We start from the raw sequence: 208,601 nt of genomic DNA, 5'->3' as shown, positions 1-208,601 counted from the left end.
GAACGCCTGAACAAGGAGATCAAACGCCGCGCCCGGGTCGTGGGCATCTTCCCCAACGACGCCGCCGTGATCCGCCTCGTCGGAGCCGTCTTGGCCGACACCCACGACGAATGGGTCACCGACGAACGCCGCTACCTCTCTGAAGGATCCCTAGCGTTGCTGTACCCCGAGCGCGATACTCAACCCACGGCCGCCATCACCAGCGGCCCGTAAGGCACCGAGGACGGCCTCGAAAGCCCACCACCCCGCGGGACGCTGTCGGACACGACTGAAATCGACCAGTTCGAAAGCAACCAAGCGAAGGAACCGCTGGAAGATGCCGCAGACCTTAACGCCGAGGCTCGACGTGTGAAGTTCTACAGCGCGTCTGACTTGAGTGTCGGCTGGGAGGCGCCCCGTGCGGCCAAGTTGGCACTGGCGTTCGACGCGGGGGTCGGCGTTGTCAACGTCGGAGACGCACTGGAGTTGGGCAATGTCGTCAAGTTCGTTGAGGCGGGCCTGATCCCGCAATCGCTAAGCGAGGACGAGCGCTCGGATCTCTCTGCTCGGGTCCCCCTAATCCGAGGCGCAATTGCGCGCTTCTTCCGATCTGTTGACGAGTCGAATGTTGGCCTGCTGTTGGTGGACGTTCCGATCAACTACCGGGCCGACCTGCTTGAAGAGTTGGCTCGACAGGATGCGTTTGGCCGGTGCAGCGCCACGGCCATGCTTCAAGCGTTGAATGAAACGGGCTTCGTCATTCGGGACTTGCTGGAATCGAAGGCCTTGGTTAAGGCCTACGACGCCGAGGTGCGATCGATGTTGGTGGCCGATCCGTCGAACGGTGAACTCTTGGTCCAGAAGTATCTGGCGGCGGACACCCGAACACCGATCCATCTGCCTCGCACCTTCTCCTCCGAGGACGCGAAGACACTGATGGGTGCCTACGTCGGCTCCGAGGACGCTCACCCGAACTCGTTGGAACTCATCTCCCGGACCTCCGATGACACAAGAGCCGGGATCGACCGCCAGGTGCGCTTCCGCGCGCGAAAGCGGCGCGAAGAGGTGGTCGCGAAGTTTTTCGAGAGCAGCAGCGGCATCAAGACCGGCTGCGAGGTACGCCTTGATGCCAGTCAGGCTGCCCCCGCGGTGGAAGTGCTCGACGGCATGGTGGCTAAGTACTCTTACAGCCAAACCTGGCTCGAGGAGACGTCGGACTCGCCGAGCATCCTGAACAACTTCCAGTTCCTGTTCGATTTTGCTGACGTTGACGGACTGTTGAATCTGCCGTCCTTCTATGCCGAGCTTGGGGTCTTCGAAAGGTTCCTGACGAGCAACGGAGCCAAGGACTACAACATAGGCGCCGCTTACAACTTGAAGGACTGGAGTTCCAGTCTCCAGACCGCCATGTACATTCGCTTCCTAAAATCCCATGACATCGAACTGGAGTCGGTGCTTGAGTGGTTCATCAGTGACTACCTTCCGTCAGAGTTCGGCGTCACCGGTTTTCGATTTAGGCCATCGTCCTCCGCAAGCTCGTACCTCGAACGTTGTCGCCACTTGTTCCCGGAGATGGAGGGGATCGCTCGCCAGTTCGTGTTGTTCGTCGAGGATGGCGTAGTTGATTTTGAGATGTTGGAGATGTCGTCCGAGGCAGTCGAGTACCGGGATATCCCGAGTGCGTTGGAGGGCAAGTATGTTTACCGCACCGATAGCACCGATCTCGTTGGCATCTTGAACGCTCTTTTCTCCGATCAATCCGGCCTGGCGTACATCCGGGAGGACCTACAGGACGTGAACCTTGCCCGCCTTGTGGTTACGAACCAAGTCAGGTTGAGCGACTTCGCTGCGCATCAGCTGCCCGGCGTCAAGTACTTGATCGACCGTGACGTGTTGACGGTTAGGAATGAGCGCGTAGTTCTGGCAGACGAAGAGCGGTTTCTGGTCTTGCATACTCTCTGGACGAAGGAAGCGGTCAGCTACCCCCACTTATCCGATGCGATGCGCGCCTATGTGGACGACATGGAAAGCCGAGGTTGGGTTACGCGGGCGGGGACGCTATTTACGGAGACCGAGGGGAGCTACTTCGATTACGTGCTTAATCGCAAGTACCACAATGGCCCAAATTTGCGTAACAAGTATTCTCACGGCGCGCAGCCTGGTGGCAGCGAGGAGGCGCACTTCGCTTCCTACGTGGCCGCTGTCAAATTGCTCGTTGCATTGGTCATCAAGTTGAACGATGAGTTTTGCCTGCGGGCGGCGACCTGACGGGTCACCCTGCTGTAGACGATGCAGCGCCCTCTAGGTGGATAGTCACCAGTATCAGAGCGCGGGTCACTGATGGTCTGGTCCGCGCGGGACCGTCGACTCAGGGTGGGTAATGACCCGACACTCAGGGGCAACGCGCCCGGCGTCGGTGGATACTCTGCTGGCCATGTCGTTGTCAGTTGCGGACCGTGCCGCCCTCACTCAGATGTTCGAGACCGAACCGGAGCTTGACCGCTGGCGGCTTAGGGCCCACAAAGTGGAGGAACCTGAGCGCGCAAGCGACTTGGCGCTTGACGACAAGATCTTTCCGCATATGGCGATCAGCCAGCTCGCTCGGATGTCGCTCGTGCTTTCCGGTGAACACATGCGTCTGGCGCTTGACGCTGTACATGCAAAGCAGCTCTACCCTTCGTCGCACTTCACGGTGTTGCGTGGTGCGTTGGTTGGTGCATCTCAAGCAGTGTGGATCCTGAGCCCTGACGATCGCGGAGAGCGCCGCGAGCGAGGGCTCACCGTCGTCACCGAGTTGTACAAGGAACTGGACAAGTACTACGGCTCGCTCGCTGGGCTGTCGTCAGCCGATCAGAAAGCCCTGAAGGAGCAGCAGAAGTGGCTAAGCGGCCGAAAGGCGGAAGTCGCCGCATTGCGAGCATCCAAAGCGGACCTCAACCTCACCGACGTCATCAGAAAGTCAGCCGAGAACACTTTTGCCAGCGCCAGCCACCAAGAAGCTGTGCGACGGCTGTGGCGCGAGATGAGCGCTGACGCACACGTTCTTGGTTGGTCCCTGTTTCAACGCTCGAACTTCGGACCAGCCGACCGCCGAAGCGGCATCGGCGAGGGTCAAGCTCCTGGGAGTCCAGGTCACGTTGCAGAAGCGTTCTTGGCGTCCTATCGGACCCTCAAACACGGCTGGTCCCTGTTCGACCGCCGGTGTGAGCAACCGGCAGGGATGTGAAGACGCGAGGTCTTCAGTTCCCCCGAGTGGCCACGCGGGGGTCCCAAATGCGTGCGCGACGGCGATGTCCGCGTGCCGCCGCTCTGCAGCCACCAGACGGCTCTCACAGACCTACTCGCAGGGGCGACGCACCCGAATCCGCAGGCCTCGCGATGCCCCTATCTGGGCGGCTGGACGCAGGTGCTTGGCTGCCCGAGCCAACCCTCCTCACCCGGCGAAGGACGCGATGACGCGCAGGGCTACGGTGCTGGAGGAGTTGGTCGAGTCAGGGATGGAGGACCTCCGGTGGGTGCGTCAGTAGCCGCAGCGGCAACGTTCGTGTGGTTGGGCATGGTGCTCGGCATCTCCTTCCTCGAGGCGCCGATCAAGTTCCGGGCGCCGGGCGTGACGCTCCCGATCGGGCTCGGCATCGGCCGTCTGGTGTTCCGGGCGCTCAACCTCGTCGAGGCCGGCCTGCTCGTCGTCGCCGTCGTCGCTGCCGCCCTGGGTGACGCCTCGGCCACGGCCTGGGTGCTCCTCGTCGTCGCAGCGGTCGTCCTCGCGGTCCAGCTCCTCGCCGTGCGACCCGCGCTGAACCGGCGCTCCGACGCAGTCCTCGCCGCCGCGGACCCGGCCGACGTCCCGCGGTCGCGAGCGCACCTCTGGTACGTCGGGCTCGAGGTCATCAAGGTGGTCGTGCTCATCGCCGTGGGGTCCGCCCTGCTCGCGAGCTGACTCGCAGCCCCGGCGCAGCACCCGACGCCCCGCACCCCGACGACCCCCACTCCGACGACCACCGCTCCGCGAGGCCGACACAGCCCCGGAACTTGCTCGACACCGCAGCCCCCGGACGACACCCTGAGCCCATGACGGCCGCGGGGGACAGCCAGGACTCGACGCGCCGTCCTCCCGTCTGGTGGCCGGTCGTGGCAGCAGCCGCCCTCGTCCAGGCTGTCGTCCTCACCCTCGGCTCGACGGGTTACGGCTACCACCGCGACGAGCTCTACTTCCGGATGCTGCCGCCGGCCTGGGGCTACGTCGACCAGCCGCCGCTGACCCCGCTGGTCGCCCGCCTCACGACCCACCTCGCCGACGAGCCGTGGGCCCTGCGCCTCCCCGCCACCCTCGCCGCCGCCGCGTCGGTGGTCCTCATCGCCCTCATCGCCCGAGAGCTCGGCGGCGGCCGGGGCGCGCAGGCGCTCGCCGCCTGGGGCTACGCCTTCGCCGCCATCCCGCTCATGCTCGGCCACCTGCTGCTCACCTCGACGGTCGACCTGCCGCTGCTGGCCCTGGTCGTCCTCGCCGTGCTCCGAGCGACCCGCGGAAACGCGCGCTGGTGGCTGGTCACCGGCGTCGTCGCCGGCCTCACCACCTACAACCGCCTGCTGGTCGCCGTCGTGGTGGCAGCGCTCGGCGTCGGCATCCTCGCCCTCGGACCACGCCGCTCCCTCCGCACACCCTGGCTCGTCGCCGGAGCGGCAGCCGGGCCGGTGGTCGCGTTGCCCAACCTGCTCTACCAGGCCACGCACGACTGGCCACAGCTTGCGATGGGGCGAGCGCTCGCCGACAACAACGCCGCCGACGTCCGGGCCCAGCTGCCGCTCCTGCTCCTGGTGATGCTCGGCCCGCCGCTCGTCGTCGTCTGGGTCACCGGCCTGGTCTGGCTGCTGCGCGGCCCCCAGCGCGCCACCGCCGGCTACCTCGCCGTGGCCTGCCTGCTCCTCATCGCCTTCACCTATGCCTCCGGCGCCCAGCCGCACTACCCCGCCCACCTGCTCTCCGTCGCGTACGCCGCAGGCTGCGTCCCCGTCGCCCGGTGGCTGGGTCGGCGCCGCTGGGCCGCCGTCACCGCGACCGTCCTCGTCGCCGTCAACGCCGCGGTCTCCGTCGTCCTCGCGGTGCCCGTGGTCCCGGTCGGCACCGTCGGCTCGACGCCCGTCGCCGACATCAGCCCGCTCGTGGCCGACCAGGTCGGCTGGCCGCGCTACGTCGCCCAGGTGGCCGCGGCATACCGGACCGCGCCCGGTGGGCCGACGCAGGTGGTGACGTCCAACTACGGCGAGGCGGGCGCCATCGCCCGCTTCGGCCGCCCCCTCGGGCTGCCGCGACCCCTCAGCGGGCAGAACGCGCTCGCCGACGTCGCCCGGCCGTCGGACGGCACGCGGACGGTGCTCGTCGTCGGCTACCAGCTCCAGAGCGTGCGCGACCTCTTCGCCTCCTGCCAGGTCCTCGACCGGCTCGACAACGGCGTGGGCGTCGACACCGAGGAGCAGGGCGCGCCCGTCGCCGTCTGCACCGGGCCGATGCTGCCGTGGGACCGCCTCTGGCCGCGGTTCCGCCACCTTGACTGAGCGTGCCTACACTCGGCGGGTGCGGTTGAGCCACTTCTGGGAGCTGATGAACGACGAGTTCGGCGAGGCCTACGCCTCGTCCCTGGCTCGCGGCCACACCCTGCACGCCCTGAACGACCTCACCGTGCAGCAGGCCCTCGACGCCGGTGAGTCTCCCCGCCGGGTCTGGCTCGCCCTGTGCGACGACATGGACGTGCCCGAGTCGCGCCGCCTCGGCGTGGAGCGGAAGCCCGCCAAGTGACCCGCCTCGACTGGCGCCGGCACCCCGTCGTCGTCGCCCCCATGGCCGGCGGCCCCACCACCGTCGACCTCGCCGTCGCCGCGGCCCGCGGTGGCGCCTTCCCCGTCCTCGCCGGCGCCTACCTCGCGCCGGAGCGCCTCCGCGACGACGTCGCCTCCTTCCGCGCCGCGAGCACCGCGCCGTTCGGCGTCAACGTCTTCGTCCCCTCTCCGAACCCGCCGTCCGCCGCAGCGGACGTGATGGCGTATGCCGAGCTGCTGGCCCCGTGGGCCGCCGCTGCGGGCGTCGAGCTGGGGGAGGGCCGGTGGGACGACGACTCGTACGCCGCCAAGGTCGACGCCCTCGTCGAGGCGGCACCGCCGTTCGTGTCGTTCTCGTTCGGCTGGCCGTCGGCCGAGGACGTCGCCCCGCTGCAGGCGGTCGGCACGGAGGTCTGGTGCACGGTCAACGAGCCCGACGAGGCGGACTGGGCCCGTGAGCTCGGTGTCGACGGCCTCGTCGCCCAGGGCTGGGAGGCCGGCGCCCACCGGGGCGGCCCGGTCGACAGCGGCCGCGAGCAGCCCAGCACCCTCGACCTCGTCCGCGACCTGCGCTCGCGCACCGACCTGCCGGTCATGGCGGCCGGCGGGTTCGCGACCGGTGCCGACGGTGCCGCAGCCCTCGCGGCTGGGGCCAGCGCCGCGGCCTACGGCACCGCGTTCCTGCTGTGCCCCGAAGCGGGCACCACGCCCATCCACCGCCACGCGCTGGTCCACCGGCGGGGCACCACGGTGACGCGGGTGTACACCGGGCGCAGCGCCCGCGCCCTGGTGACCAGCTGGACCGAGCTGTACGGCGAGGCCGCGCCCGCGGCATACCCGCACGTGCACCACCTCACCGCCCCGCTGCGGGCGCACGGGCGGGCGACCGGTGAGGCCGAGCTCGTGAACCTCTGGGCCGGCACCGGCCACGACCGGGCCCGCGAGCTGCCGGCCGAGGAGCTGGCCCGCACGCTGCTCGCCGAGCTGCGCGCCTGACCGCAGGTCCGCCCTCGGTGGGCGGCCCTGGCCTGCCACCGAGGGCGGTTCGCTGTCGATGGGCGGGTCCGCTGTCGGTGGCCCCGGCTAGCGTCGGAGCCGTGGACGGCAGCGCAAAGCACAGCTGGGAGGTCACGGCACCGCTGTGGCTGTGGTCGAGCAACGACTCGTGGCACTTCCTCACCGTGCCGGAGGAGACGAGTGACGAGATCGCCGACCTCGCCGAGGGCCGGACCGGAGGGTTCGGGTCGGTGCGGGTGGAGGTCACCTGTGGCGCGACGACCTGGCTGACCTCGCTGTTCCCGAGCAAGGAGCAGGCGGCGTACATCCTGCCGATGAAGGCCGCGGTGCGCCGGGCCGAGGGGCTGTCGGTGGGGGAGCCGGCGAGGGTGCGCATCACGGCCGTCCACCTCTGAGCACGGGCTCACCCTGAGCACGGGCTCACCCTGAGCGCGGGCGGGCCCGCCGAGGCTCGCAACAAATGGGGCGAACCCTGTCAGGGGTAGTCGGTAGCGTTGGACAACGTGTCTTCTGCTCCCGCCCACACCGCGCCCGCTCCATCCACGGCGACCGACGAGATCCTGCTCAGCGCCACCGGCCTGACCAAGACCTTCGGAGAGTTCACCGCAGTCGACGGCATCGACTTCTCGGTGCGCAAGGGGGAGTGCTTCGGCTTCCTCGGTCCCAACGGCGCCGGCAAGTCCTCGACCATGCGGATGGTCGGCTGCGTGTCACCGGTCAGTGGCGGCGACCTGAGGCTCTTCGGCCTCGACCCGGCCACCGACGGCCCCGCGATCCGCGCCCGGCTGGGCAGCTGCCCGCAGCGGGACACCCTCGACGAGGAGCTCACGGTCGAGGAGAACCTCTGGATCTACGGCCGCTACTTCGGCCTGTCCCGCAAGGAGGCCAAGTCGCGCGCGGCCGAGCTGCTCGACTTCGCCCAGCTCACCGAGCGCGCCAAGGACAAGGTCGAGCCGCTCTCCGGTGGTATGAAGCGCCGCCTCACCATCGCGCGGTCGCTCATCAACAGCCCCGAGATCCTGCTGCTCGACGAGCCCACCACCGGTCTCGACCCGCAGGCGCGACACGTGTTGTGGGACAGGCTGTTCCGGCTCAAGCGCTCCGGCGTCACGCTCGTCCTCACCACCCACTACATGGACGAGGCCGAGCAGCTCTGCGACCGGCTCGTCGTCATGGACCACGGCCGGATCGTCGCCGAGGGCTCGCCACGCTCGCTCATCGACGAGTACTCCACCCGCGAGGTGCTCGAGCTGCGCTTCGACGCCGAGGAGCAGGCGCACTTCGCCGACCAGGTGTCCGGCGTCGCCGAGCGGGTCGAGGTCCTGCCCGACCGGCTCCTGCTCTACACCCACGACGGCGACGAGACGATGGCCAAGGTCCACGCCCGCGGGGTCGAGCCGCTGTCGTCCCTGGTGCGCCGCTCGACGCTCGAGGACGTCTTCCTGCACCTCACCGGCCGGACGCTGGTGGACTGATGGCCCTCTCCGAGAGCACGGTCACCGGCAGCCGGGCCGCCCACGGCGTCCGCGCCCCGATGAGCGGGGGTGAGCGGCTGCTCGCCGTCCTCGGCTACCACGCGACCGTCTACCGCCGCACCTGGCGCGGGTCCGTCATCACCCGGGTGCTCTCGCCCGTGCTGTTCCTGCTCGCGATGGGCGTCGGCCTCGGCTCGCTCGTCGACTCGCGCGCCGGGGGAGTCAACGGCACCCCCTACCTGCACTTCGTGGTTCCCGCGATCGTCGCCGCCCAGGCGATGTGGGTGGCGTGGGGCGAGTCGAGCTACCAGGTGCTCGGCTACATCAAGTGGAACATGGGCTACCACGCCCAGCTCGCGACGCCGTTGCGGGTGCGCGACGTGCTGGCCGGCCACTTCACGATGGTCGCGCTGCACCTGGTCATGGCCACCTCGATCTTCATGGTCATCGCGGCGCTGTTCGGCGGGTTCGACTCGTGGTGGGCGGTGTTGTGCCTGCCGATCGCGGTGCTCACCGGGCTGGCGTTCTCGACGCCGATGTTCGCGTTCACCGCGACCCAGGAGGGGGACAACGGGTTCAACATCCTCTACCGCTGGATCATCACGCCGCTCATGCTCTTCTCCGGCACCTTCTTCCCGGTGGACCAGCTCCCCGACTGGATGCAGCCCGTCGCATGGGTGACGCCGCTGTGGCACGGCGTGTCCGCCGCGCGGGCGGTGTCGGTGGGCGACGTCTCGGTCCTGCCCTTCCTTGGCCACCTGCTCGTGCTCGCCCTGTATGCCGCGGTGGGCGCCTGGCTCGCCGGCCGCACCTTCTCCAGGAGGCTCGAACCGTGAGCGCCCCCTCGACCACGCCGACCAGACCCACCGGGGCCTCCCGTTCGCCCGCCGCTGCCCGGCTGGCGCGTGCCCTGCCGATGCCCGCCGGGGCGGGACTCGCGCGGATGCTGGTCGAGCGCAACGTCACCTCGTTCCGGCACGGGTGGATCGCGCTGGTCACCGGGTTCGCCGAGCCGGTGTTCTACCTGTTCTCGCTCGGCGTGGGCATCGGCGCGCTGGTGAAGACCGTGACGACCGACAGCGGCCTGGTCGTCAGCTACCCGCAGTTCGTCGCGCCGGCCCTGCTGGCCGCCTCGGCGATGAACGGCGCGGTGTTCGACTCGACCTTCAACGTCTTCTTCAAGCTCAAGTACGCCAAGCTCTACGACGCGGTCCTGGCGACCCCGATGGGCCCGCGCGACATCGCGGTGGGGGAGATCTCCTGGTCGCTCATCCGCGGCGGCCTCTACTCGCTGGCCTTCCTCGTCGTGGCCCTGCTCGCCGGCGCGGTGCACTCATGGTGGGCGCTGCTGGCGGTGCCGGCCGCCGTCTTCATCGGGTTCGCGTTCGCCGCGCTGGGCATGTTCGCGACGACGTTCATGCGCTCGTGGGTCGACTTCGACTACGTCACCCTCGCGATCCAGCCGATGTTCCTGTTCTCGGCCACCTTCTTCCCGCTGGCGACCTACCCCGACGCGCTGCAGTGGCTCGTCCGGGCGACGCCGCTCTACCACGGGGTCGCGCTCGAGCGGGCCCTCATGCTCGGCGACATGGGCTGGGGCGTCCTCGGCCACGTGGGCTACCTCGTCCTCGTCGGCCTCGTGGGGGTGCTCGGGGCGGCCCGTCGCCTCGAGCGGCTCCTCCTCTCGTAGCCTCCTTGGTATGCCGCGCGAGCTCGACGACCCGTCCGACAGCCCCGCCAGCACCGCGGACCCGCAGGCAGGGGCGCCGCCGGCGGGCGACCAGATGACGCCGGCCACCGCGACGGGCGACCCGGAGGTGGGGAAGCGGCCGGTGCGGGTGGCGGCGTTCGAGGAGCTCGACGGGCTCACGGCCTACCGGCTGTGGGCGCTGCGCGCGCAGGTCTTCGTGGTCGAGCAGGACTGCCCCTACCTCGACCTCGACGGCCGGGACCTCGAGTCGTCCGCGCGCCACCTGTGGGTGGAGTCGGGCGGCGTGCCCGTGTCGACGCTGCGGGTGCTGGACGACGGGGACGCCCTGCGCATCGGCCGGGTGGCGACGGCCGAGTCCGCCCGTGGGGCAGGTCTCGCGGCCCGGCTCGTGTGGGCCGCGCTCGAGCTCGCGGGGGAGCGCGACGTCGTCCTCGACGCGCAGTCCCACCTCGTCTACTGGTACGCCGGGTTCGGGTTCGCCCCCGACGGTCGCGGGTTCGTCGAGGACGGGATCCCGCACACCCCCATGCGCCGTCGCCCCTGACCGCAGCCGCGACGCCGGCCACGCGGCATAACCGGTCCCCGGCGCTCCCGACACCGAGGTCTGCGCACAGATCTCGGTGTCGGTGCGCAGAGAGCAGATCCAGGCGCACGCACACGCTCGTCTGCGCGCAGACGAGCGTCATCGCGCCGACGGGGGTCTGTGCACAGACCTGCGTCAACCGGTCGCCAGCGAACGGCGCAGGCGCAGCGTCGCCGTGCCCAGCAGCAGCACCGCGAAGCCGGCCAGCACCACGAGCTGCAGCAGGATGTCGGCGATCCCGCCGCCCCGGGACAGCAGCGTCACCCAGGCGTCCACCGCCCAGGCGTGCGGGGTGAGGTGACCGACAGCCCGGACCCCGGCCGGCACGAGCTCCAGCGGCCACATGCAGCCGCCCAGCATCCCGAAGGCGATGCCGATGGCGGGCCCGATCGCGCTGGCCTGCTCCGGGGTGTGGAAGAGAGTCCCGCTCACGAGCCCCGCCCCCGTGCCGACGAGGCACCAGAGGCCGATGAGGGCGGTCGCCGCGACCGGGTTGCCCCAGTCCACGCTGAAGACGAGCGCACCCACGAGCACGATGAGGGTGGCCTGCATGACGGCCAGGGCGAGGTAGCACAGGGCCTCGCCCAGCACGAGGTCGCGCGACCGCACCGGGGCGGCCAGGGCGCGCGAGAAGATGCCGAGCCGGCGCGTCTGGATGATCGCGGCGCCGCCGGCCATGGCGTTGATGAACACGAAGAGCACGAGCATCGTGGGCGCGCTGTAGCTGAACCCCAGGGGCAGGTAGTTGCTCGCGCTGTCGACCACCTCGGTGCGCACCGGTGCCACCGGTGTCTGGCGCTGCAACGACACAGCCAGCGCATGGTTCTGGGCGAAGCTGCCGCCGGTGCGAGCCGTGGCGAAGGTGGCGGCCTGCACGGCCGCGGCCTGCTGGGCCACCACCGAGCGCACGGTCGTCAGGGTGGACCCGCCCGAGCCGACCGCACCGGTGCTCAGCACCGGCACGACCACCGAGCCGCCCGACTCGAGCCTGCTGGAGAAGTCCGCGGGCACGAGGACGACGGCGGTGACCTCACCCGAGCGCAGCCGTCCCAGGCCCGTCTCCCGGTCGGGCACGCGCACGACCTTCATCCCCGGGGCGGCATCCAGGCCGGAGACCAGCGACGTGGCGAGGGGCCCGCGGTCGCCCTGCACGACGGCGACCCGCTCCTGGGCGAAGCCCGACGTCGTCACCCCGATGAGCAGGATGACCATGAACGGCAGGAAGAGCGCGAAGAACAGGAACGTCCGGTCGCGGGCCGCGCGCCGCAGCTCGGTCCAGGCCAACGTGAGGGCGGTCATGGTGCGGACCCGCCGGTCATCGCCGCAGCCCCGGCCTCATCGCGCCGGCCACCCGCCTCCATCTCCGCAGGGCCGCCCTCAGGTGGCCGGCCACCCGCCTTCGTCGCTGCCGCGCCCGCCCTCATCGCGCCAGCACCCGCCCGCGCAGGAGGAAGGCCAGCAGGCCCGTCCCGAGGGCGAACGCCAGCACCGCGAGCAGCGGCACGACCGCCGTCGTCCAGCCGGCCCCGCCGGACAGGTCGGTGAACGCGCGCAGCGCCCAGCCGTTCGGGGTGAGGCGCGACAGCGTGCGCACGGCGTCCGGCGCCTGGCTGATGAAGACGAAGTTCCCGCCCAGCAGCACCAGCCCGAACGTGATGATCGACGCGATCCCGTCGGCCTGCCGCTCGGTCCGGGCGAGGGTGATGACGAGCGCCGTGAGGCCGACGAGGGTCAGCGCCAGCGCCACGACGAGTGCCGCGACGACCAGTGGTGGCCCCCAGTCCGCACCGAAGGCCAGCGAGCTCACCAGGGCGACGGTGCCGAGGCTGGCGGCGCCGTAGACGAACGTCGCGAGCGACTTGCCGGCCAGTACCGCGCCGATGCCGAGGGGCGCGGCGGACAGTCGCTCCAGGGTGCCGCCGCTGCGTTCGAGGAACCAGCCGCGCGACCCGAACCCGATGGCGAAGAACATGAAGAACGTGCCCATGGCGGGTGCGTAGTAGCTCACCGCCGTCAGGGTCTTGGTGCCGGAGGCCTGCGGCTGGGCCTGGACGGGCAGCTGCCCGGTCGAGGCCTGGGCGGCCAGGGCGGAGATGGCCGAGGCGGGGGCACCGGCGGCCACGGCCGTGCGCACCGACAGCTGCACCCCCTCCAGGTGGGCCGTGAACGACTGGGCTAGCGCGCGCGCCACCTGAGCCGCCACCGTGGCGTCGACGCTGGCGAGCACCGTGATCGGCTGGCTCTTCCCGGCGGTCACCGCGTCGGAGAACCCGGCCGGGATGACGAAGGCGGCCCCGAGCGAGCCGTTCGCGACCTTCGACCGGGCGTCGGGGCTGCCCGAGACGGTCTTGACGGTGAGCAGGCCGTGCAGGTCCGGGCTGCGCAGGAACTGGCTGAAGCCGGCAGCGATGGCGCCGTGGTCGTTGTCGACGACGGCCACCGAGGTGTGGAACGTCTGCGCCCCGCCGAAGGCCACGCTGATCAGCCCCGCGACCGCCATCGGCGCGATGATCCCGAGCACCCACGCCGAGCGGTCCCGCAGCCGCTGCCGCAGGTCCTTGAGCGCGATCGCCACGACCGGGTGCATCTCACTCCCTCAGCGCGGTGCCGGTCAGGTGCAGGAAGACGGCCTCGAGGTCCGGCTCGACGACCTCGACCGACCGCACGGAGGCCCCGGAGCTGCTCGCGGCCGCCAGGACGCTCGGCAGCCGGACTCGTCCGTCGCGGGCCAGCAGCTGCACCGACGAGTCGGAGACGTCGACGCCGTCGATGCCCTCCATCGAGCGGCAGGCCTCGGCGAACGTGGCGAGGGAACCGCTGGCGGACAACAGGATCCGGTCCCGTTCGCCGACCCGGGCCACCAGCTCCCGCCGCGTGCCCTCGGCGACGAGCCGTCCCCGGTCGATGATGCCGACCCGGTCGCAGAGCCGCTCGGCCTCCTCCATGTAGTGCGTCGTGTAGAGCACGGCCAGTCCGGTCGCCCCCAGCGCCTTGATGCTCTCCATGATGGCGTGGCGGCTCTGCGGGTCGACCCCGACGGTCGGCTCGTCGAGGACGAGCAGCTCGGGCTGGTGCAGGAGGCTGGCACCGATGTTGAGCCGGCGCCGCATACCCCCGCTGTAGGACTCGACCCGGTCGTCGCCGCGGTCGCGCAGGTCGACCAGGTCGAGCACCTCGTCGACGCGGGTGCGCAGCACCGACCCCGAGAGCCGGTAGAGCCGCCCGAAGAAGGCGAGGTTCTCGCGCGCGCTCAGGTCCGGGTAGAGCGACACCTCCTGCGGCACGTAGCCGATGCGCGCCTTCGCCCGGGTCGCGCCCGCGGTCACCGGGATGCCGGTCACCTCGACCGAACCGTCGTCGGGCGTGAGCAGGCCGCAGACGAGCCGGATCGTCGTGGTCTTGCCGGCCCCGTTGGGCCCGAGGAGGCCGTACGCCTCGCCCGGCGCGATGTGGAAGGAGACGTCGTCGACCGCCACCCGGTCGCCGAACCGCCGTGACAGGTGCTGCGCGACCAGCACGTGCTCGTATGCCGGGCTGCCGGGTGCCGTGCCCGGGTCGCGCCTGGTGTCCGTACCCATGTCAGGCAGGGTCTCGGTCGCGCCGCGTCAGCGGCGCAGCGACACGGGGTGGTGCAGGGAGGCGGCGATGTCGTCCGCCGTGGCCCACAGCAGGTCGTGGGCGAGCTCGGACAGCGCGCGGGACACGGCCAGCTCCTCGCCGATCTGCGGGACCTCCGGGTCCTTGGGGTTGCGGTCGGCGTACCCGACGCCCCGCAGGTGCGCCCCCGCGCGGGTGTGCAGCCGGGCCTCGGCGCGGGTGCGGCCCTCGTGCTCGTCGAGGGAGAGGGAGATCTCCCAGGTCCCGTCGTGGCTCATGGCGTCCTCCTCGGTGCCGGCACCTCCCCGCGGTGCCGGGCTCATGCCCACGCTCCACCCGGACGGGGAGACGCCACCCGGGTCCGAAGTCCCGGTTCCGGGCCACGCCCGGCCGGTCACTCCGCCGGGGCGCTCCAGGGCGCTCCGGACCGCCGGGGCGCCTCTGCCCGGCACCCGGGTCCGAAGTCCCTGTTCCGGGCCGGTGGGCGGCGTCGAGCATGGGAGTCGTGCCGGTGACCGGCGCACGAGACCGGAGAGGACACGAGGCCATGACCGCAGACAAGGACGACCGCACCCGCAAGGGCGACAGCACGGCCAAGGGCGCGGACGCGCCGACGGACGAGAGGGAGCTGCGCGAGCGGATCGACCAGCTGCAGGCCGAGATCATCGGGCTGCGGGTCGAGCTGGCGCACACCCGGATCGAGCAGTGGGCCGGGCGGCTGGACGACCTCGAGCTGCAGTACCACCTCGGGCGGATGGAGGCCGACGAGCGGCTCGCTGCGGCGCTCGCGGACGTGCGGCACCGGATCGCCCGCGCTCGGCAGCGGGCGGAGGCTCGCAGTGAGGCCGCGGGGGAGGCGGTCGAGGCCGTCACCGGCGGTCTGGAGCGTGCCTTCGCCGACCTGAGGCAGGCGATGGTGCAGGCGCGCGACGCCGTCACCCACTGAGGGTGGCAGCGGCAGCGTCGCGGGGTGCCGAGGTGGGGCGGCACCGGGCGCGGCACGGGGGCTGCGGCCGGCACGCCGGGTTCGTCGGGGGGCGACCGGCGTGTCGGCCGCGCGGTGCGCGACTTTCGAACACGTGTTCGGTAGGTTTCTCCACAGGTGGCGTCCCGCCAGACCGACCGTCCACAGGCCCGCACTCGGCCTCGCGACGGCTGTCGGTGCCGACACCTAGCGTCTGACCCGAACGCAGGAGAGTGCGAGGCCAACCACAGCCCAGGCTGCAGCAGGGTCGACGGCAGGCGCGCCCGACACGAGACGAAAGAAGGAAGCGTGGCGAAGATGGCCGCACCGACCAACCCCTCAGCAGTGGGCACGGACCAGAAGTCCAAGTCCCTCGACACCGTCATGGGTCAGATCGAGAAGAACTTCGGCAAGGGCGCGGTCATGCGCCTCGGCGACGACGTCCGTCCGCCGATCGAGGTCATCCCCACGGGCTCGATCTCCCTCGACATCGCCCTCGGCATCGGCGGCCTCCCGCGCGGTCGCGTCGTCGAGATCTACGGCCCGGAGTCCTCGGGCAAGACGACCGTCGCGCTCCACGCGGTGGCCAGCGCCCAGAAGGCCGGCGGCATCGCGGCGTTCATCGACGCCGAGCACGCCCTCGACCCCGAGTACGCCAAGAAGCTCGGCGTCGACACCGACGCGCTGCTCGTGTCCCAGCCCGACACGGGGGAGCAGGCGCTCGAGATCGCCGACATGCTGATCCGCTCCGGCGCGCTCGACATCATCGTCATCGACTCGGTCGCGGCGCTCGTGCCCCGCGCCGAGATCGAGGGCGAGATGGGGGACAGCCACGTCGGCCTCCAGGCCCGCCTCATGTCGCAGGCGCTGCGCAAGATCACCGGCGCGCTCAACACCACCGGCACGACCGCGATCTTCATCAACCAGCTCCGCGAGAAGATCGGCGTCATGTTCGGCTCGCCGGAGACGACGACCGGTGGCAAGGCGCTGAAGTTCTACGCCTCCGTGCGCCTCGACGTCCGCCGGATCGAGACGCTCAAGGACGGCAGCGACCCGGTCGGCAACCGCACCCGGGTCAAGGTGGTCAAGAACAAGGTGTCCCCGCCGTTCAAGCAGGCCGAGTTCGACATCCTGTACGGCCAGGGCATCTCGCGTGAGGGCGGCCTCATCGACATGGGTGTCGAGCACGGGTTCGTCCGCAAGTCCGGCGCCTGGTACACCTACGACGGCGACCAGCTGGGCCAGGGCAAGGAGAACGCCCGCACCTTCCTCAAGGACAACCCCGACCTCGCCAACGAGATCGAGAAGAAGATCAAGGAGAAGCTCGGCGTCGGCCCGCAGGTCGACAAGCCGGCCGACCTGGTGCCCGAGGTCCCGGTCGAGTTCTGAGCGAGCCAGACCGCTCCACCGGTCACCGACCATGACTGACAAGCGCGCTGCGGCCTGGGCTGCCCTCGAGGCAGCCCAGGCCGCGACGTCGTCCGACGGACCCGCCTGGTTCGGGGACGCTCCGGCCACTCCCACTCCCACTCCCACTCCCACGCCCACTCCCACTCCCACGCCCGCGCCTCCGGGGCCGGGTGCCGTCTCGACGCCGAGGCGGCGAGGTCGCCGACCGCAGGCGTGGCAGCCGATCCCGGGAGACCCGGAGTCCGACCCGACGACCCGCGACGGCGAGCCGGATGCCGAGGACGTCGCCCGGCAGATCGTGCTGCGGCAGCTGGCGATGGCCCCCCGCAGCCGCAAGCAGCTCGCCGACAAGCTCCGCCAGCGCGGCTGTGCCGACGAGGTCGCCGAGCGCGTCCTCGACCGGATGACCGAGGTCGGGCTCATCGACGACGAGGCCTATGCCGGGATGCTCGTGCGGTCCCAGCAGGCCGGCCGCGGGCTGGCCACGCGGGCCCTCGCCCGCGAGCTGCGCACCAAGGGCGTCGACGACGAGACGGCCCGGGCCGCCCTCGAGCAGGTGCGACCCGAGGACGAGCGCGAGCAGGCCGAGCGGCTCGTGGCCAAGAAGCTCAGGACCATGCACGGGCTCGAAGCCACGGTGCAGACCCGCCGGCTGGCGGGCATGCTCGCGCGCAAGGGCTACCCCGGTGACCTGTCGATGCAGGTCATCCGTGAGGCCGTCCGTGGCGCCCCGGAGCACCAGCGCGACTGACGTCCGTATCCTCGACGCGTGCCACCCCTGCCGTCGCCGCGCTCCGCCGGGCTCGCGGCCCAGCGGCTGCGCACGGTCGCCGGCGCCACCCGGACGCCGCGCCGCAACCGCCACCTGGCCAACCTGTTGGCCTTCATCGCCGGCATGCTCAACTCGGTGGGCTTCGTGGCGGTGTCCGTCTACACGTCGCACATGACGGGGCTCACGGCGTCGGTGGCCGACCACCTGGTCCTCGGGTCGATGCACCTGGTCGGCATCGGGCTCGAGGCGATCACGTGCTTCGTCCTCGGCGCCGCGACGTGCGCGGTCGTGTTCAACTGGGGACGCCGCCGGCACCACGAGGCCCGGTTCGCCACCGTGCTGGTCCTCGAGGCCCTGCTGGTCCTCGCCTTCGGAGGACTGGCCGACCAGCTGACCTGGCGGCACCGTGACCTGGTCTTCGTCGCTGTTCTCTGCTTCACCATGGGGCTGCAGAACGCGATCATCACCAAGATCTCGGCGGCGCAGATCCGCACCACCCACGTCACCGGCATGATCACCGACATCGGCATCGAGCTCGGCAAGGCGGCCTACCGCAGCCGGCTGGCCGGCCAGCCGCCCGTCGTGGCCGACCTCGGCAAGCTGAGCCTGCTGACCGGCCTGGTCGGGCTGTTCTTCGTCGGGGGCGTGGCCGGCGCCGCCGGTTACCTGGCCCTCGGGTTCCCGGTGCTACTCGCCCCCGCGCTGGTCCTGCTGGTGGTCGCGGCCCCGCCCCTGGTCGAGGACCTGCGGACCCGCTGACGGCGGTGCCGGGCGGACACACTGACGGCGGTGCCGGGCTCGGCCACCCGGCCGGCGCCGACCCGGCATACCCGGGCTCGGGAAGCACGTACCCTTGTCGGTGCGATGACGACCACAGCCTCCGACCCCACCACCGCCGGCGCGAAGACCTACGACGTGCGCACCCACGGGTGCCAGATGAACGTCCACGACTCCGAGCGGCTCGCCGGGCTGCTCGAGACCGCCGGCTACGTCGACGTCAACAGCCTCCCCGCGGGGGAGCGGCCCGAGGCCGCCGACGTCGTCGTCTTCAACACCTGCGCGGTTCGGGAGAACGCCGACAACAAGCTCTACGGAAACCTCGGCCAGCTGCGTCCCGCCAAGACGAAGAACCCCGACATGCAGATCGCGGTCGGCGGCTGCATGGCCCAGAAGGACCGGTCGACCATCGTCCAACGCGCCCCGTGGGTCGACGTCGTCTTCGGCACCCACAACATCGGCAGCCTCCCGGCCCTGCTCGACCGGGCGCGGCACAACAAGCGCGCCGAGGTCGAGATCCTCGAGAGCCTCGAGGTCTTCCCCTCGACCCTGCCGACCCGGCGTGACTCCGCGTACGCCGGCTGGGTGTCGATCTCGGTGGGCTGCAACAACACCTGCACGTTCTGCATCGTCCCGAGCCTGCGCGGCAAGGAGGCCGACCGCCGCCCCGGCGACGTGCTCGCCGAGGTGCAGGCGCTCGTCGACCAGGGCGCCGTCGAGGTCACCCTGCTCGGCCAGAACGTCAACACCTACGGCGTCGAGTTCGGCGACCGGCTCGCGTTCGGCAAGCTGCTGCGCGCCTGCGGCGAGATCGACGGGCTCGAGCGGGTGCGCTTCACCAGCCCGCACCCGGCGGCCTTCACCGACGACGTCATCGCCGCGATGGCCGAGACGCCCAACGTGATGCCCAGCCTGCACATGCCGCTCCAGTCCGGCTCGGACAAGGTGCTCAAGGACATGCGCCGCTCCTACCGCAGCGCGAAGTTCCTCGGCATCCTCGACAAGGTCCGCGCCCAGATCCCCGACGCCGCCATCACCACCGACATCATCGTCGGCTTCCCGGGCGAGACCGACGCCGACTTCGAGGAGACGCTGCGGGTCGTGCGCGAGAGCCGGTTCTCCAGCGCCTTCACCTTCCAGTACTCGATCCGGCCCGGCACCCCCGCGGCGACCATGCCCGACCAGCTGCCCAAGGCGGTCGTGCAGGAGCGCTACGACCGGCTGATCGCGGTGCAGGAGGAGATCTCCTGGGCCGAGAACCGCCAGATCGAGGGCCGCGAGGTCGAAGTGCTCGTCGCCACCGGCGAGGGCCGCAAGGACACCGAGACCCGGCGCCTCTCCGGCCGCGCCCGCGACAACCGGCTCGTCCACTTCGCCGTCCCCGAGGGCGCCGAGAAGCCGCGCCCCGGCGACATGGTCACCGTCGGCGTCACCTACGGCGCGCCGCACCACCTCGTCGCCGACGCCGCCCTCTCCGGCGGCGTGTATGCCGTGCGCCGCACCCCCGGCGGGGACGCGTGGGCGGCCCTGCAGGACCAGCCCACCGGAGGCGGCAAGCCCGCCGTCACCCTCGGGATGCCGGGTGTCGGGCGCCCGGCCCCGGTCGCCGCGCCCACCTGTCGCTGACCGCTCCCCGACACCCGTCGCCCACGGTCGCCCCGCGGCCCGTGGCCGACGCCGAGACCACCGATCTGGAAGACTTCCCGCCATGACCGTGCGCCCCATCGTCATCACGGGCGAGCCCGTCCTGCACCGTCGGGCCGAACCCGTGCAGCAGTTCGACGACGAGCTCGCCGAGCTCGTCGCCGACATGTTCGAGACCATGGACGCCGCCAACGGCGTGGGCCTCGCCGCACCGCAGATCGGTGTCGGCCTGCGCGTGTTCACCTGGCAGATGGACAACGACGACGACGTCCCGGCCCGTGGGGTGGTCGTCAACCCGTACGTCACGGCAGCCAAGCCGGCCGTCGACGACCCGGACCCGCACGACGAGGTCGAGGGCTGCCTGTCGGTGCCCGGCGAGAGCTTCCCGCTCAAGCGGGGCCTCACCGCGAGCGTGTCGGGCTGCGACGCCGAGGGCAACGAGATCGCCTTCGAGGCGACCGGCTGGTTCGCCCGGTGCATGCAGCACGAGTACGACCACCTCAACGGCTTCCTCTACCTCGACCGGCTCAACGACCGCTGGTCCAAGAAGGCCCGCAAGGCAGTCAAGCGCCAAGGCTGGGGCGTGCCCGGCCACACCTGGATGCCCGGCGTCGACGAGGACCCGTTCGGCCACGACGCCCCGGACGAGCACGATCTCTGACGCGGTGGGCCACAGCCGGCCGCTCGTGGTGGCGGTCGTCGGGCCGACCGCGACCGGCAAGTCCGACCTCGGCCTGCACCTCGCCGAGGAGCTCGGCGGCGAGGTCGTCAACGCCGACGCCAGCCAGCTCTACCGCGGGATGGACATCGGCACGGCCAAGCTCCCGGTGGGTGAGCGCCGCGGCATACCGCACCACCAGCTCGACGTCCTGGAGGTGACGCAGGAGGCCAGCGTCGCGGCCTACCAGGAGGGCTCCCGCGCTGACATCGCTGCGGTCCAGGCGCGCGGAGCCCACCCGGTGATCGTGGGCGGCTCGGGGCTGTACGTCCGGGCCGCCCTCGACGTGCTCGACATCCCGCCCACCGACCCGGCCGTGCGGGCCCGGCTCGAGGCGGAGGCGGACGAGGGCGGCGCTGCCGCGATGTTCGAGCGGCTGCGCGACGTGGATCCCGTTGCGGCCCAGGGCATCGAGCCGCGCAACGTGCGCCGCGTCGTGCGCGCGCTCGAGGTCGTCGAGCTCACCGGGCGCCCGTTCTCCGCCACGATGCCGCGCCGCGAGCACCTGCAGCCGACGGTGACGATCGGGCTGCGACTCGACCGTGGCGTGCTGGACGAGCGGATCGCCCTGCGGGTCCAGCACATGTGGGAGGCCGGGCTGCTCGACGAGGTGCGCCTCCTCGAGCAGCGGGGGCTGCGCGAGGGCCGGACCGCCTCGCGCGCCCTGGGGTACGCCCAGGCCCTCGCCGAGCTCGACGGCACGATGACCCGCGAGCAGGCGCAGGAGCAGACGACGGCGATGACCCGACGGTTCGCCCGGCGGCAGGAGTCGTGGTTCGGGCCGGACCCGCGCATCACCTGGCTGGACCCCACCGACCCCGGGCTCCTCCCGCGGGCCGTGGCGCTGGTGCGGGCCGCCATCCGCGACAATGGGTCGCATGGCTGACCAGACCGCCTTCACCAAGGGGCACGGCACCGAGAACGACTTCGTCCTCGTCCCCGACCTCGAGGGCGTCCACGACCTCACCGCCCAGCAGGCCGCCCGGCTCGCCGACCGGCACGCCGGCATCGGCGGCGACGGGGTGATCCGGGTCGTGCCCAGCGCCGCCGCCGCCGAGCCGGGGGTGCTGGCGCAGGCCGCGCACGCCCGCTGGTTCATGGACTACCGCAACGCCGACGGCAGCATCGCCGAGATGTGCGGCAACGGCACGAGGGTCTTCGCCACCTACCTGCGGCGTGAGGGACTCGAGACGGCCGACGAGTTCGCCATCGCCACCCGGGCCGGCACCAAGGTCGTGCGGTTCGAGGGGGAGGGGCCCGACGCCATCATCGCGGTCAACCTGGGCCCGTGGCGGCTCGCGCAGCCCGCCATCGCCGAGGACGAGGGCTTCGACGCCCTGGTGCACCTGCCCGGGCACGAGCCCATGTCGGCGCTCAGCCTCGACCTCGGCAACCCGCACACCGTCGTCGCGCTCCCCGAGGCCGTCGACCTCGACGCCCTCGACCTCCACCTCGCGCCCATGGTCAACCCGGCGCCCGAGCACGGGACCAACGTCGAGCTGGTCCGTCCCCTCGCGGCCGGTCACATCAGGATGCGGGTGCACGAGCGCGGGGTGGGGGAGACGCGCTCCTGCGGCACCGGTGCCGCCGCGGCCGCCCTGGCCACCCGCTTCTGGGCAGGCGGTCAGGGCGACACCTGGACGGTGGACGTCCCCGGCGGTCGGCTGCGGGTGCGGGCGCTGCCCGGCGACGAGGTCGAGCTCGCCGGGCCGGCGGTCCTCGTCGCGGACGGCGTCACCTCGCTGGCCTGAGCCTGCCGATCGCGGCGTGCGTCACGCCTGCGGTACGAGCCTCTCCCTCGCGGCCTCCATGAGGGGCGTGAACAGGTTGACGAGGTTGCCGTCCGGGTCGCGCAACAGCAGCGACCGGTTGCCCCACGGCATGGTCGTCGGCTCCTGGACCGCCTGCCCGACGCCGGCACGCAGCCGGGCCCACTCGGCGTCCACGTCCTCGGCGAGCCACTCGATGATGACCGAGCGGTTGGCGCCCGGCTCGGCGAGGTTCGCGCCGAACAGGGCCAGCGTCTCGGTGCCGGCGATGGCGAGCGTCGCGCCGTCGGTGACGATCTCGGCGAAGGCAGGTGCGGCCCAGCGGGCGGTACGGTCGGTGACGAGCTCGTAGAAGGCCACGAGCCGCGGCACGTCGTCGGTGACGACGCGCACGGACGCGAAGCTGGTGGTGCTGCGACCGGTGGCGGAGGTGTGATCTTTCGTGGTGGTGGTCATGGACGTGACGCTAGGAGGCCTTCCGGCCAGGTCCTGACCGGTATGCCGTACGGCCGCCGGGCGAGCCGAGCGCCCCACGGGCGGTGCGCCACGGGCCCGACGGGCTCAGCCGGCCCGTCGGACCTCGAGCACCCGGAAGCCCTTGTCCGACGCGTACCGGGACACCGCATACGACTCGGCGGGGAGCTGCTCGCAGAGCCAGCGCTGCAGCGAGTCCGAGCCGAGGTTCTTCTGCACGACGAGGTAGGCCACCCCTCCCGGCGCCAACCGCGGCAGCCAGGTGAGCATCAGGTCGTGCAGGACGGCCTTGCCCACCCGGATCGGCGGGTTGGACCAGATGAGGTCGAACGACACGTCGGCAGGCACGTCCTCGGCCCGGCCGGCGTGCAGCTGGGGCAGCCCGAGCGACCTCGCGTTGGTGCGCAGCAGGTCCAGCGCGCGCTCGTTGACGTCGACGGCATACACCTGCGCCTCGGGGGCGAGCAGCGCCAGCGTCAGGGCCACCGGGCCCCAGCCGCACCCGAGGTCGAGGAAGGTGCCGGTGGGCGGGGGTGCGGGCGCCTCGCGGAGCAGCACCGCCGTGCCCTTGTCGAGGCCGTCGGGGCTGAAGACGCCGCCCGCGGTGCGCACCGTGACGTCGCGCCCGCCCAGCCGCACGGTGAGGGTTCGCTGCTGCTCGGGGCTCGCCGGGGAGGCCGTGAAGTAGTGGTCGCCGGTGCTCATCACGGCACACGGTAGCGGCGCCCGCGCCCACACCGCGCCACGCCGGCGCCCACGCCGCGGGCGCCCACGCCGCGGGCGCGCGTGGCAGGCGTCTCGGAGTAAACGGTTCGCAGCAGGTGTTGCAGGGTGAGAACCTAGAGGGGACATGACGAAGCAGAACATCTTTGACCAGAGGGCCACGGCGCTGGCCGACGAGGAGCAGATCCTCGACAGCGACCTGGCCACCTTCGACGGCGACCAGTACGACCGCGAGGAGCGAGCGGCCCTGCGCCGGGTCGCCGGGCTGTCCACCGAGCTCGAGGACATCACCGAGGTCGAGTACCGCCAGCTGCGGCTCGAGCGCGTGGTCCTCGCCGCGGTGTGGACCGAGGGCACCCAGGAGGACGCCGACAACTCGATGCGCGAGCTCGCCGCGCTGGCCGAGACGGCCGGCTCGGAGGTGCTCGCCGGCGTCGTGCAGCGGCGCAGCCACCCCGACAACAGCACCTACCTGGGCAAGGGCAAGGCGCACGAGCTGCGCGACATCGTCATCGCCGAGGGCGCCGACACGGTCATCTGCGACACCGAGCTGACCCCGTCGCAACGGCGCGCGCTCGAGGACGTCGTCAAGGTCAAGGTGATCGACCGCACCGCGCTGATCCTCGACATCTTCGCCCAGCACGCGAAGTCCCGGGAGGGCAAGGCCCAGGTCGAGCTGGCGCAGATGCAGTACCTGCTGCCGCGCCTGCGCGGCTGGGGTGAGTCGATGTCGCGGCAGGCTGGTGGCCAGGCTGCCGGGGGCCAGGGCATGGGCTCGCGTGGTCCCGGTGAGACCAAGATCGAGCTCGACCGCCGCCGGATCAACCAGCGGATGGCCAAGCTGCGGCGCGAGATCAAGGAGATGAAGACCAGCCGCGACACCCGTCGCCTGTCCCGTCGCGCCCACGAGGTCCCCAGCGTCGCCATCGCCGGGTACACCAACGCCGGCAAGTCCTCGCTCCTCAACCGGCTGACCGACGCCGGCGTGCTCGTGCAGAACCAGCTGTTCGCCACCCTCGACCCGACCGTCCGGCGCGCCGAGACCGAGGACGGCCGCGTCTACACACTCGCCGACACGGTCGGCTTCGTTCGCCAGCTGCCGACCCAGCTCGTCGAGGCGTTCCGCTCGACGCTGGAGGAGGTCGGCGAGGCCGACCTGCTGCTGCACGTCGTCGACGGCTCGCACCCCGACCCCGAGGGCCAGATCAGCGCGGTCCGCGCCGTCCTCGCCGACGTCGACGCCGCGGACGTCAAGGAGGTCGTCGTCGTCAACAAGGCCGACGCCGCCGACCCCGAGGTCCTCGACCGGCTGCGCCGCCACGAGAAGCACTGCGTCGTCGTGTCGGCCCGCACCGGCCAGGGCCTGGCCGAGCTGCGCGCCCTCATCGCCGACGAGCTGCCCCGCCCGACGATCGACGTCGACGTGCTGCTGCCCTACGACCGGGGCGACCTGGTCAGCCGGCTGCACCAGGAGGCCGACGTCATCGCCAGCGAGCACACCTCCGACGGCACGCGGGTCAAGGCCCGGGTGCACGCGGGCCTCGCGAGCGAGCTCGCGGCCTACGCCGCCTGACCCCCTCCTCGTGGAGATCCGGCTGGGCGGGCTGGACACGTCGCAGGTCCGCGCGCTGCTCGAGGAGCACGTCGCGGACATGCGGCGGTACTCGCCACCCGAGAGCGTGCACACCCTCGACGTCGAGCGGCTGCTCACGCCGGACCTGACGTTCTGGAGCGTGTGGGAGGGTGGCGAGGCGGTCGGCTGCGGCGCCCTGCGCGAGCTCGAGCCGACGCACGGCGAGCTCAAGTCGATGCGGACCGCGACGGCACACCGGCGCCGTGGCGTCGGCGCCGCGGTGCTGGCACACCTGGTCACCGAGGCGCGACGCCGCGGCTACGAGCGGGTCAGCCTCGAGACCGGCTCGCCGGCGCCCTTCGAGCCGGCGCGGCTGATGTACGCCCGGCACGGATTCGTCGAGTGCGGACCGTTCGGCCCGTATGCCGCCGACGAGTTCAGCGTGTTCATGACCCTCGACCTCGGGGCGTCCGGCGCGACAGAGGCCGGGGCGACGCAGGCCCGCGCGACGGAGACCGGGGCGACGCACGCCGGCGCGAGGCAGGCCGGCGGGGTCCGCGCGGGGTAGCGTCGCGGCCATGGGCGACGTGGTGGGGCTGACCGGCGTGACGGGCAACATCGGCGGTCGGGTCCTGTCCCGGTATGCCGCCCGCGGACTCCCCGCGGTGCTCCTCGCCCGATCGCCGGACCGCGTGCGCGACGCCGCAGGGTACGAGGTGCGCCGCTGCGACTACGCAGACCCCGAGGGCGCGGTGGCTGCCCTGCGGGGAGTCGACGTCCTGCTCATGGTCTCCGGGGCCGAGACGCCCGACCGGGTCGCCCAGCACACCTCCTTCGTCGACGCGGCCGTGGCGGCAGGGGTCCGGCACGTCGTCTACACCTCGTTCCTCGGGGCCGCTGACGACGCGACGTTCACCCTGGCCCGGGACCACTGGGCCACGGAGGAGCACCTGCGCGCCAGCGGGCTCTCGTGGACCTTCCTGCGCGACAGCCTGTATGCCGACTTCCTGCCGATGATGACCGTCGGCGGGGCCATCCGTGGTCCGGCGGGCGACGGGCGGGTCGGCGCGGTGGCGCAGGACGACGTCGCGGACGCGGCGGTGGCGGTGCTGGCCGACCCGGCGACGCACGCCGGTGCCACGTACGACCTCACGGGCCCCGAGGCGCTCACCCTCGACGAGGTGGCGCGGGTGGTCTCGGAGGTCACCGGCTCGGCCGTCCGCTACGAGCCCGAGACGATCGAGCAGGCGTACGCCTCGCGAGCCTCCTACGGTGCGCCCGACTGGCAGGTCGACGCCTGGGTGTCGACCTACACCGCGATCGCAGCCGGCGAGCTCGCGACGGTCAGCGACGCCGTCCCGCGGCTGACCGGTCACCCCGCGACGAGCCTGCGCCAGCTGCTGCAACGCGCCGGGCAGTGACCGCTGGCGGGGGCGGTGGCTCCCCTCAGCCGCGGGTGCGGATCCGTGCCCTGGCCCGGTCGATGCCCGGTGACGTGGGCAGCTGGTCGACCAGGGGCTGCATCGCGGCGAGGTCCCCCAGGATCCGGTCGCGGTGGTGGTCGCGCGCCACCTCGAGCATCGTCTCGTAGGTCTCCAGGACGCGGACGGCCTGCTGGTGCTGGTGCGACTCGTGGGCCACGACCATCGCCGAGTAGACCGCCCCGAGCACGGCGTCGAGGTCGTCGTCGCGGTACACGACGGGATGCGGGTCCGGGCCCGTGCGGTCGTCCTCGCGCAGCCAGCGGGCGGCGAGGTCGCGCAGCGCGTGCAGGGTCTGCGCCGCGACGGCGGGGTTCTGCTTGGACGTCGACCCGCTGGTCCACCCGATGTTGCCGAGGTCGCGGATGGCGGTCGTGGCGTCGAGGTCGATGTCGGGTGCGTGGCTGACCGGCACGGCCCGGGCGACCTCGCCGCACAGGTGCTCCGGGGAGGTGCTTCGATCGTTGTCGCAGTGGCGGATGGTGGCGACGAGGTCGCCGGCGACGACGGCAGCCCCCACCGTCACGCGCAGCTCGACCTCGGTCTGCGGGTCGTCCCCGATCGCGGCGACGATCCGGTCGAGGTCGACCGACTCGACGAAACCGTAGGTGGGGCAGCGCACCTGCGCCGCGACCGGTGCCCCGGACCGGGACGCGCGCCGGGTGGCCGCGACCAGCCTCGCCTCCCGGGAGTGGGCTGCGATGGCGCGGTCGTGCAGCTGCCGCACCACGTTGTCCGGTCGCATCTGGTCGATCGTGGAGTACACGAGGAAGAGCAGGCAGGCCAGGGCGACAACGGTGAGGACGGTGGCGATGAAGGCGCCGATGACCGGGGGCGTCTGGGACTGGACCGCGGCCAGGACGACGTACGCGTAGAGGGCCAGCCCCACGAAGAGGCCCAGGTAGAACTGGTTGGTGCGCCGCCGGACGAACTGGTCGAACACCACGGGCGAGAGGGTCGAGGCCGTCTGCTGGACCGCGAGGAGCAGCACCGAGAACGTGATGGAGGTCACCGTCACGAGGCCGGTGGCGACGGCGCTCAGCGTGCCGCTGGCACTCTGCTTGCCGATCAGGTGGCCCAGTGCGGTGCGCACGGTCGTGGCCACCGGGCCGTTCGCCTGGTCACCGACGATCGACACGGCTGCCAGCACCAGCATCACCAGGACGACGATGACGGGCACCGCGACGAACTCGCGCAGGGCGCGCGGGAGCCGCACTCCCAGGGGGATCCGCGCACTGGCAGGCGGGTCGCTCGGCACCGCCGTCAACACACCGCCCCGGTGCTGCTGGCGCACCCCGTCACCGTCCTGCAGACCCACTCCGTCACCGTCCTGCGGACCCACTCCGTCTCCTTCCTGCCGGCACGGACCCGTTCGAGGGTCCGCGCGCCACGCCCATGCCTCCCACCCGCAACCGGCGGTTGCGGGTAGGAGGTCCGTCTGTGCTCGCTTACCCCGGCGTTGCGCTGGGTAAGCAACGACCTGTGGTCGCCTTCCTGTGGGTCGTCGTGGGTGTCGTGCTCGTCGGGGCGGCACTCGCGGACGTCTTCTACACGGTCCTGTTCCCCGGCAGCGGGCGCGGGCCGGTGCGCCGACCCCTCGGCCGTGCCCTCGGTGCGGTCTTCCGGCGGACCCGCAGGCTGCCCCCTCGCTGGAAGGGACGGGCCCTGGCCTACTGCGGACCGACGCATGTCGCGGCCACCCTGCTGGCCTGGCTCGTGCTGCTGCTCGCCGGCTGGGCCGCCATCTACCGGCCTGCGCTCGGACACGGCGTCGTGGCGGCCACCGGGCCGACCCGGGAGACCTGGGGCACGGCGTTCTACTACAGCGGGTACACCCTCACCACGCTCGGACTCGGGGACGTCGTCGCGGTGACGCCGGCCTACCGCGCCCTCACGGTGGCCGAGGCCGCGACGGGGTTCATCAGCTTCACCCTGGTCATCTCGTACTTCGTGTCGGTCTACACGACGCTGACCGCGCGCAACGCCTTCGCGCTCGCCCTCCACCAGCGCAGCGGCGGCACCGGACGCGGGGTGGACGTCGTCCGCGCGCTGTGGCACGAGGGGCCCACGGCTGCCGCCCTGCACCTGGCGGAGGTCGCCTCCGAGCTGCGCCGGCTCGTGCAGACCGACACGTCCTACCCCGTCCTGCGGGCGTTCCACTACCAGCGGGACCACAAGGCGCTGCCCCAGATGCTGCAGACCTGCTGGGAGACCGTGACGCTGCTGCGCACGACGGTGGCCGCCACGGCCTCCCGCCCGGAGCTCCACGGCAGCAGCGTGACGGAGATAGCAGCCTCCGCCGAGGAGGTGTGCGCCCGCATCCTCCCCACCCCACTGGCCGCCGACGCCTCGCCGCCGGCCCAGCGCGACACCTGGGCACGCGAGCACGCGCGCTCGGCAGCGCAGCTGATCACCGCTGGTGTGCCCGTCCGGGAGGCCGGTCCCGACGCGTACGTCGCAGCCCGGGCCGGCTGGAACCCCGCGCTCGACGCCCTCGCCGACGAGCTGCTCTACGACTGGCCGGGGGAGCCGGGGGACTCGACCCCGGGGTGAGCCGCGGACGGCAGGCGGTAGACGGACACGTGCGAGCGGGACTCGGCGGTGAACTCGGACCGGTCCCAGTCGGCATACCTGGCCTCGAGCTCGAAACCCGCCAGCCGGCCCATGAGGTCGAGCTCGGCCGGCCAGATGTAGCGGTGCGCGCTGATCCCGTGGCTGGCGTCCCGACCGCGGCCGAAGCGGAGGTGGTGCGAGACGACCTGCTGGCCGACGGTGTCGTACGTGTCGAGCCCGACGTAGCCGGGCTCCGCGGCGAACACGGCGGCGGCCGACCCGGGCGGCAGCTGGCGCAGCTGCGGCACCCAGAGCTCGACGACGAACCGCCCCCCTGGCGACAGGTGCTGCGCGGCGTTGCGGAAGCACTCGACCTGGGCGTCCTGGGTGAGCAGGTTCGAGATGGTGTTGAAGACGAGGTAGACGAGCCCGAACTCGCCGTCGACCCGCGTCGTCGCCATGTCGCCGACGGTCACCGGCAGCTCCTCCGGGCCCACCTTCTCGCGCAGGCGGGCGACCATGGGCTCGGACAGCTCGATGCCGGTGACCGCCACGCCCCTCTCGTGCAGGGGTATGCCGACCCGCCCGGTGCCGATGGCGAGCTCGAGGGCGGGGGAGCCCCCGGCGAGCTCGGCGAGGAAGTCCACGGTCGGACCCAGCACCTCGGGGGCGAACATGCCCTCGCCGGGGGTGTCGTACTGCGCCGCCGCGGTTTCGTCCCAGCTCTCGTCCTGCTCCATGGGCCTGCACGCTGCCAGCGGGCGGCGTCCGGCGCCACGGCATTTCTGTTGCCACCCTTGCCACGGTTAGCGGTAAGTCGTAACTTACGGTAAGTGACCACTTACAGAACTGGTGAGGGCTCGGGGGCCGTGGCGGCCCCGGCTGCCGATCCGTGGGGCGCCCTGGGTGACCCCTCGCGCCGGCGGATCCTGCGGCTGCTGGCAAGCCGGCCGGCCTCGGTCGCCGAGCTGGCCGAGGGGCTGCCGATCAGCCGACCGGCCGTGTCGCAGCACCTCAAGATCCTCAAGGACTGCGGCCTGGTCGTCGTGCAGCCGCAGGGGACCCGGCGCATCTACCGGGTGGACCCGGCCGGCCTGGCCGCCCTGCGAGCCGAGCTCGACTCCTTCTGGGGGAGCGCCCTCGCCAACTTCGCCCAGGTCGCGGCACAGCACGGCAGCACCAGCGGGTCCGGCAGCACCAGTGAGCCCAAAGGCATCAGTGAGCCCAAACGCATCAGTGAGCCCAGCAGCAAGGAGACAGACCGATGACCAGCACCACCGCCACGACCGTCCGGCTCGACGTCACCGTCGACGTGCCGGTCCAGACCGCCTTCCGACTGTTCACCGAGCAGTTCGACCAGGTGAAGCCGCGCGAGTACAACCTGCTCGCGTCCCCGATCGAGGAGACCGTGCTCGAGCCGCGGGTCGGCGGGCACATCTACGACCGGGCTGCCGACGGGACGACGTGCCGCTGGGCCCGGATCCTCGCCTTCGACCCACCCGAGCGGCTGGTCTTCACCTGGGACATCAGCCCGCGCTGGCAGCTCGAGACCGACCCGGAGCGGGCGAGCGAGGTGGAGGTCCGGTTCCTGGCCGACGGTGCGGACCGCACGCGCGTCGAGCTCGAGCACCGCCACCTCGACCGGCACGGCGAGGGCTGGGAGGGGTATGCCGCCGGCATGGCCTCACCGAGCGCGTGGCCGCTGTTCCTGTCTCGGTTCGAGGCGCTGACCACGGAGCCGCCCGCCTGAGCCGCTCGGTTCAGAGGCGGCGCAGGGAGGTGGTGAGCACGACCGGCTCGCCGGCCTCGTCGGAGGCGTCGAGGTCCACCGTCGCCTCGATGACCCAGTCGTGGTCGTCCTCGGGGTCGGCCAGCGTCTGACGGACCAGCCACAGCCGGTGGTGGACCGGCTCGTCCTCGTCCCCGGGTGCGCCCGGCGGAGGTCCGGTGGTGACCTCGACCGCCAGCAGCGCCGGGCCGCGGGCCGCGGTGTCGGTGCCGACGGTGTCGTGCTCGTCCCAGTAGGCCCCGAGCGCGGCGTCCCACGCGGCCTCGTCCATCAGCGGCTGGCGCGGCGGCTCGGGCAGCGCGGCATTCGTCCGCTCCAGCGCAGCGAGCTCGACGAACCGGTCGCGGCTGGCGAGCTCGACCCGGCGGAACATCGCGTTGCGCACCATCACCCGGAACGCGCGCTCGTTGCCGGTGATGGGCCGGCTCGGTCGGGTGCCGAGGTGCGCGTGCAGCCCCTCGAGGTCGGCCAGCCGTTCCTGGGCGTCGGGGTCGGTCAGGGCCTCCCACTCGTCGAGCAGCGAGGAGTCGGTCTGGCGGATGGTCTCGCCGAGCCACTCCAGCAGCTCCTCGAACTGCTCGTCCCGCTGCGCGGCGGGGACGAGCTGGCGCAGCGTGCGGTACGCGTCGGTGAGGTAGCGCAGCACCGTCCCCTCCGACCGGGACAGCTGGTAGGCCGACACGAACTCGGTGAAGGTCATCGCGCGCTCGTACATCTCGCGCACGACCGACTTCGGCGACAGGGCGGACTCGCCGACCCACGGGTGGCTGCGCCGGAAGATCTCGAACGTCGCCTCGAGCAGGTCCTCCAGCGGCTTGGGCCAGGTGACGTCCTCGAGCAGCGTCATCCGCTCCTCGTACTCGATGCCGTCCGCCTTCATCTCGGCGACTGCCTCGCCCCGCGCCTTGAACTGCTGGGCGAGCAGGACCTGCCACGGGTCGTCGAGGATCGCCTCGACGACGGAGACCACGTCGAGGGCGTGGGTGGGGGAGTCGGGGTCGAGCACCTCGAACGACGCCAGCGCCAGCGGTGACAGCGGCTGGTTCAGGGCGAAGTCCTGCGAGACGCCGGGGTCGAGGACGACGCCCCGGCCGTCGGGCCCCGGTGGGGACACCCGCTGCAGCACGCCGGTCTCCAGGAGTGAGCGCCCCAGCGTGATCGCGCGACGGGCCAGCCGGGCCTGGTTGCGGGCCGTCTCGTGGTTGTCGCGCAGCAGCCGCGACAGGGCGCGCACCGGGTCGCCCGGGCGCTGGACGACGTTGAGCACCATCGCGTGGTCGACCCGCATGCGGGAGACCAGCGGCTCCGGCTCGGCGTGGACGAGCTTGTCGTAGGTCTGGTCGGTCCACGACACCGTGCCCTCGGGTGGCTTCTTGCGCTGGACCTTGCGCTGCTTCTTCGGGTCGTCGCCGGCCTTGGCGAGCGCCTTGGCGTTCTCGATGACGTGCTCGGGCGCCTGGACGACGACCGACCCGCTCGTGTCGAACCCGGCCCGGCCCGCCCGTCCCGCGATCTGGTGGAACTCGCGTGCCCGGAGCACTCGCTGCCGAGAGCCGTCGTACTTCACCAGCGCGGTGAACAGGACCGTCCGGATCGGCACGTTGATGCCGACGCCGAGGGTGTCGGTGCCGCAGATGACCTGGAGCAGGCCGTCCTGCGCGAGCTGCTCGACCAGCCTGCGGTACCGCGGCAGCATCCCCGCGTGGTGCACCCCGATCCCATTGCGCACCAGCTGCGACAGTGTCCGGCCGAAGCCCGCGGTGAACCGGAAGCCACCGATCCGGGCCGCGATCGCCTCCTTGTCGACCGACCGGGTCGCCTTCTGTGCCAGCAGCGCCTTCGCGTGGTCGAGGGCCGCGGCCTGGGTGAAGTGGACGACGTAGACGGGGGCCAGCCGGGTGGTGAGCAGCTCCTCGACGGTCTCGTCGAGGGGCGTCATCGCCCAGGAGAAGGACAGCGGCACGGGTCGCTGCGTGCCGGTGACGAGGGCGGTCTCGCGGCCGTTGCGGCGGGTGAGGTCCTCGGCGATCGGGGTGACGTCGCCGAGCGTGGCTGACATGAGGACGAACTGCGCCTGTGGGAGTTCCAGCAGCGGCACCTGCCAGGCCCAGCCGCGGTCGGGCTCGGCGTAGTAGTGGAACTCGTCCATGACGACGAGCCCCACGTCGGCGTCCCGGCCCTCGCGCAGCGCGATGTTGGCGAGGATCTCGGCGGTGCAGCAGATGATCGGCGCGTCCGGGTTCACCGACGCGTCGCCGGTCAGCATCCCGACCTCCGAGGCGCCGAACAGCTCGCACAGGTCGAAGAACTTCTCCGACACCAGGGCCTTGATCGGCGCCGTGTAGAAGCTGACCCGGTCGCTCGCCAGCGCCGCCAGGTGCGCGCCCGTCGCGACCAGCGACTTGCCCGAGCCGGTCGGGGTGGACAGCACGACGTTCTCCCCGTCGAGGAGGGCGACCAGCGCCTCGTCCTGGTGGGGGTACAGCGGCAGCCCGCGCTGCTCCGACCAGCCGGCGAACGCGGCATACACCTCGTCGGGGGAGGCGCCCACGGGCACGAGGTCGGCGAGCGGCGCGGTGGAGGTCATCGCGAGCATCCTCGCAGGTCGGGCGGCACGCCCGGTCGGCACCGTCCTGCGGGCCGGGCGGCTGTCCGCGATACTCGGGCCGTGCCGACCACCATCGAGCGCAGCAGGGGGAAGTCGGTGCTCGCCCTGCTGGCCTGCGCCCTCTTCGTCCTCGCCTCCCTGGCCATCCTCGCCCAGGGGACCGCGACCTCCTTCGTCGTCGGTGTCGTCGGTCTCGTCACGTTCGCCGGCTTCGGGCTGGGCTGGGTGTGGCTCACCCTGCGACGGGGCCCCGGGCTGGTGGTGGACGAGGACGGCTTCGACGACGTGAGCTCGCTGGTGTCCGTGGGGCGGGTGCGCTGGGCCGACGTCGAGGACGTCGTCACGTGGGGCACGTTCGGCTCCACCAATGTCGTCGTCCTCGTCCGCAACCCCGACGAGTACCTCGCCCGGCTGCACGGCCCCGGCCGGTGGGCTGCACGCATCAACGGGCGCATGGTCGGCTCCCCGGTGACCCTGGCGTCGACCGGCCTGAGGACCAGCGCGGCCGACCTCGAGCAGCTCCTGCGCGACGGCCTGCAGCGGTACCGCACGGACCACCCCCGCATCGCCGGCACCGACAGCGGCGTCGGCGGACACGGGTAGCGTCCCGCGCGTGCCCGCCCCGTCCTTCGAGACCACCACCCGCCGCCTGGTCCTGCGCCGCCCGACCGAGGCCGACCGCGACTTCCACTCCCGCGTCCACAGCGACCCGCGCCTCTACACGCACGCCCCGCACGTGCTGGGCACGCCGGAGACCAACGCCGCCTTCTTCGCGCGGATCCTGGCGCACTGGCAGGAGCACGGCTTCGGCTACTGGGTGGCCGAGGACCGCGAGTCCGGTATGCCGGTCGGCTGGGTCGGCGTGCAGCGCGGCGACGACCGCCTCAACCTCTACTACCGGTTCGTGCTCGAGGCGCAGGGGCGCGGCCTGGCCCGCGAGGCGGGCCGGGCCGCCGTGGCCATGGCGACCGAGTGGGGCCCCGCCCTGCCCGTACAGGCGCTGGTCAAGGGGCACAACACGGCCTCCGTCCGCACCGCCCTGTCCAGCGGGCTGGTGCGCACGGGGCGGGAGATCGTCCTGGCCGACGACCGGCCGGACGAGGCGTTGTCGCTCGTCTTCGAGGCGCCAAGGGTGGAGCGGGTCGACCTGCTCGACGCGGGCACCCGCGAGGAGCTGCTCGACCTGTGGCAGCGCGTCAACGACGCGGGCGGGGCGGTGGGGTTCCTGCCGGGGGCGCCGCGCGAGGACGTCGCCGCCACCCTGGCGCAGCACGAGACGCAGATGGCTGCCGGCAACGCCGTGGCCGGAGCCCTGCGGGAGCCGGAGGGCGCGCTCGTGGGCTGGGCCTGGTGGGTGCGCTCGGACAATCCCCTGCTGCACCACGGCCGGTGGCTCTACCGGGTGATGGTCGACCCGGACCGGCAGGGTCGTGGTCATGGCCTCGTGCTCATGGCCGGGATGCACCGGCTCGCGCGCCAGGACGGGGTCGAGCTGTTGGCCCTGTCCGTCCGCAGCGGCTCCGGGGCGAGCCGGTTCTACCGGCAGGTGGGCTACGCCGAGGTGGGCCGCATCCCGGGCGCGATCCGGGTCGCACCGGGAGACGACCGGGACGACGTGACCATGGCCCGGCGGGTCGACGGCACGCCGCTGGTGGCGCACGGCGGGGAGTGACGGGGACGCGCAGAGGACTGCGCGCGCGCCGGTGAGGAAGGGGTGTCGCGGGGCCTGCCGACACCGTGTGCACACCCGGCCGGCCTGACACCGGCACCCCATAGGCTGGCCCAATGGCCACCCTCGACGAGCTCCTGCACGCCGCCGTCCAGGGGGTCGGCGGTGTCGAGCGGCCCGGGCAGGTCGAGATGGCCCATGCCGTGCAGCAGGCCGTCGAGAAGGACGAGCACCTGCTCGTGCAGGCAGGCACGGGCACCGGCAAGTCCCTCGCCTACCTCGTCCCCGCGATCCTGCACGCCCAGGCCACGGGCAAGCCGGCCGTCGTCGCCACGGCGACGCTCGCGCTCCAGGCCCAGATCGTCGACCGCGACATGCCGCGGCTGGCCGACGCGCTGGCCCCGCTGCTGCGTCGCCGGCCGACCTACGGGCTGGTCAAGGGGCGGCGCAACTACCTGTGCGCGCACAAGCTGGAGGGCGGGTTCCCCGACGACGAGGACGGCCTCTTCGACGTGGGCGAGGTCGACCGGGCGGCGTCGCGGCTCGGCCAGGAGGTCGTCCGGCTGCGCGAGTGGGCCGAGGTCACCGAGTCCGGCGACCGCGACGAGCTGGTGCCCGGTGTCTCCGAGCGGGCCTGGCGCCAGGTGTCGGTCAGCGCCCACGAGTGCATGGGCGGCAAGTGCCCGATGATCGCCGAGTGCTTCGTGGAGCGCTCGCGCGAGGCCGCCAAGGAGTGCGACGTCATCGTCACCAACCACTCCTTCATGGCGATCGACAGCTTCGAGGGCCGGCAGATGCTGCCGGAGCACGACCTGCTCGTCGTCGACGAGGGCCACGAGCTCGTCGACCGGGTCACCTCGACGGTCACCGACGAGATCACCGCGAGCTCGGTCGCCGCGGCGGCCAAGCGGGCCTCCCGCCTGGCCGAGTCGACGGAGGCCGTCGACGACGCGGCGGCGTTCCTGCAGGGCGTCCTCGACGAGCTCCCCGAGGGGCGGCTCACCGGCATACCGGACTCCCTCGGCCTCGCGCTCGCGCGGGTGCGCGACACCACCCGTCAGGTGCAGTCCGAGCTCAAGCCGGAGAAGGGCACCGAGCCCGACGGCACTCGCAAGGTCGCGCAGGCGGCGATCGACGAGGTCTTCGAGAACTCGTCGCGGGTCCTGGAGGAGCGCGAGCTCGACGTCGTCTGGGTCAACCGGGACCCGCGCCGCGGCACGGTCCTGCGGGTGGCTCCGATGAGCGTGGCGATGCTGTTGCGCGACAAGGTGTTCGGCGACCGCACCGTCGTCCTGACCTCGGCGACCCTCGAGCTCGGCGGCACCTTCGACGCCGTCGCCGGCACCATGGGGCTGCGTGGGGAGGGGTCGCCCGAGTGGCGTGGGCTCGACGTCGGCAGCCCGTTCGACTACCCCCAGCAGGCGATCGCGTACGTCGCCCAGCACCTGCCCGCCCCGGGGCGCGACGGCCTGGGCGAGGCCGCGATGGACGAGATCGAGGCGCTCGTGCGGGCCGCCGGGGGCCGCACGCTGGGGCTGTTCTCGTCCATGCGCGCCGCGAAGGCCGCCACCGAGGAGATGCGTACGCGCTTCGACGGCGACATCGGGTTCCTCTGCCAGGGTGAGGACCAGGTGACGACCCTGGTGCGCCAGTTCGCCCGCGACCCGCAGACCTGCCTGTTCGGCACGCTCACGCTCTGGCAGGGCGTCGACGTGCCCGGCTCGTCGTGCCAGCTCGTCATCATCGACCGCATCCCGTTCCCACGCCCCGACGACCCGCTCGCCTCGGCGCGCTCGCAGGCCATCGCACGGATGGGGGGCAACGGGTTCATGGCAGTGTCCGCCACGCACGCCGCGCTGCGGCTGGCCCAGGGTGCCGGGCGGCTCATCCGCCGCTCCGACGACCGCGGCGTGGTCGCCTTCCTCGACTCCCGCATGATGACCGCGCGGTATGCCGGGTTCCTCCAGCGCTCGCTGCCTCCCTTCTGGCCCACCACCGACCGCGACCGCGTGCTGGCCGCGCTGCGGCGGCTCGACGAGACCGCGCCACCGCCGATCGAGGTGCGCGAACCCGCGCTGCGCGGGGCCACCGGAGCCTTGTCGGGCACGTCGATGGGGCGCGTCGGCGAGGACGCCGCCGAGCACCCGAGGTCCCCGGTCGAGGACCCCCGCCCCGTGGCGGAGGACCCGCCGCCGGCGCCGTCAGCTCGCACCGCCGTGACCGGCGGCCACGCCTGGACCGCCGACGCCGACGAGGAGCTGCGCGACGGCGTCGAGCTCGGACTGTCGGTCGAGGAGCTCGCCGAGAGCCTCGAGCTGCCCGCGGACGTGGTGGCCGCCCGGCTCAAGGGCCTGGGCCTCGACGCCTCGGGCGCCACCACGATGTCCTTCGACTGACTCGACGACAGCGCGCGCCGCTCGCGCTCCGCGCTCGCGATCCCGGCGCGCGATGATCCCGGCGCGCGATACTGGCCGCATGGCTGACTCCTTCTCCCTTCGCGTCGTCGGCGACGGCCCGGTCGCCGACGCCCTCGAGGCCATGACGCCGCCGCTCGGCTGGGACGTCACCGTCACGACCGACGACACGACCGTCCCCGAGGGGCTCGACGCGCTCGTCGTCACGAGCCACCACGACGGGGTCGACGGCCCCGCCATCCGGGCGGCGCTGGCGGCCGGCACGGCATACGTCAGGGCCATGGGCTCGCGGCGCACGCAGGCCCGGCGGCGGGAGTGGCTGCTGGCCCACGGGGTCGACGAGGAGTCGCTGGGCAGGGTCCGCGCACCGATCGGGCTCGACATCGGTGCGGATGCCCCGGCCGAGATCGCGGTGTCGATCCTCGCCGAGGTGGTGGCGTCGAGGGCGGGCCGGACGCAGGTCGGCTCGGTCGCCGACCGGGACGGCGCGATCCACCCCGACCTCGCCCCGGGCACGGCGACCTGTCCCGGCGGCTGACCACCCGTAGGTGCGACCGGTGCTGTCGGCCGGGCGTGGCAGGCTGTGCCCGTGACCGCGACACCCACCCGCAGCGTGCCGCCGCTCGTCCTCATCGCCGGGCCCGAGGGGGTCATTGCCGAGCGCGCCCTGGCGAGCACGCTGGAGGAGCTCAGGGCCTTGGCGCCCGACCTCGAGGTGGTGCGGCTCGCGGCGGCGACGTACGAGGCGGGGTCGATCGGCGTCCACGCCAGCCCCTCCCTGTTCGGTGGGGAGAAGTGCCTCGTCGTGGAGGACCTCGACGAGGCGCCGGACGAGCTGCAGGAGGACCTGCTCGCGTTCCTGGCCGCGCCCGAGCCCGACGTCACGCTCATCGTGACCCACAAGAGCGGCCAGCGGGGCAAGAAGGTGCTGGACACGCTCAAGAAGTCCAAGGCGCGGGTCCTCGAGGCGCCGGCCATCAAGAGCGACCGGGACAAGAGCGAGTTCGCCACGCACGAGTTCCGCCGGGCCGGTCGCAAGGTCACGCCCGACGCGGTCCGCGCCCTCATCGAGGCCGTCGGCAAGGACCTGCGTGAGCTCGCCGCCGCCTGCAGCCAGCTGGTCGCCGACACCACCGGGGTGGTCGACGAGGAGCTGGTGTCCCGCTACCACGGGGGCAAGGTCGAGGCGACGGGCTTCCGCGTGGCCGACGCGGCCGTCGCCGGGCAGGCGGGGGAGGCGCTGCGGCTGCTGCGGCACGCCATCGCCACCGGGGTCGACCCGGTGCCGATCGTCGCGGTCCTGGCGCAGCAGCTGCGCCAGCTGGTCAAGGTGGGCGCAGCCGGGCGGGGGCGGTCGGCCGACGTCGCCCGGGAGCTGGGCATGGCGCCGTGGCAGGTCGACAAGGCCCGGCGTGGGCTGTCCGGGTGGGGGCCCGAGGGGCTCGCGGAGGCCATCCAGGCGGTCGCCCACGCGGACTTCGAGGTCAAGGGCGGCGGCCGCGACCCCGTGTATGCCGTCGAGCGGGCGATCCTGACCATCACCGAGGCGCGCACGGGCCGCTGACGGACCCCTCGCGTCTCGCGGGTCCCGACGCTCGGCGACCGGTTGCCGACCTCGACGGCCCCGTCGCCGTTTTGGGGGAGCGGCGCCCTGACTGGTAGATTTCCTCCTCGCGTGCGCGCCTAGGTCGTGCGCGCACGACAGCTCCACCCAGAGCCGCTCAACCACAGGTGCCCCACGCCTGGTCCCGAGTGGCTTCTGCCGCCCTCTAACGGCAACCCACCGACCAACCAGAAAGAAACACCCTGTGGCAAACATCAAGTCCCAGCTGAAGCGGATCAAGACGAACCGCGTGGCGACCGAGCGCAACAAGGCCGTCAAGAGCGAGCTCAAGACCCACATCCGCAAGTTCCGCGAGGCCGCCGCGTCCGGCGACGCCGCCGCGGCGCAGGACGCGCTCAAGGTCGCGTCCAAGAAGCTCGACAAGGCTGTCAGCAAGGGCGTCATCCACGCCAACCAGGCCGCCAACAAGAAGTCGGCCATGGCGAAGAAGGCCGCGGCCCTCTGAGCCGCTCCTGACGTTCGAAGGGCCGTTCACCTCGCGGTGACCGGCCCTTCGTCGTCCCCGGCACGTTGGGTGACCGGTCAGGTGGCTGACGCCGTTCAGTCGGGGTGACCCCAGTCAGTCGGGGCGACCCGGGGCAGGCGGGGTGACCCCAGGTCAGGCGGGGTGACCCCAGGTCAGGCGGGACCCAGGTCAGGCGGGGTGACCCGTCAGGCGGCGGCGCGGACGGCCGCGGCGACCTGCTCGAAGCGGCCCCGGTCCAGCACGGCTCCCTCACGGCGTACCCCGGCGGGGTCCACCCGCACGATCCGGTCGACCCGCACCTCGCTCGGGCGCCGCTGCCGGTCCCACGCGCCCACGCCGATGTCGACCCAGTGTCGGCCCCACCGGGCCTCGTCGGCGGCGTCGCGGTCGTGGTCCTTGCTGGTCAGCATGAGCCCGAGCAGCCACCTGCCGTCGCGGCCGACGACGAGCACGGGGCGGTCCTTGCCCTGGCTGTGGTCCTCCTCGTAGGGCACCCAGGTCCACACGATCTCGCCCGGGTCCGGCAGGCCGTCGGGACTGGGTGAGTAGGAGATCCGCGGCGTGCCCTCGAAGTCGCCCGGGTACGCCCCGCCGGCTCCCGACCCCGTCCTGGGGGCGGACCTCCTCGTTTGGGCCTGGCCACGCCGGGACACCGCCCGTCCGAGCAGCCGCTGCAGGAGTCCGCGCATGGGCGCACGCTAACCGAGGGGGTGGCAAATGGCTCGTCGTGCCGCCCCGAAGGACCTTTTGCCACCCTCTCGTTGCCACCCCCTCGCCCGCCCGCCCGGCCGGCCCGTGCCGGCACCGGCGCGGCCCCGCCCCGCCACCGGCGCCGCCCCGCCACCGGCGCAGCGGTCGGGATCGCCGCGCGCCGCGGCCTCCTCCCGGTTACCAGCCGCGGCGGTGGCCGAGCCAGGCGAGGAACGTCCGCGCCATCTGCGCCTGGTGCGCCCGCACCGCCGACTGCGCGTCACTGAGATCGGGATGCCCGGCGTGCTCGACCATGAAGCCCACGACCACGGCGAGGAACGCGTCGACCGCGTCGGGGTCGACGCCGGCGAGCAGCGGCGACACGTCCACCATCGCGTCGGCGTCGATCCCGTGGTGCGCCATCAGCGGCAGCAGTCCCACGAAGTCGCACCAGCCCGGCCCACGGCTCACCCAGTTCCAGTCCAGGAACCGGGCCCGACCGGCTGGGGTCAGCAGGATGTTGTCGGGGCGCAGGTCGCCGTGGACCAGCCGGTCGCCGGTCAGTGCACCGGCCGCGGCGTGGCCGAGGTCGGCCAGCTCCCGGAGCCGGCGCCGGTCGAGCGGGGATGGATGGGCGCCCCACGGCAGGGTGCCCGGGGGCCAGGGCCGTGTGCCGGACGCGAGCTCGTCGAGACAGGTGAGCGCGGCCTGGTCACCACCGAGGTCGGCCGCGATGGTGGTGTCGGTGATCCCGGCCACCAGGTCAGGAGGGAGGGTGGCCCACTCGACGCAGGCCTCGTGCACGGCCGCCGCGTCGTCCGGCGTCCACGGCATCCCGGGCAGGCGTCCCTCGATCGCCTCCAGCACGATCACCTCCCACCCTCCCGCGGAACCCGCGCCCAGGAGCCGGGGTGACCCCGCGCGCCCCTCGAGCCGTCGCAGGATCCCGGCCTCGCGGGGGAGGGCGGCGTGGGCGAAGGGGTGGTCCGGGTCCGCCGCCTTGGCGAAGACCCGGCGGCCGTCCGCGAGGTCGAGCACCCCGGCATACGCGCCGGTGAAGCCGCTCGTCACGGCCGGGTGCACCTGCGACACCTCGGCGCCAGCGTGGGCGACCACCTCGTCGCGGACGACTCCCGGCAGGTCGGCGAACTCGGGCCGCCGGGAGGTGTACCGGTAGTCGAGGTCCGCGGCAAGCGGGGCCGGCCCGCCGTCGTCGCCCAACAGCGGACCTCCGTCAGCGCTCCCCACGGCTCGTCCCCCGGCGGCGTACCGCCTCCGCCACCTGCGCGAAGCGGGCAGCGTCCAGCGTGGTGCCCTCGCGCCTGACCTTGCGCGGGTGGACCCGGACCACCCGGTCGACCCGCACCTCGCTCGCTCGCCCCTGCCGGTCCCAGGGCCCGCTGCCGATGGCGACCCAGCTGCGGCGGGAGTAGCCGCGCTGCGCCTCGATGCTGCTCCGGGCCCGGGTCGTCAGCATCAGGCCGAGCAGCCAGCGCCCGTCCCGTCCGATCAGCAGGACCGGGCGGTCCTTGCCCTTGCGGTGGTCCTCCTGGAAGGGCACCCAGGTCCAGACCACCTCGCCGGGGTCGGGGCGCCCGTTCGGCTCGGGCGCGTAGACCATCTCCGGCACTCCGGCGAAGTCGCCCGGGTACGCCCCGACGAGCCGGCGCCACAGCCGCGCCCACCACGACCCGGCGTCGCGGCTCACCCGCGGTTCCGTGGGCGCCACAGGAGGTGGCCGGGGCGGCGGCGGTCGCGCAGGGCGTGCGAGCGCCAGACGAGGACCGGGTGGGAGGCGAGGGCGTTGACCCACCAGACGAAGAAGCCGGTCTCGGTGGTCGCGCGGTCGGCGAGGGCGTTCACGTCGACGGTCCGGTTGAGGTACTTGCCGGCGGCCAGCGTCGCCATGGCTGGGGCGCTGCCCTGCGGCACCATGGCGTACCCGAAGTTGTCGGCGGTGTACTCCTGGCTGCGCGACAGGGTCGAGCCGAGGAACGGGATCCAGGACGCCCCGCTGATCCCGAGCAGCCGCCAGTAGCTCGTGTGGCCAGCCGCGATGTGACCGACCTCGTGGCCGATGATGAACCGCAGGGCGTCGGGGTTGCGCGCCTCGCCACCGATCTCGAACAGGTCGCTGTAGACGAAGACGAACTTGCGGAACCCGTGCCCGGACGCGGCCGCGTTGATCATGCCGTTGCCGAGGATGACGTACGCGTCCGGCAGCTTGGGCAGCCCGTGGTGGGCGGCGGCCTCGACGAGCATCTGGTGGGCCTGCGGGTACTGGGTCGGGGTGATCTTGACGCCGCTGAGCCGCAGCCGGGCGTAGAGCTGGCCGCGCGCGAAGTAGACGATGACCGGCGCCGCGAGGAAGAAGATGGCGTACGGGTCGGGCTGGCGCCGCTCCACGACCGCCGAGGCGACCTCGTACCCCGCCACCGACCACACCAGCACCGAGCCGAGCAGCACCAGGACGAGGCAGAGGTTCTCGAGCGGGTGGCGCAGGTGCGTGCGCACGCCCTTGCGGTACCCCGGCGCGAACAACGGACCCGACTGGCCGGAGGGGCCGCTCGGGCCGACGGGTGGTGCGTACTGGGTCTGCTCGGCCATGGTCCCCTCGATCTGCGCGCGGTCGCCCCCGATCGTATGTCGGGTTGCTCCCCATGCCGTGGACGCCCCGGCGGGCGCGAGGCCGTCACGCCGATGCTGTGGGAATGCGACGCGCAGACCGACCCGTTGCACCTCGCGTGACCGACGCCCCTGCCGCCGTGCCCGTCGTCGACCCGCTCGACCCCGTCGGCCCCCAGGTGCGCCCGGCCCACACGCGACTGGCGCTGCTCGCGCTCGCCGTGGGCGGCTTCGCCATCGGCACCACCGAGTTCGTGACCATGGGCCTGCTGCCGCAGGTGGCGGACGGCGTCGGCATCGACATCCCGACCGCCGGCCATGTCGTCTCGGCGTACGCCGCGGGCGTGGTCGTGGGTGCACCCGTGCTGGCGACCCTCGGCTCGAAGCTGCCGCGCAAGACCCTGCTGCTGTGGCTGATGCTCGGGTTCGCCGTGGCCAACGGGCTGTCGGCGCTGGCGGGCAGCTACGGCCAGCTCATGGTGGCCCGTTTCCTCTCCGGCCTGCCGCACGGCGCCTACTTCGGGGTCGGCTCGCTCGTCGCCGCGTCGCTCGTGCCGACGCAACGCCGCACCTGGGCGGTCTCGATGATGATCGCCGGCCTCACCGTGGCGAACATCGTGGGCGTGCCGCTCACGACCCGCCTGGGCCAGGCCTACGGCTGGCAGTGGCCGTATGCCGCGGTGAGCGTCATCGCGCTGCTCACCGTGCTCGCGGTGTGGCGCTGGGTGCCGTTCTGTCCTGCCGACGGTGGCGTGTCGGTGCGCTCGGAGCTCTCGGCGCTGAAGCGACCACAGGTCTGGCTGGCGCTCGGCATCGGGACCGTCGGCTTCGGTGGCATGTTCGCGACGTTCTCGTACATCGCACCGACCATGACCGAGCTGGGTGGCTTCTCCAGCGCGACGATCCCGCTGATCCTGGCGCTCTACGGAGTCGGCATGACCGCCGGCGCCATGCTGTCCGGGCCGGTGTCGCGGTTCGGGCTGCTGCGGGGGATCACGCTCGCCCTCGTGACGATCGCCGTCATGCTCGCGCTGTTCGGGCCCGCGGTCCAGGCGTCCCAGGGCCTGGCCCTGGTGGCGGTGTTCCTGCTCGGCCTGCTTCCCAGCGTGCTCGTGCCGATGCTCCAGACCCGCCTCATGGACGTCGCCCACGAGGGCCAGGCGCTCGCGGCGGCCCTCAACCACTCGACCCTCAACATCGCCAACGCGCTCGGCGCCTGGCTCGGCTCGATCGTGCTCGCGGCCGGTCTGGGCTACGAGTGGCCGTCGCGGGTCGGCGCCGTCCTCGCCGTCCTCGGCATCGGCATCGCCGTGTGGTCGCTCGCCCTCGACCGTCGCTCCCGGGTTCGGCGCGCGGCCTGAGCCGGGACGCCGAGGTCTGGGACTTCCGCGTCATCCGGCCCGCGAACTGCCGAAGTCCGGGACTTCGGCGTGATCCGGTCCGCGAAGGGCCGAGATCTGGGACTTCGGAGTCTGGGACTTCGGTTGTCGGGGGGTGACGTGGGCACGGGCGGCGCGTCACCGGCATACCGCGGCGCATGGGAGGATGGGCCGATCCGCCTGTCCGACGTCCTCGTGAGGTTCGAAGCACCCGTGTCCCCCCTGGCCCGCACCGCGCTGCAGCCTGCCGCGACGCCGCCGGAGCTGATCCGGAACTTCTGCATCATCGCCCACATCGACCACGGCAAGTCGACGCTGGCCGACCGCATGCTGCAGCTGACCGGCGTCGTCGACGAGCGGGCCATGCGCGCCCAGTACCTCGACCGCATGGACATCGAGCGCGAGCGCGGCATCACGATCAAGAGCCAGGCCGTCCGCATGCCCTGGGAGCTCGACGGCACGACTTACGCGCTCAACATGATCGACACCCCCGGCCACGTCGACTTCACCTACGAGGTGTCCCGGTCGCTGGCGGCGTGCGAGGGCGCGGTGCTGCTCGTCGACGCGGCGCAGGGCATCGAGGCGCAGACCCTGGCGAACCTCTACCTCGCCATGGAGAACGACCTCACGATCATCCCCGTCCTCAACAAGATCGACCTGCCGGCCGCGCAGCCGGAGAAGTATGCCGAGGAGCTGGCCGGCCTCATCGGGTGCGAGCCCGAGGACTGCCTCCAGGTCTCCGGCAAGACCGGCGTGGGGGTCGAGCCGCTGCTCGACGAGATCGTGCGCCAGCTGCCCGCCCCGGTCGGCGTGGCCGACGCCCCGGCGCGCGCCATGATCTTCGACTCGGTCTACGACACCTACCGCGGCGTGGTCACCTACGTCCGCGTCATCGACGGGCACCTGTCGCCGCGCGAGCGGATCCAGATGATGTCGACGCGGGCCACCCACGAGCTGCTCGAGATCGGTGTCATCAGCCCCGAGCCGGTGCCCTCCAAGGGCCTCGGCGTCGGCGAGGTCGGCTACCTCATCACCGGCGTGAAGGACGTGCGCCAGTCCCGCGTCGGCGACACGGTCACGAACCAGTCCAAGCCGGCGACCGACGCGCTCGGCGGGTACCGCGACCCCAAGCCGATGGTCTTCTCCGGGCTGTACCCGATCGACGGGTCGGACTACCCCGCCCTGCGCGAGGCCCTCGACAAGCTCAAGCTCAACGACGCGGCGCTGGTCTACGAGCCGGAGACGTCGGCGGCGCTCGGGTTCGGCTTCCGGATCGGCTTCCTCGGCATGCTGCACCTCGAGATCGTCCGGGAGCGGCTCGAGCGGGAGTTCGACCTCGACCTCATCTCGACGCTGCCCAACGTCGTCTACGACGTCACGATGGACGACGGGAAGAAGATCGAGGTCACCAACCCCAGCGAGTTCCCCTACGGCAAGGTCGCCTCGGTGACCGAGCCGGTGGTGCGGGCCACGATCCTGGCGCCGAGCGAGTTCATCGGCGCGATCATGGAGCTGTGCCAGCAGAAGCGGGGGAGCCTGCGCGGCATGGACTACCTGTCCGAGGAGCGCGTGGAGATGCGCTACACGCTGCCGCTGGCCGAGATCGTCTTCGACTTCTTCGACCAGCTGAAGTCGCGCACCCGCGGGTACGCCTCGCTCGACTACGAGCCCGACGGCGAGCAGGAGGCCGACCTGGTCAAGGTCGACATCCTGCTCCAGGGCGAGACGGTCGACGCGTTCTCGGCGATCGTCCACAAGGATAAGGCCTACGCGTACGGCGTCATGATGGCCAGCAAGCTCAAGGACCTCATCCCGCGCCAGCAGTTCGAGGTGCCGATCCAGGCCGCGATCGGGGCCCGGATCATCGCGCGCGAGAACATCCGCGCGATCCGCAAGGACGTGCTCGCCAAGTGCTACGGCGGTGACATCAGCCGCAAGCGCAAGCTGCTCGAGAAGCAGAAGGCCGGCAAGAAGCGGATGAAGAACATCGGCACCGTCGAGGTCCCGCCGGAGGCCTTCATCGCGGCCCTGTCCAGCGACACCGAGAAGTCCAAGAAGTAGCGCCCCGGCACTGCCCCCGGTGGGCGCTCCTCCTCCCGCAAAACAACGGTTGCTCGGCAACACTCGGGACAACAACCCGCGGTATGCCGCGCAACCGTTGTTCTGCGGGGCTGGTGGTGGGGTGATCTGGGGTTACCGGGCGGTAACATCGGCGGCATGGTCGACACCTACGCGCTCTACCGGCGGCTCGCGGCATACCCGCAGGGCGCCCGGCTCTTCTCGCTCGTCTTCGAGCAGGCGGCGCCCTACTTCCGCTCGGCGCGCCCGCGGTTCGTGAGCCTCGAGCCGAACCGCGCCGTCCTGACGGTCCGCAAGCGCCGCCGGGTGCAGAACCACCTGGGAACCGTCCACGTGATCGCGATCTGCAACGGCCTCGAGGCGGCGATGGGCGCGCTGGCCGAGGCGAGCATCCCGCCCACGCGGCGCTGGATCCCCAAGGGCATGGAGGTTGCCTACACGGCCAAGGCCACCTCCGACATCACCTGCGTCGCCGAGACCGACCCGGCCGACTGGGAGCGGGCGGGCGACACCGAGGTGCCGGTGCGGGTCCGCGGCGTGCGCTCCGACGGCACCACCGTGGTCGAGGGCGTGATCCGCCTCTGGGTCACCGACAAGCCCGGCAGGTCCGGCATGCCGGTGCGTGCGTCGGCCTGAGCGTCAGGCGCGGAGCCGGCCGCGCAGCTGGTCCACCTGGTCCTCGCTCCAGCCGTTCTCGAGCAGCCAGCCGGAGGCGCCGCCGTGCCGTTCGGCGAGCACGGCGAGGATGCGCTGCATGGTCTCCGGGCGCGGGAGGTGGTGGCTCATCGGCTGGTCCCGGAGCACCTCCTCGTATGCCGGCCGCGCCATGAGGCGGGCGACGATCGCCTCGATCCGCTCACCGGTGGCGACGTAGTCGGCGACGACGTCCTCGTCCGAGACGCCCGCCACCGACAGTGCGAGGCCGACCACCGTGCCGGTGCGGTCCTTGCCGGCGGCGCAGTGCACGACCGTCGCGCCGCGACTCTCTGCCACGACCTGCAGCGCGCCGAGCACCGAGTCCGGGCGGTCGGCGAGGTAGCCCAGGTAGTGGCTCGCCCAGTAGTCGTCGTCGCGCCGCGGCGGCTTCGGGCGCTCGGTGCCGGCCGACTTCGACCAGGGCAGGACGAGGGCGTCCTCGGCGCTGACCTCCACCTCGTCGTCGCGGAAGAGCGAGTAGCGGTGGTGCCTGGCCAGCTCGCGGACCTGCAGCGGCCCGGGGCCCTCGATCCGCACCTCGACGTCGCTGCGCAGGTCGACGATGTCGGTCACCCCGACCTCCTCGACGAGGTGCCGGACGTCGGCGTCGGTGAGGTCCTGCAGGTTGTCCGACCGCAGCAGCCGTCCCGCGGCGACCATGCCGCCGTCGGTGGTCGGGAGGCCGCCCACGTCACGCATGTTGACGACGCCGTCGAGGTAGATCCAGCCAGGAGTGCTCACCCAGCGACTCTAGGTGCCCTGGGTGTCGAGCAGGTGGCCGGCACCCGACGCCTCGGCCGCGTCGGCGACCGCGGCCGCGACCACGAGGTCGCTGAGCCCGTTGCCGAGGTTCTGGCAGACGACCCGGGCGCCGGGACGATCGCGCCCGATCAGCTCGCCGGTCCACCCGGTGGGGGACGGGTAGTCCCCCAGCCGCCCGGTCGCCCGGACGGCCTCGAACTGGTCGACGTCGTCGGCGACGAGCACGGCGTCCGTCACCAGCTCCGGGCCGACGGAGGTGGCGTAGTCGAGCGGCAGCAGCAGCGCCTCCGGGGCCACCCAGGACGGGTCCAGGCAGGCGCCCTGCACCCCGATGCTGAGGGCGGTCACCACGACGGCCGCGCCACGGACGGCCTCGGCAGGGTCGTCGGTGGAGCGGAGCCGTACCTCTGGCACCTCACGGGCGGCCCACTGGTGCAGGTCTCGCCGCGCCGCCTCGCGCCGGGCGTAGACCCGCACGTCGGTGTGGCCCAGGGCGGCGAGGACCCTCAGGTGCGACCGCGCCTGCACCCCTGCACCGGTGATGGCCACCATGCTGCCGGCCGGTGCGAGTGCCTGCACGCACGCGCCGGAGACCGCCGCGGTCCGGGCGGCGGTGAGCACCCCGGCCTGCATGACGCACCGGGTCCGCCCGCTGCGTCCGTCGTTGACCACCATCAGGCCGTCAGCGGTCGGCAGCCCGGCGGCCGGGTTGTCCGGGAAGATCGTGATCCACTTGCACCCCAGCAGGTTCCGCGCGGGCCAGGCGGCCGGCATCGCGTTGGCGAAGCTGCCCGGCACCGTGTGGACAGCGGGCTTCGGCGGCACCTCGGCGTCGCCGGACGCACGGGCGACCAGGGCCTCGCGGGCCAGCGCGACAGCCTGGAGCGGTGGTGGCAGGAGGGACGTCACGTCGGCGTCGGTGAGGAAGCGCACCCGCCGAACCTACGCGCGACCGGCCCGGCAGAAGGGCAGCGGCACAAGGGTGAGGGCCTCGGAAAGTATGAGTTTCCGAGGCCCTCTACGACTCGGACCGAGGTCCGGGTCGACGCTCTCACCGAGGTGAGGGCGTACCCCCATGTCTAGTCGCCGGACGTCGGCTCCACAAGGGCTTTCCCGCAGGTCAGGCGGCCTTTCTTCGACGCCCCCGGCGTGTCGTGCAGACACGCCGTACGCCGTGGGACGGCTGTGACTCGGGCCGCTGTCGCGGCTCCGGCAGGGGAGTCGGTGGCCGCTCCGGGCGACCAGGGATCCGTTCCGGACGACCATGCATGCCGCTCCGGACGACGATGGACGAGGGCCGCCTCGGGCCCTGAGACAATGGGCTCCATGCCCAGCGCCCTGCCCGACGGCGACCCCGCGCCGCCCGACGGGCGGCTGCCGGAGGCGTCGCTGGCGACCCTCGCCGAGCGACCGTTCGGCGTCTACCTGCACGTGCCGTTCTGCCGGGTCCGCTGCGGCTACTGCGACTTCAACACCTACACGCTGCTCGAGCTCGGGGCCGACGGCGCCGGCGTCTCGACCTTCGCCGACGCCGCGCTGCGCGAGCTGGCCCTCGCAGGCCGGGTCCTGGGGCCGGACGTACCGCAGGTGCAGACCGTCTTCGTCGGCGGCGGCACCCCGACCATGCTCGCGGCGACCGACCTGGCCCGGATGCTCCACGGCATACGCGAGCAGTGGGGCCTGGCCGACGACGCCGAGGTGACCACGGAGGCCAACCCCGACTCGGTCACCCCCGAGTCCCTCGCCGTGCTCGCCGACGCCGGCTTCACCCGCGTCTCGCTCGGGATGCAGTCCGCGGTGCCGCACGTCCTGCGCACCCTCGACCGCACGCACGACCCCGCCAACGTCGCCCGGGCCGTCGACGCCGCCCGCGCCGCCGGCCTCCAGGTGAGCCTCGACCTCATCTACGGCACGCCGGGGGAGAGCCTCGAGGACTGGCGCACCAGCCTCGAGGCCGTGGTGGCCCTGCAGCCGGACCACGTCTCGGCCTACGCCCTCGTGGTCGAGGAGGGCACCCGGCTCGCCGCCCAGGTGCGCCGTGGCGAGGTCGCGGCCCCCGAGGACGACGACGAGGCGCTGAAGTACGAGCTCGCCGACGAGGTCCTCCCGGCGGCCGGCTACGACTGGTACGAGGTGAGCAACTGGGCCAGCCGCCCGGACGCCCGGTGCCGCCACAACGAGGGCTACTGGGACGACGGCAACTGGTGGGGCATCGGCCCCGGGGCGCACAGCCACGTGGGCGGCGTGCGGTGGTGGAACGTCAAGCACCCCACGGCGTATGCCGGGCGGGTGGCCGACGGCGTCAGCCCGGCCCACGGGCGGGAGACGCTGACGGCCGAGCAGCGCTACGACGAGCGGGTGCTGCTCGGCGTGCGGCTCGTCGACGGGCTGCCGCTGGAGGACCTGCGCGACGAGGGGCGCGCGGCCGTCGCGGGCCTCATCGCCGACGGGCTGGTGGACGGGGCGGCGGCCCTGCGCCGTCGGCGGGTGGTGCTGACGAGGCAGGGCCGCCTGCTGGCCGACACCGTCGTGCGACGGCTCCTCGGCCTGCGTTAGCTCAGGACGCGGATCTGGAACGGGTAGTTGTAGGTCTCGCCGTTGTTGGCTCGAACCGCGCCGAGGATGTGGCAGACGAGTCCGGCGACGGCCGCGACCAACCAGATGATGATCGCCACCGGGATCAGCACGATCGTGAAGAAGCAGATCCAGCCCACGATGAAGGCGGCCCAGATGGCGAGGTTGAAGTTGAACGCCCCCGCCGCTGCCTGACGGGCCAACGGGCTGCGGTCCTTGTAGATCGCCCAGACGATCAGGGGACCGATGATGCTGAGCCAGCCCGCTGACACGACGGCGGCGATGAGGGCGGACAGGTGGGCCAGGATCGCGACGGTCCGCTCCTCGGCGGGGATGTGAGCCGGTTGCGGCTGGTACTGCGGTTGTTGGGTCATTTCTCCTCCGTGGATGGTGCCTGCACCCAGTCAAGCGCATGACGACCGCGGATCGTCCCGGTTTCGGGGTGCGGTCAGGGCAGCGTCAGGGGCGACCCTGAGCGCCGTCCGCCTTCGCTCAGTGCCCGGGCTCGGTCACGAAGTCGATCAGCTGCTCGACGCTGGCCAGCAGGGTCGGCTCGAGGTCGGCGTAGCTGCGGACCGTCCCGAGGATCTGCTTCCACGCCCGGGCGATGTCGGCCTGCTCGTCGTGCGCCCAGCCCAGGTGGGCGCAGATGCCGTGCTTCCACGAGGTGCCGCGGGGGATGACCGGCCACTGCTCGAGACCGAGCCGCTCGGGGCGCACGCTCTGCCACACGTCGACGTACGGGTGGCCCAGGATCCGCACGTGCGCGGCATACGGCCGCAGCCGGCGCGCCTCCTCCACGACCCGGTGCTCCTTGGTCCCTGGCACGAGGTGGTCGACGAGCACACCCATCCGCCTCCCCGGCCCGGGGGAGAAGTCGCGGATCGCCGCGGACAGGTCGTCGACGCCGTCGAGCATCTCGACGACGACGCCCTCGATCCGCAGGTCCTCGCCCCAGACCTTCTCGACGAGCTCGGCGTCGTGGCGGCCCTCGACGAAGATCCGCGACCCGCTCGCCACCTTGGCGCGCGCGCCCTCGACGGCGCGCGACCCCGAGGCGGTGCGTGAGGACGCCTGCTTCGCCGCCGCGAGCTCGGCCCGGGCCGCCGCGGTGGGGGGTGTCAGGACGACGGGGGCGCCGTCGAGCAGGAAGCCGGGCCCGAGCGGGAACCCCTTGACCCGGCCGCGCCGGTCCTCGAGGTGCACGACCCGCATACCGCCGGCCTTCTCCACCCGCACGACCGCGCCGCACCAGCCGGTCTCGACGTCCTCGACGACGAGACCCGTCTCGGCTTCCACCTCCGTCCCGCGCCCGCGGGGGGGCTTACGCCAGTCGGTGGAGAGCACGTCGGAGCCATAGCGGTCGGGCACCGGGGAAGGGTATGCCGGGTGCGCCGGCCGGCCACAGGGACGCGCCGGTCGATGCGGCCGCGACGCGCCGGACGACATAGACTTGGCACTCCGAGGGTGTGAGTGCCAACGTGGGGAGCTGCCGCGGACGGCCCCGCCCGCGGCCGAAGTGCCAGCCGAACGACAGGAGCGCCATGAGCGAAGAACGTCGCCTCGCCGTGCTGCGCGCCATCGTCCAGGACTACGTCGAGACGTCCGAGCCGGTCGGGTCCAAGGCGCTGCTCGAGCGCCACCACCTGGGGGTGTCCGCGGCGACGGTCCGCAACGACATGGCCGTGCTCGAGGAGGAGGGGCTGATCGCGGCCCCGCACACCAGCGCCGGCCGGGTGCCGACCGACGCCGGCTACCGCCTCTTCGTCGACCGGCTCAGCTCGGTCAAGCCGATGTCCGCCGCCGAGCGCGCGGCCATCGTCCACTTCCTCGAGGGCGCGCTCGACCTCGACGACGTCGTCGACCGGACCGTGCGCCTGCTCGCCCAGCTGACCCGCCAGGTCGCGGTGATGCAGTACCCGTCGCTGACCCGGTCCTCCGTCCGGCACATCGAGTTCGTGCCGATGGGCGGCCAGCGGCTCATGGTCGTGCTCATCGTCAACACCGGGCGGGTCGAGCAGCGCGTCATCGAGACGGGCGCCGACCTCACCACCCCCGAGGGGGAGGCCACGCTGGGCCTGGTCCGGGCCAAGGTGAACGCCCGCGCCGTGGGGGAGCGGCTCGTCGACGCGTCGGCAGCCCTCTCGTCGCTGCCCGAGGAGTTCGACCCGGCCGACCGCGACCTCGTCCGATCGGTGGTGCAGTCGCTGGAGGACGCCCTCGTCGAGGAGCGCGAGGAGCGGGTCGTGCTCGCCGGCACGGCCAACCTCGCCCGCGTGGGCACGGACTTCCCGCTCACCATCGGGCCGGTCCTCGAGGCGCTCGAGGAGCACGTGATCCTGCTCAAGCTCCTCGGCACCGCCCGGGAGACCTCCGACGCCGTCTCCGTACGGATCGGTCACGAGAACCCGTTCGCCGGGCTGCAGTCCACGTCGGTCGTCTCGACCGAGTACGGCACCGGCGCGGACCTGGTCGCGGGCCTGGGCGTCCTCGGCCCGACCCGGATGGACTACCCCACGACGATGGCCTCCGTGCGGGCGGTCGCCACCTACGTCTCCCGGATCCTGGCGCAGTGAGCGCCGGGCCCACCACCCCCTGCAGGACCGTCACCGTTGCCGGTTCCCCGACCATGTCGATGCACCACTGACAAGGACATTCGTGAACGACTACTACCAGGACCTCGGCGTCTCGCGGGACGCCACCGCCGAGGACATCAAGCGCGCCTACCGCAAGAAGGCCCGCACGCTGCACCCGGACGTCAACCCCAGCCCGGAGGCGGAGGAGCAGTTCAAGAAGGTCTCGCAGGCCTACGACGTGCTCTCGGACGCCGAGAAGCGCCGCTCCTACGACATGGGTGCCGACCCGTATGCCGCCGGCGCAGCAGGCTTCGGCCAGGGCTTCTCGTTCAGCGACATCATGGACGCGTTCTTCGGCGCCGGGGCCGGCACCGCCCAGCGCGGTCCGCGCTCGCGCCAGCGCCGCGGCCAGGACGCCCTGATCCGGCTCGACATCGACATGGCCGACGCCGTGTTCGGGGCCGAGAAGGAGCTGACGGTCGAGACGGCCGTCGTCTGCTCCACCTGCCACGGCGACGGTGCCCAGCCCGGCACGTCCCGGCGCACCTGTGACGTCTGCGGCGGCCGGGGCGAGATCCAGCAGGTCCAGCGCTCGTTCCTGGGCCAGGTCATGACCAGCCGTCCCTGCATGACCTGCCAGGGGTACGGCGAGGTGCTCGTCAGCCCGTGCTTCGAGTGCTCGGGCGACGGCCGGGTCCGCACCCGCCGCACCCTGACCATCAAGGTGCCCGCCGGTGTCGACACCGGCACCCGCATCCAGCTGACGGGCGAGGGCGAGGTCGGCCAGGGCGGCGGCCCCGCCGGCGACCTCTACGTCGAGGTGTCGGTCCGTCCGCACGCGACGTTCCAGCGCCGCGGCGACGACCTGCACGCCACCGTCGAGCTGCCGATGACGGCAGCCGCGCTCGGCACGACGCTCAAGCTCGACACCTTCGACGGCTCCCAGGAGCTCGAGGTCAAGCCCGGCACCCAGGCCGGCGACGCGGTGACCCTGCGGGGGCTGGGCGTGACCCACCTGCGCGGCGGTGGTCGGGGCGACCTGATCGTCCACGCCAACGTGATGACCCCGACGCGCCTCGACGAGGAGCAGGAGGAGCTGCTGCGCCAGCTCGCGGTCCTGCGCGGGGAGGAGCGTCCCGAGGGGCGGCTCGCACCTGCGAACCACGGGCTCTTCGGCAAGCTGCGCGACGCCCTCAAGGGCCGGTAGCCCGGCCCGCGGCGTACTCCACGCCCGCGGCGAACTCCCTCGCGGCGTACTCCACGCTCACGGCGCCCACCCCGACCGCGGCGTACGATGGCCGGACAGCAGGACGGACCCGGGAGGAGGGCCCCATGGACACCACGGCCGAACGGCTGCGTCGCGCGGCCCTCCTGCTCGTCGCGGCCACGTCCGTGGCCGTCGTCCTGCTGGGCGGCACCGCTCCCGGGGGGCCGGTCACGCAGGCCGTGCTCGTCGCCGGGCTCGGCGGCGCCCTGCTCGCCCTCGCGTCGGCGTCCAGGGTCCGCGTCGCGGTCCCCGTCCCGGTCCGCGTGCACCGACCGGCCGACGGGTCGCGCCCGATGTCGGCGACCCCCTCCTGGCTGCACGTCGAGGTGCCGCGCCGCCCGCAGCGTCCTCGAGCTCCCGGGTCGCGCTGACCGTCCGCACCCTGCCGGTGTGCGGACGGCTCCGCCGACCTGACCACACCGTCCGCCCGGTCCCGGGCGAAGGAGCTCGACCATGAACCCGATCAACCCTGTCAGCCATGTCCTCGCCGCCGTGCTCGCCGGCGCCCACACCCTCGCCACCTCCCTCGGCCTCGCCCCCGGCTCGGCCGGTGCCTGGCTCGCCGCGCTCGCCCTGCTGGTCGTGGCCGTGCGCGGCGTGACCGTCCCCCTCGTCGTGCGCGGCGTCCGCGACAGCCATGCGCGGGCCCACGCCAGACCACAGCTGCTCGCCCTCCAGGCCCGGTATGCCGGCCGGCTCGACGCCGAGGGCCTGCGCCGCCTGCGTGCCGAACGCAAGGCGGTCCACGCGGAGCACGGCGTGGCGTCGTGGGGCCTGGCCCCGGCGCTGCTCCAGCTGCCGCTCCTGCTCGCGCTCTACCGCGTCGTCAGCCAGGTGACCGCCGGCCATCCCCTGGGCGCGCTCGACGCCGGCCTCGTGGCCTCAGCGGCGTCGGCGTCGGTCCTCGGGGTGCACCTGTCCAGCCGGCTCGGGCAGCTGCCCTCGCACCCGCAAGGCCTGGTCCTGCTGGCTGCCGTCGCGCTCGGCTCGGCGCTGCTCTCCTGGGCGACGTCGCGGTGGTTCACCGTGCCCATGACCGACCCGACCGGCCAGCCCGAGCTGCTCGTGGCCGCCCAGCGGTGGCTGCCCGCGGCAGGGGCCGTCGGCGTCCTGGCCGCGGCCTGGGTGGTGCCCGCCGGCCTCGTCGCGTACTGGTTCCTCAGCAACCTGTGGACCTTCGCCCAGCAGGGCCTGGTCTGGCGGTTCGCGCCGACACCGGGCTCACCGGCGGCGCAGCGGCGTGCAGCCCGACGTGGGGAGCAGCGCACTGCCTAGGCTGGGCGGGTGACGCTCCCGCTCTTCCTCGTCGACCCGGCCCTCGTCGACTCCGCGGTCCCCGGGACCGCGGTCGTGCTCGACGGGCCGGAGGGACGGCACGCCGCCACGGTCCGGCGCATCGGCGCGGGTGAGCGCGTCCTGCTCGCCGACGGCGCAGGCCGGCGGCTGCTGTGCGAGGTCACGGCCGCCGGCCGCGCCGAGCTCGACCTCCGCGTGCTCGAGGTCGAGGAGGTCCCGCAGCCGCAGCCGCGGTTCGTGCTCGTGCAGGCCCTGGCCAAGGGGGACCGGGACGACCAGGCCGTCGAGGCGGCCACGGAGTGCGGTGTCGACGAGGTCGTCCCCTGGCAGGCCGCCCGGTGCATCGTGCAGTGGCGGGGTGAGCGGGGGGAGAAGGCTCGGGCCAAGTGGGTGGCCACGGTCGCCGCCGCGGCCAAGCAGTCGCGCCGGGTCCGGGTGCCCGTCGTCGCCGAGCTCGCCACGACGAAGGCCCTCGCGAGCCGAGTCGCCGGCGCGGCCGCGGCCTACGTCCTGCACGAGGACGCGACCACGAGCCTGGCGGCCCAGGCCCTGCCGACCGGCGGCGACGTGCTCGTCGTCGTGGGGCCCGAGGGCGGCATCACCCCGGACGAGGTGGCCACGCTCGAGGCGGCGGGTGCGGTCGCCGTGCGCCTGGGCGAGACGGTGCTGCGGTCCTCCAGCGCAGGGCCGGCCGCGCTCGCGGTGCTGAGCGCGGCCGGCCGCTGGCGCTGAGCCGTCAGCGGACGGTGAACGGCACGGTCCGCTGCGCCGTGACCCCCTGGCCGTCGGCCTGGCTCACCTCGAACACCCGGATCGCGTAGCTCCCCGGGGTGAGCGTGCCGAGCGGGATCGAGTAGGTGCCCTGCTCGGGTGCGCCGACCGACGCCATGGTGTGGCCGTTCTTCACCGCGGTGCCGTCGCGGGCGAGCTCCCAGCTGACCGTCGCCTCGAAGACGATCGCCTGGCCGCTCACGGTGACCGCCGTGGTCGCGGGCAGCACCTGGTCGCGCGTGGGGGAGGTCACCCAGATGGCGGCCAGGTCCTCGTACAGGCGGTCCGACGGTGGCCGGGTGAAGGTCCGGCCCGCGGTCGGGATCGAGCCGAAGAGCCTGGCGTCGCGACCCTGGACGGTGAACCGCACCGGCACGTTGCCCTTCTGCACCGCGGCCTGCGCGGTCCAGACGAGCTCCTGGACGGCCAGCCTGCGCTGCTCCGCCGTGGGCGCCGCCTGGGGGTCGCCGGCGGTCACGAGGTCGACCGTGATGAGCTTCGGCGCGACCGTGACGGTGGCGATCGTCTGGCCCGACCACGGGCGGAGGTACGCGTCGGCGCCCGCCAGCTGCGGAGGCTGGATGGCCTCGACCAGCGCGGCCTTGGCACGAGCCGCCGGGTCGGAGCCGGACGTCGGCCGGCTGACGAACTCGCGGACCAGCTTCCAGGTGGGCTTGCTACCGCCCTGGGGGCCGACGAAGTAGACCGGCAGGCTCACCGCGCCCGGGACGGTGGTCGCCGAGGTGGTGCCGGTCGTCGGCGAGCTGCTGTTCGACGACGGGGCCGAGGACGACTGCGGCGCCGTGGTCCCGCTCGTCGCCGGTGTGGCGGTCCGGGTGGAGCTGTCCTGACCGGCCCACCAGACGCCGCCGATGATGGCTGCGACGGCAGCCGCGGCGGCCAAGGGCACGAGCCAGCGGCGTGGGCCGTGGCCTCCGCGCGCGCTCACCGGGCCAGCCTCTCGGGCCTGGTGCAGGATCGCCTCGAGGCGGTCTGGTGGTCGGACACTGCGGGTCTCCTCTGTCAGTTCGGTGCGGAGCTGGTCCTCGAGCCGGCGCAGCTCGTCGGGCTCGAGCCGGGGGTCGAAGCGGGGGTCGGGGGTCGGCGTGCGGCGGTTCACGAGCGCGCCTCCATCCGGTCGCGCAGGGCGGCGAGCCCGCGGTGGGCGTGGGCCTTGACCGAGCCGGGGGAGATGCCGAGGGCCTCGGCGATCTCGGCCTCGCTCAGCTCCAGGTAGTAGCGCATGGTGAGCACCTCTCTCTGGCGCTGCGGCAGGTCGCCCAGCGCCCGGACCATCGACCGCCTCGACTCGGACCCGAGCGCCCGGTCCTCGGCGCTCGGCTCGGTGCCCCGGCCCGGGACCCCGGCGTCGGCGCGCTCGCGGGCGAGGTGGCGCTCCTCGACCCCGCGATGGCGCAGGCCCGACCGGGCTCCGTTGACCACGGCCCGGCGCAGGTAGGCGGCGGCGCTGGCGGGGTCGCGCAGGCTGTCCCACCGGCGGTGGACCGCGACGAAGGCCTCCTGGACGACCTCCTCGGCCGCCAGGTCGTCGCGCAGGAGCAGCCAGGCCAGCCGGACGAGGCCGGTCCAGTGGGCGGCATACAGCTCCCGGACACCCTCATCGGCGCCCGGGTGCCCTTCGTCGCTCCGGTCGCGTACGGCCACGCCCAACAGTCCCACGCCCCGTTGACGCGCTGGTCGACCCGGGGGTTGACGCGCCGGAGTGGCTAATCTCGGGGCATGGCCGACGCCGACTGCATCTTCTGCAAGATCCTCGCGGGCGACATCCCCGCGGACGTGGTGCGCGAGGACGAGCACACCGTCGCGTTCCGCGACCTGGAGCCGCAGGCCCCCACGCACGTCCTGGTCATCCCGCGCGTGCACGTGCCCGACGTCGGCACCCTCGCGCGCGAGGCGCCGGACGAGGTGGCTCCCCTCTTCGCCGCGGTGCGCGCGGTCGCGGAGCAGGAGGGGATCGACGGGTTCGGGTACCGCAGCGTCTTCAACACCGGGGCAGGCGCGCAGCAGAGCGTGTTCCACGCCCACGTGCACGTGCTGGGCGGCCGGGCAATGACGTGGCCGCCCGGCTGAGGCGCACCGTAGACTGGACGGACCATGGCAGACGCTGATCATTCGACCTCACTGGGCGCTGACGCCGACGAGGGCCGCCCAGTCCCCACGCACACCGTCGTGATCCCGCCGCAGGTGCAGATGGTGACCCTCCTGGGTCCGCGCGACGAGCTGCTGCGCACGATGGAGCGGGCCTTCCCGCAGCTGCAGATCCACGTGCGGGGCAACGAGTTCCACCTGTCCGGGCCCAGCGCCGAGGTGGCGCTCGCCGAGCGCACGGTCGACGAGCTGCTCGCGGTAATGGAGGGCGGCCAGCCGCTCAACCGCGACGCCGTCGAGCGCTCGATCCAGATGCTGCGGGCGCAGACCGTCGAGCGGCCCGCCGACGTGCTGACCATGAACATCGTCAGCAACCGCGGTCGCACGATCCGCCCCAAGACCCTGAACCAGAAGCACTACGTCGACGCGATCGACAAGCACACGATCGTCTTCGGCATCGGGCCCGCCGGCACCGGCAAGACGTACCTCGCCATGGCCAAGGCCGTCCAGGCGCTGCAGGCCAAGCAGGTCAACCGGATCATCCTGACCCGGCCCGCGGTCGAGGCGGGGGAGCGGCTCGGGTTCCTCCCTGGCACGCTCAACGACAAGATCGACCCGTACCTGCGACCGCTCTACGACGCGCTGCACGACATGGTCGACCCGGAGTCGATCCCGCGGCTCATGGCGGCCGGGACGATCGAGGTCGCTCCCTTGGCCTACATGCGTGGCCGCTCGTTGAACGACGCGTTCATCATCCTCGACGAGGCGCAGAACACCTCGCCCGAGCAGATGAAGATGTTCCTCACGCGCCTCGGCTTCGGCTCCAAGATGGTCGTCACCGGTGACGTCACCCAGGTCGACCTGCCCGACGGGACGCGGTCCGGCCTGCGGGTCGTCCGCGACATCCTCGCCGACGTCGAGGACATCCACTTCTCGGTCCTCACCCCGCAGGACGTCGTCCGGCACCGGCTCGTCGGCGCGATCGTCGACGCCTACGGCCGCTGGGACGACGAGCAGCAGGGCAGCGGCCAGCAGGGCAGCGGCCAGCAGGTCGGCGGTGGCCGCAGCCAGCAGGCCGGCGGCGGCCGCGACCGGGGAGGACGTGGGCAGCGTGAGCATCGACGTCCTCAATGAGACCGACTACCGGCTCGACGAGCTCGAGCTGGTGGCGCTGTCGAAGTACGTCCTGACCCAGATGCGGGTCCACCCCGGCGCCGACCTGTGCCTGCGGCTGGTCGACGAGCCGGCCATGGAGGTCCTGCACGTGCAGTGGATGGACCTGCCGGGGCCGACCGACGTCATGAGCTTCCCCATGGACGAGCTGCGGCCCGGGCGTGAGGGTGAGGAGCCGGAGGAGGGCGTCCTCGGCGACATCGTGCTCTGTCCCAGCGTGGCGGCCCGGCAGGCCAAGGAGGCCGGTCACGCGACCGAGGAGGAGCTGCTGCTGCTCACGACGCACGGCATCCTGCACCTGCTCGGCTACGACCACGCCGAGCCGGACGAGGAGCGGGAGATGTTCGAGCTCCAGCGCCAGCTGCTGCTGACCTTCCTCGCCGGCCGCGGCCGGCCCTCGACCTGAACGGGGGAGCCGTGACCGGGGTCGTCGTCGCCGCCCTGCTGTCGATCGCGGTCGCCTTCCTGCTGTCCGCCGCCGAGGCGGCGATCTGGAAGGTCTCGCGCGTCCGCGCCCAGGAGCTGCTCGACGAGAACCGCACCGGCGCGAAGTCGTTGGCGCGCATCGTCGCCGACTCCGCGGCATACCTGTCCGTCACGGCGTTCCTGCGCGTCGTCGCGGAGGCCACGACGGCCGTCCTCATCACGCTCGGCACCATCGACCTCGTCGACGGATTCTGGACCCGGCTGCTCGTCGCCATCGGCGTCATGGCGCTGGTGTCGTTCGTCGTGGTGGGCGTCTCGCCGCGCACCCTGGGCCGTCAGCACTCCGACACCGTCGCGCTGCTCGCGTCGCCGCTCATCATCGGGCTGCGCAGCATCCTCGGCCCGGTGGCCCGGGTGCTCATCGCGCTCGGCAACGCCGTGACGCCCGGTCGGGGCTACCGCGACGGGCCGTTCCAGAGCGAGTCCGAGCTGCGCGACCTGGTCGACCTGGCGGGGGAGAGCGCTGTCATCGAGGCCGACGAGCGGCAGATGATCCACTCCGTCTTCGAGCTCGGCGACACCGTGGCCCGCGAGGTGATGGTGCCCCGCACCGACATGGTGACCGTGGACGGGCAGAAGACCCTACGCTCGGCGATGTCGCTGTTCCTGCGGTCCGGCTTCTCGCGCATCCCCGTCGTGGGCCAGGGGTCGGACGACATCCTCGGGCTGCTCTACTTCAAGGACGTCGCGCGCCGGGTCAACGCCGACCCCGAGGCCGCCTCGCTGCCGGTCACGGTGCAGATGCGCCCGATGCACTACGTCCCGGAGAGCAAGCCCGTGGACGACCTGCTGCGCGAGATGCAGCACGACCAGAGCCACTTCGCGGTCGTCGTCGACGAGTACGGCGGCACGGCGGGCCTGGTGACGATCGAGGACATCCTCGAGGAGATCGTGGGGGAGATCTCCGACGAGTACGACCGTGAGGCGCCGGGGGTCGAGGACCTCGGCGACGGGTCCGTCCGCGTGCCCGCGACCATGGACATCGACGACCTCGCCGACCTGTTCGACGTCGACATCGACGAGGAGGAGGTCGACACCGTCGGCGGTCTCATCGGCAAGATGATCGGACGGGTGCCGATCGTGGGCTCGAGCTGCGAGGTGGCCGGGTTGCGGCTGACCGCCGAGCGGATGGCCGGCCGACGGCACCGGATCGCCAGCGTCATCGTCCAGCCCGTGCGGGTCGGCGGCGACGCAGGCGGCGAGGCCGACGGGCACGGGTCCGCTTCGGGGACCTCATCCCCGGCGCGTCAGACCGCACGGCCGGGGGGCACTACGGTGGAGCCCGAGCGCGAAGGAGTGTCATGAGCCGCAACGGGTCCACGGGTGGCCGCGCCCCCGCCTCCACCGGAGGCGCCGAAGATGCCGGAGGGTATGCCGGTGAGCAGCCCGGCGGGTACGTCGCCGGCTTCGCCTGCCTGGTCGGACGCCCGAACGCGGGCAAGTCGACCCTGACCAACGCACTCGTCGGGCAGAAGGTGGCCATCACCTCCTCCAAGCCGCAGACGACCCGGCACACGATCCGCGGCATCGTCACCACCGACCGGTCCCAGCTCGTCCTCGTCGACACCCCGGGGCTGCACAAGCCCCGGACCCTGCTGGGTGAGCGGCTCAACGACGTCGTCCGCGAGACCCTGCTCGAGGTGGACGTCATCGGGTTCTGCCTGCCCGCCGACCAGAAGCCGGGCCCGGGCGACGCCTTCATCGCCCGGGAGCTGGCCGAGGTCCAGCGCGCCAAGCGCAAGCCGGTCGTCGCCATCGCGACCAAGACCGACCTCGTCGGCCGCCAACACCTGGCCGAGCACCTCATCGCCATCGACCGGCTCGGGTCGTGGGACGAGATCGTGCCCTGCTCGGCGACCGACGGCACGCAGGTCGACGACGTGGCGCGGCTGCTGTCGTCCCACCTGCCGCCGTCGCCCGGCCCGCTGTACCCCGAGGGCGTCCTCACCGACGAGCCCGAGGCGGTCATGATCGCCGAGCTCGTGCGCGAGGCCGCGCTCGAGGGGGTTCGGGACGAGCTCCCGCACTCGCTCGCCGTCGTCGTGGAGGAGATGGTGCCCCGCGAGGGGCGTCCCGCCGACAGGCCGCTGCTCGACGTGCGGGTCAACGTGTTCGTCGAGCGGCCGTCGCAGAAGGCCATCGTGATCGGCCGCGGTGGCTCCCGGCTCAGGGAGGTCGGCACCAACGCGCGGAGGGGCATCGAGGCGCTGCTCGGCCAGAAGGTGTACCTCGACCTGCACGTGAAGATCGCCAAGGACTGGCAGCGCGACCCCAAGCAGCTCCAGCGCCTCGGCTTCTGACCCCGGCTCTCCGTCACGTTCCTCGCACTCCGGGTCACTGAGCCGCGGTCCGCGGCGCCCCGTCGAGGGTCGAGTCGCCCGAAGTCGGGATGGCTGCCGTGGCGAAGGTCACGTCGGCGAATTTTATTGCGGCACAGGGGAAAGTTGCGCATCAACCGCTCGCACCCGGCATACGGCGCCGCCAAGATTTGTCTCGCGCGCGCAGTGTCGGCACAGTAGTTCGCTGGCCCGTAACCGTTTTGATACGCAACCGACGAGAACGACGGAGGAATGGCACGCCCGCGTGCCGGACACCACGTGACGACACAGCTGACCAAGACAGGTCCGGCCGGCCCCGGTGGGGCCAGGCACGAGACCGACACCCTCGAACCCCTCCACCCCGCCCTCGACCCGGTGATCGAGGAGCACCTCGCCCAGGAGCCGCAGCGGCTCGACTCGGTCGTCTTCGGCGTCACCGCCGTCATCGCGATCGGCTTCGTGCTGTGGGGATTCCTGTCGACCGACACCCTCAGCACCGCCTCGGGCAGCAGCCTGGGCTGGGTCGTGCACAACATGGGCTGGCTGTTCGCCCTCGTGGCCTCCGGCTTCGTGCTGTTCGTGATCTGGCTCGCCGCAGGCAAGTTCGGCCGCATCCCGCTGGGTCGCGACGACGAGGAGCCGGAGTTCAGGACGGTCTCGTGGATCGCGATGATGTTCAGCGCGGGCATGGGCATCGGCCTGATGTTCTACGGCGTCTCCGAGCCGCTGTCGCACTTCGTCAAGCCGCCGCCCGGCACCGGCGCCGCGGGCAACGAGCACGCGGTGCAGACCGCGATGGCCACGACGCTCTTCCACTGGACCCTGCACCCGTGGGCGATCTACGCGGTCGTCGGGCTCGCCGTGGCATACGGCGTCTTCCGCAAGGGGCGCTCGCTGCTCATCAGCTCGGCCTTCGCGCCCCTGCTCGGTGAAAAGAGGGTGAACGGCCCGGCGGGCAAGGTCATCGACATCCTCGCCATCTTCGCGACCCTCTTCGGCTCCGCCGCCTCGCTGGGCCTCGGCGCCCTGCAGATCGGCTCGGGCCTGGAGATCGTCACGGGCATCGGCACGGTCGGCAACGGCGTCCTCGTCGCGATCATCACGGTGCTGACCGTGTGCTTCATCCTCTCCGCCGTCTCCGGTGTCGCCAAGGGCATCCAGTGGCTGTCGAACATCAACATGGTGCTGGCGCTCGTGCTCGCCGTCTTCGTGTTCGTCGTCGGCCCGACGGTCTTCATCCTCGACCTCGTGCCGACCGCGGTGGGCTCCTACTTCCAGGACCTCGCGATGATGTCCGCCCGCACCGACGCCGCCGGAGGCGACGCGATGCAGGAGTGGCTGTCCGGCTGGACGATCTTCTACTGGGCCTGGTGGGTCAGCTGGACCCCGTTCGTCGGCATGTTCATCGCGCGCATCTCCCGTGGCCGCACCATCCGCCAGTTCGTGACCGGTGTGCTGCTCGTGCCGAGCGTCGTGTCGCTCGTCTGGTTCGCCATCTTCGGTGGCGCCGGCATCGACCTGCAGCGCGGTGGCACCGACCTCGCGGGCGAGGGCTCGTCCGAGGCGTCGCTCTTCGCGATGCTCGGCCACCTGCCGCTGTCGACCGTCACGTCCGTCGTGGTCATGCTGCTGGTCGCGATCTTCTTCGTGTCCGGCGCCGACGCCGCCTCGATCGTCATGGGGACGCTTTCCGAGCGCGGGACGCTGGCACCGACCCGCAAGACCGTCATCTTCTGGGGCGCCGCGACCGGTGCCGTCGGTGCCGTCATGCTCCTCGTCGGTGGCGAGGACGCGCTCTCCGGCCTGCAGAACATCACCATCGTGGCGGCCCTGCCGTTCCTGCTGGTCATGGTCGGGCTGGCCGTGGCGCTCGTGAAGGACCTGAGCAACGACCCGCTCATCGTGCGCCGGGCGTATGCCGTGGCCGCCGTCGAGCAGGCGGTGGTCGCGGGTGTCACCGAACATGGCGACGACTTCACCCTCACCTTCGAGGAGGCTGCACCCGGGGAGGGTGTGGGTGACCTCGTGACGACCACGACCACCACGTCGACGACGTCGACCACCTCGACGACCTCGACCCGCGCGACGGGCGACGACCCGACCCCGAGCACCTCCACTCCTGCCACGGGCCGGGAGGAACCAGCCACATCGTGAGCCGCTGACCGGGCCACCGTCCGAGCCGACCTATCCTTGGTCCCATGCGAGTTGGAGTGTTTGGGGCCACAGGACAGGTCGGCTCGGTCATGCGCGCGCTGCTCGACGAGCGCGGCTTCCCGGTCGAGGAGATGCGCTACTTCGCGTCGGCGCGCTCGGCGGGCTCGACGCTGCCGTGGAGGGGCCAGGACGTCACGGTCGAGGACACCGCGACGGCCGACTTCTCCGGCCTGGACGTCGCGCTGTTCTCCAACGGTGGGTCCACCTCCAAGGAGTGGGCGCCCAGGGTGGCGGCGGCCGGTGCCACGGTCGTCGACAACTCCAGCGCCTGGCGCAAGGACCCCGACGTGCCGCTGGTGGTCAGCGAGGTCAACGCCGACGACCTCGACACCATCCCCAAGGGCATCGTCGCCAACCCGAACTGCACCACCATGGCCGCCATGCCGGTGCTCAAGCCGCTGCACGAGGCCGCCGGGCTCGTGCGCCTCACCGTCGCGTCGTACCAGGCCGTGTCCGGCTCCGGCGGCAAGGGCGTGGCCGAGCTCGACACCCAGCTGCGTGGTGGGTATGCCGCGGGCGACCCCCGCGGACTGGCGCTCGACGGCCGTGCGGTCGCCGTGCCGGAGCCGAACGTGTACGCGGTTCCCGTGGGCTTCAATGTGATCCCGCTCGCCGGCTCGATCGTCGACGACGGCTCGCTGGAGACCGACGAGGAGCAGAAGCTGCGCCACGAGTCGCGCAAGATCCTGCACATCCCCGACCTGCGCGTCTCCGGCACCTGCGTGCGCGTTCCCGTGTTCACCGGGCACTCCCTGGCGATCCACGCCGAGTTCTCCGGCGACCTCAGCCCCGAGCAGGCGCTCGAGCTGCTCGGCCGCGCGCCTGGTGTCGTCGTGAGCGACGTCCCGAACCCGCTCGAGGCCGCCGGTCGCGACGAGGTGTTCGTGGGCCGCGTCCGGGTCGACCAGTCGGCACCCGAGGGAAGGGGCCTCGTGCTCTTCGTCGTCGGTGACAACCTGCGCAAGGGCGCTGCCCTCAACGCCGTCCAGATCGCCGAGGAGCTCCTCAAGCGCCGCTGACGCCTGCGGCGCGGCAGCTGCCGCGGTCCTCCGCGCGCGACACGCTGGTCTGCGCACAGACGAGCGTGTCACTGCGCGCGGATCCGCTCTCTGCGCACTGGGACGCGGATCTGTGCGCAGACGAGCGGGCAGGGTGCAGACGCGCCGGCGAGACGCGCAGAACGGTCGACCCGTGACAAACGGCACCCCGCGCATACGCGATGTGACCGTTTCGTCCCTGCTCCTTGTGCGGGTACCGGGGAACCCTCGACGGGTGTTCCGTGGACGGGCGGACCGGCGCGCGACGGGCGCGTCGGCCGCACAGTCGCGAGGAGCTCATTGTGGAACGACGAATGTGGCGGGTCGTGGTGGCGGGGGCTGCGGTGGGGTTGTCCACGGTCGCCTTCCAGGCCGTGCCCGCGCTCGCAGCTGCCGGGGGGACCGGGCACACGGTCACGGAGACGTCGCACCAGCACGGCACGTGGTCCGAGACGGGGGACACCGACTTCTGCACCGGTGAGACGATCTCGCCGACCATCACCGGCAACTCGGTCATGCACGTGACCTACTTCCCCGCCGGTGACGAGGTCTGGGGGACCTTCACGACCGAGGGCACCGGGTCCTTCGTCCAGCCCTCCACCGGCCTGACCTACAGCGGCCGGGTCACCGTGTGGGGCAACTTCAACGTGAACGAGAAGAACAGCAACGACACGTTCACGGCCTCGTTCAGCCTGTCGGCCGTCGACGCGAGCGGCGTGACCCACCTCGAGGTGGGTCACGAGGTGGCGCACGTGGCATACAACGCGGTCAACCCGCTCGAGCCGGTCGTGTCCTTCGACAAGATGTCGGCGACCTGCTCCTGAGGCGACGTCCCACCAGGCGCACGAATCTTGGCCCAAGATCCGGCTGGCGGGTGAAGGTTCACCAGCACAGCGGAGGTTGGGCCAAGATTCGGCCCGGGGGGGCTCAGCGGACGGCGCGCCAGACCGACTCGGCCTCGCTGGCCCCGGGTGACCACGGGGCGATCCACGGACCGGTGCCCTCGCTCGGGTCGAGCACACCTTCCTCGAGCCAGGCGTAGTCGCCGGCGAGGACGCCCTTCGCCAGCCGCCGGTCGTCGTCGTCGGTGTTGGACCACAGGGCGGTGAAGAGCGCCTCGACCCGCAGCCGGCTCTGCTCGCAGAACGTGTCGGCGAGCCGGTAGGCCGAGCGCCCGCGGGCCTCGTCGTCGGTCCGCAGCATCTCGGCTCGGCTGCACGCGGCGGTCATCGCGAACAGCTCGGCGCCGATGTCGACGACCCGGCCGAGGAACGCCTGCCGGTACTCCATCCCCGCCTGCCACCTCGACATCCCGTAGAACGTCTGCCGCGCCAGCTTGCGGCTGGACCGCTCGACGAACCGCAGGTGCCGCGCGAGGTGGCCGAACTCGGCATACGACGTCGGGACGTCACCCTTGCCGGCCACGAGCTGCGGCAGCCACTTCGCGTAGAAACCGCTGGCCCCGGCCGCGGCCCGCGCCTTGTCCTCGAGCGTCGCGTCCTTCTCCGCCAGCGCGCCGGCCGCCTTGAGGTGGGCGTCGACGGCCTCGCGGGCGATGAGCAGGTGCATGATCTCGGTCGAGCCCTCGAAGATCCGGTTGATCCGCAGGTCGCGCAGCATCTGCTCGGCCGGCACCGCCCGCTCGCCTCGCGCGCGCAGCGACTCGGCCGTCTCGTACCCGCGTCCGCCCCGGACCTGCACCAGCTCGTCGGCGATCCGCCACGCCATCTCGCTCGACCACAGCTTGGCCAGCGCCGCCTCGATCCGGATGTCCTTGCTGCCGGCGTCGGCGAGCTGCGCCGACAGCTCGAGCACCGACTCCAGTCCGTAGGTCGTCGCGGCGATGAACGCCAGCTTCTCCGCGACCGCGCCGTGCTCACCGACCGGCTTGCCCCACTGGACCCGCGCGGCCGACCACTCGCGCGCGATCTTGAGCGACCACTTGCCCGCGGCCGCACACATCGCGGGGATCGACAGCCGCCCGGCGTTGAGGGTGGTGAGCGCGATCTTGAGGCCCTCGCCCTCCTTGCCGAGCCGGTTCTCCGCGGGGACCCGCACCTGGTGGAACCGCGTCAGCCCGTTCTCGAGCCCCTTGAGGCCCATGAAGGAGTTGCGCCGCTCTACCGTGATGCCCTCGGCCGTGCCCTCGACGACGAACGCGGTGATGCCGCCCCGCTGCCCGTCGTGCTCGGGCACCCGCGCCATGACGACGAGCAGCTCGGCGACGACGCCGTTGGTGGTCCAGAGCTTCACCCCGTCGAGCAGGTATGCCGTGCCGTCGTCGGTGGGGGTCGCCGTGCTCGCCATCCGCGCGGGATCGGAGCCGACGTCCGGCTCGGTGAGCAGGAACGCCGAGATGGCGCCGGCCGCGCAGCGGGGGAGGAAGGCCTGCTTCTGCTCCGCGGTGCCGACGAGCTTCACCGGCTCCGGCACGCCGATCGACTGGTGCGCCGACACCAGCGCCCCGAGGCTCGGGTGTGCCGACCCGATCAGCATCAGGGCCTTGCCGTAGGCCGACATGGTCAGGCCGAGGCCGCCGTACTCGCGGGGGATCTTCATCCCGAACGTGCCGATCTCGGCGAGCCGCGCGAGGTCCTCGTCAGGGACCCTCGCGTCGCGCTCGATCCGGGAGCCGTCGATGCCGGCGCACACCTCACGCAGCCGGGCGAGGAACTCCTCGCCGCGGGCCTCGTCCTCGCGGCTGCCGCGAGGGTGCGGGTGCACCAGCCCGAGGTCGAACTGGCCGAGGTAGAGGCCCTTGGCGAAGCTGGGCCGCTGCCAGTCGGTCTCGCGCGCCTCCTCCGCGACGGCCCGGGACTCCCTCTCGCTGGCGTCGACCCGCGGGGTCGTCCCTGCTGCAGGACCCGGCGCGGGACCGGCCCCCTGGCCCACCGCCCCCTGGCCCGCCGCTGGCTGGCCCGCCGCTGGCTGGCCGGCCGCTGGCTGGCCTGCCGCCTGATCTGCTCCCTGCCGGACGTCACTGCTCATGACATCGCCTCCCTGGGCCCAGTCTCGCCCCCTCGTGGAGGAAGGGAAAGCCCGGAGGCGGCCCTGCACGGTCCCTCAGAGGTCGGTCATCCAGTGCCGCCAGGTCTGGGTGACGTGCATGCCGACGTGCTCGTAGAGGCCGAGGGCACCGGTGCGGGAGTCGGTCGACAGCTCGCTGCGCGTGGCGCCGTGGTCGCGGGCCCGCTCGAACGCGTCGACCAGCAGGGCCCGCGCGAGCCCCAGCCCCCGCTGGTCGCCGCGGACGGCGATGGCGTCCACGTAGCCCGTGTCCCCGGCCAGGATCGTGTAGCAGACCCCGACCTCCGCGCCTGCGGCGTCCGTGACGAACCGGATCTGCCACGGCTCGAAGCCCGGGCGCAGCGGCCCGCGCGGCGCCCAGTCCTCGTAGCTCGACGGGTCGCGGTCAGGCCACTCGTTGAAGGCGTCCTCGATGAGCTGGAAGGCGATCCGCCCGTCCCGATCGCCGGGCACGAACTCGCGCAACGCATATCCCTGCGGCAGCGGCTGCGGCTCGATGCTGTCGCCGGCGGGCAGCTGGAGGACCCACGACGTCCACCCCTCGCGGTAGCCGCGGGCCCTGAAGAACTCCTCGGGACCACTGCCGCCGGGGACGGTCTGCCCGACGAGCCGCGAGCCGCGGGCGCGGGCGCACTCCTCGACCCAGTCCGCGACGAACGTGCCGAGACCCAGCCCGCGGTAGTCCGGGTGCACGGACGAGTCGGCGCGTCGACCCTTGAAGACCTCGCCGAAGGCAGCGAGCCGCTCCCCGTGCCACACGCCGATGCTCTCCGTGGCCAGGTCGAAGCTGGCGCGCGCCCAGTCGCCCTGGATGTCCTCGAGCTCGATCGCGGCCTCGCCGATGTCGTGCGTCTCGGCGGCGTGGACGACCTCGAAGACCGCCCGCGCATCGGCCGGCTGGTGGGGGCGGGCGGTGAACCCGTCGGGGAGTGCCATGGCGGCATGGTGCCGGGTCCGGGGGAGTGACCGCACGCCGTTTTCGTATGCCGTGGGCCCGGGTCCCCGTCGAGAGGTCGCGACATGCTGACGAATCGGACCGACCTCACCGTGTTCTGACCTCTCGACGCGGCGGGGAGATCGTGGGAGAGTCCTCTCGAAACAGTTCTCTCACATCAGCGAGGGGGTCGGTCGTGGCCAACCCGTACGGCGACGTCGAGCTCGACCCCCGGGGGATGCGGGCGCTGGCCCACCCCGTCCGGCTCGCCATCCTCAGCCGGCTCCAGGGCCACGGCCCGAGCACCGCGACGGCGCTGGCCCCCCTCGTCGGGGCCACGCCGTCGGTGACGAGCTGGCACCTGCGCCACCTCGCCGAGCACGGCCTGGTCCGCGACGCCGACGTCGAGTCCGACGGCCGTCAGCGCTGGTGGGAGGCGGTCGGGCGTGGTTTCCGCTTCGCGGCGACCGACGAGGCGAGTCTCGACGCGGCGACCGTGCTCGAGCGGACGATCATGGAGCAGGCGGCCGGGCTGCCCGAGCGCTGGGCGCGCGAGGTGGAGCCGCTGCTGGAGGTCGACTGGCGCCGCTCGGCGGGGCTGTCGAACACCACGGTCGAGGTCACCGCCGACGAGCTGGCCGAGGTCGAGGCGGCGATCGAGCACGTGCTCGCGCCCTACGTCCTGCGCAAGGGCGCGGGGGAGCGGCCCGAGGGGGCGCGACGGGTCCGGATGCTGCGCTACGTCCTCCCCGAGGGTCCCGACGCCGAGGGTCCCGACGCCGAGGGTCCCGACGCCGAGGGAACCGATCCCGAGGGAACCGATCCCGAGGGGGCCGACCCCGAGGGGGCCGACCCGGAGGCGCCCGAGGCCGAGGCCCGCACGTGAGCCCGGGTCGCGGCCGTCCGCCGGTGGCCGCGGCCGCGCTCGACCGCGGCCCGCTCTGGCGCGACCGCCGGTTCGCCACCTACTGGGCCGGCCAGGGGATCTCCCAGTTCGGTGACCGCATCACCGAGCTGGCCCTGCCGCTGATCGCGGTCACCACGCTGCACGCGGAGGCGCGGACGGTGGGTCTGCTCACCGCTGCGGTCTGGGCGCCCAACCTCGTGTCACTGTTCATCGGCACCTGGGTCGACCACCACGAGCGCAAGCGCCGCCTGCTCGTCCTCGCCGACCTCCTGCGGGCTGCCGTCCTGCTGAGCCTGCCGTTCGCGCACTGGTTCGGGCTCGTGACCCTGACCCAGCTCTTCGCCGTCGCGCTGGTCGCCGGTCTCGGGCAGGTGCTCTACCAGACCTCCTACCCGAGCTTCTTCGTCGGCCTCGTGCGCCGCGACCAGTACGTCGAGGCCACCAGCCTGCTCAGCGCCACCCGCTCCGCGTCCTTCGTCGCCGGGCCCGCAGTCGCCGGTGGGCTGATCCAGGCGCTCACGGCGCCGGTGGCGATGCTCGTCGACGCCGCGTCGTTCCTCGTGTCCGCCGTCCTCATCGGGCGGGTGCGGGTCCGCGACCTCCCCGTCGACCCGGCCCCGGCCGGCTCCCTGCTGCGCCGGGCACGGGACGGCATGGCGCTGGTCGTGCGCCACCCGTACCTGCGCCCGTCGCTGCTGTGCGCCACCACCATCAACTTCTTCAACCTCATGGTGAGCGCCCTGCTCGTGCTGTTCGCGAGCCGGGAGCTGGGCCTGTCGGCGGGGCTCATCGGGCTCGCCCTGGGGATCGGCGCGACGGGGGGCCTCCTCGGGACGGTGGCGGCCGGGCGGCTGTCGAGGCGCTTCGGCATGGGCCGGACGATCATCGCCGGAGCCGTCCTCTTCTCCGCCCCGTTCGCCGCCCTGCCCCTCGCGGGCGGTCCCGTGTGGTCGCGCGTGGGGGCGCTCGCCCTCGTGGAGTTCGTGTCGGCCTTCGGGGTGATGTGCTTCGACGTCCCGCTCAACGCGGTGATGGCTGCCGTCACGCCCGACCCCGTCCGTAGCCGGGTCACCGGCGCGTTCTCGACCGTCAACTACGGCATCCGGCCACTCGGCGCGGTGGTCGGTGGGCTGCTCGGGGACGCGATCGGCGTCCGGCCCACCCTGGTCGTCGCGGCGGTCGGTGGGACGCTCGCCTTCGCCTGGCTGGTCCGCTCGCCGATCGCCTCGACCCGCGGCATGGACTACCTCGAGGTTCCCGAGCCCGTCGCCAGCTCCGCAGCAGGCGGTTGAGGCTCACCCTGCGGCGAAGTCCCAGCCGTGCTCGGCCAGCGCGTCGCGCAGCAGCCGGAGCGCCATCGGGCCCACGCCGTGCAGCGCGGCGAGCTGGTCCTCCCGGAGCGCGCGGACCTGCTCCAGGGTCCAGATGCCCTCGGCCCGCAGCGCGCGCGTGGCAGGGGCCCCGATCCGCGGCAGCGGCGTGCCCTCCGGAGCCACCGCCCGGTCGGTCCTGGGTGCCCCGGCCTCGGCGTCCACGACGGCCGCCCCCCGGGGCGAGAGCCGGTAGCCGATGTCGAGCGACTCGGTGAGGCCCAGCTCCTTGAGCTTGCGGACGTCCCGCTTGAAGGAGGGGGTGTCCCGCCCGAGCTCGGCCGCGAGCTCAGGGGCACGGACGGTGGGGGAGCGGTCGATGACGCCCAGGGTCGCCCGGGTCCACGGCCCGATCGACGACGCGGCGTCGAGCCGGTCCAGCCGCCGCCTGATGGCGGCCACCTCCTCGTCGTCCGGCACCGCAGCCCGGAGCTCCTCGCGGGGGTCGGCGCCGGCATACCGCAGTCCCACCCGCCAGACCGGCCGGTCGGCCTTCGCCGCCAGCATCCCCCGCAGCTGGGCGAGGGACGGCGCACCCGCGCGGTGTGCCTCGGCGGCGGTGATCCGCGAGGGGGCGACCTGGTCCACGCTCGTCACCTCGAGCAGCCCGACCCGGGTGCGCAGCCGCGTGCCCACGAGCACGCGCGGCCGGTCCCAGCGGCGGAACGCCAGGTCGACGGCACCGGCCTTGATGGCCGCGAGGGTGTCGGGGCGGATCATCATGCGCCGAACCTACCGACGGACCTTCGGCACTGTCGCCCACCTCCTCGCGGCGGTCCAGTGGGACTGGACAGACGCGGAGGTGCACCATGACGAGCCCCACCATCGAACCCCGGACCAGCACGTCCCAGACCAGCACGTCCCCGACCCGGACGCCCCAGACCCGGACACCCCCGACCCGCGGCCAGCGACGGGTCGGCTACGCCGTCGGCGCCGTCGTCAACGCCCTCATGCTGGTGGCGGTGAACTGGTGGCCCGGCTGGGACGCCGTGCCGTTCCTCACCGCCGACACCCGGCTCGTCCTCGGCTGGGTCAACGCCTCCATCGTGGTGGGCCTCGTCGCCAACCTCGTGTATGCCGTGAGCGACCCGCCCTGGCTGCGTGCCCTCGGCGACGGGGTGCAGAACGTCGTCGGCCTGGTCGCGATGGTGCGGCTGTGGCAGGTCTTCCCCGTCCACTTCGCCCCGGGCGGCTTCGACTGGGAGCTGGTGGCGAGGGTGTTCCTCGGCATCGGCATCGTCGGGGCCTCGATCGCGATCCTCGTGGCGCTCGTCCGGCTGGTCCGCCGGGCCGCCGCGTGACGCGACCGCACACGTGACCCGGTTGCACGCTTGACGCGACCGTAAGGGTTGATATGCAATATATCGCGTGCCCGTCCCCGCTGTGACCGCTCCCGGCCCGCTGCGCCAACTGCTGCGCGAGGACGTCTACCAGCGGCTCCGGCGCGCGATCGTGGACGGGACCCTCGAGCCCGACGAGGTGGTCCGCGACCAGGAGCTGGCTGCCTGGCTCGGCGTGAGCCGGACCCCGGTCCGCGAGGCGCTCCTGCGCCTCCAGCAGTCCGGTCTCGTCACCGCCACCCCCGGGCGCTCCACGCGGGTGACGTCGCTCGACGCCCGGGCGACCCGCGACGCCCAGGCGGTGGTGGCTGCCGTGCACGAGGTCGCGGTCCGTGCGGCGGTGGCCCAACTGAGCGCCGACGACCTGGCCGAGATGGCCGAGGCCAACCGGCGGTTCGCCCGTGCCCTGCGGCGCGGCGACGCCGAGGCCGCGCTCGCGGCCGACGACGAGCTGCACGGCATACCGGTGCGTGCCGCGGGCAACGAGGCGGTCCGCGACGTGCTCGAGCAGTACACCCCGCTGCTTCGGCGCGTCGAGCGGCTGCGGTTCGGCTCGCTCGACGCCCGTGGGTCGGTGCGGCTGCACGATCGGCTCATCGCGGCCTGCACGGCCCGCGACCCGGATGCCGCCGCCCGGGCGAGCACCCTCACCTGGCAGACCCTCGTCCCACTCCTTGACCGAGCCACCGGAGGCACGCTGTGAGCATCCACGACTTCGACCGGTACCCGCTGACCTTCGGACCGAGCCCGGTCCACCGGCTCGACCGGCTCACCGCCCACCTCGGGGGAGCCCAGCTCTGGGCCAAGCGGGAGGACTGCAACAGCGGTCTGGCGTTCGGCGGCAACAAGACCCGCAAGCTCGAGTACATCGTCCCCGACGTCCTGGCCTCGGGCGCCGACACCCTCGTCTCCATCGGCGGCTACCAGTCGAACCACACCCGGCAGGTCGCCGCCGTCGCCGCCAAGCTGGGCCTGAGGTGCCGGCTGGTGCAGGAGAAGTGGGTGGACTGGGACGACCCGGTCAACGACAAGGTCGGCAACCTGCTGCTGTCGCGGATCCTGGGCGCCGACAGCCGGCTCGACCCGCACGGCTTCGACATCGGCATCCGCTCCTCGTGGGAGGACGCCCTGCGCGAGGTCGAGGAGGGCGGCGGCACGCCGTACGGCATCCCGGCCGGGGCGTCGGAGCACCGGCTGGGCGGCCTGGGCTTCGCCAACTGGGCGTACGAGGTGGCCGAGCAGGAGCGGGACCTCGGAGTCTTCTTCGACACGGTCGTGGTCTGCACGGTCACCGGCTCCACGCACGCCGGGATGGTCGCGGGGTTCGCGGCGCTCGAGGACGCGGGCGGGCGTCCTCGCCGCGTCATCGGCATCGACGCCTCGGCGACGCTCGAGAAGACCCGTGCCCAGGTCGACCGCATCGCGCGCCACACGGCGGCCCTCATCGGGCTCGAGCGCGACCTGCGCGACGACGAGGTGACGGTGCTCGAGGGCTGGGCCGGCGACCGGTACGGCATCCCGGTCGAGTCGACGGTGGAGGCGATCCTGCTGTCCGGGCGCCTCGAGGCGATGATCATCGACCCCGTCTATGAGGGGAAGTCGATGGCCGGCCTCGTCGACCTGGTGACCTCCGGCGAGATCGGCAGGGACTCGACCGTGCTCTACGCCCACCTCGGCGGCCAGCCTGCGCTCAACGCCTACTCCGGGATCTTCCCCTTCTCGTCGTGACGTCGCTGTCCGGATCGTGGGCGCCGGGAACCGCACGTTGGACGGATGCCGCGCACGCGGCATACCCTCGACGCGTGCGTTCCTCGCGCCTCCTTCTTCGCCGCCGCGGCGGGGCCTGACCGATCAGCCGCCCCTCGTCGCGGAGTTCGCGTTGCCGGCTGAGGCCCCACCGGGCCACCCCAGCGAATCGATAGGCGAGACATCATGATCCACCCCCAGCAGCCGTCGCGTATGCCGGTCGCGAAGTACGTGCCGTTCCAGGACCAGATCGCGGTGGACCTGCCCGACCGGACCTGGCCCACCAAGGTCATCGAGAAGGCGCCGCGCTGGTGCGCGGTCGACCTGCGCGACGGCAACCAGGCCCTGATCGACCCGATGAGCCCGGACCGCAAGAAGCGGATGTTCGAGCTCCTCGTGCGCATGGGCTACAAGGAGATCGAGGTTGGCTTCCCGTCGGCGAGCCAGACCGACTACGACTTCGTGCGCATGCTCATCGAGGACGACATGATCCCCGACGACGTGACGATCCAGGTACTGACGCAGTGCCGCGACCACCTCGTCGAGCGCACCTTCGACGCGATCCGCGGCGCCAAGCAGGCGATCGTGCACTTCTACAACTCGACGTCGGTGCTGCAGCGCCGGGTGGTCTTCGGGCTCGACCAGGACGGCATCGTCGACATCGCGCTCCAGGCGGCGCGGCTGTGCCGCAAGCTCGAGGAGACCGTCCCGGACACCGTCGTCTACTACGAGTACAGCCCCGAGTCCTACACGGGGACCGAGCTCGACTTCGCGGTGCGGATCTGCAACGAGGTGGCCGACGTCATCGACCCGACGCCGGACCACAAGATGATCATCAACCTGCCGGCCACGGTCGAGATGGCGACGCCGAACGTGTATGCCGACTCGATCGAGTGGATGATCCGCCACCTCGAGCGGCGCGAGTCGATCGTCGTCAGCCTGCACCCGCACAACGACCGCGGAACCGGCGTGGCCGCCGCCGAGCTCGGCTACCTCGCCGGGGCGGACCGGATCGAGGGCTGCCTGTTCGGCAACGGCGAGCGCACCGGCAACGTCGACCTCGTGACGCTGGGCATGAACCTGTTCAGCCAGGGGATCGACCCGCAGATCGACTTCTCGGACCTCGACGAGATCCGTCGCACGGTGGAGCACTGCAACCAGCTGCCGGTGGCCGAGCGGCACCCGTGGGGCGGCGACCTGGTCTTCACGGCGTTCTCGGGGTCGCACCAGGACGCGATCAAGAAGGGCTTCGAGGACATGGAGCGCCAGGTGGTCTCGTCCGGGAAGTCGATCAACGAGCTGGTGTGGGGCGTGCCCTACCTGCCGATCGACCCGCATGACGTCGGCCGGTCCTACGAGGCCGTCGTGCGCGTCAACAGCCAGTCGGGCAAGGGCGGCGTGGCCTACCTGCTCAAGAAGGAGCACCAGCTCGACCTGCCGCGCCGCCTGCAGATCGAGTTCAGCGGCGTCGTCCAGGCCAAGACCGACACCGAGGGCGGCGAGGTCAGTGCCGCGCAGCTGTGGGACGCCTTCCAGGACGAGTACCTGCCGGCGGTCGACGGCGGCGCGAACACCTGGGGCCGGTTCACCCCGGTGACGCACTCGCTCATCACCGAGGACGGCGGCGTCGACCGCATCACCGCCACCATGCTCGACCACGGCCAGGAGGTCACCGTCGAGGGCAGCGGCAACGGCCCCATCGCCGCCTTCATCGACGCACTGTCGACGCTCGGGGTGGACGTGCGGGTGCTCGACTACGCCGAGCACGCGCTGTCCGCCGGCGGTGACGCCAAGGCGGCCGCGTACGTGGAGTGTGCCGTCGGCGACCGCGTGCTGTGGGGCGTCGGACTGCACGCCTCGATCGTCAAGGCGTCGCTGACCGCGGTGCTCTCGGCGGTCAACCGCGCCGAGCGGGAGTCCGCCACCGCGTGAGGTGAGGTGTGCCGTGGGGCAGGGGCCCACGGCACGCCCTTCGCCGAGCGGTGGTGGTCGCAGGGATGCGGCCCAGCGGCGGAGCTCGCGCCTGTCAGCGGACGCCGCGGGGGCGGAACTGGATGGAGATCCGCGGCCCGACGGCCTTGGTGGTCTTGGGGATGCAGTGGTCCCAGGTCCGCTGGCACGACCCGCCCATGACGACCAGGTCGCCGTGGCCGAGCGAGAAGCCGATGGAGGAACCGCCTCCGCGCGGCCGCAGCATGAGTGAGCGCGCCGAGCCGACCGAGACGATCGCGACCATGGTGTCGGAGTCCTTGGACCGGCCGATGCGGTCGCCGTGCCAGGCCACCGAGTCCCGGCCGTCCCGGTAGAGGCACATGCCGGCCGTCACGAACGGCTCACCGAGCTCCGCGGCATACCAGCGGCTCAGGGCCTCCCGCGCCTCGGCGAGCACCGGGTGGGGGAGGCGCTCGCCCTCGTCGTAGAACTTGAGGAGCCGCGGGACGTCGACGACGCGCTCGTACATCTCCCGCCGCTCGGCGTGCCACGGCACGTCGTGGTGCAGCTCGTCGAACACCCGGTCGGCGCCCGCGAGCCACCCGGGGCGGTAGTCCACCCACGCGCCCCGCGACAGTGGGGTGCGGGTCAGGCCCGTCCCCAGGTCGCGCAGGGCGACGTCCTCCCCGGTGTCGAGAAGCGAGGCCTGCCAGGCAGCGGTCATGCGTGCCAGCATACGCCGCGTTCGAACATCTGTTCTAGTGCTGGTGTCTCCGGTGCTTTCGCGCCGCACGGAACGCGAAGCGCGCCCGGCGGTCCTGGGTGTTGACTGCGTGGAGGAAGGCGACCCCGGCGAGGTCCGCGCCGGTCTCGACCACCCAGAACGTGGAGCCCTCACGCGCACGGACACCGTCGAGCCAGTCCTGCGCCTCCTGATCGGACATGGGTCCGGAGTCGCGCTCGTAGCCGTAGTTGCGCTCGATCTCCCGGTGCCACCCCCACCGCCGTCGTGACGCGGCGTCGCTCGCCCTCGCGGCCCGGAGGGTCACGCGGGTGCCGACCAGCGTGGGGGAGGCCATGGACCGATTGTGCCGGGTCGGGACCCCCGGAGGGGCGCCCATGCCCCCGTTCCTCCTCGGTCGCGTCGGCGCAGTTCCGGCCCGCCTCCCGCGAACGGGCGGGCCGGTTGCGACAATGGTGTGGTGCCCCTCTACCGCGACGAAGGCCTCGTCCTGCGCACCCAGAAGCTGGGTGAGGCGGACCGCATCGTCACGCTGCTGACCCGCCGCCTCGGCAAGGTCAGGGTGGTGGGCAAGGGCGTCCGGCGCACCAAGAGCCGGTTCGGCGCGCGGCTCGAGCCGGGCATGCACGTCGACGTCCAGTGCTACGAGGGCCGTTCGCTCGACACCGTCACCCAGGCCGAGTCGATCGCGAGCTGGGGCGACGTCCTGGCGCGTGACTACACGACCTACACCGCCGCCGCCGCGATGCTCGAGACCGCCGACCGGCTGACCGAGGAGCGCGAGCCCAACCTGCAGCAGTACCTCCTGCTCGCCGGAGCCCTGCGGTCCATGGCCGAGGGGCTGCACGACCCGGGCCTGGTGCTCGACGCCTACCTCCTGCGCGCGCTCGCGATCGCCGGCTGGGCGCCGAGCTTCCACGACTGCGCCCGCTGCGGGGCTCCGGGGCCGCACCGCGCGTTCAACCTCGCCTCCGGCGGCACCGTCTGCCCCTCGTGCCGGCCACCGGCCTCCGCGGCCCCGGCCCCGGAGACGCTGGCGCTGCTCGCGTCGCTGCTGGCCGGGGACTGGGTCGTCGCCGACGCGTCCTCCGGGCGGCACCGGCGCGAGGCGAGCAGCCTGGCCGGCGCGTTCCTGCAGTGGCACCTCGAGCGTGGTGTGCGATCGTTGCGCCTCGTGGACCGCCGCGACCCCGAGCGCCCCGAGTCCAACCCCACCATCACGTGGTCGGCCCCGACGCCCGTCGAGGCCGCCCCGGTGGAGCGGGTCGCGCAGGCCCACGCAGCGCTTGCCGGACGGGCGGGGGAGGCGTGAGCGCGGCATACGCGCGGCCGTTCCCGCACCCCAGCGGCGCGACGCCGCCACCGGTCCCGAGCGAGCTCGTCCCCGGCCACGTGGCCGTGGTGATGGACGGCAACGGCCGGTGGGCCAACCAGCGCGGGCTACCCCGGACCAAGGGGCACGAGGCCGGCGAGGCGGCGCTGCTCGATGTGGTCGCCGGGGCCATCGAGGTCGGCGTCGGCCACCTGTCGGCGTACGCGTTCTCCACCGAGAACTGGAAGCGCAGCCCGGACGAGGTCCGCTTCCTCATGGGCTTCAACCGCGACGTCATCCGTCGCCGCCGCGACCAGCTGCACGAGTGGGGGGTGCGGATGCGCTGGGTCGGCCGGCGTCCGCGGCTGTGGGGCTCGGTCATCAAGGAGCTCGAGACCGCCCAGGAGCTGACGAAGGACAACACCGGGCTGACGCTCTACTTCTGCGTCAACTACGGCGGCCGGGCCGAGATCGCCGACGCGGTCCAGCGCATCGCCGAGCAGGTGCAACGGGGCAGGCTCAAGCCCGGCTCGATCGACGAGCGCACGATCGCCCGCCACCTGCCGGAGCCGGACATGCCCGACGTCGACCTGTTCGTGCGGTCGTCGGGGGAGCAGCGCACGAGCAACTTCCTGTTGTGGCAGAGCGCCTACGCCGAGTTGGTCTTCCAGGACACGCTCTGGCCGGACTACGACCGGCGCCACCTGTGGCAGGCGATCGAGACGTATGCCGCGCGCGACCGCCGCTACGGCGGTGCCGTCGACCTGAGCCAACCGCCCGCGTGACCGGCCACCTGCCGGAGGCGTTCGACCTCACCGGACGCGTCGCCGTCGTCACCGGTGCAGGCTCGCCCGACGGGATCGGCATGGCCACGGCCCGCCTCCTCGGCGGTCTCGGCGCCGCGGTCGCCGTGACGGCGACCACCGAGCGGGCGCACGCGCGGGCAGCCGAGCTGGCCGCCGAGGGCGTGGCCTCCGTCGGCGTCGTCGCCGACCTCACCCGGGAGGACCAGGTGGCCCGGGTGCTGGCCACGGTCGAGCACGCCCTGGGTGCGCCGACCGTGCTCGTGAACAACGCCGGGATGACGAGCGTCGCGCTGCCGGCGATCGAGCTCGGCTCCTCGGGCGGCGCGGAGTCCGGCGCCGCCGCGTCGATGGGCCTGGACCAGTGGCACCGGGCCCTGGCGCGCAACCTCGACACGGCCTTCCTCGTCACCCGCGCAGCCCTGCCCGGGATGCAGCGGTCCGGCTGGGGCCGGGTCGTCATGGTGGCCTCGCTCACGGGCCCGGTGATGGCCATGCGCGGTGAGGCCGCGTATGCCGCCGCCAAGGCCGCCCTCGTGGGCCTGGCGCGCTCGGTGGCGGTCGACTACGCCCGTGAGGGTGTCACGGCCAACGCCGTCGCGCCGGGCTGGATCGCGACGGCGAGCCAGACGGCCGACGAGGCGGTGCACGGCCGTCGCGCTCCCGTGGGCCGCAGCGCCACCGCGGAGGAGGTGGCGGCTGCCGTGGCCTTCCTCTGCAGCCCGGGCGCGTCGTACGTCACCGGGCAGTGCCTCGTCGTCGACGGCGGCAACAGCATCGCCGAGGAGCGCGGCTGAGGCGACCGCTTCCTCAGGCCCGGCAGTCCCCGCAGGTGCCCACGATCTCGACGGTGTGCTCGACGTCGCGGAACCCGTGCGCCGCACTGACGGCGGCCGCCCAGGACTCGACGGCCGGACCCTCGACCTCGACCGCCCGGCCGCACACGCGGCACACGAGGTGGTGGTGGTGCCCGGTGGAACAGGCGCGGTAGACCGCCTCGCCCTCGTCGGTGCGCAGCATGTCGATCTCGCCGTCGGCGGCCATCGCCTGCAGGTTCCGGTAGACGGTGGCGAGCCCGACGGGGTCGCCGGACTCGCGCAGCAACGCGTGCAGCTCCTGAGCCGACCGGAACTCCGAGCCGCCCGCGAGGACCGCGGCGACGGCGGCCCGCTGTCGGGTCGGCTTGCGGGGCGTCGTCGTCATCGGGGGCTTCCCTCGGTCTCGGTGGGGCCGGGGAGAGGGCCGACGCCGGCGGCCGCGCTCGTGGCGGAGCCGGTGGGCGCAGCGCCCTTGCCCCCGGCGTGGGCGTGGGTGTCGGCGTGCTCGTCCCAGTGGCCCTCGTGGGCTGCGTGCCGGTGGTCGCCGTGGACGTAGTCGACGTGGTCCCCGTGGGCCACCGTGAGGTGGCCGCAGCCGGGACCGTGCTCGTGGTCGTGCCGCTCCGCCCGCTGGTGCCGACGCGCGTTCGCCCGGGCGACCACGGCCGAACCGGCCGAAACTGCCACGAAGGCGCCGATCGCCAGGAGCACGATGGTCCCGCCGGAAGGGGTCTCCGCGTAGAACGACGTCACCACGCCGCCGACGCTCGCGAGGACGCCGATCAGCACGGCCCACCGCACCGACGAGCGGAACGACCGGCCGAGCAGCTGGGCCGTGGCGTTCGGGATGATCATCAGGGCCGAGATGAGCAGCAGCCCGACCACCCGCATCGACACGACCACGGTGACCGCCGTCAAGACGGCCAGGGCGATGTTGAGCCCGGTCACGGGCAGGCCGGACGCCCGCGCGTACTCCTCGTCGTTGGCGACCGCGAACAGCCACGGGCGCAGCAGCCACGTCGCGAGCAGGACCACGACGGCGAGGCCGGCGAAGACCCACAGGTCGCGCTGGTCGGCGGTCGTGATCGCACCGAAGAGGTATGCCGTGAGGTTGGCCGGCGAGCTCGACGGCGACTTGGCGATGATCACGACACCGGCGGCGATCCCGCCGTAGAACATCACGGCCAGCGCGATGTCGCCGCTGGTCCGCCCACTGGCCCGGATCAGCTCGATGCCGACCGCGGCGGCGACCGCGGCGACGAGCGCGGTGAGCACGGGTGCCTGGCCGGTCAGCACGCCGACGGCGACCCCGGCGAGGGCGACGTGGCCCATGCCGTCACCGATGAGGGACAGGCGCCGCTGGACGAGGAAGACGCCGACCAGCGGGGCGGCGACGCCGACGAGCACGGCGGCCACCAGGGCCTGGCGCATGAAGCCCAGCGCGAGGAGCTCGGTCATCGCTCCTCACCTCCTCGGGGGTCGACGGGGCCGGAGGTCGGGGTGAACGCCCGGGTGGCGTGCGGGCCGTGGTCGTCGTGGTGGTGACCGTCGTGCCGCTCATGCCGGCCGGACGTGAAGGCTTCCAGGCCGTCGTCGAACCGGACCCGTCCGCCGTCGACGACGACCACGCGCGTGACCACCTCCGCGAGCGCGGCGAGCTCGTGGGTGACCACCACCATGGTCGTGCCGGCGCGGGCGAGCCGGGCCATGACCTGCGCGAGCACCCGCTGGTTCGCGGTGTCGACGCCCGCGGTCGGCTCGTCCATGAGCAGGACGTCGGGCTCGGAGGCGAGCGCCCGGGCGATGAGCACTCTGCGCTGCTGGCCGCCGGACAGGGTTGTGACGTCGGCGTTGGGCCGGTCGGACAGGCCGACGAGCTCGACGGCCCGGTCGACCACGGCAGCCTCGTGCGCCGTGCGCAGGATGGGCGTCCACCACCGGTGGTGCGACAGCCGGCCGGCGGCCACGACCTCGCGCACCGTGGCGCGCACCGACGAGGAGAGGGTGTGGCGCTGCGGCACGTAGCCGACGCGCGAGTGCTGGGTGAAGGCGTCGCGGTCCACCCCGAACAGCTCCACCCGGCCCGCCACCTGGTCGTTGAGACCGAGCAGGCCGCGCACGAGCGTGGACTTGCCCGAGCCGTTGGGGCCCAGCACGGCGACGACCTCGCCGGGACTCACAGCGAGGTCCACACCGCTGACCACGGCCTGGTCGCCGTAGCCGAACGCGGCCCCCTCGAGCCGCAGGATGGGGGGTGCGGTGGTCATGCGCACCCCTGCCCGGCCCGCAGGATCCGAAGGTTGCTGCGCATGACGGCAAGGTAGTCCGTGCCGTCGCTCCGGGAGGTGATGCCCTCGAGGGGGTCCAGGACCGCGACCCTGGCGCCGGTCTCGCGCGCCAGCGTGTCGGCGACCGCCCGGCTCACGAGCGTCTCGGCGTAGATGGTCCGGGCCCCGACCGCGCGGACGTGGGCGGCGACCTTCGCGAGCTCCGCGGGGTTGGGCTCGGCCTCCGGGTCCAGCCCGGTGATGCCCTCCTGGTGCAGGCCGTAGCGGTCGGCGAGGTAGCCGAAGGCCGCGTGCGAGGTGACGAGGTCCTTGCTGGTGCAGCTCGTCAGCCCGGTGCGGTACTCGGTGTCGAGTGCGGTGAGGTCCCGCCGCAGGGCGGCGGCGTTGTCGCGGTATGTCGTGGCGTGGGCCGGGTCGACGTTGGCGAGCCGGTCGGCGATCGCCTGGGCCACGGCGGCGTACCGCTGCGGGTCGAGCCAGAAGTGGGGGTCGACCGCGCCGTGCTGTGCGTGGGCGGCGGACGTCTCGTCGGTGTGGCCCTCGTCGGTGGCGACCAGGGAGAGGTCGGCCGCGGGGGAGACGTCGAAGGCGTGGGCGGAGGCGTCCTGGCGCACGGCCTGGTCCACCGCGGGCTGGAAGCCCTTCTCGTAGACGACGAGGTCGGCGGTGGCCATGGACCCGACCTGCCGCGGGGTGAGCTCGACGTCGTGCGGCTCACCGCCGGGCTTGGTGAGCCCCTGGACCTGGACGTGGTCGCCCCCGACCCGCTGGACCGCGTACTCCAGCGGGTAGAACGCGGCGGCCACCGTGAGTCGTGTGCTGCCGTCGGCGGCCTTGCCGCTGGCGGTGGCGCAGCCCGTGACGCCGACGAGGGCGAGGAGGGTGGCCCCGAGGACGGCGACTGCGGGGCGCGTGAACATGACAACGATTCTCATCTGAAATGAGAATCGTTGTCAAATGGTGGCTGCCAGGGCCCTCAGCACGGTGACCTCGGGGTAGTGCTCGGGTGGGCCATAGCCGTGCTCCACGAGCCACCGCACGGTACCGAGGCAGCGCAGCGACCACCAGGCCCGCACGAGGTCGCGGTCGACGTCGGTGCCGTAGCCGGCCAGGACGTCCTCGAGGTGCTCGGGGTGCCCGAGCGTGAGGGTGGCGAGGTCGGAGAGGGCGTCACCGCGTGCCCCCTCGGACCAGTCGATGATGCCCGTGACCTCGTCGCCGGCGACGAAGACGTGGTCGACCTGGAGGTCGCCGTGGACGAAGACCGGCGCCCAGGGCCGTAGCGCCTGCTGGGCGAGCCGGCGGTTGCCCAGGACGACGTCGGGGGGAAGGACGCCGTTCGCGACCAGCCACTCGCACTCGTCGGTCAGCCGTGAGGCGAGCTCGTCGGGCGCCGGGCCCGGCCACGGTGGCAGCGGCGCGTCGTGCAGGGCCCGGACGGCGGCACCGGCGGCCGTCCACGCCGCCAGGGACGCGGTGGACGGGTCGCCCAGGTGGCCGAGGGGTGTCCCCGGGACGGCGGCGAGGGCCAGGACCGGCGGCTTGCGCCAGAGGACCCGTGGGGTGGGGACGGGGGCCAGCGCCATCGCCTCGACCTCGAGGTCGGAGCGGGCCCGGTCGGCGTCGATCTTCAGGAACACCTCGCCGACGCGCACGGTCGCGCGCTCGGCGTGGGCGACGACGACCTCGACTGTGTCCACGCCGGCCATCCTCGCGGGGCCGACCGGCCGGCGTCACCCGGTTTCAGCCCCGGGGGACGGCCTGGGTGACGGTGATCGCGAGTGCCATGAGCACCACCGTGGCCCGGCCCGCCCGGGCGCCGCCGTCGAGGGCGGGCCAGCCGAGGTAGAGCGTCCAGACGAGGAACAGGACGACCGGCACGAGCAGCAGCCAGCCGAGGCCGGGCAGGACGACCCCTCCCACCATGAGGGCCAGCACCACGAGGAAGGGAACGGCGCGGGGCAGCGCGTTGAGGCGCTGGAGGGCGGGCAGGCTGGCGGACTCGATCCGCTGGCGTGTCGTCGAGGGCACGGAGGAACCCTACGACGCGTTCGACCCCGCCGGTGACCCCGCCCGCGCCCTCGCCCGAGACCTCGCCGGCCGCCGCCCCGACGCCCCGTCGAGCTCGCCGGGGCCGCACAGTAACCTTGCGCGCATGGCAGCGCCCTCCACGATCGACACCGTCGTCTCCCTCTGCAAGCGTCGCGGGTTCGTCTTTCCCAGCGGCGAGATCTACGGCGGCACGAGGTCTGCCTGGGACTACGGCCCGCTCGGCGTCGAGCTCAAGGAGAACATCAAGCGGCAGTGGTGGAGGTCGATGGTCACCGGTCGCGACGACGTCGTGGGCCTCGACTCCTCGATCATCCTGCCGCGGCAGACCTGGGTGGCCAGTGGTCACGTCGGCGAGTTCACCGACCCGCTGACCGAGTGCCAGTCCTGCCACAAGCGCTTCCGCCTGGACCACATGCAGGAGGCCATCGCCGAGAAGAAGAACAACAAGAAGGGGGCCGGCGACCCCGAGGTCGACCCGGACTCGATCCCGCTGGCCGAGATCACCTGCCCGAACTGCGGTACGCGCGGGGCGTGGACCGAGCCGCGCGAGTTCAACATGATGCTCAAGACGTACCTGGGCGTCATCGAGGACGAGTCCGGCCTGCACTACCTGCGGCCGGAGACGGCGCAGGGCATCTTCGTCAACTTCCTCAACGTCATGAACGCCTCGCGCAAGAAGCCGCCGTTCGGCATCGGCCAGACGGGCAAGAGCTTCCGCAACGAGATCACGCCGGGCAACTTCATCTTCCGCACCCGTGAGTTCGAGCAGATGGAGATGGAGTTCTTCGTCAAGCCGGGCGAGGACGAGGAGTGGCACCAGTACTGGATCGACGAGCGCACGCGCTGGTACACCGACCTCGGCATCGACCCCGACAACCTGCGGCACTACGAGCACCCGACCGACAAGCTGTCGCACTACTCCAAGCGCACCGTGGACATCGAGTACCGCTTCAACTTCACCGGCTCGGAGTGGGGTGAGCTCGAGGGCATCGCGAACCGCACGGACTTCGACCTCAAGACCCACAGCGAGCACTCGGGCACCGACCTCGTCTACTTCGACCAGGCCAGCGGCGAGCGCTACACCCCCTACGTCATCGAGCCGGCGGCCGGGCTCTCCCGCAGCCTGATGACGTTCCTCATCGACGCCTACACCGAGGACGAGGCGCCCAACACCAAGGGCGGCGTCGACAAGCGGGTGGTGCTGAAGCTCGACCGCCGGCTCGCGCCGGTCAAGGCCGCCGTGCTCCCGCTGTCGCGCAACGCCGACCTGTCGCCCAAGGCCCGCGACCTGGCCCAGCGGCTGCGCCAGAGCTGGAACATCGACTTCGACGACGCGGGCGCCATCGGTCGCCGCTACCGCCGCCAGGACGAGATCGGCACGCCGTTCTGCGTCACCGTCGACTTCGACACTCTCGAGGACCAGGCGGTCACCGTGCGCGAGCGGGACACCATGGCCCAGGAGCGCGTCTCCCTCGACAAGGTGGAGGAGTACCTCGGCAGCCGCCTGCTCGGCTGCTGAACCGCGGCTCGGCTGCTGACCCGCAACCAGGCGGGCAGCGGCGCCAACCTTTCCGGCCCTCTCGAGCGTTGAGGGGGAGAATCGGTGCGGGAAGGGGCGACGGTGCAGCGCGAGGTCGACGAGGACTTCGCCCGCTACGTGCGGGCGCGGCAGCACGCCCTGCTGCGCGCGGCATACCTCGTCTGCGGTGACGCCCACCTCGCCGAGGACCTGCTCCAGCAGGCGTTCACCAAGCTGGCGCTGCGCTGGGACCGGCTGCGCAACGAGAACCCCGACGCCTACGTGCGCCGCATCCTGTACCGCGACGCGGTCTCGGCCTGGCGGCGCACGCGGCGCGAGTCCATCGCCGGCGTCCTGCCGGACGCAGGTGGCAGCGACGCCTCCGCGGCCGTCGTCGACCGCGTCGACCTCGAACGTGCCCTCGCGACGCTCACCCCGAAGCAGCGAGCGGTCGTGGTGCTGCGGTTCTTCGAGGACCGCAGCGAGGCCGACACCGCAGAGGTGCTCGGGGTCAGCGTGGGCACCGTCAAGAGCCAGACCCATGCCGCGCTCGCCCGGATGCGCGAGCGCGTCCCGGCGCTGGCGCCGAGCCTCACCGGAGGTGAGCAGCCGTGACCGACCGCGACCTCGGCGCCCTGCTGCAGCGCGCCGCCGCCGACCTGCCCGAGGTGGACTTCGCCGAGGACGCCTGGGCCGCCGCCCTGCAGGAGCGCGCGCGCCGGCGTCGCACGGTGACCGGTGGCGTGGGCGCGCTCGCGGCGGCCGCCTTGGCGGTGGTGGCCGTGCAGGTGACCGGTGGCGGCCCGGTCCCGACCCCGCCCCGGTACACCGTGACGACGCCCCCCACCACGGGGACGCTCGCCGACCGCAGCCCGTACACGGTGCTGCCGCTCGAGGGTCGCGAGGGCGACCTGCCGTTGTTCGAGGAGGGGCTGCCGCAGGTCGTCGACCCCGGCGGCAGCAGTGTCGCGCTCTCCTCTCTGTCATCACCGCCGTCGTCGGTGGTCGCGGTCTTCCTCCGGCGCGAGGGCGGCGGCTACCGGCCGATCCTCGTGACCGCGACCGGCGACCAGCTGGTCGCCGACCGGCTGCTCCTGGAGCCCACCCGGGACCGGGGTGGGAACGAGGCCGCCCCCCTCGGCCCGCGGGCCTTCGGAGCCGGTCGGTACGTGGTCTTCCCGCAGCCGGGCGCCGTGGTCCGCCTCGACGTCCACGACGGCTCGGTCACGAGGTATGCCGTGCCCTCACCGTTCGTCGATGCCGCCGGCTGGACGTCGTCCACCGGGCAGGTGCTGGTGCGCGCCGGCACCCGGGCCTGGTCGCTCGACCCGTGGAAGCCCGGTGCCACCGCCCAGCCGGTCGCGTCCGCGACTCCCGATGGCATCGCCCTGCTCGAGGCGGGCGCCTCCGCGCGCTCCGTGGACGTCACGGCGTTCGACCCCGGGACGGGAGCCGAGGTCGGCCGGCGCACGGTGGCCGCGCCGGTGACCGAGCTCTCGGGTCCGACCGTCTCCTCGGCGCGGTGGAGCGCCGTGGCGGCCTACCTCGACCAGGACCTCACCAGCCCGCTCATCCGCCGCGGGAACGGACCGATCTACCAGGGGCTGCTGGCCGTTCAGCCCGGCGGCGGCGCGGCGACGATCCTGGCGGCACCGGAGAACCCGGACGGACAGACCGGCCGGTACAAGGGGTGCTGCTCGGTGCTCGGCTGGGCCGACGACCACACGGTGCTCGTCCAGACGGTGGGCTCGCACGGGTCGTGGGTGCTGGCGTGGGACGTCGAGGCGCGCAGGGTCAGCCGGGTGACCCGGATCGCCGTCGACCCCTCGAAGCAGGAGATCCCGAGGCTCGCGCTCAACGTCGGGTGGCGCTACTAGGGCGTCACGCCCACATCCCGACGAGCCGGCCGGCCAGGGCCCGGCCCTGGTCGTGGCCTCCCCGGGCAGCCGGCGGGCGGGTCGAGGGGTCCAGGGCGTTAGCGTCGAACATTGCTCCCGCTCCGGCGTCGGGGAAGACGGCCTCGACCCGGCTGCCCGCCGCCTGCAGCTCTCGAACCTGGGTGGCGAGGTCCATGCCCCAGGACGCCGGCATCCGCGACCGCCCGCCGAACGGCGACAACACGAGCACCTGCCCGCACCCGACCGCCAGGTCGGCGTTCTCGCTGCGCCGGTAGCCGCCGTTGAGGAACCACCGCTCGCCGATCCGGTACGGCGTCATCGCCGACGTGCTCGCCGCCACGGCGTCGACGAGGTCGACACCGCTGGACCGGTCGAAGACCACCGGCTCGCCGGTGCGGGCGTCGACGGCGGTGACGAGCACCCGCTGCAGCGGCCACTCGGGGCTCGGGAGCCGGCGCGCCACGACGGCTCGCCAGCGTGCCGAGGCGGAGTCGTCGGCGCCCTGCCGCTCGAGGGCCGCGGACCCCATCCGTCGCCGCATGTCCGGCGCGTCCGCCGAGGCGGCGATGACGTCGTTCGACCAGTCGAGGTAGGCCTGCCCCGAGATGCCCGGGGCGGGGCTGCCCGCCGGCGGTCGGGCGTCGGCCGGGGGTCGGGGCGGCGGCACCTCGGCGAGCACCGCGGCGTACAGCTCCTCGAGCGGTGTCCCGCTGGTGACCTGTGCCGCCACCGTCGCTCCGGCCGAGGTCCCGACGACGAGGTCGGCGTCGGTCACGTCGAGGCCCTCCGTGGCGAGGCCGGCGAGCAGGCCGATCTCCCAGGCGTTGCCCGCGGCACCACCACCGGCGAGGACGAGCGCGCGCATGCAGGGCATTGTGCCCCCCTGACCTGCGTGCCTGACGAAACGGCTGGGGTCCGGCTGACAAAGATCACGGGAGGGTCGTGACGCGTGTGTGCCGGGCGCTGGGCGCCGCCCCGCCAGACTCGTCGCATGACACAGACGCAGACACGCTCCGCCGTGCCGACGACCGGGCTGCACGCGGTCCGGCTCGCCGGGCTGGTGAAGAGCTTCGGCAGCGTCCGTGCCGTACGGGGGATCGACCTCAGCGTGCGGCCGGGCGAGATCGTCGCCTTCCTCGGTCCCAACGGCGCGGGCAAGACCACGACCATCGACCTGATGCTGGGGCTGAGCCGCCCCGACAGCGGGACCGCAGAGGTGTACGGCATGGACCCGCAGGCCGCCGTCCGGCACGGCCTGGTCTCGGCCGTCATGCAGTCCGGAGGGCTGCTCAAGGACCTCACGGTCGCCGAGACCCTCCGGCTCACCGCGAGCCTGTTCAGCGACACCCGGCCGGTCGAGGAGGTCATGGCCCGCGCGGGCATCACCGACATCGCCGACCGCCGGGTGGTCAAGTGCTCCGGTGGCCAGCAGCAGCGGCTGCGGTTCGCGATGGCGCTGCTGCCCGACCCCGAGCTGCTCGTCCTGGACGAGCCGACCACGGGCATGGACGTCACCGGACGCCGCGACTTCTGGGCGGCGATCCGCGAGGACGCCGAGCAGGGGCGCACCGTCATCTTCGCCACCCACTACCTGGAGGAGGCGGACGCGTACGCCGACCGGATCGTCCTGGTCAGCCAGGGCCAGGTCGTCGCCGACGGCACGGCTGCCGAGGTGAAGTCGCTCGTCTCCGGGCGCACGGTCAGGGCGACCCTGCCCGGGGCGGATGTCGCTGCGCTGCAGGCGATCCCGGGCGTGGAGACGGTCGAGGTCCGCGGTGACTCGCTCATCGTCGCCTCGACGGACAGCGACGCCGTCGCCCGCCACCTGCTCACCACCACGGGCGCGCGCGACCTCGAGATCACCTCGCGTGGCCTCGAGGACGCGTTCATCTCGCTGACCGCGGACCCGTCCACGGAGGCCGGCGTGGCCGCCCTCGCCGGCACCGAAGGAGACCACCGATGACCACCAGCACCGCCTCCGTTCCCGACGCGGCCGGCCATGCCGGCGCCGTCCCGCAGCGCACCGTGCCACCCCTGGGCAGCTTCAACCCCACCCTGCTGCGGCTGGAGGTGCGCCGGATGCTGCGCAACCGCCGCACGGTGATCTTCTCGGTCGTGATGCCGGTGGTCTTCTTCCTCATCTTCGGCACCGGGAAGTCGTACTCGAACGAGAGCGCCGGCCACGGCAACGTCGCCGCGCTCATCATGTTGTCGATGGCCCTGTACGGCGCGATGCTCTCCACCACCGGCGGCGGAGCCATGGTCGCCGTGGAGCGCAGCCAGGGGTGGAGCCGCCAGCTGCGCCTCACCCCCTTGACCGCCACGGCGTACATCGCGGTCAAGGTGGTCGTCGCCATGCTCCTCGGCGCGGTCTCGATCGCCGTGACGTATGCCGCGGGGGCCGTGAGCGGGGCGCACATGGACTCCCACCTGTGGCTGGAGACGGGGCTGATCGCCTGGGTCGGGTCGCTGGTCTTCGCGGCGTTCGGGGTGTTCATGGGCTACCTTCTGCCGAGCGAGAACGTCATGCAGATCATCGGCCCCGGCCTGGCGCTCTTCGCCTTCCTCGGCGGGCTGTTCGTGCCGCTGGACCAGATGGGGGACACCTTCGCAACGCTGGCGAAGTTCACGCCGATGTACGGGCTGGCCCAGCTGGTGCACTCGCCGCTGACCGGCGACAGCCCGGGGGCGGCCGCGGTCGTCAACGTCGTGGTCTGGCTGGCGGTGTTCGCGGGAGGCGCGGCATGGCGGTTCCGGCGCGACACCGCCCGGGTCTGATCTCGGCCGTGCTGCGTACGCTCACGGACCCCGACTCTGAGAGGCTGGGGTCCGTGAGCGAGCGCACTGCTGCATCGGAGTTCGCGGAGCCGCGCCCGCGGTTCTTCGCCGGTGACGAGACCGCGGGGTGGGGAGCCCGGCTCGGGGCCCTGCTGCTCGGTGGCGTCTGGCTGGTCTTCCTCTCCGACGCGTACACCCGGGCCTGGGCCCAGCGCGACGAGCCGCGCGCCGACGGCGGCCTGGTCGTCCTCACCGCCTTCGTCGTGCTGTACCTGCTCAGCTTCAGCCACCTGCGCTCGGCCGTGTGGGGGACCCGCCTCGTCGCGCCCGTCTCGCGGTGGTTCGTCAGCCGTCTGGCCCTCGTCTACTGGGCGGGCCTGGCGGTCCTCGCCGCGCTCGCCACCGTGACCATCGGCCAGGAGGGCGCCTCGACCTGGGTCTTCCTCGCGGTGTCGGGGCTGTGGACGTTCCGCATCCGGATGGGGCTCGTGATCGGCCTCGTGCTGGTGGCGGTGTACGAGTTCCTCACCTTCCACCTGCGCGGCTGGAGCCACAACCCCGGCGTCAGCATGTCCATCGTGCTCGCCATGCTGGCCGTCACCGGGGGAATGCTCGCCTCCCAGCGCCAGCGGGCGCTGGCCGAGGCGCGGGAGGAGAACGCCCGGCTGGCGATCCAGGAGGAGCGCAACCGGATGGCACGCGACGTCCACGACATCCTCGGGCACAGCCTGACCGTCATCACGGTCAAGGCCGAGCTCGCCGCGCGGCTGATGGAGGTCAGCCCCGAGCGGGCCCAGGCCGAGGTCGAGGACCTCGAGCGCCTCGCTCGCGACGCCCTGGCCGACGTCCGGCAGGCCGTGGCCGGGTTCCGGGACATGTCGCTGCCGGCCGAGCTGGCGCGGGCGCGGTCCTCGCTGGCGGCCGCGGGCATCGAGGCCGAGCTCCCGACCGCGACCGAGGCCGTGCCCACGCGGCTGCGCGAGCTGTGTGCGTGGGCGCTGCGCGAGGGGGTCACCAACGTCATCCGGCACAGCGGCGCCTCGACCTGCACCGTGACGCTGACCGAGCGCGGCATCACCGTGGTGGACGACGGCGCCGGCGTCGGCACAGGGGAGCCCGGCACCGGCCTCATCGGCCTCACCGAGCGAGCTGCCGCCGTCGGTGCCCAGCTGCGCACCCGCCGCCTCTCGCCCCACGGCTTCGAGCTCTCGGTGCTGGCCGCCGACGGGCTCGACCCGACACCCGCACCCCGACCGGACAAGGTGGATGCATGACGATCCGACTGCTGCTCGCCGACGACCAGGCACTGGTGCGCGGCGCCCTCGCCTCCCTGCTCGGGCTGGAGCCCGACATGGAGGTCGTGGCCGAGGTCGGCACCGGCGACGAGGTGGTGCCGGCGGCGGTCGCGAGCAGTCCGGACGTCGCGCTGATCGACGTCGAGATGCCCGGCCTGGACGGGATCGCCGCCACGGCCGCCCTGCACGACGCCCTCCCCGCGGTGCGCGTGCTCATCGTCACGACCTTCGGGCGGCCCGGGTTCCTGCGCCGGGCCCTGCAGGCCGGCGCCAGCGGCTTCGTCGTGAAGGACACCCCGGCGCGCCAGCTCGCGGAGGCCGTCCGCCGCGTGCACTCCGGCCTCCGGGTCGTCGACCCGTCGCTCGCCGCCGACTCGCTCGCCGGCGGGGAGTCGCCCCTGACCGCGCGGGAGACCGAGGTCCTCGTCGCGGCCCGCGGGGGCGGGTCGGTGGCCGACATCGCCCGCCAGGTGATGTTGTCCGAGGGGACGGTGCGCAACCACCTGTCCTCGGCCATCGGCAAGACGATGGCCCGCAACCGGGCCGACGCCGTCCGGATCGCCGACGAGTACGGCTGGCTCTGAGGCCTCCTGCGAGGCCGGCGCGCTCGCCCTCCGTTCAGCCGCCGGTGGCGACCGGCCGTGTCGGGTCGGTGATCCAGTGGCTCCAGGACCCGACGTAGAGGGCCGCCTCGATGCCCGCCTCGTGCAGGGCCAGCACCTCGTGGGCTGCCGTCACCCCGGAGCCGCAGTACGCCCCGACCTCGACGCCGTCGCGGATCCCGATGCCGGAGAACAGCTTCCGCAGCTCGGGCGGCGGGCGGAAACGGCCGTCGGGCTGGGTCGTGCCGGTGGTCGGCAGGTTGACCGCGCCGGGCACGTGGCCGGCCACCGGGTCGATCGGCTCGGTCTCTCCCCGGAACCGCTCCGGAGCCCTGGCGTCGAGCAGGATGCCGTCGCGGGCCACCCGGGCCGCGTCGTCCGCCTCGAGCAACGGCAGCACCCCGACCCCCGACTCGAACATCCCCACCCCGGGCTCCGGCAGCTCGGTCGTGACCGCGCCGCCCGCGCGCTGCCAGGCGGCCAGTCCGCCGTCGAGGACGCGGACGTCCTCCGCGCCGAAGTGGCGCATGACCCACCAGGCCCGCGCCGCGGCATACGACGGGCCCTGGTCGTAGACCACGACGCAGGAGGCGTTGTCGGCACCGCACCGGCGCAGGGCCTCCTGGACGGAGTGCGCCGTCGGCAGCGGGTGGCGCCCGCCGGGCCCCGGCGGTCCGGCGAGCTCGGCGTCCAGGTCGACGTGGTGCGCCCCCGGAAGATGGGCGGCCTCGTAGAGGTCGCGGCCCGGCGGCCCCCCGGAGCCGGACAGGCTCCACTGGACGTCGACGAGGACCAACCCCTCCAGCCCCTCCTCGAGGAGGGCCTCGGCGGACACGAGTGCGCGCATTCGGCCATCCAACCAGCAGGTGGGAGACTGGTGCGGCCATGACCGTCACCACCGCACCGCACGCCGTCCTGCCGCCCCTCGAGATCGGGCGGCACACCGTCGAGTCCCCGGTCGTGCTCGCACCCATGGCGGGCATCACGAACCGCGCCTTCCGCAAGTTGTGCCGTGAGTACGGCGAGGAGGGCCTCAGCCACGGGGGAGCCACCGGCGCCACCTCGCTCTACGTCAGCGAGATGATCACCTCCCGGGCACTCGTCGAGCGCACCCCGGAGACGATGCGGCTCATCGAGCACGACCCCGGCGAGAGCCCGCGCTCCATCCAGCTCTACGGCGTCGACCCGGCCACCGTCGCCGCCGCCGTGCGGATGCTCGTCACCGAGGACCGCGCCGACCACATCGACCTCAACTTCGGCTGTCCCGTCCCCAAGGTCACCCGCAAGGGCGGCGGCGCCGCCCTGCCGTGGAAGCGCGACCTCTTCGAGGGCATCGTCACGGCCGCGGTCCGGGAGGCCGAGCCGTATGCCGTGCCCGTCACCGTCAAGATGCGCAAGGGCATCGACGACGACCACCTGACCTACCTCGAGGCGGGTCTCACCGCCGAGCGGGCCGGAGTCGCCGCCGTGGCGCTGCACGGGCGCACGGCGTCCCAGGCGTACTCCGGCGAGGCCGACTGGACCGCCATCGCGCGCCTCAAGGAGACCGTGCGGTCGATCCCGGTGCTGGGCAACGGCGACATCTGGTCGGCCGAGGACGCCGTCCGCATGGTCGAGGAGACCGGCTGCGACGGCGTCGTGGTCGGCCGTGGCTGCCTCGGGCGGCCGTGGCTGTTCACCGACCTCGCCGCGGCGTTCGCCGGCAGCCCGGTGCGCGTGCAGCCCTCGCTGGGGGAGGTCACCGCCACCCTGCGCCGGCACGCGGTCTACCTCGTCGACTTCTACGACGACGAGCTCAAGGCCTGCCGCGACATCCGCAAGCACATCGCCTGGTACCTCAAGGGTTTCCCCGCCGGCTCGACCGTCCGCAACTCCCTCGCCCTCGTGGACTCGCTCGAGTCGCTCGACGAGCTCCTCGACAGCATGGACGCCTCGGCGCCGTGGCCGGGCGAGCCGGCCGAGGGCCAGCGCGGGCGGGCCGGCTCGCCGCGGGTCGTCGCCCTACCGGACGGCTGGCTGGCCAGCCGCGAGCTGAGCGACGACCACCGCCGGGCGGTCGCCGAGGCCGAGCTGTCCGTCTCCGGCGGCTGAGGGCAGCACGCCATGACGGGCGCGCGCGGCCGGCGGGTGCTCCTCGCCGTGGTCGCCGTGGTCGTCCTCGCAGGGACTGCCGGGGTCGCCCTGGTCGCGGTCTCGACCGGCCGGGTCGCCCGGGGTGCGCGCGTCCCGTCGCCCGCCGTCCCACCGTCACCGGCGAGTCCGTCGTCCGCCGCCACCGGGGGCGGGCAGCCGCGCGCCCAGGGGACCTGGGTGCAGGACGAGAACCGGCGGGCGGGCACTGCCGCGTGGCGCATCGCGGACGCGGCCATGGCCACCGACGCGCAGCTTGCCGGGTGGGCCGACCGCACCAGCGTCCTGCCGGGGGAGACGTTCGGCCTGCACGTGTCCTCGCACGTCGGCGCGTTCACGGTCACGGCATACCGGCTCGGGTGGTACGGCGGCACCGGCGGCCGGGAGGTGTGGCAGTCCTCGCCCGTGGCCGGCCGCTCGGGAGCGGCGTCGGTCCTGGACGCGGGCCGGATGGTGGTGACGAGGTGGCCGTTGTCGCTCGCCGTCACGACCCAGGGGTGGCCCGAGGGGACGTACCTCCTGGTCCTGCGCGCTGGAGGTCGGGCGCGCTACGTGCCCGTCACGGTCCGGTCGGCCGACACGACCGGACGGCTCGTCCTGGTGAACGCGGTCTCCACCTGGCAGGCGTACAACGCGTGGGGCGGCTACTCGCTTTACCACGGGCCGGGTGGCGCCACGGCGAACCGGTCGCTGCGCGTCAGCTACGACCGGCCCTACGACGGCAACGGTGCGCAGTCCCTCCTGAACTTCGAGCAGGCCGCCATCCGCTGGGCCGAGCGCCAGGGCCTCGACCTCGCCTACCTGACGTCGGCGGACCTCGACCGTGACGGCGGCCTGCTGACCGGGGCTCGAGGTGTGGTCTCGCTGGGCCACGACGAGTACTGGAGCCCGGGAATGCGAGCCGCGGTGGAACACACCCGGGACCTCGGCACCAACGTGGCCTTCCTGGGCGCGAACGCGTCGTACTGGCGTGTGCGGTTCGAGGGAGGCGGCCGGGTCCTCGCCGGGTACAAGGACGCCGCCCTCGACCCGCAGCGCTGGAGCAGGGCGACGACGGTCCACTGGCGCGACCAGCCCGACCCGGATCCGGAGAACTCGCTCACCGGCATGTTGTACGAGTGCCACCCGGCTACAGGGGCACTGGTCGTCCGCACGCCTGGCTACGCGCTCTTCCGGGGGACGGGCGTCCGGGCGGGGACGCGCCTGGCCGGGCTCGCCGGGACCGAGGTCGACCGCGCCTACCCCATCGCGGGCACGCCGAGGAACCTGCAGGTCGTCGCCCACTCACCCGTCCGGTGCGGCCCGCTGCGCCGGACCTGGTCCGACATGACCTACTACACCGTGCCCTCGGGTGCGGGGGTCGTCAGCACCGGCACGATGCTCTGGGTCAGGGCACTGCGCGGCCCGGACCGCGGCCACGGCATCACGGCGCAGGGCGCGGCGTTCGTCCGCACCGTGACGGACAACCTCTTCGCGGCGATGGCGGCCGGCCCCATGGGCCCGACGGAGCCGGCGGTGCCCAACCTGGCGGGGCTGCACGCCTCACCGTGGACGAGCACCGGGACCGGCGCACCGTACGCGCTGCCCTGAGGCCCGGACGTACCACAGGCGAAGGGCGCCCCCGGGGTTCCGGGAGCGCCCTTCGTGCCGTGGGCGTCAGGCGTTCTGCGCGGCCGCCCCGTGGCTGAGGGCCTCGAGCAGGGCGTCGTTGAACGCCGGGATGTCGTCGGGATTGCGGCTGGTGATGAGGTTGCCGTCCTGGACGACCTCCTTGTCGACCCAGTCGCCGCCCGCGTTGCGGATGTCGGTCTGCAGGCTCGGCCACGAGGTGAGGGTGCGCCCCTGCACGACGCCGGCCTCGACCAGCGTCCAGGGCGCGTGGCAGATCGCGGCGACCGGCTTGCCGCTGGCGACGAAGTCGCGGACGAAGCCGACCGCGGTCTCGTCGGTGCGCAGCGCGTCGGGGTTGGCGACGCCGCCGGGCAGGACGAGTGCGTCGTAGTCGTCCATCGACGCGTCGCCCACGGCGGTGTCGACCGGCCGGGTCTCGGCCTTGTCGAGGTGGTCGAAGGTCTGCACCTCACCCGTCTCGGGGGACAGCAGCTTGGGGGTGGCTCCGGCCTGCTCGACCGCCTTCCACGGCTCGGTCAGCTCCACCCGCTCGATGCCCTCCTTGGCGACGAGGAAGGCCACGGTCTTTCCACTCAGGTCTGTCATGTCCCCACCCTGCGTCGGGCCACCTGACCTCGCAATTCGTGCAGGAGTGGCCGGTCTCACAGCACGTCGGCGAGCCGGTCGACGGCCGACCGCATGTGCTCCGCCGGGACCCGCCCGAAGCCCATGGCCAGCCCTGGGCGTGCGGCCGAGCCGTGGAAGCGCGGCGACACCGGTTCCACCGTCACGCCGGCCCTCGACGCCGCGGCGGCCAGGGCGACGTCGGAGCGCGCGGTGTCGCCGAGCCAGGCGCAGACGTGCAGGCCGGCCGAGGAGGGCTCGACCTCGAGCAGCCCCTCCGGCAGGGCCTCCAGCGCGGTGAGCAGGGCGGCGCGGCGCGCGGCATACACGGTGGTCACGCGGCGCACGTGGGCGGCGAGCAGGCCCTCGGACAGGAACCGCGCGAGGGCGCCCTGGGTGACGGCGTCCCCCTGCCAGTCGCTGAGCAGCTTCGCGGTCCGCACGGCGTCCTGGACCGACCGCGGCGCCACGACGTACCCGACCCGCAGCGACGGCATGAGCGTCTTGGAGAAGGAGCCGACGTAGACCACGCGGCCGTCGCGGTCGAGACTCTGCAGCGGCGAGAGCGGCCTGTCCTCGTAGCGGAACTCGCTGTCGTAGTCGTCCTCCACCACGACGCTGTTGCGTCGAGACGCCCACTCCAGCAACCCGATCCGGCGCCTCAGCGACATCACGGCTCCGGTGGGGAACTGGTGCGACGGCGTGACGTACACCATCCGCGCGCGGCGGGGCAGCGCGTCGACGACCAGCCCCTCCTCGTCGACCGGCACGCCGACCACGGTCGCGCCGTGCGACGCGAACAGCCGCACCGCCGCGGTGTAGCCGGGGTCCTCCACGACGACCACGTCACCGGGGTCGACCAGCGCTCGGGTCACGACGTCCAGGCCCTGCTGCGCACCACCGGTGAGGACGACGTCGTCCGGCCCGGCCACCACGGAGCGGGACTGCCCGACGTGCCGCGCGACCTGCCGCTGCAGCTCCGGGTGGCCGTCACCGGCGTAGGCCGACACCTCCAGCAACGAGGGTCGCAGCGTGGCCGACACGAGCCGGCGCCACGCGGCGAGCGGGAAGAGGCTGGTGTCCGGACCGCCCACCGACAGGTCGAACCCGACCGGCCCGGCGTCCGGGACCGGCCGCGGCAGGGACGACCAGACCTCGCGCGGCCGCACCTCCCCGGCCGGCGCCCGGCGCGAGCGGCGCTGCTGCACCTCGGGAGCCACGTAGGTGCCGGAGCCGACGCGGCTCTCCAGGAAGCCCTCCGCCGCGAGGCGGTCGTATGCCGTCGCCACGGTCCCGCGAGCCACCCCGAGCTGCACGGCGAGCTCACGGGTCGGGGGGAGCCGGTCACCCGGGGAGAGCCGGCCGTCGAGGACCGCCTCGAGCAGGGCGCGGTAGAGCCGTACGGTGCGGTCCCCGCCGGTGCGCAGCTCGCCACCCCGGCCCTCACCCGGGTCCCCACCCCGGTCGCCACCGCCGTCGTGACCCGGGTCGCCACCGAGGTCGTGGCCGGGGTCGCCGAGGTCGAGGTGCAGGTCCATGCCGCCACCGTAGATTGGCCCAAACGATCGGCCAAGGTTTGGCTCTTCTGACCGAGCCAATCGGCAGGCACGCTCGATCCATGACCGCACGCCTGTCCGTCCCCCAGGGGGCTGCCCTGTCCATCGGCGCCGTCCTGGGCACCGGGGTGATCACGCTGCCTGCCCTCGCCGCCGGGATCGCCGGCCCGGCGTCGCTGGTCGCGTGGCTGGCGCTCGTGCTCCTCAGCGTCCCGCTCGCCCTCACCTTCGCGGCCATGGGTGCGCGGTTCCCGGACAGTGGCGGGGTGTCGACCTACGTGGGCCGTGCGTTCGGGCCCCGGGCGGCCGGCGCCGTGGGCTGGTGCTTCTACTTCGCAATCCCCGTGGGTGCACCGCCCGCGTCACTCATGGCGGGTGGCTACGTCGCCGACGCCGTGGGGGGAGGTCGTCGCACCGCCCTCGTGGTCGCGGTCGCGCTGATCGGGGGAGTGGCCCTGCTCAACGCGGCCGGGCTGCGCCTCTCGGGACGGGTCCAGCTGGTGCTGACGGGCATGCTGGCCACGCTGATGGTCGTGACCGTCGTCGCGGCCCTCCCGCACGCACGGTGGGACCACCTCACCCCGTTCGCACCCCACGGCTGGGCCGCGGTCGGGACCGCCGCGGCCCTGCTGGTGTGGGGGTTCGCGGGGTGGGAGGCCGTCGCGTCGCTCGCGGGCGAGTACCGCCATCCCCGGCGCGACGTCCCGCGCGCCACCGGCGTCGCCCTCGTCGTCGTCGGCGTCCTGTACCTCGCGCTCGCGGCCACGAGCCTGCTCGTCCTCGGGCCGGCGACGGCGGCGAGCCAGGCCCCGCTGTCGGACCTGCTGGCGGCCGGGGCGGGGAGCTCGGTCCGCGTCGTCACCGCGGTGGTCGCCGTCATGCTCACGATCGGCGCGATGAACGCCTACTACGCCGGGGGCTCCCGTCTCGGCGCGGCGCTGGCCCGCGACGGTGCGCTCCCCGTCGCGCTCGCGCGCGGCAGCGGACCGGGTGAGGTGCCCCGGCGCAGCCTGGCCCTCGTCGCCGGGCAGTCCCTGGCCTGGCTCATGCTCAGCGAGCTGCTGCACCTGGGCCTGACCCCGCTCATGCTGCTCGCGACCGGCTGCTTCACCCTCGTCTACGTGCTCGGCACCGCCGCTGCCGTGCGCCTCCTGCCTCGCGGCACCGTGGCCTGGGGGACGGCGGTGGTCGCCCTGTCGTCCGTCCTCGTCCTGCTGGTCATGAACGGCTGGCACGTCGCGTGGGCCCTCGGGGTGGTCGCGGCCTCCCTCGGCTGGCAGGCCGCGACCCGGCGCCGGCGTCGGCGCCCCGTGGCAGGCTTGTCCCATGGCGCGGCGCTACCGGGCGGGGACACCGGGCGGGACCCCGGAGAGGCCTGCGACGTTCTTCAGCGGGCCTGAGGAGTTCCGCGCCTGGCTCGAGGCGCACCACGAGACCGAGACCGAGCTCTGGATGGGGCTGCGCAAGAAGCACGTGGCCGACCGGGGTCTGCTCTGGGAGGAGGCGGTCGTCGAGGCCCTGTGCTTCGGCTGGATCGACTCCGTGGCGCAACGGATCGATGAGGACACCACGCGCCAGCGCTGGACCCCGCGCAAGCCAAGCAGCAACTGGTCGACCGTGAACATCACGTCCGTCGAGCGCCTCATCGCCGAGGGGCGCATGCGGCCCGCGGGGCTCGCCGCCTACGCCAGGCGCCGCGACGACCGCTCCGGGATCTACTCCTACGAGGCCGGCGAGCCCGAGCTGGCGCCGGCGTATGCCGAGCAGCTCGCCGACGACCCGGCCGCGTCGGCGTTCTGGGCGGCCGCCACCGCGTCGTACCGGCGGATCGCGGTGAGCTGGGTGATGACCGCCAAGCAGCAGGCCACCCGGGACAGGCGGATGACGCAGCTGGTGTCGGACAGTGCCGCAGGCAGGCTGATCCCCTCACAGCGGTACGGCGAGCGACCCCGCTGGGTCGAGCGTGCCGCGGAGGCCGCGCGGGCCGCGGGCGGGCGCTGAGCGGGTGCTGGTCGGAGGACTCTAGGCTCGCCCTGTGGGGTACGCCGAGGCCGACCGGGAGCGCTGGGTCCGAGAGGACCCGGTGACCAAGCGTGCCGACCGCGACGACTTCGCCCGGGACCGCGCCCGGCTCGTGCACTCGGCCTCGCTGCGGCGCCTGTCGGCCAAGACCCAGGTGGTCCAGCCCGGCGACGACGACTTCGTCCGGAACCGGCTGACGCACTCCCTCGAGGTGGCCCAGATCGGCCGCGAGTTCGGTGCGGCCCTCGGCTGCAGCGCCGACGTCGTCGACACCGCCTGCCTGGCCCACGACCTGGGCCACCCCCCGTTCGGCCACAACGGCGAGCAGGCCCTCGACGCCGTGGCTGCCGGCATCGGCGGGTTCGAGGGCAACGCCCAGACGCTGCGCCTGCTCACCCGGCTCGAGCCCAAACGCGTCCACCCGGACGGCCGCCCCGCCGGCCTCAACCTCACCCGGGCGAGCCTCGACGCGTCCACCAAGTACCCGTGGCCCCGTGGCGAAAGCCCCTCTCCCACAGCGAAGTTCGGGGTGTATGCCGACGACCGCCCGGTTTTCGAGTGGTTCCGGGACGGCCGCCCTGCGGGCGAGCGCTGCATCGAGGCCGACGTCATGGACTGGTCCGACGACGTCGCGTACTCGGTGCACGACGTCGAGGACGCCGTCGCCTCGGGCCGTCTGGACCTGCGCAGGCTGCGCGACGCGACCGACGTCGACAGCGTCCTGGCCGTCGCCACCGGCCTCTACGCCGCCGACCTCGGGACCGACGCCCTCGGCGCGGCGCTGGGACGGGTGCTGGCCACGGACGCGGTCCCCGCGGCGTACGACGGCTCGCGCGGCGACCGCGCGGCCCTCAAGGACATGACGTCCCGGCTCATCGGCAGGTTCGTGCTGGCAGTCGAGCGGGCCACCCGGGAGCGGCACGGCCCCGGAGAGCTCACCCGGTACGGCGCCCAGCTCGTCGTGCCCGACGACACCCGGGCCGAGTGCGCCGTCCTCAAGGCGGTCGCCGCCCACTTCGTGATGCACGCCCAGGAGCGCCGCGACGTGCTGGCCGGGCAGCGCGAGGTCGTGCACGACCTGGTCGCGGCCTACCTCGCGGACCCGGCCGGCCGGCTCGACCCGGACCTCCTGGCCGACTGGAAGGAGGCGCCCGACGACGCCGCGGCGCTGCGCGTGGTCGTCGACCAGGTCGCCTCGCTCACCGACGTCCGGGCCCTGCACCTGCATGCCCTGTGGAGCTGAACCCGGCAGCGGCCCACCGCGCCGGTCGAGGACGGAGGAGGACGCCGGTGGACGGTACGAGGCACCCCGGGGTGGACGCCTACCTCGACGGGCTCCCCGCCTGGCAGCGCGACCTGTGCCAGCGCCTGCGCGAGGTCGTGCACGCCGCGGACCCCGAGATCGAGGAGACGGTCAAGCGGCGGGTGCGGCCGTACTTCGTGCTCGAGGGGAACGTCTGCGCCCTGCTGGCCGCCAGGGACCACGTCAACCTGTTCGTCTACGACCCGATCGCACCCGACCCGCACGGCCTGGTCAACCAGGGCCACGGCAACGCGACGGCGCGCGCGATCCAGTACCACGAGGGGGACCCGGTGCGCGAGGAGGAGCTGACCGAGTTCCTGCGGTCGGTCGTCGCCGACAACCGGGCCGGCGGGTGGCGGCGGATCCAGCAGCGGGGGAGCTGAGTGGCCGACCCGACCGGTGCCTGCTCGCGCAGGCCCCTGCCTTACGGGAGTCAGCCGGCGAAGGCGCGGGCCTGCCCGACGACGGACAGGCCGACGATCGACCCGGCCGGCGGGACCTCGTGGCCGTTCACCCGCGCCGTGACCACCGTGCGGTCCGCCTGCAGCCGCAGCGCGACGAGCGCGTCGTGGCCGAAGTACGTCGTCGAGACCACCTCGGCGCAGGGGGTTCCGGGAGCCATGGCGTGCAGCTGGATCTGCTCGGGGCGCAGCAGGACGTCGACGGTGCCGGCCGGTGCCGGCTGGTGGACGGGCAGCGTCCCGAGCGCCGTCACCACCGACGTGCCGTCGGCGCGGCCGCGCAGGAACACCGCGTCGCCCAGGAACGCGGCGGCGTGCCGGTCGGTCGGGGTGGCGTAGACCTGCGACGGCGTGCCGACCTGGGAGAACCGGCCCTCGTGCATGATCGCGACCTGGTCGGCGAAGGACAGGGCCTCGGCCTGGTCGTGGGTCACGAGGACGACGGTGACCCCCTCGTGGGCGAGCGCGTCCGACACGGCCTCGCGCGTCGTCGCGCGCAGCCCCGCGTCGAGTGAGGAGAACGGCTCGTCGAGGAGCACCAGCGTGGGCTTGCGCGCCAGGGCGCGGGCCAGGGCGACGCGCTGCTGCTGGCCGCCGGACAGCTGGTCCGGACGACGAGCTGCCAGGTCGGGGGAGAGGCCGACGAGCTCGAGCAGCTCGGTGACGCGCTCACCGGCGCGCCGGGCCGCCCGCGGCAGGCCGTAGGACACGTTCTGCCCGACGGTGAGGTGGGGGAAGAGGTTGCCCTCCTGGGCGACGTACCCGATGCCACGGCGCTCGGGCGAGACCCAGCGGCCCGGCCCGACGACCACGGTGTCGCCGAGGGTGACGGTGCCCTCGTCGGCGGGCTGGAAGCCGGCGATGACGCGCAGCAGTGTGGTCTTCCCGCAGCCCGAGGGACCGAGGATGGCCGTGGTCGTCCCGGACGGGACCTGCAGGTCGAGACCGTGCAGCACGGGGCGGCCGTCGTAGGACGCGGCCACCCCCTCGATGCGCAGCGTGGTCACAGCGCGGGCTCCTCGTCTGGTCGTCGCAGCAACAGGTAGGTCAGGGGGGCGGACACGAGCACCAGCGCCGCGGCATACGGTGCGGCACCTGCGTAGTCGATGCTCTCACTCGCGCTCCAGAACGCCGTCGCCAGTGTCTGGGTGCCCGTCGGCGCGAGCAGCAGGGTCGCGGTCAGCTCGGTCGACGTGGCGATGAAGACCATCGCGAACCCCGCCAGGACGCCCGGCGCGGTCAGCGGCAGCGTCACCCGCAGGAACGCCCGCATCGGGCGGTCGCCGAGCGCGCGAGCCGCGTCTGTCAGCTCTTCGGGCGCCTGGGCGAGCGAGGCGCGGATGCTCACCATCGCCCGCGGGATGAACAGCACGACGTAGGCCGCGACGAGCACCGCCGCTGTCTGGTAGACCGGCCGCGCGTACCGGACCGCGAGGGTCACCAGGGCCAGGGCGATGACGACGCCCGGCAGCGACGACGCGACGTAGGTCGCCCGCTCCACGAGCACCGACAGCCAGGTCCGGCGACGGGCGATGAGCCACGCCACGGGGAACGCGGCGACGACGGAGACGAGACCGGCGAGCACGGCGAGGCGCAGCGTGCCCCACAGTGTCGACACGAGCTCGGCCGGGTCGAAGGTGCTCTCCGAGAGGCCCCCCGATCCGGCGCGGAACCAGTAGACGAGACTCCCCAGCGGGACGCCGACGGCCAGCACCGCGAGCAGGGCCATCCCCGCCAGGGCGGGTGCGGTCCAGCGTCCGAGCCGGGCGGGGAGCGCACGACGGATCGTGCCGCGTCCGAGCCGCGAGTAGCGGGTCGTGCCGCGCAGCAGCTGTTCGGCGGTGAGCAGGGCCAGGCACAGGCCGATGAGCACCAGCGCCAGCAGGCTCCCCGCCGAGTTGGAGAACGCGACCTGGAACTGCTCCAGGATCGCGGTGGTGAACGTCGGGAACCGCAGCATGGCCAGGACGCCGAACTCCGACAACAGGTGCAGGGAGACGAGCAGCATGCCGCCGAGGGCCGCGGGACGCAGCTGCGGCAGGACTGCGCGGAAGAACGCCCGCCACGGCCCCAGGCCGAGCGCACGGGCCGAGTCCTCGAGGGACTGGTCGAGGCCGCGCAGCACGGCCGCCACGGGCAGGAAGACGAAGGGGAAGTAGGACAGCGTCGTGACGAGGACCGCACCGCTGAGGCCCTGGAGGTCGGGGCGGACCGTGACCCACGCATACGAGTTGACGAAGGCGGGGACCGCGAGCGGCGCCACCATGAGGACGCGCCAGTAGCGCGCTCCCGGGAGCGAGGTCCGCTCCACGAGCCAGGCCGTGGCGATCCCGAGGACGGTGGTCAGGGTCACCGTGCAGGCGACCAGGCCGGCGGTGTTGCGGAGCAGCTCCCCGACGCGGGGGCGCCAGAGCAGGTCCCAGGCCGCAGCCGGCCCCACGTCGAACGCCTTCACGACGACCACGACGAGCGGCACGACGCACAGCGCCGCCACGGCCAGGGCGGCCACGACGACTGCTGCGGGGGTGGGGCCCGCGACGGGCTTGGATGAGCGGGCCACCTAGAGGATGCCGGCCTTGGTCATGAGCTCGATGACCTTCGGGCCGTTGAGCGTGTAGGGGTCGACCTTGGGCGCCTCGAGGGTGTCGAGGGGCTCGAGTGCCTTGTCGGAAGCGACGCCGTTGCCGACGGCGTACTCCTTGGCGTCACTGGTGGCGAGCAGCTGCTGGCCCTCCTTCGAGGTGACGAAGGCGAGGAACTTCTGGGCGTTGGCCGCGTGCCTGCTCGACTTGAGCACGCCACCGCCGGAGATGCTGACGAAGGCGCCCGGGTCCTGGTGGCGGAAGTAGAGCAGCTTGGTGTTCTTGCTGCCGGCCTTGGTGAGCGCCTGGTCGCGGTACCAGTAGTAGTGGTACATGATCCCGACCGGCACCTGACCGGAGTTGACGGCCTTCATCACGGCGATGTTGTTCTGGTAGATCTGCGCGCCGTCCTTGAGGCCCGTGAGCCAGGCCGAGGTCTTCTCCTCGCCCTGGGTCGCGAGGATCGCGCTGACGATGGCCTGGAAGTCGGCGCCGCCGGCCGCCACGCCCCACTTGCCCTTCCAGGCCGGGTCGGCCAGGTCCATGATCGACTTCGGCAGCTGCGACTCGCTGATCTTGCTGGGGTTGTAGACGAGGACCGTCGAGCGCGCCGCGATGCCCACCCAGTCGTTGCTGCTGGGGTGGTATGCCGCGCCCACCTGGGCGATCGTCGCCGGGTCGACCTTGGCCAGGAGCCCGGCCCGCTGGACGGTCGTCATCGCGGGGGAGTTCTCGGTGAGGAACACGTCCGCCGGGCTCTTGGGCCCCTCCTGCACGATCTGGGCGCCCATCGAGGAGTCCGAGCCGTACCGGATCTGGACCTTGATGCCGGTCTTCTCCTGGAACTTCTTCGCCCACGCCTGGGTGAGGTTCTCGTGCTGGGCGCTGTAGATGGTGAGCTTGTCCGGGTCGAGCGAACCCTTGGCCTCGAGGCTCCCGCTGCCACACGCCGTGAGGGCGAGGGCGGCGGAGGAGGCCAGGGCGACCAGGACGGTGCGGCGACGAAGCACGCGGGTTCTCCAGACTCAGGATCGATTGCAAAGGCAAGGCTTACCTTACCTCCGGCCCGGGTCGGCTCCGAACCGGAGGAGGCGGGCGAGGGTGTGGAACTGGTCACCACCCGGCGCGGGGCACCACCTAGACTCGGCGGCGAACAGGAGGGCCAGTGGCGGGTCGGATCAAGACCGACGACATCGCGCTCGTGAAGGAGCGCTCGTCGATCGAGGACGTCGTGCGCGAGCACGTCACCCTGCGCCCCGCCGGGCCGGGCTCGATGAAGGGGCTGTGCCCGTTCCACGACGAGAAGACGCCGTCGTTCAACATCCGCCCGGCCGTCGGTGCCTGGCACTGCTTCGGCTGCGGAGAGGGCGGGGACGTCATCTCGTTCGTCCAGAAGGTCGAGCACCTCACCTTCACCGAGGCGATCGAGCGGCTCGCGGCGAAGCTGGGGCTCGAGCTGCACTACGAGGAGGGCGGGCGCCCCCGCGACGGCGAGACCCTGGGCCGGCGGTCCCGGCTCGTCGAGGCCCACCGCGCGGCCCAGGAGTTCTACCTCGAGCGGCTGCTGGAGTCGCAGGAGGCGCGCATCGGCCGGGACTTCCTGCGCGAGCGCGGCTTCGGCGGCGACGCTGCCCGCCGGTTCGGGGTCGGCTTCGCGCCGCGCGGCGGCGAAGAGCTGAGCAGGTACCTGCGCGGCAAGGGCTTCAGCGAGGAGGAGCTCGTCCTCGGCGGGCTGTCCGGCCGGGGGAGCCGAGGCGTGTACGACCGGTTCCGCGGGCGCCTCGTGTGGCCGATCCGCGACATCACGGGCGACACGGTGGGGTTCGGCGCGCGGCGGCTGTACGACGACGACCGCATCGCGGCCAAGTACCTCAACACCTCCGAGACACCGATCTACAAGAAGTCCACGGTGCTCTACGGCCTCGACCTGGCCAAGAAGGCCATCGCCGCCGAGCGCAAGGCCATCGTGGTGGAGGGGTACACGGACGTCATGGCCTGCCACCTCGCCGGGATCGAGGGGGCGGTGGCCTCGTGCGGCACCGCCTTCGGCGTCGACCACATCAAGGTGCTGCGCCGGATCATGCGCGACGAGGCCGACCTCGCACCGGCCCGGGTCGTCTTCACCTTCGACGGCGACGCCGCGGGGCAGAAGGCGGCGATGAAGGCGTTCACCGAGGACCAGCGGTGGGCCTCCCAGTCGTTCGTCGCGGTGGCCGAGGGCGGTATGGACCCGTGCGAGCTGCGGATCGCCCAGGGCGACGACGCCGTCCGCCACCTCGTCGACGACGCCGTGCCGATGTTCGAGTTCGCCGTGCGCACCACCATCAACCGCTTCGACATGTCGACCGCCGAGGGCCGGGTGCAGGCGATGCGCGCCGCCGCCCCGATCGTGAACTCGATCCGGGACAGCTCGATGCGTCCCGAGTACGTCCGCACCGTGGCGGGGTGGATCGGCGTGGAGGTGGAGCAGGTCCAGGCCGAGGTCGCCCGGGCCGGCCGGATGGCCGCTCGCGAGGCGCAGAAGGAGTCCGGCCCCGGCGCAGCCCTCCCCGACGCCGAGGCCGTCCCCGAGCCGTCGGAGCAGGAGGCTCGGGCGGCCCTGCCGCCCCCGGACCTGCGCGACCCGGTCGTCGTTAACGAACGCGAGCTGCTGCAGGCCCTGCTTCAGTTTCCGGACTTCTTCACCACGGAAGACATCGACTCGCTCCCTCCCAGTGCTTTCTCGGCACCGGCGCACCGCGCCGTCTTCGACGGCATACGCACTGCTGGAGGACCGCAGCCAGGGTTGAGCAGCCAGGCGTGGGCTGATCGGGTGGCCGACGCCGCGACTTTGGCGGTGCGAGGCTTGGTGGCCGAACTGGCGGTTGCGGAGCTTCGCGTTGTGTACGACAAGGCCACGGGCCGCCCCCGTACGTCATCGATGAGAGCGCTGTTGATCCGTATCCAGGAGGTCACCCTGACCCGCAAGATCGCCGACGCCATGTCGGCCATGCGCCGCATGGCCGCCGACCAGCACAGCGACCCCGCGCGGGCCCGTGCCCTCAGCTCCGCGCTGCAGGACCTGCAGCGCGAGCTCGCACAGCTGCGCGACAAGGCGTCGTGATGGCGCTGTCGCTGCGCCGCCGTCCGCGGCTGGCCGCCGGGGTCCGGTCCGCCCTCGAGCTCTCCGACGGCGAGCGCGTGCTGAGCTGGGGGCTCGAGGAGGCCACGGGCACCACCGTAGTCGCCACCAACCACCGCCTGTATGCCGTGCCGGCGGCCGCCGCGCTCGGCCCCATCGCCGGCGGTGGCGCCACGGGCGCAGACCTCGGCGCGGGTGCGGTGGGGGTCGTGCGCCGCCCCTGGCACGAGGTGGACGCGGGGACGTGGTCCTCCGACCTCGGGCAGCTGACCGTGACATGGGTCGACGGCGCGCGCCCCAGCCAGTGGACGCTCGGCGTCACCTCCCTAGTGCCCGAGACGGTCCGTGAGCGGGTGCAGGCGAGCGTCGTGGTGAGCCACCGGGTCGACCTCGGCCGGCGGCGCACGGCGCGGGCGGTGATCCGCCAGGACCTGGGCAGCGGGGCACTGGTGGAGCAGGTATTGCTCGGCAAGGGAACCCCGGCCACCGACACCGAGGTGTCGCAGGCCGCCGAGCAGGCCATCTCGTACCTTCGTGAGCAGGTCGGCCTCGAGTGAGCCGGCCTCCGGACGGGCCCGGAGGCCGTTTTCAGAACCGCCCGCAACCTTTGCTATGGTTGCGCAGCGCCGACGGCGGGTACCCGCCGAAGCCATTCCCCCGTAGCTCAATTGGCAGAGCATTCGACTGTTAATCGAAGGGTTGTTGGTTCGAGTCCAACCGGGGGAGCGCACCAGAGGACCCACCGTCGCGTGGGTCCTCTTTTTTGTGTCCGGACCGCGTAACCTCGGGCCGTGCGCCGACGATGACTGGTCGTGAACGGTCCGAAACGGACGCCATCGCACGGGAAAGGCCAGCCATGACCTCAGGCACGACTCGAACCCTCCAGCGCAGGAACGCCCGCCGCGGACTCTGGGCCGTCTCCGCCCTCGCCGCCGCAGCGATCGCCGGAGGAGCCGCGAGTGCAGCGACGGCCTCACCGTCGCACCACTCGCACCAGCCGGTCACCCTGACGCCGGCCAGTTCGACGACCACGCAGGCGCCCGAGCCGACCGAGACCGAGACTCCGGAGCCCACGGAGACGCAGGCGCCCGAGCCGACCGAGACCGAGAGCCCGGAGCCCACGGAGACGCAGGCGCCCGAGCCGACCGAGACCGAGAGCCCGGAACCCACGGAGACGCAGGCGCCCGAGCCGACCGAGAGCCCGGAGCCGACCCGGACCCACACGCCCGAGCCGACGCGGTCCACCGAGGCATCGGACGACCAGGGTGAGGACCAGTCCGGCGAGGACCAGTCGTCCGACCACCAGGGCGAGGACCAGTCCGGCGACCAGTCGACGTCAGGCGACCACCAGGAGGGCGACCACCAGGAGGGCGACCACCAGGACGGGGGCGACGGTCAGTCCGACGGCGGTGACGGCAGCTAGCGGGTCGAGCACGGCGGTGGGTCGCGAGGCGGCCCACCGCCTGCGCGTGTCCGCGGACGCCCGGCAGAGCTCGGCCGACGCGGACCTCGAGGCTGCGAGCCGAGGCGACCAGGCAGCCCTGCGACGGATCTACGACGACCTCGCGCCGGCGGTGCTCGGCTACCTCAGGGGCCACGGTGCCCCGGAGCCCGAGGACGCGACCAGCGAGGTCTTCCTCGCGGTCTTCACCCGGCTGGACAGCGTCGTGGGTGGGGCCGCGGGCCTGCGGACCCTGGTGTTCTCGGTGGCGCACGCGCGCCTCGTGGACCAGCTCCGTCGGGCCGCCAGGCGGGCGCCGTCGGTGCCGTACGAGCCCACCCGCGACGAGCGGGTGGCGCCCTCGGCTGAAGCGGTCGCCCTGTGGCGCGAGGGCGGGGCAGGGGTCGAGGCCGTCCTGGCCGGGCTGCCCGACGACTACCGGGACGTCGTCCTGCTCCGGGTCGTCGCCGACCTCGGTGTCGCCGCGACGGCCACCGTGATGGGTCGCTCCGAGGGCGCCGTCAAGCAGCTGTACCGGCGCGCGCTGCTGGCCCTGCGCGACGTCGTGGGGGACGAGGGGGTAACCGGATGACCCGGTCCGACGATGACGCAGACGAGACACGACCCAGGGAGGAGGACCCCGTGGAGCCGACGGACGACACCGCGCTCGAGGAGTTCCTCCTGCGTGTCCAGGAGCTCGGTCAGGATCACGCGCCCGCACCGAACGCCCGCTTGGCGGCGGTCCTGGGCACCCCCGCGCCGGCCCGCGTCCGGCGCATCGCCCCTCGCACCGTTGCGGGCGCGACGGCCCTGGGTATCGCGACCCTGGTGGGGACGGGCTGGGCTGCCGCTGCCGCCGACCAGCTCCCCGCGCCGGCCCAGCGTGCAGTGGCCCGGCTCACCGCGGGCTGGCTCCCCGGCATACCACACCCGGAGGACCGGCGGCCGGGTGCCGGGACCACACCGTCGGCTGTCCTGCCCACCCCGACCACCGCGACCGTGCCCGTGCCGGCCGGCGACGACCCGACCGGCGACGTGGGAACGCAGCCGGTGCGGCAGTCGGTCGCCCCGGCTCGTCCGACCGGCACCGGGGGCGACGACGCCGAGCGGCCGGGAGGCGAGGACGGCGACGGCTCGGCGGTCACGGACAGGGGCGGTGAGGCCGAGGAGCCGCGGGCCCCGCGTCCGGCGACGGGGACGGCCACCGGCGAAGGCCGGGACGACGACAACGGCACGCAGACCGGCTCGAGCGCCGGGGCCGGGGACGCGACGACGGACGGGTACGACGACGGGGGCGCCACCGGCTCCGACGACGGCCACGACGGGTCGGGCAGGGGCTCGACCGGGGACGGCGCCGACCGCTGAGGCGCTGAGCGCGCCGCCGTCAGGGCGGGATCCCGGGAAGTCCCCTGCCTCCCGGGATCCCGCCGTGACGGTGCGGAGTCCGCCTACGCGGAGCCCCGCCTCAGCGGGTGGGTGCGGCGACGGCCACGTCCGGCTCGGGCTCGGCCTGCCCCGTCGCGTGCAGCGTGGTGCGGCCACGGCGCGAGAGCCGCCTCTCGACGTAGACGGCCAGTCGGGACAGCAGGTAGTTCATGGTGATGAACAGGATCGCCGCAACGATGTAGGCAGGCACGGTGTTGGCGAAGTTCGAGCCGAGGGTCTTGGACTGGCTCAGCAGCTCGGAGCTGTAGAGCACCTGGTAGCCCAGGGCCGTGTCCTTGAGGATGGTCACGAACTGCCCGATCAGCGCGGGCAGCATGGCCGTCAGGGCCTGGGGCAGCTGGATCGAGCGCAACACCTGGCCCGGCGTGAGGCCGACCGACAGGCCCGCCTCGCCCTGGCCCCGGGGCAGGGCGTGGACACCGGAGCGCACGAGCTCGGCGATGACCGACCCGTTGTAGAGCGTCAGCGCGGTGACGACCGCGGCGAGCGGGTTCAGCGTGTCGGCGAAGACCGAGTTCTGGGTGTACAGCCCGAAGGCGAAGATCATCATGATCAGGACCGGCACGGCCCGGAAGAACTCGACGACGACACTGCTGACCCACCGCACGGCTGCGATGCCGGACAGTCGGCCGACGCCGAACACGAGGCCGAAGACGGCGGCGAAGACGATCGAGAGGAGGGCGGCCTTGATGGTGCCCCACAGGCCGGGGAGCAAGTAGTCGCGCCACACCGCCCGGTCGGTGAAGAACGGCTTCCACATGAAGCCCTGCAGCTGGTTGGCGGCCTGCATCTTGCGCAGCACGAAGTAGACGATCGCCAGGGCGACGACCACCCCGACGGCCGCCAGCGCCGCGTGGCGACGCCGCGCCCGTGGCCCCGGCGTGTCGAAGAGGACCGGCTGGGAGCTCATCGCTTCACCGCCAGTCGGCGCGAGAGGCTCGTGAACAACAGCCCGAGCGGGAGCGTGATGATCACGAAGCCGATCGCGAAGACGAGGAAGACGCCGATGCTGCTGCCTTCGTTCTCGATGACCACGGACATCAGGTTGGCCGCCTCCGCGACGCCGATGACGACTGCGACGGTGGTGTTCTTGATGAGCGCGATGACGGTCGAGCCGATCGGGGCGACCGCGCCGCGGTAGGCCTGTGGCAGCAGGACGTAGCGCATGCTCTGGCCGAAGGTCAGGCCGATCGACCGCGCCGCCTCGGCCTGCCCCGCGGGGACGGTGTTGACCCCGGAGCGCAGCGCCTCGCAGATGAACGCTCCGTGGTAGACCGACAGCATCACGACCGCCCAGCGGAAGGCGTTCCCCTTGATGCTGCTCGGGTCGAGGTTGATGCCGAGGATGTAGGTGATGCCGAGGACGCTGGCGACCATCAGCAGCGTCAGCGGCGTGTTGCGGAACGTGTTGACGTACCACGTCCCCATCCACTGGAAGATGCGCACGGGGGACAGGCGCAGGACGGCGACGATCGTGCCCAGGAGCAGTGATCCGATGGTCCCGAAGACCGAGAGCAGGATCGTGACCCAGAACGCACCGAGGACGTCGTAGTTGCTCAGGACGTTACCCATGCAGACAGCCTTCCGTTGCGAATGGCCTTGCGGCGCAAGGTGTTTGACGACTGGTCCAACGGCTCCGGTATGCCGGGTGCCCGGGTGGGCACCCGGCATACCGGAGCGTCAGCCAACCGTCAGGAGCAGGTGTCCTGCTTCGGCGGGTTGAGCGCCTTGTCGACCTTGAACCCGGCCGGGCCCAGGTTGTCGTCGACGGCCTTCTGCCAGTCGCCGGAGTCGATCATCTTCTTCAGGGCGGTGTTGATCTTCTCGCAGGTGGCGGTGTCGCCCTTCTTGATGCCGATGCCGTAGCGCTCCTCGGAGAAGGTCTTGCCGACCACCTTGAGCTTGCCCTTGTACTGGTCCTGGGCGGCATAGCCGGCGAGGATCGTGTTGTCGGTGGTGAGGGCGTCGACACCCTTGGAGACGAGGGCCGCCACGCACTCGGAGTACGTGCCGAACTCCTGCAGCTGCACTCCCGGGTACTTGTCCTTGACCTTCTGCGCCGAGGTCGAGCCGGTGACCGAGCAGAGCTTCTTGCCGGTCAGCGTCTCCGGGCCGGTGATCGAGGAGTCGTCGGCGCGCACGAGCAGGTCCTGGCCGGCGATGAAGTACGGGCCGGCGAAGGAGACCTTCTCCTTGCGGGCGTCGGTGATCGAGTAGGTCGCGACGATCATGTTGACCTGACCGGTCGAGATGAGCGTCTCGCGCTGGGCCGAGGGGGCCTGGACCCACTGGATGTCGTTCTCGGAGTGGCCGAGCTCCTTCGCGACGTACTTTGCGACGTCGACGTCGAGGCCCTTGTACTCGGAGCCCTGCTTCAGGCCGAGGCCGGGCTGGTCGAACTTGATGCCGATCTTGAACGCACCGCCGCCACCACCGCCCCCACCGCTGCCCGAGTCCTTGGCGCTGTCACCGCAAGCGGCCAGCGCGAGCGCGAGCACCGATGCGGCGGCGACCGCGCCGATCTGGCGAACCTTCATGTGTTTCCTCCTGTGGGTGGTGCGGAATGGGTGCCGAGCCGGCCCTGGGTGGGCCGCGACGCGTGGTGCCACGCCCGCGGGACGGGTGGGGCCGCGGTCGTGACAGGTCAGTGGGTGAGGATCTTGCCGAGGAAGTCCTTGGCGCGGTCCGAGGTCGGTGCCGTGAAGAACGTCTCTGGCGCGGCCTCCTCGACGATCTGGCCGTCCGCCATGAAGACGACCCGGTTCGCGGCCTTGCGGGCGAAACCCATCTCGTGGGTCACGACGACCATCGTCATGCCGTCCTTGGCGAGCCCGACCATGACGTCGAGGACCTCGTTGATCATCTCGGGGTCCAGCGCCGAGGTGGGCTCGTCGAACAGCATCACCTTGGGGTCCATGGCGAGCGAGCGAGCGATGGCGACGCGCTGCTGCTGGCCACCGGAGAGCTGGGCGGGGTACTTCTGCGCCTGGTGGGCGACGCCGACCCGCTCGAGGAGCTCCAGGGCCCGCTTGTCGGCGTCCTTCTTCGGCGTCTTGCGCACCTTGGTCGGGCCGAGCGTGACGTTCTCGAGGATGGTCTTGTGGGCGAACAGGTTGAACGACTGGAACACCATGCCCACGTCGGCCCGCAGCTGGGCGAGCTCCTTGCCCTCCTCGGGCAGCGGCTTGCCGTCGATGGTGATCGAGCCGGTCTCGAAGGTCTCGAGCCGGTTGATGGTGCGGCACAGGGTGGACTTCCCCGAGCCGGAGGGGCCGATGACGACGACGACCTCGCCCTTGCCGATGGACAGGTTGATGTCCTGCAGGACGTGGAGGTCGCCGAAGTGCTTGTTGACGCCTTCGAGGACGACGAGTGGCTCCGTCATGCGGGGCAACCTACCCGTTGCGGGGCGATTCGTCGCTCGGCGGGTCACGATAAGTGGGACGAACCGGAGGAGTTGGACACATGGAGGTAAAGGTTTCGTCCTGATCGCCATGGCGCGGGGCCGCAGGAGTAGCCTCGAAGAGGTTGTCGGGCGTGCACCCCCGTCATCGGCCCGCTGCCGCGCCAGGCGCTCTCTCGAGGACTCCCGGCGGTGCGACCCTCGGGTCGCGCAGTGCCCCCGCCCAGTTCCCACAGCGGGGGCACTGCTACGAGCCCCACCTTCACAGCTCCACGGTGGCCCCCATGGCGACCGTCCGGTCGGGCGGGAGGCGGAAGTACTCGACGGGGGACGCCGCGTTGTGGGCCAGCCCGAGGAAGAGCCGCTTGCGCCAGGTCGGCATCTCCCGGTCCGGACCGCGTTGCAGGGCGATGCGGGACAGGAAGTAGTACGCCTCGTCCGGCTCGACGTCCACGAGGCCCAGGTCGCGGGCCAGGCGCAGGGCGCGGGGCACGTCCTGGTCCTCCTGGAAGCCGAAGCGCAGGGTCAGGTGGGTGATGGCGTCGTACGGGTCCCCGAGGTCGTCCACCTCGACACGGTCGACGTCGGCGACCACGGGGACGTTCTCCGCGGTCGTGCTCACGATGAGGACCGTCTCGTGGATGACGTGGTTGAACATCGCGTTCTCGCGCAGGGCAAGGGGCGTCGTGGTCTTGTCAGGGTGCAGGAAGACGGCCGTCCCGGGCACCGTGCCCACCGAGTCCTCCTGGAGCCAGTCGATGAACGGCTCCAGCGGACCCTCCATGGTCGAGCGGCGGTCGGTCACGAGCGTCCGGCCCCGCTGCCACGTCAGCATCACCGTCCCCACGAGCACGGCGATGAGCAGGGGCAGCCAGCCGCCGTGCAGCACCTTGGTGAGGTTCGCGGCGAAGAAGGTGACCTCCAGGGCGAGGAGGGGCACCGCGAGCAGGGCCAGGCGTCCACGGCCCCAGCCCCAGGCCGACTCGGCCAGGATGAGGAAGAGCGTCGTGGTGATCAGGAACGTGCCGGTGACCGCGAGGCCGTAGGCGGTCGCCAGGCGCTGGGAGGACTGGAAGACGACCAGCAGGAGCATCACGCCGACGAAGAGCGTCCAGTTCACTGCGGGCACGTAGATCTGGCCGTGCTCGCGGGTGGAGGTGTGGCGCACGGTCAGCCTCGGCAGGTACCCGAGCCGCTCCGCCTGCCGCGAGACGGAGAAGGCCCCGGAGATGACCGCCTGTGACGCGATCACCGTCGCGGCGGTGGCGAGGACGACGAGGGGCAGACCCAGCACGACGGGGGCCAGGTTGAAGAACGGGTTCGCCGCGGTGGCCGGCTTCTCGAGGATCATGGCGCCCTGGCCGAGGTAGTTCAGGGTCAGGGCGGGGAAGACGACTGCGAACCAGGCCCGGCTGATCGGGCCGCGCCCGAAGTGGCCCATGTCGGCATACAACGCCTCGGCCCCGGTGATGGACAGCACGACGGCGCCCATGGCGACGAAGGCGATGAAGGGGTGCTCGACGACGAAGAGGACGGCGTGGTGCGGCGACAGCCCGGTGAGGATCGCAGGGTCGCGGACCACCTGGGCACCGCCGAGGACACCCAGCACGAGGAACCATGTCACCATCACCGGGCCGAAGAAGCGGCCCACCAGCGCGGTGCCGTATCGCTGCACCCCGAACAGGACTGCCAGCACGACAGCCCCGATGGGCACGACGAGGTGGCCGAGCTGCGGGGTCGTCACGGCGAGGCCCTCGATCGCCGACATCACCGAGATGGCGGGCGTGATGACGCTGTCGCCGTAGAAGAGGGACGCGCCGAGCACGCCGAGCAGCATCACCAGGGCGAAGCGCCGGCCGCCGGGCCGGACCGAACGCCGGGCCAGCGCGGCGAGGGCCATGACGCCGCCCTCACCGTCGTTGTCGGCCCGCAGGATGAAGTACACGTACTTGACCGACACGACGAGGGTGATCGCCCAGAAGACGAGGGAGATGACGCCGTAGACGTCACCAGGCGACGTCTTCACCATGTTGTGGTCGATCGAGAAGACCGTCTGCAGGGCGTACAGGGGGCTGGTGCCGATGTCGCCGAAGACGACGCCCAGGGCGGCCAGGGCCAGGCCCGTTCCGCGCCGTGACGGGTGGGCCGGTTCGTGGGTCACAGAACGAGGATCCTCCCACGGTGTCGGCCCGTCCCCACCTGCAGGTCCGGTGGATGGTCGTACGCCATGGGTCACCCTTGTGGCCGATGACGCGCGGGTGGTCCAGGGGTAGACCTGACGGGTCCCGGCCCGCCGGGGGCCGCGAGAGAAGGGGCAGTGCGCATGAAGAAGGCAATGTGGTCCAGAGCCCTCGGGGCGGCCGCGGTCGCGGGGGCCATGGCGCTCGCCGGCAGCCCGGCGATGGCATCTGGGCCCGGTGGGACGGCCTACACGTGCACCGGCGGTGAGGTCCCGTCCGGGAGCTACTCGAGCATCACCGTGACGGGTCAGTGCTCGGTGGGCGCCGGAGCCGTCATCAACGTCGCCGGCAACATCAACGTCATGGCCGGCGCCATGCTCGACGCCCAGAGCGCTCCGTCGACGATCACGGTCGGCCACAACGTCACCGCCGCGCCGGGCTCGCTGGTCGGGCTGGGGTGCCAGCCGCCGTCGTACACGGGCAACTCGGCGCACGAGTGCATGGTGCAGCCCGAAGGCCACTCGACGATCGCCGTCCACGGCAACGTCACGGCCACCGATGCCCTGGCGTTCCTGCTCAACGGGGTCACCGTCGGCGGCAACGTGACCTTCACGGGCGGGGGCTCGCAGATCCCGTGGTCGATCAAGAACAACACGATCGCCCGCAACCTCACGGTGAGCGGCCAGACGAGCGAGTGGCTCGGCGTGCTGTTCAACCAGATCGGCGGGAACACCACCCTGACCGACATCACGATCATGGACGAGCACCCCGGGGCCCCCGGCGTGTACGTCGTCCGCAACACGATCGGGAAGAACCTCACCTGCACGGGGCTGACGCCCGGTGTGTCCGGTGGGTTCGTCCCGGGCAGCGTGAACGTCGTGGGGCGCAACGCGATCGGCCAGTGCGCGTCGCTGGTCTGACCCTTCACCTCACGAGGTCGCCTGCCACCCGAAGAGGTGGCAGGCGACCTCCGTTCGCGAACTGTGGCGCTTCGGCGGCGGGTGGCCCACCACCCGTCTCTTGGGGCGCCCTCTCGTGGGGCACTTCGGGCTCGGACCAACGACCGACGGACCGGGAGACGTCCCGACGTCGCGGGTCGGACGCGGACCTGAGCCGATTCGTGCCCAGTTCGTGTGGTTCGCTGACACGGTGCAGCGGTCATTTGCACACTGGTGTGCCACCTTTGCGCCACCACCGGCGGCCCGAACCCCGCGGGTCTGCGCAGTGACCTCGAGTCGGGTCGGCTGGGAGGCGCACGCGCCGCCCCCTGCCGTCCCCAGCGCCGCCCGCACCGTGGGACCCCTGAGGAAACTCCTCACCGAAGCATCGGCACGTATCCTTGACGCAGAGTCGCAACATCGGCACCGTGCCGTACCGCGATGGAAGCCGGGTGCCGGAATGGCCGCCGATCCGATCGCTTCACACCTGTCGGCGCAGGCGCTGGGCGAGTTGCGTAGGGCGGTCCAGACATCCCGTGACGCCGTGGAGGGCCTCCGCTCGGAGCCACACGCGCAGCACGAACTGGCGCGAGCACGGTCGATCCTCTTCGCTGCGATGCAGGCGTTCGCGGAGGGCCTACGAAGCAACAACCTCCCGGTCCCCCCGCGATTCCGGGACGAGCTGCGGCTCTATGCGGACTTGGAACGCAGGGGGCGGTCCGATGGCCGGTGTCCGTAGCCGCACATGCAACCCCGCAGCTAGGCGTGGGTGCTCTCGCCTGGGTCGTCGGCGCGGTTGAGGCTCCTGAACACCGGGGGCGTCATGAGCTAGCTTGCCAGCCCGAGGCGAAGATCGGCCGGGGTAGGGGTGTGACCGACCTGGTCGCTGAGGGTTCTCCATTCTTGGCCGGCAAGCAGAGCCCCGAGGACGTCGCCCATGACCCCTCTGGTCGCTTCAAGCGCCCCGGTCGGTGTCGTGAAGACGCGAAGGCTGCGGTAACACTCATGGTCCGCGATCCTGACCGTTCCCACGAAGCCCCAGCCGTCCGAGGCGGGTGACTGGGCGATCGTGATGTGCAGCTCGTCGGTCGTGGGATCCATGGTCCCGTCCCATCCGGCGGTCTGACAGCGCCGTACCCGTCCCGAGCACAGCGCGTGCCGTAGGTCCCATGCCAGAAAGGGGGCCATCTCGGGTCCATCGCTTCCTGTGTACGCCCTCTCGCGAAGGGTGTCCACGGTTGGGACGGGCACCGGCCCCTCCGGTCACGTCCTGTCAGGGAAGCCTGCGGCCGTCGCGCCTTGAACGTCGAGGCCACCGCGCTGTCGTTTCCCCCTCCCGCGCGAGCTGACGAGCATGTCGGCCGCCATGACCCATCGCTGCTTGACGGTCATGGTCTGCGTGTAGTCCGCGCACGTGGTCTTCGCGTAGGAGGTCGTCCAGGTCTGCTCGTACTTGTCGCTGCTGCTCGACGCCGCACCCCCCGAGCCGCACCCCCCAGCACGGCCACCGCCAAGACCACTATCCCCACTCTTGACCCCAAGGCCATGACACATCCCCTCCCCTTGGCGATGGCCCCGCGCACCGGGGCCTCGAGCCAAGTGCCCCCGGACCGACAGTCCTCGTCGGTGGATCGGCCCAACTTCCCCGGCCGGGCGATCTGGCTCATGGCCCTGGAGCGGAGGCGCTGACGAGCTCGGACTGGCCGGCCCCAAGCCCCCACGAGGAGGACGAGGGCGTTCTGTCGTTTTGGGACCATGGTCCCTCCACGGCCGACCGCACGCGGCGCAAGCCTGTGAAGCGCGAATGCCGGCTATAGCGCTGAGCGTGTCCGCCGCGCCTCCGCCACCACTCCCGTCCGGGGCGGGGGCACGCCCATGCGGGACCAGCGCCCCCGTGTCGCCGCACCGGCACATCCCCAGCCGGCGCGGCGACCACCCACAAGCCCCCCTTGGTCCGGGGCGCCCTTCCCCCGCGCAACCGAGCATCCTCCTCCTCGCGTCGTACCGCCATCCCCCATCTGGGCTACGGCGACGGCATCGACCACCGACGCTCGGGCCCGATGGACGACGTCACCACTAGCGCCACGCTGCTGGACGCTAGCGGTGCCGCCATCCCTTCTATGCCCACCGCGAGCGACGCCACACGCGGAGGACAGGCCGGGGTGCCCGCGTGTGGCGAACCCGTCGAGGGGGTACGGGCGCGAACTCAGCCCGCGCCGTTGGCTGACGCGTCACTCTGAGGCGTCGACTGCGTCTGCGCGTCAGGCTCGGCCGGTTGCGGGTCGGTGAGCCAGGGTGAGCCGGCCACGCAGGGGGCGTTGGTGGGGATGACGGCCGGCGGGGCGATTCGAGAAACTCGGCGAGGACTGATGGGATCACGCGTTAGCAAATCCGTAGCAACCAACCAAGGAGGAACGATGGAGAACAACAACGAGCCGCAGGCCGCTGACCTGCGGAAACACAAGTGGGGCAGGTCGGGCTTGAACCGACGACCGACGGATTATGAGTCCGCTGCTCTGACCGACTGAGCTACTGCCCCGCATCAGCCCGGCTCGCACCGCGCTGGGCGCCGGAAGCCTATCTCCCTCGGCTCAGCCTCCTCACAGCGTCGCCGGGACCTGACAGGTGTCCCACGGCAAGGCCTGTCCGCTGCCACAGCGCGGACCCCGACGGTGGAGCTCCACCACCTGAAGGAGAACCCCATGAAGATCCGTATCGTCCCTGTCGCCGCTGGTCTCGCCGCAGCCGCCGGCATCGCCATCACGGGCGCCTCCCTGGCCAGTGCCGCACCTGCGACCTCCACGGCAGCCGCGGCATACACCGCACCGCAGCAGGGCGGCGCTGCCGGCCACGTCCAAGCGCCCATGGGCAACGGCAACACCGACCCCAGCAAGCCGATGCGCAGCGACGAGAAGCTGCTCACCGGCGACGTCGCCGCCAAGGTCACGGCCGCCGCCAAGAAGAAGGAGCCCACGGCCACGATCCAGCGGGTCGAGACGGACTCCGACGGCGTGTACGAGGCGCACATGGTGCGCACCGACGGCACGCGGATCATCGTCCAGGTCGACAAGGGCTACGCCGTCACCAGCGTCCAGGTCATGGGGCAGGGCGCACCGGGCGGTCAGCGTCCGGGCAGCCAGACCGGGTCGCAGCAGAGCGGGCAGTCATCCACCCCCAGCGCGACCAGCTGACCCTCGGCCGGAGCGGGTCGGCCACCCCACGGTGGCCGACCCGCGCTCGGCGTGATCTGTGGGAGTGCTGGTGCCTGCGGTGCTCGTGGTGCACAATGGGCCCAGCACAGACAACTGAAGAGTCGCGGCACACACGCCGAGCACCCGTGAAGAGGTCGTTGGGGAAGACGTCCCTCACACACGAAGGAGGCCCGGATGTCTGTCGCGATGCCGCGTGTCATGACTCGCGGGGTGGTGTTCGTCCACTCCACCCCGGCTGCGCTGTGCCCGCACATCACGTGGGCGCTGGAGTCGGTCCTCGAGACCGGGGTCTCCATCGAGTGGACGCGTCAGCCTGCCGGTGCCTCACTGGTCCGCGCGGAGTTCCCGTGGAGCGGTGTCCAGGGCACCGGCGCCAAGCTCGCCTCGACCCTGCGCGGGTGGGACAACCTGCGCTACGAGATCACCGAGGAGCCCAGCCCGGGTGCCGACGGCTCGCGGTGGTCCCACACCCCCAGCCTCGGCATCCACCACACCTGGACGTCGGCAAGCGGTGACGCCGTCGTCAACGAGGACCGCCTGCGCGAGGTGCTGCGCCTGTCCCAGGGCTCCCCGGAGGCCATGGCCGAGATGCTCGACGAGCTGCTCGGCACCGACTGGGACGACGAGCTCGAGCCCTTCCGGTATGCCGGTGACGGGGCCCCCGTGCGCTGGCTCCACAAGGTGGGGTGAGACGCCGCCGACGCACCGCTGCCACCTGCACGTTTCCTGTCCTCGGGCCGTCTGGCGCTACCCTTCTGCGCTGATCCCTGATCCCAGGAGGACTGTGTGAGACCCCGTCAAGCGCTGACGAGCGCCGTGGCCGTGGTCGGTGGCGTCGCCCTGGCCTGGTGCGCCTGGCTGGTGCTGCGAGCCGACCTGACCACCGGGACCACCGTGGCGGCCGTCCTGCTCTGGTTGCTGAGCGCGGCCGCCGTCGCGACGTTGACGGCCTACGTGCGCGAGGTCGAGCGACACCACGGCCGAGGCTCGCGACGACGGACCTCGTTGACACCGCTCCCGAGCCTCATGCTGCTCTGGGTCGGTGGCCTGACCGCCCTGGCGGCCTTCCCGTTCATGCTGTCCGGTTCGAGTGCCGCGGGGGCCACCACCGCCGACCCCGAGACCCCACCACCCGGTGCGGTCGACACGCCCGCCGCCTCCACGAGCCAGCCGCGGACGTCGCCCACCAGCCCGTCGCGGGGCGCCACGAGGACGCCCTCGCCGGCAGCCACCGCGCCGGTCCAGAGGCCGACCGCCCCGCCCGCGCCGCGCGCCTCGACGGCCCGGCCGACCACGAGCACCCGCTCGGGGACGACCCCGACCTCCTCGACCACCTCCTCGACCCCCAGCCCCACGAGCACGACGACCACCGGTCCGGTCATCCGCCTGCCGCTCCCGACGCCGACCAAGACCAAGGGTCACTGACCGCTCGGGCCCGAGGTCACGCGAGCAGCAGGGTCGGGGAGCTGCGACGTGGGCCCACCCGCTGGCGAAGGACGGCGAGGCTCGCCGCGTCGAAGAGCTCGACGGGCAGGAACCAGTACCGGCCCGCCAGGCCCACCACGACCATGCCGTCGGCCTCCTCGATGGTCCGGATGAGGTCGTAGCTCACCTCGTGGGCGCAGTGGTGACCTCGGACGCGGAGGGTGCGACGTCCCACCACCACCCCCACGAGCTGGCCGGGTCCGAGGTCGCGAGCCACCTCCGAGCCCACGTGCAGGCGCACCATCGTCACGGCCACGAAGGGGCACAGTGCCGTGACGCAGGCCAGGACCGCGAGGGAGGACACCAGCGCCCCCCTGCCAAGACCCGGACCGGAGACCACCGCGAGGGCGGTCGGCAGCCACAGCAGGCCGACGGCGCCGCACACGGCCAACCAGGTGTGCGGCCGGCGAAGCACGTGCCGTCGTGCGGCCCGCAAGGCCCGTCGAGCCATCAGCTCGTCCACCACCACGACGGCCTCGCGCGGCTCGTCGTCGGCCTCGGCATTCCCCTGCATCCCCTAACCTCCTGCGTCCCGGAAAGGAGGCTACGGGCCCGCCCCCTGATACTCGGACGGACGGGCGGAAGGTCTGGCCGAACGGGCGAGGGTCAGACGCTGGTGAACAGGACGGCGACGTTGTGGCCGCCGAAGCCGAACGAGTTGTTCAGCGCTGCGATGTCACCCTCGGGCAGCTTGCGTGCCTCGCCGCGGACGACGTCGAGGTCGATCTGCGGGTCGAGGTCGTCCACGTTGATGGTGGCCGGGGCGATCCGGTGGTGCACGGCCAGGATCGTCAGCACGCCCTCGAGCGCACCGGCGGCACCGAGCAGGTGACCGGTCATCGACTTGGTGGCGCTCACCGGCATACCGTCCGCGTCACCGCCGAAGGCGCGGCGGATGGCGTTGGACTCGGCCACGTCACCGACCGGCGTGGAGGTGGCGTGCGCGTTGATGTGCACGACGTCCTTCGGCGTCAGGCCGGCGGACTCGACCGCCTCCCGCATCGCCCGCGAGGCTCCGGCACCCTCGGGCTCCGGCGCCGTGATGTGGTGGCTGTCGGACGACATGCCGATCCCGGACAGCTCGGCGTAGATCGTGGCGCCGCGCGCCTTGGCCGACTCGTACTCCTCGAGCACGATCACGGCAGCGCCCTCACCGAGCACGAAGCCGTCGCGGGCGGTGTCGTAGGGGCGCGAGGCGTGCTGCGGGTCGTCGTTGCGGGTCGACAGCGCCTGCATGGCGGCGAACCCGGAGATGGGGAGGGGGTGGACCGCAGCCTCGGTGCCGCCGGCCACCGCGATGTCGGCGCGCCCGCTGCGGATCATCTCCGCGGCATACCCCATGGCCTCCAGGCCCGAGGCGCAGGCGGACACCGGCGTGTGCGCGCCGGCCCGGGCACCGAGGTCGAGGGAGACGGCGGCGGACGACGTGTTGGGCATGAGCATGGGCACGGAGAGCGGGAAGACCCGGCGGGGGCCCTTCTCGCGCAGGGTGTCCCAGGCGTCGAGCAGGGTCCAGACGCCGCCGATGCCCGTGCCGATGCAGGCGGCAAGGCGCTCGGGGTCGACCTCCGGTGCGCCGGCGTCCGCCCAGGCCTCACGGGCCGCGATGAGGGAGTACTGCGCGGAGGGGTCGTTGCGCCGCACCTCGACCTTCGTGAGGACGTCGAGGGGCTGGGTGTGGATGGTGGCCGCGAAGTGCACGGGCAGCTCGTAGGTCTGCACCCAGTCGAAGTCCATGGTCCGGGCGCCGGAGCGACCCGCGAGGATGGCGTCCCACGTCTCGGTGGCGGTGCCGCCGACCGGGGTGGTGGCTCCGACGCCGGTGACGACGACGCGTCGCTGTGCGGTCATGGCTGGGGGTGCTCCTTCGTGTGCGTGCGGTGCGGTGCGCGGCGGCGGCCCGCGCCGGGCCCGTGTCCTGGCACCAGTGTGCCGGGTGGCCGGGCGGGGCCGCCGCCGCCCGGGCTCAGCCCTGGTTCTTGGCGATGAACGACACGGCGTCGCCCACCGTCTTGAGGTTCTTGACCTCGTCGTCGGGGATGCGGACGCCGAACTTCTCCTCGGCGTTGACGACGATCGTCATCATCGACAGGGAGTCGATGTCGAGGTCGTCCGTGAAGGACTTCTCCGGCTGCACCGACTCGGTGTCGAGACCGGTCTCCTCGTTGACGATCTCGGCCAGACCCTCGAGGATCTCCTGCTCGCTCTGCGCCATTGGCTTGCGCTCCTTCGTGTGTGTCGCTTGCGTGTCGTGCATCGGTCGGTGGCCCGGTTTGCCCGCGGGCCGACGGGGGACTCAGGGCAGGACGACGACCTGCGCGGCGTACACGAGGCCGGCGCCGAAGCCGATCTGCAGCGCGAGACCACCGTGGGGCGCCTCTCCCTCGCGCAGCATCCGCTCGGTGGCGAGCGGGATGGACGCCGCGGAGGTGTTGGCGGTCTGGGCGATGTCGCGTGCCACCGGGATGTCCTCGGGCAGCTTGAGCTGCTTGATCATCGCGTCGATGATGCGCATGTTCGCCTGGTGGGGGATGAACGCGTCGAGGTCCTCGGCGCGGACGCCCGCGGCGTCGAGGGCCTTCTGCGCGACCGGTGCCATGCCCCAGACGGCCCAGCGGAAGACGGACTGGCCCGCCATGCCGATGGCGGGGGAGCCGACGCCGCCGTTCTGCTTGAGCTCGACCCAGGAGTCGCGCTGGCTGATGGTGCGCCACTGCGAGCCGTCCGAGCCCCAGACCGTCGGCCCGATGGCCGGCGTGTCCGACGGACCCACGATCGCGGCGCCGGCGCCGTCGCCGAAGATGAAGGCGCTGCCGCGGTCGCGCGGGTCGGTGAAGTCGGACAGCTTCTCCACCCCGACGACCAGCACGTGCTGGGCCGACCCTCCGCGCACCATGTCACTGGCCAGGCTGATGCCGTGGCAGTAGCCGGCGCACGCGGCACTGATGTCGAAGGCGGCGCCGCGGATCCCGAGCCGGTCGGCCAGGATCGGTGCGGCCGCGGGGGTCTGGTACGGGTGCGTGACGGTCGCGACGATGACCGCGTCGACCTGGGCCGCCTCCAGCCCTGCGGCGGTGAGGGCCTCGCGGGTGGCGGCCTCCGACATGTCGACCACCGACTCCTCGGGCGCGGCGAACCGGCGCTCGATGATGCCGGAGCGCTCGCGGATCCACTCGTCGGAGGAGTCGATCAGGTCGACGATCTCGGAGTTGGGGACCACGCGCTCGGGTCGGTAGCCGCCGACGCCCAGCATGCGGGCGTAGCGGGCGCCCTCCGGCGCGGTGATCGTGCCGGTGAGCTTGGGGGCTGGAGTCGTCATGTCAGGCTTCCTGCGCATCGGTGGGGGAGGTCGGTGCGCCGGCGGGGTCTCCGCCGTGTTCGCGGACGAGGGTGCGGGCGGCCTCGAGGTCGTCGGGGCCCTTCACCCCCAGTGTGGCCACCCCGGGCATGCCGCGCTTGGCGAGACCGACGAGCGTGCCGGCCGGGGGGAGCTCGAGGACGGCCGTGACGCCGAGGTCGACGAGGCCCTGCATGCAGCGGTCCCAACGGACCGGGTTGCTGACCTGCGCGACCAGCCGGGCGAGGGCGTCGGCGCCGCCGGCCACCGGGGCGCCGTCGGCGTTGGACAGCAGCGTGACCCCGGGGTCGCTCACGGCGAAGTCGGCGCTGAGCTCGCGCAGGGCGTCCACGGCCGGTGACATGTGGGAGGTGTGGAAGGCGCCGGCGACCTGCAGCGGGATGACGCGCGCCTTGGCGGGCGGGTCGGCGGCCAGGGCCTGCAGTTGCTCCAGCGTGCCCGCGGCCACGGTCTGGCCCGCGCCGTTGGCGTTGGCCGGGGTGAGGCCGTGGCGCTCGAGCACGGCGAGCACCTCCTCGGGGTCGCCGCCGAGCACGGCGCTCATGCCGGTCGGGGTGACGGCGGAGGCTGCTGCCATGCCGGCGCCGCGCTCGCGGACGAAGGTCATGGCGTCGTGGTCGTCGAGCACTCCGGCGAAGGCAGCGGCGGTGATCTCGCCCACCGAGTGGCCGGCGACCGCGCCGACCCCGGCAGCGGCCGGTCCGTTCGGGAAGAGCACGCTGGCCGCGGCCAGGCCCGCCGCGACGATGAGCGGCTGGGCGACGGCGGTGTCCTTGATCGTCTCCGCGTCGGAGGTCGTCCCGTGCGCCACGAGGTCGAGCCCGGCCACGTCGGAGAGCGCCTCGAGCCGGGAGCGGAACTCCGGCAGCTCGAGCCAAGGGGCGAGGAAACCGGGCGTCTGGGAGCCCTGTCCGGGGCAGAGGATCGCGAGCACGGACCCCAGCCTTCCGAGTCCGGGCCGCCGCAGGCGTGACCGTTCGCGACGAACTTGGTGGGCCGGGTTTGGAGGAAACCTCCAAACCGCGCACGCGCGGTCAGGCCGGTGTGGTCCGTCTCACAACCGGCGACGGCCGGCTCAGCCGGCCCAGGGCCAGCGCGATCCGCACGGTGTGGGCGTCGTGCGGCTCGGTGAGCTGGTAGCCGGTCAGGTCGGCGATCCGCCCGAGCCGGTAGCGCACGGTGTTCGGGTGCACGAACAGCACCCGCGCCGTCCCCTCCAGGCCGCCGCCCGACTCGAGGTAGACGGAGGCGGTCTCGAGCAGCGTCCCGCCGGAATGGGTCGTGAGCGGGTTCCAGATCCGGTCCAGCAGCAGGGCGCGGGCGGGGGCGTCGCCGACCAGGACGCGCTCCGCCAGGAGGTCGTCGGCCGCCACCGGTCGTGGCGCCTCCGGCCACGCCTGCGCGCAGCTCTGGCCGGCCAGGGCAGCCCGGGCCGACCGGCCGGCGGCGAACAGGTGCGGCACGGTGGGGCCCACCACGAGCGGCCCGTCGCCGAAGTGGTCGCCCACCTCACGAGCCGCCGCCAGGGGGTCCTCGACGTTGCCGAAGATGCACACGAGCCGGCGCCCCTGCACGGCGGCCAGGGTGTCCACCCCGACCCGCTCGGCGGCCCGGCGCAGGCCGTCCACGACGCCGGCAGGGCTGCCCGGCGGCGTGCTGCCCGCGACCACGGCCACCCGGGTCGTCGAGCCCCAGCCGAGGGCCGCCGCCCGCGACTGCATCGAGTCGTCGGCCTCGCCGCGCAGCACCGCGTCGACGACCAGGCCCTCGAGCCGGGCGTCCCACGCGCCTCGTTCCTCCGCGGCGTGCGCGTACACCTCCGCCGCGGCGAACGCGATCTCCCGGGAGTACCGCAGGACGGCCTCGCGCAGGGCCTGCTCCTGTCCCGGCTCGGCGAGGGCGGTGGCGTCCTGCTCGACCACGTCGACGACGGAGCGCACGAGATCGAGGGTGTGGCGCAGGGTGATCGAGCGGGTGAGCTCGCGGGGCGCCGTGCCGAACACGTCGGCCGTCACCGGCGCCTGGTCGCCTCCGTGGCGCAGCCAGGCGATGAACGCGGCGATGCCCGCCTGGGCCACCAGCCCCACCCAGGACCGGTCCTCGGCCGACAGCGCGCGGTACCAGTCGTGCGCGGCCTCCATCCGCCGCGTGGCGGCGCTCGAGAGCTCGCCGGCGGAGCGCTCCACCCGCAGCACGGTGTCCGACGAGAAGCCCAGGTCCGCAGGCGGCATACCGGGAGTCTATTTGTATGCCGTCCACAAGCCTCGGGGGCGGCCACGATGCCGGGCGCGGGCGCCGACGGGTCCAGGACCGACGGTCGGCTCGTCCCTTCGGCGCGAGCTGGGCGAAAAGGGCCAAACCTCCCGGGTCACCGGCCGAGCGTGCCGTAGAGTCCAGCGCCGTGGTGGAACGGTGGCGCCGAGCGGCCCGCAGAGTCGTGACGGCCGTCCCGGTCGTGGGAGCTGCGGTCGCGCTGGCCCTGGTGCTGCCGGGCGCAGCCCCGGCCACGGCCACCCCGCTCGACCCCTCGCGGGTCCCGTCGTTGGTGCCCACGGCCATGGTCATCGCCCACCGGGGTGCCTCCGGGTACCGGCCGGAACACACGCTCGAGGCCTACCGCGTGGCCGTCGCCCGGGGCGCCGACGCGATCGAGCCCGACCTGGCCTCGACGCGCGACCACGTCCTCGTCGACGTCCACGACGTCGAGCTCTCCACGGTCACCGACGTGGCGCAGCACCCGGAGCTCGCCGACCTGAAGACGACCAAGCAGGTCAGCGGCATCACCCAGACCGGCTGGTTCGTCGACGACCTCACCCTGGCGCAGCTGAGGACCTTGCGGGTGCACGAGCGCATGCCTGCGATCCGCCCGGCCAACACGGCGTGGGACGGGCAGTTCCCCGTGCCCACCTTCGACGAGGTACTGGCCCTGCGTGCCGAGCTGAGCCGGTCGACGGGACGACAGGTGGCCGTCTACCCGGAGGTCAAGAACCCCACCTACTTCCGCTCCGAGGGCCTGCCGATCGAGGAACCGATGCTCGCCGCGCTCCGGGGTGCCGGGCTCGACTCGCCCTCGGCCCCGGTGCTGGTCCAGTCCTTCGAACCGACGTCCCTGCAGCACCTGCGCACCGACCTCGGGGCGCGGATGCGGCTGGTCCAGCTAATGGGTGGCGGCCGCCCGTACGACTTCACCGTCTCGGGTGACCCCCGCACCTTCGCCGACCTCATGACGTCGACCGGGTTGGCCTGGGTGGCGCGGTACGCCTGGGCGGTCGGCCCCGACGTCTCCCTGGTGCTGCCGCGCCGCCCGGACGGCCGGCTCGCCACGCCGACCGCGCTCGTGCGCCGGGCCCACGCGGCCGGCCTGCGGGTCCACGTCTACACCCTGCGCGCGGAGAACGTCTTCCTGCCGGTGGACTACCGCATCGGCACCGACCCGGCGGCCCGGGGCCGTGCGGTCGACTTCGACCGGGCGGTCCTGGGCGCCGGGGTCGACGGCCTGTTCTGCGACCAGCCGGACGTCTGCCTCGCGGCTCGCGCCCGGCACCGGGTCACCCTCCTGCGGACCTGGCACAAGCCCCGGAGCTGACCGGGACGCCGGCCCAGCGCTCAGACGTGGTCGCGCCAGGTGTGCCGAGGCTCGTACCCGAGCACCCGGCGCGCCTTGTCGATGCACAGCAGGGTCTCGTGCTCGCCGAGCTCCCGTCGCACCTCCACGTCGGGGTAGACCTCGGCCATCAGCGAGGCGCTCGAGCGGCTCATCACCGTGTCCGCGTTGGCGATGACGAAGACGTCCGCACCCGGCGCCTCGTGCGCGAGTCCGCGCTCGACCGCCTGCGCCCCGTCGCGGGCGTCGATGTAGCCCCACAGGTTCCAGCGGCGCGCCTGCGGGTCGGCGTCGAACGACGGGAACCGGGCGTAGTCCTCGACCGCCATCACGTTGGAGAAGCGCAGCCCGACCGCCACGAGCTCGGGGTCCCAGCGGCAGAAGTGGCGGGCCATCTCCTCCTCGAGCACCTTGTTCAGGGAGTACGTGGACTCGGGCCGTGGGGCGTACTCCTCGTCGACCGGTGCGTAGGGCGGCGGCGTGTCGAACGGCAACCCGAGGACGGTCTCGCTCGAGGCCCAGACGACCCTGCGGATGCCCAGCGCCCGCGCGGCGGCGAAGACGTTGTAGGTGGCGGCGGAGTTGTTCGCGAACGTCACCGCGTTGGAGTGCAGTCCCGGCTGGGGGATCGCCGCGAGGTGCACCACCGCGTCCACCGGCCCGTCGTGCTCGTCCACGCTGCCTGACAGCGCCTCGACGACCTGCCCGTAGTCGGTGAGGTCGACCAGCATGAACTCACCCTCGACCTGCCGCGGGTCCGGACCCCCTGCCCGGTCGACCGCGAGCACAGCAAGGCCGAGCTCGCGCAGGTGGGCGACGACGGCGCGGCCGAGCTTGCCGGTGGCGCCGGTGACGACGACGCGGTGGGGGAGGGAGGGGCTGGCGGAGGGTGGCATGCCCCCATCCTTCACGGCCGGGTCTCGTCCCGCACCCGGCAACCACGGAGCCTCAGCTGCGTGGCCGGACGTCCGGGCGCCGCGCCGGCCGGACCCGAACCGACCCCACGCACGGGTATGCCGCCCGCTCGAGGTGAGGGGGCGGCATACCGGTGGTTCGCCTGCGGTCCGGGCGCGTCAGGCGTCGCCGCCCGCCGTGCCCGAGGTGCCAGCTGTCACGTCGAGCAGTCGGTAGCGCTGCGCCGCCTCGCGAGCGGTGCTCGCGTCGACCTCGCCGCGCTGGACCAGCATCTGCAGCGCCCGCACCGCGACCGAGGGGCCGTCGATGTGGAAGAAGCGGCGCGCCGCCGGCCGGGTGTCGGAGAAGCCGAACCCGTCGGCGCCGAGCGAGGCGTAGTCACCCGGCACCCACTGGGCGATCTGGTCCTGCACCTGGCGCATGTAGTCGCTCACGGCCACCACGGGGCCGGGCCGGTCCCGCAGCTTCTCGGTGACGTACGGCGTCCGCGCCTCACCGTCCGGGTGCAGGAACCGCTGCTCGTCGCAGGCCATGGCGTCACGACGCAGCTCGCTCCACGACGTCACCGACCACACGTCGGCCACCACGCCCCAGTCGTTGCGCAGCAGCTCCTGGGCCTCCAGCGCCCACGGCACGCCGACACCGGACGCGAGGAGCTGCACCCGGGGGGCGTCCTCCGGCAGGCCGTCGGGGATGCCCGGCGCGAAGAGGTGCATGCCGCGCAGGATGCCCTCGTGGTCGACGTTCTCCGGCTCGGCCGGCTGGCTCATCGGCTCGTTGTAGACGGTGAGGTAGTAGATGACGTTCTCGGGGTCGTCGCCGTACATCCGGCGCAGGCCGTCCTCGACGATGTGGCCGATCTCGAACCCGAACGCCGGGTCGTAGGAGACGACGGCCGGGTTGGTCGCGGCGAGCAGCGGGCTGTGGCCGTCGGCGTGCTGCAGGCCCTCACCGGTCAGGGTGGTGCGGCCCGCAGTGGCTCCGATGAGGAAGCCCCGGGTCATCTGGTCGGCGGCCGCCCAGATGGAGTCACCCGTGCGCTGGAAGCCGAACATCGAGTAGAAGACGTAGATCGGCACCATGGGGATGCCGTGGGTCGCGTAGGACGTGCCGGCCGCGGTGAACGCCGCGACCGAGCCGGCCTCGTTGATGCCGAGGTGCAGGATCTGGCCCTGCGCCGACTCCTTGTAGGAGAGCATCAGCTCGGCGTCGACCGAGGTGTAGTTCTGCCCGTGCGGGTTGTAGATCTTGATCGTCGGGAAGAACGCGTCCATGCCGAACGTGCGCGCCTCGTCCGGGATGATCGGCACCACGTGCTTGCCGAACTCCTTGTCGCGCATGAGCTCCTTGAGCAGCCGGACGAACGCCATGGTCGTCGCGATCTGCTGCTTGCCCGTGCCCTTCTTCACCACGTCGTAGGCGGAGTGGTCGGGCAGCTTGAGCGGCTCGTGCTCCACGCGACGGGCGGGCAGCGGGCCGCCGAGCTTCTCGCGGCGCTCGCGCAGGTACTTGATGCTCGGGTCGTCCGGGCCCGGGTGGAAGTACGGGGGCGCGTACGGGTCCTTCTCGAGCACCTCGTCGGAGATCGGCAGCTTGAGGCTGTCGCGCAGGCCCTTGAGGTCGTCGAGGGTCAGCTTCTTCATCTGGTGCGTGGCGTTGCGGCCGGCGAAGTGCGAGCCCAGGCCGTAGCCCTTGATCGTCTTGGCGAGGATCACGGTCGGCTGGCCGTTGTGGTTCATCGCCGCCTGGTAGGCCGCGAAGACCTTGCGGTAGTCGTGGCCGCCGCGCTTGAGCTTCCACCAGACGTCCTCGTCGGACCAGTCCTTGACCATCTCGCGGGTGCGCGGGTCACGGCCGAAGAAGTTCTCGCGGACGTACTTGCCGTCGTTGGCGCGGAAGGTCTGGTAGTCGCCGTCGCTCGTGGTGTTCATCAGGTGCACGAGGGCGCCGTCGCGGTCGGCCGCGAGCAGCGGGTCCCAGCCACGGCCCCAGACGACCTTGATGACGTTCCAGCCGGCGCCGCGGAAGAACGCCTCGAGCTCCTGGATGATCTTGCCGTTGCCGCGCACCGGACCGTCGAGCCGCTGCAGGTTGCAGTTGATGACGAAGGTGAGGTTGTCGAGCTCCTCCTGGGCGGCGAGCTGCAGCAGGCCGCGCGACTCCGGCTCGTCCATCTCGCCGTCGCCGAGGAACGCCCAGACGTGCTGCTGGCTGGTGTCCTTGAGGCCGCGGTTGTGCAGGTACTTGTTGAACTGCGCCTGGTAGATCGCGTTCATCGGGCCGATGCCCATCGACACCGTCGGGAACTGCCAGAAGTCCGGCATGAGCCGCGGGTGTGGGTAGGACGGCAGCGCGAGCGGCTGGCCGGCCACGATGTGGCTCTTTTCCTGGCGGAAGCCGTCGAGCTGGTCCTCGGACAGGCGTCCCTCGAGGAACGCGCGGGCGTACATGCCGGGGGAGGCGTGGCCCTGGAAGAAGACCTGGTCGCCACCGCCCGGGTGGTCGGCGCCCCGCCAGAAGTGGTTGAAGCCCACCTCGTAGAGGGTCGCCGCCGAGGCGTAGGTGGAGATGTGGCCGCCGACGGAGATGTCGGGGCGCTGGGCGCGGTGCACCATGACGGCGGCGTTCCAGCGCAGGTAGGCGCGGTAGCGCCGCTCGACCTCCTCGTCACCGGGGAACCAGGGCTCCTGCTCCGGGGAGATCGTGTTGATGTAGTCGGTGGCGGTCAGCGACGGCACGCCGACCTGCTGCTCGCGGGCACGCTGGAGCAGCTTGAGCATCACGTACCGCGCTCGGTTGCGCCCACCGGCGTCGATGACGCCGTCGAGCGACTCGAGCCACTCCCGCGTCTCCTCGGGGTCGATGTCCGGGAGCTGGCTCGGGATGCCGTTGAGGATGGGTCCGGCTTCCTCGCGTGCGGCCACGGTCGTGAGTCCTTTCTCGCGCTGCGGCCGCGGGGGTGCGTGCGGCCCTGTGTCCATCTTCCACCCCCGGGAGGGGCGCGTCACAACCGGCCATGCCTACTGACCGGTATGCGGAGCGGGTGGCCGGCCGGCATCGTCCCCGGTCAGAGGCCCAGGCGGTGCGCGCCGGCGTACACCGTCATGCGGGGCGGGCGGGTGAAGCCCACGAGGGTCAGCCCGGACTCGGCGGCGAGCCGGACGGCCAGCGACGAGGGCGCCGAGACCGCGACGAGGGCGGGGATCCCCGCCATGACCGCCTTCTGCACGAGCTCGAAGCTGGCCCGGCCGCTCACGACCAGGACGTGGCCGCCCAACGGCAGCAGTCCTGCGCGACCGGCCCAGCCCACGACCTTGTCCACCGCGTTGTGCCGCCCGACGTCCTCGCGGACCACGAGCGGGTCGCCCTCGGCGGTGAAGACGCCCGCGGCGTGCAGCCCACCGGTGCGGTCGAAGACCTTCTGCTGCTCGCGCAGCCGGTCGGGCAGGCTCGCCACGACGTCGGGCGCCAGGCGCACGGGATCGGCGGCCACGGCATACGGGCTCGTGGCGGTGATGGCGTCGACGCTCGTCTTGCCGCACACCCCGCAGGCGCTCGACTGGTAGCCGGACCGCGCGGCCCGGTCGAGGTCGGGGACGACACCGGCGGCGAGGGTGACGTCGACGACGTTGTACGTGGGGGAGCCGGTCTCGTCCTCGTCGAGGCAGTGCATGAGCTGGGCGACGTCGACCGCCTCCGCGACGACGCCCTCGGTGAGCAGGTTGCCCAGCGTCAGGTCGAAGTCGTCGCCGGGGGTCCGCATGGTGACGGTGACCGGGCGCCCGGCGACCCGGATCTCCAGCGGCTCCTCCACGGCGAGGGTGTCGGGACGGGACGTCCTGCGCACCGAGCCGTCCTCGAGGACCTCCACGCGCGTGCTCGGCGCCCGCTGCGTCACCCGTCCCATGACCCGACTGTATGCCGGGTGCGAGGGAGTGGCTGGGCTCGGCCCTCCGGGCGGATAGGTTGGGGGCGTGAGCGACGAGCCAGCCGCCCCGCGCCCGACGCCCCTCGCCGTCCGGCTCCACGACGACGGCGGCGTGCCGTGGCAGCCGGTCTCGGCACGCCTCGTGACGGCTCGCTCGGTGGTGCTGCTCGCCTGCGCGGCGGCGCCGCTGCTGGGCGCGGTCGTCCTCGCCGTCCTGATCACCCCGTGGGCGTGGGCCGCTGTGGCCGTCGTGGCCGTCCTCCTGGCCGCGGGACTGTGGGTCGTCCGCAGGCAGGTCCCCGCCATCAGCTGGGCCGAGGGACCGGAGGAGCTGGTGATCCGCAAGGGACGCCTCTTCCGCAGCCTGGTCAGCGTTCCGTACGGCCGGCTGCAGTTCGTCGACCTGCAGTCCGGGCCGCTCCTGCGCCGCCTGGGCCTCGCGACGATCGAGCTGCACACCGCCTCCCCGGCGAGCGGCGGGTCGATCCCGGGCCTGCCCCTCCCGCTGGCCGAGGGCCTGCGCGAGCGGCTGGCGGCCCGGGGTGAGTCGCAGCGGGCGGGCCTGTGACGCAGGCCGCCGCCGTGGACGACGAGGGCTGGCAGCACCTGCACCCGCTCTCACCGCTGCTGCGGGGAGGCATCGCGTCGGTGGCCGTGCTCGCGTACATCCTGTCCCAACAGCTCGACACGCTCTTCGGCGCCGACCCGGAGGACCCCACCGGCGGTCACCTGGGCTGGGCCGCCGTGGCCGTGCTGGTCGTGCTCGTGCTCATCGTGGTTGGGGCGTGGGTCTCGTGGCGGTTCTCGCGCTACCGCGTCGGTGCCACGCTGATCGAGCTGCGGACGGGCGTGCTCTTCCGCCAGCACCGCCAGGTCAGGTTCGACCGTATCCAGGCGGTCGACGTGGGACGACCGCTGCTGGCCCGGCTGCTCGGGCTGTCGGAGGTGGTCGTGCAGTCCGCCGGCGGGCGCGACGCCAACCTCAGGCTGGCCTTCCTCGGGGACCCGGCCGCCCAGGCGGTGCGCGAGCAGCTGATGGAGCTGGCTCGCCATGACGACGAGGTCGGCCCGCCGCCCCGGGAGGGCTTGCCCCCGGGTGCCGTTGCGGCGGAGTCGCCTCGTACCGGCGAGATGGCGCTGGTGGTGCCGGCGGCGCCGGTCACCGACGCGACCCGCGTGCTGGCCGTGCCGACCCTGCGGATCGTGCAGTCGATCCTCTACAGCGGTCCCGCGCTGACGTTCCTGCTCGCGGTCCCCGCCCTGCTCGTGTCGCTGGCCCTCGGTGCCGGCGGCATGGTGGCGTGGCTCGGACCCATGGCGCTGGGCGTGGGCGGCTCCCTGCTCAAGCGGCTCACCCACGAGGCGAACTTCGAGCTGCACCACCAGGGCGACCGCCTGCGCATCCGACACGGCCTCACCGACCTGCGGACGACGACGGTGCCGCTGCACCGCGTGCAGGCGATCGAGCTGCGACAGGCGCTGCCGTGGCGGCTGACGGGGTGGTGGCGGATCCGGGTCAACGTCGCCGGGGTCGGTGGGAGCCGGGACGAGGACACCGAGACCGTCGTCCTGCCCGTCGGGAGCCGCTCGGAGGCCCTCCGCGTCCTCGAGCTGCTGCGACCCGGCATACCGGCCGGGGTGACGCTCGCGGCGATGGAGGGCAGCGGACCCACGGACGGCTTCGTCACCGCCAGCCGGCGTGCGGCGCGCCTCGACCCGCTCGGCTGGCGCCGGCGGGGGTATGCCGCCCTGCCGGACTGCGTGGTGATCCGCAGGGGCCTGCTCTACCGGTCGGCCCAGGTCGTGCCGCACGCGCGGATCCAGTCCCTGCGGGCGACCCAGGGTCCGCTGCAACGCCACCAGGGCGTCGCGACCGTCGCCCTGGTCTCGACCCCGGGGCCGGTGAGCCCGGTCGTCGAGCACCTGGACGTCGAGGACGCGCACCGCCTGCTCGACGAGCAGGTCGCGCGGTCCAGCGCTGCCCGCAGGCTCGCTGCCACCCGGTGAGGTTCCTGCGGCGGGACGTGCAGAGCCCCCGGCGCCGCTCGGCACCGGGGGCTCTGCACGCTGACGTCAGCAGGTCCGCTGGGCGGCCCGCAGCCGCTCGATGGCGACGTAGGCCACGAGGCCGACGACCAGGCCCGCGACGTCGTCCCGGTCCGAGCCCGGGACGACCGGTGCGTCCGCTCCCGGTGCGCCGGGAGGTGTCCGACGGGCGAGAACCTCCAGGTCGCACGGACCAATTACCCCGAGGTCGGTTGCGCAACGGGTCCCGGCGCGGTGGACTGTCCCGCAACCGGTCCGCAGAGGGGATGGAGAAGGGTGTGAGCACGCCAGCGCGTCCGGCGCAGCAGCCGTCGGTGAGCCGTCTGGGCATCACCGCTGGACAGGTCGTCCAGGAGTTCGGCTACGACGCCGACGTCGACGACGACCTCCGGTTCGCGATCGAGGACCTCACGGGCACCGAGCTCGAGGACGAGGACTACGGCGACGTGGCGGATGCCGTGCTCATCTGGTGGCGCCAGGACGACGGCGACCTCGTCGACGCCGTCGTGGACGGGCTGACCAACCTCGCCGAGGGCGGCTCCATCATCGTGCTCACCCCGAAGGCCGGTCGTCCCGGTCACGTGGACGCCAGCGACCTCGAGGAGGCCGCCACCACGGCCGGGCTGCACACGTCCGGTGCCGTCAACGCCTGCGACGACTGGACCGCCACCCGGCTCGTCGCCCCCAAGTCGGTGCGTCGCTGACTCCGCTGGCAGAATTCCTGCCATGACCGCACCCCTCGCCGTCGGCGCGACCGCCCCCGACTTCACCCTCAAGGACCAGAACGGCCAGGACGTCACCCTCTCGGAGTTCCGGGGCCACAAGAACGTCGTCGTGGTCTTCTACCCGTTCGCGTTCTCCGGCATCTGCACCGGCGAGCTCTGCGAGATCCGTGACAACCTCGGGGCCTTCGTCGGCGACGACGTGCAGGTGCTGGCCGTCTCGTGCGACCACATGTTCAGCCAGCGCGCCTGGGCCGACAAGGAGGGGTACTTCTTCCCCCTGCTGTCGGACTACTGGCCGCACGGGGCCGTCGCCGAGTCCTTCGGGGTCCTCAACGAGCAGGCGGGCGCAGCGGTGCGCGGCACCTTCCTCGTCGACCGCGAGGGCGTCATTCGCTGGTCGCTCGTCAACGGGATCGGCGAGGCGCGGGACTTCTCGGGCTACCACGCGGCGCTGGCCGACCTGCGCCAGCCGTAGGGCGCCCGCGCCGCCCTGCAGGCGCAGGCCGAGGACGGCCATACGCGCTGCTAGCCTCACGGCTGACCCGCCCCGGCGGGTCAGGGGCCTGTAGCTCAGCTGGCAGAGCGCCACGTTTACACCGTGGATGTCGTCGGTTCGACCCCGGCCGGGCCCACGTGCAGCTCACCCTCGCCGACGTCGTCGGTGCCCTCGACGGCCTCTACCCGCCACGGACCGCGCAGTCCTGGGACCGGGTCGGCCTCGTCGCCGGTGACCCGGCCCAGCCCGTCGGCCGGGTCCACTTCGCCGTCGACCCGACGATGGCCGTGATCGAGGAGGCGCGCGCCCTCGGCGCCGACCTGCTGGTGACCCACCACCCGCTGCTGCTCCGGGGCGTGCACAGCGTGGCCACCACGAGCGCGAAGGGCGCGAGTGTCACCGCCCTGGTGGTGCACGACATCGCCCTCTACGTCGCCCACACCAACGCCGACGTGGCCGAACCCGGGGTCAACGACGCACTGGCACGTGCCTGCGGCCTGACCGAGGTCGAGCCGCTGACCGTCGTCGAGGGCCAGGGCCTCGGCCGCGTGGGGGTCCTCGCCGAGCCGACGTCGCTGGCCCGGTTCGCGGAGCGCCTGCACGCCGCCCTGCCCCGGGCCGCCGGCGGCCTGCGGGTGGCCGGACCGCCGGACGCCACCGTCCACCGGGTCGCCGTCATGGGGGGCGCCGGGGACGACCTGTTCGACGCCGTGCGCGCCTCGGGGGCCGACGTGTACGTCACCGCCGACCTGCGCCACCACCCCGCCCTGGAGGCCAGGGAGGAGGCCCGCGGCGGGACGCCGTACCTCCTCGACGCGGGTCACTGGGCGACCGAGTCCCTGTGGCTCGCCGGCGCCGCCGAGCGCCTCGTGGCGGCCCTTGCCGACGCCGGGTGGGCGCCATCTACAGTGGACACCCACATCTCCACCCTGCGCACCGACCCGTGGGACTTCACCGTCGGCGCCACCCCCGCGCCCGGCGCACCACCCGACCCCGGAGGCACCTCCTGAACGCCGACCCGTCCCGCCAGTGGCGACTGCTCGACCTGCAGGCGATCGACACCCGAATCGACCAGATCGCCCACGCCCGCAAGACGCTTGCGCAGCTGGCGCGGGTCCGTGAGCTGGAGGAGAAGGCGGCTGGGCTGGAGTCCCTGCTCGTCCGCGCGCGCACCGAGCTCGGCGACATCCAGCGCGAGGTGGCCAAGGCGGAGGCCGACGTCCAGCTCGTCCGGGACCGGGCGGCCCGGGACCAGTCGCGACTGGACTCCGGCACCGGCTCGGCGAAGGACCTCACCGCGATCCAGCACGAGCTGCAGTCGCTGGCACGGCGCCAGTCCGAGCTCGAGGACGTCGAGCTCGAGGTCATGGAGCGCGCCGAGGAGGCCCAGTCGGCCGTGACCCAGCTGGAGGAGCAGCAGCGGCTCCTCGCCGGCGAGGTGGAGCAGGCCGTGGCCGACCGCGACGAGGCGCTCGCCGACCTCGACCGGCAGGAGCGAGAGGTGGCCGCGCCCCGTGCGGATGTCGTCGCCGGCGTGGGTGCCGACCTGGTGGCGCTCTACGACAAGATCCGGGTGCAGAGCGGCGGCCTCGCCGCTGCGCCGCTGCGCCAGCGCCGCTGCGGCGGCTGCCAGCTCGAGCTCAACAACGTCGACATGAACCGCATCAAGGCGGCTCCGGCGGACGAGGTCCTGCGGTGCGAGGAATGCCGGCGCATCCTCGTGCGCACCGCCGAGTCCGGCATCTGACGCCGTGGGTCGCGCGCTCGTCGTCGAGGCCGACGGCGGCTCCCGGGGCAACCCCGGGGTCGCCGGGTGGGGTGCCCTCGTCCGTGACTCCTCGACCGGCCGCGTCCTCTGGGAGGGAGCGGCGCCGCTCGGCAAGGCCTCCAACAACGTCGCCGAGTACTCCGGCCTGATCGCCGGGCTCGGGGCGGTGCTGCGGATCGATCCCGGCGCTGACGTCGAGGTCCGGATGGACTCCAAGCTCGTCATCGAGCAGATGGCGGGCCGCTGGAAGATCAAGCACGAGGACATGCGGAGGCTGGCGCTGCAGGCGCGTGACCTGTGCGCCGAGCTGAGCCGCGGTGGGGGATCGGTGTCCTTCACCTGGCTCCCCCGGGAGAAGAACAAGGCGGCCGACGCCCTGTCGAACGACGGCATGGACGGCCGCACCATCGACCGCTTGCTCGAGGCCGGTGACGCCCCGGACTCGCACGAGGTCGTCGCGGAGGTCGTCGAGGAGGTCGTGGACCCCGAACCGGCGACGGCTCCGCCGCACAGCGGTGACGTCACGCGGATCGTGCTGGTCCGCCACGGCGTCACGGAGTTCACGGCGCAGGCACGCCTCGACGGCCGAGGCGGCAGCGACCCGTCGCTCAACCCGACCGGCCGCACGCAGGCAGCGCGCGCCGGGCGTGCCGTCGCCCACCTGCTCGCCGGGACCCCGGCCCGGGTGCTGACCTCCTCGCTGGCCCGCGCCGTGGAGACGGGCGCCGCGGTGGGGGAAGCCCTCGGCGTGGTGCCCGAGGTCGACGCCGACTGGGACGAGCAGGACTTCGGCGACTGGGACGGTGCGAGCGTGCACGACCTGGCCCGCGACGCGACCGAGGACCTCGCCGCCCTCCGGGCCGACCCGGCATACGCACGCCCGGGAGGGGAGTCCCACGAGCAGCTCGTCGCCCGGGTGCTGCCGGCCTTCGAGCGGGTGGTCGCCGCCGGGGGGACGACGGTCGTCGTCTGCCACCGCAAGCCGATCATGGTCGTGCTCGCCGAGGTGCTCGGGATCCCGCACGAGAAGGTGTGGCGGCTCGCGGCTGCACCGGGCTCCCTGACCGCCTTGGAGGTCTGGCCCGACGGCACGGTCTCGGTGGCCTTCACCAACCGCACCTGAGGCCCTCGGGGCTGTCCAGCACGTGGCCGCGCCGTCTCGACATGTGGCTGGTCGCCCTACGCTGGGGACCATGAGCTACACCGCAGACGTCACCCCCCGGGACGCGTATGCCGCGCTGGCGGCGGACGAGGACGCCGTCCTCGTCGACGTCCGCACCGCGGCCGAGTGGAGCTACGTCGGGCTGCCCGACCTGAGCCCCCTGGGCAAGCAGGTGGTCTGCGTCGAGTGGCAGCGGTTCCCCGACGGGGCGGTCAACGGCGACTTCGTCGCCCAGCTGCAGGACGCCGGGCTCCCGGACGGCGCGGCCCTGTACTTCCTCTGCCGGTCGGGCGTCCGCTCCGTCGCGGCCGCCCGGGCGGCGACGGCGGCGGGTCTCGGGCCGGCGTACAACATCCTCGAGGGGTTCGAGGGGCCGCCGGACGAGCACGGACACCGCGCGGTGTCCGGCTGGAAGAACTCCGAGCTGCCCTGGCGGCAGGCATGAGCAGCCGGCCGATGGACGCGAGCGCCTTCCGGCCGGACACCATCGCGGTGCGCGGCGGCCTGGCCCGCAGCGGCTTCGACGAGACCTCGGAGGCGCTGTTCCTCACCTCCGGCTTCGTCTACCAGAGCGCCGAGCAGGCCGAGGCCGCGTTCAAGGACGAGGTCGAGCACTTCATCTACAGCCGGTACGGCAACCCGACCGTCGCGATGTTCGAGCAGCGGCTCGCGCAGCTCGAGGGTGCACCGGCATGCTTCGCGACGGCGTCCGGCATGTCGGCGGTCTTCGTGGCGCTGGCGGCCCTGCTGGGGAACGGCGACCGGGTCGTGGCCTCGCGCGGCCTGTTCGGCTCCTGCTTCGTCATCCTCGACGAGATCCTGCCGCGCTGGGGCGTCGAGACGGTCTTCGTGGACGGGCCCGACGTCGAGCAGTGGCGCGAGGCGCTGTCGGTGCCGACGCAGGCGGTGTTCTTCGAGACGCCCAGCAACCCGATGCAGGAGCTCGTCGACGTGCGCGCGGTCTGCGACCTCGCCCATGCGGTGGGGGCGCAGGTGGTCGTGGACAACGTCTTCGGGACGCCCGTCTTCTCCAAGCCGTTCGAGCACGGAGCCGACGTCGTCGTGTACTCCGCCACCAAGCACATCGACGGGCAGGGACGCACGCTCGGTGGCGCGGTGCTCGGCAGCGCCGAGTTCATCGGGGGCCCGGTCAAGAACCTCATGCGGCACACCGGCCCGGCGATGTCGCCCTTCAACGCCTGGGTGCTGCTCAAGGGGCTGGAGACGCTGAACCTGCGGGTGCGCAAGCAGGCCGACAACGCCCTCGCCGTCGCCCGCGCCCTGGAACAGCATTCGAAGGTGGCCGGCGTGCTGTACCCCTGGCTGGAGTCGCACCCGCAGCACGAGCTGGCCCGTCGGCAGATGCTCGGTGGCGGGACGGTCGTGACGTTCCAGCTCCACGGCGGCAAGGAGGAGGCGTTCGCCCTCATGAACGCCCTGCGCATCGTCGACATCAGCAACAACCTGGGGGACGCGAAGTCGATGGTCACGCACCCCGCCACCACCACGCACCGGCGCCTCACCCCCGAGGCTCGCGCGGCCGTGGGCATCGGCGACGGCACCGTGCGCATCTCCGTCGGCCTCGAGGACCCGCAGGACCTGGTCGAGGACCTCACCGCCGCGCTGGACGACCTCGGCTGACGGCCTCCGGGCGGCCTCGCCCTCGGGGCCCTCGTCCCCGTCAGTGGACGAGGACGAGGGCCCCGAGGGCGAGGCCGCCCGACAGGACGGCGCACGCCAGGCCCTGGACGGCGAGCCTGCCCGGGTGGATCCGGACGCCCCGGGCGCGGCACCGCTGCGCCCACAGCAGGGTCGCCAGTGAGGCCCACGGCGTCACCAGGGGACCGACGTTGACGCCGACGAGCAGCGCCATGAGCCGGGTGGCGTGGTCCGCGGTGACCGCCTCCAGGGCGGCATAGGCGGGCAGGTTGTTCACGACGTTGGCGCCCACGGCCCCGACGGCGCCCACGCGGACCAGGGCACCGCTGCCGGTGCCGCTGCCCGCGACGTCCTGGAGCACCGAGCGCAGCCCGTGGGCCAGGGCGACGTCCACGACCACGAAGAGCACCGCCACCCCGACCGCCATCTGCCAGGGGACGGTGAGCCGGCGCAGGGTCGCGGGGGAGCGGACAGCCAGGGCCACGAGCAGCACGACCGCGGCGGCACTGGACACCAGGGCGGGGGAGAGCCCGACGGCGAAGAGCGGGCCGATGGCGAGGCACACGGCGCCGGCGACCCGGAGCAGCACGGCGTCGTGCGGCTCGGCCGGCGCCTCGACCTCGTACCGGCCGGCGAGGTCGCGGCGGTGCAGAAGGTAGAGCACGAGCACGGTGCCCAGCACCGCTCCCGCCGCAGGCCCGGCGGCGAGCCGCACGTACCCGGCGTGGCTCTCGCCGAGCTGGACGAACCGGTGCAGCGCAAGGAGGTTCGTCAGGTTGGACACCGGCAGCAGCATCGACGCGGTGTTGGCCAGCCACAACGTGGTCAGCGCGAACGGCACGGGTGAGACCCCCAGCTGCGCCGCGATCGCCAGTCCCACGGGGGTCAGCAGGACGGCTGTGGTGTCGAGCGAGAGCACGATGGTGCAGACCACCGCGAGCGCGACGAACAGGAGCCACAGCACCAGGGTCCGGTGTCGGCCCGCGCGAGCGGTCCAGTGACCGGCGACGTCGAAGACCCCTGCCGTGTCTGCGATCTCGGCGACGACCGTGATCGCCACGAAGAAGACGAGGACCGGTCCGATCCGGGCAGCGAGGTCGGCGAGGTCGCTGCTCACCGAGCCGTCGCCTCGAGGACCCAGGGGCGTCCCCGACCGGCCGGCTCGTGGAGCCCCACCTCGAAACGGCCGCCCAGGACCTCGGGCAGCGCGGTCACCCGCCGGGCGTCGACCCCCTCCTCGCAGAGGGCTCGGGCCACGAGGCCCCGGGTGTGCTTGGCCATGTGGGTCGCACCCGGCACCTTGACCTGGACCCACCGCTCGGCGAGGGGGCCCGCCGGCGTCCACGCCGCGGCATACGTGCTGGAGCGGCAGTCGACGACGAGCCCGCGCCCGGCGGCAGTGGTCAGCGGCTCCTCGAGGACGGGCTTCCACGCCGAGGCGAGCGGGCCCACGCCGGGGAGGTTGACGGCCATCGAGAGCCGGTAGGGCGCCACGGAATCGGTGGGGCGAACCGCGCCGTAGAGGGCGGAGACGACCACGAGCCAGCGGTTCGCGCGCCTGCGGGCGGCGGTGTCGAGGGTGGCGTAGGAGAGGGCGTCGTAGAGGACTCCGCTGTACACCCGGGAGGCAGGCAGCGCCGGTGCGGTGTGCAGGACGAGGTTGCGGGCGATGTCCTCGGTGAGGTTGGGGCTGACGCCGAGCGCCTCCGCCGCGGCCGGCCGGGCACTCACCGCTGCGAGGGCGGCTGCCACGACCTTCCGGGTGTCGGTGAGCTCGGGGAAGGAGAGCCGCTCGTGGTCCACCGGGTGGCCGCGGGTGCGGCCGGTCTTGGACTCCGACGGTGGGAGCAGGATCAGCACGCGCGACAGCCTAGGTGGGTGCCCGTGGTGCCGCTCGACCGGTCCGCGGGTGGACGGCGCCCCCGCAGGGTGGCGATTCCGCCCGACCGGTGCGACCGCGGTCCGATGGCTACCTTGGGCCCATGCCCCTGCGCAGGATCACGGTCCAGACCCCCGAGCACCCCACGGAGACCCAGGTCCCGGCGACCGCTGCGCTGGAGCGGCGGTTCGCGGCGATCCGGGCCGAGCTGGGGGTGCCCGAGGCCTTCCCCGCCGACGTGCTCGCCGAGGCCGAGCGCGCGGCGGCGTCGCCGACGCTGCCCGACCGGGACGAGACCGACGTGCCCTACCTGACCATCGACCCCCCGGGGTCCATGGACCTCGACCAGGCCGTGCACCTCGAGCGCGACGGCGACGGCTACCGCGTCCGGTACGCCATCGCCGACGTCCCGGCGTTCGTCGCCGCGGGTGGCGCGGTGGACGCCGAGACCCGTCGGCGCGGGCAGACCGTCTACGCCCCGGACGAGCGGACGCCCCTGCACCCGCCGGTGCTCGGCGAGGCCGCGGCGAGCCTGCTGCCGGACCAGGTGCGTCCGGCGTTCGTGTGGGACCTGCGGCTCGACGCGGTGGGGGTGTGCACCGCGGTGGAGGTGCACCGCGCGCTGGTCCGCAGCACCGACCGGCTCGACTACGCGGGGGTGCAGACGGCGCTCGACGACGGCTCGGCCGACGGGCGGCTCCAGCTGCTCAAGGAGGTCGGCCTGAAGCGGGTCGAGCTGGAGCGCAAGCGAGGCGGGGCGAGCCTGCCGATGCCCGAGCAGGAGGTCACCCAGGACGAGCAGGGCCACTTCCGGCTCGGCTTCCGGCCGCCGCTGGAGGTCGAGGACTGGAACGCGCAGATCTCGCTCATGACCGGCATGGCCGGGGCCGAGCTGATGCTGGGCGCGAAGGTCGGGATCCTGCGCACCATGCCCGCGCCGGACGAGCGGGCGGTGCGCCGTTTCCGGCACGCCGCTCGCGCGCTGGGAGTGGAGTGGCAGGAGGGGACGGCCTACGGGGAGTTCCTGCGCACCCTCGACCGCAGCAAACCCAGGCACCTCGCCCTCATCCACGAGGCGACGGCGCTGTTCCGCGGGGCGGGCTACACGCCGTTCGACGGCGAGGCGCCCACCGAGACCGAGCACGCGGCGGTCGCCGCGGCATACGCCCACGTCACGGCACCGCTGCGCAGGCTGGTGGACCGGTTCGGGCTCGTCGTCTGTGAGGCGGTGTCGCAGGGGAGCGAGGTGCCGGACTGGGCGAGGCAGGCGCTGCCGACCCTGCCCGCGGTGATGGCCGCGAGCGACAAGGTGGCCGCGGGGGTGGAGCGTGCGTGTGCCGACGCGGTCGAGGCGGCGGCGCTGGCCGACCGGGTCGGGCAGGAGTTCCGGGCCATGGTCGTCGACGAGCGGGACAAGGGCCGGGTGCAGATCCAGATCGACGAGCCGGCGGTGCTGGGGACCGCGTCCGGGTCCGCCGAGCTGGGCACCTGGGTCACCGTGCGGCTCGTGGAGGCGACCGTCGCGACCGGCGTGACCCGCTTCGAGGTCGTCGCCCCGGCCTGACCGCGCGCGCTGATGGGCAAAACAACGGTTGTTCGACAAACCTCGGGTTGTCGTCCCGCGGGTTGCCGAACAACCGTTGTTTTATCGGAGGGTCGGGAGCGTGGGCAGGGGGGCGGTGCGCCGGTATGCCGGGTGGCTGGCTGCCCGGCATCCGTCCCCTATCCTTGGGGGCGGATGAGTCGGTCAGGCGGTCGCGTCGGTGGGCAACCACCGCCGAGGAACGTCCGGGCTCCACAGGGCAGGGTGGTGGCCAACAGCCACCCGGGGTGACCCGCGGGACAGTGCCACAGAGAACAGACCGCCACGGTGAACCACCCGGCTCCGGCCGGGCAGGCGCCGCGGCAAGGGTGAAACGGTGGTGTAAGAGACCACCAGCGGCCTGGGTGACCAGGTCGGCTCGGTAAACCCCACCCGGAGCAAGTCCAGACAGTGTGCGTCCGAGGGCGGCCCGCCCGAGCACACGGGTAGGACGCTGGAGGCAGCCGGCAACGGCTGTCGTAGATGGATGACCGTCGCCGCGTCGCTGGTAACGGCGGCGCGGAACAGAACCCGGCGTATCGACCGACTCATCCACTCCAGCCTCGGCGAGCCCGGGGCAGCCGGGCCGGCGGCCGCCACTGGTCGGCGACAGGTGCTCGGGCCGGGGACCTTCGGCTCTGCCCTGCGGCTGGAGGCCGGTCGGATCGTGCCGGTATGGGGGAGCAGCGACGTCGCGCCCGGTGGCTGGTCGGGCTGGCCGTCCTCGGACTCGTGCTGGCGGTGGGCCTCGCCGTGTGGTCGAGGAGCGGCTCGCAGGACGTCGCGGCCCGGCACACGCTCGTGGCGCAGGCCGTCTCGACCGCCGGACCGAACGACCTGCGTGCCGTCGAGGCCGAGCTCGTGGGCGCCGACGCCGTGGGGGATCCTGCCAGCGGTCGGTTGCCGAGCGTCGACGCCTTCCACCGCAAAGGGATCGAGTCTGTCCGGATCGACAACGGGCGGGTGCTGACCGTCGTCCTGCTCCCGGATGCGAGCCCGGCGCAGGAGGCGGCGGCCCGCTCGGTGCTGCTCGCCTCGCGCCAGGTCGCCAGCCTCGTCGACGGCCGAGCCCCATCAGTGACCGCTGCGCCCCAGCCCGTGGTCGCGGCAGGGCAGCTCGCGACCACGGTCGGCCGTGCCCTCACCTCGACGGGCGGGCCGCCCGGCGTACTGATGATGGTCTCGACCCCCAGCGGTGCGTTCGCGGCAGGCCTGGGCGTGGCCGACCGCAGCACCGGCCTGGCCATGTCACCGGCCCTGCCGTACCGGGTCGGGAGCACCTCCAAGACGTTCACGGCGGTCGTCGTCCTCCAGCTCGTCCAGGAGGGCAGGGTCGGGTTGGACGAGCCGGTGTCGACCTACCTGCCGGGGCTGCTGCCGTACCCCCAGCCCATCACCGTGCGCGAGCTGCTGGGCCACACCAGCGGGTTGGTCGACGCCTCCCACTTCGGACCGGGCCTCGACCTCGTCCCCGCGAGGGACGCGCCTCGCGTGCGGGATCCCGCGCTCCGGGCGCAGGCCCTGCGCGCCCTGGCGGGCTACCGAGCCGGCCGGCCGGTGGTGACGACGCCCGCGGTGCAGGTCGCGGTGGCGACGACGCGTCCCCTCGCGTTCGCGCCGGGGAGTCGCTTCACGTACTCCAACACGGACTACCACGTGCTGACCATGCTCGTGGAGAAGGTGACCGGCCACTCCCTGGCCGCCGAGCTCGCCTCCCGGGTCCTGGACCCGCTCGGCCTGCGCCACACCTTCCTGGCGGCCACGACGCGTATGCCGGTCCCGTCCGTCCACTCCTACGTCGGGGAGCAGGGGCGCCTGGTCGACGCGACGGACGACCTCGCCTTCGGGCCGTCGGGGGCCAGCACCGTCGTCTCCACCATGGCGGACCTCACCACCTTCCTGCGGGCGCTCCTGGGCGGTGGCCTGCTGCAGCCGTCCATGCTGCGCGAGATGACGACCCCGACGCCGGGCTCGTCCCTGAGCGACGTCATGACGGCGTACGGTCTCGGCCTCACCCGCTACGAGACCCCTGCGGGGTCACGGCCTGGGGGCACGGAGGCAGCATCGGCGGCTACCTGAGCGACGTCTACGCCACGTCGGAGGGCCGCACGGTGGCGGTGTTCCTGCAGAACGAGGTCCGGCCGGTCTCCCTCCGGGAGTCGACGATGGGACAGCTCTTGTGCAGCGCAGTCAAGGGCAGGCAGTGACCTGCCGCCAGATCACGCACCCGCCACCGACCCCCAGGGCAGTGGCCGAGAGGTGCGCAGTCCGAGGAGGGACGCCATGCTGATCGCCGAAGATCTCCTGCTCCTGTTGACCGAGGACCAGTCGGGCCGGCTGGTCACCTCTCCCGAGCACGCCGACGCCGCACTGGCCGGGGCAGTCCTGCTCGAGCTCGCCCTGGCGGGGAGGGTCGGTGTCACCACCGGGGAGGGCGGCGGCAGGGCCGGCCGCGTCACGGTGCTCGACCCCTCCGGGACGGGCGACGACGTGCTGGACCGGGCCCTCGCCGTGCTGGTCACCCGCGAAGGCAGACGGCCGGCAGCCGTGCTGCGGCCCCTGGGCTCCGGGCTCCGGGACACGCTCTACGAGCGCCTCGCCCGGCGCGGTGTGGTGCACTCGACGGAGGGAAGGGTGCTGGGCGTCATACCCGCACACCGGTGGCCGGCCGCCGACACCGCCCACGAGGCGGATCTCCGCCGGGACATCGCCGACGCACTGGCACGCGAGGAGGCGACGGACCCCAGGGCCGGAGCGCTGGTCTCGCTGCTCCACGCCCTGCGATGCGAGCACAAGGTCGTGGAGCCCGCGCTGCTCGGTCTGACGAGACGGGAGCTGCGCGGGCGTGCGGGCAGGGTGGCCACGGGTGGCTGGGCGTCGCAGGCCGTGCGCACGGCGATCCAGGACATCGACGCAGCCCTCGCCGGCGTGGTCGCGGCCGTGTCAGGCGGAAGCGGAGCCGGCTGAGCCGCCGTCACGCGAGCTCGCGGGTGCCCAGCGGGAGCCGGGCCCGGGCGTCGGTTCAGACGGCCTCGGCGTCGAGCGCCTGCTGGGCCAGCGCCCAGTGGGCCAGGCGACGGCGGGTGGGATCGGCCGCCCCGCGACCGAGGACGAGGCGCCTGCGCAGCTCGGCCAGCAGCTCCTCGTTCGTCGCGAAGCGCAGGACGTACACGCGCTCGCCCTCCATCGAGCGGGCGAGACCACACGCGGCTGCCGCGGTGATGACGAGCTCTCGGTAGGGGAGGCCGAGCGCCTCGCTCAGCGCGAGCAGGGTGTCCTCGTCCGGCATCGCGGCCAGCTCGGTCGGGCCGACGAGTTCGACCACGACCTCGGTCTCGATGCCCGCGGTGTCCACGAGCCGCGTGAGCGGCCAGCCGAGCTCGCCCAGCCGCGACTCGATCAGTCGCCCCAGCTCGTTCCCGACCTGCTGCATGGAGATCTCCTGCCCTGCCGTTGCGGGGGCCGGGCGCCCTCCGCGGTGTCTGGTCACAGGTAATCGCAAAGAACTGGCAAGTGCAGGCAATTGCTTGGTATTGAAGGTAAAGGTTTGTTAAAGACCCGGCTTGCTTCCACTGAGGCGTTTTTCACGCGGACGCGCGTGTTTGCCCGGGTTGGCTCCAGCACACGGCCGGTCACCACCACGAGACCAACCTACGGCCTCACACCGGCCGCGAGCCACGACTCGGGCCGCCCCGCGCCGGGGTCCGGCCGAAGGAGTGCGCTGCGGGTGGCCCGTTCGGACGAGGCAGCACCGACGGTCGCCGGCGCGCCCCTCCGGGGCGCCCGGCATACGGTGGTCGCATGCGCATCACGCACCTCGGCCACGCCAGCCTCCTCGTCGAGATCGCAGACACCCGGATCCTCGTCGACCCCGGCGTCTGGTCGCCGGGAGCGGCAGGCCAGCGCGACCTGGCCGCGGTGCTCGTCACCCACCAGCACCCCGACCACCTCGACCAGGAGCGGCTGCCTGCCCTGCTCGAGGCCAACCACGGGGTGGCGCTCCTGACCGACCCCGACACCGCGAAGCTTCTGCAGGACAGGGGCATCGACGCCCGAGCCGTGGTGGCTGATGACACCGTCGAGGTCGGTCCGGTGACGATGACCGGCGTGGGGGAGCTGCACGCCCTCATCCACGAGGACCTCCCGCGGATCCACAACACCGGCATGCTGCTGCGCGCGGAGGGCGAGCCCACCTTCTTCCACCCGGGCGATGCGCTCGACGCCGAACCCGGCCCGGTCGACGTGCTTGCGTTCCCGCTCAACGCCCCGTGGCAGCGCAGCCGGGAGATGACCCAGTTCCTGCGCAGGCAGGCGGCCCCGCACGCGATCCCCGTCCACGACGCGTTGCTCAGCGAGACCGGGCGCGGCCTGTACCTGGGCCAGGCCCGCGACCTCGGCTCCCCCGACACCCAGGTCCACGACCTGGCCGGGGGCCGCACCGAGGAGTTCACGACCGGCTGACCCCGGCGGCCGGGGCCACGAAACACCCCGAAGTGCGCGGTGCACGCCCCGGGCCCGAGGTAGCGTCCGGACCATGTCGACCCCCGAGCCCGCGCTGCGGCTGCGCAGCCTGACCAAGCGGTTCGGCGAGACCCTCGCCGTCGACCGGCTCGACCTCGACGTGCCCCGCGGCGCGTTCTACGGACTGGTCGGCCCCAACGGTGCCGGCAAGACGACGACCCTGTCGATGGCCACCGGGCTGCTGCGCCCGGACGCCGGTTCGGCCCAGGTCCTCGGGGTCGACGTCTGGGGCGACCCCGTCGCCGCCAAGTCACGGATCGGCGTGCTCCCCGACGGGCTGCGCCTGTTCGACCGCCTCACCGGGCAGCAGCTCGTGACGTATGCCGGGCTGCTGCGCGGACTGGACCAGGCCTTGGTGGCCCAGCGGACGGCCGAGCTCCTCTCGGCGCTGGGGCTGACCGAGGCCGCCGACAAGCTCGTCATCGACTACTCCGCGGGCATGACCAAGAAGGTCACCCTCGCCTGCGCCCTGGTGCACGCCCCGCGCCTGCTCGTGCTCGACGAGCCGTTCGAGGCCGTGGACCCCGTGTCGGCCCGGACGATCCGCGGCATCCTCGAGGACTTCGCCGGCAGCGGTGGCACGGTGGTGCTCTCGAGCCACGTGATGGACCTGGTCGAGCGGATCTGCACGGACGTTGCGATCATCGCGGGCGGTGTCGTGCGCGCTGCCGGCAGGCTCGACGAGGTCCGCGACGGAATGGGCCTCGAGGACCGGTTCCTGGACCTCGTCGGCGGCGCCGCGGACGTGGAGGGGCTCGCGTGGTTGCGCACCTCGTCCGACTGAAGCTGCTGCTCCTGCGCAACAGCCTGCGCCGCGGGGCGGCTGCGATCGTCGGGCTCGTCGTCGGCGTCCTGTACGGCGGCGGGTTCCTGGTGGCTGCCCTCGCCGGCCTGGTCGGGGTGCGGCTGAGCGACGACCCGGAGCTGCTCCGGACCGTGCTCGTCATCGGTGGGTCGGCGCTCGTCGCCGGCTGGGCGCTGCTGCCCGTCGTGCTCTTCGGGACCGACCCCACCCTCGACCCGGCCCGCTTCGCGACGTTCGCCGTGCCGGAACGCACGCTGGCGGTCGGCCTCGTCGTCACCGGCTTCGTCGGCCTGCCGGGGCTGGCCACCATCCTGCTCGCGCTCGGCGCGGTCCTGGCGTCGTCGATGGGCCCGGGGGCCTTGCTCGTGGCACTCGTCGCGGTGCCGCTGGCGGTGGTGTCCTGTGTGCTGCTCAGTCGCATCGTCACGGCTGCTGCGGCGTCGGTGCTGGCCAGCCGCCGGGGGCGCGACGTCGCCGGCATCGGCGGCCTGGTGCTGTTGCTCCTGCTGGGGCCGCTGGCAGCCACGCTCGGCAACGGCGGCATCTCGCGCGAGGCCACCCGGGCCATCGCGGACGTCCTCACCTGGACGCCGCTCGCCTGGGCCTGGGCTGCGCCGGCCGAGGCCGCGTCCGGCCGCTGGTGGCCCGCCCTCCTCCTGCTCGTCCTCGCCGCGGCGTGGACCGGTGCCCTGCTGGCGGTGTGGCAGCGGCTGCTCACCACCGTGCTGCGCAACCCCCGGAGCACCAGCGGGGACGGTGGCGCGCACCGGGGCCTGGGCCTGTTCGGTCGCCTGCCCCCCACCCCGCTAGGTGCCGTGGCGGCCCGCGCGGGCACCTACTGGGTCCGCGACCCGCGGTTCAACGTCCCGGCGCTCATGACCATCCTGCTGCCGGCGGCGCTGCTCTTCCCCGGCCTGGCCAAGGGCTCCACGCTCGCCCTGGTGGCGATGCCGCTGGTGTCCGCCTACCTCATCGGCTGGGGCCAGCACAACGACGTGGGGTACGACTCGACGGCGTTCTGGATGCACGTCAGCGCCGGCATGGACCCCGTCGCCGACCGCCTCGGACGGCTCTTCCCGTCGGCCGTCATGGCGGCCGCGTGCATCCCGCTCTACGCGCTGCTCGGGCCGGCCGTCGGGGGCCCGTGGCACCTGCTGCCCGCGACCCTCGGGGTCGCGGTCGGGGTGGTGCTCAACGGGTTCGCCGTCGCCTGCGTCACCAGCGCCGTCAAGCAGTATGCCGTGCCGGCACCGGGGGAGAACCCGTTCAGCAGCCGCCCCGGCTCCGTGGGTGTGACCATGGGGGTCCAGACCGTGTGCGGCGGCGCGGTCGTCGCGCTGTCGGTGCCGGCCCTCGTGCTCGGCACGATGGCCTGGTTCGGCTGGCAGTGGGCGGCCTGGACCGTCCTGGTCGTCGGCCCGGCCCTGGGGGTGGTCGCGCTGGTCGTCGGGACGCGGCTGGGGGCAGAGCTGTTCAGCCGCCGACAGGCCCTGCTGCTGCAGGACCTCGTCTCGATGCGCTGAGGCCCCCCTCCGAGTCGTGCGCGGCGAGCCAGGCGGCTACTTGTGCGCGGCCAGCCACGCGGCCCCGATGATGCCGGCCTTGTTCTCCAGCCTGGCGGGCACGATCGGGGTCTTGAGCTTGAGCAGCGGCAGGAACTCCTCGTGGTCCTTGGAGACCCCACCGCCGACGACGATGAGGTCCGGCCACAGCAGGGCCTCGAGGTGGCTGTAGTACCGCTGCAGCCGCTTGGTCCACTCCGGGTAGCTCAGGCCCTCCTTGTCCTTGACCGAGGAGGCGGCGCGCGTCTCAGCGTCGTAGCCGTCGATCTCGAGGTGGCCCAGCTCGGAGTTGGGGATGAGCACGCCGTCGTAGATCAGCGCGCTCCCGATGCCGGTGCCCAGGGTGGTCATGACGACCAGCCCCTTCTGGCCCTTGGCGGCGCCGTAGTGCAGCTCGGCGACACCCGCCGCGTCGGCGTCGTTGACGAGGACGACGTCGTGACCGAGCTTGGCCTCGAACAGCCTCTCGCCCTCGAAGTCGATCCACGACTTGTCGATGTTCGCCGCGCTGCGCACGATCCCGTGGGTGACGACGCTGGGCATGGTGATCCCGATGGGGGAGTCGCCCCGGACCTCGTCGAAGTGGTCGACGATGCCGGCGATGACGTCGGCGATGGCGTCCGGGGTGGAGGGGACGGGGGTGTCCACCCGCATCCGCTTGGCGGCGAAGGCTCCATCGCGCAGGTCGACGGGTGCGCCCTTGATGCCGCTGCCACCCACGTCGATGCCGAGGGGAAGTCCGTGCTTGGCCATGTGTCCGCCTCCTTGCGGTCGCCGTGCGTGACGGCGGGGTCAGGATGTCGCCGGGTCTGGAGTGGTCAGGTCAGGTGTCGTCGCCGAGTCACGGCAGGGTGAGGATCTCGTTGCCGGTGTCGGTGACGAGGATGGTGTGCTCGAACTGTGCAGACCGGCTGCGGTCCCGCGTGACGACGGTCCACCCGTCGTCCCACATCTCCCACTCGGGGCCGCCGAGGTTGAGCATCGGCTCGATGGTGAAGGTCATCCCCGGCTCGATGAGCGTGTCGTACGCCGGTGCCGCGTCGTAGTGGGGGATCACCAGGCCGCTGTGGAAGGACCGGCCGATCCCGTGGCCGGTGAAGTCGCGGACGACGCCGTAGCCGAAGCGCCGGGCGTAGCTCTCGATGACGCGGCCGATGACGTTGACGGACCGGCCCGGCTGGGCGGCCCTGATGCCCCGGGCCAGGGCCTCGCGGGTGCGCTCGACGAGCAGCCGCGACTCCTCGTCGACGTTGCCGCACAGGTAGGTGGCGTCGGTGTCGCCGTGGACCCCGCCCACGTAGGCGGTGATGTCGATGTTGACGATGTCACCGTCCTCGAGGACCCGGGAGTCGGGGATGCCGTGGCAGATGACCTCGTTGACGCTCGTGCACAGCGACTTCGGGAAGCCGCGGTAGCCCAGCGTGGACGGGTACGCCCCGTGGTCCATCAGGAACTCGTGGCCGACCCGGTCGATCTCGTCGGTGGTGACCCCGGGGGCGATCACCTCGGCCGCTGCCGCCATGGCCCGGGCGGCGATCCGCCCGGCCACCCGCATCCTCTCGATGGTCTCGGTGTCCTTGACGTCGCCGTCGAGGTCACGCCGTGGCTGCGGCCGGTCGACGTACTCCGGGCGGTCGATCGCTGCCGGGACGGGGCGCCGGGGCGACACCACGCCGGGCGCCACGCTTGCGTACGTCAACGGCATACGGTGGAGTCTAGGGACGTCAGCGCATCCGTCGAGTGGGAGGTCACCCCATGGCTTACTGGTACAACGTCGACACCGGCCGGGTCGAGACCGACGACGACAAGAGCCAGGGCGCGAACCTCATGGGCCCCTACGACAACCAGGACGACGCGGCCCGGGCGCTGCAGACCGCTCGCGAGCGGACCGAGGCCTGGGACGCCGCCGACAAGCAGTGGGAGGAGGGCGAGGACTGACCTCGCCGCCGAGGTCTCACCACCTCGACGCCTCCTCAGTCGTCGAGGTGGTTGACCGCCACGACGTAGCCGGCGTCCGGGCGCCACACCTGCTTGTCCCAGGTCGCGTACCGCGGGCCGACCGAGAGCCCGGCGACGGCACAGGCCCGGTCGTACTCCTCGAGCGGGGTCACGGGACACCCCGGGGGCAGGTGGGCCGCGTCGAGCCCGAACCCGGCGACGACCCGTGCTCCCGGCCGAAGGTGCGCGACGACGCGCTGCACGGCCTGCAGCAGGGTCCCCGGGGCCAGCAGCGGCACGACGTTGCCCGCGAGAACTGCGACGTCGAACGCCTGGCTGCGCAGCTCCAGGCGGCTGATGTCCTGGCGGACCCACCGCGTCTTGGTGTCGCGCTGCTCGGCCACGGCGATCATGTCCGGGTCGGCGTCGACGCCGACGCACAGGTACCCCAGGGCCGTCAGCTGGGTGGCGACCCGTCCCGTGCCGCAGCCCGCGTCGAGGACGCGCGCCGGCGGGGGCACCAGCCCCTCGACGAAGGCGGCCTCACCATGGATGTCCACCCCGCTCGCGGCCAGGTCGTCGAAGCGCCGTTGGTATGCCGTGGCGGCGCCGATGCCCCCGGACACCTCCGACCAGCGGGTGCGCGGTTCCGACTCCAGTCCGTCGCTCATGGGGCCAGCGTAGATTCGGTTGCGACGGAACGGAACCCGGTGCTCAACCGAGCTCACGCAGGCCGGGGAGGACCCGGTCGGCGAAGGTCGTGAGGAACCGCGACTGGTCATCGCCGGGGGCGTGGAAGACGAGGTGGTCGAAGCCGAGGTCGACGTACGGCCGCACTGCCTCGACGACCTCCTCCGGGTCGTCCGACACGATCCAGCGCGAGGCCACCTGCTCGTCGGACAGCTCGGCGCCGAGCCGCTCCACCTCGAGCGGGTCGCTGGTGCCGTGCTTCTGCTCCGCGGTGAGCGACAGGGCGGCCCAGAACCGGCAGTTGGCGACGGCCCGGTCGCGCTCGGGGTCCCACGACAGCTTGACCTCGATCATGCGGTCGATGTCCTCGCGCGTGCGGCCGGACTTCTCCAGCCCCTCGTCGACGGCGGGCACGAGCTGGTCGCGGTAGAGCTCCTCGCCCTTGCCCGAGGTGCAGATGAACCCGTTCCCGGACCGGCCGGCATACCGGGCCACGGTGGGGCCGCCCGCGGCGACGTAGACCGGCACGGGCTCGTCCGGGCGGTCGTAGACGGTGGCGCCGGTGAGCGTGTAGTAGTCGCCCTCGAAGCTGACCCGCTCGCCGGTCCACAGCGCGCGCATGAGGCGGACGGACTCGCGCAGGCGCGCGAACCGCTCCTTGAACTCCGGCCACTCCTGCACGGAGCCGACGACGACCTCGTTGAGCGCCTCGCCCGTCCCGATGCCCAGCGCGACGCGGCCGGGGTAGAGCGACCCGAGCGTGCCGAAGGCCTGGGCGACGACGGCGGGGTTGTAGCGGAACGTCGGAGTCATCACCGAGGTGCCGAACTGCACCCGCTCGGTGCGCTCGCCCAGCGCCGCCAGCCAGGCCAGGGAGAAGGGTGCGTGGCCGCCGTGGTGGCGCCACGGCTGGAAGTGGTCGGAGATCCACACGCTGTCCAGTCCCACCTGCTCGGCCTGCACGGCGTAGTCGAGCAGCTCGCGCGGGGCGAACTGCTCTGCGGAGGCCTTGTACCCGATGCGCAGCGTCATGGCGCCACCGTATGCCGCAGGCCGACGTCCGGCGCGGCCGGCCGCCCGGGGTGGCAGGCTCGGGACGTGCGGACCGACGAGGAGGGACCGGAGGACATGGTGCGGACCGACAGCGACCTGGTGCGCTCCGTGCTCGCGGCAGTCGACGAGGAGGCGCTGCTCGAGGACCTCGCCGCCCTCGTCGCGACCGCTCCGGTCGGCGGCAGCCCCGGCGAGGTGGCTGTCCAGCGCTGGGGGGCCCGACGGTTGCGCGAGCTGGGCCTGGCGGTGCAGGAGTGGGACGTGGACCTGGCGGCGGTGCGCGCCGCGCCCGGCCATCCCGGCGAGGAGGTGGACCGGCGCGAGCTGGTCGGCGTCGTCGGCGCCCTGGCCGACACCGCCGACCCGGCCGCGGGGGACCAGCCCGGCTTGGTCCTGTGCGGTCACACCGACGTCGTGCCCGTGGGTGACCGGTCGCGCTGGGCGAGCGAGCCCTTCCGGCTCACGCGGAGGGGCGACCGTGTCGTGGGGCGGGGGACGTGCGACATGCTCGGGGGAGTGGCCAGCGTCCTGGCGGCGGTCCGCGCCCTGCGGACCGCCGACGTGCGGCTCGCGCGACCCCTCGCGGTCCACCTGGTCAGCGGCGAGGAGGACGGCGGGGTGGGGGCGTTCGCCACGCTGCGCGCCGGGCACGGCGGCGGCGCGTGCGTCATCGCCGAGCCCACGGGGGGCGCGGTCATCCCGGCGAATGCCGGGTCCCTCACCTTCCGCCTGCAGATCGCGGGGCGGGCGGCGCACGGGTCGACCCGCACGCTGGGGGAGAGCGCGGTCGACCACCTCGCCCCCGTCCTGGCGGTCCTGCGCGACCTCGAGGACCGCCGCAACGCGGGGGTCGGCGGCCTGTTTGCGCACCTCGACCTCGCCGCGCCCCTGTCCGTCGGCGTGGTGCGCGCGGGCGACTGGGCCAGCACCGTGCCCGACCTGCTCGTCGCCGAGGGGCGGTACGGCGTGCTGCCGGGGGAGTCGCCGGAGTCGGCCCGCGCGGCGTTCGAGGAGGCGGTCGCGGCGGTGGGGCGGGAGGACGCCTGGCTGCGGCAGCACCCCGTCCGTGTCTCCTGGCCGGGTGGCGCGTTCGCGCCCGGTGCTCTGCCGGAGGGGCACCCGTTGCTGCCGGGGCTGGTGCAGGCGGCCGTGGACGCCGGCGCGCCGCCGCCCCGGGTCGAGGGGGCGCCCTACGGGTCGGACCTGCGGCACTACGCCGGCCGCGGGATCCCCACCGCCCAGTACGGTCCCGGGCTGCTGGCCGACGCGCACGCGGCCGACGAGGGGGTCGCCGTCGCCGAGCTGGTGTCCTGTGCCCGGACCTACGCGCTGCTGGCCCTGCGCCGGTGCGGCGGCACAGGACCAGCAGCGTGAGCGGGACGAGCGGCTCGGCGCAGGCGCGGCGAGCGGCTCGGCTCAGAAGGTGATGCCGCGAGCGGCGAACCGGTCCTTGACGAGGGCGGCCGCCTTGGCACCGTCACGCACCAGCGCCTTGTCGTAGACCGCCTTGGCCGCGGCCGAGAACGAGGTGCCCGGAGCGAAGTCGAACTGGGCGTCGATCATGGTCGTGTCCCAGGCGGTCGTGGGCAGCCCCATGGCCTCGTAGCCCTTGCGGACCTCCCACAGCGCCTGGCTCCAGATCTGTCCGTCGTAGTGGACCTCACCCCTGCGCGTGGCGACGGTGAGGTTCCGGTCGAAGCGCCGGATGCAGTGCGGGGCGGCCGTGTACGAGGTGGCCGTGTACGAGGTGGAGTCCCAGTCCATCGGGCACGCCTCCTCCGCCTTCACCGGCCAGCCGTACTGCTTGGCCGCGGCCAGCCCCACCGTGACCCCGAAGTAGTCGCCGAAGGCCTCGCCGATGGACCCGGCGTCGAGGGACGTGCCGTAGCCGGGCACCTGGGAGGCGTGGACGGCGTGGCCGTACTCGTGCACGATCACCTCCGCGTCCTCGGCGTCGTCGACCCCACCCTTGCCGAGCCGCACGCGGTACGGCTTGTCCGTCTGGTAGCTGTTGTCGCCGCCGTACTGGTCGATCTTCACGGGGAAGGACTGCTCCACGATGCCGGGGAGCGCCGAGCCGAAGCCGAGCGACTGCAGGTACTCCTGCGCCTGGTTGACCCAGAAGTAGCCCATCACCTGCTCGAACTGGTCCTGGTGGCGGGTGTAGACGAACGTGTTGGTCGAGCTGAACGCCGGGGTGCCCGTGGCGGACTCGACCCTCACCCGCTTCCCGCGGAGGTACCCCGAGCCGTCGAGGTTGCGCAGCTGGACGGTGGTATAGGCGCTTGCCGGGACGGCCGCGTCGGAGTCGTTCTGGTCGGTCAGGGACTGGTCGCCCGAGGACTGCACCGGGTTGACCATGAAGACCGACGCGGTGCCGGTGGTCGTGCCGGGTGGGGGCTTGGTCGCCGATGCCGGGGCAGCGACCGCGAGGGTCGCCGCCAGTCCGGTGACGGCGACGGACGCCAGGGCTGCGAGGTGGTGACGACGCGCGGGCACGGGTTCCTCCGTTTCACGGGCGGCCCCTGGTTCGGGGCCGGACGCGGCGACGGTAGTCGTTCGAGGGGACGTTGTGGGTCGTACCGCTGCACGACTTCCGGACGCCCGTGCCACCGGCCTCGTGGGGCGGCGGCAGGGCGTGGAGGCGGCTCGATCACTCCGGGAAGGAGTGCTCCGCCGCCGGGAAGGCGCCCGAGGCGACGTCCTCGGCATACGCCTGGGCGGCACGCCCGAGGTCGCCACGCAGGTCCGCGTACTTCTTGACGAAGCGGGGGGCCTTGCCTCCGCGGAGCCCGGCCATGTCCTGCCACACGAGGACCTGGGCATCGCAGTCGGGCCCGGCCCCGATCCCGATGGTGGGGATGCCGAGCACCTCCGTCACGCGGGCCGCGAGCGGAGCCGGCACCATCTCCAGGACGACCGCGAAGCACCCGGCCCGCTCCAGGGCCACGGCGTCGTCGACGAGCCGGTCGGCCGCCTCGCCGCGGCCCTGCACCTTGTACCCACCCAGGACGTGCTCGCTCTGCGGGGTGAACCCGATGTGGCCCATGACCGGGATGCCGGCGCGCACGAGGAGCTCGACCTCGGGCACCATCGCGGCACCGCCCTCGAGCTTGACCGCGTGGGCCAGGCCCTCCTTCATCATCCGGGTCGCGGTGGCGAGGGCCTGCTGCGGGCTGGCCTGGTAGGAACCGAAGGGGAGGTCGGCGACGACCATCGCGTGCCGGGCGGCGGAGGTCACCGCGCGGACCAGCGGGACGAGGTGGTCGACCGTGACCGGGACCGTGGTCTCGAAGCCGTAGACGTTGTTGCCGGCGGAGTCGCCGACGAGCAGCACGGGGATCCCCGCCTCGTCGAAGATCTCGGCGGAGTACATGTCGTACGCGGTGAGCATCGCCCACTTGCGGCCCTGCTCCTTCCACGCCTGCAGGTGCGGGATCCGTACCCTGCGCTGGGGCGCGGCCTGAGCTCCCGTGCCGTAGGGCGCGGTCGTCTCGGGAGCGGGGGAGGCGGACGTGCTGGGCTGCTCGGTCATGGCGGCATCCTAGGAGGGCCCCCGCCCGCAGCGGCGGCGCCGGCGGTCCGGGCCCGCCCACGGCCGCAGAGCGGTGGTGTCGAGCGACGAAGGTCGTCTCCCAGTGCAACCAAATGGCCCCAAGTGGCCGTGAGCGCCCTCGATTTGCCGACCGATCGGTCACAAATTTACGAAGTCCTTAACAGCAGGGGTCTAGGTGTCGTCCCGGTCGCCGTGTTTGGCTCGCCCCTGTGTGTGCCGAAAGGTGCGCAACACACATAAATCTGGAGGATCCGTGAATCGACGTCATCTGAGCGTCATTTCGGGCGCGGCCATCGCAGCCGTCGCCCTGAGTGTCGCTTCGGCGCCGGCGCAGGCGACCCCTGCTCCGGCCCAGAAGGAACCCAAGGCAGCCAACCGGGCGCACGACCTGCCCAACCCGCTGGGCGACGCCCAGCGTGCGCTGCGCAAGGAGGCCGTGGAGAAGCTCGTGAAGGGCGAGGCCACGACCGAGACGCGCGGTGGGCAGCGCGTCATCAAGGTGAAGGGGAACGCCAAGGCACCCAAGGGCAGCAAGGCCGCCAAGGACCGCTACGTGTCCTACCCGGTGGACCGCGAGGAGGACATCTTCACGATCCTCACGGACTTCGGCGACAAGGTCGACCCGCGGACCAAGGGCGAGGCGGGGCCGGTGCACAACAACATCCCGCAGCCCGACCGCAACTGGGACGGCAGCAGCACCGACGACAACTCGACGTCGTGGACCAGCAACTACGACCGCCAGCACTACCTGGACATGATGTTCGGCGACGGGGAGTCCTTCAAGGACTTCTACGCCAAGCAGTCCAACGGCCGGTTCGCGGCCAAGGGCGACGTCTCCGACTGGGTCACCGTGCCCTACAACGAGTCCCGCTACGGCCACAACCCGGTCAAGGGTGACGGCACCAGCGAGGCCGACGGCTACTGGAACTACATCAAGGACACCGCGACCGCCTGGTACGCCGACCAGAAGGCCAAGGGCAAGACCGACGCCCAGATCACGGAGTACCTCAAGCAGTTCGACAAGGTCGACCGCTACGACTACGACGGCGACGGCAACTTCAACGAGCCCGACGGCTACATCGACCACTTCCAGGCCATCCACGCCGGTGAGGGCGAGGAGGCCGGTGGCGGCGCGCAGGGCGAGGACGCCATCTGGTCGCACCGCTGGTACGCCTACTCCACCAACCAGGGCAAGACCGGCCCGGACTTCAACAAGCTCGGTGGCGTGGCGCTCGGCAACTCGGGCCTGTGGATCGGTGACTACACCACCGAGCCGGAGAACGGCGGTCTCGGCGTCTTCACGCACGAGTTCGGACACGACCTCGGCCTGCCGGACCTCTACGACACCCAGGGTGGCGACAACGGCACCGGCTTCTGGACGCTGATGTCGGGTGGCTCCTGGCTCAACCACGGCACCGACTCGATCGGCACCACGCCCGGCTACATGGGCCCGTGGGAGAAGCTGCAGCTCGGCTGGTTGGACTACAAGGTCGTCCCGTACGGCCAGGACGCGACGGTGAAGCTCGGCCCGGCCGACAAGCCGGCGAGCCGGTCCGACTACCAGGCGCTCATCACGACGCTCCCGGACAAGACGGTGACCACCGACTACAACACGCCCCATGGCGGCTCGATGGAGTGGTGGGGCGGTGCGAACGACAGCCTCAACAACACGCTGACCCGCACGGTCGACCTGACCGGCAAGAAGTCGGGATCGGTCTCGGCGTGGCTGCAGTACAACATCGAGAACGGGTACGACTACCTCTACGGCGAGGTCAGCACCGACGGCTCGAACTGGACCCAGATCGGCTCCCCGATCACCGGTCCGGTGGACAACGAGGGCCTCACGCCGTGGGCGCAGCAGACCTGGGACCTCACGCCGTATGCCGGCAAGAGCGTCCAGTTCCGCTTCCGCTACGCCACCGACGGCGGGCTGCACTACGAGGGCCCGTTCATCGACGACATCACGGTGACCGCCGACGGCGCCAAGGTCCTCAGCGACGACGTGGAGTCCGGTGACAACGGCTGGACGGCCAAGGGCTTCACCCGCATGGGTGGCTCGACCTCCGTGCAGGCCAGCCACTACTACATCGCCGAGAACCGCACGTACACCGGTTACGACAAGACCCTGCAGACCGGCCCGTACAACTTCGGCTTCGCGAACACCCGGCCCGACTGGGTGGAGCGGTTCCCGTACCAGAACGGCATGCTCGTCTGGTACGTCGACGGCCAGTACACGGACAACAACACCAGCGGCCACCCCGGTGGCGGCGAGGTGCTCCCCGTCGACGCCCGCCCGGCGCCGGTGACGTTCCCCGACGGCAAGTTCCTCGGCAACCGGCGCCAGCCGTTCGACGCGACCTTCGGCCTGGAGAGGACCGACGCGGTGACCTTCCACCGCAACGGCGTCCCCACGACCGTCCCGTCGCGGCCGGGTATCCCGACCTTCGACGACAGCGACCCCAACGCCTACTGGGACTCCACCAACCCGTGGAGCTCCACCAAGGTCGCGGGCTCCGGCACCGTCATGAAGGTGAACAAGTCCGCGGACGGCGGCAACGAGCTGCAGGTGCAGGTCAGCTTCAAGTGAGCTGACCGGACGCCCTGAGCGCCCGTTCCAGGAGCCCCGCGACAACGGCGTCGCGGGGCTCCTGCACGTCCCCGGGCTCCTGCACGTCCCCGGGCTCCTGCCCGTCCCGGGCACGGGAAGGGCCCCGCCGGCTGGTGCCGGCGGGGCCCTCCGTGGTGCAGGTCCGACCTACTTGGGAGCCACCGTGATGTTGAGGTGGCCGCCGCTGGCCTTGCCGTTGACCGTGACCGTGGTCCCCGTCTTCGGCACGTCGACTCCGTACCAGCCGGGCTCGTACCGGCCCGCGTGGGCACCGGTGCAGGCGTGCTCGTCACAGTTGCTCCACCACGACCTGGTGTCGTCGAACACGTTGACCGCCGGCTTGGAGGCGATGCTGCCGGCGACGCCGTTGGCGTGCAGGGTGATCGCGTCCGTGGGCTCGACGCCGAAGGTCGAGTCGTAGGACAGGATCCGGTTGCGCATCAGCGTGCCGTCCGGCCAGTGGCTGAACTGCGGGTGCGCGTCGACGGGCAGGATGAGCCCGCCACCGGGGTGCTCGCCGACGTTGTTGTCGCCGAACGACTCGTCCCAGTAGCTGACGAGCAGGCCGTCCTGGTACGGGTAGGTCTCGACCCAGTCGGGCCGGCTGCCCAGGAACCCGAAGTTGTACGCGGTCCGCAGCGAGGCGTCGTACCCGTCGTACTGCCGGTTCTCCAGGACGTAGGCGTTGAAGTGGTAGCTCTCCGCCTTGCCGGTCGTGCGGATGAACCCGTCGAGGACCCAGCCCTCGTCGCTCTCCGCGTTGCCGACCGACGTGCCGTTGATCGCCATGTCGTCGACCGCGAGACCGTAGCCGGCCACCGCCGGGTCGGTGGTGTAGCGCCAGCGCAGCGCGTTGGTCCCCGCGGGCAGCGTGGCGGTCAGGTCGACGTACGCCCCGCTGGCGAAGCCGGCCGACTGCCCGGTGATGCCCGTCTTCGAGGGGTTGTTGCTGTTCGGGTCGGTCGTGCTGGACCGGTTGGTCAGGACGGGGACCCACGACGTGCCACCGGTGGTGGAGGCCTCGAGGAAGGCGTAGTCGTAGCCCTCCTCGGTGCTGTACCGCACCTTGGCCGTGAAGCTGCCGGCTGTGATCCCGGTCGTCCTCGTCATCGTGTGGGTGAACTCGTTGCCCGAGCCGCTGTAGAAGAACTGCGTCCCGCTCGCCGGCAGGCCGACGTCGTCGATCCGCTTCTTGTCGGGCAGGAGCACGAAGACCGCCTGCGGCGACTTGGTGGCCGGGCTGTTGGGGCCGAGCTTGTGCGTGGACTTCTCCCCGGCCCGGGCGACCTCGTAGAACGGGCCGCTGTCGCCCTGCGGCGAGAGCCAGCCGAGCTGGAACTTCTCCCAGACGCCGAGGTCGGTCGGCGAGTCGCCGATGCCGTCGGGCCCGCCGTCGCCGATGTTCGCCCCGGAGGACATGAGGGTCCAGAACGCCGTGTTGTTCTCCGCGCCACCGGTGTTGCCCGAGGTGTCGTAGAGGTCCGGCAGGCCGAGGTCGTGACCGTACTCGTGCGCGAAGACGCCGAGGCCGCCGTTCTCCGGCTGCATCGTGTAGTCGTACACCCAGATGCCGGTCGGGTTGTTCGGCACGAGGCTGCTGGAGACGATGCCGCTGTTGGAGCCGATGTTGACGCCCACGCCGAGCGGTCCGCCGAGCTGGAGGTTCGCGCCCCAGCGGTGGCTCCAGATGGCGTCCGTGCCCTGGTTCGGGTCGCCGGCCGCCTCGTCGCCGCCCGCGTGGACGATCTGGAAGTGGTCGATGACGCCGTCGGGCTCGTTGAAGTTGCCGTCCCCGTCGATGTCGTAGCGGTCCTGCTGGTCGAACGTCTTCAGGTACGCCTGGATCTGGGCCATCGTCTGCCCGCTGTCGAGCTGCGCCTTCACCCAGACCGCCAGGGCGTCACGGACCAGTGCCTTGCTCGTGTTGCAGACGATGTCACCGCAGTAGTTCCGCCCGTACAGCGCCTCGTTGAAGGGGACCTTGACCCACTCGGTGACCGTCCCGTCGACGGAGTACCGCCCCGAGGACTGGGTCTCGTAGTACTTCTTCATCCGGTTGAAGTACATGTCCTCGTAGTGCGCCCGGTCGTAGTTCGGCTGCCACAGCGTGCTGTTGTCGACCGAACGGTCCGGCTCCGGGATCTCGTTGTGCCGGGGACCGGTGACGTCGGTGGCGCTGCCGTCCGGCGGTGGTCCCTGGAAGGTCGGGCTGGGGTACTGGGTGTCGCCGAACTCGGCGATGACCACGAAGATCTTGTCGGTGCCCTCGTTCTCGAGGTTGACGTACTGCCCCTTGCCGACCTTGACCACCTTGCCCTGCGCTGCCGGGTCGCCCTTGAGCCGCTTCTCGAGGGCCTTCTGGCGCAGTGCGTCCTGCTTGACGGCCAGGGGGGTGCGCCGGTTGTCCGACCCGCCCTTGACCTTCTCCTTGGCCGTGTCCGTCGGTGGGACGGCGCTGGCCGGGCCGGTGACGAGGAATGCCCCCACCACCAACGAGCTTGCGGCCAGCAGGCTGTAGACCCGCCGCCGTCGTGAATGGACTGCAGATGTCACGTGGACCGTCCTTTGTCGCTGGTAACTCCTCCTGGTGACTCGGTCGGCCCCTTCGATCAGGTGCGGCTGACCGGGACGGGGACAGTGAACGCCCGCGAGGCGGCAGTTGTGATCACCCGACAACCGTTTCGTTACCCACTCGTGATATTGAGCCGAGTCGTCCCGCACGGCGCACGGGCCAGCGACGTCGACCCATGACATCGGTCATGGGTGACGGTGAGCCGCCCGTGCCGTCCTCGCGGCCACCCGTAGGCTTCCGGCCGTGGACTACGACGACGTCGTCATCGGTGCCGGGCACAACGGGCTCACCGCCGCGGCCTACCTCGCGCGGGCCGGGCGCCGCGTCCTCGTGCTGGAGGCCGCCGACCACGTCGGCGGCGCGGCGGTCTCGGCCCAGGCCTTCCCCGGTGTCGAGGCGCGGCTGTCGCGCTACTCCTACCTCGTCTCGCTGCTTCCGCGGCAGGTCGCGACCGACCTCGACCTGGACCTGCGCCTCATCCGGCGCCGCTTCTCGTCCTTCACGCCCGTCCCCGCCGACCCGGCGCGCGGCCTGCTGGTCGACAACGCCGACGAGGCGGCGACCGCCGCGGGCTTCGCCGCGCTCACGGGCGGCCAGGGCGAGCACGCCGCCTGGCAGCAGTTCTACGGCCGCGTGCACGCGCTCGCGCAGCGCGTCTTCCCGACGGTGCTGGAGCCACTGCGTTCCGAGCAGGAGGTCGCCGCACTGGTGGACGACGCCGCCCTCTGGGAGGCGCTCGTGCGCCGGCCGCTCGGCGAGGCCCTCGAGGAGCACTTCGCCGACGACACGATCCGCGGGGTCGTCGCCACCGACGCGCTCATCGGCACCTTCGCCGACCTGCGCGGGGAGGACCTGCGCCAGAACGTCTGCTTCCTCTACCACCTCATCGGAGGCGGCACGGGGGACTGGGACGTGCCCGTCGGCGGCATGGGCGCGGTGACCGACGGACTGGCTCGGGCGGCGACTGCCGCGGGCGCCGAGATCCGCACCGGGGCGAGGGCGCTCGCCGTGGACCCGTACGGCACGGTGGAGTGGGACGGTGGCTCGGCCCGCGCCTCGACCGTGCACGCTGCCTGCGCCCCGGCCGTCCTCAACGACCTGCTCGCGGCTGCCGGGGCCGACCCGGTCGAGACCGAGGCGCAGCCGGAGGGCGCGCAGCTCAAGGTCAACATGCTGCTCTCGCGGCTGCCGCGCCTGCGCGACGAGGCCGTCGACCCGCGTGCCGCCTTCGCCGGCACCTTCCACGTCAACGAGGGCTACGCCCAGCTGCAGGAGGCGTATGCCGCGGCCGCGGCGGGGCGGGTGCCGCAGGTCCCGCCGTGCGAGATCTACTGCCACAGCCTGTCCGACCGCTCGATCCTGGGTCCGGGGCTCGCCGAGTCGGACGCCCAGACCCTCACCCTCTTCGGGCTGCACCTGCCGGCGCGCCTGTTCCGCGGGTCCCCGGAGGAGCACGACCAGGTCAAGGACCTCGCCCTCGCCCGGACCCTGGAGTCGCTCAACGCGGTCCTCGCCGAGCCGATCCAGGACGTCCTGCTGCGCGACGCCGACGGCGCCTACTGCCTCGAGGCGCGCACGCCGGTCGAGCTCGAGGCGGACCTGGGCCTGCCCGGCGGCAACATCTTCCACCGGTCGCTGCAGTGGCCCTGGGCCGAGCGGCCCGAGGAGGTCGGCACCTGGGGCGTCGAGACCCGGCACGAGCGGGTGCGCCTCGCGGGTGCCGGCGCGCGCCGCGGAGGCGGCGTGAGCGGCATACCGGGGCACAACTCGGCACGGTCGGTGCTCGAGGGCTGAGCAGGCCGCGCCGCAGGTAACCCCCGCGAAACACGACTAGGGCAGGATTCGGCACATGGATCGTCAGCAGGAGTTCGTCCTCCGCACCATCGAGGAGCGCGACATCCGCTTCGTGCGGCTGTGGTTCACCGACGTGCTCGGCACGCTGAAGTCGGTGGCGGTGGCGCCGGCCGAGCTCGAGGGTGCCTTCTCGGAGGGGATCGGCTTCGACGGGTCCGCCATCGAGGGTTTCGCGCGCGTCTACGAGGCCGACATGCTGGCCAAGCCGGACCCGTCGACGTTCCAGGTCCTCCCGTGGCGCGGGGACAACCCGGGCACGGCCCGCATGTTCTGCGACATCACCCTGCCCGACGGGGCGCCGAGCTTCGCCGACCCGCGGCACGTCCTGCAGCGCGCGCTGGGCAAGGCGTCCGACCTGGGGTTCACCTTCTACACGCACCCGGAGATCGAGTTCTACCTGCTGGAGCAGGGCTTCCGCCCGGGGGAGGTGCCGGTGCCGGTGGACCAGGCCGGCTACTTCGACCACGTGCCGCACGGCACGGGACACGACTTCCGCCGCGCGGCGATCACCATGCTCGAGTCGATGGGCATCTCCGTGGAGTTCAGCCACCACGAGGGCGGACCGGGCCAGAACGAGATCGACCTGCGGTACGCCGACGCGCTCTCGACCGCGGACAACATCATGACGTTCCGCACCGTCATCAAGGAGGTCGCGCTCGAGCAGGGCATCTTCGCCTCCTTCATGCCCAAGCCGTTCGCCCAGCACCCGGGCTCGGGCATGCACACCCACATGTCGCTGTTCGACGGCGACAGCAACGCCTTCCACGAGCCGGGCGCGCCGTACCAGCTGTCGAAGGTGGGTCGGCAGTTCATCGCCGGGCTGCTGCGCCACGGTGCCGAGATCACCGCCGTGACCAACCAGTGGGTCAACTCCTACAAGCGGCTCTGGGGCGGTGGCGAGGCGCCGGCCCACCTCACCTGGGGCCACAACAACCGCTCCGCCATGGTCCGCGTGCCCATGTACAAGCCGGCGAAGGGCCAGAGCAGCCGGGTCGAGGTGCGCACCCTCGACGCCGCCTGCAACCCCTACCTCGCCTTCGCCCTGATGCTCGCCGCCGGGCTCAAGGGCATCGAGGAGGACTACCCCCTGCCGCCCGAGACCGAGGACGACGTGTGGGGCCTGACGTCCGGGGAGCGTCAGGCGATGGGCATCGAGGCGCTGCCGACGTCCCTCTACGAGGCGATCCGGGTCATGGAGCGCAGCGACCTCGTGGCCGAGACGCTCGGCGAGCACGTGTTCGACTTCTTCCTGCGCAACAAGCGGGCCGAGTGGGACGACTACCGCGGGGAGATCACCCGGTTCGAGCTCGAGCGCTACCTACCCGGTCTCTGACGGCGGGCCTGCCGGTACGCCGGCTCGCGCAGCAGACGCACGACCGGGTACTGCGTCGTCCCGGGCAGCTGGTGCACCACGGGGTCGTGGCGCTCCCGGTCCACCTCGGGCCCCAGCCGCGCGCCCCCCACGACCTCGCCGGCATACCGCCACGGCCCGGTGCCGAGCGCCCAGGACAGGACCATGGACGGCGGGAGCACCCCCTTGGGAACCGGCTCCGACCCGGTCGGGCTGAGGCGCAGCACGAGGGCGCCTGCGGGGCATCGCACCGGCAGCAGCGTCGTGAGCGCACCGGTTCCGAGACGCGTCGCCGGGCGCAGGAGGAACCGCCCGAGCGCGGACCGGCCGGTGCCGGCGAAGAGCAGGTCGGCCGGACCGGCACCCGCCGGCCGGACCCGCAGCGCCACCCCGTGGACGTCCGGCAGCGACGGCGGCAGGCCCGCGGCGCGGGAGACACGCAGGACCACGTCGTGGACACCGGGCTCGTCCAGCCACGGCACGCCGGTCGACGCGCCGCCCGTCGAAGCACAGCCCGGGATGGTGACGACCGCGGCGTACGAGGCGCCGCTGGGGTGCAGGGGCCGGTCGGACCGCAGCCGGGCGACGACCCGCGACGCCGCCCCGAGGACGTGGCCGGCCGCGCTCGCCGCGACCTCGGCGGACGTGGAGGTGCTCATGCCCGGCTGTACCCCGGACGCCGGGGACCATGCAGCCGACCCCTCACTAGGGTGGTCGGGTGAGCACCGGTCGCCCCACGTCGCAGGCGGGCACACTGGCCAGGCTGGGGTTCGCCGACGCCCAGCGGGCCGGACAGCTGCTCACCGACCCGGCCCTGGCCGGCCTGGTGGACCCGCTCGACGACGTGTTCCGCGACGGCCTGCCTGACGCCCTGGGTGCCGTCGCCGACCCCGACCTCGCCCTGCTGTCGCTCGTGCGGCTCATGGAGTCGCTGCGCGCCACCGAGCCGCGCCGCCGCGACGAGGAGGACGGACCCGGAGCGGAGGTGCGCGGCCTGCTCGCCGCCATGCGTCACCCGGGTCCCGCCCGGGACCGGCTCCTGGCCGTCCTCGGTGCCTCGACCGCGCTGGGCGACCACCTCGTCGCCCACCCCGAGCACTGGCGCAGCGTGGCCGAGGCGGCACCGGTGGACACCGAGGCGCGGGTGCGCGACGTCGTCGCCGCCGTGCGCGCCCACGGCGAGCAGACGGCGTACGACGCCCTGCGCATCGCCTACCGGCGCAACCTGCTCGGCATCGCCGCCCTCGACCTCACGGCGCCCGACGTCGTCGCGGAGCTGCCGGACACCGCGGCAGCGCTCGCCGACCTCGCCCAGGCGGCCCTGGAGGCCGCCCTGGTCGTCGCCCGGGAGCAGGTGGGGGAGCAGGCCGACGCGTGCGACTTCGCGGTCATCGGGATGGGCAAGACCGGGGGCCGGGAGCTCAACTACGTCAGCGACGTGGACGTCATCTTCGTCGCCGAGCCGCGGGACGGGGTCGACGAGGCGGTCGCGATGGCGGCCGGAGCGGCCCTGGCGACCAAGCTCATGCGGGCGTGCTCCACCTCCACCGGGCAGGGCACCCTGTGGCCGGTCGACGCGGCGCTGCGACCGGAGGGGAAGAACGGGCCCCTGGTCCGCACGGTGGAGTCCCACCGCGCCTACTACGAGCGCTGGGCCAAGACCTGGGAGTTCCAGGCCCTGCTCAAGGCCCGCGTCGTCGCGGGCGACCGGGCGCTGGGGGAGGCCTACCTCGAGGCGGTGCGGCCCCTGGTGTGGCAGGCCGCCTCGCGGGAGAACTTCATCGAGGACGTGCAGGCGATGCGCCGGCGGGTCGAGCAGCACGTCCCGGCCGCCGAGGCCGACCGGCAGCTCAAGCTCGGTCCCGGTGGCCTGCGCGACGTCGAGTTCAGCGTGCAGCTGCTCCAGCTCGTCCACGGCCGCACCGACGAGACGCTGCGCTCCGGCACCACCCTCGAGGCGCTCGACGCCCTCGCCCGCGGCGGGTACGTCGGCCGTGAGGACGCCGCGGTGCTCGACTCCAGCTACCGCCTGCTGCGCACGCTGGAGCACCGGATCCAGCTCTACCGGCTGCGCCGGACCCACCTCATGCCGACGGGGGAGGCGGACCTGCGGCGCCTGGGCCGCGCGCTCGGCCACCGGTCCGACGCTGCCAAGGCGGTCGTGGACCAGTGGCAGAAGCAGGCCCGCGAGGTCCGCCGCATCCACGAGCGACTCTTCTACCGGCCCCTGCTCGCGGCCGTGGCCCGGCTCAGCAGCAGCGAGGCGCGGCTGGGACCCGAGGCGGCGCGCGACCGGCTCTCCGCGCTCGGCTTCCGCGACCCCGCCGGAGCGATCCGTCACCTCGAGGCCCTCACGTCCGGTGTGAGCCGCCGTGCCGCGATCCAGCGGACCCTGCTGCCGGTGATGCTCGGCTGGTTCGCCGACGAGGCCGACCCCGATGGTGGGCTGCTCGCCTTCCGCAAGGTCAGCGAGGAGCTCGGCTCCACGCACTGGTACCTGCGCCTGTTGCGCGACGAGGGGTCGGCGGCGGAGCGGCTCGCCCACATCCTGGCCCGCAGCCGGTATGCCGCAGACCTCCTCGTGGGCGCACCCGAGGCCGTGGCCATGCTGGGGGAGGCCGGCGGCCTGCGCCCCCTGCCGCGCGAGGACCTGCTCCGCCGGATGACCGCAGCCGCCGGTCGCCAGGACGACCCGGACAAGGCGGTCCGCACCGCCCGTGGCCTGCGCCGGCAGGAGCTGTTCCGCGTGGCGGCCGCGGACCTGCGCGGGGAGCTCGACCTGCAGGAGGTCGGTGCCGCCCTGACCGACCTCACGGCGGCGCTGGTCGAGGCGGCCCTCGCGGTGGCGCGGCGCGTGGTCGAGCAGCAGCACGGCGAGCTCGTCACCCGGCTGCTCGTCGTGGGGATGGGCCGGCTCGGGGGCCGCGAGGTCGCGTACGGCTCGGACGCCGACGTGCTCTTCGTCCACGACCCGCTCCCGGGGGCCGACGAGGGGGTCGCCCAGGACCAGGCCCTCGAGGTGGTGCAGGAGCTGCGCCGCCTGCTCGGCTCCCCGGGCCCGGACCCGCAGCTGGGGCTCGACGCCGACCTGCGACCGGAGGGCAAGAACGGCCCGCTCGTGCGCAGCCTCGCCAGCTACCGCGCCTACTACGACCGGTGGTCGCTCACCTGGGAGTCGCAGGCCCTGCTGCGGGCCGACCCGATCGCCGGCGACCCGGACCTCGGCCAGGCGTTCCTCGCGCTGGTGGACCCCCTGCGCTGGCCCGAGAGCGGCCTGGCCGAGTCCCAGGTCCGGGAGATCCGCACCCTCAAGGCCCGCATGGAGGCCGAGCGGCTGCCGCGGGGGGCCGACCCGAAGGCCCACTTCAAGCTCGGCCGGGGTGGGCTCAGCGACGTGGAGTGGACCGTGCAGCTGCTGCAGCTGCAGCACGCGCACGAGGTGCCCGGGCTGAGGACCACCAGCACCCTGCCCGCCCTCGCCGCCGTGGAGGGGGCCGGCCTGCTCCCCGCCGACCACGTGGCCGCCCTGCGGGAGGCCTGGACCCTGGCCTCCCGGCTGCGCAACGCCGCCGTGCTCTACCGGGGCAAACCCGTCGACAGCGTCCCCTCGGACCTGCGGGTCGCGGACGGGGTCGGTCGCATCCTGGGGCTCGAGCCCGGGTCCGGGGCCGAGCTCGCCCAGACCTACCGCAGGGTGGCGCGACACGCTCGCACCGTGACCGAGCTCGACTTTTACGGGACCCGGTAGCGAGGTACGGTCGAGCGCATGGTCAGGGGCAGGGACGGCGCTGTCGTGGTGCCCTCGTACGCCGAGGTGCTCCGGGCGCCGTCGTTCCTGCCGATCTTCGTCGCCTCCACGCTCTCGACGTGGGGCGACTACATCGCCCGCATCACCATCGCGGCCGTGGTGTTCAGCTGGACCGGCTCCGCGCTCGCCACCGCCGCCACCTTCGCGGTGTCCCTCGTGCCGACGATCCTCGGCCGGGCCCTGCTCGGGCCGTTCTGCGACCGTTTCCCACCCCGGCTCACGCTCGTGGGCACGCACCTGGTCCGCGCCCTCGTCGTCGGCCTGCTCATGTGGACCGTGCGGTCGACCGAGTCCGTGCCGCTCGTGCTGGTCCTCGTCTTCGCCCTCGAGTTCGTCGGCGGCCCGGCGGCGACCGCGGGCCAGATGCTGCTCACGGACGTCTTCCCCGACCGCCGCCTCTACGCGCGCGCCTTCGGGCTCAGCACCCTGGCCACCCAGGTCAACCAGGCGATCGGCCTGGCCGTGGGCGGGGCCGTCGTCGGCGTCCTGGGCGACACCAAGGCCCTCGTGCTCGACCTCGCCACGTTCGTCGTCGGGGCGGCGGTGCTGGCCACCATCCGACCCCGCACGTCCTCCTTCGTCCGCGACGACACCTCGTTCTTCCGCGACCTGGCGGCCGGCTGGGTGCAGATCCGCGGCAACCGGGTCCTCACCCGCCTCCTGGGGCTCTCGCTCGTGAGCGGGCTGGGGATCGCCGCGCCGGAGGCCGTGGCGCTGCCCTACGCCAACGCGCACACGGGGTCCACGGCGTGGGGCGGCCTGCTCATGGCGGCCCCGATCGTCGGTGCGGTCGCGGGGCTGCTCGTGATCGGCCGGTTCAGCGCCGAGCGGCAGGCGAGCCTCATCATGCGTCTGGCGCTGCTCATGCCGCTGCCGCTGCTCGTCACCATCGTCGAGCCGCACGTGGGGGTGGTGTGGCTGGCGTGGTTCGTCTCCGGTGCCCTGCAGTGCTACATGCTGCCGCTGCAGGCGGCGTTCACCCTGCTCGTCCCCACCGCTATGCGCGGTCGCGTCTACGGCCTCGCCGGCGCGCTCTCCGTCGGGGTCACGGGTCTGTGCTTCCTCGCCGCCGGCTGGGTGTCCGAGACGACCTCGCCCGCCGCCTCGGTGGGGATCTGCGCCGTGGTGACGTTCGGCGCGCTGGTCCTGCTCGCCGCCCGCTGGCCCCGGGACGAGGTCGCGGTACGGATCCACGAGACCTTCTCCGAGGCCGACGGACCCGACGGGCCGGAGGACCTCCCGGCGTCCGAGGAGCCCGGGGATGGCGTGCCGGTGGCGGAGGTCGTCGACCCGACCCCGCCGCCCGGCGCCGTCGACCCGGAGGTCGCGGTGCCCGATCCGGCCCCCGCGGACCTGCCCCACGCCGACAGCCGCGCCGAGACGCGGTCCCGCCGGGTTCCCGGGGGCTGAGACCGCCGCAGGACCCGTCGCCAGGGCTCCGTAGAATCGTCCGCATGATGGCCACGATCGACCTGCGCGGACGCGCGCTGGGGGCACGCGAGCTGCGCGACCTCCTGCCGCGGGCGGACTTCGACGTGGCGGCCGCCGTCGAGACGGTGCGGCCGCTGTGCGAGGACGTGCGCCATCGCGGTGCCGAGGCCCTCTACGACCTCGGCCAGCGGTTCGACGGCGTCCGGCCCACCCGCCTGCGCGTGCCCTCCACCGTCCTCGCCGCCGCGCTCGACCAGCTCGACCCCCAGGTGCGGGAGGCGCTCGAGGAGGCGGTCCGCCGCACCCGCCAGGTGCACGAGCGGCAGCGCCCCGCCGAGACCACCGTCGACGTCGTCGCGGGCGGTCGGGTCGAGAACCGCTGGCTGCCCGTGGACCGGGTCGGCCTGTACGTGCCGGGAGGGCGGGCGGTCTACCCGTCCAGCGTCGTCATGAACGTCGTCCCCGCCCAGGTGGCCGGGGTCGGGTCGCTCGCCGTCGCGAGCCCGCCCCAGCGCGAGAACACCGGCGTCTTCGCCGGCTACCCCCACCCGACCGTCCTCGCCGCCTGCGCCCTGCTCGGCGTCGAGGAGGTGTATGCCGTGGGCGGCGCCCAGGCGGTCGCCGCCTTCGCCTTCGGCTTCGCCGACGGCGCGGACACCTGCGAGCCGGTCAGCCTCGTCACCGGACCGGGCAACATCTACGTCGCCGCGGCCAAGCGCTACCTCAAGGGCGTCATCGGCATCGACTCCGAGGCGGGCCCCACCGAGATCGCCGTCCTCGCCGACGACACCGCCGACCCCGTGCACGTCGCGTCCGACCTCGTGTCGCAGGCCGAGCACGACCCGCAGGCCGCGTCGGTCCTGGTCACCCCCAGCACCGCCCTCGCCGAGGCCGTCACGGCCGAGGTCGCCCGTCGCGCTGCGGCGACCAAGCACTCCGGGCGCGTCACGGAGGCGCTCTCGGGGCAGCAGTCCGGCGTGGTCCTGGTCGACGACCTCGACGCCGGCCTCGCCGTCGTCAACGCCTACGGCGCCGAGCACCTCGAGCTGCAGGTCGCCGACGCCGCGGCCGTGAGCCGCCGGATCCGCAACGCCGGCGCCGTCTTCGTGGGGCCGTTCTCGCCCGTCAGCCTCGGCGACTACCTCGCCGGGTCCAACCACGTGCTGCCGACCGGCGGCTGCGCCTGCCACAGCAGCGGCCTCGCCGTGACGTCGTTCCTGCGCTCGGTGCAGGTGATCTCCTACGACGAGGACGCCCTGCGCGAGGTCGCCGAGCGGGTCGTGGTGCTCGCCCAGGCCGAGGACCTGCCCGCCCACGGCGAGGCGGTCTCGGCCCGGTTCGGCGAGCGGTCGTGACCAGGCTGCAGGAGCTGCTGCGCGAGGACCTGCGCGGCAGCACGCCCTACGGCGCGCCCCAGCTCGAGGTGCCGGTCCGGCTCAACACCAACGAGAGCTCCTACCCCGTACCGGCCGAGGTGGTCGCCGAGATCACCGCTGCCGTGGCAGCGGTGGCGCCCGACCTCAACCGGTACCCCGACCGGGAGTTCACGGCACTGCGCACCGAGCTCGCGGCGTACCTCACCCGCACGACCGGCACCGCGATCGAGCCGGCCCGCGTCTGGGCGGGCAACGGCTCGAACGAGGTGCTGCAGCACGTCGTGCTGGCGTTCGGCGGGCCGGGGCGCACGGCGCTCGGCTTCACCCCGGCGTACTCCATGCACCCGATCATCAGCCGCTCGGTCGGCACGACGTGGGTCGACGGGCTGCGCGGGCAGGGGACCGGCGAGGCGTTCGACCTCACCGCCGAGTCCGCGGTCGAGCAGGTGCGCGCCCACGACCCGCACCTCGTCTTCCTCTGCTCGCCGAACAACCCCACGGGGACGGCCCTGGGGCTCGACGTGGTGGAGCGCGTGTACGACGCCGCGGACCGTGCGGTGGTCGTGGTCGACGAGGCGTACGCCGAGTTCGCCCGCCCGGGCACGCCGAGCGCGCTCGAGCTGCTCGAGGGACGGCCGCGGCTCGTCGTGACGCGCACCATGAGCAAGGCCTTCGCCTTCGCGGGGGGCCGGCTCGGCTACCTCGCCGCGGACCCCGAGCTCGTCGACGCCCTCCGGCTGGTGCGGCTGCCGTACCACCTGTCCTCCCCGACCCAGGCCGTGGCCCTGGCCGCCCTGCACCACGCCGACACGATGCTCGCGACGGTCGAGGCGATCAAGCACGAGCGCGACCGGATGGTCGACGGGCTGGGGGAGCTGGGGCTCGAGCCGGTGCCCAGCGACGCCAACTTCGTGCTCTTCGGGGGGCTGGCCGACTCCCGCGCGACGTGGCAGGCGCTGCTCGACCGGGGCTTGCTGGTCCGGGACGTCGGGATTCCCCACTATCTTCGTGTCACGGCCGGGACCCCGGCCGAGACCGACGCCTTCCTCGCCGCGATGGCGCAGGTGGTGGGTCGGGACGATTTCGGGACGGACGACGGGAGCACGCGGTGACCGCAGCCAACCGCACGGCGGCACTGAGCAGGACCACCTCGGAGTCCAGCGTCGAGCTCGAGCTCGACCTCGACGGCACCGGGCAGCCCGACGTCGACACCGGCGTCCGCTTCTTCGACCACATGCTCGCCTCGCTGGCCAAGCACTCCCTCATCGACCTACGGGTCAAGGCGACCGGTGACGTCGACGTCGACGTGCACCACACCGTCGAGGACGTCGCCATCGTCCTCGGCGACGCGCTGCGCGAGGCCCTGGGCGACAAGAGCGGGATCGCCCGCTTCGGCGACGCCACCGTGCCGCTCGACGAGGCGCTCTGCCAGGCCGTGGTCGACGTGGCCGGGCGCCCGTACGTCGTGCACACCGGTGAGCCGGAGGGCCAGCAGTACGCCCTCATCGGTGGCCACTTCACCGGGTCGATGACCCGGCACGTGTGGGAGTCGCTCTCCGGGCGCGCCGGGATCGCCCTGCACGTGCGCGTCCTGTCCGGACGCGACCCGCACCACATCGTCGAGGCCCAGTTCAAGGCCGTCGCCCGGGCACTGCGCACCGCGGTGGCGCGCGACCCGCGCGTCGTGGGCGTCCCCAGCGCGAAGGGCAGCCTCTCCACGTGAACGAGCGGTGGCAGCCGGCGCAGGCGATGCGCGGGCTGCTCCTGGTGCGGGCCGAGGTGCCCGCCGTCACGAGGTGGGTGCGCGGAGGACTCGTGGCCTGCCAGCTGGTCCCGCTGGCGTCGTGGACCGCAGTGGCGCCCGTCGAGCCGTCGTCCCGGGCGCACGCGCCCTACGACGGGGCTGCCTCCGTCCTGCTCGGCCGGCCGGTGCCGAGGCGGCTGCGCCCGGCCCTGGGCTTCGTCGTCGCCGACCAGCGGGCCGCGGTCGTGGTCCGGGGGCGTGGCCTGCTGGACCGGCCGCGGTGGCTGCTCTGGCAGCCGGGGCGCGGCCCCGTGCGGACCCGCGAGCTCGCACCCGCCCGGCCCGGTGAGCTGGCGGCGGCAGCAGGGCGACCGGACGCGGCGCGTCGGGTCGCCGACGTCGTCCGGGACCGGTCCGGCGACGCCGAGCGACTGCTCACCGACCTGCTGGCCGTCCTGGACCTGCCCGGCGCCGACCTGCTGGGTCCGCACGTGGGCCTGCGCGGCCAGGTCGTCGCCCCCACGGCCCAGGCGGTCGCCCGCTTCGACACCCGCATGGCGGAGATCGCCCGCCACCACAGGGAACTGGAGGACAGCTGATGACACGGGTGGTCGTCTTCGACTACGGCAGCGGGAACGTCCGCTCGGCCGTCCGGGCGCTCGAGCACGTCGGGGCGCAGGTGGAGCTCACCGGCGAGCACGCGCTGGCGCAGGAGGCCGACGGCCTCTTCGTCCCCGGCGTGGGCAACTTCCACGCCTGCATGGTGGGGCTGCGGGACGCCGACGGCCCCCGGGTGATCGAGACCCGGCTCGCTGGCGGGCGCCCCGTGCTCGGCGTGTGCGTCGGCATGCAGGTGCTGTTCGAGGGGTCGGACGAGCCCGGCGGGGCCCCTTCGGACGGCCTGGGCGAGTGGCCGGGCCGGGTCGCGCGCCTGCAGGCCGACGTCGTGCCCCACATGGGGTGGTCGACGGTGGAGCCGGGCGCGGGCTCCCGGCTGTTCGCCGGCGTCGAGGACCAGCGGTTCTACTTCGTCCACTCCTACGCCGTGCAGGACTGGGTGCTGCCCGACCCGCACGGGCCGATGGCCGTGATGCGGCCCACCGTGACGTGGGCCGAGCACGGGAGCAGGTTCGTGGCCGCGGTCGAGAACGGCCCGCTGTCGGCCACCCAGTTCCACCCCGAGAAGTCCGGTGACGCCGGCCTGGCGCTGCTGGAGAACTGGGTGCGCTCGCTGTGAGCACCCAGGCCCGCACCGCCACCCACCCCCGCACCGCCACCCACCCCCGCACCGCCACCCACCCCCGAGGAGAGAGCGCCACCATGACCGAGACGCCCCGCCTGGAGCTGCTGCCCGCCGTCGACGTGCAGGGTGGCCGTGCCGTCCAGCTGGTGCAGGGGGTGGCCGGGAGCGGGGGCGAGTTCGGCGACCCGTGGGAGGCCGCGCTCGCCTGGCAGGAGCAGGGCGCCGAGTGGCTCCACCTGGTGGACCTCGACGCGGCGTTCGGCCGGGGGTCGAACCGCGAGCTGCTCGCCGACATCGTGGGCCGTCTGGACATCAAGGTCGAGATGAGCGGCGGCATCCGCGACGCCGCGTCGCTCGAGGCCGCCCTCGCCAGCGGCTGCCGCCGGGTCAACCTCGGCACCGCGGCCCTGGAGGACCCGGAGTGGACGGCTGCCGCGATCGCCGAGCACGGGGACCGGGTGGCCGTCGGGCTGGACGTCCGGGGCACGACGCTCGCGGCGCGCGGCTGGACCCAGGACGGCGGCGACCTGTGGGAGACCCTGGCCCGGCTCGACGCCGAGGGCTGCGCCCGCTACGTCGTCACCGACGTCAACAAGGACGGCATGCTCAAGGGCCCCAACCTCGAGCTGCTGCGTGACGTGTGCTCCCGCACCGACCGCCCCGTCGTGGCCTCCGGTGGGGTGTCGACCCTGGAGGACGTCGCCGCGATCCGCGAGCTCGTGCCGCTCGGCGTCGAGGGCGCGATCGTCGGGTCCGCGCTGTACCGCGGTGCGTTCACGCTGCCCGACGCCCTCGACGTGGCCGGCCGCCCGTGACCGACACGCCGCAGGAGCAGGACGCCTCCGTCGCCGGAGGCGGACGCGGCCACCACACCGGCCCGGCCGACTCTGCCGGCGTGCCGTTCGGGGGCAGGGCGCTGACCGGCACGGGGTTCGACGACGACACCGGTGCCGCCGACGCGGCCCTGGAGCGGGCCCTCCGGGACCCGGGCGACGAGCCCGCCCTGGTGGCCGCCGTCGCGGCGGCGCGGCTGCTGGTACCGGTCGTGGCCGAGCCGGCCGAGGTCGACGAGTCCGGCGCCCTTGCGGTCGAGAAGCAGACGGACATGGCGGCCGTCACGCTCGTGGCCCCGGACGGGACCCGCGCCCTGCCGGTGTTCACGTCGATGGCCGCGCTGGCGTCGTGGGACCCCGCCGCGCGGCCCGTCCCCGTGACGGCGGCACGCGCGGCCCAGGCCGCCGTCTCCGAACGCTGCGACGTCATGGTCGTCGACGTGGCCGGCCCCGCCACCGTGGCGCTGCGACCGTCCATGGTGTGGGCGCTCGCCCAGCAGCGCGACTGGGTGCCGGCCCACGAGGACGACGTCGTCGCCCGCGCGGTCGCGGCGGCGGTGCGCGAGCAGCCCGACGTGCTGGGCCACGAGCTGTCGGCGGGGGAGCCCGGTCAGGGGGTCCTGCGCGTCACCCTCCAGCTGAGCCCGGGCCTGACGGCCGATCGGGTCCAGGCGGTGGCGACGGCCGTGGGGGAGCGCCTCGCGACCGACGGCGAGGTCCGCGCCCGGATCGACGGGCTCGCGTTCGCGATCCGCTGACGCCCTGCTGCGGGGTCGGTGTCGCCTCAGTCCCGCGCATAGTGGGGCGGCGGCAGCTCGGTGACGCCGACCACGGCCGACACCGGCAGCGGCCGGTACAGGTGGGGGAACGTCTCACCGGTCTGCGGGTTGCCGACCTCGACCACCGGCGGCTCGGGCAGCAGCGACTCGTCGACCTCGAGCAGCAGCAGCGGCGTCGCGACGTCCGCGTAGAACGAGCGCCGCACGACCGGCCACTGCGCTGCCGACGAGCAGTGGATGAACCCCTCCTGCTCGAAGGTCCGGCCGCGGGTGGACGCGGTGTAGACACCCGTCTCCTGCGCCCGGTCCCAGTGCCCCGGCTCGGCGAGGTGGTAGATCGTCACCGGGCGAGCGTAGGCCGCGTGCCCCGGCACGGGGCACGCGGCATACCGCGTCGTCCTAGCTGCCCGCCTGCGTGCGGGACTCCACCACGGGCTCGTGCAGGTCCTTGGCGTCGTCCGCCTCGCCGCCGGGGTTGGTGCCGCCGCGGCCGGCCCGCACCGCCTCCTCGATCTGCTTGCCGGTGTCGGCGTCGACGTTCTTCCAGTACTCGAACGCCCGCTCGAGCACGGGACTGCGCACCCCGCCGAGCAGGTGCCCGGCGACCGTCTTCACGAACTGCTCACGCTGGGCGTCGTCCCAGACCTCACGCACGAGCGTGCCGGCCTGGCCGAAGTCGTCGTCGTCCGCGCGCAGCGTGTAGGCCTGCCGCACCATCGCACCGTCGGACTCCCAGCTCTCCTCGGCCTCGCCGACCTGGTCGGCGTACCCGCGCCCCTCGCTGTTGGGGGCGTAGACCGGCTGGTCGCCGTGGTGGTCGTAGGCCATCGGGCCGTCCTGGACGTACGTGTTGAGCTCGGCCACCGCCTTGGGCCGGTTCACCGGGAGCTGGTGGTAGTTCGGGCCGATGCGGTACCGGTGGGTGTCGGCATACGCGAACGCCCGCCCGAGCAGCATCTTGTCGGGGGAGAAGCCGATGCCCGGCACGAGCGCGGACGGCTCGAACGCGGCCTGCTCGACCTCGGCGAAGAAGTTCTCCGGGTTCCGGTTCAGGGTCATGGTGCCGACCTTGACCAGCGGGTGGTCCGAGTGCGGCCAGACCTTGGTGAGGTCGAACGGGTTGAGGTGGTACGTCTTCGCATCCTCGTACGGCATCACCTGGACCGACAGCGTCCAGCTCGGGAACTCGCCGCGCTCGATCGCCTCGTAGAGGTCGCGCCGGTGGAAGTCGGCGTCCTGCCCGGCGATCACCGCGGCCTCGTCGCCCGTGAGGCCCTGCACGCCCTGGTCGCTGTGGAAGTGGTACTTCACCCAGGACTTCTCGCCGGCCGCGTTGACCCACAGGTAGGTGTGCGACCCGTAGCCGTTCATGTGCCGGAACGAGCGCGGGATGCCGCGGTCGCCCATGAGGTAGGTGACCTGGTGCGCGGACTCGGGGTTGAGGCTCCAGAAGTCCCACTGCATGTGGTTGTCGCGCAGGCCCGAGCCGCCGCGGCGCTTCTGGCTGCGGATGAAGTGCGGGAACTTCATCGTGTCGCGGACGAAGAAGACCGGGGTGTTGTTGCCGACGAGGTCGTAGTTGCCCTCGGGCGTGTAGAACTTCAGCGCGAACCCGCGCGGGTCGCGCCAGGTGTCGGGGGAGCCCTGCTCGCCGGCGACGGTGGAGAAGCGCGCCAGCATCTCGACGGTGCTGCCCTGCTGGAACAGCGCCGCCTTGGTGTGTGCCGACACGTCCTCGGTGCACTCGAACGTCCCGAAGGCGCCCGACCCCTTCGCGTGCACGTTGCGCTCCGGGATGCGCTCGCGGTTGAAGTGGGCCATCTGGTTGAGGAAGTGCACGTCGTGCAGGACGATCGGGCCGTCCGGGCCGATGGTGAGGCTGTTGCGGTCGCTCGGTGCGGGGGCGCCGGTGTCGGTGGTCGAGCCGAGCCGGGCCTCCTCGCTGGGTGCGGTCCGGATCGACTCGGGGGTGGCCTGCTGGTCCGTCATCGCTGCTCCTTCGTGTGGTTGTCGTCTGCGTGGCGTCGTCCCGGCTCCGGGCACGGGCAGCGTCCCCACCCTCCCTCCGTGCGGCTGCGGTCGCATCCGGGGAGGCTGCTCCTCACCGCCGATATCGCGTTGATCGGTGTCGGTGGGCGCTGGGAGAGTGGTGCGGTGCTCACCCGGTACCGCCGCGTCCTCGTCGTCCCCGCCCTGCGCCGGGCGCTGGTCCTCGGGTTCCTGGTGCGGATGCCGATCTTCGCCGGTGGCGTCGTCATCACCCTGCACGTCGTCAGCCACCTGCACCGGTCGTACGGCGCCGCGGGACTGGTCTCCGCCGCGGCGACGGTCGCGATCGCGATCAGCGGTCCGTGGCGCGGGCGCCTGCTCGACCGGCACGGGCTGCGGCGGGTGGTCGTGCCCTCGATCCTGGTGGCGGCGGCCTGCTGGTCGGTGGCACCCTTCGTCGGCTACTGGCTGCTCATGGCGCTCGCCGCGCTCGCCGGCCTCTTCGTCATCCCGTCGTTCTCGATCATCCGCCAGGCCATCATCGCCGCGGTGCCGGAGGACGACCGCCGCACCGCGATCTCGCTCGACTCGGTCGCCGTGGAGCTGTCCTTCATGATCGGTCCCGCGGCCGGTGTGTGGGCCGCCACCGTCTGGTCCACCGACTGGGTGCTGTTCGTCATCGAGATGCTGGGCGTGGCCGCCGGCGTCCTGCTGTGGGTCGCCGACCCCGCCCTGCGCGAGGCCCCTGACGAGGACGAGCCCGCGGGCGGGACGACTGCCCCCCTGACGCGGTGGCAGTGGTTCCGGCCCGGGTTCGTCGTCGTGTGCCTGGCCGCCGCGGCCACGACCTTCGTGCTGGGCGGCACCGACATCGGGATCGTCGCGGCCCTGCGCGACTTCGATGCCCAGTCCTCGATCGGCTGGGTGCTGGCCCTGTGGGGGTTCGGCTCGTTGCTCGGAGGCCTCGTCTACGGCGGGCTGCACCGGTCGGTGTCCGCCTTCTGGCTGCTCGGCGCGCTGGCGCTGGTCACCGCGCCCATGGCGCTCGGCGGCGGCCCGGTCTCCCTGGGTGTGCTCGGCTTCGTCGCCGGCCTCTTCTGCGCGCCGACGATCACCGCCACCGTCGACCAGGTCAGCCGGGTCGTCCCCCCTGCCGCCCGCGGCGAGGCCATGGGCTGGCACGGCTCCTTCATGACCGCCGGCATGGCGCTCGGCGCCCCGGTGGCAGGGTTCGCCATCGACCACCGCGGGTGGTCCAGCGGCTTCGTCTCCGTGGCGGTGGTCGGTGCCGTCGTGGCGGTCGTCGGCGCCATCGGCACGTCGGCCCGGGCGCGCGAGCGCCGGGCGCGGGCCGTCGTCCCGCACGAGGTCGCGGCCGGCCGGTAGCCTCCCGCCGTGCCGAGTCCCGCTGCCATGACCGAGCCCGCCGAGGACGCGCCGGAGCCCACCCACGCCGGTCCGGGAGCCGGGTTCGCCAACGAGCACGGACAGCCGGTCGGGCGGCCGGTGCCGGGGTGGGTACCGCGTCCCCCCGTCGAGCCGGTGACGCTCCTCGGCCGCACCTGCCGCCTCGAGCCGGCGCGGCAGCACGTCGAGGGCCTGCACCGGGCCCTGGACCTCGAGAGCCACCCCTCGACCTGGGCGTACTACCCGCAGGGCCCGCTCGCGGACGCAGGCGCGATGGCCGCGTGGGTTGGCTCGCTCGACGCCTCCCCGACCGCGGTCCCGCTCGCGGTGCTGGACCCGGGCGGGACGGCCCTCGGCATCGCCAGCTACCTGCGCATCGACCCCCCGAACGGCTCGGTCGAGGTCGGGGGCATCGTGCTCTCCGACGCCCTGCGGCGCACGACCGCGGCCACCGAGGCGATGTACCTCATGATGCGCCACGCCTTCGACGGCCTCGGCTACCGCCGGTACGAGTGGAAGTGCGACTCCACCAACGAGCCCTCCCGCCGGGCGGCGGGCCGGCTCGGCTTCTCCTGGGAGGGGACGTTCCGCAACGCGATGGTCTACCGCGGGCGCAACCGCGACACCGACTGGTACTCGATCACCGGCGAGGAGTGGCCGACCGTCCGGGCCGAGCTCGAACGCTGGCTCGACCCGTCGAACTTCGACGTCGACGGGGCGCAGCGCACGAGGCTCGACATGGCCGCGGCGCTGGGCCACCCGCCGGTGCGGGCGCCGCAGGACCGCTGAGGGCCGACGCCTCCCCGACGCGGCCGGGAACGCGGGTGTGGCTCCACCCACCGCCTCCGTCGTAGGGCCGAGCCCACGGTGGCGGGGAGGCGGGCATGCTGTCCGAGGAGGTGGACGAGCATGTCCTTCATCGAACCAGCGGCCGCGGGGGAGTCCGACCCGCAGGTGGCCGCGATGTATGCCGCCGAGCGCGAGTCGTGGGGCTACCTGCCCAACTACGCCACGCTGTTCAGCCACGAGCCGGCGGTGATGGCCGCCTGGCGCGAGCTGGTCGGCTCGATCCGGGGAAACCTCGACCGGCGGCGGTTCGAGCTGGTGACGCTGGCGGCCGCGCAGGCCCGCGGGTCGAGCTACTGCTCGCTCGCGCACGGCAAGTTCCTCGCGGACCTGTTCCACACCCCGGACGAGGTCGCCGGGCTCGCGGGCGCCCGGGACGAGCCGGTCCCGGCCGACGAGGTCGACACGGCGCTCATGGAGCTCGCCCGGCACGTCGCGCACGACCCCTCGACGGTCGACCGGTCAGAGGTGCGCCGGCTGCAGGACCTCGGGCTGGACGACCGCGAGATCTTCCTCGTGGTGGCCGCCGTCGCCGCCCGGTGCTTCTTCGCCACGGTCCTCGACGGCCTCGGCGCCGAGCCGGACGAGCAGCTCGGGGCCCTGCCCGCGCCGATGCGGGGGGCGCTCACCGTCGGCCGCCCCGTGGCCGGCTCCCACGCGGAGGCGGCCACGCCGGAGCGCTGACGGCCGCCGGGGCCGAGCCTCGCGGGTCAGACGACCGAGCCGGTGAGCTTCTCGCCCGGCCCCTGCCCCGGCGGGTCCGGGATGACCGAGGCCTCGCGGAAGGCGAGCTGGAGCGACTTGAGCCCGTCGCGCAGCGGGGCGGCGTGCTGGCTGCCGAGGTCGGGAGCCGAGGCGGTGACCAGGCCGGCGAGCGCGTTGATCAGGCGGCGGGCCTCGTCGAGGTCGAGGTGATCGGCGGCGTCCGGTCCCTCGGCGAGCCCGCACTTCACGGCGGCCGCCGACATGAGGTGGATGGCGGCGGTGGTGATGACCTCGACCGCCGGGACCTCCGCGATGTCGCGGGTGGCCTGCTCGGTGGGGTCGGTGCCGGGGTGGGTGCCCTCGGGATTGGGAGATTGCGTGCTCACGCTGGTAGCCTTGCAGATCGACCGGCCGTACCCAGCGCCGGGGGACTCCAGCGGAGGCCTCCACGAGGGGGACGGTGTGCAAGTGAAGCAGCACCTGCTTCCACCCGCGACGACCACCAGGTCGCCGGGTTCCCGAGGTCACCGAGGCGTATGCCGCGGGCGCCAGCCACGCGGCATACCGGGTCTCGGTGGACCCCGAGACGGATCAGGTGAGGCTTCCCGCGCAACGGCGACGGGGAGCCTTTCTCGTTGTGGCGGTCACGACCCTGGATCCCAGCGCAAGGAGACACCCATCAGCGAGCCTCGCATCAACGACCGCATCCGTGTACCGGAGGTGCGGTTGGTTGGTCCCAACGGAGAACAGGTCGGCATCGTGCGCGTCGAGGACGCGCTGCGGCTGGCCGCCGAGGCCGACCTCGACCTCGTCGAGGTGGCCCCGATGGCCAAGCCTCCCGTCGCCAAGCTCATGGACTTCGGCAAGTTCAAGTACGAAGCCGCCATGAAGGCCCGGGAAGCCCGCAAGAACCAGGTCAACACGGTCATCAAGGAGATCAAGCTCCGCCCCAAGATCGACCCGCACGACTACGGCACCAAGAAGGGCCACGTCGAGCGGTTCCTCAAGGGCGGCGACAAGGTCAAGGTGACGATCATGTTCCGCGGCCGCGAGCAGTCCCGCCCCGAGCTGGGCTTCCGGCTGCTGCAGCGCCTCGCCGAGGACGTCATCGAGCTCGGCACCGTGGAGTCGGCCCCCAAGCAGGACGGCCGCAACATGATCATGGTGCTGGCGCCGATCAAGAAGAAGTCCGAGGCGATGGCCGAGCAGCGCCGCGCGCGCAAGACGCCCGCCGCCGACCAGGCCGCACCGGCTGAGGACGCAGCGGCCGCCGACGCACCGGTCGACGACGCGCAGGTCGCTGACACGCCCGCCACGGAGCAGGCCCCGGCCGAGTAGGCCGCCCGAACCACCCGAGCACCACCCACCAGACCAAACCGTCGGACAGAAGGAGATCGGCAGCCATGCCGAAGAACAAGACGCACTCTGGCGCCAAGAAGCGCTTCCGGATCACCGGCAAGGGCAAGGTCATGCGCGAGCAGACCAACGGCCGCCACCTGCTCGAGCACAAGTCCTCGAAGTACATGCGCTCGATCGCGAACGACGTCGAGGTGTCCAAGCCGGACGCCAAGAAGGTCAAGAAGCTCCTCGGCCGCTGAGCCGAGCCCATCCCTGACAGCAGCACCGGGCTCAGCACAGCAGCAGCCTCGGATTCGTCCAGAACCAAGCAAGGAGAACTCACGTGGCACGCGTGAAGCGGGCGGTCAACGCCCAGAAGAAGCGCCGGGTCGTCCTCGAGCGGGCCAGTGGCTACCGCGGGCAGCGCTCGCGCCTGTACCGCAAGGCCAAGGAGCAGGTCACCCACTCCCTCGGGTACGCCTACCGTGACCGCCGGGCCAAGAAGGGCGACTTCCGTCGCCTGTGGATCCAGCGGATCAACGCCGGCGCCCGCGCGAACGGCATGACCTACAACCGCTTCATCCAGGGCCTCAAGGCCGCGGAGATCGAGGTCGACCGTCGCATGCTGGCCGAGCTGGCCGTCAACGACGAGGCCGCCTTCGCCGCGCTCGTCGAGATCGCCCGCGCCAACGTGCCGGCGACCGCAGACGCCTCCGCCTGAGCTCCACCTCAGCGCACCCCGAGCGCCGGGACATGCCCCTGCCGAACGGCCCCCTGACCAACCCCAGGTCGGACCGGGTCAAGGCAGTGCGGGCGCTGTCCCGGCGCTCGGCGCGTGAGCGGGCCGGGCGCTTCCTCGCCGAGGGGCCGCAGGCCGTCCGCGAGGCGGTGCGGCACCGCCCCGAGTCCGTCCTCGACGTCTACCTCACGGCTCCTGCCGCCGAGCGGTATGCCACCGACATCGTCGACCCTGCGCGCGCGGCCGGCCTCTACCTGCACGAGGTCAGCGAGGACGTCCTCGCCGAGATGTGCGACACCGGCACGCCCCAGGGGATGGTGGCCGTGTGCCGGGTCCTGCCGGCCGACCTCGAGGGTGTCCTCCGTGCAGGTCCCCGGCTGCTCGTCCTGCTCACCCACGTCCGCGACCCCGGCAACGCCGGCACCGTGATCCGGGGAGCCGACGCGGTGGGCGCCGATGCCGTCCTGGTGAGCGACGCCTCCGTGGACGTGTTCTCGCCCAAGGTGGTGCGGTCCACGGCGGGTTCGCTGTTCCACCTCCCGGTCGTGACCGGCCTCGCCTTCGAGCCGACCGTCGAACGGCTGCGCGCCGCCGGGATCCGGACGCTCGCCGCCGACGGGTCGGGCGAGCGGCTGCTGGGCGAGGTCGAGCTGTCGACGCCCCACGCGTGGGTGATGGGGAACGAGGCCTGGGGCCTGCCCGAGGAGACCAGGGCCCGGTGCGACGAGGTGGTGCGCGTGCCCATCTACGGGCAGGCCGAGTCCCTCAACCTCGCGATGGCGGCGACCGTCTGCCTGTACGCCTCGGCGACCGCCCAGAACGGCTAGGGTCCCGCCATGGAGTTCACGCCAGGGATGCTCATGGACAACGAGTCCGCCGGCATCGCAGCCGAGCTCATCCCCGACGGGCTCGTGGCCGCCGACGGCGACGCCCGGATCCTGTTCCTCAACACGCGTGCCGGGCGCATCCTCGGGCGCGCGCCCGGGGACCTCGTGGGTGCGGACATCCGCGAGGCCGTCGACCTGCAGGACAGCGACGGCAGCTCGTGGTGGGACACCACCAACCCGTGGGGCGGCCTGCGGATCCGCACCGGTCACCGCGAGAAGATGCTCATGCTGCGGCACAACGGCCGCGAGGTCCTCGTGACCGCGAAGTACCTGCGCCCGGGCCGCAACGAGCCGGTCAACCGCGTCAACATCCTCATGCGCGACGCCCTCTACCGCCGCCGGGAGGAGGCCGAGAACGCCGCGGTCATCTCCACCGTGGCGCACGAGCTGCGCTCCCCGCTCACCAGCGTCAAGGGCTTCTCCTCGACGCTCCTGCGCCGGTGGGACCGCTTCACCGACGACCAGAAGCGGCTCATGCTCGAGACCATCGAGGCGGACGCCGACCGGGTGACCCGCCTCATCACCGAGCTGCTCGACGTCTCGCGCATCGACTCCGGCCGGCTGCAGATCCGGCCGCTGCCGCTCGACATCTCGGCCGTCTTCCACCGGCACGTGGAGCGGGCGGTCGCGAGCGGGCTGGAACGCGACCGGTTCGCGATCGAGGTCGACGAGCGGCTGCCCGAGGTGTGGGCCGACCCCGACCGGCTCGACCAGATCCTGTCCAACCTGCTCGAGAACGCCGTCCGCCACGGCGAGGGCGTCGTGACCCTCGCGGCCGTGCCGGCGAGCCCGGAGGCCAGGGCCGCGATGGTGGCCAAGGGCCGCGCCGAGGACGGCGTCGAGATCGTGGTGGGCGACGAGGGCCGGGGCATCCCCGAGGACCACCGGGCGCTCGTGTTCAGCCGGTTCTGGCACGGCTCGGGGCGCGGGAGCACCGGGCTCGGCCTCTACGTCGTCAAGGGGCTCGTGGAGGCCCACGGAGGGCGCGTGGTGGTGGCGTCGGCGCCCTCCGGTGGCGCGCAGTTCCGGCTCAGCTTCCCCTCGACCGCCCCCGACTACCTCTCCTGAGCAGCGGCCCCGCTAGGAGCAGGGACGGTTCATCGCGGTGCCCGGATGAGCAGTGCCCTTGTCGATCAGCCACAAGCCTCTGACCAGGGTGAAGTGGTAGTCCAGGGACCACTCCGTGCAGGTCTCCTGCGGGCGTGCGGCCGGACCGTCACCGGGATCCTGTGTGCTCGTGAAGTCGAGCCACACGACGGGGCGCCCGTCGACCACAGTGATGTCGTTCAGCCGGAGGTCGCCATCGCGAGTGCTGCCGACCCCTCGTTCGAAGCTTGCCAGCGACTGTGGGTGGGCGAGCTGGGACAGTGCCGCGGGGAAGTCGCCGTGGTTGATGGCGTCGAAGTAGATCCAAAGCGTCTGCACCACCTGCTGGCTGATGTCGGTGGGGAACTGGTCCGCGGGCAGCGCCTGCCCCTGAGCGTCCACGATCGTGCTGCAGTCCTGGAGAGCTACCGACGCCGAGGAGTCCCGCCACGGCGCGATCGTGGTGGCGACCTGCGACTGCGGAACGGCCAGGCGGTCGCCCTGCTCCTCCCCGGACTTGTTGCCGTCGGGGCCGACGATGTCCGTCTGGGCGTCGACGATGCCGACGACCCGGCCCCGGTCGTCGATGACAGGGCCGCCGCTGTTGCCGTGGTTGGCCGCGAAGTCCAGCTCGACGAGCCCATGCCTTGCGTACTCGCCGATCACGGCCTTGCGGTCGAGCCCGTTCACGGCGCCCGGCTTGTAGGACAGTGGGTCGCCGCGGGTGTAACCGACCGCCGCCACCTCGTCCCCGACAGCCGGGTCCTTGCCTGCGAGCTCGAGGTGGCGACCGGCGAGTGGTACCTGTGCTCGCAGCAGCGCGACGTCCTTCTGCGGGTCTATGCCGACGATGTCGGCCGCAGTCGAGACCGTCCCGTTGATGACCCGCAGCACCTGGCCGCCGGTCACGACGTGCGCAGCCGTGACCACCAAGTCGTCGTCGAGGAGAAAGCCCGACCCCTGCGACCAGTTCTCGCAGGTGGCCACCTCTATGCGAACGACGCCGCTCTTCACCGCAGCGAACGATCCCGCCAGCGACGGTCCAGTCGTGGTGGAGGAAGGCGAGGAGGGGGGAGGCTGGGACGTGCTGGCACCCGTATCGGTGCGCGTCGGCTGTTTCGTGACCGTCACGGTGGGTGGCGGTGACGGGTTCTCCGGCTGCGGCGTGCGGGCACAAGCCGAGCACACCAAGAGTGCAGGCAGCAGGCACGAGGCCGCGATGTGACCCTTCATGACGTCCCCTGTCTCCCTGCACCAGTCAGTGTCCACAGTCGGCGGGAAAAGGGAAGGCCCATTCTGCGGAACCCCGTTGCGCCGCATGTCGGTCTCCCGCCACGCTGGTGCCATGACCGGCAGCACGATGCGATTTACCGCGCCTTCGGACGCGGCCGCCGTGCTGCTCTGAGGGCGCCCCACCGTCCCGCGGCACGCCGCGACGTGACGACCCGGCATACCTCCTCCACCGTCCGGCGGGCCGCTCCGAAGGCTCCGCAGCCTCCCGCCCCACGTGGGGAAGCCGTGCGCGGGCGCCCCTAGACTCGGGGAGCCGCGCCCCCAGCAGAGATGAAGGACATGTCCGGACCCAACAAGCAGTACGACCCCGTCGAGGTGGCCGCGCTGGACCCGGCGGCCGTCGAGCAGGCCGTGGACGACGCCCTCACCGCCATCGCCGCGGCCGGCACCCTGGAGGAGCTCAAGGCCGCGCGCCTGGCCCACCAGGGGGAGAAGAGCCCGCTGGCCCTGGCGAACCGCGAGATCGGCGCCCTCCCGCCGAGCGCCAAGGCCGAGGCCGGCAAGCGGGTCGGCCAGGCCCGAGGCCGCGTGGGGCAGGCGCTGGCCCGCCGCCAGGCCGAGCTCGAGGCGGAGCGCGACGAGCGGATCCTCGTCGAGGAGGCCGTCGACGTCACGGTCCGCGTGCCCCGTCGCCCGATCGGCGCGCGCCATCCGATCAGCCTGGTGTCCGAGCGGGTGGAGGACATCTTCGTGGCCATGGGCTGGGAGATCGCCGAGGGCCCCGAGGTCGAGGCGGAGTGGCTCAACTTCGACGCCCTCAACATCGGCGCCGACCACCCCGCCCGGCAGGAGCAGGACACCTTCTTCGTGGAGCCGGCCGGATCGGGCCTGGTCCTGCGCACCCACACCTCGCCCGTCCAGGTGCGCACCATGCTCACGCACGAGCCACCGGTCTACGTCCTGTGCCCCGGCAAGGTGTTCCGCACCGACGACCTCGACGCCACCCACACGCCGGTGTTCCACCAGTTCGAGGGACTCGTCGTCGACGAGGGCATCACGATGGCACACCTCAAGGGCACGCTCGACGCGTTCGTCCAGCGCCTCTTCGGCGACGGCATCGAGACCCGGCTGCGCCCCAACTACTTCCCGTTCACCGAGCCCAGTGCCGAGATCGACTGCCGCTGCTGGGTCTGCGGAGGCTCGGGCACGCTCGACGGCGCCCCGTGCCGCACCTGCGGCGGCACCGGCTGGATCGAGCTCGGCGGCTCCGGCATGGTCAACCAGCGGGTGCTGCGCGCCGCCGGCGTCGACACCGACCGCTACACCGGCTTCGCCTTCGGCCTCGGCGTCGAGCGCTCGCTGATGCTGCGGCACAACGTCGCCGACATGCACGACATCGTCGAGGGAGACGTGCGGTTCTCCCAGCAGTTCGGAATGGAGATCTGATGTACGCGCCCGTGTCCTGGCTGCGCGAGCTCACCGACGTGCCCGCGGACGCCACCGGTGCCGACGTCGCCGCGTCGCTCGTGCGGGTCGGCCTCGAGGAGGAGGGGCTGCACGGTGGCGACATCTCCGGACCCCTCGTCGTCGGTCGCGTCCTCACCGTCGAGCCCGAGCCCCAGAAGAACGGCAAGACGATCAACTGGTGCACCGTCGACGTCGGCGAGAACGGCCAGCGGCTCACCGAGGGCAAGGCACAGGAGATCGTCTGCGGTGCCCACAACTTCGTCGCGGGCGACCTCGTCGTCTGCGTCCTGCCCGGCGGCGTGCTGCCGGGCGGCTTTGAGATCTCCGCGCGCAAGACCTACGGCCACGTCAGCAACGGCATGATCTGCTCCGCGAAGGAGCTGGGCCTCGGCGAGGACCACAGCGGCATCATCGTGCTGACCGAGCTGCTCGGCGAGGAGGTCGCCGCCGGCCTGAAGCCGGGCGACGACGCCATCGCCCTGCTCGGCCTGGCCGACGAGGTGGTCGAGGTCAACGTCACCCCCGATCGCGGCTACTGCTTCTCCCTGCGGGGGATCGCGCGCGAGTACGCCCTGTCCACCGGCGTCGCCTTCCGCGACCCGGCCCTCCTCGCCATCGACCCGCCGGGGGAGGGCGGGTATGCCGTCCACCTCACCGACGCGGCGCCGATCGACGGCCGGGAGGGCTGCGACCGGTACATCGCCCGGGTCGTCCGCGGCGTCGACACGTCGGCGTCGAGCCCGCAGTGGATGCAGAAGCGGCTCACGCAGGTGGGGATGCGCCCCATCTCGCTGGCCGTCGACGTCACCAACTACGTGATGATGCTGCTCGGCCAGCCCCTGCACGCCTTCGACCTCGACACGCTGTCGGGCTCGGTCGGGACGCGTCGGGCCAGGGCGGGGGAGAAGCTGACCACCCTCGACGACGTCGAGCGCTCGCTCGACCCCGAGGACCTGCTCATCGTCGACGGGGCGGACACGCCGCTGGCGGTCGCCGGCGTCATGGGCGGCGCGTCCTCCGAGGTGTCCGGCACGACGAGCAACGTGCTCGTCGAGGCCGCCCACTTCGACCCGGTCACCGTCGCCCGGTCCGCCCGCCGCCACCGGCTCACCACCGAGGCGTCCCGGCGGTTCGAGCGGGGCGTCGACCCCGACGTGACCGCCGCGGCTGCCCAGCTGGCCGTCGAGCTGCTCGTCGAGCACGGCGGCGGCACGGCCGACACGGCATACACCGACGTCGACCACCGGGTGGCCCGCGAGCCGTTCGCCTTCGACACCACCCTGCCCACCCGCTACGTCGGGCTGGAGTACCCCCGCGAGGAGGTCCTCTCCACCCTCGCGGCCATCGGCTGCGAGGTGGAGCCCGGCGAGGGCGACACCGTGACGGTGAACCCGCCGTCGTGGCGGCCCGACCTCACCGATGGACCCGAGCTGGTCGAGGAGGTCGCGCGGGTGCGCGGCTACGACCAGATCCCGTCCGTCCTGCCCCAGCCGAAGTCCGCCGGGCGCGGGCTGACCCACGGCCAGCGGGTCCGGCGCCTGGTCGCGACCACGCTCGCGCACCAGGGGCTGACCGAGGTCCTGAGCTACCCGTTCGTCGCGCCGGGCCTCTTCGACGCGCTGGGGTATGCCGCCGACGACGCGCGCCGCCGCGCCGTGCGGCTGGCCAACCCGCTCTCGGACGAGGCACCGCTGATGCGGACCTCGGTGCTCGACTCCCTGCTGGACACGCTGCGCCGCAACGTCGCCCGGGGTACCCGCGACGCCGCGGTGTACGAGGTCGGACTGGTGACGCAGGCGCCCGAGGCGCCCCTGTCGGCCCCGGTCCCCGCCACCGAGTCGCGCCCCGACGACGCGACCCTCGCCGCGATCACGGGTGCGGTGCCCGCCCAGCCGCGCCACGTGGCCTACGCCGCCGCCGGCGAGGCCGAGCGCGGTGGCCCCTGGGGACCGGCCCGCCACGTCGACACCTCGGACGCCGTCGCGTGGGCACTCACAGTGGGTCAGGCGCTCGGGCTCGAGCTGCGCGTGCAGGCGGCGGACCGGGCGCCGTGGCACCCCGGTCGCTGCGCCGAGGTCGCGCTGGTGGACGGCACCGTCGTCGGCCACGTGGGCGAGCTGCACCCCAAGGTCGTCGCGGCCCTGGAGCTCCCCGCCCGCACGGTGGCCGGCGAGCTCGACGTCGACGTCCTCGTCACCGCCAGCGGGACCCCGCACGACGCCACGGCGCTGTCGACGTTCCCGGTGGCGCACACGGACGTCGCGCTCGTGGTGGACGAGTCCGTCCCGGCCGCCGACGTCGAGGCCGCCCTCCGGGCGGGCGCGGGTGCGGACCTGGAGTCACTCGTCCTCTTCGACGTCTACCGCGGCGAGCAGGTGGGGGAGGGGCGCAAGTCGCTGGCCTACCGGCTCACCTTCCGCCCCACCACCCGGACCCTCACCACCGAGGAGGTGTCCGCCCTGCGCGACGCCGCCGTCGCCGAGGCAGCGAGCCGCACCGGCGCGGTCCAGCGGTGAGCCCGCGGGTCGCGGTGGTGACGGGCGCCTCGCGGGGCATCGGCCGGTACGTGGCCGATGCCCTCGAGGCCGCCGGCTGGGTCGCCGAGCGCGGCTCCACGGCCGTGGCGCCGGTGACCGACAGGGCCGCCGTCGAGCGGTGGGTGGCCGACGTCGTGGCGCGCCACGGCCGCCTCGACCTGCTGGTCAACAACGCCGGGGTGATCGACGCGGAGGTGCCGCTGGCCGACAGCGACCCCGACGAGTGGTGGCACACGGTCGAGGTCAACGTGCGCGGCCCGTACCTCGTGACCCGCACCGCCCTGCCGCACCTCGCGGCGACGGGCGGGCGGATCGTCAACATCAACTCCGGTGCCGCGTACCGCAACCACGACATCGCCACGGCCTACAACGTCAGCAAGGGCGCCCTCGCCCGGCTGACCGCTGCCACGGGCATCGGCGGCGCGCACGGCGTGCGGGCGTTCGACCTCGCACCCGGCGTCGTGCAGACCGACATGACGCTGGCCATGAAGGCCCACGAGGACCGCACCGAGTGGACCTCGCCGCGGGAGGTCACGGACCTGCTCCTGGCCCTCGCCGAGGGTCGGCTCGACGCCTGGTCGGGGCGGATGGTGCGCGCCGGCGTCGACACGGCCGAGTCGTTGCAGACCCGGGCCGAGCAGGGCCTGGGCGAGGGTGACCGGACGCTCGGCCTACTGCGCTGGGGCGAGGACGACCCGCTCACCTGAGCCCGGGCCGGCGCCCGGTTCCACGGGCTGGACCTGAATGCATGGGCATGCCGGATGTTGTATGGTCATGCACATGTGGAGCGTGGCAGTGGCAGGTGCGAGTGGGTACGCCGGCGGGGAGGTCCTCCGGCTGCTCCTCGGGCACCCGGAGCTGCAGGTGGGTGCCGTCACGGCCGCGTCGAGCGCGGGGCAGCGGCTCGGGTCGGTCCACCCGCACCTGACGCCCCTCGCGGACCGGGTCGTCGAGGACACCACCATCGCGACGCTGGCCGGCCACGACGTGGTGGTCCTCGCCCTGCCGCACGGTCACTCCGCCCGCATCGCCGCCGACCTGCCGGACGACGTCGTGGTCGTGGACTGTGGCGCCGACTTCCGGCTGCGGGACGCGCAGGCGTGGGCCACCTTCTACGACACCCCGTGGGCGGGGTCGTGGGCCTACGGCATGCCCGAGCTGTGCGTCCCCGGCGGCAGGCAACGCGCCGCCCTCGAGGGCACGCGGCGCATCGCGGTCCCCGGGTGCTACCCGACCGCCGTCAGCCTGGCCCTGGCTCCCGGGTATGCCGCGGGCGTCCTGGCCGCCCACGACGTGGTCGTCGTCGCCGCCTCAGGGACGTCCGGCGCCGGGAAGGCCGCCAAGGCGCACCTGCTCGGCAGCGAGGTGATGGGCGCGATGTCGCCGTACGGCGTCGGCGGGGTGCACCGGCACACGCCCGAGATCGAGCAGAACCTGCGTGGCGTCGCCGGTGACGACGTCACGGTGTCGTTCACCCCCACGCTCGCCCCGATGCCCCGGGGGATCCTGGCGACCTGCACGGCGCCGCTGGCCGCGGGCGCCGACCCGGCGCAGGTGCGCGAGGCCTGGGTGCAGGCATACGACGGGGAGCCGTTCGTCCACGTGCTGCCCGAGGGGCAGTGGCCCTCGACCGCGAGCGTCCTCGGCAGCAACAGCGTGCACGTCCAGGTGACGGTCGACGAGCGCGTCGGTCGGGTCGTGGCCGTGGCCGCGGTGGACAACCTGACCAAGGGGACGGCGGGTGCGGCCGTCCAGTGCGCCAACCTCGCCCTGGGCCTCCCCGAGACGGCCGGGCTGCCGGTGGCGGGGATCGCGCCATGACCCGGGTCACGAGAGGCACTGATCGAGCCGTTCCGTCGGGCGCCGCCCGACGGGCCGACCGGGGGACCACCGACGTCCCCACCACCGACGGAAGGACCCGGGCATGAGCCTGCCGCTGCACCTGATGCGCCACGACGTGCAGGTCGCGTTCGTGCGCCTGCCCGCCGGCAGCGAACCGGACTTCGACTGGCGCACCGGCCCTCTCGCCTCCATCACCTACACCGACAGCGAGACGTCGGTGGTCTGTGCCCACGACGTCGTCCCGGTCGGGGCGAAGGCGCAGGGGCCGCTGACGGCGTTCGAGATCGCCGGTCCCCTCGACTTCTCCACGGTGGGCGTGCTCGCCGGCCTGCTCGACCCCCTGGCCAAGCAGGGCATCAGCATCCTCGCGATGTCGACCTTCGACACCGACTGGATCCTGGTCGACGGACGGCACGCCGACGAGGCGATGGCCATCTGGAAGCGCGACGGCAACACCGCAGCCCCGGCCCGGCTCTCCGGTGGCGCCTCGTGAGCGTCACGACCCCGGGTGGGTTCCGGGCCGCCGGCGTCACCGCCGGGCTCAAGGCTTCCGGCACCCCGGACCTGGCCCTCGTCGTCAACGACGGCCCAGACCACCACGCCGCCGCGGTCTTCACCAGCAACCGGGTCGAGGCCGCGCCGGTCACCTGGTCGCGGCAGGTCGTGGCCGACGGCCGGGCCGACGCCGTGGTCCTCAACTCCGGTGGCGCCAACGCCTGCACGGGGCCGCAGGGCTTCGCCGACACGCACGCCACGGCCGAGCACGTCGCCGAGGTGCTCGGGGCGTCGGCCGGCGACGTCGTCGTCTGCTCGACCGGCCTGATCGGCGAGCTGCTGCCCATGCCGAAGGTCCTCGCCGGCGTCGACGCCGCGGCCGCCGCCCTCTCCGCCGACGGGGGCGAGGACGCGGCGGTCGCGATCAGGACGACCGACACGGTGCACAAGGTGGCAGCCGTGGGCGGGGAGGGCTGGTCGGTCGGCGGCATGGCCAAGGGAGCAGGCATGCTGGCCCCGGCCCTGGCGACGATGCTCGTCGTCGTCACCACCGACGCGGTGGTCGACGCCGCCGAGCTCGGTGCCGCGCTCCGTGCCGCCACGGCCCTCACGTTCGACCGGGTCGACTCCGACGGCTGCCAGTCGACCAACGACACGGTGCTGCTCATGGCCTCCGGTGCCTCCGGTGTGCGTCCCACTGCCGAGGACCTGACCGCCGCGGTCACCGAGGTCTGCGCCTCGCTGGCGCGGCAGCTCGTCGCCGACGCCGAGGGCGCCCACCACGACATCGCCGTCGAGGTCGTCGGGGCCGCGAGTGTGGACGACGCCCTCGAGGTGGGCCGCTCGATCGCGCGCAACAACCTGTTCAAGTGCGCCGTCTTCGGCAACGACCCCAACTGGGGCCGGGTCCTGGCTGCCGTCGGCACCACGCGAGCCGCGTTCGAGCCGCACGACCTCGACGTCGCCATCAACGGCGTCCAGGTCTGCCGGGCCGGTGGGGTCGGCGAGGACCGCTCCCTCGTCGACCTGGCCGGCCGCGACGTCCACGTGCTCGTCGACCTGCACGCAGGCGCCGAGAGCGCGACGATCTGGACCAACGACCTCACCCACGACTACGTCCACGAGAACTCGGCCTACTCGACATGACGCCAGCCACCCCGCCCACCGCCAACACCGTCCGCGGCCACATCGGCGCCGCCGCGCTGCGCGTCGCCCAGGGCAAGGCCCAGACCCTGGTCGAGGCGCTGCCGTGGCTCGAGCGCTTCCGCGGTGCCCTCGTCGTGGTCAAGTACGGCGGCAACGCGATGACCGACGACACCCTCAAGGCCGCGTTCGCCCAGGACGTGGCGTTCCTGCGGTATGCCGGTCTGCGGCCCGTGGTGGTCCACGGCGGTGGGCCGCAGATCGCCTCGATGCTCGACCGCCTCGGCCTCGAGAGCGAGTTCCGCGGCGGCCTGCGGGTCACCACCCCCGAGGTGATGGACGTGGTGCGCATGGTGCTCACCGGGCAGGTCGGCCGAGAGCTCGTGGGCCTGCTCAACCAGCACGGCCCCGTCGCCGTCGGCCTGTCCGGCGAGGACGCCGGCCTCTTCGGCGCCCGCCGCCGCGGCACGACCGTCGACGGCGAGGACGTCGACCTCGGGCTCGTCGGTGACGTCGTCCAGGTGGACCCGGGGGCGGTGCAGGACATCCTCGACGCGGGCCGCATCCCCGTGGTCTCCACGGTCGCCCCCGACCTCGACGTCGACGGCCAGGTCCTCAACATCAACGCCGACACGGCCGCTGCCGCCCTCGCCGTCGCGCTGCAGGCCCGCAAGCTCGTCGTCCTCACCGACGTCGAGGGGGTGTATGCCGCGTGGCCCGACCGCGACTCGCTCCTGTCCTCGCTCACGGTCAGCGGCGCCCGCGACCTGCTCACCCGCGTCGACGCCGGGATGATCCCGAAGCTCGAGGCGTGCGTGCGGGCTGTCGAGCAGGGCGTCCCGCAGGCGCACGTGGTCGACGGCCGCCAACCGCACTCGCTGCTGCTCGAGGTGTTCACCTCCGAGGGCATCGGCACGATGATCGTCCCCGACGCGAAGGACGCGTGATGGCTCCCGACACCAGCCCGGACCCGAGGACGGCCGGCGGCCCCGCGCCCCACGCCACGAGCCACAACGACGAGCTGCTCGACCGCTACCAGCACTCCGTGCTCGGCGTCTTCGGCCGACCCCCGCTGGTGCTCTCGCACGGTGACGGCTGCTGGGTCTGGGACGTCGACGGCAACCGCTACCTCGACCTCGTCGGCGGCATCGCCGTCAACGCCCTCGGGCACGGCCACCCGGCCCTCGTCGCCGCGGTGAGCAAGCAGGCGGCCGAGGCCATCCACGTCTCCAACCTGTTCACCTCGCCCGCCCAGATCGAGCTGGCCGAGCGCATCCTGGCCGTCGCCGGGGCTCCCGAGGGGTCGGCGGTCTTCTTCGCCAACTCCGGCGCCGAGGCGATCGAGGCCGCGATCAAGCTGTCCCGCCGCACCGGCCGGTCCGGGATCGTCGCGGCCGAGGGCGCGTTCCACGGCCGCACCACCGGCGCCCTGGCCCTCACCCACAAGAAGGCCTACCGCGAGCCGTTCGAGCCGCTCATCCCCGGCGTGAGCCACGTCCCCTACGGCGACGAGGCCGCCCTGCGTGCGGCGGTCACCGACGAGACCGCTGCCGTGGTCCTCGAGCCCGTGCAGGGTGAGGCCGGGGTCCTGAGCCCGGGCCCGGCATACCTGCGGCTCGCCCGCGAGCTCACCACCGCCCACGGCGCGCTCCTCGTGGTCGACGAGATCCAGACGGGTATCGGCCGCACCGGCACGTGGTTCGCCTTCCAGCAGGCGGGGATCGTCCCCGACGCGATGACGCTGGCCAAGGGACTCGGCGGGGGAGTTCCGATCGGGGCCCTGGTCACCTTCGGTCCCGAGGTGTCCGGGATGCTCACCGTCGGGCAGCACGGCTCGACCTTCGGCGGCAACCCGCTTGCGGCCGCAGCCGGGCTCGCGGTGCTGGAGACGATCGAGTCGCGGGGCCTGCTCGCCCACGTCCGCGAGGTCGGCGAGCACCTCGTCGAGGCCGTCATCGCCCTCGGCCACCCACTCGTCACCGGGGTCCGCGGCGCGGGATTGCTGCGGGCCGTCACCCTCGCCGCCGACGTCGCTCCTGCGGTCGCGGCGGCGGCGCGCGAGGGCGGGTTCATCGTCAACCCCGTCGCGCCGGACGCCCTGCGGCTGGCGCCCCCGCTCGTCATCACGACCGAGCAGGTCGATGCGTTCGTCGCCGCCCTGCCCGCCTTCCTCGACGCCGCGTCCACCCCGCCCGAGCCGACCCCGAAGGAGACCGCGTGACCCTCCGCCACTTCCTGCGCGACGACGACCTCACCGCCGAGGAGCAGGCGCTGGTCCTCGCGCGCGCGGCCGAGCTCAAGGCAGCGCCGTTCTCGCGGCAGAGCCTGGCCGGCCCGCAGGTCGTCTCGGTCGTCTTCGACAAGCCGACGCTGCGCACGCAGGTGTCCTTCACCGGTGCCATCGCCCAGCTCGGGGGCCATCCCCTCGTCGTCGACGGCACCCTGGCGCAGATCGGCACCCGGGAGTCGGTCGCCGACACCGCTCGCGTCCTCGGCCGCCAGTCCTCGGCGATCGTCTGGCGCACCTACGGCCAGGACCGGATCGAGGAGATGGCCGCGTTCGCCGGGGTGCCGGTGGTCAACGCCCTCACCGACGACTTCCACCCCTGCCAGATCCTCGCCGACCTGCTGACCGTCAACGAGCGCAAGGGCGTGCTCGCCGGCCTCACGATCGCCTACGTGGGCGACGGCGCGAACAACATGGCCCACTCCTACCTCCTGGGCTGCGCCCTGGCCGGCATGCACGTGCGCGTCGGCACCCCCGCGTCCCACCAGCCGCAGGCCGCCGTGCTCGCGAGGGCCGAGGAGATCGCGGCCGAGCAGGGCGGCTCCGTCGCCGTGCTGGACGACGCCGGTGCGGCCGTGGCCGGGGCCGACGTCGTCGTCACCGACACCTGGGTGTCGATGGGCATGGAGGCGCAGAAGGGCGAGCGGCAGGGCAGCGCGAGCCCGTTCGTCCCGTTCGCCGTGACGGAGGCCCTGATGGCGCAGGCGGACGCCGAGGCGATCTTCCTGCACTGCCTGCCGGCCTACCGCGGCTTCGAGGTCGAGGCCGCCGTCATCGACGGACCGCAGTCGGTCGTCTGGGACGAGGCCGAGAACCGGCTGCACGCCCAGAAGGCCCTGCTGTCCTTCCTCGTCGAGGAGTCCGCGTGACGTCTCGCCGCGGATCTGCGGGCCGCCCCGCCGCGGGGCGCCGGTGAGCATCGCCGCCACCCGGACCGCACGCCACCAGCGCATCGTCGAGATCCTGGGGCGCACCGAGGTCCGCTCGCAGACCGAGCTGCTCGACCTGCTCGCCCAGGACGGCGTCGAGGTCACCCAGGCGACCCTGTCCCGTGACCTCGTCGAGCTCGGCGCCGTCAAGGTTCGCTCGGGGCGTGCGCTCGTGTATGCCGTGCCGGGGGAGGGCGGCGACCCCACGGCCCGTCCGGCGCAGGGGGCGCAGGCGGTGACTTCCCGGCTGCGCCGGGTCTGCTCCGAGCTGCTCGTCACGGCCGAGCCGTCGCACAACCTCGTGGTCCTGCGCACCCCTCCCGGTGCGGCGAACTTCCTCGCCTCGGCCATCGACCACGCCCGCATCGAGGGGCTGCTCGGCACCATCGCCGGGGACGACACCATCATGGTCATCACGACCGGCACCGCCGCCTCGCGGCGGATCGCCGACCACCTGCTCGCGCTGGCGGGCACCACGACGAACAACGAGGAGCAGCGGTGAACGAGCGGGTCAGCCTCTGGGGCGGACGCTTCGCAGGGGGCCCGGCCGACGCGCTGGCCGCCCTGAGCAAGTCGACGCACTTCGACTGGCGGCTCGCGCCGTACGACCTGGCCGGGTCGCGGGCCCACGCGCGCGTGCTGCACGCGGCCGGGCTGCTCGACGAGGCCTCGCTCGAGGCGATGCTGGACGCGCTGGCCCGGCTGGCCGCCGATGTGGAGTCGGGTGCGTTCGTGCCGGCTGAGGACGACGAGGACGTGCACACCGCGCTCGAGCGCGGGTTGATCGAGCGCGCCGGGGCCGACGTCGGTGGCCGGCTCCGGGCCGGGCGCTCGCGCAACGACCAGGTCGCCACGCTGTTCCGGATGTACCTGCGCGACCACGCCCGCTCCGTCGCCGGCCTCGTCCTCGACGTCGTCGACGCCCTGCTGTCGCAGGCAGCCCGTCATCCCGACACCGCCATGCCCGGTCGCACCCACCTGCAGCACGCGCAGCCGGTGCTGCTCGCGCACCACCTGCTCGCGCACGGCTGGGCCCTGCTCCGCGACGTGCAGCGGCTGCAGGACTGGGACGCCCGCGCGGCCGTGTCGCCGTACGGATCCGGGGCGCTGGCCGGCTCCTCGCTCGGCCTCGACCCCGAGGCCGTCGCCGCCGACCTCGGGTTCCACACCTCCGTCGAGAACTCCATCGACGGCACGGCGTCGCGCGACTTCGTCGCAGAGTTCGCCTTCGTCGCGGCCATGACCGCGGTCGACGTCTCGCGGCTCGCCGAGGAGGTCGTCCTCTGGGCCACGAAGGAGTTCTCCTTCGTCACCCTCGACGACGCCTACTCGACGGGGTCGAGCATCATGCCGCAGAAGAAGAACCCCGACGTCGCCGAGCTCGCCCGTGGCAAGGCCGGCCGCCTCGTCGGGGACCTGGCCGGCCTGCTGACCACGCTCAAGTCGCTGCCGCTGGCGTACAACCGCGACCTCCAGGAGGACAAGGAGCCGGTCTTCGACGCCGTCGACACCCTGGAGGTCCTGCTGCCCGCGTTCAGCGGCATGGTCGACACGATGGTCTTCGACGCCGACCGGCTCGCCTCCCTGGCGCCGCAGGGCTTCTCGCTCGCGACCGACGTCGCCGAGTGGCTGGTGCGCGAGGGCGTCCCGTTCCGGGTCGCCCACGAGGTGGCCGGTGCCTGCGTGCGCGCCTGCGAGGAGCGTGGCATCGAGCTGTGGGACCTCACCGACGAGGACCTCACCGCGATCTCGCCCCACCTCACCCCGGGCGTACGCAGCGTGCTCACCGTCGAGGGCTCGCTCGCCTCCCGCGACGCCAAGGGCGGCACCGCACCCGCACGCGTCGCTGAGCAGCGGGAACGGCTCGCCGAGGCCGTGGCGCACGCGCGCGCGTGGGCCGGCCGGCCCGTCGAGGTGCGCTGACCTGCTGGACGACGTCCCGGCGCGCGGGGGCCGGCACCTCGACGGTGCGTCCGCGGCATACCGGATGTCCCGGATGCGGGACATCGGACCGCGCATTCGCTAGGTTCGGTGACGTGGGTCACAGCCGACCCGCACCGGCGTTCGAAGGGATGACGGCATGGGTGTCAGCGACGACCTCACCGCGGCGGCAGGGCACGTGGCGGGCCTGCGACGGGCGGTGACCGCCCTGTCCAAGGAGCTCGGCAACACCATCGACATCCAGCGGCTGCGCGACGACGTCGTGCGGCTCGCCGACGACGTCGACCTCGTGGCACGCGCCGCCGGGGTCGGCTCCCAGGACCGGGCCGGCGGACCCGGCGAGATCGTGTTCATCCCGGACGAGGACTACGACCCCTCGATGTGGTCGGACGTCGAGGACGAGGGCGTCGGCTACCGCCGGGGCCAGTGACGTGACCGCACCCTTCAGCGGAGGCGTCCACGCCCCCGGACGCGCCCGCATCACCGCCCGCACCCTGCGCGAGGACCGGTGGTGGCTCCAGCCGCTGGTGACGTTCGTCTGCTTCACGGCCTGGCTGCTCTACGGCCTCGTCCGGGCCTCGACGCAGAAGGACTACTTCGTCGCCGACTACGGCTACCTCACGCCGTTCGCGTCGCCCTGCCTGTCGACCTCGTGCGTGCCGGGCTCGACGCACTTCGGCACGCCGTTCGGGCAGTGGCCGCCGCTCATCCCGTTCGCGGTCCTGACGCTGCCGTTCCTGCTGCTGTTCCGGCTGACCTGCTACTACTACCGCAAGGCGTACTACCGCTCGTTCTGGCTGTCCCCGCCGGCGTGCGCCGTGCCGGAGGCGCACCGCGAGTACTCCGGTGAGACGCGGTTCCCGCTCATCGCGCAGAACCTGCACCGGTACTTCTTCTACGCGGCCGTGGTCGTCAGCCTCATCAACACCTACGACGTCCTGCACGCGTTCCGCGGCAAGGACGGCGGCTTCGGCATCGGGCTCGGGACGCTGATCCTGCTGGCCAACGTCGTGCTCCTGTGGTGCTACACCCTGGGCTGCCACTCCTGCCGCAACATCGTCGGCGGCCGGCTCAACCACTTCTCGAAGCACCCGTTGCGCTACAAGGCCTGGGGCCTCGTGGGCACGCTCAACGCGCGCCACATGCAGTTCGCCTGGATCACCCTCGGCAGCCTCGTCGTCACCGACGCCTACATCGCGCTCGTGTCGTCCGGCACCATCTCCGACCTGCGCATTCTCAACTGAGGAGCCTCGTGACCGACCTCGAGACGCACGACGTCGACGTCCTCGTCATCGGTGCCGGTGGTGCCGGCCTGCGTGCCGCCATCGAGGCGCGCGAGCAGGGGCTGCGCACGGCCGTCGTGTGCAAGAGCCTCTTCGGCAAGGCGCACACCGTGATGGCCGAGGGCGGCATCGCCGCGTCGATGGGCAACGCCAACCCCAAGGACAACTGGGAGGTCCACTTCCGCGACACCATGCGCGGCGGCAAGTTCCTCAACAACCCGCGCATGGCCGAGCTGCACGCCAAGGAGGCGCCGCAGCGGGTGTGGGAGCTCGAGACGTACGGCGCGCTCTTCGACCGCACGCCCGAGGGCAAGATCAGCCAGCGCAACTTCGGCGGCCACGAGTACCCGCGACTCGCCCACGTCGGCGACCGCACCGGCCTGGAGCTGATCCGCACCCTCCAGCAGAAGATCGTGAGCCTGCAGCAGGAGGACCGGCGCGCCACCGGCGACTTCGAGGCGCGGCTGCGGGTCTTCGCCGAGTGCACGGTCACCGACATCTTCAAGGACGCCTCGGGCGTGGTGTGCGGCGCGCTGGCCTACTGGCGCGAGAGCGGCGACTTCGTGCTGTTCCGCGCGCCGGCGGTGGTGCTCGCGACGGGTGGCATCGGCAAGTCCTTCACGGTCACGAGCAACTCGTGGGAGTACACCGGCGACGGTCACGCGCTCGCCCTGCGCACCGGGGCCGCGCTCATCAACATGGAGTTCATCCAGTTCCACCCGACCGGCATGGTGTGGCCTCCGTCGGTGAAGGGCATCCTCGTCACCGAGTCGGTGCGCGGCGACGGGGGAGTCCTGCGCAACTCCGAGGGCAAGCGGTTCATGTTCGACTACGTGCCCGACGTGTTCCGGGCGCAGTACGCCGACACCGAGGAGGAGGCGGACCGCTGGTACAAGGACGCCGACAACAACAAGCGCCCGCCGGAGCTGCTGCCCCGTGACGAGGTGGCGCGCGCCATCAACAACGAGGTGAAGGAGGGGCGGGGGTCGCCCCACGGCGGCGTCTTCCTCGACGTGTCGAGCCGCCTGCCGGCCGAGGAGATCATCCGCCGGCTGCCGTCGATGCACCACCAGTTCAAGGAGCTCGCCGACGTCGACATCACGGCCGAGCCGATGGAGGTCGGGCCGACCTGCCACTACGTCATGGGCGGCGTCGAGGTCGACGCCGACACGGCCGCGACCAGCGTCCCGGGCCTGTTCGCCGCGGGCGAGGTCGCGGGCGGCATGCACGGCTCGAACCGCCTGGGCGGCAACAGCCTGTCCGACCTGCTGGTGTTCGGTCGGCGGGCCGGGGTCGGGGCCGTCGACTACGTGCGGGCCAGGGGTGTCGAGGGCGGCGACCACCCGGCCCCGGCGGAGGCCGACGTGGCGGCCGCGACGCGGGCAGCGCTGTCGCTGTTCGACGCCAAGGACGGCGGCCAGAGCCCGTACGACCTGCACCACGAGCTCCAGGGCAAGATGAACGACCTCGTCGGCATCATCCGTCGGGAGCACGAGGTCCGCGAGGCCCTCGAGGTCCTCGACGAGCTCGACGCCCGGGCCCGCCACGTCGTGGTCGCCGGTGGGCGGCGGTTCAACCCCGGCTGGCACCTGGCGATGGACCTGCGCAACATGCTCGCCGTCTGCCGGTGCGTGGCGATGGCGGCGCTGGAGCGCACCGAGTCCCGCGGCGGCCACACGCGCGAGGACTTCCCGGCCATGGACCCCGAGTGGCGCCGGCTCAACCTCGTCGAGACCATGACCGACGACGGGCGGATCGAGATGCGGCGCCAGCCCGTGCCCGAGATCCGCCAGGACCTGCTCGAGCTCTTCGAGCGCTCCGAGCTGTCGAAGTACCTCACCGAGACCGAGCTGCAGCGGCACGGAGGGAGCGGATCATGAGCTACCAGGGGAGCTTCCGGGTGTGGCGCGGCGACGCCGACGGGGGAGCGCTGCAGGACTTCACCGTCGAGGTCAACGAGGGCGAGGTCGTCCTCGACATCATCCACCGGCTCCAGGCCACCCAGGCCCCGGACCTCGCGGTCCGCTGGAACTGCAAGGCGGGCAAGTGCGGCTCCTGCTCGGCCGAGGTCAACGGCCGGCCGCGGCTGCTGTGCATGACCCGGATGAGCACCTTCGAGGAGGGCGACACCGTCACGGTGACGCCGCTGCGCACGTTCCCCGTCGAGAAGGACCTGGTGACCGACGTCTCGTACAACTACGAGAAGGCGCGCGAGGTCCAGGCGTTCAGCCCGCCCGAGGGGGTGGCGCCGGGGGAGTACCGCATGCAGCAGGTCGACGTGGAGCGCAGCCAGGAGTTCCGCAAGTGCATCGAGTGCTTCCTGTGCCAGGACGTCTGCCACGTCGTGCGCGACCACGAGGACAACAAGGCCGTCTACTCGGGACCCCGGTTCCTCATGCGCATCGCCGAGCTCGACATGCACCCGCTCGACTCCGCCGACCGCCGCCGGGCCGCGCAGGACAAGCACGGCCTGGGGTACTGCAACATCACCAAGTGCTGCACCGAGGTCTGCCCCGAGCACATCAAGATCACCGACAACGCGCTGATCCCGCTCAAGGAGCGTGTCGTCGACCGCCGCTACGATCCCCTCGTGTGGCTGGGCAACACGATCCGACGGCGCAAGGGCTGAGCGGGGCCGACGCGCAACCCGGGCTCGAGCTGGGGCCGCGGCTCGAGCGGTCCTTCTTCGCCGAGGACGTCCTCGACGTCGCGCCCGCGCTGCTCGGGACGTTCTTCACGGTGGGGCCGGTGACCGTGCGGCTCACCGAGGTCGAGGCGTATGCCGGGGAGTCCGACCCGGGGTCGCACGCCTTCCGCGGTCCCACCCGGCGCACGCAGGTGATGTTCGGCCGCGCCGGCCACCTGTACGTCTACTTCACCTACGGCATGCACTGGTGCACCAACGTCGTGACGGGCCCGCCGGGGCACGCGAGCGCGGTGCTGCTGCGGGCCGGTGAGGTGGTCGGGGGTGAGGACGTGGCGGCCGAGCGCCGACCCGGGATCCCCCGCAGGGACTGGACCCGGGGACCTGCGCGCCTGGCGCGGACGCTCGGGCTCGTGGGGGAGGACTCCGGGGCGGACGCGTGCGCGGCCGACGGGCGGGTGGCCTTCCACTCGCCCCCCACCCACGTGCCGACCGGCCGCATCCGGACCGGCCCCCGCGTGGGGGTGAGCGGCGCCGGTGGCGACGCCACGGCATACCCCTGGCGCTTCTGGCTCGCCGACGAGCCGAGCGTGTCGGTGTACCGCGCAGCGAAACCGCGCAGCCGCCGCAGGGGCGCATAGGGCAGGCTTGGCCCGTGCCGCGCGGTGCGGCGCACCGACCGAAGGAGACCGACGACCGTGACGAACGTTCTCGACGAGCTGCAGTGGCGCGGGCTGGTGGCACAGACCACCGACGAGGCCGCGCTGCGCCAGGCCCTCGGCGACGGACCGGTCACGGCCTATTGCGGGTTCGACCCGACGGCCCCCTCGCTGCACTTCGGCAACCTCGTGCAGCTCGTGGTGCTCCGCCACCTGCAACGCGCGGGGCACCGGGTGATCTGCCTGGTCGGTGGGTCGACCGGGCTCATCGGCGACCCGCGGCCGACGGCGGAGCGGGTGCTCAAGACCAAGGAGCAGACGGCCGAGTGGGTGGCGAACATCCGCCGCCAGGTCGAGCCGTTCCTCGACAGCTCGGGGGACAACCCCGCCGTCTTCGTCAACAACCTCGACTGGACCGAGGGCATGTCCGCGCTGGACTTCCTGCGCGACGTCGGCAAGCACTTCCGGGTCAACCAGATGGTGAAGAAGGAGGCGATCGCGGCACGGCTCAGCTCCGACGAGGGCATCTCCTACACGGAGTTCAGCTACCAGCTCCTGCAGGGGCTGGACTACCTGCAGCTGTACCGCGACTTCGGCTGCACGCTGCAGACCGGAGGCAACGACCAGTGGGGGAACCTCACCGCGGGCTCGGACCTCATCCACCGGGTCGAGGGGAAGTCGGTCCACCTGTTGACGACCCCGCTCCTCACCGACAGCTCTGGGGAGAAGTTCGGCAAGAGCGCCGGCAACGCCATCTGGCTCTCGCCCGAGATGACCAGCCCGTACGCCTTCTACCAGTACTGGATCAACGTCGAGGACGCCTCGGTGGTCACCCTGCTCAAGGTGTTCACCGACCGCACCCAGGAGGAGGTGGCCGAGCTGGAGAAGTCGCTGGCCGAGAAGCCCTTCCTGCGCGAGGCGCAGAAGGCGCTCGCAGCCGACGTCACCACCCTGGTCCACGGGTCCGCCGCGACTGCCGCCGTGCAGGCGGCGTCGGAGGCGCTGTTCGGCAAGGGGGACGTCGCAGCCCTCGACGAGGGGACGCTCCTCGATGCCACCGCCGAGCTGCCCGGGGCCGAGGTCACGGTGGGCACGTCGGTCACCGACGCCCTCGTGGCCGTCGGTCTCGTCGACTCGCGCAACGCCGCACGCCGCGCCATCGGCGACGGTGGAGCCTCGCTCAACAACGTCAAGCTGCAGGACCCCGAGCGGCTGCTGGGGGAGGGGGACTTCCTGCACGGGAAGGTCGCCCTGCTCCGACGGGGTCGCAAGTCCCTCGCGGCGGGACGCCGGGTCGGCTGACCCTGCACCCCTCCCACCACGGATCCGCTGTGCGGTGCCCTCCAAGGGCGCTGACCAGCGGATTTGTGTTTTCCGCAGGGGCCCGTCTACTGTTCTCGACGTCAGCCCGACAGGGAGGAACGGACACCACCGCGGTCACCACCGCGAAGAAGGCCGGTCCCGAGGGTTGGAACCCCCAGTACGAACTGAGATCGAGACGCTTTGCTGCGCCCGGTACCAGCTCGGGGGAGTCTCCGGACCGGATCCCACGCCACAGAGCGGATTTGGGAAAAGGACAGCGAGAACGTACGATTGAAGGGTTGCCCCGGACGCCGGTCACACGGTCTGCGAAAGGTGCGCGTCCGATCCTTGAGAACTCAACAGCGTGTCAAAAATCGATGCCAATAACCTCGTCTCGGGGTGGCTTGTGGCCAGGCTTTCATGGTTTGGTTGTGGGTTGCTTCGGGCGATTTTCCTTTG

General features: G+C 72.7%; 201 protein-coding genes, 3 tRNA genes and 1 other RNA gene. 138 read left to right on the top strand and 67 right to left on the bottom strand.

From position 1 onward, the window contains the following. From ACYVDO_RS15840 to ACYVDO_RS15785, 12 genes are all read left to right on the top strand, one after another. A partial coding sequence (locus tag ACYVDO_RS15840; protein WP_460937633.1) for a transposase occupies window positions 1-213 on the top strand: 213 nt, incomplete at its 5' end. Between the two features lie 135 nt (window positions 214-348). Then, window positions 349-2,247, top strand: a complete 1,899-nt coding sequence (locus ACYVDO_RS15835; RefSeq protein ID WP_460937631.1) for a hypothetical protein — start codon at window positions 349-351, stop codon at window positions 2,245-2,247. A 166-nt stretch (window positions 2,248-2,413) separates the two neighbouring features. After that, window positions 2,414-3,205, top strand: coding sequence for a hypothetical protein (locus ACYVDO_RS15830; protein ID WP_460937629.1), 792 nt, complete (start codon window positions 2,414-2,416; stop codon window positions 3,203-3,205). Window positions 3,206-3,490: 285 nt separating this feature from the next. Continuing rightward, a complete protein-coding gene (locus ACYVDO_RS15825) occupies window positions 3,491-3,919 on the top strand; it encodes a hypothetical protein (protein WP_460937627.1) in 429 nt (142 codons plus the stop codon). A 131-nt stretch (window positions 3,920-4,050) separates the two neighbouring features. Continuing rightward, a complete protein-coding gene (locus ACYVDO_RS15820) occupies window positions 4,051-5,535 on the top strand; it encodes a glycosyltransferase family 39 protein (protein WP_460937625.1) in 1,485 nt (494 codons plus the stop codon). 19 nt (window positions 5,536-5,554) lie between these two features. Continuing rightward, the gene (locus ACYVDO_RS15815; protein WP_460937622.1) at window positions 5,555-5,776 is read left to right on the top strand and encodes a DUF3046 domain-containing protein; all 222 of its coding nucleotides are present in this window, start codon (window positions 5,555-5,557) and stop codon (window positions 5,774-5,776) included. Further along, the gene (locus ACYVDO_RS15810; protein WP_460937620.1) at window positions 5,773-6,792 is read left to right on the top strand and encodes a nitronate monooxygenase; all 1,020 of its coding nucleotides are present in this window, start codon (window positions 5,773-5,775) and stop codon (window positions 6,790-6,792) included. The genes ACYVDO_RS15815 and ACYVDO_RS15810 overlap by 4 nt, the downstream gene beginning before the upstream one ends. Before the next feature lie 101 nt (window positions 6,793-6,893). After that, window positions 6,894-7,208, top strand: coding sequence for a DUF1905 domain-containing protein (locus ACYVDO_RS15805; RefSeq protein WP_460937618.1), 315 nt, complete (start codon window positions 6,894-6,896; stop codon window positions 7,206-7,208). A gap of 108 nt (window positions 7,209-7,316) precedes the next feature. Beyond that, the gene (locus ACYVDO_RS15800; RefSeq protein WP_460937616.1) at window positions 7,317-8,288 is read left to right on the top strand and encodes an ABC transporter ATP-binding protein; all 972 of its coding nucleotides are present in this window, start codon (window positions 7,317-7,319) and stop codon (window positions 8,286-8,288) included. Next, window positions 8,288-9,124, top strand: coding sequence for an ABC transporter permease (locus ACYVDO_RS15795; protein ID WP_460937614.1), 837 nt, complete (start codon window positions 8,288-8,290; stop codon window positions 9,122-9,124). Before ACYVDO_RS15800 ends, ACYVDO_RS15795 begins: the two co-directional genes overlap by 1 nt. Further along, on the top strand, window positions 9,121-9,978 hold the full coding sequence (locus ACYVDO_RS15790) for an ABC transporter permease (RefSeq protein WP_460937612.1): 858 nt from the start codon (window positions 9,121-9,123) through the stop codon (window positions 9,976-9,978). Before ACYVDO_RS15795 ends, ACYVDO_RS15790 begins: the two co-directional genes overlap by 4 nt. Window positions 9,979-9,988: 10 nt before the next feature. Next, entirely contained in the window at window positions 9,989-10,543 is a 555-nt protein-coding gene (locus ACYVDO_RS15785; RefSeq protein ID WP_460937610.1) for a GNAT family N-acetyltransferase, read from the top strand. 174 nt (window positions 10,544-10,717) lie between these two features. On the opposite strand, the gene ACYVDO_RS15780 is transcribed toward ACYVDO_RS15785, so the two are convergent. The 4 genes from ACYVDO_RS15780 to ACYVDO_RS15765 form a co-directional block, all read right to left on the bottom strand. Then, a complete protein-coding gene (locus ACYVDO_RS15780) occupies window positions 10,718-11,881 on the bottom strand; it encodes an ABC transporter permease (RefSeq protein ID WP_460937608.1) in 1,164 nt (387 codons plus the stop codon). Between the two features lie 121 nt (window positions 11,882-12,002). After that, entirely contained in the window at window positions 12,003-13,169 is a 1,167-nt protein-coding gene (locus ACYVDO_RS15775) for an ABC transporter permease (protein WP_460937606.1), read from the bottom strand. A gap of 1 nt (window position 13,170) precedes the next feature. Then, window positions 13,171-14,160 (bottom strand): ABC transporter ATP-binding protein, encoded by a 990-nt coding sequence (locus ACYVDO_RS15770; protein WP_460937604.1) that lies wholly within the window; start codon window positions 14,158-14,160, stop codon window positions 13,171-13,173. 27 nt (window positions 14,161-14,187) lie between these two features. Continuing rightward, window positions 14,188-14,502 carry a DUF1876 domain-containing protein gene (locus ACYVDO_RS15765; protein WP_460937602.1) on the bottom strand — a complete coding sequence of 105 codons (315 nt, stop codon included), beginning with the start codon at window positions 14,500-14,502 and terminating at the stop codon, window positions 14,188-14,190. Window positions 14,503-14,726: 224 nt separating this feature from the next. Between ACYVDO_RS15765 and ACYVDO_RS15760 the strand changes: the two genes are divergently transcribed. From ACYVDO_RS15760 to dapF, 8 genes are all read left to right on the top strand, one after another. Further along, window positions 14,727-15,125, top strand: coding sequence for a hypothetical protein (locus tag ACYVDO_RS15760; protein ID WP_460937600.1), 399 nt, complete (start codon window positions 14,727-14,729; stop codon window positions 15,123-15,125). 336 nt (window positions 15,126-15,461) lie between these two features. Continuing rightward, window positions 15,462-16,532 carry a recombinase RecA gene (gene recA / locus ACYVDO_RS15755; RefSeq protein ID WP_460937639.1) on the top strand — a complete coding sequence of 357 codons (1,071 nt, stop codon included), beginning with the start codon at window positions 15,462-15,464 and terminating at the stop codon, window positions 16,530-16,532. A gap of 31 nt (window positions 16,533-16,563) precedes the next feature. Beyond that, entirely contained in the window at window positions 16,564-17,304 is a 741-nt protein-coding gene (locus ACYVDO_RS15750) for a regulatory protein RecX (RefSeq protein ID WP_460937598.1), read from the top strand. An 18-nt stretch (window positions 17,305-17,322) separates the two neighbouring features. After that, the gene (locus ACYVDO_RS15745) at window positions 17,323-18,084 is read left to right on the top strand and encodes a YoaK family protein (RefSeq protein ID WP_460937596.1); all 762 of its coding nucleotides are present in this window, start codon (window positions 17,323-17,325) and stop codon (window positions 18,082-18,084) included. Window positions 18,085-18,189: 105 nt separating this feature from the next. Next, on the top strand, window positions 18,190-19,728 hold the full coding sequence (miaB, locus tag ACYVDO_RS15740; RefSeq protein WP_460937594.1) for a tRNA (N6-isopentenyl adenosine(37)-C2)-methylthiotransferase MiaB: 1,539 nt from the start codon (window positions 18,190-18,192) through the stop codon (window positions 19,726-19,728). 82 nt (window positions 19,729-19,810) lie between these two features. Then, window positions 19,811-20,407: a peptide deformylase gene (def, locus tag ACYVDO_RS15735; RefSeq protein ID WP_460937592.1), complete on the top strand. Its 597-nt coding sequence runs from the start codon at window positions 19,811-19,813 to the stop codon at window positions 20,405-20,407. A 4-nt stretch (window positions 20,408-20,411) separates the two neighbouring features. Further along, the gene (miaA, locus tag ACYVDO_RS15730) at window positions 20,412-21,350 is read left to right on the top strand and encodes a tRNA (adenosine(37)-N6)-dimethylallyltransferase MiaA (protein ID WP_460937590.1); all 939 of its coding nucleotides are present in this window, start codon (window positions 20,412-20,414) and stop codon (window positions 21,348-21,350) included. Beyond that, the gene (gene dapF, locus ACYVDO_RS15725) at window positions 21,343-22,215 is read left to right on the top strand and encodes a diaminopimelate epimerase (protein ID WP_460937588.1); all 873 of its coding nucleotides are present in this window, start codon (window positions 21,343-21,345) and stop codon (window positions 22,213-22,215) included. The genes miaA and dapF overlap by 8 nt, the downstream gene beginning before the upstream one ends. A gap of 21 nt (window positions 22,216-22,236) precedes the next feature. Here the strand turns inward: dapF and ACYVDO_RS15720 are convergent, their stop codons facing one another. Beyond that, window positions 22,237-22,689, bottom strand: coding sequence for a VOC family protein (locus tag ACYVDO_RS15720; protein ID WP_460937586.1), 453 nt, complete (start codon window positions 22,687-22,689; stop codon window positions 22,237-22,239). 105 nt (window positions 22,690-22,794) lie between these two features. Further along, a complete protein-coding gene (locus ACYVDO_RS15715; protein WP_460937584.1) occupies window positions 22,795-23,412 on the bottom strand; it encodes a class I SAM-dependent methyltransferase in 618 nt (205 codons plus the stop codon). Between the two features lie 145 nt (window positions 23,413-23,557). Between ACYVDO_RS15715 and hflX the strand changes: the two genes are divergently transcribed. From hflX to ACYVDO_RS15700, 3 genes are read left to right on the top strand one after another with little or no spacing between them, the layout of a single operon-like run. Then, window positions 23,558-25,003 carry a GTPase HflX gene (gene hflX, locus ACYVDO_RS15710; RefSeq protein WP_460937582.1) on the top strand — a complete coding sequence of 482 codons (1,446 nt, stop codon included), beginning with the start codon at window positions 23,558-23,560 and terminating at the stop codon, window positions 25,001-25,003. 10 nt (window positions 25,004-25,013) lie between these two features. Beyond that, complete coding sequence (locus ACYVDO_RS15705; RefSeq protein ID WP_460937580.1) at window positions 25,014-25,571, top strand: GNAT family N-acetyltransferase; 558 nt, start codon at window positions 25,014-25,016, stop codon at window positions 25,569-25,571. A gap of 10 nt (window positions 25,572-25,581) precedes the next feature. Then, a complete protein-coding gene (locus tag ACYVDO_RS15700; protein WP_460937578.1) occupies window positions 25,582-26,424 on the top strand; it encodes an SDR family oxidoreductase in 843 nt (280 codons plus the stop codon). 25 nt (window positions 26,425-26,449) lie between these two features. Here ACYVDO_RS15700 and ACYVDO_RS15695 read toward each other — a convergent pair whose 3' ends face one another. Beyond that, window positions 26,450-27,826 (bottom strand): DUF2254 family protein, encoded by a 1,377-nt coding sequence (locus tag ACYVDO_RS15695; protein WP_460937576.1) that lies wholly within the window; start codon window positions 27,824-27,826, stop codon window positions 26,450-26,452. A gap of 140 nt (window positions 27,827-27,966) precedes the next feature. On the opposite strand from ACYVDO_RS15695, the gene ACYVDO_RS15690 reads away from it, so the two are divergent. Next, window positions 27,967-29,037 (top strand): potassium channel family protein, encoded by a 1,071-nt coding sequence (locus tag ACYVDO_RS15690; protein ID WP_460937574.1) that lies wholly within the window; start codon window positions 27,967-27,969, stop codon window positions 29,035-29,037. Here the strand turns inward: ACYVDO_RS15690 and ACYVDO_RS15685 are convergent. Continuing rightward, window positions 28,995-29,777: a class I SAM-dependent DNA methyltransferase gene (locus tag ACYVDO_RS15685; RefSeq protein WP_460937572.1), complete on the bottom strand. Its 783-nt coding sequence runs from the start codon at window positions 29,775-29,777 to the stop codon at window positions 28,995-28,997. The two genes, ACYVDO_RS15690 and ACYVDO_RS15685, sit on opposite strands and share 43 nt — an antisense overlap. Window positions 29,778-29,870: 93 nt before the next feature. On the opposite strand from ACYVDO_RS15685, the gene ACYVDO_RS15680 reads away from it, so the two are divergent. Together ACYVDO_RS15680 and ACYVDO_RS15675 are read left to right on the top strand one after the other, a co-directional pair. Next, a complete protein-coding gene (locus ACYVDO_RS15680) occupies window positions 29,871-30,305 on the top strand; it encodes an ArsR/SmtB family transcription factor (protein ID WP_460937570.1) in 435 nt (144 codons plus the stop codon). Continuing rightward, window positions 30,302-30,787, top strand: coding sequence for an SRPBCC family protein (locus ACYVDO_RS15675; RefSeq protein ID WP_460937568.1), 486 nt, complete (start codon window positions 30,302-30,304; stop codon window positions 30,785-30,787). The genes ACYVDO_RS15680 and ACYVDO_RS15675 overlap by 4 nt, the downstream gene beginning before the upstream one ends. 10 nt (window positions 30,788-30,797) lie before the next feature. Here ACYVDO_RS15675 and ACYVDO_RS15670 read toward each other — a convergent pair whose 3' ends face one another. Further along, window positions 30,798-33,413, bottom strand: coding sequence for a DEAD/DEAH box helicase (locus tag ACYVDO_RS15670; RefSeq protein WP_460937566.1), 2,616 nt, complete (start codon window positions 33,411-33,413; stop codon window positions 30,798-30,800). Window positions 33,414-33,494: 81 nt separating this feature from the next. Between ACYVDO_RS15670 and ACYVDO_RS15665 the strand changes: the two genes are divergently transcribed. From ACYVDO_RS15665 to rpsT, 6 genes are all read left to right on the top strand, one after another. Continuing rightward, window positions 33,495-34,037 carry an STM3941 family protein gene (locus ACYVDO_RS15665; protein WP_460937564.1) on the top strand — a complete coding sequence of 181 codons (543 nt, stop codon included), beginning with the start codon at window positions 33,495-33,497 and terminating at the stop codon, window positions 34,035-34,037. 10 nt (window positions 34,038-34,047) lie between these two features. Next, window positions 34,048-35,106: a GNAT family N-acetyltransferase gene (locus ACYVDO_RS15660; protein ID WP_460937562.1), complete on the top strand. Its 1,059-nt coding sequence runs from the start codon at window positions 34,048-34,050 to the stop codon at window positions 35,104-35,106. Between the two features lie 113 nt (window positions 35,107-35,219). Next, window positions 35,220-37,499 (top strand): ATP-dependent DNA helicase, encoded by a 2,280-nt coding sequence (locus ACYVDO_RS15655; protein WP_460937560.1) that lies wholly within the window; start codon window positions 35,220-35,222, stop codon window positions 37,497-37,499. 79 nt (window positions 37,500-37,578) lie between these two features. Then, window positions 37,579-38,055, top strand: a complete 477-nt coding sequence (locus ACYVDO_RS15650) for an XdhC family protein (RefSeq protein WP_460937558.1) — start codon at window positions 37,579-37,581, stop codon at window positions 38,053-38,055. Between the two features lie 51 nt (window positions 38,056-38,106). Next, the gene (holA, locus tag ACYVDO_RS15645) at window positions 38,107-39,081 is read left to right on the top strand and encodes a DNA polymerase III subunit delta (protein ID WP_460937556.1); all 975 of its coding nucleotides are present in this window, start codon (window positions 38,107-38,109) and stop codon (window positions 39,079-39,081) included. A 244-nt stretch (window positions 39,082-39,325) separates the two neighbouring features. Continuing rightward, window positions 39,326-39,586 carry a 30S ribosomal protein S20 gene (rpsT, locus tag ACYVDO_RS15640; RefSeq protein WP_460937554.1) on the top strand — a complete coding sequence of 87 codons (261 nt, stop codon included), beginning with the start codon at window positions 39,326-39,328 and terminating at the stop codon, window positions 39,584-39,586. Between the two features lie 206 nt (window positions 39,587-39,792). Here rpsT and ACYVDO_RS15635 read toward each other — a convergent pair whose 3' ends face one another. From ACYVDO_RS15635 to ACYVDO_RS15620, 4 genes are all read right to left on the bottom strand, one after another. Next, the gene (locus ACYVDO_RS15635) at window positions 39,793-40,296 is read right to left on the bottom strand and encodes a type II toxin-antitoxin system PemK/MazF family toxin (RefSeq protein WP_460937552.1); all 504 of its coding nucleotides are present in this window, start codon (window positions 40,294-40,296) and stop codon (window positions 39,793-39,795) included. 199 nt (window positions 40,297-40,495) lie between these two features. Then, entirely contained in the window at window positions 40,496-41,518 is a 1,023-nt protein-coding gene (locus tag ACYVDO_RS15630) for a phosphotransferase family protein (RefSeq protein WP_460937550.1), read from the bottom strand. 13 nt (window positions 41,519-41,531) lie between these two features. Next, window positions 41,532-42,005 (bottom strand): type II toxin-antitoxin system PemK/MazF family toxin, encoded by a 474-nt coding sequence (locus tag ACYVDO_RS15625; protein WP_460937548.1) that lies wholly within the window; start codon window positions 42,003-42,005, stop codon window positions 41,532-41,534. Next, window positions 42,002-42,904 carry a M48 family metallopeptidase gene (locus tag ACYVDO_RS15620; RefSeq protein WP_460937546.1) on the bottom strand — a complete coding sequence of 301 codons (903 nt, stop codon included), beginning with the start codon at window positions 42,902-42,904 and terminating at the stop codon, window positions 42,002-42,004. The genes ACYVDO_RS15625 and ACYVDO_RS15620 overlap by 4 nt, the downstream gene beginning before the upstream one ends. Window positions 42,905-43,041: 137 nt before the next feature. Between ACYVDO_RS15620 and ACYVDO_RS15615 the strand changes: the two genes are divergently transcribed. The 3 genes from ACYVDO_RS15615 to ACYVDO_RS15605 all read left to right on the top strand — a co-directional run bounded on the left by ACYVDO_RS15615 (window position 43,042) and on the right by ACYVDO_RS15605 (window position 47,016). Continuing rightward, window positions 43,042-44,283, top strand: a complete 1,242-nt coding sequence (locus ACYVDO_RS15615; RefSeq protein WP_460937544.1) for an MFS transporter — start codon at window positions 43,042-43,044, stop codon at window positions 44,281-44,283. Window positions 44,284-44,523: 240 nt separating this feature from the next. Continuing rightward, the gene (gene lepA / locus ACYVDO_RS15610; RefSeq protein ID WP_460937637.1) at window positions 44,524-46,362 is read left to right on the top strand and encodes a translation elongation factor 4; all 1,839 of its coding nucleotides are present in this window, start codon (window positions 44,524-44,526) and stop codon (window positions 46,360-46,362) included. 156 nt (window positions 46,363-46,518) lie between these two features. Continuing rightward, entirely contained in the window at window positions 46,519-47,016 is a 498-nt protein-coding gene (locus tag ACYVDO_RS15605) for a hotdog fold domain-containing protein (RefSeq protein ID WP_460937541.1), read from the top strand. Window positions 47,017-47,019: 3 nt separating this feature from the next. Here the strand turns inward: ACYVDO_RS15605 and ACYVDO_RS15600 are convergent, their stop codons facing one another. Together ACYVDO_RS15600 and ACYVDO_RS15595 are read right to left on the bottom strand one after the other, a co-directional pair. Then, window positions 47,020-47,817, bottom strand: coding sequence for a tyrosine-protein phosphatase (locus tag ACYVDO_RS15600; protein WP_460937539.1), 798 nt, complete (start codon window positions 47,815-47,817; stop codon window positions 47,020-47,022). A 9-nt stretch (window positions 47,818-47,826) separates the two neighbouring features. Beyond that, a complete protein-coding gene (locus ACYVDO_RS15595) occupies window positions 47,827-48,771 on the bottom strand; it encodes an ornithine cyclodeaminase family protein (protein WP_460937537.1) in 945 nt (314 codons plus the stop codon). Between the two features lie 393 nt (window positions 48,772-49,164). On the opposite strand from ACYVDO_RS15595, the gene hemW reads away from it, so the two are divergent. Further along, a complete protein-coding gene (gene hemW, locus ACYVDO_RS15590; protein WP_460937535.1) occupies window positions 49,165-50,394 on the top strand; it encodes a radical SAM family heme chaperone HemW in 1,230 nt (409 codons plus the stop codon). Here the strand turns inward: hemW and ACYVDO_RS15585 are convergent. Further along, window positions 50,391-50,786, bottom strand: a complete 396-nt coding sequence (locus ACYVDO_RS15585; RefSeq protein WP_460937533.1) for a DUF4870 domain-containing protein — start codon at window positions 50,784-50,786, stop codon at window positions 50,391-50,393. The two genes, hemW and ACYVDO_RS15585, sit on opposite strands and share 4 nt — an antisense overlap. A gap of 118 nt (window positions 50,787-50,904) precedes the next feature. Then, entirely contained in the window at window positions 50,905-51,783 is an 879-nt protein-coding gene (locus ACYVDO_RS15580; protein WP_460937531.1) for a DUF3097 domain-containing protein, read from the bottom strand. A gap of 173 nt (window positions 51,784-51,956) precedes the next feature. Here ACYVDO_RS15580 and hrcA point away from each other — a divergent pair, with 173 nt between their 5' ends. The 5 genes from hrcA (at window position 51,957) to ACYVDO_RS15555 (ending at window position 56,283) form a co-directional block, all read left to right on the top strand. Further along, window positions 51,957-52,988 carry a heat-inducible transcriptional repressor HrcA gene (gene hrcA / locus ACYVDO_RS15575; RefSeq protein WP_460937529.1) on the top strand — a complete coding sequence of 344 codons (1,032 nt, stop codon included), beginning with the start codon at window positions 51,957-51,959 and terminating at the stop codon, window positions 52,986-52,988. 82 nt (window positions 52,989-53,070) lie between these two features. Further along, a complete protein-coding gene (gene dnaJ / locus ACYVDO_RS15570) occupies window positions 53,071-54,195 on the top strand; it encodes a molecular chaperone DnaJ (RefSeq protein ID WP_460937527.1) in 1,125 nt (374 codons plus the stop codon). A gap of 125 nt (window positions 54,196-54,320) precedes the next feature. Next, a complete protein-coding gene (locus ACYVDO_RS15565; RefSeq protein ID WP_460937525.1) occupies window positions 54,321-54,626 on the top strand; it encodes a hypothetical protein in 306 nt (101 codons plus the stop codon). Window positions 54,627-54,708: 82 nt separating this feature from the next. Beyond that, on the top strand, window positions 54,709-55,530 hold the full coding sequence (locus tag ACYVDO_RS15560; RefSeq protein WP_460937523.1) for a YidC/Oxa1 family membrane protein insertase: 822 nt from the start codon (window positions 54,709-54,711) through the stop codon (window positions 55,528-55,530). A gap of 9 nt (window positions 55,531-55,539) precedes the next feature. Beyond that, window positions 55,540-56,283: a 16S rRNA (uracil(1498)-N(3))-methyltransferase gene (locus ACYVDO_RS15555; protein ID WP_460937521.1), complete on the top strand. Its 744-nt coding sequence runs from the start codon at window positions 55,540-55,542 to the stop codon at window positions 56,281-56,283. A 4-nt stretch (window positions 56,284-56,287) separates the two neighbouring features. On the opposite strand, the gene ACYVDO_RS15550 is transcribed toward ACYVDO_RS15555, so the two are convergent. Both ACYVDO_RS15550 and ACYVDO_RS15545 read right to left on the bottom strand, forming a co-directional pair. Continuing rightward, window positions 56,288-57,442 (bottom strand): Gmad2 immunoglobulin-like domain-containing protein, encoded by a 1,155-nt coding sequence (locus ACYVDO_RS15550; RefSeq protein WP_460937519.1) that lies wholly within the window; start codon window positions 57,440-57,442, stop codon window positions 56,288-56,290. Beyond that, a complete protein-coding gene (locus ACYVDO_RS15545; protein WP_460937517.1) occupies window positions 57,439-57,987 on the bottom strand; it encodes a SigE family RNA polymerase sigma factor in 549 nt (182 codons plus the stop codon). The genes ACYVDO_RS15550 and ACYVDO_RS15545 overlap by 4 nt, the downstream gene beginning before the upstream one ends. Before the next feature lie 75 nt (window positions 57,988-58,062). Here ACYVDO_RS15545 and ACYVDO_RS15540 point away from each other — a divergent pair, with 75 nt between their 5' ends. The 8 genes from ACYVDO_RS15540 to ACYVDO_RS15505 all read left to right on the top strand — a co-directional run bounded on the left by ACYVDO_RS15540 (window position 58,063) and on the right by ACYVDO_RS15505 (window position 66,483). Beyond that, a complete protein-coding gene (locus tag ACYVDO_RS15540; RefSeq protein ID WP_460937515.1) occupies window positions 58,063-58,413 on the top strand; it encodes a histidine triad nucleotide-binding protein in 351 nt (116 codons plus the stop codon). Window positions 58,414-58,437: 24 nt separating this feature from the next. Then, entirely contained in the window at window positions 58,438-59,565 is a 1,128-nt protein-coding gene (locus ACYVDO_RS15535) for a PhoH family protein (protein WP_460937513.1), read from the top strand. Further along, window positions 59,543-60,010 carry an rRNA maturation RNase YbeY gene (gene ybeY, locus ACYVDO_RS15530; protein WP_460937511.1) on the top strand — a complete coding sequence of 156 codons (468 nt, stop codon included), beginning with the start codon at window positions 59,543-59,545 and terminating at the stop codon, window positions 60,008-60,010. The genes ACYVDO_RS15535 and ybeY overlap by 23 nt, the downstream gene beginning before the upstream one ends. A gap of 11 nt (window positions 60,011-60,021) precedes the next feature. Continuing rightward, window positions 60,022-61,395 carry a hemolysin family protein gene (locus ACYVDO_RS15525; RefSeq protein WP_460937509.1) on the top strand — a complete coding sequence of 458 codons (1,374 nt, stop codon included), beginning with the start codon at window positions 60,022-60,024 and terminating at the stop codon, window positions 61,393-61,395. Beyond that, window positions 61,392-62,390, top strand: a complete 999-nt coding sequence (era, locus tag ACYVDO_RS15520; RefSeq protein WP_460937507.1) for a GTPase Era — start codon at window positions 61,392-61,394, stop codon at window positions 62,388-62,390. The genes ACYVDO_RS15525 and era overlap by 4 nt, the downstream gene beginning before the upstream one ends. A 297-nt stretch (window positions 62,391-62,687) precedes the next feature. Continuing rightward, on the top strand, window positions 62,688-64,562 hold the full coding sequence (locus tag ACYVDO_RS15515) for a BCCT family transporter (RefSeq protein WP_460937505.1): 1,875 nt from the start codon (window positions 62,688-62,690) through the stop codon (window positions 64,560-64,562). A gap of 44 nt (window positions 64,563-64,606) precedes the next feature. Further along, complete coding sequence (locus ACYVDO_RS15510) at window positions 64,607-65,641, top strand: aspartate-semialdehyde dehydrogenase (protein ID WP_460937503.1); 1,035 nt, start codon at window positions 64,607-64,609, stop codon at window positions 65,639-65,641. A gap of 320 nt (window positions 65,642-65,961) precedes the next feature. Further along, window positions 65,962-66,483, top strand: coding sequence for a hypothetical protein (locus ACYVDO_RS15505; protein ID WP_460937501.1), 522 nt, complete (start codon window positions 65,962-65,964; stop codon window positions 66,481-66,483). Between the two features lie 103 nt (window positions 66,484-66,586). Here the strand turns inward: ACYVDO_RS15505 and ACYVDO_RS15500 are convergent, their stop codons facing one another. Beyond that, window positions 66,587-68,647, bottom strand: a complete 2,061-nt coding sequence (locus ACYVDO_RS15500; RefSeq protein WP_460937499.1) for an acyl-CoA dehydrogenase family protein — start codon at window positions 68,645-68,647, stop codon at window positions 66,587-66,589. Window positions 68,648-68,722: 75 nt separating this feature from the next. Beyond that, a complete protein-coding gene (locus ACYVDO_RS15495; protein ID WP_460937497.1) occupies window positions 68,723-69,622 on the bottom strand; it encodes a GNAT family N-acetyltransferase in 900 nt (299 codons plus the stop codon). A gap of 194 nt (window positions 69,623-69,816) precedes the next feature. On the opposite strand from ACYVDO_RS15495, the gene ACYVDO_RS15490 reads away from it, so the two are divergent. Further along, a complete protein-coding gene (locus ACYVDO_RS15490) occupies window positions 69,817-70,506 on the top strand; it encodes a helix-turn-helix domain-containing protein (RefSeq protein ID WP_460937495.1) in 690 nt (229 codons plus the stop codon). Continuing rightward, window positions 70,503-71,819 (top strand): MFS transporter, encoded by a 1,317-nt coding sequence (locus ACYVDO_RS15485; protein WP_460937493.1) that lies wholly within the window; start codon window positions 70,503-70,505, stop codon window positions 71,817-71,819. Before ACYVDO_RS15490 ends, ACYVDO_RS15485 begins: the two co-directional genes overlap by 4 nt. A gap of 3 nt (window positions 71,820-71,822) precedes the next feature. Here the strand turns inward: ACYVDO_RS15485 and ACYVDO_RS15480 are convergent, their stop codons facing one another. Beyond that, window positions 71,823-72,620: a helix-hairpin-helix domain-containing protein gene (locus ACYVDO_RS15480; protein WP_460937491.1), complete on the bottom strand. Its 798-nt coding sequence runs from the start codon at window positions 72,618-72,620 to the stop codon at window positions 71,823-71,825. Between the two features lie 86 nt (window positions 72,621-72,706). Here ACYVDO_RS15480 and ACYVDO_RS15475 point away from each other — a divergent pair, with 86 nt between their 5' ends. The 4 genes from ACYVDO_RS15475 to leuA all read left to right on the top strand — a co-directional run bounded on the left by ACYVDO_RS15475 (window position 72,707) and on the right by leuA (window position 76,915). Then, window positions 72,707-73,198, top strand: coding sequence for a hypothetical protein (locus ACYVDO_RS15475; protein WP_460937489.1), 492 nt, complete (start codon window positions 72,707-72,709; stop codon window positions 73,196-73,198). A gap of 67 nt (window positions 73,199-73,265) precedes the next feature. Further along, window positions 73,266-73,940: a GntR family transcriptional regulator gene (locus ACYVDO_RS15470; protein WP_460937487.1), complete on the top strand. Its 675-nt coding sequence runs from the start codon at window positions 73,266-73,268 to the stop codon at window positions 73,938-73,940. Beyond that, a complete protein-coding gene (locus tag ACYVDO_RS15465) occupies window positions 73,937-74,965 on the top strand; it encodes a 1-aminocyclopropane-1-carboxylate deaminase (protein WP_460937485.1) in 1,029 nt (342 codons plus the stop codon). Before ACYVDO_RS15470 ends, ACYVDO_RS15465 begins: the two co-directional genes overlap by 4 nt. Window positions 74,966-75,169: 204 nt before the next feature. Continuing rightward, entirely contained in the window at window positions 75,170-76,915 is a 1,746-nt protein-coding gene (gene leuA / locus ACYVDO_RS15460; RefSeq protein ID WP_460937482.1) for a 2-isopropylmalate synthase, read from the top strand. Between the two features lie 94 nt (window positions 76,916-77,009). On the opposite strand, the gene ACYVDO_RS15455 is transcribed toward leuA, so the two are convergent. After that, entirely contained in the window at window positions 77,010-77,639 is a 630-nt protein-coding gene (locus ACYVDO_RS15455) for an alpha-ketoglutarate-dependent dioxygenase AlkB (protein ID WP_460937480.1), read from the bottom strand. Between the two features lie 34 nt (window positions 77,640-77,673). After that, window positions 77,674-77,994, bottom strand: a complete 321-nt coding sequence (locus ACYVDO_RS15450) for a GNAT family N-acetyltransferase (protein ID WP_460937478.1) — start codon at window positions 77,992-77,994, stop codon at window positions 77,674-77,676. A 123-nt stretch (window positions 77,995-78,117) separates the two neighbouring features. Here ACYVDO_RS15450 and recO point away from each other — a divergent pair, with 123 nt between their 5' ends. Genes recO through ACYVDO_RS15435 form a run of 3 tightly spaced genes read left to right on the top strand, consistent with a single transcriptional unit; the run spans window position 78,118 to window position 80,569 of the window. Continuing rightward, a complete protein-coding gene (recO, locus tag ACYVDO_RS15445) occupies window positions 78,118-78,969 on the top strand; it encodes a DNA repair protein RecO (protein WP_460937476.1) in 852 nt (283 codons plus the stop codon). Further along, window positions 78,966-79,754: an isoprenyl transferase gene (locus tag ACYVDO_RS15440; RefSeq protein ID WP_460937474.1), complete on the top strand. Its 789-nt coding sequence runs from the start codon at window positions 78,966-78,968 to the stop codon at window positions 79,752-79,754. The genes recO and ACYVDO_RS15440 overlap by 4 nt, the downstream gene beginning before the upstream one ends. Continuing rightward, window positions 79,751-80,569 carry an SDR family NAD(P)-dependent oxidoreductase gene (locus ACYVDO_RS15435; protein ID WP_460937471.1) on the top strand — a complete coding sequence of 273 codons (819 nt, stop codon included), beginning with the start codon at window positions 79,751-79,753 and terminating at the stop codon, window positions 80,567-80,569. The genes ACYVDO_RS15440 and ACYVDO_RS15435 overlap by 4 nt, the downstream gene beginning before the upstream one ends. A gap of 13 nt (window positions 80,570-80,582) precedes the next feature. Here the strand turns inward: ACYVDO_RS15435 and ACYVDO_RS15430 are convergent, their stop codons facing one another. The 6 genes from ACYVDO_RS15430 to ACYVDO_RS15405 are packed head-to-tail and all read right to left on the bottom strand — an operon-like array spanning window position 80,583 to window position 84,909. After that, the gene (locus ACYVDO_RS15430; protein WP_460937469.1) at window positions 80,583-80,975 is read right to left on the bottom strand and encodes a Fur family transcriptional regulator; all 393 of its coding nucleotides are present in this window, start codon (window positions 80,973-80,975) and stop codon (window positions 80,583-80,585) included. After that, window positions 80,972-82,048, bottom strand: coding sequence for a metal ABC transporter permease (locus ACYVDO_RS15425; RefSeq protein WP_460937467.1), 1,077 nt, complete (start codon window positions 82,046-82,048; stop codon window positions 80,972-80,974). The genes ACYVDO_RS15430 and ACYVDO_RS15425 overlap by 4 nt, the downstream gene beginning before the upstream one ends. Beyond that, a complete protein-coding gene (locus tag ACYVDO_RS15420) occupies window positions 82,045-82,857 on the bottom strand; it encodes a metal ABC transporter ATP-binding protein (RefSeq protein ID WP_460937465.1) in 813 nt (270 codons plus the stop codon). The genes ACYVDO_RS15425 and ACYVDO_RS15420 overlap by 4 nt, the downstream gene beginning before the upstream one ends. Next, window positions 82,854-83,798: a metal ABC transporter substrate-binding protein gene (locus ACYVDO_RS15415; RefSeq protein WP_460937463.1), complete on the bottom strand. Its 945-nt coding sequence runs from the start codon at window positions 83,796-83,798 to the stop codon at window positions 82,854-82,856. Before ACYVDO_RS15415 ends, ACYVDO_RS15420 begins: the two co-directional genes overlap by 4 nt. 33 nt (window positions 83,799-83,831) lie before the next feature. Continuing rightward, window positions 83,832-84,587 carry a phosphotransferase family protein gene (locus ACYVDO_RS15410; protein WP_460937461.1) on the bottom strand — a complete coding sequence of 252 codons (756 nt, stop codon included), beginning with the start codon at window positions 84,585-84,587 and terminating at the stop codon, window positions 83,832-83,834. Window positions 84,588-84,621: 34 nt separating this feature from the next. Next, a complete protein-coding gene (locus tag ACYVDO_RS15405; protein ID WP_460937459.1) occupies window positions 84,622-84,909 on the bottom strand; it encodes a DUF6703 family protein in 288 nt (95 codons plus the stop codon). A 124-nt stretch (window positions 84,910-85,033) separates the two neighbouring features. Here ACYVDO_RS15405 and ACYVDO_RS15400 point away from each other — a divergent pair, with 124 nt between their 5' ends. The 3 genes from ACYVDO_RS15400 (at window position 85,034) to ACYVDO_RS15390 (ending at window position 88,326) form a co-directional block, all read left to right on the top strand. Continuing rightward, entirely contained in the window at window positions 85,034-86,449 is a 1,416-nt protein-coding gene (locus ACYVDO_RS15400) for a glycine--tRNA ligase (RefSeq protein WP_460937457.1), read from the top strand. Window positions 86,450-86,551: 102 nt separating this feature from the next. Next, window positions 86,552-87,064, top strand: a complete 513-nt coding sequence (locus ACYVDO_RS15395) for a SigE family RNA polymerase sigma factor (RefSeq protein ID WP_460937455.1) — start codon at window positions 86,552-86,554, stop codon at window positions 87,062-87,064. Continuing rightward, window positions 87,061-88,326, top strand: coding sequence for a hypothetical protein (locus ACYVDO_RS15390; protein ID WP_460937453.1), 1,266 nt, complete (start codon window positions 87,061-87,063; stop codon window positions 88,324-88,326). The genes ACYVDO_RS15395 and ACYVDO_RS15390 overlap by 4 nt, the downstream gene beginning before the upstream one ends. A 4-nt stretch (window positions 88,327-88,330) precedes the next feature. Here the strand turns inward: ACYVDO_RS15390 and ACYVDO_RS15385 are convergent, their stop codons facing one another. Continuing rightward, window positions 88,331-89,212 (bottom strand): patatin-like phospholipase family protein, encoded by an 882-nt coding sequence (locus ACYVDO_RS15385; RefSeq protein ID WP_460937451.1) that lies wholly within the window; start codon window positions 89,210-89,212, stop codon window positions 88,331-88,333. A 126-nt stretch (window positions 89,213-89,338) separates the two neighbouring features. Between ACYVDO_RS15385 and ACYVDO_RS15380 the strand changes: the two genes are divergently transcribed. From ACYVDO_RS15380 to ACYVDO_RS15365, 4 genes are read left to right on the top strand one after another with little or no spacing between them, the layout of a single operon-like run. Further along, on the top strand, window positions 89,339-90,310 hold the full coding sequence (locus tag ACYVDO_RS15380; RefSeq protein ID WP_460937449.1) for an ABC transporter ATP-binding protein: 972 nt from the start codon (window positions 89,339-89,341) through the stop codon (window positions 90,308-90,310). Then, entirely contained in the window at window positions 90,307-91,125 is an 819-nt protein-coding gene (locus tag ACYVDO_RS15375; protein WP_460937447.1) for an ABC transporter permease, read from the top strand. Before ACYVDO_RS15380 ends, ACYVDO_RS15375 begins: the two co-directional genes overlap by 4 nt. Before the next feature lie 53 nt (window positions 91,126-91,178). Then, window positions 91,179-92,399 carry a sensor histidine kinase gene (locus ACYVDO_RS15370; protein WP_460937445.1) on the top strand — a complete coding sequence of 407 codons (1,221 nt, stop codon included), beginning with the start codon at window positions 91,179-91,181 and terminating at the stop codon, window positions 92,397-92,399. Further along, window positions 92,396-93,004 (top strand): response regulator, encoded by a 609-nt coding sequence (locus tag ACYVDO_RS15365; protein WP_460937443.1) that lies wholly within the window; start codon window positions 92,396-92,398, stop codon window positions 93,002-93,004. Before ACYVDO_RS15370 ends, ACYVDO_RS15365 begins: the two co-directional genes overlap by 4 nt. Window positions 93,005-93,038: 34 nt before the next feature. On the opposite strand, the gene ACYVDO_RS15360 is transcribed toward ACYVDO_RS15365, so the two are convergent. Further along, a complete protein-coding gene (locus ACYVDO_RS15360) occupies window positions 93,039-93,869 on the bottom strand; it encodes a sulfurtransferase (RefSeq protein WP_460937441.1) in 831 nt (276 codons plus the stop codon). A 38-nt stretch (window positions 93,870-93,907) separates the two neighbouring features. On the opposite strand from ACYVDO_RS15360, the gene dusB reads away from it, so the two are divergent. Beyond that, on the top strand, window positions 93,908-95,113 hold the full coding sequence (dusB, locus tag ACYVDO_RS15355) for a tRNA dihydrouridine synthase DusB (protein ID WP_460937439.1): 1,206 nt from the start codon (window positions 93,908-93,910) through the stop codon (window positions 95,111-95,113). Between the two features lie 12 nt (window positions 95,114-95,125). Then, window positions 95,126-96,742: a N,N-dimethylformamidase beta subunit family domain-containing protein gene (locus ACYVDO_RS15350; RefSeq protein WP_460937437.1), complete on the top strand. Its 1,617-nt coding sequence runs from the start codon at window positions 95,126-95,128 to the stop codon at window positions 96,740-96,742. A gap of 66 nt (window positions 96,743-96,808) precedes the next feature. On the opposite strand, the gene ACYVDO_RS15345 is transcribed toward ACYVDO_RS15350, so the two are convergent. Together ACYVDO_RS15345 and pdxR are read right to left on the bottom strand one after the other, a co-directional pair. Continuing rightward, the gene (locus tag ACYVDO_RS15345) at window positions 96,809-97,369 is read right to left on the bottom strand and encodes a type 1 glutamine amidotransferase domain-containing protein (RefSeq protein ID WP_460937435.1); all 561 of its coding nucleotides are present in this window, start codon (window positions 97,367-97,369) and stop codon (window positions 96,809-96,811) included. Window positions 97,370-97,425: 56 nt separating this feature from the next. Further along, the gene (pdxR, locus tag ACYVDO_RS15340) at window positions 97,426-98,925 is read right to left on the bottom strand and encodes a MocR-like pyridoxine biosynthesis transcription factor PdxR (RefSeq protein WP_460937433.1); all 1,500 of its coding nucleotides are present in this window, start codon (window positions 98,923-98,925) and stop codon (window positions 97,426-97,428) included. Window positions 98,926-99,005: 80 nt separating this feature from the next. Between pdxR and ACYVDO_RS15335 the strand changes: the two genes are divergently transcribed. From ACYVDO_RS15335 to ACYVDO_RS15320, 4 genes are read left to right on the top strand one after another with little or no spacing between them, the layout of a single operon-like run. Continuing rightward, on the top strand, window positions 99,006-100,343 hold the full coding sequence (locus ACYVDO_RS15335) for an APC family permease (protein ID WP_460937431.1): 1,338 nt from the start codon (window positions 99,006-99,008) through the stop codon (window positions 100,341-100,343). Further along, window positions 100,270-100,944: a YdeI/OmpD-associated family protein gene (locus tag ACYVDO_RS15330; protein WP_460937429.1), complete on the top strand. Its 675-nt coding sequence runs from the start codon at window positions 100,270-100,272 to the stop codon at window positions 100,942-100,944. Before ACYVDO_RS15335 ends, ACYVDO_RS15330 begins: the two co-directional genes overlap by 74 nt. Before the next feature lie 34 nt (window positions 100,945-100,978). Further along, a complete protein-coding gene (locus tag ACYVDO_RS15325) occupies window positions 100,979-102,208 on the top strand; it encodes a deoxyguanosinetriphosphate triphosphohydrolase (protein ID WP_460937427.1) in 1,230 nt (409 codons plus the stop codon). A 47-nt stretch (window positions 102,209-102,255) separates the two neighbouring features. Then, window positions 102,256-102,651 (top strand): DUF1801 domain-containing protein, encoded by a 396-nt coding sequence (locus ACYVDO_RS15320; RefSeq protein ID WP_460937425.1) that lies wholly within the window; start codon window positions 102,256-102,258, stop codon window positions 102,649-102,651. Between the two features lie 50 nt (window positions 102,652-102,701). On the opposite strand, the gene ACYVDO_RS15315 is transcribed toward ACYVDO_RS15320, so the two are convergent. From ACYVDO_RS15315 to ACYVDO_RS15305, 3 genes are read right to left on the bottom strand one after another with little or no spacing between them, the layout of a single operon-like run. Next, window positions 102,702-103,736 (bottom strand): ABC transporter ATP-binding protein, encoded by a 1,035-nt coding sequence (locus ACYVDO_RS15315; RefSeq protein WP_460937423.1) that lies wholly within the window; start codon window positions 103,734-103,736, stop codon window positions 102,702-102,704. After that, on the bottom strand, window positions 103,733-105,289 hold the full coding sequence (locus tag ACYVDO_RS15310) for an ABC transporter permease (protein ID WP_460937421.1): 1,557 nt from the start codon (window positions 105,287-105,289) through the stop codon (window positions 103,733-103,735). Before ACYVDO_RS15310 ends, ACYVDO_RS15315 begins: the two co-directional genes overlap by 4 nt. Then, window positions 105,290-106,321 (bottom strand): iron ABC transporter substrate-binding protein, encoded by a 1,032-nt coding sequence (locus ACYVDO_RS15305; RefSeq protein ID WP_460937419.1) that lies wholly within the window; start codon window positions 106,319-106,321, stop codon window positions 105,290-105,292. 155 nt (window positions 106,322-106,476) lie between these two features. On the opposite strand from ACYVDO_RS15305, the gene dnaG reads away from it, so the two are divergent. The 6 genes from dnaG (at window position 106,477) to ACYVDO_RS15275 (ending at window position 111,238) form a co-directional block, all read left to right on the top strand. After that, on the top strand, window positions 106,477-108,414 hold the full coding sequence (dnaG, locus tag ACYVDO_RS15300) for a DNA primase (RefSeq protein WP_460937417.1): 1,938 nt from the start codon (window positions 106,477-106,479) through the stop codon (window positions 108,412-108,414). Then, window positions 108,414-108,989, top strand: a complete 576-nt coding sequence (locus ACYVDO_RS15295) for a hypothetical protein (protein WP_460937415.1) — start codon at window positions 108,414-108,416, stop codon at window positions 108,987-108,989. Before dnaG ends, ACYVDO_RS15295 begins: the two co-directional genes overlap by 1 nt. A gap of 96 nt (window positions 108,990-109,085) precedes the next feature. Continuing rightward, window positions 109,086-109,158: transfer RNA gene (locus ACYVDO_RS15290), tRNA-Asn, on the top strand. 130 nt (window positions 109,159-109,288) lie between these two features. Further along, complete coding sequence (locus ACYVDO_RS15285) at window positions 109,289-109,855, top strand: hypothetical protein (RefSeq protein ID WP_460937413.1); 567 nt, start codon at window positions 109,289-109,291, stop codon at window positions 109,853-109,855. Beyond that, window positions 109,842-110,465, top strand: a complete 624-nt coding sequence (locus ACYVDO_RS15280; RefSeq protein ID WP_460937411.1) for an RNA polymerase sigma factor — start codon at window positions 109,842-109,844, stop codon at window positions 110,463-110,465. The genes ACYVDO_RS15285 and ACYVDO_RS15280 overlap by 14 nt, the downstream gene beginning before the upstream one ends. Before the next feature lie 50 nt (window positions 110,466-110,515). After that, on the top strand, window positions 110,516-111,238 hold the full coding sequence (locus tag ACYVDO_RS15275) for a hypothetical protein (RefSeq protein WP_460937409.1): 723 nt from the start codon (window positions 110,516-110,518) through the stop codon (window positions 111,236-111,238). Window positions 111,239-111,338: 100 nt separating this feature from the next. Here ACYVDO_RS15275 and ACYVDO_RS15270 read toward each other — a convergent pair whose 3' ends face one another. The 5 genes from ACYVDO_RS15270 to ACYVDO_RS15250 form a co-directional block, all read right to left on the bottom strand. Next, window positions 111,339-112,229 carry an amino acid ABC transporter permease gene (locus ACYVDO_RS15270; protein WP_460937407.1) on the bottom strand — a complete coding sequence of 297 codons (891 nt, stop codon included), beginning with the start codon at window positions 112,227-112,229 and terminating at the stop codon, window positions 111,339-111,341. After that, window positions 112,226-112,891 (bottom strand): amino acid ABC transporter permease, encoded by a 666-nt coding sequence (locus tag ACYVDO_RS15265; RefSeq protein ID WP_460937405.1) that lies wholly within the window; start codon window positions 112,889-112,891, stop codon window positions 112,226-112,228. Before ACYVDO_RS15265 ends, ACYVDO_RS15270 begins: the two co-directional genes overlap by 4 nt. Before the next feature lie 119 nt (window positions 112,892-113,010). Beyond that, window positions 113,011-113,856, bottom strand: coding sequence for a glutamate ABC transporter substrate-binding protein (locus ACYVDO_RS15260; protein ID WP_460937403.1), 846 nt, complete (start codon window positions 113,854-113,856; stop codon window positions 113,011-113,013). Between the two features lie 107 nt (window positions 113,857-113,963). Then, window positions 113,964-114,704 (bottom strand): amino acid ABC transporter ATP-binding protein, encoded by a 741-nt coding sequence (locus tag ACYVDO_RS15255; RefSeq protein ID WP_460937401.1) that lies wholly within the window; start codon window positions 114,702-114,704, stop codon window positions 113,964-113,966. Between the two features lie 280 nt (window positions 114,705-114,984). After that, window positions 114,985-116,883 (bottom strand): potassium transporter Kup, encoded by a 1,899-nt coding sequence (locus tag ACYVDO_RS15250; protein ID WP_460937399.1) that lies wholly within the window; start codon window positions 116,881-116,883, stop codon window positions 114,985-114,987. A gap of 162 nt (window positions 116,884-117,045) precedes the next feature. On the opposite strand from ACYVDO_RS15250, the gene ACYVDO_RS15245 reads away from it, so the two are divergent. Beyond that, the gene (locus ACYVDO_RS15245) at window positions 117,046-117,822 is read left to right on the top strand and encodes a hypothetical protein (protein ID WP_460937397.1); all 777 of its coding nucleotides are present in this window, start codon (window positions 117,046-117,048) and stop codon (window positions 117,820-117,822) included. Window positions 117,823-120,305: 2,483 nt separating this feature from the next. On the opposite strand, the gene ACYVDO_RS15240 is transcribed toward ACYVDO_RS15245, so the two are convergent. Beyond that, a tRNA-Ile gene (locus ACYVDO_RS15240) sits at window positions 120,306-120,379 on the bottom strand. Between the two features lie 163 nt (window positions 120,380-120,542). Between ACYVDO_RS15240 and ACYVDO_RS15235 the strand changes: the two genes are divergently transcribed. The 3 genes from ACYVDO_RS15235 (at window position 120,543) to ACYVDO_RS15225 (ending at window position 122,477) form a co-directional block, all read left to right on the top strand. Then, window positions 120,543-121,031 (top strand): hypothetical protein, encoded by a 489-nt coding sequence (locus tag ACYVDO_RS15235; RefSeq protein ID WP_460937395.1) that lies wholly within the window; start codon window positions 120,543-120,545, stop codon window positions 121,029-121,031. 195 nt (window positions 121,032-121,226) lie between these two features. Then, a complete protein-coding gene (locus ACYVDO_RS15230) occupies window positions 121,227-121,742 on the top strand; it encodes a DUF3145 domain-containing protein (protein ID WP_460937393.1) in 516 nt (171 codons plus the stop codon). A gap of 96 nt (window positions 121,743-121,838) precedes the next feature. Continuing rightward, window positions 121,839-122,477 (top strand): hypothetical protein, encoded by a 639-nt coding sequence (locus ACYVDO_RS15225; RefSeq protein ID WP_460937391.1) that lies wholly within the window; start codon window positions 121,839-121,841, stop codon window positions 122,475-122,477. Window positions 122,478-122,493: 16 nt separating this feature from the next. Here the strand turns inward: ACYVDO_RS15225 and ACYVDO_RS15220 are convergent, their stop codons facing one another. From ACYVDO_RS15220 to ACYVDO_RS15195, 6 genes are all read right to left on the bottom strand, one after another. Next, window positions 122,494-123,051, bottom strand: a complete 558-nt coding sequence (locus ACYVDO_RS15220) for a hypothetical protein (protein ID WP_460937389.1) — start codon at window positions 123,049-123,051, stop codon at window positions 122,494-122,496. Window positions 123,052-123,143: 92 nt separating this feature from the next. Further along, entirely contained in the window at window positions 123,144-124,388 is a 1,245-nt protein-coding gene (gene fabF, locus ACYVDO_RS15215) for a beta-ketoacyl-ACP synthase II (RefSeq protein WP_460937387.1), read from the bottom strand. 115 nt (window positions 124,389-124,503) lie between these two features. Continuing rightward, window positions 124,504-124,752 (bottom strand): acyl carrier protein, encoded by a 249-nt coding sequence (locus ACYVDO_RS15210; RefSeq protein ID WP_310157933.1) that lies wholly within the window; start codon window positions 124,750-124,752, stop codon window positions 124,504-124,506. 81 nt (window positions 124,753-124,833) lie between these two features. Continuing rightward, window positions 124,834-125,856 (bottom strand): beta-ketoacyl-ACP synthase III, encoded by a 1,023-nt coding sequence (locus tag ACYVDO_RS15205; protein ID WP_460937385.1) that lies wholly within the window; start codon window positions 125,854-125,856, stop codon window positions 124,834-124,836. A gap of 1 nt (window position 125,857) precedes the next feature. Then, window positions 125,858-126,829, bottom strand: a complete 972-nt coding sequence (locus tag ACYVDO_RS15200) for an ACP S-malonyltransferase (RefSeq protein WP_460937383.1) — start codon at window positions 126,827-126,829, stop codon at window positions 125,858-125,860. A 100-nt stretch (window positions 126,830-126,929) separates the two neighbouring features. After that, the gene (locus ACYVDO_RS15195) at window positions 126,930-128,126 is read right to left on the bottom strand and encodes a PucR family transcriptional regulator (RefSeq protein ID WP_460937381.1); all 1,197 of its coding nucleotides are present in this window, start codon (window positions 128,124-128,126) and stop codon (window positions 126,930-126,932) included. A 170-nt stretch (window positions 128,127-128,296) separates the two neighbouring features. On the opposite strand from ACYVDO_RS15195, the gene ACYVDO_RS15190 reads away from it, so the two are divergent. After that, window positions 128,297-129,481: a glycerophosphodiester phosphodiesterase family protein gene (locus ACYVDO_RS15190; protein ID WP_460937379.1), complete on the top strand. Its 1,185-nt coding sequence runs from the start codon at window positions 128,297-128,299 to the stop codon at window positions 129,479-129,481. A 20-nt stretch (window positions 129,482-129,501) separates the two neighbouring features. On the opposite strand, the gene ACYVDO_RS15185 is transcribed toward ACYVDO_RS15190, so the two are convergent. From ACYVDO_RS15185 to fdhD, 3 genes are all read right to left on the bottom strand, one after another. Beyond that, entirely contained in the window at window positions 129,502-130,395 is an 894-nt protein-coding gene (locus ACYVDO_RS15185) for an NAD-dependent epimerase/dehydratase family protein (RefSeq protein ID WP_460937377.1), read from the bottom strand. Between the two features lie 177 nt (window positions 130,396-130,572). Then, window positions 130,573-133,338 carry a pyruvate dehydrogenase (acetyl-transferring), homodimeric type gene (gene aceE / locus ACYVDO_RS15180; RefSeq protein WP_460937375.1) on the bottom strand — a complete coding sequence of 922 codons (2,766 nt, stop codon included), beginning with the start codon at window positions 133,336-133,338 and terminating at the stop codon, window positions 130,573-130,575. Window positions 133,339-133,481: 143 nt separating this feature from the next. Then, window positions 133,482-134,321 carry a formate dehydrogenase accessory sulfurtransferase FdhD gene (fdhD, locus tag ACYVDO_RS15175; RefSeq protein ID WP_460937373.1) on the bottom strand — a complete coding sequence of 280 codons (840 nt, stop codon included), beginning with the start codon at window positions 134,319-134,321 and terminating at the stop codon, window positions 133,482-133,484. A 67-nt stretch (window positions 134,322-134,388) separates the two neighbouring features. Here fdhD and ACYVDO_RS15170 point away from each other — a divergent pair, with 67 nt between their 5' ends. The 10 genes from ACYVDO_RS15170 to ACYVDO_RS15125 all read left to right on the top strand — a co-directional run bounded on the left by ACYVDO_RS15170 (window position 134,389) and on the right by ACYVDO_RS15125 (window position 142,180). Beyond that, window positions 134,389-134,910, top strand: a complete 522-nt coding sequence (locus ACYVDO_RS15170; protein ID WP_460937371.1) for a PH domain-containing protein — start codon at window positions 134,389-134,391, stop codon at window positions 134,908-134,910. Beyond that, window positions 134,907-136,349, top strand: a complete 1,443-nt coding sequence (locus tag ACYVDO_RS15165; protein WP_460937369.1) for a PH domain-containing protein — start codon at window positions 134,907-134,909, stop codon at window positions 136,347-136,349. Before ACYVDO_RS15170 ends, ACYVDO_RS15165 begins: the two co-directional genes overlap by 4 nt. Before the next feature lie 317 nt (window positions 136,350-136,666). Then, window positions 136,667-137,092: a DUF3052 domain-containing protein gene (locus ACYVDO_RS15160; protein ID WP_460937367.1), complete on the top strand. Its 426-nt coding sequence runs from the start codon at window positions 136,667-136,669 to the stop codon at window positions 137,090-137,092. Between the two features lie 22 nt (window positions 137,093-137,114). Further along, window positions 137,115-137,588: a peroxiredoxin gene (locus tag ACYVDO_RS15155; RefSeq protein ID WP_460937365.1), complete on the top strand. Its 474-nt coding sequence runs from the start codon at window positions 137,115-137,117 to the stop codon at window positions 137,586-137,588. Between the two features lie 84 nt (window positions 137,589-137,672). Continuing rightward, window positions 137,673-137,745: transfer RNA gene (locus ACYVDO_RS15150), tRNA-Val, on the top strand. 1 nt (window position 137,746) lies between these two features. After that, window positions 137,747-138,619, top strand: coding sequence for a Nif3-like dinuclear metal center hexameric protein (locus ACYVDO_RS15145; RefSeq protein WP_460937363.1), 873 nt, complete (start codon window positions 137,747-137,749; stop codon window positions 138,617-138,619). Next, window positions 138,553-139,356, top strand: coding sequence for a zinc ribbon domain-containing protein (locus ACYVDO_RS15140; protein ID WP_460937361.1), 804 nt, complete (start codon window positions 138,553-138,555; stop codon window positions 139,354-139,356). Before ACYVDO_RS15145 ends, ACYVDO_RS15140 begins: the two co-directional genes overlap by 67 nt. Before the next feature lie 4 nt (window positions 139,357-139,360). Next, complete coding sequence (locus tag ACYVDO_RS15135; RefSeq protein WP_460937359.1) at window positions 139,361-140,500, top strand: bifunctional RNase H/acid phosphatase; 1,140 nt, start codon at window positions 139,361-139,363, stop codon at window positions 140,498-140,500. A gap of 70 nt (window positions 140,501-140,570) precedes the next feature. Next, window positions 140,571-140,984: a rhodanese-like domain-containing protein gene (locus ACYVDO_RS15130; RefSeq protein ID WP_460937357.1), complete on the top strand. Its 414-nt coding sequence runs from the start codon at window positions 140,571-140,573 to the stop codon at window positions 140,982-140,984. Then, the gene (locus ACYVDO_RS15125) at window positions 140,981-142,180 is read left to right on the top strand and encodes an O-succinylhomoserine sulfhydrylase (protein ID WP_460937355.1); all 1,200 of its coding nucleotides are present in this window, start codon (window positions 140,981-140,983) and stop codon (window positions 142,178-142,180) included. The genes ACYVDO_RS15130 and ACYVDO_RS15125 overlap by 4 nt, the downstream gene beginning before the upstream one ends. A gap of 40 nt (window positions 142,181-142,220) precedes the next feature. Here the strand turns inward: ACYVDO_RS15125 and ACYVDO_RS15120 are convergent, their stop codons facing one another. Together ACYVDO_RS15120 and ACYVDO_RS15115 are read right to left on the bottom strand one after the other, a co-directional pair. Continuing rightward, window positions 142,221-143,315: an SLC13 family permease gene (locus ACYVDO_RS15120; protein WP_460937353.1), complete on the bottom strand. Its 1,095-nt coding sequence runs from the start codon at window positions 143,313-143,315 to the stop codon at window positions 142,221-142,223. After that, window positions 143,312-144,058 carry a YaaA family protein gene (locus ACYVDO_RS15115; protein WP_460937351.1) on the bottom strand — a complete coding sequence of 249 codons (747 nt, stop codon included), beginning with the start codon at window positions 144,056-144,058 and terminating at the stop codon, window positions 143,312-143,314. Before ACYVDO_RS15115 ends, ACYVDO_RS15120 begins: the two co-directional genes overlap by 4 nt. A 122-nt stretch (window positions 144,059-144,180) precedes the next feature. On the opposite strand from ACYVDO_RS15115, the gene ACYVDO_RS15110 reads away from it, so the two are divergent. The 4 genes from ACYVDO_RS15110 to ACYVDO_RS15095 all read left to right on the top strand — a co-directional run bounded on the left by ACYVDO_RS15110 (window position 144,181) and on the right by ACYVDO_RS15095 (window position 148,626). After that, entirely contained in the window at window positions 144,181-145,641 is a 1,461-nt protein-coding gene (locus ACYVDO_RS15110) for an RNB domain-containing ribonuclease (RefSeq protein ID WP_460937349.1), read from the top strand. 175 nt (window positions 145,642-145,816) lie between these two features. After that, window positions 145,817-146,214, top strand: an RNA gene (gene rnpB / locus ACYVDO_RS15105) — RNase P RNA component class A. 120 nt (window positions 146,215-146,334) lie between these two features. Next, window positions 146,335-147,738 (top strand): serine hydrolase domain-containing protein, encoded by a 1,404-nt coding sequence (locus ACYVDO_RS15100; RefSeq protein ID WP_460937347.1) that lies wholly within the window; start codon window positions 146,335-146,337, stop codon window positions 147,736-147,738. 204 nt (window positions 147,739-147,942) lie between these two features. After that, the gene (locus ACYVDO_RS15095; RefSeq protein WP_460937345.1) at window positions 147,943-148,626 is read left to right on the top strand and encodes a GOLPH3/VPS74 family protein; all 684 of its coding nucleotides are present in this window, start codon (window positions 147,943-147,945) and stop codon (window positions 148,624-148,626) included. Window positions 148,627-148,681: 55 nt separating this feature from the next. Here ACYVDO_RS15095 and ACYVDO_RS15090 read toward each other — a convergent pair whose 3' ends face one another. After that, window positions 148,682-149,092 carry a hypothetical protein gene (locus ACYVDO_RS15090; protein ID WP_460937343.1) on the bottom strand — a complete coding sequence of 137 codons (411 nt, stop codon included), beginning with the start codon at window positions 149,090-149,092 and terminating at the stop codon, window positions 148,682-148,684. Window positions 149,093-149,460: 368 nt separating this feature from the next. Here ACYVDO_RS15090 and ACYVDO_RS15085 point away from each other — a divergent pair, with 368 nt between their 5' ends. The 3 genes from ACYVDO_RS15085 to ACYVDO_RS15075 all read left to right on the top strand — a co-directional run bounded on the left by ACYVDO_RS15085 (window position 149,461) and on the right by ACYVDO_RS15075 (window position 152,508). Further along, window positions 149,461-150,120 carry an MBL fold metallo-hydrolase gene (locus ACYVDO_RS15085; RefSeq protein ID WP_460937341.1) on the top strand — a complete coding sequence of 220 codons (660 nt, stop codon included), beginning with the start codon at window positions 149,461-149,463 and terminating at the stop codon, window positions 150,118-150,120. A gap of 73 nt (window positions 150,121-150,193) precedes the next feature. Beyond that, window positions 150,194-150,964 carry an ABC transporter ATP-binding protein gene (locus ACYVDO_RS15080; protein ID WP_460937339.1) on the top strand — a complete coding sequence of 257 codons (771 nt, stop codon included), beginning with the start codon at window positions 150,194-150,196 and terminating at the stop codon, window positions 150,962-150,964. Beyond that, window positions 150,940-152,508 (top strand): hypothetical protein, encoded by a 1,569-nt coding sequence (locus tag ACYVDO_RS15075; RefSeq protein WP_460937337.1) that lies wholly within the window; start codon window positions 150,940-150,942, stop codon window positions 152,506-152,508. The genes ACYVDO_RS15080 and ACYVDO_RS15075 overlap by 25 nt, the downstream gene beginning before the upstream one ends. Window positions 152,509-152,544: 36 nt before the next feature. On the opposite strand, the gene ppgK is transcribed toward ACYVDO_RS15075, so the two are convergent. Then, window positions 152,545-153,300 carry a polyphosphate--glucose phosphotransferase gene (ppgK, locus tag ACYVDO_RS15070; protein WP_460937335.1) on the bottom strand — a complete coding sequence of 252 codons (756 nt, stop codon included), beginning with the start codon at window positions 153,298-153,300 and terminating at the stop codon, window positions 152,545-152,547. Between the two features lie 88 nt (window positions 153,301-153,388). Next, window positions 153,389-154,252: a type I methionyl aminopeptidase gene (map, locus tag ACYVDO_RS15065; RefSeq protein WP_460937332.1), complete on the bottom strand. Its 864-nt coding sequence runs from the start codon at window positions 154,250-154,252 to the stop codon at window positions 153,389-153,391. Window positions 154,253-154,302: 50 nt separating this feature from the next. Between map and ACYVDO_RS15060 the strand changes: the two genes are divergently transcribed. Continuing rightward, window positions 154,303-154,485, top strand: coding sequence for a methionine aminopeptidase (locus tag ACYVDO_RS15060; protein WP_460937330.1), 183 nt, complete (start codon window positions 154,303-154,305; stop codon window positions 154,483-154,485). 35 nt (window positions 154,486-154,520) lie between these two features. On the opposite strand, the gene ACYVDO_RS15055 is transcribed toward ACYVDO_RS15060, so the two are convergent. Continuing rightward, window positions 154,521-155,156, bottom strand: a complete 636-nt coding sequence (locus tag ACYVDO_RS15055; protein WP_460937328.1) for a class I SAM-dependent methyltransferase — start codon at window positions 155,154-155,156, stop codon at window positions 154,521-154,523. 43 nt (window positions 155,157-155,199) lie between these two features. Further along, window positions 155,200-156,207 carry a glucose-6-phosphate dehydrogenase (coenzyme-F420) gene (fgd, locus tag ACYVDO_RS15050; protein WP_460937326.1) on the bottom strand — a complete coding sequence of 336 codons (1,008 nt, stop codon included), beginning with the start codon at window positions 156,205-156,207 and terminating at the stop codon, window positions 155,200-155,202. 66 nt (window positions 156,208-156,273) lie between these two features. On the opposite strand from fgd, the gene ACYVDO_RS15045 reads away from it, so the two are divergent. Beyond that, window positions 156,274-157,602, top strand: coding sequence for an ArgE/DapE family deacylase (locus ACYVDO_RS15045; RefSeq protein WP_460937324.1), 1,329 nt, complete (start codon window positions 156,274-156,276; stop codon window positions 157,600-157,602). Between the two features lie 42 nt (window positions 157,603-157,644). Here the strand turns inward: ACYVDO_RS15045 and ACYVDO_RS15040 are convergent, their stop codons facing one another. Further along, window positions 157,645-158,727, bottom strand: coding sequence for a M36 family metallopeptidase (locus ACYVDO_RS15040; protein WP_460937322.1), 1,083 nt, complete (start codon window positions 158,725-158,727; stop codon window positions 157,645-157,647). 154 nt (window positions 158,728-158,881) lie between these two features. After that, the gene (gene panB, locus ACYVDO_RS15035) at window positions 158,882-159,763 is read right to left on the bottom strand and encodes a 3-methyl-2-oxobutanoate hydroxymethyltransferase (RefSeq protein WP_460937320.1); all 882 of its coding nucleotides are present in this window, start codon (window positions 159,761-159,763) and stop codon (window positions 158,882-158,884) included. Window positions 159,764-160,037: 274 nt separating this feature from the next. Between panB and ACYVDO_RS15030 the strand changes: the two genes are divergently transcribed. Then, the gene (locus ACYVDO_RS15030; protein ID WP_460937318.1) at window positions 160,038-162,371 is read left to right on the top strand and encodes an immune inhibitor A domain-containing protein; all 2,334 of its coding nucleotides are present in this window, start codon (window positions 160,038-160,040) and stop codon (window positions 162,369-162,371) included. Between the two features lie 168 nt (window positions 162,372-162,539). On the opposite strand, the gene ACYVDO_RS15025 is transcribed toward ACYVDO_RS15030, so the two are convergent. Next, on the bottom strand, window positions 162,540-164,945 hold the full coding sequence (locus tag ACYVDO_RS15025; protein WP_460937316.1) for an immune inhibitor A domain-containing protein: 2,406 nt from the start codon (window positions 164,943-164,945) through the stop codon (window positions 162,540-162,542). Window positions 164,946-165,207: 262 nt separating this feature from the next. Here ACYVDO_RS15025 and ACYVDO_RS15020 point away from each other — a divergent pair, with 262 nt between their 5' ends. Beyond that, window positions 165,208-166,758 (top strand): phytoene desaturase family protein, encoded by a 1,551-nt coding sequence (locus ACYVDO_RS15020; RefSeq protein ID WP_460937314.1) that lies wholly within the window; start codon window positions 165,208-165,210, stop codon window positions 166,756-166,758. Between the two features lie 55 nt (window positions 166,759-166,813). Further along, a complete protein-coding gene (glnA, locus tag ACYVDO_RS15015; protein ID WP_460937312.1) occupies window positions 166,814-168,151 on the top strand; it encodes a type I glutamate--ammonia ligase in 1,338 nt (445 codons plus the stop codon). Here glnA and ACYVDO_RS15010 read toward each other — a convergent pair. Continuing rightward, entirely contained in the window at window positions 168,133-168,828 is a 696-nt protein-coding gene (locus ACYVDO_RS15010) for a phosphodiesterase (protein WP_460937310.1), read from the bottom strand. The two genes, glnA and ACYVDO_RS15010, sit on opposite strands and share 19 nt — an antisense overlap. Window positions 168,829-168,887: 59 nt before the next feature. Here ACYVDO_RS15010 and ACYVDO_RS15005 point away from each other — a divergent pair, with 59 nt between their 5' ends. From ACYVDO_RS15005 to ACYVDO_RS14965, 9 genes are all read left to right on the top strand, one after another. After that, window positions 168,888-171,917, top strand: coding sequence for a bifunctional [glutamine synthetase] adenylyltransferase/[glutamine synthetase]-adenylyl-L-tyrosine phosphorylase (locus ACYVDO_RS15005; protein WP_460937308.1), 3,030 nt, complete (start codon window positions 168,888-168,890; stop codon window positions 171,915-171,917). 18 nt (window positions 171,918-171,935) lie between these two features. Further along, complete coding sequence (locus ACYVDO_RS15000; protein WP_460937306.1) at window positions 171,936-173,387, top strand: MFS transporter; 1,452 nt, start codon at window positions 171,936-171,938, stop codon at window positions 173,385-173,387. 44 nt (window positions 173,388-173,431) lie between these two features. Then, complete coding sequence (hisD, locus tag ACYVDO_RS14995; RefSeq protein WP_460937304.1) at window positions 173,432-174,763, top strand: histidinol dehydrogenase; 1,332 nt, start codon at window positions 173,432-173,434, stop codon at window positions 174,761-174,763. Then, the gene (locus tag ACYVDO_RS14990) at window positions 174,760-175,896 is read left to right on the top strand and encodes a histidinol-phosphate transaminase (protein ID WP_460937302.1); all 1,137 of its coding nucleotides are present in this window, start codon (window positions 174,760-174,762) and stop codon (window positions 175,894-175,896) included. The genes hisD and ACYVDO_RS14990 overlap by 4 nt, the downstream gene beginning before the upstream one ends. After that, window positions 175,893-176,507, top strand: coding sequence for an imidazoleglycerol-phosphate dehydratase HisB (hisB, locus tag ACYVDO_RS14985; protein ID WP_460937300.1), 615 nt, complete (start codon window positions 175,893-175,895; stop codon window positions 176,505-176,507). The genes ACYVDO_RS14990 and hisB overlap by 4 nt, the downstream gene beginning before the upstream one ends. After that, the gene (locus ACYVDO_RS14980; protein ID WP_460937298.1) at window positions 176,504-177,127 is read left to right on the top strand and encodes a hypothetical protein; all 624 of its coding nucleotides are present in this window, start codon (window positions 176,504-176,506) and stop codon (window positions 177,125-177,127) included. Before hisB ends, ACYVDO_RS14980 begins: the two co-directional genes overlap by 4 nt. Beyond that, window positions 177,127-177,765 carry an imidazole glycerol phosphate synthase subunit HisH gene (gene hisH, locus ACYVDO_RS14975; protein ID WP_460937296.1) on the top strand — a complete coding sequence of 213 codons (639 nt, stop codon included), beginning with the start codon at window positions 177,127-177,129 and terminating at the stop codon, window positions 177,763-177,765. Before ACYVDO_RS14980 ends, hisH begins: the two co-directional genes overlap by 1 nt. 83 nt (window positions 177,766-177,848) lie before the next feature. Then, a complete protein-coding gene (gene priA / locus ACYVDO_RS14970; protein WP_460937294.1) occupies window positions 177,849-178,586 on the top strand; it encodes a bifunctional 1-(5-phosphoribosyl)-5-((5-phosphoribosylamino)methylideneamino)imidazole-4-carboxamide isomerase/phosphoribosylanthranilate isomerase PriA in 738 nt (245 codons plus the stop codon). After that, window positions 178,583-179,362: an SseB family protein gene (locus tag ACYVDO_RS14965; protein ID WP_460937292.1), complete on the top strand. Its 780-nt coding sequence runs from the start codon at window positions 178,583-178,585 to the stop codon at window positions 179,360-179,362. Before priA ends, ACYVDO_RS14965 begins: the two co-directional genes overlap by 4 nt. A gap of 26 nt (window positions 179,363-179,388) precedes the next feature. Here ACYVDO_RS14965 and ACYVDO_RS14960 read toward each other — a convergent pair whose 3' ends face one another. Then, entirely contained in the window at window positions 179,389-179,727 is a 339-nt protein-coding gene (locus tag ACYVDO_RS14960) for a DUF952 domain-containing protein (RefSeq protein WP_460937290.1), read from the bottom strand. A 55-nt stretch (window positions 179,728-179,782) separates the two neighbouring features. Then, window positions 179,783-181,372, bottom strand: a complete 1,590-nt coding sequence (locus ACYVDO_RS14955; protein WP_460937288.1) for a catalase — start codon at window positions 181,370-181,372, stop codon at window positions 179,783-179,785. 165 nt (window positions 181,373-181,537) lie between these two features. Here ACYVDO_RS14955 and ACYVDO_RS14950 point away from each other — a divergent pair, with 165 nt between their 5' ends. The 3 genes from ACYVDO_RS14950 (at window position 181,538) to ACYVDO_RS14940 (ending at window position 184,309) form a co-directional block, all read left to right on the top strand. After that, complete coding sequence (locus ACYVDO_RS14950) at window positions 181,538-182,758, top strand: MFS transporter (RefSeq protein WP_460937286.1); 1,221 nt, start codon at window positions 181,538-181,540, stop codon at window positions 182,756-182,758. 9 nt (window positions 182,759-182,767) lie between these two features. Further along, a complete protein-coding gene (locus ACYVDO_RS14945; RefSeq protein WP_460937284.1) occupies window positions 182,768-183,568 on the top strand; it encodes a GNAT family N-acetyltransferase in 801 nt (266 codons plus the stop codon). 120 nt (window positions 183,569-183,688) lie between these two features. After that, a complete protein-coding gene (locus ACYVDO_RS14940; protein ID WP_460937282.1) occupies window positions 183,689-184,309 on the top strand; it encodes a carboxymuconolactone decarboxylase family protein in 621 nt (206 codons plus the stop codon). Between the two features lie 26 nt (window positions 184,310-184,335). Here the strand turns inward: ACYVDO_RS14940 and ACYVDO_RS14935 are convergent, their stop codons facing one another. Next, on the bottom strand, window positions 184,336-184,716 hold the full coding sequence (locus ACYVDO_RS14935) for a DUF1844 domain-containing protein (RefSeq protein ID WP_460937280.1): 381 nt from the start codon (window positions 184,714-184,716) through the stop codon (window positions 184,336-184,338). Between the two features lie 292 nt (window positions 184,717-185,008). Between ACYVDO_RS14935 and infC the strand changes: the two genes are divergently transcribed. The 5 genes from infC (at window position 185,009) to ACYVDO_RS14910 (ending at window position 188,362) form a co-directional block, all read left to right on the top strand. Beyond that, window positions 185,009-185,668 carry a translation initiation factor IF-3 gene (infC, locus tag ACYVDO_RS14930; protein ID WP_460937635.1) on the top strand — a complete coding sequence of 220 codons (660 nt, stop codon included), beginning with the start codon at window positions 185,009-185,011 and terminating at the stop codon, window positions 185,666-185,668. Window positions 185,669-185,733: 65 nt separating this feature from the next. Beyond that, window positions 185,734-185,928 carry a 50S ribosomal protein L35 gene (gene rpmI, locus ACYVDO_RS14925; RefSeq protein ID WP_316005437.1) on the top strand — a complete coding sequence of 65 codons (195 nt, stop codon included), beginning with the start codon at window positions 185,734-185,736 and terminating at the stop codon, window positions 185,926-185,928. 83 nt (window positions 185,929-186,011) lie between these two features. After that, window positions 186,012-186,389 (top strand): 50S ribosomal protein L20, encoded by a 378-nt coding sequence (gene rplT / locus ACYVDO_RS14920; protein ID WP_460937278.1) that lies wholly within the window; start codon window positions 186,012-186,014, stop codon window positions 186,387-186,389. Between the two features lie 32 nt (window positions 186,390-186,421). After that, entirely contained in the window at window positions 186,422-187,234 is an 813-nt protein-coding gene (locus ACYVDO_RS14915; protein WP_460937276.1) for a TrmH family RNA methyltransferase, read from the top strand. A 9-nt stretch (window positions 187,235-187,243) separates the two neighbouring features. Then, window positions 187,244-188,362, top strand: coding sequence for a sensor histidine kinase (locus ACYVDO_RS14910; RefSeq protein ID WP_460937273.1), 1,119 nt, complete (start codon window positions 187,244-187,246; stop codon window positions 188,360-188,362). 12 nt (window positions 188,363-188,374) lie between these two features. Here the strand turns inward: ACYVDO_RS14910 and ACYVDO_RS14905 are convergent, their stop codons facing one another. Further along, on the bottom strand, window positions 188,375-189,613 hold the full coding sequence (locus ACYVDO_RS14905; RefSeq protein ID WP_460937271.1) for a S1 family peptidase: 1,239 nt from the start codon (window positions 189,611-189,613) through the stop codon (window positions 188,375-188,377). 339 nt (window positions 189,614-189,952) lie between these two features. Between ACYVDO_RS14905 and pheS the strand changes: the two genes are divergently transcribed. The 17 genes from pheS to tyrS all read left to right on the top strand — a co-directional run bounded on the left by pheS (window position 189,953) and on the right by tyrS (window position 208,142). Continuing rightward, complete coding sequence (gene pheS, locus ACYVDO_RS14900) at window positions 189,953-191,059, top strand: phenylalanine--tRNA ligase subunit alpha (protein WP_460937269.1); 1,107 nt, start codon at window positions 189,953-189,955, stop codon at window positions 191,057-191,059. Then, a complete protein-coding gene (gene pheT, locus ACYVDO_RS14895) occupies window positions 191,059-193,596 on the top strand; it encodes a phenylalanine--tRNA ligase subunit beta (RefSeq protein ID WP_460937267.1) in 2,538 nt (845 codons plus the stop codon). The genes pheS and pheT overlap by 1 nt, the downstream gene beginning before the upstream one ends. After that, window positions 193,593-194,324: an SDR family NAD(P)-dependent oxidoreductase gene (locus tag ACYVDO_RS14890; RefSeq protein ID WP_460937265.1), complete on the top strand. Its 732-nt coding sequence runs from the start codon at window positions 193,593-193,595 to the stop codon at window positions 194,322-194,324. The genes pheT and ACYVDO_RS14890 overlap by 4 nt, the downstream gene beginning before the upstream one ends. Before the next feature lie 73 nt (window positions 194,325-194,397). Beyond that, on the top strand, window positions 194,398-195,438 hold the full coding sequence (gene argC / locus ACYVDO_RS14885) for an N-acetyl-gamma-glutamyl-phosphate reductase (RefSeq protein WP_460937263.1): 1,041 nt from the start codon (window positions 194,398-194,400) through the stop codon (window positions 195,436-195,438). Window positions 195,439-195,541: 103 nt separating this feature from the next. Continuing rightward, on the top strand, window positions 195,542-195,952 hold the full coding sequence (locus ACYVDO_RS14880; protein WP_460937261.1) for an ACT domain-containing protein: 411 nt from the start codon (window positions 195,542-195,544) through the stop codon (window positions 195,950-195,952). Next, window positions 195,949-197,100 (top strand): bifunctional glutamate N-acetyltransferase/amino-acid acetyltransferase ArgJ, encoded by a 1,152-nt coding sequence (argJ, locus tag ACYVDO_RS14875; protein ID WP_460937259.1) that lies wholly within the window; start codon window positions 195,949-195,951, stop codon window positions 197,098-197,100. Before ACYVDO_RS14880 ends, argJ begins: the two co-directional genes overlap by 4 nt. Further along, window positions 197,097-198,044 carry an acetylglutamate kinase gene (gene argB / locus ACYVDO_RS14870; protein WP_460937257.1) on the top strand — a complete coding sequence of 316 codons (948 nt, stop codon included), beginning with the start codon at window positions 197,097-197,099 and terminating at the stop codon, window positions 198,042-198,044. Before argJ ends, argB begins: the two co-directional genes overlap by 4 nt. After that, window positions 198,044-199,318, top strand: a complete 1,275-nt coding sequence (locus ACYVDO_RS14865) for an acetylornithine transaminase (RefSeq protein ID WP_460937255.1) — start codon at window positions 198,044-198,046, stop codon at window positions 199,316-199,318. The genes argB and ACYVDO_RS14865 overlap by 1 nt, the downstream gene beginning before the upstream one ends. After that, entirely contained in the window at window positions 199,315-200,253 is a 939-nt protein-coding gene (gene argF, locus ACYVDO_RS14860; protein ID WP_460937252.1) for an ornithine carbamoyltransferase, read from the top strand. Before ACYVDO_RS14865 ends, argF begins: the two co-directional genes overlap by 4 nt. Window positions 200,254-200,296: 43 nt before the next feature. Further along, window positions 200,297-200,815: an arginine repressor gene (locus ACYVDO_RS14855; protein ID WP_460937250.1), complete on the top strand. Its 519-nt coding sequence runs from the start codon at window positions 200,297-200,299 to the stop codon at window positions 200,813-200,815. Next, entirely contained in the window at window positions 200,812-202,236 is a 1,425-nt protein-coding gene (argH, locus tag ACYVDO_RS14850; protein ID WP_460937248.1) for an argininosuccinate lyase, read from the top strand. The genes ACYVDO_RS14855 and argH overlap by 4 nt, the downstream gene beginning before the upstream one ends. Before the next feature lie 157 nt (window positions 202,237-202,393). Then, entirely contained in the window at window positions 202,394-202,684 is a 291-nt protein-coding gene (locus ACYVDO_RS14845) for a hypothetical protein (protein ID WP_460937246.1), read from the top strand. A 1-nt stretch (window position 202,685) separates the two neighbouring features. Next, on the top strand, window positions 202,686-203,498 hold the full coding sequence (locus ACYVDO_RS14840) for a hypothetical protein (protein ID WP_460937244.1): 813 nt from the start codon (window positions 202,686-202,688) through the stop codon (window positions 203,496-203,498). An 8-nt stretch (window positions 203,499-203,506) separates the two neighbouring features. Further along, window positions 203,507-205,417: a fumarate reductase/succinate dehydrogenase flavoprotein subunit gene (locus ACYVDO_RS14835; protein ID WP_460937243.1), complete on the top strand. Its 1,911-nt coding sequence runs from the start codon at window positions 203,507-203,509 to the stop codon at window positions 205,415-205,417. Further along, the gene (locus tag ACYVDO_RS14830) at window positions 205,414-206,166 is read left to right on the top strand and encodes a succinate dehydrogenase/fumarate reductase iron-sulfur subunit (RefSeq protein ID WP_460937241.1); all 753 of its coding nucleotides are present in this window, start codon (window positions 205,414-205,416) and stop codon (window positions 206,164-206,166) included. The genes ACYVDO_RS14835 and ACYVDO_RS14830 overlap by 4 nt, the downstream gene beginning before the upstream one ends. Beyond that, window positions 206,130-206,822 (top strand): DNA-3-methyladenine glycosylase, encoded by a 693-nt coding sequence (locus tag ACYVDO_RS14825; protein WP_460937239.1) that lies wholly within the window; start codon window positions 206,130-206,132, stop codon window positions 206,820-206,822. Before ACYVDO_RS14830 ends, ACYVDO_RS14825 begins: the two co-directional genes overlap by 37 nt. Window positions 206,823-206,879: 57 nt before the next feature. After that, window positions 206,880-208,142 carry a tyrosine--tRNA ligase gene (gene tyrS, locus ACYVDO_RS14820; protein WP_460937237.1) on the top strand — a complete coding sequence of 421 codons (1,263 nt, stop codon included), beginning with the start codon at window positions 206,880-206,882 and terminating at the stop codon, window positions 208,140-208,142. Window positions 208,143-208,601 lie beyond the last annotated feature (459 nt).

The organism is Phycicoccus ginsengisoli (genome assembly GCF_054779295.1).
The sequence above is the reverse complement of the archived record's forward strand: the minus strand, read 5'-3'. Positions and strand labels throughout refer to the sequence as shown.

Excerpts from the sequence above, each read along its gene's own strand:
- ACYVDO_RS14880 (WP_460937261.1), top strand. The coding sequence starts at position 195,542 with ATGAGCCTGCCGCTGCACCTGATGCGCCACGACGTGCAGGTCGCGTTC.
- ACYVDO_RS15760 (WP_460937600.1), top strand. The coding sequence starts at position 14,727 with ATGACCGCAGACAAGGACGACCGCACCCGCAAGGGCGACAGCACGGCC.
- map (WP_460937332.1), bottom strand. The coding sequence starts at position 154,252 with ATGCCGTTGACGTACGCAAGCGTGGCGCCCGGCGTGGTGTCGCCCCGG.
- rpmI (WP_316005437.1), top strand. The coding sequence starts at position 185,734 with ATGCCGAAGAACAAGACGCACTCTGGCGCCAAGAAGCGCTTCCGGATC.
- ACYVDO_RS15235 (WP_460937395.1), top strand. The coding sequence starts at position 120,543 with ATGAAGATCCGTATCGTCCCTGTCGCCGCTGGTCTCGCCGCAGCCGCC.
- ACYVDO_RS15480 (WP_460937491.1), bottom strand. The coding sequence starts at position 72,620 with ATGATGATCCGCCCCGACACCCTCGCGGCCATCAAGGCCGGTGCCGTC.
- pheT (WP_460937267.1), top strand. The coding sequence starts at position 191,059 with ATGTACGCGCCCGTGTCCTGGCTGCGCGAGCTCACCGACGTGCCCGCG.
- ACYVDO_RS15500 (WP_460937499.1), bottom strand. The coding sequence starts at position 68,647 with ATGAGCAGTGACGTCCGGCAGGGAGCAGATCAGGCGGCAGGCCAGCCA.
- ACYVDO_RS15455 (WP_460937480.1), bottom strand. The coding sequence starts at position 77,639 with ATGACCGCTGCCTGGCAGGCCTCGCTTCTCGACACCGGGGAGGACGTC.
- fabF (WP_460937387.1), bottom strand. The coding sequence starts at position 124,388 with ATGACCGCACAGCGACGCGTCGTCGTCACCGGCGTCGGAGCCACCACC.
- dusB (WP_460937439.1), top strand. The coding sequence starts at position 93,908 with ATGACCGTCACCACCGCACCGCACGCCGTCCTGCCGCCCCTCGAGATC.
- leuA (WP_460937482.1), top strand. The coding sequence starts at position 75,170 with ATGATCCACCCCCAGCAGCCGTCGCGTATGCCGGTCGCGAAGTACGTG.
- ACYVDO_RS15775 (WP_460937606.1), bottom strand. The coding sequence starts at position 13,169 with ATGCACCCGGTCGTGGCGATCGCGCTCAAGGACCTGCGGCAGCGGCTG.
- ACYVDO_RS15195 (WP_460937381.1), bottom strand. The coding sequence starts at position 128,126 with ATGCCGCCTGCGGACCTGGGCTTCTCGTCGGACACCGTGCTGCGGGTG.
- argC (WP_460937263.1), top strand. The coding sequence starts at position 194,398 with ATGTGGAGCGTGGCAGTGGCAGGTGCGAGTGGGTACGCCGGCGGGGAG.
- ACYVDO_RS15400 (WP_460937457.1), top strand. The coding sequence starts at position 85,034 with ATGGCAGCGCCCTCCACGATCGACACCGTCGTCTCCCTCTGCAAGCGT.
- fgd (WP_460937326.1), bottom strand. The coding sequence starts at position 156,207 with ATGACGCTGCGCATCGGGTACAAGGCCTCCGCAGAGCAGTTCGCCCCG.
- ACYVDO_RS15365 (WP_460937443.1), top strand. The coding sequence starts at position 92,396 with ATGACGATCCGACTGCTGCTCGCCGACGACCAGGCACTGGTGCGCGGC.
- ACYVDO_RS15565 (WP_460937525.1), top strand. The coding sequence starts at position 54,321 with ATGGACACCACGGCCGAACGGCTGCGTCGCGCGGCCCTCCTGCTCGTC.
- ACYVDO_RS15210 (WP_310157933.1), bottom strand. The coding sequence starts at position 124,752 with ATGGCGCAGAGCGAGCAGGAGATCCTCGAGGGTCTGGCCGAGATCGTC.
- ACYVDO_RS15330 (WP_460937429.1), top strand. The coding sequence starts at position 100,270 with ATGGCGCGGCGCTACCGGGCGGGGACACCGGGCGGGACCCCGGAGAGG.
- ppgK (WP_460937335.1), bottom strand. The coding sequence starts at position 153,300 with ATGGCCAAGCACGGACTTCCCCTCGGCATCGACGTGGGTGGCAGCGGC.
- ACYVDO_RS15255 (WP_460937401.1), bottom strand. The coding sequence starts at position 114,704 with ATGACGGAGCCACTCGTCGTCCTCGAAGGCGTCAACAAGCACTTCGGC.
- ACYVDO_RS15080 (WP_460937339.1), top strand. The coding sequence starts at position 150,194 with ATGTCGACCCCCGAGCCCGCGCTGCGGCTGCGCAGCCTGACCAAGCGG.
- argB (WP_460937257.1), top strand. The coding sequence starts at position 197,097 with ATGACGCCAGCCACCCCGCCCACCGCCAACACCGTCCGCGGCCACATC.
- priA (WP_460937294.1), top strand. The coding sequence starts at position 177,849 with ATGACCGAGACGCCCCGCCTGGAGCTGCTGCCCGCCGTCGACGTGCAG.
- ACYVDO_RS15410 (WP_460937461.1), bottom strand. The coding sequence starts at position 84,587 with ATGGCCGGCGTGGACACAGTCGAGGTCGTCGTCGCCCACGCCGAGCGC.
- ACYVDO_RS15055 (WP_460937328.1), bottom strand. The coding sequence starts at position 155,156 with ATGAGCGACGGACTGGAGTCGGAACCGCGCACCCGCTGGTCGGAGGTG.
- ACYVDO_RS15585 (WP_460937533.1), bottom strand. The coding sequence starts at position 50,786 with ATGACCCAACAACCGCAGTACCAGCCGCAACCGGCTCACATCCCCGCC.
- miaB (WP_460937594.1), top strand. The coding sequence starts at position 18,190 with ATGACGACCACAGCCTCCGACCCCACCACCGCCGGCGCGAAGACCTAC.
- hemW (WP_460937535.1), top strand. The coding sequence starts at position 49,165 with ATGCCCAGCGCCCTGCCCGACGGCGACCCCGCGCCGCCCGACGGGCGG.
- ACYVDO_RS15765 (WP_460937602.1), bottom strand. The coding sequence starts at position 14,502 with ATGAGCCCGGCACCGCGGGGAGGTGCCGGCACCGAGGAGGACGCCATG.
- ACYVDO_RS15540 (WP_460937515.1), top strand. The coding sequence starts at position 58,063 with ATGGCCGACGCCGACTGCATCTTCTGCAAGATCCTCGCGGGCGACATC.
- ACYVDO_RS15185 (WP_460937377.1), bottom strand. The coding sequence starts at position 130,395 with ATGCCACCCTCCGCCAGCCCCTCCCTCCCCCACCGCGTCGTCGTCACC.
- ACYVDO_RS15095 (WP_460937345.1), top strand. The coding sequence starts at position 147,943 with ATGCTGATCGCCGAAGATCTCCTGCTCCTGTTGACCGAGGACCAGTCG.
- ACYVDO_RS15655 (WP_460937560.1), top strand. The coding sequence starts at position 35,220 with ATGGCCACCCTCGACGAGCTCCTGCACGCCGCCGTCCAGGGGGTCGGC.
- ACYVDO_RS15350 (WP_460937437.1), top strand. The coding sequence starts at position 95,126 with ATGACGGGCGCGCGCGGCCGGCGGGTGCTCCTCGCCGTGGTCGCCGTG.
- ACYVDO_RS15000 (WP_460937306.1), top strand. The coding sequence starts at position 171,936 with ATGGTCAGGGGCAGGGACGGCGCTGTCGTGGTGCCCTCGTACGCCGAG.
- ACYVDO_RS14915 (WP_460937276.1), top strand. The coding sequence starts at position 186,422 with ATGCCCCTGCCGAACGGCCCCCTGACCAACCCCAGGTCGGACCGGGTC.
- ACYVDO_RS15085 (WP_460937341.1), top strand. The coding sequence starts at position 149,461 with ATGCGCATCACGCACCTCGGCCACGCCAGCCTCCTCGTCGAGATCGCA.
- ACYVDO_RS15795 (WP_460937614.1), top strand. The coding sequence starts at position 8,288 with ATGGCCCTCTCCGAGAGCACGGTCACCGGCAGCCGGGCCGCCCACGGC.
- ACYVDO_RS15780 (WP_460937608.1), bottom strand. The coding sequence starts at position 11,881 with ATGACCGCCCTCACGTTGGCCTGGACCGAGCTGCGGCGCGCGGCCCGC.
- ACYVDO_RS15605 (WP_460937541.1), top strand. The coding sequence starts at position 46,519 with ATGGTCGACACCTACGCGCTCTACCGGCGGCTCGCGGCATACCCGCAG.
- ACYVDO_RS15535 (WP_460937513.1), top strand. The coding sequence starts at position 58,438 with ATGGCAGACGCTGATCATTCGACCTCACTGGGCGCTGACGCCGACGAG.
- ACYVDO_RS14910 (WP_460937273.1), top strand. The coding sequence starts at position 187,244 with ATGGAGTTCACGCCAGGGATGCTCATGGACAACGAGTCCGCCGGCATC.
- ACYVDO_RS14955 (WP_460937288.1), bottom strand. The coding sequence starts at position 181,372 with ATGACGGACCAGCAGGCCACCCCCGAGTCGATCCGGACCGCACCCAGC.
- ACYVDO_RS15205 (WP_460937385.1), bottom strand. The coding sequence starts at position 125,856 with ATGACGACTCCAGCCCCCAAGCTCACCGGCACGATCACCGCGCCGGAG.
- ACYVDO_RS15245 (WP_460937397.1), top strand. The coding sequence starts at position 117,046 with ATGAAGAAGGCAATGTGGTCCAGAGCCCTCGGGGCGGCCGCGGTCGCG.
- ACYVDO_RS15715 (WP_460937584.1), bottom strand. The coding sequence starts at position 23,412 with ATGAGCACCGGCGACCACTACTTCACGGCCTCCCCGGCGAGCCCCGAG.
- ACYVDO_RS15560 (WP_460937523.1), top strand. The coding sequence starts at position 54,709 with ATGAACCCGATCAACCCTGTCAGCCATGTCCTCGCCGCCGTGCTCGCC.
- ACYVDO_RS15420 (WP_460937465.1), bottom strand. The coding sequence starts at position 82,857 with ATGACCACCGCACCCCCCATCCTGCGGCTCGAGGGGGCCGCGTTCGGC.
- ACYVDO_RS15130 (WP_460937357.1), top strand. The coding sequence starts at position 140,571 with ATGAGCTACACCGCAGACGTCACCCCCCGGGACGCGTATGCCGCGCTG.
- ACYVDO_RS15820 (WP_460937625.1), top strand. The coding sequence starts at position 4,051 with ATGACGGCCGCGGGGGACAGCCAGGACTCGACGCGCCGTCCTCCCGTC.
- fdhD (WP_460937373.1), bottom strand. The coding sequence starts at position 134,321 with ATGGGACGGGTGACGCAGCGGGCGCCGAGCACGCGCGTGGAGGTCCTC.
- ACYVDO_RS14830 (WP_460937241.1), top strand. The coding sequence starts at position 205,414 with ATGAGCTACCAGGGGAGCTTCCGGGTGTGGCGCGGCGACGCCGACGGG.
- panB (WP_460937320.1), bottom strand. The coding sequence starts at position 159,763 with ATGACCGAGCAGCCCAGCACGTCCGCCTCCCCCGCTCCCGAGACGACC.
- ACYVDO_RS15785 (WP_460937610.1), top strand. The coding sequence starts at position 9,989 with ATGCCGCGCGAGCTCGACGACCCGTCCGACAGCCCCGCCAGCACCGCG.
- ACYVDO_RS15380 (WP_460937449.1), top strand. The coding sequence starts at position 89,339 with ATGACACAGACGCAGACACGCTCCGCCGTGCCGACGACCGGGCTGCAC.
- ACYVDO_RS15155 (WP_460937365.1), top strand. The coding sequence starts at position 137,115 with ATGACCGCACCCCTCGCCGTCGGCGCGACCGCCCCCGACTTCACCCTC.
- ACYVDO_RS15265 (WP_460937405.1), bottom strand. The coding sequence starts at position 112,891 with ATGGGTAACGTCCTGAGCAACTACGACGTCCTCGGTGCGTTCTGGGTC.
- era (WP_460937507.1), top strand. The coding sequence starts at position 61,392 with ATGAGCCGCAACGGGTCCACGGGTGGCCGCGCCCCCGCCTCCACCGGA.
- ACYVDO_RS15700 (WP_460937578.1), top strand. The coding sequence starts at position 25,582 with ATGGGCGACGTGGTGGGGCTGACCGGCGTGACGGGCAACATCGGCGGT.
- ACYVDO_RS15670 (WP_460937566.1), bottom strand. The coding sequence starts at position 33,413 with ATGACCTCCACCGCGCCGCTCGCCGACCTCGTGCCCGTGGGCGCCTCC.
- ACYVDO_RS15110 (WP_460937349.1), top strand. The coding sequence starts at position 144,181 with ATGCCCCTGCGCAGGATCACGGTCCAGACCCCCGAGCACCCCACGGAG.
- ACYVDO_RS14905 (WP_460937271.1), bottom strand. The coding sequence starts at position 189,613 with ATGAAGGGTCACATCGCGGCCTCGTGCCTGCTGCCTGCACTCTTGGTG.
- dapF (WP_460937588.1), top strand. The coding sequence starts at position 21,343 with ATGGCTGACCAGACCGCCTTCACCAAGGGGCACGGCACCGAGAACGAC.
- ACYVDO_RS15270 (WP_460937407.1), bottom strand. The coding sequence starts at position 112,229 with ATGAGCTCCCAGCCGGTCCTCTTCGACACGCCGGGGCCACGGGCGCGG.
- ACYVDO_RS15635 (WP_460937552.1), bottom strand. The coding sequence starts at position 40,296 with ATGCGCGGACTCCTGCAGCGGCTGCTCGGACGGGCGGTGTCCCGGCGT.
- ACYVDO_RS15685 (WP_460937572.1), bottom strand. The coding sequence starts at position 29,777 with ATGGAGCAGGACGAGAGCTGGGACGAAACCGCGGCGGCGCAGTACGAC.
- ACYVDO_RS15295 (WP_460937415.1), top strand. The coding sequence starts at position 108,414 with ATGGCGCTGTCGCTGCGCCGCCGTCCGCGGCTGGCCGCCGGGGTCCGG.
- ACYVDO_RS15345 (WP_460937435.1), bottom strand. The coding sequence starts at position 97,369 with ATGACAGACCTGAGTGGAAAGACCGTGGCCTTCCTCGTCGCCAAGGAG.
- ACYVDO_RS15450 (WP_460937478.1), bottom strand. The coding sequence starts at position 77,994 with ATGGCCTCCCCCACGCTGGTCGGCACCCGCGTGACCCTCCGGGCCGCG.
- ACYVDO_RS15720 (WP_460937586.1), bottom strand. The coding sequence starts at position 22,689 with ATGACCACCACCACGAAAGATCACACCTCCGCCACCGGTCGCAGCACC.
- ACYVDO_RS15770 (WP_460937604.1), bottom strand. The coding sequence starts at position 14,160 with ATGGGTACGGACACCAGGCGCGACCCGGGCACGGCACCCGGCAGCCCG.
- ACYVDO_RS15010 (WP_460937310.1), bottom strand. The coding sequence starts at position 168,828 with ATGAGCACCTCCACGTCCGCCGAGGTCGCGGCGAGCGCGGCCGGCCAC.
- ACYVDO_RS15675 (WP_460937568.1), top strand. The coding sequence starts at position 30,302 with ATGACCAGCACCACCGCCACGACCGTCCGGCTCGACGTCACCGTCGAC.
- def (WP_460937592.1), top strand. The coding sequence starts at position 19,811 with ATGACCGTGCGCCCCATCGTCATCACGGGCGAGCCCGTCCTGCACCGT.
- glnA (WP_460937312.1), top strand. The coding sequence starts at position 166,814 with ATGGATCGTCAGCAGGAGTTCGTCCTCCGCACCATCGAGGAGCGCGAC.
- ACYVDO_RS15510 (WP_460937503.1), top strand. The coding sequence starts at position 64,607 with ATGCGAGTTGGAGTGTTTGGGGCCACAGGACAGGTCGGCTCGGTCATG.
- pdxR (WP_460937433.1), bottom strand. The coding sequence starts at position 98,925 with ATGGACCTGCACCTCGACCTCGGCGACCCCGGCCACGACCTCGGTGGC.
- ACYVDO_RS15360 (WP_460937441.1), bottom strand. The coding sequence starts at position 93,869 with ATGCGCGCACTCGTGTCCGCCGAGGCCCTCCTCGAGGAGGGGCTGGAG.
- ACYVDO_RS15425 (WP_460937467.1), bottom strand. The coding sequence starts at position 82,048 with ATGACCGAGCTCCTCGCGCTGGGCTTCATGCGCCAGGCCCTGGTGGCC.
- ACYVDO_RS15385 (WP_460937451.1), bottom strand. The coding sequence starts at position 89,212 with ATGCGCGCGCTCGTCCTCGCCGGTGGTGGTGCCGCGGGCAACGCCTGG.
- ACYVDO_RS15620 (WP_460937546.1), bottom strand. The coding sequence starts at position 42,904 with ATGGCCGAGCAGACCCAGTACGCACCACCCGTCGGCCCGAGCGGCCCC.
- ACYVDO_RS14940 (WP_460937282.1), top strand. The coding sequence starts at position 183,689 with ATGTCCTTCATCGAACCAGCGGCCGCGGGGGAGTCCGACCCGCAGGTG.
- ACYVDO_RS15125 (WP_460937355.1), top strand. The coding sequence starts at position 140,981 with ATGAGCAGCCGGCCGATGGACGCGAGCGCCTTCCGGCCGGACACCATC.
- ACYVDO_RS15335 (WP_460937431.1), top strand. The coding sequence starts at position 99,006 with ATGACCGCACGCCTGTCCGTCCCCCAGGGGGCTGCCCTGTCCATCGGC.
- ACYVDO_RS15090 (WP_460937343.1), bottom strand. The coding sequence starts at position 149,092 with ATGCAGCAGGTCGGGAACGAGCTGGGGCGACTGATCGAGTCGCGGCTG.
- ACYVDO_RS15285 (WP_460937413.1), top strand. The coding sequence starts at position 109,289 with ATGACCTCAGGCACGACTCGAACCCTCCAGCGCAGGAACGCCCGCCGC.
- ACYVDO_RS15430 (WP_460937469.1), bottom strand. The coding sequence starts at position 80,975 with ATGACGACGACGCCCCGCAAGCCGACCCGACAGCGGGCCGCCGTCGCC.
- ACYVDO_RS15415 (WP_460937463.1), bottom strand. The coding sequence starts at position 83,798 with ATGTTCACGCGCCCCGCAGTCGCCGTCCTCGGGGCCACCCTCCTCGCC.
- ACYVDO_RS15260 (WP_460937403.1), bottom strand. The coding sequence starts at position 113,856 with ATGAAGGTTCGCCAGATCGGCGCGGTCGCCGCCGCATCGGTGCTCGCG.
- ACYVDO_RS15475 (WP_460937489.1), top strand. The coding sequence starts at position 72,707 with ATGACGAGCCCCACCATCGAACCCCGGACCAGCACGTCCCAGACCAGC.
- ACYVDO_RS14845 (WP_460937246.1), top strand. The coding sequence starts at position 202,394 with ATGGGTGTCAGCGACGACCTCACCGCGGCGGCAGGGCACGTGGCGGGC.
- hflX (WP_460937582.1), top strand. The coding sequence starts at position 23,558 with ATGACGAAGCAGAACATCTTTGACCAGAGGGCCACGGCGCTGGCCGAC.
- ACYVDO_RS15650 (WP_460937558.1), top strand. The coding sequence starts at position 37,579 with ATGGCTGACTCCTTCTCCCTTCGCGTCGTCGGCGACGGCCCGGTCGCC.
- ACYVDO_RS15100 (WP_460937347.1), top strand. The coding sequence starts at position 146,335 with ATGGGGGAGCAGCGACGTCGCGCCCGGTGGCTGGTCGGGCTGGCCGTC.
- hrcA (WP_460937529.1), top strand. The coding sequence starts at position 51,957 with ATGAGCGAAGAACGTCGCCTCGCCGTGCTGCGCGCCATCGTCCAGGAC.
- ACYVDO_RS15495 (WP_460937497.1), bottom strand. The coding sequence starts at position 69,622 with ATGGCACTCCCCGACGGGTTCACCGCCCGCCCCCACCAGCCGGCCGAT.
- recA (WP_460937639.1), top strand. The coding sequence starts at position 15,462 with ATGGCCGCACCGACCAACCCCTCAGCAGTGGGCACGGACCAGAAGTCC.
- ACYVDO_RS15375 (WP_460937447.1), top strand. The coding sequence starts at position 90,307 with ATGACCACCAGCACCGCCTCCGTTCCCGACGCGGCCGGCCATGCCGGC.
- ACYVDO_RS15230 (WP_460937393.1), top strand. The coding sequence starts at position 121,227 with ATGTCTGTCGCGATGCCGCGTGTCATGACTCGCGGGGTGGTGTTCGTC.
- hisD (WP_460937304.1), top strand. The coding sequence starts at position 173,432 with ATGATGGCCACGATCGACCTGCGCGGACGCGCGCTGGGGGCACGCGAG.
- pheS (WP_460937269.1), top strand. The coding sequence starts at position 189,953 with ATGTCCGGACCCAACAAGCAGTACGACCCCGTCGAGGTGGCCGCGCTG.
- hisH (WP_460937296.1), top strand. The coding sequence starts at position 177,127 with ATGACACGGGTGGTCGTCTTCGACTACGGCAGCGGGAACGTCCGCTCG.
- ACYVDO_RS14865 (WP_460937255.1), top strand. The coding sequence starts at position 198,044 with ATGGCTCCCGACACCAGCCCGGACCCGAGGACGGCCGGCGGCCCCGCG.
- ACYVDO_RS15750 (WP_460937598.1), top strand. The coding sequence starts at position 16,564 with ATGACTGACAAGCGCGCTGCGGCCTGGGCTGCCCTCGAGGCAGCCCAG.
- ACYVDO_RS15220 (WP_460937389.1), bottom strand. The coding sequence starts at position 123,051 with ATGCAGGGGAATGCCGAGGCCGACGACGAGCCGCGCGAGGCCGTCGTG.
- ACYVDO_RS15060 (WP_460937330.1), top strand. The coding sequence starts at position 154,303 with ATGGCTTACTGGTACAACGTCGACACCGGCCGGGTCGAGACCGACGAC.
- ACYVDO_RS15830 (WP_460937629.1), top strand. The coding sequence starts at position 2,414 with ATGTCGTTGTCAGTTGCGGACCGTGCCGCCCTCACTCAGATGTTCGAG.